At 65.1% G+C, this 230686-nt stretch carries 222 protein-coding genes, 1 tRNA gene, 5 pseudogenes, 2 riboswitches and 1 other annotated feature (1 of these 231 running past the window's edge); of the genes and pseudogenes, 107 read left to right on the top strand and 121 right to left on the bottom strand.

The window, feature by feature from the left end; genetic code table 11:
* Positions 1–61: 61 nt before the first annotated feature.
* From LWC34_RS40030 to LWC34_RS40045, 4 genes are all read right to left on the bottom strand, one after another.
* A complete protein-coding gene (locus LWC34_RS40030; protein ID WP_233730410.1) occupies positions 62–1294 on the bottom strand; it encodes a C39 family peptidase in 1233 nt (410 codons plus the stop codon).
* A 65-nt stretch (positions 1295–1359) separates the two neighbouring features.
* Complete coding sequence (locus LWC34_RS40035) at positions 1360–1938, bottom strand: PadR family transcriptional regulator (protein ID WP_233730411.1); 579 nt, start codon at positions 1936–1938, stop codon at positions 1360–1362.
* An 88-nt stretch (positions 1939–2026) separates the two neighbouring features.
* Complete coding sequence (locus LWC34_RS40040) at positions 2027–3736, bottom strand: TIGR03767 family metallophosphoesterase (protein ID WP_233730412.1); 1710 nt, start codon at positions 3734–3736, stop codon at positions 2027–2029.
* 945 nt (positions 3737–4681) lie between these two features.
* A complete protein-coding gene (locus LWC34_RS40045; RefSeq protein ID WP_233730413.1) occupies positions 4682–5503 on the bottom strand; it encodes an SDR family oxidoreductase in 822 nt (273 codons plus the stop codon).
* 103 nt (positions 5504–5606) lie between these two features.
* Between LWC34_RS40045 and LWC34_RS40050 the strand changes: the two genes are divergently transcribed.
* From LWC34_RS40050 to LWC34_RS40070, 5 genes are all read left to right on the top strand, one after another.
* Entirely contained in the window at positions 5607–5978 is a 372-nt protein-coding gene (locus LWC34_RS40050; RefSeq protein WP_233730414.1) for a winged helix-turn-helix transcriptional regulator, read from the top strand.
* Positions 5975–6943, top strand: a complete 969-nt coding sequence (locus tag LWC34_RS58290) for a gamma-glutamylcyclotransferase family protein (RefSeq protein WP_233730415.1) — start codon at positions 5975–5977, stop codon at positions 6941–6943. Before LWC34_RS40050 ends, LWC34_RS58290 begins: the two co-directional genes overlap by 4 nt.
* 82 nt (positions 6944–7025) lie before the next feature.
* Complete coding sequence (locus LWC34_RS40060) at positions 7026–7643, top strand: DUF4232 domain-containing protein (RefSeq protein WP_233730416.1); 618 nt, start codon at positions 7026–7028, stop codon at positions 7641–7643.
* A 47-nt stretch (positions 7644–7690) separates the two neighbouring features.
* Positions 7691–8077, top strand: coding sequence for a hypothetical protein (locus LWC34_RS40065; protein ID WP_233730417.1), 387 nt, complete (start codon positions 7691–7693; stop codon positions 8075–8077).
* A 29-nt stretch (positions 8078–8106) separates the two neighbouring features.
* Positions 8107–8958 carry a DUF3558 domain-containing protein gene (locus LWC34_RS40070; protein ID WP_233730418.1) on the top strand — a complete coding sequence of 284 codons (852 nt, stop codon included), beginning with the start codon at positions 8107–8109 and terminating at the stop codon, positions 8956–8958.
* On the opposite strand, the gene LWC34_RS40075 is transcribed toward LWC34_RS40070, so the two are convergent.
* A complete protein-coding gene (locus LWC34_RS40075) occupies positions 8945–10534 on the bottom strand; it encodes an FAD-binding oxidoreductase (RefSeq protein ID WP_233730419.1) in 1590 nt (529 codons plus the stop codon). The two genes, LWC34_RS40070 and LWC34_RS40075, sit on opposite strands and share 14 nt — an antisense overlap.
* 16 nt (positions 10535–10550) lie before the next feature.
* Here LWC34_RS40075 and LWC34_RS40080 point away from each other — a divergent pair, with 16 nt between their 5' ends.
* From LWC34_RS40080 to LWC34_RS40095, 4 genes are read left to right on the top strand one after another with little or no spacing between them, the layout of a single operon-like run.
* Entirely contained in the window at positions 10551–11135 is a 585-nt protein-coding gene (locus LWC34_RS40080) for a TetR/AcrR family transcriptional regulator (protein WP_233730420.1), read from the top strand.
* Complete coding sequence (locus LWC34_RS40085) at positions 11132–12622, top strand: glycerol-3-phosphate dehydrogenase/oxidase (protein WP_233730421.1); 1491 nt, start codon at positions 11132–11134, stop codon at positions 12620–12622. Before LWC34_RS40080 ends, LWC34_RS40085 begins: the two co-directional genes overlap by 4 nt.
* A 54-nt stretch (positions 12623–12676) precedes the next feature.
* Positions 12677–13588: an ABC transporter ATP-binding protein gene (locus tag LWC34_RS40090; RefSeq protein WP_372496721.1), complete on the top strand. Its 912-nt coding sequence runs from the start codon at positions 12677–12679 to the stop codon at positions 13586–13588.
* Positions 13585–14775 carry an ABC transporter permease gene (locus LWC34_RS40095; RefSeq protein ID WP_233730423.1) on the top strand — a complete coding sequence of 397 codons (1191 nt, stop codon included), beginning with the start codon at positions 13585–13587 and terminating at the stop codon, positions 14773–14775. Before LWC34_RS40090 ends, LWC34_RS40095 begins: the two co-directional genes overlap by 4 nt.
* Here LWC34_RS40095 and LWC34_RS40100 read toward each other — a convergent pair.
* From LWC34_RS40100 to LWC34_RS40110, 3 genes are all read right to left on the bottom strand, one after another.
* Positions 14765–16066 carry a cryptochrome/photolyase family protein gene (locus LWC34_RS40100; protein WP_233730424.1) on the bottom strand — a complete coding sequence of 434 codons (1302 nt, stop codon included), beginning with the start codon at positions 16064–16066 and terminating at the stop codon, positions 14765–14767. The genes LWC34_RS40095 and LWC34_RS40100 overlap by 11 nt on opposite strands.
* Positions 16067–16447: 381 nt before the next feature.
* The gene (locus LWC34_RS40105; RefSeq protein ID WP_233730425.1) at positions 16448–17767 is read right to left on the bottom strand and encodes a citrate synthase; all 1320 of its coding nucleotides are present in this window, start codon (positions 17765–17767) and stop codon (positions 16448–16450) included.
* A 205-nt stretch (positions 17768–17972) separates the two neighbouring features.
* Positions 17973–18899 (bottom strand): carbohydrate kinase family protein, encoded by a 927-nt coding sequence (locus tag LWC34_RS40110; protein ID WP_233730426.1) that lies wholly within the window; start codon positions 18897–18899, stop codon positions 17973–17975.
* A 57-nt stretch (positions 18900–18956) separates the two neighbouring features.
* Between LWC34_RS40110 and LWC34_RS40115 the strand changes: the two genes are divergently transcribed.
* Positions 18957–20102 (top strand): acyl-CoA dehydrogenase family protein, encoded by a 1146-nt coding sequence (locus LWC34_RS40115; protein WP_233730427.1) that lies wholly within the window; start codon positions 18957–18959, stop codon positions 20100–20102.
* 64 nt (positions 20103–20166) lie between these two features.
* On the opposite strand, the gene LWC34_RS40120 is transcribed toward LWC34_RS40115, so the two are convergent.
* The 7 genes from LWC34_RS40120 to LWC34_RS40150 form a co-directional block, all read right to left on the bottom strand.
* A complete protein-coding gene (locus tag LWC34_RS40120; protein WP_233730428.1) occupies positions 20167–21378 on the bottom strand; it encodes an amidohydrolase in 1212 nt (403 codons plus the stop codon).
* Between the two features lie 14 nt (positions 21379–21392).
* Positions 21393–23657 (bottom strand): glycosyl hydrolase family 95 catalytic domain-containing protein, encoded by a 2265-nt coding sequence (locus LWC34_RS40125; protein WP_233730429.1) that lies wholly within the window; start codon positions 23655–23657, stop codon positions 21393–21395.
* Between the two features lie 272 nt (positions 23658–23929).
* Positions 23930–24322: an NUDIX hydrolase gene (locus LWC34_RS40130; protein ID WP_233731000.1), complete on the bottom strand. Its 393-nt coding sequence runs from the start codon at positions 24320–24322 to the stop codon at positions 23930–23932.
* A 168-nt stretch (positions 24323–24490) separates the two neighbouring features.
* Positions 24491–24910 (bottom strand): DUF6188 family protein, encoded by a 420-nt coding sequence (locus LWC34_RS40135; RefSeq protein ID WP_233730430.1) that lies wholly within the window; start codon positions 24908–24910, stop codon positions 24491–24493.
* Between the two features lie 77 nt (positions 24911–24987).
* Positions 24988–25392 (bottom strand): cytotoxic translational repressor of toxin-antitoxin stability system, encoded by a 405-nt coding sequence (locus LWC34_RS40140; RefSeq protein ID WP_233730431.1) that lies wholly within the window; start codon positions 25390–25392, stop codon positions 24988–24990.
* Positions 25389–25796, bottom strand: coding sequence for a RelB antitoxin-like protein (locus LWC34_RS40145; protein WP_233730432.1), 408 nt, complete (start codon positions 25794–25796; stop codon positions 25389–25391). The genes LWC34_RS40140 and LWC34_RS40145 overlap by 4 nt, the downstream gene beginning before the upstream one ends.
* A gap of 58 nt (positions 25797–25854) precedes the next feature.
* The gene (locus tag LWC34_RS40150) at positions 25855–26748 is read right to left on the bottom strand and encodes an aldose 1-epimerase family protein (protein WP_233730433.1); all 894 of its coding nucleotides are present in this window, start codon (positions 26746–26748) and stop codon (positions 25855–25857) included.
* Positions 26749–26828: 80 nt separating this feature from the next.
* Here LWC34_RS40150 and LWC34_RS40155 point away from each other — a divergent pair, with 80 nt between their 5' ends.
* From LWC34_RS40155 to LWC34_RS40170, 4 genes are all read left to right on the top strand, one after another.
* A complete protein-coding gene (locus tag LWC34_RS40155) occupies positions 26829–27635 on the top strand; it encodes a S1 family peptidase (protein ID WP_233730434.1) in 807 nt (268 codons plus the stop codon).
* A 271-nt stretch (positions 27636–27906) separates the two neighbouring features.
* Entirely contained in the window at positions 27907–28056 is a 150-nt protein-coding gene (locus LWC34_RS40160; protein ID WP_233730435.1) for a hypothetical protein, read from the top strand.
* Between the two features lie 25 nt (positions 28057–28081).
* The gene (locus tag LWC34_RS40165) at positions 28082–28627 is read left to right on the top strand and encodes a TetR/AcrR family transcriptional regulator (protein ID WP_233730436.1); all 546 of its coding nucleotides are present in this window, start codon (positions 28082–28084) and stop codon (positions 28625–28627) included.
* Positions 28627–29445, top strand: a complete 819-nt coding sequence (locus tag LWC34_RS40170; RefSeq protein WP_233730437.1) for an MBL fold metallo-hydrolase — start codon at positions 28627–28629, stop codon at positions 29443–29445. The genes LWC34_RS40165 and LWC34_RS40170 overlap by 1 nt, the downstream gene beginning before the upstream one ends.
* Here LWC34_RS40170 and LWC34_RS40175 read toward each other — a convergent pair.
* The 11 genes from LWC34_RS40175 to LWC34_RS40225 form a co-directional block, all read right to left on the bottom strand.
* The gene (locus tag LWC34_RS40175) at positions 29442–30833 is read right to left on the bottom strand and encodes an APC family permease (protein WP_233730438.1); all 1392 of its coding nucleotides are present in this window, start codon (positions 30831–30833) and stop codon (positions 29442–29444) included. The genes LWC34_RS40170 and LWC34_RS40175 overlap by 4 nt on opposite strands.
* Before the next feature lie 43 nt (positions 30834–30876).
* Positions 30877–32115: an MFS transporter gene (locus tag LWC34_RS40180; protein ID WP_233731001.1), complete on the bottom strand. Its 1239-nt coding sequence runs from the start codon at positions 32113–32115 to the stop codon at positions 30877–30879.
* A gap of 103 nt (positions 32116–32218) precedes the next feature.
* Positions 32219–32812 (bottom strand): lytic polysaccharide monooxygenase auxiliary activity family 9 protein, encoded by a 594-nt coding sequence (locus LWC34_RS40185; protein ID WP_233730439.1) that lies wholly within the window; start codon positions 32810–32812, stop codon positions 32219–32221.
* Positions 32813–32914: 102 nt separating this feature from the next.
* The gene (gene pdxH / locus LWC34_RS40190; RefSeq protein ID WP_233730440.1) at positions 32915–33586 is read right to left on the bottom strand and encodes a pyridoxamine 5'-phosphate oxidase; all 672 of its coding nucleotides are present in this window, start codon (positions 33584–33586) and stop codon (positions 32915–32917) included.
* 114 nt (positions 33587–33700) lie between these two features.
* A complete protein-coding gene (locus tag LWC34_RS40195; RefSeq protein ID WP_233730441.1) occupies positions 33701–34408 on the bottom strand; it encodes an urease accessory protein UreD in 708 nt (235 codons plus the stop codon).
* Complete coding sequence (gene ureG, locus LWC34_RS40200; RefSeq protein ID WP_233730442.1) at positions 34405–35100, bottom strand: urease accessory protein UreG; 696 nt, start codon at positions 35098–35100, stop codon at positions 34405–34407. The genes LWC34_RS40195 and ureG overlap by 4 nt, the downstream gene beginning before the upstream one ends.
* Positions 35090–35755 (bottom strand): urease accessory protein UreF, encoded by a 666-nt coding sequence (locus tag LWC34_RS40205; RefSeq protein ID WP_233730443.1) that lies wholly within the window; start codon positions 35753–35755, stop codon positions 35090–35092. The genes ureG and LWC34_RS40205 overlap by 11 nt, the downstream gene beginning before the upstream one ends.
* On the bottom strand, positions 35755–37473 hold the full coding sequence (locus LWC34_RS40210) for an urease subunit alpha (RefSeq protein WP_233730444.1): 1719 nt from the start codon (positions 37471–37473) through the stop codon (positions 35755–35757). The genes LWC34_RS40205 and LWC34_RS40210 overlap by 1 nt, the downstream gene beginning before the upstream one ends.
* Positions 37454–37768, bottom strand: coding sequence for an urease subunit beta (locus tag LWC34_RS40215; protein ID WP_233730445.1), 315 nt, complete (start codon positions 37766–37768; stop codon positions 37454–37456). The genes LWC34_RS40210 and LWC34_RS40215 overlap by 20 nt, the downstream gene beginning before the upstream one ends.
* 8 nt (positions 37769–37776) lie before the next feature.
* Entirely contained in the window at positions 37777–38079 is a 303-nt protein-coding gene (locus LWC34_RS40220) for an urease subunit gamma (protein ID WP_233730446.1), read from the bottom strand.
* Positions 38080–38337: 258 nt separating this feature from the next.
* On the bottom strand, positions 38338–40509 hold the full coding sequence (locus LWC34_RS40225; RefSeq protein WP_233730447.1) for an ATP-binding cassette domain-containing protein: 2172 nt from the start codon (positions 40507–40509) through the stop codon (positions 38338–38340).
* A gap of 62 nt (positions 40510–40571) precedes the next feature.
* On the opposite strand from LWC34_RS40225, the gene LWC34_RS40230 reads away from it, so the two are divergent.
* Complete coding sequence (locus LWC34_RS40230) at positions 40572–41588, top strand: helix-turn-helix transcriptional regulator (RefSeq protein WP_233730448.1); 1017 nt, start codon at positions 40572–40574, stop codon at positions 41586–41588.
* Here LWC34_RS40230 and LWC34_RS40235 read toward each other — a convergent pair.
* Positions 41496–42443 (bottom strand): ornithine cyclodeaminase family protein, encoded by a 948-nt coding sequence (locus LWC34_RS40235; RefSeq protein ID WP_233730449.1) that lies wholly within the window; start codon positions 42441–42443, stop codon positions 41496–41498. The two genes, LWC34_RS40230 and LWC34_RS40235, sit on opposite strands and share 93 nt — an antisense overlap.
* Positions 42444–42625: 182 nt before the next feature.
* Between LWC34_RS40235 and LWC34_RS40240 the strand changes: the two genes are divergently transcribed.
* From LWC34_RS40240 to LWC34_RS40265, 6 genes are all read left to right on the top strand, one after another.
* Positions 42626–43771 (top strand): citrate synthase 2, encoded by a 1146-nt coding sequence (locus LWC34_RS40240; protein ID WP_233730450.1) that lies wholly within the window; start codon positions 42626–42628, stop codon positions 43769–43771.
* A 133-nt stretch (positions 43772–43904) separates the two neighbouring features.
* The gene (locus tag LWC34_RS40245) at positions 43905–45149 is read left to right on the top strand and encodes a cytochrome P450 (protein ID WP_233730451.1); all 1245 of its coding nucleotides are present in this window, start codon (positions 43905–43907) and stop codon (positions 45147–45149) included.
* A gap of 83 nt (positions 45150–45232) precedes the next feature.
* Complete coding sequence (locus LWC34_RS40250; RefSeq protein WP_233730452.1) at positions 45233–46069, top strand: ABC transporter ATP-binding protein; 837 nt, start codon at positions 45233–45235, stop codon at positions 46067–46069.
* Positions 46066–46878 carry an ABC transporter permease gene (locus LWC34_RS40255; RefSeq protein WP_233730453.1) on the top strand — a complete coding sequence of 271 codons (813 nt, stop codon included), beginning with the start codon at positions 46066–46068 and terminating at the stop codon, positions 46876–46878. Before LWC34_RS40250 ends, LWC34_RS40255 begins: the two co-directional genes overlap by 4 nt.
* Complete coding sequence (locus LWC34_RS40260; protein ID WP_250109464.1) at positions 46857–48038, top strand: sensor histidine kinase; 1182 nt, start codon at positions 46857–46859, stop codon at positions 48036–48038. Before LWC34_RS40255 ends, LWC34_RS40260 begins: the two co-directional genes overlap by 22 nt.
* The gene (locus LWC34_RS40265; RefSeq protein ID WP_233730455.1) at positions 48035–48652 is read left to right on the top strand and encodes a response regulator; all 618 of its coding nucleotides are present in this window, start codon (positions 48035–48037) and stop codon (positions 48650–48652) included. Before LWC34_RS40260 ends, LWC34_RS40265 begins: the two co-directional genes overlap by 4 nt.
* A 68-nt stretch (positions 48653–48720) precedes the next feature.
* Here the strand turns inward: LWC34_RS40265 and serC are convergent, their stop codons facing one another.
* Together serC and LWC34_RS40275 are read right to left on the bottom strand one after the other, a co-directional pair.
* On the bottom strand, positions 48721–49857 hold the full coding sequence (gene serC, locus LWC34_RS40270) for a phosphoserine transaminase (protein ID WP_233730456.1): 1137 nt from the start codon (positions 49855–49857) through the stop codon (positions 48721–48723).
* Between the two features lie 88 nt (positions 49858–49945).
* Complete coding sequence (locus LWC34_RS40275; RefSeq protein WP_233730457.1) at positions 49946–51301, bottom strand: serine hydrolase domain-containing protein; 1356 nt, start codon at positions 51299–51301, stop codon at positions 49946–49948.
* A gap of 78 nt (positions 51302–51379) precedes the next feature.
* Here LWC34_RS40275 and LWC34_RS40280 point away from each other — a divergent pair, with 78 nt between their 5' ends.
* Positions 51380–51943 (top strand): DUF7711 family protein, encoded by a 564-nt coding sequence (locus LWC34_RS40280; protein WP_233730458.1) that lies wholly within the window; start codon positions 51380–51382, stop codon positions 51941–51943.
* On the opposite strand, the gene LWC34_RS40285 is transcribed toward LWC34_RS40280, so the two are convergent.
* Genes LWC34_RS40285 through LWC34_RS40315 form a run of 7 tightly spaced genes read right to left on the bottom strand, consistent with a single transcriptional unit; the run spans position 51940 to position 56931 of the window.
* Entirely contained in the window at positions 51940–52185 is a 246-nt protein-coding gene (locus LWC34_RS40285; RefSeq protein ID WP_233730459.1) for a YxzC family protein, read from the bottom strand. The genes LWC34_RS40280 and LWC34_RS40285 overlap by 4 nt on opposite strands.
* A gap of 13 nt (positions 52186–52198) precedes the next feature.
* Positions 52199–52900 (bottom strand): MBL fold metallo-hydrolase, encoded by a 702-nt coding sequence (locus LWC34_RS40290; RefSeq protein ID WP_233730460.1) that lies wholly within the window; start codon positions 52898–52900, stop codon positions 52199–52201.
* Positions 52901–52960: 60 nt separating this feature from the next.
* Positions 52961–53389 carry a hypothetical protein gene (locus LWC34_RS40295; protein WP_233730461.1) on the bottom strand — a complete coding sequence of 143 codons (429 nt, stop codon included), beginning with the start codon at positions 53387–53389 and terminating at the stop codon, positions 52961–52963.
* A complete protein-coding gene (locus LWC34_RS40300; protein ID WP_233730462.1) occupies positions 53386–54615 on the bottom strand; it encodes an ABC transporter permease in 1230 nt (409 codons plus the stop codon). Before LWC34_RS40300 ends, LWC34_RS40295 begins: the two co-directional genes overlap by 4 nt.
* Positions 54612–55298, bottom strand: a complete 687-nt coding sequence (locus LWC34_RS40305; protein WP_233730463.1) for an ABC transporter ATP-binding protein — start codon at positions 55296–55298, stop codon at positions 54612–54614. Before LWC34_RS40305 ends, LWC34_RS40300 begins: the two co-directional genes overlap by 4 nt.
* Entirely contained in the window at positions 55295–56392 is a 1098-nt protein-coding gene (locus tag LWC34_RS40310) for a peptidoglycan-binding protein (protein ID WP_233730464.1), read from the bottom strand. Before LWC34_RS40310 ends, LWC34_RS40305 begins: the two co-directional genes overlap by 4 nt.
* Positions 56389–56931, bottom strand: coding sequence for a hypothetical protein (locus LWC34_RS40315; RefSeq protein WP_233730465.1), 543 nt, complete (start codon positions 56929–56931; stop codon positions 56389–56391). The genes LWC34_RS40310 and LWC34_RS40315 overlap by 4 nt, the downstream gene beginning before the upstream one ends.
* 147 nt (positions 56932–57078) lie before the next feature.
* On the opposite strand from LWC34_RS40315, the gene LWC34_RS40320 reads away from it, so the two are divergent.
* Positions 57079–57735 (top strand): response regulator transcription factor, encoded by a 657-nt coding sequence (locus LWC34_RS40320; protein ID WP_233730466.1) that lies wholly within the window; start codon positions 57079–57081, stop codon positions 57733–57735.
* On the top strand, positions 57732–58892 hold the full coding sequence (locus LWC34_RS40325; protein WP_233730467.1) for a sensor histidine kinase: 1161 nt from the start codon (positions 57732–57734) through the stop codon (positions 58890–58892). Before LWC34_RS40320 ends, LWC34_RS40325 begins: the two co-directional genes overlap by 4 nt.
* Before the next feature lie 206 nt (positions 58893–59098).
* Here LWC34_RS40325 and LWC34_RS40330 read toward each other — a convergent pair.
* Positions 59099–59866, bottom strand: a pseudogene (locus tag LWC34_RS40330) (glycosyltransferase 87 family protein); the annotation flags it as partial.
* Positions 59867–60127: 261 nt separating this feature from the next.
* Between LWC34_RS40330 and sepH the strand changes: the two are divergent.
* Complete coding sequence (gene sepH, locus LWC34_RS40335; protein WP_233731002.1) at positions 60128–61165, top strand: septation protein SepH; 1038 nt, start codon at positions 60128–60130, stop codon at positions 61163–61165.
* A 439-nt stretch (positions 61166–61604) separates the two neighbouring features.
* Here the strand turns inward: sepH and LWC34_RS40340 are convergent, their stop codons facing one another.
* From LWC34_RS40340 to LWC34_RS40350, 3 genes are read right to left on the bottom strand one after another with little or no spacing between them, the layout of a single operon-like run.
* On the bottom strand, positions 61605–62558 hold the full coding sequence (locus LWC34_RS40340; RefSeq protein ID WP_233730468.1) for a hypothetical protein: 954 nt from the start codon (positions 62556–62558) through the stop codon (positions 61605–61607).
* A gap of 5 nt (positions 62559–62563) precedes the next feature.
* Positions 62564–63067 carry a SigE family RNA polymerase sigma factor gene (locus LWC34_RS40345; protein ID WP_233730469.1) on the bottom strand — a complete coding sequence of 168 codons (504 nt, stop codon included), beginning with the start codon at positions 63065–63067 and terminating at the stop codon, positions 62564–62566.
* A gap of 60 nt (positions 63068–63127) precedes the next feature.
* The gene (locus LWC34_RS40350; protein ID WP_233730470.1) at positions 63128–64813 is read right to left on the bottom strand and encodes a glycosyl transferase; all 1686 of its coding nucleotides are present in this window, start codon (positions 64811–64813) and stop codon (positions 63128–63130) included.
* A gap of 178 nt (positions 64814–64991) precedes the next feature.
* On the opposite strand from LWC34_RS40350, the gene LWC34_RS40355 reads away from it, so the two are divergent.
* Positions 64992–66764 carry an ABC transporter ATP-binding protein gene (locus tag LWC34_RS40355; RefSeq protein WP_233730471.1) on the top strand — a complete coding sequence of 591 codons (1773 nt, stop codon included), beginning with the start codon at positions 64992–64994 and terminating at the stop codon, positions 66762–66764.
* On the top strand, positions 66761–68581 hold the full coding sequence (locus LWC34_RS40360; protein WP_233730472.1) for an ABC transporter ATP-binding protein: 1821 nt from the start codon (positions 66761–66763) through the stop codon (positions 68579–68581). Before LWC34_RS40355 ends, LWC34_RS40360 begins: the two co-directional genes overlap by 4 nt.
* Before the next feature lie 38 nt (positions 68582–68619).
* Here LWC34_RS40360 and LWC34_RS40365 read toward each other — a convergent pair whose 3' ends face one another.
* Complete coding sequence (locus LWC34_RS40365) at positions 68620–69195, bottom strand: DUF2537 domain-containing protein (protein WP_233730473.1); 576 nt, start codon at positions 69193–69195, stop codon at positions 68620–68622.
* An 8-nt stretch (positions 69196–69203) separates the two neighbouring features.
* On the bottom strand, positions 69204–70016 hold the full coding sequence (locus LWC34_RS40370; RefSeq protein WP_235730311.1) for a TrmH family RNA methyltransferase: 813 nt from the start codon (positions 70014–70016) through the stop codon (positions 69204–69206).
* Positions 70017–70187: 171 nt separating this feature from the next.
* Between LWC34_RS40370 and LWC34_RS40375 the strand changes: the two genes are divergently transcribed.
* The 6 genes from LWC34_RS40375 to LWC34_RS40400 all read left to right on the top strand — a co-directional run bounded on the left by LWC34_RS40375 (position 70188) and on the right by LWC34_RS40400 (position 77412).
* On the top strand, positions 70188–71684 hold the full coding sequence (locus LWC34_RS40375; RefSeq protein WP_233730474.1) for a glutamate-cysteine ligase family protein: 1497 nt from the start codon (positions 70188–70190) through the stop codon (positions 71682–71684).
* 9 nt (positions 71685–71693) lie between these two features.
* Positions 71694–72290, top strand: coding sequence for a TetR/AcrR family transcriptional regulator (locus LWC34_RS40380; protein ID WP_233730475.1), 597 nt, complete (start codon positions 71694–71696; stop codon positions 72288–72290).
* 57 nt (positions 72291–72347) lie between these two features.
* A complete protein-coding gene (locus LWC34_RS40385) occupies positions 72348–73013 on the top strand; it encodes a biliverdin-producing heme oxygenase (protein WP_233730476.1) in 666 nt (221 codons plus the stop codon).
* A complete protein-coding gene (locus tag LWC34_RS40390; RefSeq protein WP_233730477.1) occupies positions 72991–74535 on the top strand; it encodes a recombinase family protein in 1545 nt (514 codons plus the stop codon). Before LWC34_RS40385 ends, LWC34_RS40390 begins: the two co-directional genes overlap by 23 nt.
* Positions 74536–75047: 512 nt before the next feature.
* Positions 75048–76264 (top strand): IS3 family transposase gene (locus LWC34_RS40395; protein ID WP_233730478.1). Its coding sequence is split into 2 segments (ribosomal slippage): positions 75048–75327 and positions 75327–76264, totalling 1218 coding nucleotides; the frame shifts between segments, so codons are not numbered across the junction.
* Positions 75326–75439 (top strand) — a sequence feature (AL1L pseudoknot). Its footprint overlaps the gene before it by 114 nt.
* Before the next feature lie 317 nt (positions 76265–76581).
* On the top strand, positions 76582–77412 hold the full coding sequence (locus LWC34_RS40400) for a transposase family protein (RefSeq protein WP_233722715.1): 831 nt from the start codon (positions 76582–76584) through the stop codon (positions 77410–77412).
* A gap of 342 nt (positions 77413–77754) precedes the next feature.
* On the opposite strand, the gene LWC34_RS40405 is transcribed toward LWC34_RS40400, so the two are convergent.
* From LWC34_RS40405 to LWC34_RS40420, 4 genes and pseudogenes are all read right to left on the bottom strand, one after another.
* On the bottom strand, positions 77755–78309 hold the full coding sequence (locus LWC34_RS40405) for an AbiV family abortive infection protein (RefSeq protein WP_233730479.1): 555 nt from the start codon (positions 78307–78309) through the stop codon (positions 77755–77757).
* Positions 78310–78945: 636 nt separating this feature from the next.
* Entirely contained in the window at positions 78946–81354 is a 2409-nt protein-coding gene (locus LWC34_RS40410) for an ATP-binding protein (protein ID WP_233730480.1), read from the bottom strand.
* Positions 81351–81812: pseudogene (locus LWC34_RS40415) on the bottom strand (hypothetical protein); the annotation flags it as partial. The gene LWC34_RS40410 and the pseudogene LWC34_RS40415, both read right to left, overlap by 4 nt.
* A 157-nt stretch (positions 81813–81969) precedes the next feature.
* Entirely contained in the window at positions 81970–82434 is a 465-nt protein-coding gene (locus LWC34_RS40420; protein WP_233730481.1) for a transposase, read from the bottom strand.
* Positions 82435–82533: 99 nt separating this feature from the next.
* Here LWC34_RS40420 and LWC34_RS40425 point away from each other — a divergent pair, with 99 nt between their 5' ends.
* Positions 82534–82716 (top strand): hypothetical protein, encoded by a 183-nt coding sequence (locus LWC34_RS40425; RefSeq protein WP_233722972.1) that lies wholly within the window; start codon positions 82534–82536, stop codon positions 82714–82716.
* A 40-nt stretch (positions 82717–82756) separates the two neighbouring features.
* Here the strand turns inward: LWC34_RS40425 and LWC34_RS59080 are convergent.
* The 5 genes and pseudogenes from LWC34_RS59080 to LWC34_RS59085 form a co-directional block, all read right to left on the bottom strand.
* A pseudogene (locus tag LWC34_RS59080) lies at positions 82757–83410 on the bottom strand (transposase family protein); the annotation flags it as partial.
* Positions 83411–83527: 117 nt separating this feature from the next.
* A pseudogene (locus tag LWC34_RS40435) lies at positions 83528–83920 on the bottom strand (hypothetical protein); the annotation flags it as partial.
* Positions 83917–84252 (bottom strand): hypothetical protein, encoded by a 336-nt coding sequence (locus LWC34_RS40440; protein WP_233730482.1) that lies wholly within the window; start codon positions 84250–84252, stop codon positions 83917–83919. The pseudogene LWC34_RS40435 and the gene LWC34_RS40440, both read right to left, overlap by 4 nt.
* Positions 84249–84635, bottom strand: coding sequence for a WhiB family transcriptional regulator (locus tag LWC34_RS40445; RefSeq protein WP_233730483.1), 387 nt, complete (start codon positions 84633–84635; stop codon positions 84249–84251). Before LWC34_RS40445 ends, LWC34_RS40440 begins: the two co-directional genes overlap by 4 nt.
* Positions 84632–84739 (bottom strand): hypothetical protein, encoded by a 108-nt coding sequence (locus LWC34_RS59085; protein WP_372496759.1) that lies wholly within the window; start codon positions 84737–84739, stop codon positions 84632–84634. The genes LWC34_RS40445 and LWC34_RS59085 overlap by 4 nt, the downstream gene beginning before the upstream one ends.
* Before the next feature lie 168 nt (positions 84740–84907).
* Between LWC34_RS59085 and LWC34_RS40455 the strand changes: the two genes are divergently transcribed.
* Positions 84908–86365 carry an IS1380 family transposase gene (locus tag LWC34_RS40455; protein WP_233722402.1) on the top strand — a complete coding sequence of 486 codons (1458 nt, stop codon included), beginning with the start codon at positions 84908–84910 and terminating at the stop codon, positions 86363–86365.
* Positions 86366–86985: 620 nt separating this feature from the next.
* On the opposite strand, the gene LWC34_RS40460 is transcribed toward LWC34_RS40455, so the two are convergent.
* Positions 86986–87462 (bottom strand): NUDIX domain-containing protein, encoded by a 477-nt coding sequence (locus LWC34_RS40460; RefSeq protein ID WP_233730485.1) that lies wholly within the window; start codon positions 87460–87462, stop codon positions 86986–86988.
* The gene (locus LWC34_RS40465; RefSeq protein WP_233730486.1) at positions 87462–88898 is read right to left on the bottom strand and encodes a hypothetical protein; all 1437 of its coding nucleotides are present in this window, start codon (positions 88896–88898) and stop codon (positions 87462–87464) included. Before LWC34_RS40465 ends, LWC34_RS40460 begins: the two co-directional genes overlap by 1 nt.
* A gap of 395 nt (positions 88899–89293) precedes the next feature.
* Here LWC34_RS40465 and LWC34_RS59090 point away from each other — a divergent pair, with 395 nt between their 5' ends.
* The 4 genes from LWC34_RS59090 to LWC34_RS40480 all read left to right on the top strand — a co-directional run bounded on the left by LWC34_RS59090 (position 89294) and on the right by LWC34_RS40480 (position 93174).
* On the top strand, positions 89294–89683 hold the full coding sequence (locus LWC34_RS59090) for an Imm1 family immunity protein (RefSeq protein WP_372496761.1): 390 nt from the start codon (positions 89294–89296) through the stop codon (positions 89681–89683).
* Between the two features lie 126 nt (positions 89684–89809).
* Positions 89810–90022, top strand: a complete 213-nt coding sequence (locus tag LWC34_RS40470; protein ID WP_233730487.1) for a hypothetical protein — start codon at positions 89810–89812, stop codon at positions 90020–90022.
* Positions 90023–90574: 552 nt separating this feature from the next.
* Positions 90575–91426: a helix-turn-helix domain-containing protein gene (locus LWC34_RS40475; protein ID WP_233730488.1), complete on the top strand. Its 852-nt coding sequence runs from the start codon at positions 90575–90577 to the stop codon at positions 91424–91426.
* A 359-nt stretch (positions 91427–91785) separates the two neighbouring features.
* Positions 91786–93174, top strand: coding sequence for an IS1380 family transposase (locus LWC34_RS40480; RefSeq protein WP_233724823.1), 1389 nt, complete (start codon positions 91786–91788; stop codon positions 93172–93174).
* A 158-nt stretch (positions 93175–93332) separates the two neighbouring features.
* On the opposite strand, the gene LWC34_RS40485 is transcribed toward LWC34_RS40480, so the two are convergent.
* The gene (locus LWC34_RS40485; RefSeq protein ID WP_250109465.1) at positions 93333–93638 is read right to left on the bottom strand and encodes a hypothetical protein; all 306 of its coding nucleotides are present in this window, start codon (positions 93636–93638) and stop codon (positions 93333–93335) included.
* Positions 93639–94402: 764 nt separating this feature from the next.
* Between LWC34_RS40485 and LWC34_RS40490 the strand changes: the two genes are divergently transcribed.
* On the top strand, positions 94403–95032 hold the full coding sequence (locus tag LWC34_RS40490; protein ID WP_233730490.1) for a superoxide dismutase: 630 nt from the start codon (positions 94403–94405) through the stop codon (positions 95030–95032).
* 259 nt (positions 95033–95291) lie between these two features.
* On the opposite strand, the gene LWC34_RS40495 is transcribed toward LWC34_RS40490, so the two are convergent.
* Genes LWC34_RS40495 through LWC34_RS40510 form a run of 4 tightly spaced genes read right to left on the bottom strand, consistent with a single transcriptional unit; the run spans position 95292 to position 99551 of the window.
* On the bottom strand, positions 95292–96281 hold the full coding sequence (locus LWC34_RS40495) for a hypothetical protein (RefSeq protein WP_233730491.1): 990 nt from the start codon (positions 96279–96281) through the stop codon (positions 95292–95294).
* Positions 96238–97605: an MFS transporter gene (locus LWC34_RS40500; RefSeq protein ID WP_308200205.1), complete on the bottom strand. Its 1368-nt coding sequence runs from the start codon at positions 97603–97605 to the stop codon at positions 96238–96240. The genes LWC34_RS40495 and LWC34_RS40500 overlap by 44 nt, the downstream gene beginning before the upstream one ends.
* Positions 97606–97609: 4 nt before the next feature.
* Complete coding sequence (locus LWC34_RS40505; RefSeq protein WP_233730492.1) at positions 97610–98041, bottom strand: MarR family winged helix-turn-helix transcriptional regulator; 432 nt, start codon at positions 98039–98041, stop codon at positions 97610–97612.
* A gap of 49 nt (positions 98042–98090) precedes the next feature.
* Positions 98091–99551 (bottom strand): NCS2 family permease, encoded by a 1461-nt coding sequence (locus LWC34_RS40510; RefSeq protein WP_233730493.1) that lies wholly within the window; start codon positions 99549–99551, stop codon positions 98091–98093.
* A gap of 18 nt (positions 99552–99569) precedes the next feature.
* Between LWC34_RS40510 and LWC34_RS40515 the strand changes: the two genes are divergently transcribed.
* A complete protein-coding gene (locus LWC34_RS40515; RefSeq protein WP_233730494.1) occupies positions 99570–99836 on the top strand; it encodes a DUF2530 domain-containing protein in 267 nt (88 codons plus the stop codon).
* Between the two features lie 234 nt (positions 99837–100070).
* Here the strand turns inward: LWC34_RS40515 and LWC34_RS40520 are convergent, their stop codons facing one another.
* Both LWC34_RS40520 and LWC34_RS40525 read right to left on the bottom strand, forming a co-directional pair.
* The gene (locus LWC34_RS40520; RefSeq protein WP_233730495.1) at positions 100071–102917 is read right to left on the bottom strand and encodes a sacsin N-terminal ATP-binding-like domain-containing protein; all 2847 of its coding nucleotides are present in this window, start codon (positions 102915–102917) and stop codon (positions 100071–100073) included.
* Positions 102914–103663, bottom strand: coding sequence for a DUF3027 domain-containing protein (locus LWC34_RS40525; RefSeq protein ID WP_233730496.1), 750 nt, complete (start codon positions 103661–103663; stop codon positions 102914–102916). Before LWC34_RS40525 ends, LWC34_RS40520 begins: the two co-directional genes overlap by 4 nt.
* Before the next feature lie 37 nt (positions 103664–103700).
* Here LWC34_RS40525 and LWC34_RS40530 point away from each other — a divergent pair, with 37 nt between their 5' ends.
* From LWC34_RS40530 to LWC34_RS40540, 3 genes are read left to right on the top strand one after another with little or no spacing between them, the layout of a single operon-like run.
* On the top strand, positions 103701–104477 hold the full coding sequence (locus tag LWC34_RS40530) for a glutaminyl-peptide cyclotransferase (protein WP_372496723.1): 777 nt from the start codon (positions 103701–103703) through the stop codon (positions 104475–104477).
* 45 nt (positions 104478–104522) lie between these two features.
* A complete protein-coding gene (locus tag LWC34_RS40535; RefSeq protein ID WP_233730497.1) occupies positions 104523–106235 on the top strand; it encodes an MFS transporter in 1713 nt (570 codons plus the stop codon).
* Between the two features lie 9 nt (positions 106236–106244).
* On the top strand, positions 106245–106700 hold the full coding sequence (locus LWC34_RS40540) for a DUF2771 family protein (protein WP_233730498.1): 456 nt from the start codon (positions 106245–106247) through the stop codon (positions 106698–106700).
* A gap of 4 nt (positions 106701–106704) precedes the next feature.
* Here LWC34_RS40540 and LWC34_RS40545 read toward each other — a convergent pair whose 3' ends face one another.
* Positions 106705–107091 carry a cold-shock protein gene (locus tag LWC34_RS40545; RefSeq protein ID WP_233730499.1) on the bottom strand — a complete coding sequence of 129 codons (387 nt, stop codon included), beginning with the start codon at positions 107089–107091 and terminating at the stop codon, positions 106705–106707.
* A gap of 145 nt (positions 107092–107236) precedes the next feature.
* Between LWC34_RS40545 and LWC34_RS40550 the strand changes: the two genes are divergently transcribed.
* Positions 107237–107422 carry a hypothetical protein gene (locus LWC34_RS40550; protein WP_233730500.1) on the top strand — a complete coding sequence of 62 codons (186 nt, stop codon included), beginning with the start codon at positions 107237–107239 and terminating at the stop codon, positions 107420–107422.
* On the opposite strand, the gene LWC34_RS40555 is transcribed toward LWC34_RS40550, so the two are convergent.
* Positions 107400–108011: an HAD family hydrolase gene (locus tag LWC34_RS40555; RefSeq protein ID WP_233730501.1), complete on the bottom strand. Its 612-nt coding sequence runs from the start codon at positions 108009–108011 to the stop codon at positions 107400–107402. The two genes, LWC34_RS40550 and LWC34_RS40555, sit on opposite strands and share 23 nt — an antisense overlap.
* An 83-nt stretch (positions 108012–108094) precedes the next feature.
* On the opposite strand from LWC34_RS40555, the gene LWC34_RS40560 reads away from it, so the two are divergent.
* The 3 genes from LWC34_RS40560 to LWC34_RS40570 all read left to right on the top strand — a co-directional run bounded on the left by LWC34_RS40560 (position 108095) and on the right by LWC34_RS40570 (position 111039).
* Positions 108095–108694 (top strand): TetR/AcrR family transcriptional regulator, encoded by a 600-nt coding sequence (locus tag LWC34_RS40560; protein ID WP_233730502.1) that lies wholly within the window; start codon positions 108095–108097, stop codon positions 108692–108694.
* Positions 108691–109647, top strand: a complete 957-nt coding sequence (locus LWC34_RS40565) for a R2-like ligand-binding oxidase (protein WP_233730503.1) — start codon at positions 108691–108693, stop codon at positions 109645–109647. The genes LWC34_RS40560 and LWC34_RS40565 overlap by 4 nt, the downstream gene beginning before the upstream one ends.
* Before the next feature lie 150 nt (positions 109648–109797).
* Positions 109798–111039: an Nramp family divalent metal transporter gene (locus tag LWC34_RS40570; RefSeq protein WP_233730504.1), complete on the top strand. Its 1242-nt coding sequence runs from the start codon at positions 109798–109800 to the stop codon at positions 111037–111039.
* Here LWC34_RS40570 and LWC34_RS58295 read toward each other — a convergent pair.
* From LWC34_RS58295 to LWC34_RS40585, 3 genes are read right to left on the bottom strand one after another with little or no spacing between them, the layout of a single operon-like run.
* Positions 111026–111991: a Gfo/Idh/MocA family protein gene (locus tag LWC34_RS58295; protein WP_233730505.1), complete on the bottom strand. Its 966-nt coding sequence runs from the start codon at positions 111989–111991 to the stop codon at positions 111026–111028. The two genes, LWC34_RS40570 and LWC34_RS58295, sit on opposite strands and share 14 nt — an antisense overlap.
* A gap of 46 nt (positions 111992–112037) precedes the next feature.
* Complete coding sequence (locus LWC34_RS40580) at positions 112038–113654, bottom strand: AMP-binding protein (RefSeq protein ID WP_233730506.1); 1617 nt, start codon at positions 113652–113654, stop codon at positions 112038–112040.
* A 46-nt stretch (positions 113655–113700) separates the two neighbouring features.
* Positions 113701–113919 carry a hypothetical protein gene (locus tag LWC34_RS40585; RefSeq protein WP_233730507.1) on the bottom strand — a complete coding sequence of 73 codons (219 nt, stop codon included), beginning with the start codon at positions 113917–113919 and terminating at the stop codon, positions 113701–113703.
* 114 nt (positions 113920–114033) lie between these two features.
* Here LWC34_RS40585 and LWC34_RS40590 point away from each other — a divergent pair, with 114 nt between their 5' ends.
* From LWC34_RS40590 to LWC34_RS57355, 6 genes and pseudogenes are all read left to right on the top strand, one after another.
* Positions 114034–114813 carry an HAD-IIA family hydrolase gene (locus tag LWC34_RS40590; protein WP_233730508.1) on the top strand — a complete coding sequence of 260 codons (780 nt, stop codon included), beginning with the start codon at positions 114034–114036 and terminating at the stop codon, positions 114811–114813.
* Between the two features lie 22 nt (positions 114814–114835).
* A complete protein-coding gene (locus LWC34_RS40595; protein ID WP_233730509.1) occupies positions 114836–115642 on the top strand; it encodes a metallophosphoesterase in 807 nt (268 codons plus the stop codon).
* 51 nt (positions 115643–115693) lie between these two features.
* The gene (locus LWC34_RS40600; protein WP_233730510.1) at positions 115694–117190 is read left to right on the top strand and encodes an AMP-binding protein; all 1497 of its coding nucleotides are present in this window, start codon (positions 115694–115696) and stop codon (positions 117188–117190) included.
* A gap of 6 nt (positions 117191–117196) precedes the next feature.
* Positions 117197–117751, top strand: a pseudogene (locus LWC34_RS59095) (AMP-binding protein); the annotation flags it as partial.
* An 80-nt stretch (positions 117752–117831) separates the two neighbouring features.
* Positions 117832–118332, top strand: a complete 501-nt coding sequence (locus LWC34_RS59100; RefSeq protein WP_372496726.1) for an AMP-binding protein — start codon at positions 117832–117834, stop codon at positions 118330–118332.
* Positions 118232–118714, top strand: coding sequence for an AMP-binding enzyme (locus tag LWC34_RS57355; RefSeq protein ID WP_372496727.1), 483 nt, complete (start codon positions 118232–118234; stop codon positions 118712–118714). Before LWC34_RS59100 ends, LWC34_RS57355 begins: the two co-directional genes overlap by 101 nt.
* On the opposite strand, the gene LWC34_RS40615 is transcribed toward LWC34_RS57355, so the two are convergent.
* From LWC34_RS40615 to LWC34_RS40635, 5 genes are all read right to left on the bottom strand, one after another.
* Positions 118700–119911 (bottom strand): DUF1444 family protein, encoded by a 1212-nt coding sequence (locus LWC34_RS40615; protein ID WP_233730511.1) that lies wholly within the window; start codon positions 119909–119911, stop codon positions 118700–118702. The genes LWC34_RS57355 and LWC34_RS40615 overlap by 15 nt on opposite strands.
* Before the next feature lie 23 nt (positions 119912–119934).
* Complete coding sequence (locus LWC34_RS40620) at positions 119935–120327, bottom strand: TOBE domain-containing protein (protein WP_233730512.1); 393 nt, start codon at positions 120325–120327, stop codon at positions 119935–119937.
* The gene (locus LWC34_RS40625; protein ID WP_233730513.1) at positions 120327–120794 is read right to left on the bottom strand and encodes a MarR family winged helix-turn-helix transcriptional regulator; all 468 of its coding nucleotides are present in this window, start codon (positions 120792–120794) and stop codon (positions 120327–120329) included. Before LWC34_RS40625 ends, LWC34_RS40620 begins: the two co-directional genes overlap by 1 nt.
* A 131-nt stretch (positions 120795–120925) precedes the next feature.
* Positions 120926–121519 carry a TetR/AcrR family transcriptional regulator gene (locus LWC34_RS40630; protein ID WP_233730514.1) on the bottom strand — a complete coding sequence of 198 codons (594 nt, stop codon included), beginning with the start codon at positions 121517–121519 and terminating at the stop codon, positions 120926–120928.
* A 5-nt stretch (positions 121520–121524) separates the two neighbouring features.
* Positions 121525–122364, bottom strand: coding sequence for an alpha/beta fold hydrolase (locus tag LWC34_RS40635; protein ID WP_233730515.1), 840 nt, complete (start codon positions 122362–122364; stop codon positions 121525–121527).
* A gap of 49 nt (positions 122365–122413) precedes the next feature.
* Between LWC34_RS40635 and LWC34_RS40640 the strand changes: the two genes are divergently transcribed.
* Together LWC34_RS40640 and LWC34_RS40645 are read left to right on the top strand one after the other, a co-directional pair.
* A complete protein-coding gene (locus tag LWC34_RS40640; RefSeq protein WP_233731007.1) occupies positions 122414–122686 on the top strand; it encodes a MoaD/ThiS family protein in 273 nt (90 codons plus the stop codon).
* Positions 122687–123067: 381 nt separating this feature from the next.
* Complete coding sequence (locus LWC34_RS40645) at positions 123068–123694, top strand: LysM peptidoglycan-binding domain-containing protein (RefSeq protein WP_233730516.1); 627 nt, start codon at positions 123068–123070, stop codon at positions 123692–123694.
* Positions 123695–123877: 183 nt separating this feature from the next.
* Here LWC34_RS40645 and LWC34_RS40650 read toward each other — a convergent pair whose 3' ends face one another.
* From LWC34_RS40650 to LWC34_RS40660, 3 genes are read right to left on the bottom strand one after another with little or no spacing between them, the layout of a single operon-like run.
* Entirely contained in the window at positions 123878–124798 is a 921-nt protein-coding gene (locus tag LWC34_RS40650) for a molybdenum cofactor biosynthesis protein MoaE (protein ID WP_233730517.1), read from the bottom strand.
* Positions 124795–126180 (bottom strand): NAD-dependent malic enzyme, encoded by a 1386-nt coding sequence (locus tag LWC34_RS40655; RefSeq protein WP_233730518.1) that lies wholly within the window; start codon positions 126178–126180, stop codon positions 124795–124797. The genes LWC34_RS40650 and LWC34_RS40655 overlap by 4 nt, the downstream gene beginning before the upstream one ends.
* A gap of 25 nt (positions 126181–126205) precedes the next feature.
* Positions 126206–126397: a hypothetical protein gene (locus LWC34_RS40660; protein WP_233731008.1), complete on the bottom strand. Its 192-nt coding sequence runs from the start codon at positions 126395–126397 to the stop codon at positions 126206–126208.
* A gap of 101 nt (positions 126398–126498) precedes the next feature.
* Here LWC34_RS40660 and LWC34_RS40665 point away from each other — a divergent pair, with 101 nt between their 5' ends.
* Positions 126499–128766: a helicase-associated domain-containing protein gene (locus LWC34_RS40665; protein WP_233730519.1), complete on the top strand. Its 2268-nt coding sequence runs from the start codon at positions 126499–126501 to the stop codon at positions 128764–128766.
* A gap of 32 nt (positions 128767–128798) precedes the next feature.
* On the opposite strand, the gene LWC34_RS40670 is transcribed toward LWC34_RS40665, so the two are convergent.
* Positions 128799–129689: a patatin-like phospholipase family protein gene (locus LWC34_RS40670; protein ID WP_233730520.1), complete on the bottom strand. Its 891-nt coding sequence runs from the start codon at positions 129687–129689 to the stop codon at positions 128799–128801.
* Positions 129690–129732: 43 nt separating this feature from the next.
* On the opposite strand from LWC34_RS40670, the gene LWC34_RS40675 reads away from it, so the two are divergent.
* Together LWC34_RS40675 and LWC34_RS40680 are read left to right on the top strand one after the other, a co-directional pair.
* On the top strand, positions 129733–130497 hold the full coding sequence (locus LWC34_RS40675; protein WP_233730521.1) for a patatin-like phospholipase family protein: 765 nt from the start codon (positions 129733–129735) through the stop codon (positions 130495–130497).
* 42 nt (positions 130498–130539) lie between these two features.
* Entirely contained in the window at positions 130540–131913 is a 1374-nt protein-coding gene (locus tag LWC34_RS40680; protein WP_233730522.1) for an amidohydrolase family protein, read from the top strand.
* A 122-nt stretch (positions 131914–132035) separates the two neighbouring features.
* On the opposite strand, the gene LWC34_RS40685 is transcribed toward LWC34_RS40680, so the two are convergent.
* From LWC34_RS40685 to LWC34_RS40700, 4 genes are read right to left on the bottom strand one after another with little or no spacing between them, the layout of a single operon-like run.
* Positions 132036–132644, bottom strand: coding sequence for a GTP-binding protein (locus tag LWC34_RS40685; protein ID WP_037254387.1), 609 nt, complete (start codon positions 132642–132644; stop codon positions 132036–132038).
* Positions 132625–133407 (bottom strand): DUF742 domain-containing protein, encoded by a 783-nt coding sequence (locus LWC34_RS40690; RefSeq protein WP_233730523.1) that lies wholly within the window; start codon positions 133405–133407, stop codon positions 132625–132627. Before LWC34_RS40690 ends, LWC34_RS40685 begins: the two co-directional genes overlap by 20 nt.
* Positions 133408–133431: 24 nt before the next feature.
* Positions 133432–133857, bottom strand: coding sequence for a roadblock/LC7 domain-containing protein (locus tag LWC34_RS40695; protein WP_076990263.1), 426 nt, complete (start codon positions 133855–133857; stop codon positions 133432–133434).
* The gene (locus LWC34_RS40700; protein WP_233730524.1) at positions 133854–137012 is read right to left on the bottom strand and encodes a nitrate- and nitrite sensing domain-containing protein; all 3159 of its coding nucleotides are present in this window, start codon (positions 137010–137012) and stop codon (positions 133854–133856) included. The genes LWC34_RS40695 and LWC34_RS40700 overlap by 4 nt, the downstream gene beginning before the upstream one ends.
* Positions 137013–137711: 699 nt before the next feature.
* Here LWC34_RS40700 and LWC34_RS40705 point away from each other — a divergent pair.
* From LWC34_RS40705 to LWC34_RS40750, 10 genes are all read left to right on the top strand, one after another.
* On the top strand, positions 137712–138644 hold the full coding sequence (locus LWC34_RS40705) for an ABC transporter substrate-binding protein (protein WP_233730525.1): 933 nt from the start codon (positions 137712–137714) through the stop codon (positions 138642–138644).
* Positions 138644–139354, top strand: coding sequence for an ABC transporter permease (locus tag LWC34_RS40710; protein ID WP_233730526.1), 711 nt, complete (start codon positions 138644–138646; stop codon positions 139352–139354). Before LWC34_RS40705 ends, LWC34_RS40710 begins: the two co-directional genes overlap by 1 nt.
* Positions 139351–140088, top strand: a complete 738-nt coding sequence (locus LWC34_RS40715) for an ABC transporter permease (protein ID WP_233730527.1) — start codon at positions 139351–139353, stop codon at positions 140086–140088. The genes LWC34_RS40710 and LWC34_RS40715 overlap by 4 nt, the downstream gene beginning before the upstream one ends.
* A 155-nt stretch (positions 140089–140243) precedes the next feature.
* The gene (locus LWC34_RS40720; protein ID WP_233722715.1) at positions 140244–141074 is read left to right on the top strand and encodes a transposase family protein; all 831 of its coding nucleotides are present in this window, start codon (positions 140244–140246) and stop codon (positions 141072–141074) included.
* Positions 141075–141334: 260 nt separating this feature from the next.
* Positions 141335–142366, top strand: a complete 1032-nt coding sequence (locus LWC34_RS40725; protein WP_233730528.1) for an ABC transporter substrate-binding protein — start codon at positions 141335–141337, stop codon at positions 142364–142366.
* 342 nt (positions 142367–142708) lie between these two features.
* Positions 142709–143506, top strand: a complete 798-nt coding sequence (locus tag LWC34_RS40730; protein WP_233730529.1) for an ABC transporter permease — start codon at positions 142709–142711, stop codon at positions 143504–143506.
* Complete coding sequence (locus LWC34_RS40735) at positions 143503–144315, top strand: ABC transporter permease (protein WP_233730530.1); 813 nt, start codon at positions 143503–143505, stop codon at positions 144313–144315. The genes LWC34_RS40730 and LWC34_RS40735 overlap by 4 nt, the downstream gene beginning before the upstream one ends.
* Positions 144316–144333: 18 nt before the next feature.
* A complete protein-coding gene (locus LWC34_RS40740) occupies positions 144334–145209 on the top strand; it encodes an ABC transporter ATP-binding protein (RefSeq protein ID WP_372496763.1) in 876 nt (291 codons plus the stop codon).
* A 183-nt stretch (positions 145210–145392) separates the two neighbouring features.
* Positions 145393–145554, top strand: coding sequence for a hypothetical protein (locus LWC34_RS40745; protein ID WP_233730532.1), 162 nt, complete (start codon positions 145393–145395; stop codon positions 145552–145554).
* 57 nt (positions 145555–145611) lie between these two features.
* Entirely contained in the window at positions 145612–146643 is a 1032-nt protein-coding gene (locus LWC34_RS40750) for an ABC transporter substrate-binding protein (protein WP_284051798.1), read from the top strand.
* Between the two features lie 639 nt (positions 146644–147282).
* On the opposite strand, the gene LWC34_RS40755 is transcribed toward LWC34_RS40750, so the two are convergent.
* Together LWC34_RS40755 and LWC34_RS40760 are read right to left on the bottom strand one after the other, a co-directional pair.
* The gene (locus LWC34_RS40755; RefSeq protein ID WP_233730534.1) at positions 147283–147843 is read right to left on the bottom strand and encodes a DUF4253 domain-containing protein; all 561 of its coding nucleotides are present in this window, start codon (positions 147841–147843) and stop codon (positions 147283–147285) included.
* A 75-nt stretch (positions 147844–147918) separates the two neighbouring features.
* A complete protein-coding gene (locus tag LWC34_RS40760; RefSeq protein ID WP_233731009.1) occupies positions 147919–149580 on the bottom strand; it encodes a DNA repair helicase XPB in 1662 nt (553 codons plus the stop codon).
* Between the two features lie 521 nt (positions 149581–150101).
* On the opposite strand from LWC34_RS40760, the gene LWC34_RS40765 reads away from it, so the two are divergent.
* Positions 150102–150605, top strand: a complete 504-nt coding sequence (locus LWC34_RS40765) for an LppU/SCO3897 family protein (RefSeq protein WP_233730535.1) — start codon at positions 150102–150104, stop codon at positions 150603–150605.
* Here the strand turns inward: LWC34_RS40765 and LWC34_RS40770 are convergent.
* Complete coding sequence (locus tag LWC34_RS40770; RefSeq protein WP_233730536.1) at positions 150602–151039, bottom strand: PPOX class F420-dependent oxidoreductase; 438 nt, start codon at positions 151037–151039, stop codon at positions 150602–150604. The two genes, LWC34_RS40765 and LWC34_RS40770, sit on opposite strands and share 4 nt — an antisense overlap.
* Positions 151040–151300: 261 nt before the next feature.
* On the opposite strand from LWC34_RS40770, the gene LWC34_RS40775 reads away from it, so the two are divergent.
* The 5 genes from LWC34_RS40775 to LWC34_RS40795 are packed head-to-tail and all read left to right on the top strand — an operon-like array spanning position 151301 to position 156849.
* Positions 151301–151843, top strand: coding sequence for a (2Fe-2S)-binding protein (locus tag LWC34_RS40775; protein ID WP_233730537.1), 543 nt, complete (start codon positions 151301–151303; stop codon positions 151841–151843).
* On the top strand, positions 151843–154212 hold the full coding sequence (locus LWC34_RS40780) for a xanthine dehydrogenase family protein molybdopterin-binding subunit (RefSeq protein WP_233730538.1): 2370 nt from the start codon (positions 151843–151845) through the stop codon (positions 154210–154212). Before LWC34_RS40775 ends, LWC34_RS40780 begins: the two co-directional genes overlap by 1 nt.
* Positions 154209–155060, top strand: coding sequence for an FAD binding domain-containing protein (locus LWC34_RS40785; RefSeq protein ID WP_233730539.1), 852 nt, complete (start codon positions 154209–154211; stop codon positions 155058–155060). Before LWC34_RS40780 ends, LWC34_RS40785 begins: the two co-directional genes overlap by 4 nt.
* A gap of 13 nt (positions 155061–155073) precedes the next feature.
* Entirely contained in the window at positions 155074–155688 is a 615-nt protein-coding gene (locus LWC34_RS40790; protein WP_233730540.1) for an SRPBCC family protein, read from the top strand.
* A 21-nt stretch (positions 155689–155709) separates the two neighbouring features.
* Positions 155710–156849, top strand: coding sequence for a CapA family protein (locus LWC34_RS40795; protein WP_233730541.1), 1140 nt, complete (start codon positions 155710–155712; stop codon positions 156847–156849).
* A 41-nt stretch (positions 156850–156890) separates the two neighbouring features.
* Here LWC34_RS40795 and LWC34_RS40800 read toward each other — a convergent pair whose 3' ends face one another.
* The 3 genes from LWC34_RS40800 to LWC34_RS40810 are packed head-to-tail and all read right to left on the bottom strand — an operon-like array spanning position 156891 to position 159981.
* Positions 156891–158012 (bottom strand): XdhC family protein, encoded by a 1122-nt coding sequence (locus tag LWC34_RS40800; protein WP_233730542.1) that lies wholly within the window; start codon positions 158010–158012, stop codon positions 156891–156893.
* Entirely contained in the window at positions 158005–159093 is a 1089-nt protein-coding gene (locus tag LWC34_RS40805; protein ID WP_233730543.1) for a vWA domain-containing protein, read from the bottom strand. Before LWC34_RS40805 ends, LWC34_RS40800 begins: the two co-directional genes overlap by 8 nt.
* A gap of 3 nt (positions 159094–159096) precedes the next feature.
* Positions 159097–159981, bottom strand: coding sequence for an AAA family ATPase (locus tag LWC34_RS40810; RefSeq protein ID WP_372496730.1), 885 nt, complete (start codon positions 159979–159981; stop codon positions 159097–159099).
* A gap of 91 nt (positions 159982–160072) precedes the next feature.
* On the opposite strand from LWC34_RS40810, the gene LWC34_RS40815 reads away from it, so the two are divergent.
* The 5 genes from LWC34_RS40815 (at position 160073) to LWC34_RS40835 (ending at position 163421) form a co-directional block, all read left to right on the top strand.
* Entirely contained in the window at positions 160073–160288 is a 216-nt protein-coding gene (locus tag LWC34_RS40815; RefSeq protein ID WP_233730544.1) for a PspC domain-containing protein, read from the top strand.
* Between the two features lie 97 nt (positions 160289–160385).
* Positions 160386–161531, top strand: a complete 1146-nt coding sequence (locus tag LWC34_RS40820) for a C1 family peptidase (RefSeq protein ID WP_233730545.1) — start codon at positions 160386–160388, stop codon at positions 161529–161531.
* Positions 161531–161863, top strand: coding sequence for a hypothetical protein (locus LWC34_RS40825; RefSeq protein ID WP_233730546.1), 333 nt, complete (start codon positions 161531–161533; stop codon positions 161861–161863). Before LWC34_RS40820 ends, LWC34_RS40825 begins: the two co-directional genes overlap by 1 nt.
* A gap of 479 nt (positions 161864–162342) precedes the next feature.
* Positions 162343–162948, top strand: a complete 606-nt coding sequence (locus LWC34_RS40830) for an RNA polymerase sigma factor (protein WP_233730547.1) — start codon at positions 162343–162345, stop codon at positions 162946–162948.
* Positions 162945–163421 (top strand): carboxypeptidase regulatory-like domain-containing protein, encoded by a 477-nt coding sequence (locus LWC34_RS40835; protein ID WP_233730548.1) that lies wholly within the window; start codon positions 162945–162947, stop codon positions 163419–163421. The genes LWC34_RS40830 and LWC34_RS40835 overlap by 4 nt, the downstream gene beginning before the upstream one ends.
* Before the next feature lie 57 nt (positions 163422–163478).
* Here LWC34_RS40835 and LWC34_RS40840 read toward each other — a convergent pair whose 3' ends face one another.
* Positions 163479–165680, bottom strand: coding sequence for a HelD family protein (locus LWC34_RS40840; protein ID WP_504925716.1), 2202 nt, complete (start codon positions 165678–165680; stop codon positions 163479–163481).
* Between the two features lie 137 nt (positions 165681–165817).
* Between LWC34_RS40840 and LWC34_RS40845 the strand changes: the two genes are divergently transcribed.
* The gene (locus LWC34_RS40845; RefSeq protein WP_233730549.1) at positions 165818–166135 is read left to right on the top strand and encodes a hypothetical protein; all 318 of its coding nucleotides are present in this window, start codon (positions 165818–165820) and stop codon (positions 166133–166135) included.
* A gap of 855 nt (positions 166136–166990) precedes the next feature.
* Here the strand turns inward: LWC34_RS40845 and groL are convergent.
* The 3 genes from groL to LWC34_RS40860 form a co-directional block, all read right to left on the bottom strand.
* Positions 166991–168616: a chaperonin GroEL gene (gene groL / locus LWC34_RS40850; RefSeq protein ID WP_233730550.1), complete on the bottom strand. Its 1626-nt coding sequence runs from the start codon at positions 168614–168616 to the stop codon at positions 166991–166993.
* 197 nt (positions 168617–168813) lie between these two features.
* Positions 168814–170067, bottom strand: coding sequence for a serine/threonine-protein kinase (locus LWC34_RS40855; protein WP_233730551.1), 1254 nt, complete (start codon positions 170065–170067; stop codon positions 168814–168816).
* Positions 170068–170121: 54 nt separating this feature from the next.
* Positions 170122–170754, bottom strand: a complete 633-nt coding sequence (locus LWC34_RS40860; protein WP_233730552.1) for an AIM24 family protein — start codon at positions 170752–170754, stop codon at positions 170122–170124.
* A gap of 91 nt (positions 170755–170845) precedes the next feature.
* Between LWC34_RS40860 and moeA the strand changes: the two genes are divergently transcribed.
* The 6 genes from moeA to LWC34_RS40890 all read left to right on the top strand — a co-directional run bounded on the left by moeA (position 170846) and on the right by LWC34_RS40890 (position 178605).
* On the top strand, positions 170846–172066 hold the full coding sequence (gene moeA, locus LWC34_RS40865; RefSeq protein ID WP_233730553.1) for a molybdopterin molybdotransferase MoeA: 1221 nt from the start codon (positions 170846–170848) through the stop codon (positions 172064–172066).
* 305 nt (positions 172067–172371) lie between these two features.
* On the top strand, positions 172372–173070 hold the full coding sequence (locus tag LWC34_RS40870) for a phosphatidylserine decarboxylase (RefSeq protein WP_308200206.1): 699 nt from the start codon (positions 172372–172374) through the stop codon (positions 173068–173070).
* Between the two features lie 5 nt (positions 173071–173075).
* Entirely contained in the window at positions 173076–174098 is a 1023-nt protein-coding gene (gene pssA / locus LWC34_RS40875; RefSeq protein ID WP_233730554.1) for a CDP-diacylglycerol--serine O-phosphatidyltransferase, read from the top strand.
* A 253-nt stretch (positions 174099–174351) separates the two neighbouring features.
* The gene (locus tag LWC34_RS40880) at positions 174352–174765 is read left to right on the top strand and encodes a MarR family winged helix-turn-helix transcriptional regulator (RefSeq protein ID WP_233730555.1); all 414 of its coding nucleotides are present in this window, start codon (positions 174352–174354) and stop codon (positions 174763–174765) included.
* Positions 174755–176368, top strand: a complete 1614-nt coding sequence (locus LWC34_RS40885; protein WP_233730556.1) for an MFS transporter — start codon at positions 174755–174757, stop codon at positions 176366–176368. Before LWC34_RS40880 ends, LWC34_RS40885 begins: the two co-directional genes overlap by 11 nt.
* Positions 176365–178605: an AAA family ATPase gene (locus tag LWC34_RS40890; RefSeq protein WP_233730557.1), complete on the top strand. Its 2241-nt coding sequence runs from the start codon at positions 176365–176367 to the stop codon at positions 178603–178605. The genes LWC34_RS40885 and LWC34_RS40890 overlap by 4 nt, the downstream gene beginning before the upstream one ends.
* Here LWC34_RS40890 and LWC34_RS40895 read toward each other — a convergent pair.
* From LWC34_RS40895 to LWC34_RS40905, 3 genes are all read right to left on the bottom strand, one after another.
* Positions 178602–179510 carry a S1C family serine protease gene (locus tag LWC34_RS40895; RefSeq protein WP_233730558.1) on the bottom strand — a complete coding sequence of 303 codons (909 nt, stop codon included), beginning with the start codon at positions 179508–179510 and terminating at the stop codon, positions 178602–178604. The genes LWC34_RS40890 and LWC34_RS40895 overlap by 4 nt on opposite strands.
* Positions 179511–179593: 83 nt before the next feature.
* On the bottom strand, positions 179594–180184 hold the full coding sequence (locus tag LWC34_RS40900; RefSeq protein WP_233730559.1) for a LytR C-terminal domain-containing protein: 591 nt from the start codon (positions 180182–180184) through the stop codon (positions 179594–179596).
* The gene (locus tag LWC34_RS40905) at positions 180181–180477 is read right to left on the bottom strand and encodes a DUF3263 domain-containing protein (RefSeq protein ID WP_233730560.1); all 297 of its coding nucleotides are present in this window, start codon (positions 180475–180477) and stop codon (positions 180181–180183) included. Before LWC34_RS40905 ends, LWC34_RS40900 begins: the two co-directional genes overlap by 4 nt.
* A 159-nt stretch (positions 180478–180636) precedes the next feature.
* Here LWC34_RS40905 and LWC34_RS40910 point away from each other — a divergent pair, with 159 nt between their 5' ends.
* The gene (locus LWC34_RS40910) at positions 180637–181209 is read left to right on the top strand and encodes a peptide deformylase (RefSeq protein WP_233730561.1); all 573 of its coding nucleotides are present in this window, start codon (positions 180637–180639) and stop codon (positions 181207–181209) included.
* Positions 181210–181254: 45 nt separating this feature from the next.
* Here the strand turns inward: LWC34_RS40910 and LWC34_RS40915 are convergent, their stop codons facing one another.
* Both LWC34_RS40915 and LWC34_RS40920 read right to left on the bottom strand, forming a co-directional pair.
* Positions 181255–182151 carry a TIGR03619 family F420-dependent LLM class oxidoreductase gene (locus LWC34_RS40915; protein WP_233730562.1) on the bottom strand — a complete coding sequence of 299 codons (897 nt, stop codon included), beginning with the start codon at positions 182149–182151 and terminating at the stop codon, positions 181255–181257.
* A complete protein-coding gene (locus LWC34_RS40920) occupies positions 182148–182753 on the bottom strand; it encodes a hypothetical protein (RefSeq protein ID WP_233730563.1) in 606 nt (201 codons plus the stop codon). The genes LWC34_RS40915 and LWC34_RS40920 overlap by 4 nt, the downstream gene beginning before the upstream one ends.
* Positions 182754–182817: 64 nt before the next feature.
* Positions 182818–182949: riboswitch (TPP riboswitch) on the top strand.
* Here LWC34_RS40920 and thiC point away from each other — a divergent pair.
* Both thiC and thiD read left to right on the top strand, forming a co-directional pair.
* Positions 182943–184586 carry a phosphomethylpyrimidine synthase ThiC gene (gene thiC, locus LWC34_RS40925; RefSeq protein WP_233730564.1) on the top strand — a complete coding sequence of 548 codons (1644 nt, stop codon included), beginning with the start codon at positions 182943–182945 and terminating at the stop codon, positions 184584–184586. (Overlaps the previous riboswitch by 7 nt.)
* On the top strand, positions 184586–185407 hold the full coding sequence (gene thiD / locus LWC34_RS40930) for a bifunctional hydroxymethylpyrimidine kinase/phosphomethylpyrimidine kinase (RefSeq protein WP_233730565.1): 822 nt from the start codon (positions 184586–184588) through the stop codon (positions 185405–185407). The genes thiC and thiD overlap by 1 nt, the downstream gene beginning before the upstream one ends.
* Here thiD and LWC34_RS40935 read toward each other — a convergent pair.
* Positions 185404–186954 carry a substrate-binding domain-containing protein gene (locus tag LWC34_RS40935; protein WP_233730566.1) on the bottom strand — a complete coding sequence of 517 codons (1551 nt, stop codon included), beginning with the start codon at positions 186952–186954 and terminating at the stop codon, positions 185404–185406. The genes thiD and LWC34_RS40935 overlap by 4 nt on opposite strands.
* Positions 186955–187110: 156 nt before the next feature.
* Between LWC34_RS40935 and LWC34_RS40940 the strand changes: the two genes are divergently transcribed.
* The gene (locus LWC34_RS40940) at positions 187111–187914 is read left to right on the top strand and encodes an ion transporter (RefSeq protein WP_233730567.1); all 804 of its coding nucleotides are present in this window, start codon (positions 187111–187113) and stop codon (positions 187912–187914) included.
* 51 nt (positions 187915–187965) lie between these two features.
* Here the strand turns inward: LWC34_RS40940 and LWC34_RS40945 are convergent, their stop codons facing one another.
* The 4 genes from LWC34_RS40945 to thiO form a co-directional block, all read right to left on the bottom strand.
* On the bottom strand, positions 187966–188394 hold the full coding sequence (locus LWC34_RS40945) for a MarR family winged helix-turn-helix transcriptional regulator (protein WP_233730568.1): 429 nt from the start codon (positions 188392–188394) through the stop codon (positions 187966–187968).
* Positions 188395–188449: 55 nt separating this feature from the next.
* Entirely contained in the window at positions 188450–189205 is a 756-nt protein-coding gene (locus LWC34_RS40950) for a thiazole synthase (RefSeq protein WP_033390993.1), read from the bottom strand.
* A 1-nt stretch (position 189206) separates the two neighbouring features.
* Complete coding sequence (thiS, locus tag LWC34_RS40955) at positions 189207–189407, bottom strand: sulfur carrier protein ThiS (protein WP_233730569.1); 201 nt, start codon at positions 189405–189407, stop codon at positions 189207–189209.
* Positions 189404–190471 carry a glycine oxidase ThiO gene (gene thiO / locus LWC34_RS40960; protein ID WP_233730570.1) on the bottom strand — a complete coding sequence of 356 codons (1068 nt, stop codon included), beginning with the start codon at positions 190469–190471 and terminating at the stop codon, positions 189404–189406. Before thiO ends, thiS begins: the two co-directional genes overlap by 4 nt.
* Positions 190462–190572: riboswitch (TPP riboswitch) on the bottom strand. It overlaps the preceding gene by 10 nt.
* 26 nt (positions 190573–190598) lie before the next feature.
* Between thiO and thiE the strand changes: the two genes are divergently transcribed.
* Positions 190599–191249: a thiamine phosphate synthase gene (thiE, locus tag LWC34_RS40965; RefSeq protein ID WP_233730571.1), complete on the top strand. Its 651-nt coding sequence runs from the start codon at positions 190599–190601 to the stop codon at positions 191247–191249.
* Here thiE and LWC34_RS40970 read toward each other — a convergent pair.
* Entirely contained in the window at positions 191239–192339 is a 1101-nt protein-coding gene (locus LWC34_RS40970) for a S1 family peptidase (protein ID WP_233730572.1), read from the bottom strand. The genes thiE and LWC34_RS40970 overlap by 11 nt on opposite strands.
* Before the next feature lie 252 nt (positions 192340–192591).
* Positions 192592–193185 carry a hypothetical protein gene (locus LWC34_RS40975; RefSeq protein ID WP_233730573.1) on the bottom strand — a complete coding sequence of 198 codons (594 nt, stop codon included), beginning with the start codon at positions 193183–193185 and terminating at the stop codon, positions 192592–192594.
* Positions 193186–193285: 100 nt separating this feature from the next.
* Here LWC34_RS40975 and LWC34_RS40980 point away from each other — a divergent pair, with 100 nt between their 5' ends.
* Positions 193286–194233 (top strand): threonine ammonia-lyase, encoded by a 948-nt coding sequence (locus tag LWC34_RS40980; RefSeq protein WP_233730574.1) that lies wholly within the window; start codon positions 193286–193288, stop codon positions 194231–194233.
* Here LWC34_RS40980 and LWC34_RS40985 read toward each other — a convergent pair.
* Both LWC34_RS40985 and LWC34_RS40990 read right to left on the bottom strand, forming a co-directional pair.
* Positions 194196–195695: an MFS transporter gene (locus LWC34_RS40985; protein WP_308200207.1), complete on the bottom strand. Its 1500-nt coding sequence runs from the start codon at positions 195693–195695 to the stop codon at positions 194196–194198. The two genes, LWC34_RS40980 and LWC34_RS40985, sit on opposite strands and share 38 nt — an antisense overlap.
* 129 nt (positions 195696–195824) lie before the next feature.
* Entirely contained in the window at positions 195825–196589 is a 765-nt protein-coding gene (locus LWC34_RS40990; RefSeq protein WP_233730575.1) for a GntR family transcriptional regulator, read from the bottom strand.
* A gap of 170 nt (positions 196590–196759) precedes the next feature.
* On the opposite strand from LWC34_RS40990, the gene LWC34_RS40995 reads away from it, so the two are divergent.
* Positions 196760–197803 carry an SIS domain-containing protein gene (locus LWC34_RS40995; protein WP_233730576.1) on the top strand — a complete coding sequence of 348 codons (1044 nt, stop codon included), beginning with the start codon at positions 196760–196762 and terminating at the stop codon, positions 197801–197803.
* A 45-nt stretch (positions 197804–197848) separates the two neighbouring features.
* On the opposite strand, the gene nagA is transcribed toward LWC34_RS40995, so the two are convergent.
* Positions 197849–199036: an N-acetylglucosamine-6-phosphate deacetylase gene (gene nagA / locus LWC34_RS41000; RefSeq protein WP_233730577.1), complete on the bottom strand. Its 1188-nt coding sequence runs from the start codon at positions 199034–199036 to the stop codon at positions 197849–197851.
* Between the two features lie 163 nt (positions 199037–199199).
* On the opposite strand from nagA, the gene LWC34_RS41005 reads away from it, so the two are divergent.
* Positions 199200–200153 carry an N-acetylglucosamine kinase gene (locus LWC34_RS41005; protein WP_233730578.1) on the top strand — a complete coding sequence of 318 codons (954 nt, stop codon included), beginning with the start codon at positions 199200–199202 and terminating at the stop codon, positions 200151–200153.
* On the opposite strand, the gene LWC34_RS41010 is transcribed toward LWC34_RS41005, so the two are convergent.
* The 6 genes from LWC34_RS41010 to LWC34_RS41035 all read right to left on the bottom strand — a co-directional run bounded on the left by LWC34_RS41010 (position 200054) and on the right by LWC34_RS41035 (position 204117).
* A complete protein-coding gene (locus LWC34_RS41010; protein WP_233730579.1) occupies positions 200054–200767 on the bottom strand; it encodes a DUF3159 domain-containing protein in 714 nt (237 codons plus the stop codon). The two genes, LWC34_RS41005 and LWC34_RS41010, sit on opposite strands and share 100 nt — an antisense overlap.
* Before the next feature lie 24 nt (positions 200768–200791).
* Positions 200792–201520 carry an ESX secretion-associated protein EspG gene (locus tag LWC34_RS41015; RefSeq protein ID WP_233730580.1) on the bottom strand — a complete coding sequence of 243 codons (729 nt, stop codon included), beginning with the start codon at positions 201518–201520 and terminating at the stop codon, positions 200792–200794.
* Positions 201517–202779, bottom strand: coding sequence for a WXG100-like domain-containing protein (locus LWC34_RS41020; protein WP_233730581.1), 1263 nt, complete (start codon positions 202777–202779; stop codon positions 201517–201519). Before LWC34_RS41020 ends, LWC34_RS41015 begins: the two co-directional genes overlap by 4 nt.
* Before the next feature lie 10 nt (positions 202780–202789).
* Positions 202790–203350: a DUF3558 domain-containing protein gene (locus LWC34_RS41025; RefSeq protein ID WP_308200208.1), complete on the bottom strand. Its 561-nt coding sequence runs from the start codon at positions 203348–203350 to the stop codon at positions 202790–202792.
* Positions 203347–203808 carry a hypothetical protein gene (locus LWC34_RS41030; RefSeq protein WP_233730582.1) on the bottom strand — a complete coding sequence of 154 codons (462 nt, stop codon included), beginning with the start codon at positions 203806–203808 and terminating at the stop codon, positions 203347–203349. The genes LWC34_RS41025 and LWC34_RS41030 overlap by 4 nt, the downstream gene beginning before the upstream one ends.
* 147 nt (positions 203809–203955) lie before the next feature.
* Positions 203956–204117 (bottom strand): hypothetical protein, encoded by a 162-nt coding sequence (locus LWC34_RS41035; RefSeq protein ID WP_233730583.1) that lies wholly within the window; start codon positions 204115–204117, stop codon positions 203956–203958.
* A 528-nt stretch (positions 204118–204645) separates the two neighbouring features.
* On the opposite strand from LWC34_RS41035, the gene LWC34_RS41040 reads away from it, so the two are divergent.
* The gene (locus LWC34_RS41040) at positions 204646–205425 is read left to right on the top strand and encodes an SGNH/GDSL hydrolase family protein (RefSeq protein WP_233730584.1); all 780 of its coding nucleotides are present in this window, start codon (positions 204646–204648) and stop codon (positions 205423–205425) included.
* Between the two features lie 97 nt (positions 205426–205522).
* Here the strand turns inward: LWC34_RS41040 and LWC34_RS41045 are convergent, their stop codons facing one another.
* From LWC34_RS41045 to LWC34_RS58300, 10 genes are all read right to left on the bottom strand, one after another.
* Positions 205523–208117, bottom strand: a complete 2595-nt coding sequence (locus tag LWC34_RS41045) for an AfsR/SARP family transcriptional regulator (RefSeq protein WP_233730585.1) — start codon at positions 208115–208117, stop codon at positions 205523–205525.
* Between the two features lie 262 nt (positions 208118–208379).
* Entirely contained in the window at positions 208380–209291 is a 912-nt protein-coding gene (gene thpD, locus LWC34_RS41050; RefSeq protein WP_233730586.1) for an ectoine hydroxylase, read from the bottom strand.
* Entirely contained in the window at positions 209288–209683 is a 396-nt protein-coding gene (locus LWC34_RS41055) for an ectoine synthase (RefSeq protein ID WP_233730587.1), read from the bottom strand. The genes thpD and LWC34_RS41055 overlap by 4 nt, the downstream gene beginning before the upstream one ends.
* Positions 209680–210930, bottom strand: coding sequence for a diaminobutyrate--2-oxoglutarate transaminase (ectB, locus tag LWC34_RS41060; RefSeq protein ID WP_233730588.1), 1251 nt, complete (start codon positions 210928–210930; stop codon positions 209680–209682). The genes LWC34_RS41055 and ectB overlap by 4 nt, the downstream gene beginning before the upstream one ends.
* Positions 210931–210943: 13 nt before the next feature.
* Positions 210944–211450, bottom strand: coding sequence for a diaminobutyrate acetyltransferase (gene ectA / locus LWC34_RS41065; protein WP_233730597.1), 507 nt, complete (start codon positions 211448–211450; stop codon positions 210944–210946).
* 161 nt (positions 211451–211611) lie between these two features.
* Positions 211612–212661 (bottom strand): L-glyceraldehyde 3-phosphate reductase, encoded by a 1050-nt coding sequence (gene mgrA / locus LWC34_RS41070; RefSeq protein WP_235730315.1) that lies wholly within the window; start codon positions 212659–212661, stop codon positions 211612–211614.
* Between the two features lie 43 nt (positions 212662–212704).
* Entirely contained in the window at positions 212705–213433 is a 729-nt protein-coding gene (locus LWC34_RS41075; RefSeq protein ID WP_233730601.1) for a hypothetical protein, read from the bottom strand.
* 154 nt (positions 213434–213587) lie between these two features.
* Positions 213588–214298: a Crp/Fnr family transcriptional regulator gene (locus tag LWC34_RS41080; RefSeq protein ID WP_233730603.1), complete on the bottom strand. Its 711-nt coding sequence runs from the start codon at positions 214296–214298 to the stop codon at positions 213588–213590.
* A gap of 97 nt (positions 214299–214395) precedes the next feature.
* Positions 214396–215634 (bottom strand): DUF445 domain-containing protein, encoded by a 1239-nt coding sequence (locus LWC34_RS41085; RefSeq protein WP_233730604.1) that lies wholly within the window; start codon positions 215632–215634, stop codon positions 214396–214398.
* Positions 215631–216356, bottom strand: coding sequence for an Abi-alpha family protein (locus LWC34_RS58300; RefSeq protein ID WP_233730606.1), 726 nt, complete (start codon positions 216354–216356; stop codon positions 215631–215633). Before LWC34_RS58300 ends, LWC34_RS41085 begins: the two co-directional genes overlap by 4 nt.
* A gap of 293 nt (positions 216357–216649) precedes the next feature.
* Here LWC34_RS58300 and LWC34_RS41095 point away from each other — a divergent pair, with 293 nt between their 5' ends.
* From LWC34_RS41095 to LWC34_RS41140, 10 genes are all read left to right on the top strand, one after another.
* A complete protein-coding gene (locus LWC34_RS41095) occupies positions 216650–217216 on the top strand; it encodes a TetR/AcrR family transcriptional regulator (protein ID WP_233730608.1) in 567 nt (188 codons plus the stop codon).
* Between the two features lie 61 nt (positions 217217–217277).
* Positions 217278–219482 carry a molybdopterin-dependent oxidoreductase gene (locus tag LWC34_RS41100; RefSeq protein WP_235730316.1) on the top strand — a complete coding sequence of 735 codons (2205 nt, stop codon included), beginning with the start codon at positions 217278–217280 and terminating at the stop codon, positions 219480–219482.
* Positions 219483–219524: 42 nt separating this feature from the next.
* Positions 219525–220160, top strand: a complete 636-nt coding sequence (locus LWC34_RS41105; protein ID WP_233730610.1) for a hypothetical protein — start codon at positions 219525–219527, stop codon at positions 220158–220160.
* Positions 220161–220217: 57 nt separating this feature from the next.
* Positions 220218–220290 (top strand) — tRNA-Thr (locus tag LWC34_RS41110).
* A 195-nt stretch (positions 220291–220485) separates the two neighbouring features.
* Positions 220486–221865, top strand: coding sequence for a threonine/serine exporter family protein (locus LWC34_RS41115; protein WP_372496732.1), 1380 nt, complete (start codon positions 220486–220488; stop codon positions 221863–221865).
* A 90-nt stretch (positions 221866–221955) separates the two neighbouring features.
* The gene (locus tag LWC34_RS41120) at positions 221956–223380 is read left to right on the top strand and encodes an alpha,alpha-trehalose-phosphate synthase (UDP-forming) (protein WP_233730613.1); all 1425 of its coding nucleotides are present in this window, start codon (positions 221956–221958) and stop codon (positions 223378–223380) included.
* Between the two features lie 66 nt (positions 223381–223446).
* Positions 223447–225984 carry a trehalose-phosphatase gene (gene otsB, locus LWC34_RS41125; RefSeq protein ID WP_233730618.1) on the top strand — a complete coding sequence of 846 codons (2538 nt, stop codon included), beginning with the start codon at positions 223447–223449 and terminating at the stop codon, positions 225982–225984.
* A gap of 85 nt (positions 225985–226069) precedes the next feature.
* Positions 226070–226549 carry an RNA polymerase sigma factor gene (locus LWC34_RS41130; RefSeq protein WP_233730620.1) on the top strand — a complete coding sequence of 160 codons (480 nt, stop codon included), beginning with the start codon at positions 226070–226072 and terminating at the stop codon, positions 226547–226549.
* Between the two features lie 63 nt (positions 226550–226612).
* Complete coding sequence (locus LWC34_RS41135) at positions 226613–227215, top strand: RNA polymerase sigma factor (protein ID WP_233730621.1); 603 nt, start codon at positions 226613–226615, stop codon at positions 227213–227215.
* Positions 227212–228441 (top strand): hypothetical protein, encoded by a 1230-nt coding sequence (locus LWC34_RS41140; protein WP_233730623.1) that lies wholly within the window; start codon positions 227212–227214, stop codon positions 228439–228441. Before LWC34_RS41135 ends, LWC34_RS41140 begins: the two co-directional genes overlap by 4 nt.
* Here the strand turns inward: LWC34_RS41140 and radA are convergent.
* Complete coding sequence (radA, locus tag LWC34_RS41145; protein WP_372496764.1) at positions 228431–229795, bottom strand: DNA repair protein RadA; 1365 nt, start codon at positions 229793–229795, stop codon at positions 228431–228433. The genes LWC34_RS41140 and radA overlap by 11 nt on opposite strands.
* Before the next feature lie 221 nt (positions 229796–230016).
* Between radA and LWC34_RS41150 the strand changes: the two genes are divergently transcribed.
* Positions 230017–230247 (top strand): hypothetical protein, encoded by a 231-nt coding sequence (locus LWC34_RS41150; RefSeq protein ID WP_233730626.1) that lies wholly within the window; start codon positions 230017–230019, stop codon positions 230245–230247.
* Between the two features lie 139 nt (positions 230248–230386).
* Here LWC34_RS41150 and LWC34_RS41155 read toward each other — a convergent pair whose 3' ends face one another.
* Positions 230387–230686, bottom strand: partial view of a copper chaperone PCu(A)C domain-containing protein gene (locus LWC34_RS41155; protein ID WP_233730627.1) — the 3' portion only. Its footprint extends 420 nt past the window's final position; 300 of the gene's 720 nt are visible here — the last part of the coding sequence; the start codon falls outside the window, past its right edge; it ends in the stop codon at positions 230387–230389.

Below are 230686 nucleotides of genomic sequence, written 5' to 3' on the forward strand. Positions count from 1 at the left end.
GGGCGGCGGCCCTCGTGAGCGAGCGAGGGGGGAGGCACCCGCTCAGGAGGACCGCCTGGCTCTATGGGGTGATGATGTACGCGATTCCGCCGGGACCGCCGGCAACCGAGCCGTCCGCACGGTAACGCTTGGTGCGCTGCCAGATGTTCTCGAACTGGGCGCGCTTGTAGATGTTACGGACGCGTTCGTTGCTTGACGAGGCGGGGTCGTTCGTGATGACGTCGCCGTCCTTCGTGAATCCGATGACGACCATGATGTGGCCGGCCGTGCCGTAACCCGCGCCGTCCAGCTCCGAAGCGAGGAACGACTGCGAAGTGATCACCGGGATGCCGCGCTTGATGTACTGCTCAAGCTCAGTGAGCGAGCGCAGTCGGGTCACGTGTGCCTTCAGGCCATACGTTGCGGCATAAGCGGTATTGAACGGCCAGTTGCCGGTCGCGTCGTAGTCGCTGTCGTAGGTGAACCGCGCCGCGTGATCCACACTGGGGTCCTCATAGGACGGATCGACCCATGCGAGGTCCTCTTTAGAGGGTCGCTTTCCCCAATATTCCACGACCATCTGGGTTGACGCTGGACTGCACCAAGCCTCACCGCCGCCGCCATACTCCGGATACTCTCCAATGTGGATGTTCTGGGAGTACGGCGGGACCTTCAGTTCCTTGCCCCACGCGCCCGCCCCCGGGCTCGTCGGCACGCTGAACCGGTCGGGGACCGCGGAAGTCATCGCGCCAGCCATGGTCAGCATCGGCGATTCGCCACTGCCAACAGCGCGGTACAACGTCACGCGTAGTTGATAAGCGCGCAGTGTGGATTTCGCAACGAAAGTATCGACGTCGATGTAGCCGTGCGTGTCCGATTGCCCCGGCAAGCTCGTCCGGCGGATGTCGGTGTCAGGCAACGCCCAGCGGCCCATGCCGTACCACATCGTTTCGACGCCTGACGCCGTCCGACCGCGCATCTCGACGCTCAGCCAAGTGCCCTTGGGCGTGCTGGCATTCCATGAGGGCACGAGCTGTGTCGCGTCGAAACCATGACTGTAGAACGGTGACGTCCAGGTGCCGTACTCGTACGTCTTCGTGCCCATGCCCGGCTCGGTGTGCTCGATCGTGCCCGCCGGACGGCCGATACGCAGGCCGCGCAGGGTGGGAACCAGACCGTCGCGCTTGCCCGCGTAGAAGAAGTCGTATTTCTGCCAAGAGTGGAAGTTCACCGGTGTCTTGAGTTGGGCGGCCGCCGCGGGGAGAACGGGTATTGCCAGCAGGGTCGCGATGGTCAGCAGGGCTAATCGGGTCATGGTTACGTCTCCCTCGACTACGTGGGAGATATTTTCACCATTGTCACAGATCCTGTAAACCGCTGTCAGGGTGGATCCCGGTCCAGCTCCTCCATGAAGTCCTTCCAGAACTTCTCCACCGTACGTTCGTAGCGCATCCCCAGCTCAAGGGTCTTGAGCTGCCACCGGTCGGCCAGTGACTCGATTTCGGCGCGCTGCCGCAGGTAGCCGTCAGCGCGGTCACGATGGGACTCGTATCGGTCCCTGGCGAGCTTGCGGATGTCATCAGGGCGCGCACCGGTGCCGAAGAACAGTTTGAGCAGACCGGTGTCCCTGACCTCGGTCTGTTCGAGGGTCGGCTCGGCCAGCCACTCGGCCAGCGCCTGACGGCCTTCCTCGGTGATCGCGTACGTACGTTTGCGCCTGCCGCCCTCCTCAGTGGTCTGCGTGACGAGCCCGGCCGCGACCAACCGGGCAGGCTCGTCGTACAACTGTGAGTGAGCGAACGCCCAGAAGTTGCCAACCGATCGGCCTACCCGCTGCTTGAGCTCGTAACTCGTGGCCGGACCGTACGTAAGCATGCCCAAGACCACATACGAGGTCGCGTTGAGCTTGCGCGACCGGCCAGCCGGCGGCTCGACAGGTTCGGCGGGCAGCGGAGTCACCTCCTGGGAAGCGTCGCTTTGACGATAGCGATCACTCAGCAGTTGTGTGCTCCCCTTATGCCAACACAGTCGAGCCGACGGCGCCCGCTCAGAACGGCTTGGCCAACACCAGCTCGGTGTTGTGATCGACAGCCGACCCCATCAGCCCAGGGTCGGCGTGCAGGTCGTTGAGCGAGATCTGCCGGTACAACGACGCCAGACCAGCCGTCGAGCCGTCGCCGTACTCGGCCTCGTACGGGCTGTCGGACTCGATGAGCGTGGTGAACAGTGACAGCGTTCCGTCACCGTTGTCGGTCAGCTCGATGATCCTGGCGTGCTGCGGATAGTCGATGTGCGACGCGGTGTTGATTTCCCAGAACCCCTGCTCGGGCGTGGCGCCACGGTGTGCGGTGATCCGGTTGCGGTGCGAGTGCCCGTTCACCCACGCCACCACATTGGGGAACCGGTTGAGCAACCCGACCAACGCGGCACCGTCACGCCGCGGCTCAAGCAAGTTCGTCGGGTCCGGCAGCAGGTTGTCCATCGATGTGCTCGTGTGATGACTGAACAGTACGAACAATGTATCCCCGGCACTCGTACGAACGAGGTTGCCCTTGGTGTCGTAGTAACGCGAGCTGCCTGACTTGAGCGTGCGCTCGATCCATTTGAACTGTCCGTCACCCAACGAACCGTCGGCGAGTCCCGCACGGTTCGTGGTGTCCATACCGATGCCGACGACACCTGGCGCGATTTGGAACGTGTAGTAGAGGTCACGGCCGCTGGCGTTGGCCGGGCCGAATCCGTGGCCAACCGGACCAGGACCGGCGTTACGCGGATCGCGATGCGCGGCGACGTACTCCTTCGGCGTGAACGGCCTGCGACGCGAATCCGGCGTGACCCGACGGATCGGCCCGCGGAAGTTGAGCAGCAACTCAACGGCCTTGAGCGGCGAGCCCTGCATCGCTTGGGCGAGTTTGGCCGCGTCGGATTCCGAGGAGAAGCCCTCGATCTTGACGGAACCGGTGTAGATGGCGTCGATCAGCGGGACGCCGCTGGGAAACGTGCCTTGCACGCTGTCGTCGTGATTGCCGAAAACGCTGTACCACGGCCGGTTCAAGCCGGGACTGGTGAACGGTTTGATCGCGTTGGCAAGCAGTTCCGGCATCAGCGGGAACGCTTTGTCCTTGTACATGTCCGAAACACTGTCCCCGGGATTCCAGTACAGCTTCGCGCGCGAGTTCTGCACGCCTTCGAACCGCGCGGGATCGCCGGTGTTCGGGGTGATCGTGCCGCCGTTGAGGATGGTCAGAAACCATTCGAGCTCGACGGTCTCATGGTTGTCGGTGTTGTCACCCGTGTTCAACACGAAGTCGAAGGGGCGCCCGGTGTACGGCCCTTTGATGGCGTTCACGCGTCTGACGAGCGCGGCGGCGCCCTGCGTGCCCAACGTCTCTTGTGGACGATGCGCCGACCCGATGAACGGATGCACGAACTCGACCCGCGCCGGGCTTTGCGCGTCGATCACGTGCAAATCGGTGAATTGCACGAACGACGTGAGCGCCGTGCGGCGATCATCGCGCCCGCTTTGCGGCGCGACGAGGTCAGCGCCGACGACGAGCGGCCAGCCCGGTCCGGCGGTGAGTCGGCGAAACCCGGTGCCCACGGGGGTGCCGACGGTCTCGAGTGTTGTTCCGGCTGGGGCGATCGCGCGCTTGGTGGTTTCGCGCAACGCCCGGTCCAGCGCCTGCGCCGGTGTGGCGGCGAGCAGACCCAACGCACCTGTGGCAGTCAGCAGCCGACGACGGCTTAGGTTGGCCATGCCGCGATCCTGCCGGAGAACGTGAAGGAAAGTCACTACTCCGAAGGTTGGGATCACAGCGAAGATCTACTGTGGACCTGACCACAAACTTGAGCTCCGACAGGGCAAAGTGCTCAAGTTTGACTCTGCCCGACGGCTGCGGTGGCTCTGTCCCCGACACTGTTCTGGCCCAGTGCTGGCCCAGTTCTGACTCTCTGGCGCGGCCTGCGGCCCCGATTTCTAGTCTAGTCGAGGCGTCTGACAAAACTGGGAACGAACGTTGTCCGGAGGCTGGGTTATCCACAGATGGACAGTTGTCCACATGGGAACGAGATGCTTCTTGCGCCACGACACGCCGGATTCAGCTTTCCGACGCTCCGCGGCCACAAGGATTCGGTTGGCCCCAAAGATGAACAGTCTCCGTGGAGACCTTGGAGCCACTCTGTCCGCTCCACACCAATTCGCGCCACACCCGGCGGCCGCATCGCAGCAGTAACCACAGCAGCCGGGTTTAGCCTTGCCCTCGGGAACGACACCAAAAGTGTCAGACCCCTGCGATAGCATTAAATCAAGGGCGCCCCTGGTGGCGGGATTTGTCGCTAGTCGCCTGAGGAGTTGGCGCTTGTCGACTGCCGGTTACCGCAGCCGAGTGGCAGATCTGGGCCCGTGCTGGTGATGGGGCGTTGCGAGGGGAAGATTAGGTGCGTTGGATTGGATGCCGTGAAGGTGACCTTCACGGCATCCGGTCCTGTTACAGGTGGGGCAGACGGGGCCGAGTTTGACTACCGGGCCAATCAAAGGTCCACAATGGACCATCAGACACCCTGTACCCTTGCTGGCTGGGGCCAAAGCCGCACGGACCCACCCATGCGGGAACAGGTTCCGGAGGGCCGCGCGGATCACCCTGGGCTCAGCTTCGAACGGTTGCGCGGATCGCTTCGGCGAGCGGAATCGCCCGGCAGCCAGTCAGCTTCCCAAGGCTGCGCGGATCGTGTCAGCGAGTGGCGTTGTCGGGCGGCCGATCAGCTTTTCCAGGTCAGGACGGACTTCTCCGAGCGCACCCTCGCCATTGGCGATGCGCACGTAAATGTCCGTGAACATCTCGGCGGCTTCTCTGGGCAGTCCACTCGCGACATAACCGGCGCGCAGCTCTTCCGCCGGAATACTCTTGTGCACGAAAGGCTTTCCGGAGATCGAAGCGACCTCGGCCGCGAACATGTCGAACGTCCAAGCAGTTGACCCGGTGAGCTCGTAAACCGCGTTCTCATGCCCGGCGGAGCTGGCGACAATCGCCGCAGCCAGAGCGTAGTCATCCCGCGCGGCCGAAGCGACCAAGCCGGAACCTGTTGAAGTCAAGAAGGTCCCGTCGGTGTGTGCGAGCTGTGCGGTGTAGTTCTCGTGGTACATGTTGTTGCGCAGGAACGTAAACGTCAGCCCCGCGGCGCGGATCGCTTCCTCCGTCGCCTTGTGGTCGGCAGCGAGGCCCAAAGGTGACGTCGTCGCCTCGGTCACACTCGTGTAGATGATGTGCGAAACCCCCGCGCGCTGGGCGGCGGTCACTGCGTTGCGGTGCAGCGCCTGACGGTCGCCACTGGGGACCGAGATCAGGATCAGCTTGGTCACTCCCGCGAACGCCTGCTCCAGCCCCGCTGGGTTGGTGTAGTCGACGTGTCGGCCGCCCTCAGCCGGGGTGCGGGAGCCTTCGATGAAGGTGGCACCACGGGCCGTCAGGTGGTTCTTGATCAATGTGCCTAGTTGGCCGTTCGCTCCGGTCAGCAGAAGTGTCATGCCGCTAACCCTAGGAGCGTTACTAACTCAAAGTAAGTACCCACTTTAACGTGCTGTACTTACCTCTAGGGAAGAATCCTGGACACGGGCATATACTGCGCACATGGAAAGTGCCCTGGTTGACGTATTCGACATGAAGTGTCCGTCGCGGGCCGTGATGGAACATCTGTCCAGCCGGTGGGGCGTGCTCATCCAGATCATGCTTCTGCGCGAGGGCACGATGCGGTTCAGCGAGCTTCGCCGCGCCATCGGCGGCGTCAGCGAGAAGATGCTTGCCCAAACTCTGCAGGCCCTTGAGCGTGACGGGATCGTCCGCCGGGTTGTGCATCCGGTTATCCCGCCGCACGTCGACTACAGCCTCACCGATCTTGGTACGGACGCTGCCACGGTCGTCACCGCCCTGTTCGATCTGATCGCTGGCCGGTGGGATGAGTTCGAACGGGCTCAGGTCGCCTACGACGAGCGCAAAAAGTGAGCACGTTCACCGACGCCGACTACCCCGCCGCCCCTTACCCGGGCACTCGTCCTCCTTTCTCTTACGTCCACCTCGATGGCAAGGGGTGGCGGGTCAAGCCCGACGACGATCTCGACGAGTGGCTGACCAAGCACAACGCCGCCACCCTCGCCGAGCGCGTTCCCGTGCTGACGTACGGCTCGAACGCCAACCCCAGCAAGATCACTTGGCTACGCGAGAACCTCGGTCTCGAGGGGCCGGTCGTGGTCCTCAGAGCCACATGCACGGGCTTGTCCGCGGTTTGGGCCGCTGGATTGCGGGTCGTGGATACGCAACGACCGGTCACACTCGCCGCAATGCCCATGGCGACCGAGGTCCATGCCGTGTGGATGGCCGATCCGGCACAGGTCGCTGTCCTCGATGTCTGCGAAGGCCGCGGCGATCGGTACAACCTGTCCCGCCTGCACACCGGTCGCGTCGAGCTTGAGGACGGCAGCGTCTGGGACGGTCTGCTCGCGTACACCGGCAAGGCCGAGATCCGGTGGCCGCTGCTCGTCGGAGGTTCACCCGTCCGGCTGGCGGAAATTGGTCAACCGGAGGCGCGCGATCTGGTCGGGACCGCCGCGCCAGTGATGGGGCTCGATGTGTCCGTTGTGGACGGCGCGCCTGAGCCGGACGAGTTTCCAGCGCGCGTGTTCGTCTACGGCACGCTCAAACCTGGGGAATCCGCGTGGGACCTGGTTGAGCCGTGGGTCGATGGCGAGCCTTACCGAGCCAGCATCACCGGTGAGGTCTTCGACACAGGGCTGGGCTACCCGGGGCTGCGGCGCGGCACCGATCGGGTGAGCGGCTGGGTATTGCCTTTGCGCAGGCCAAAAGCCGCACTGGCCACTTTGGATTCGTACGAAGGGGACGAATACCGCCGCATCCGGGTCGCACTGCCGGACGGCACGATTTGCTGGACATACCTATGGAAATTCGCCTGAGCGTGTGACTGCTCGCAACCCGGCGTGCGGTCGCCCGTCCTTACTGATAGGACCGGGTAACTACGTTACGGGAGGTGGCACCATGGTCCGCAACCGGGTGATTTTCGTAGGGATGGCCCTACTGGCGGCCGGAACACTCGCCGCGTGCGGCGGTGGGCCGACGACAGGACAACCGCAGCAAACCGTGACGGTGACGCAATCTTCGACGACACAGCCAAGTACTCCGCCGGACCAGACGAGCACAGGCCCTGAGCGGCCGGACCACGTCGTGCGTAGTACGAACGTCGCTCGATGTGGGCCAACGGCGCTGAAGGGCGAGATCGTGTCAGGCGACGCGGCCGCGGGCAACCGCTACGCCAAGCTGCAGGTGACGAACACGAGCTCGAAAGCGTGCACTTTGTACGGTTACGGCGGCCTGCAGTTGACCGATGCCAACGGTCACGGGCAGCCGACCAAGCTGGCGCGCAAGGCGGATCCGGGTCCGGCGCTGGTCACGCTCGAGCCGGGGCAGAAGGCCTTCAAGAACCTGCACTGGGGCGCGGTGCCCGACGGCACCGAGTCCACAACGGGCGCGTGTGAGCCCGAGTCCAAAGGCGCGACAGTGATTCCGCCGGACGAGACGCAGCCGTTCACGGTCAAGTTCGACTTCGGCTCGGTCTGCCAGCACGGCGCGATCGACGGCAGCGCGTATTACAAGTAAACAGATTTACTGGCCACGGGCCGGTGTCAGCAGGCACCCTGTCGCGTATGTCGACAGAGATCCTCTCGCCGGCCCAGCCGCAACAGGACCCGTTGGCGCAGATCACGCTGCCGCCACGGGTCTTTGTCGCGTCACTGGCGTCGATCGCGTTGGTCGTCGGCCTGGTACTCGGCCTGCTCCCGGTCCGGGTATCCACGCTGGACACGACCACCACGGTCAAGGTGAGCTGCGGTAACACCCTCGGTGGCGTCGAGACGCCACAGCTGGCGGCCAGTCTCGGCCGCCCGGAACGGCCGATCCTGGCCGAGTACGTCGCCATGTGTGATCGCGGGATCGACGCCCGCGCACTGCCCGCGTGGACCCTGTTCTTCGGCGGCATGATCGGCTGGATCTGGCTCGGTGCTGTGCGACGGCGAAAATCGGGGGTCGAATAGGTCTGGACCAGTCGGTACTATCACGGTGTATGAGGGTTCGACCGCATATCGTGATCGTCGCCCTGCTCCTGCTCGCGGGGTGCTCCGCAGAACCTGGCCAGTCCACGCCCTCGGTACCCCTGCCGCCGGACGAATGGGCCTCGTTCCGCACCATCGACTCCTGCGCGATCCTCGACGAGGCCGCGTTGTCGAAGCTAGGCAAGGTCGGTGCCCGCACCTTCAGTGGTGCGAGCGCGCACAACTGCGTCGTCACGATCACGCAGCCGGACGGAACGCCCCTCACCGCGCGGGCGTACGTCGGCGAACGTGTCGCGGCGGACGCGAAACCGGTTGAAATCCCCGGCCTGACCGCCGTGCAGGACACCGGTTGCACACTGACGGTCAAGACCACGGGCGAGCTCGGCATCGCAATCTCCATCGAGGGCACTGACTACGAAAAACAGTGCGCCCAAGCCCGTGAGGTGGCAACGGCGGTCGCCGCGCAACTCAAGTCGCCGCCGCAGAGCCTCGCCGCTTCTCCTTTCCACGGCAAGGATCCGTGCCAGCCGGTCGACCAGTTCACCCAGCAAATCGGCGCGCTGATCCAAGCTCGTCGCCCCACGCTGATCAACTGTGAGCTGACCGGGGCGAACGGAACAATGTTGATCAGCCACGAGATCGAGAACATGGCTGCTCACGCGCACGGCGAGCCGCTGACCGTCGGCGGCAAGGAAGGCATGCGGCACCAGGAACCCGACCAGCAGGACCGGTGCGAGGTCATGGTGCTGGTCCGGCCGGTGCTCGAAACGTCCTATTTCACCACTCGGCTCGAAGTGGGCGGGACGTCCGACGCGTGCGCGAAAGCCACCGACGCCGCCAACGAGTCGGCTAAGGAGCTATGAGCTTGCCGGGGTTGAGGATCCCGCTCGGGTCGAGCGTGTTCTTCACCGCGGCGAGCACTTCCACCCCGAGGTCGCCGATCTCGGCTGGCAGATAAGGAGCATGGTCGACGCCGACGGCGTGGTGATGCGAGATCGTGCCGAGTCCGGCGATCGCGTCACACGCCGCAGCCTTGGCCCGTTTCCATTGCCCCGCAGGGTCTTCGAGCGATCGCGGCGCGATCACAGTGAAGTACAAGGAGGCGCCGGTTTCGTAGGCGTGCGAGATGTGGCACATCACGATCGGGCGCTCGAACGAATCCGTCAACGCCTGGCGGACCTTTGTGCACAGCTCGGTCAGCTGGGACCAATGCGTTGCGGTTTCCAGGGTTTCCACGCACACACCCGCGTTCATCAACGCGTCACGTTGCCGTGGGCCGTTGAATCGGCCATGCCGCCAGGCCTCTCCGAGCACACGGCCCAGTCTGATCGCGCCACGCAGTTTGCGAAGAGTCGCGGCCCTGCGCATCGCCAGCTCGGTCTTGTCCTGTGCCTCCCAGCCGAGGATCAGCATGCATGGCTCGCGCACTCCCCTGGCCTTCAGATAAGCCTTGAGCCCAGCGGCTTTCAGGCCGCCAGTCAGCGCGAATGACACGCGCGTCTCATCCACATCGGACAGTCGGGTCACGTCAGCGAGCACGCGATCCTGAGCCAGTTTCCGGACCACGTCGGCACCGCGCTCGCAGCCGTCGACCACGAAGCCTTCGTAGCGGCGCACTTTAGGCAACGGCCGGACACGAACCGTGACCTCGGTGATCACACCGAAGGCGCCTTCACTGCCGATCATGAGATGCCGCAGGTCAGGGCCTGCGGCCGAGGCCGGCGCCACACCAAACCGCGCCTCGCCGCGCGGAGTGGCGACGCGGACGCCTTCGACCATGTCCTCGAACCGGCCGTATCCCGACGAGGCCTGACCGGCCGATCGGGTCGCGGCGAACCCGCCGATCGTGGCGCGCTCGAACGACTGCGGCACGTGCCCGAGCGTCAAACCGTACTCCGCCAAGGCTTTTTCAGCGTCCGGAGCACGCACACCGGCCTGGAAAACAGCCAGCCGGGAGACCTCGTCGACCAGGACAAGCCGATCAAGGCGAGCGAGATCGACGATGACCGAGCGTTCCGAAGCCTGCACACCGCCGACAACCGACGTCCCGCCACCGAACGGAACAATGCTCAACCCGAGCTCCGCGCACGCCTTCACCACGGCAGCGACCTCAGCCGGATCAGCGGGCAGGACGACCGCGTCTGGCACGGAAACCGAGCCAATCCCCTTGTGCGCCAGCAGATCCAGATACGACAGGCCGCCGGTCCGGCCGAGCCTGCTCCGCTCGTCGGTGAGCATGTGCTCGGCGCCGACGATGCCCGCCAGCACCTCGCGCGCTTTCTCCGGCAGCTCCGACGGCGGCGCGGTCAATGCCCGCGTCGGCGTCCATGAGTCCGTCAGCCCAGTCTCCTGCCTGAGCCACCGCACTGCGTGGGGCGGCAACTGCGGCGGTTCAGACGTCCACGCGGACCGCAAAAGCTGGTCAGTTCGGTTCGCCATAGGTACAGTGTGACACATGGCGTCACAACGTCACAGTTATCGAGTGGACGACGACGTGCTCCTGGACGCGGCACGCAGCTGTGTGCTGGCGATCGGTGTCGGCCGGACCACGCTGACCGAGGTGGCCAGGCGGGCGCAGGTCAGCCGGATGACGCTGTATCGGCGCTTCCCGGACGTCCGCAGCCTGATCGCGGCCCTGATGACCAGGGAGTTCGGTGGGCTGCTCGCGGAGATATCGGCAACGCTGACCGGGCTGAGCGCCCGCGAACGCCTGGTGACCGGCTTGGTCACCGGGGTCAAGGCGCTGGGCACCAACCCGATCATGCGGGCCGCGCTCGACCTGGAACCCGAGCTGATCCTGCCGTACGTGGTGCAGCGGCTGGGCAGCACGCAGCGGCTGACCGAGCAGTTCATCGCCGACGAGCTCAAAGCCGGGCACCACGACGGGTCGATCCGGCCGGCCGACGTGCCGACGCAGGCGCGCGCGGTGCTGCTGATCGTCCAGTCGTTCGTCCTTTCGCAGCGCCCGGCGACGTCTGATGTGGACAGTGACGCGCTGCTCGACGAGCTGGCCAAGATGCTCAACGGGGCATTGGCGTGAACACCTCGCTCAACGCGAGCCGTCGCCTCGCGGATATCGAAGCCGCGGCCAAGGACGTCGTCGACGTGCTGGTCATCGGCGGCGGGGTGACCGGAGCGGGTGTCGCACTGGACGCCGCGTCACGCGGTCTTTCGGTCGTCCTTGCCGAGGCGCACGACCTGGCGTTCGGCACCTCCAGGTGGTCGAGCAAGCTGATTCACGGCGGCCTGCGGTATCTCGCGAACGGCGATGTCGCAATCGCCTACGAGAGCGCGGTCGAACGCGGAATCGTGATGACACGCACGGCGCCGCACCTGACCCGGCCGCTCCCCCAGCTCATTCCGTTGTACGAAGGCGTTTCCAGTGCGCTGGCGATGACCGGCCTGTACGCGGGCGATCTGTTGCGACGAATTGTCCGTACACCCTCGGGTCTTTTGCCTCGTCCCCGGCGAATTCCGGCGGCTGAAGCGCTTGCGTTAGCGCCTGGGCTGAAACGCGAGGGACTACGCGGCGGCCTGCTTTCGTATGACGGTCAGTTGATCGACGACGCACGATTCGTGATCGCGTTGGCCAGAACCGCTGCCGGGCACGGCGCCCGGATTCTCACCAAGGTCAAAGCTGTTTCGCTCGAAGGCGACGGCGCGCGCCTGCGTGACACCCTGACCGGCGCCGAATTCGACGTCCGGGCCAGGAAAGTGATCAACGCCACCGGAGTCTGGGCAGGTCAACTGGTTGAGTCGGTACGGTTGCGGCCGTCGCGCGGCACGCACGTCGTACTGTCGTGCACTGGCATCACGGGCACTTCGCTGACCGTGCCGATTCCGGGTTCCCGCAACCGGTTCGTACTCGTTCTGCCCCAGGTGGACGGCCGGATCTACGTCGGACTGACCGACGAGCCGGTGGATGGCGAGATTCCCGATGTCCCGCACGCTCCGGAATCCGATGTGGACTTCCTGCTTTCGGTCGCGTCGTCCGTCCTCGAACGACCGTTGACCCGCGACGATGTCCTGGGAGCGTATGCCGGACTTCGGCCGTTGCTTGACGCGGACGGCGCCAGCGCGGACCTTTCCCGGCGACACGCCGTCCGCACCGCAGCTAACGGTGTGATCACAGTTGTCGGCGGCAAATTCACGACATATCGCCGAATGGCTGCCGACGCGGTCGACGCCACCGGGCTCACCACGATTCCGGCCCGTACCAAGGATATTCCGCTCGTCGGCGCGACTGCGCGTGAGCGACTGGGCCGAATCGACGCACCCGCTAGGCTGATCGCCAAATACGGCACGGAAGCCGCGCAGGTCGCCAAGCTCGACCCGGCAAGACTGCACCCCGATCTGACGATCGCCGAGGTCATCTGGGCTTTCCAGCACGAAGGCGCACTGGACGCCGACGACGTGCTGCACCGGCGCTCCAGGGTGGGCCTTGTTCCCGCCGAGGCGAACCCCCTGGTAGACATCGTGAGTGGTTACGCGCGTTCTAACCCGCGTAACCACTCACGAGGCTCTTGAGCGCGGACGGGGTCCAGGCTGGATACTGGGGGCACGTCCAGCGAGGAAGGATCGATGGTGCCTGAGGCGGGACTGGAGATCGACCACGTCTCCAAGCGCTACGGCGACGTCGTCGCCTTGTCAGACATGACATTCGAGGTACGGCCGGGTGAATTGTTCGGTTTCGTCGGTAGCAACGGCGCCGGCAAGACCACCACGATGCGCATCGCGCTCGGCGTGCTCGAAGCGGATTCCGGCGCGGTGCGCTGGGCAGGCGAGCCGATCACGCTGAGCACGCGCCGCCGCTTCGGTTACATGCCTGAGGAACGCGGCCTGTATCCGAAGATGAAGGTGCTGGATCAGCTGGTCTACCTGGCCAAGCTGCACGGATTGACAGCCAACGACGCACACCGCGCGGCCGACGACTGGATCGTACGGCTTGGCCTGCGTGAGCGGAGGCTGGACGAGGTCCAGAAACTGAGCCTTGGCAACCAACAACGCGTGCAGCTGGCCGCGGCGCTCGTGCACAACCCCGAAGTGCTGGTGCTCGACGAGCCGTTCTCCGGATTGGACCCGGTCGCGGTGGACGTGATGAGCCAGGTCCTCAAAGAAAAAGCCGCGGAAGGCATCCCGGTGGTCTTCTCCAGCCACCAACTTGATCTTGTACAACGGCTGTGTGACCGCGTCGGGATCATCAACAAAGGTTCGATGGTCGCGTGTGGCACGGTCGACGCGCTGCGCTCCTCTGGCGCGTCCGAGCTCGTTGTGCACGCCCCGAAAGCGCCGACCGGTTGGGCCGCAGGGATTTCCGGTGTCGAAATAGTGTCCGAACAGGACGGCCGAACGACTTTCCGGGTCGCGGACGATGTGGACGATCAGCACATCCTCCAGGCCGCGTTGGAAACCGGGCCGGTGCACGAGTTCAGCAGGCACCGGCCGTCGTTGGCGGAGCTGTACCGCAATGTCGTCAAGGAGAACGGGCGATGAACGAGCTCAAGCCAGCTCAGGCCGTGCTGCTGGTCGCCGGGCGTGAGCTGAACACCAAGCTGCGCACGCGGTCCTTTGTGATCGGTACCATCGTCTCGATCGTCGTGCTCGCGGTTTTCGTGCTGCTGCAAAGCTCCTCGTTCGACGACCAGGCGCGCAGCACGGTCGGCCTGAGCGGTCAGGCGACGGCGTTGGGCCCGCAGATCGTCGAATCGGCCAAGCAGCTCGGGCATGACGTCCAGATCATCGACATCGCCGATCCGGCGCAAGGCGAGCAGCAGGTCAAGGACAACGATCTGGACGCGCTGGTGACCGGCCCGGTCGGCTCGCTCCAGGTGACCGTCAAGGACAACCTGAACACCGAGCTGCGCAACACACTCAATGGCCTGATGCGCCAGCAGATCCTGACGTCCGAGCTGGCCGCGGCCGACCTGGACCCCAAGGAGGTCCTCGGCACCGCGGCCGCCGCGCAGGTGACCGTCAAGCAGCTCGAACCGCGTGGTGACGATCAGGGGCAGCGACTCGTGATCGGCCTGATCGTGGCGTTCCTGCTCTACATGGCGCTGATGATCTACGGACAGATGGTCGCGCAGGGCGTGGTTGAGGAAAAGTCCAGCCGTGTGGTGGAAATCCTGCTGGCGACCGTGCGGCCGTGGCAGTTGCTGACCGGCAAGGTGCTCGGCCTCGGGCTGGTCGGGTTGATCCAGTTCGCGCTGATCGCCATCGTCGGCTTGATCGCTGGGCTCGGCACAGGAGCCTTGACGATCTCGGGCACCGCGGTCGTCAGCGTGATCGCGGGCCTGTTCTGGTATCTGATCGGATTCTTCTTCTATGCCACGATTTTCGGCGCGGTCGGCTCGCTTGTGTCGCGCCAGGAAGAGACGCAGAGCGTGCTCACGCCGGTCACCATGGTGATCGTGATCGGCTTCATCTTCGCCATCAACCTGTTGATCAGCAACAGTGACAGCACGCTGACCACGGTCATGGCGATCCTGCCGCCGTTCGCGCCGATCCTGATGCCCGGCCTGACCGCGATGGGCATCGCACCGATCTGGATGCAGGTCGCGTCGGTCCTGTTGTCCCTCGGCGGGATCGCTTTGGTGGCGTGGCTCGGCGGCCGGATCTACAGCAATGCCGTGCTGCGCACCGGAAGCCGGGTTCGGTTGAAGGACGCTCTTAGTTCTTGATCGAGTTATAGCGGGCCAGGGCGACCTCGCGTTCGTGCGCGTGGTCGACCATTGGCCGGGGGTAGTCAAGGCCGTCGATCTCCCATGGCTTGTGCACGCGTTTGCCTGTGATGCCACGCAGTTCCGGCACGAACCGTCGCACGTAGTCGCCGTTCGGGTCGAACTTCTCGCCCTGTGTGGTCGGATTGAACACGCGGAAGTACGGCGCCGCATCGGTTCCGCTGCCCGCCGCCCACTGCCAGTTGTGCTGATTGGACGCCAAGTCGCCGTCGACAAGGTGCCGCATGAAGTGCCGCGCACCCCACCACCACGGCAGATGCAGGTCCTTGACCAGGAAGCTGGCCACGATCATCCGGACCCGGTTGTGCATCCAGCCGAGTTCCAGTAGCTGCCGCATGCCCGCGTCCACGATCGGAAACCCGGTTTTGCCTTGGCACCACAGGTCGAACGCGTCCTGGTCCTCATCGAGTTCGATCTTGTCGAATCTTCGGTCCAGGTTCTTGCGCGCACTGTCCGGCCTGTGCCACAGGACATCCGCGTAGAACTCGCGCCAGGCTAGTTCGGTCCGGTACGTGCTGGGTTTGAGGTCGTTGAGCAGGGTTCGCGGGTGCACGCAGCCCCAGCGCAGGTACAGCGACATCCAGCTGGTTCCCGGCTTGTCCGGTCGGTCGCGGTGTTCGGCGTAGTCGTCGAGACGCTCTGTTTTGAAGGTCTCCCAGGCTTTCCGCGCTGCTTCTTCGCCCGCATCGGGCAGCTCAGGTGTTTTGGGATCCTGGGGGATTCGGCTTTCGCGTGGCGGGTCGATCCAGTCCACACTGGACGCATCAGTATCCGCGGGCTTGCGCCAGCCGTGATCGGCCCACGCTTTGGAGAAGGGCGTAAAGACCTTGTACGGCGTGCCATCGGGTTTGGTGACGCGGCCTGGCGTGACCGCGTAGGGCGATCCCGAACGGACAAAGTCGATGTCCCCGAGGGCTTCTTCGACCTTCTCGTCGCGTTTACGGCCGTAGGGCGCGGTATCGGCGGTGACGTGCACGCTGGAAGCGTTGATCTGCTTGGCGATGCTCGGCACGAGCTCGACGGGATCGCCGGACACGACAAGCAAGCGATCGTTCAACTGCTCGTTGAGGGCACGCAGGCAGCGGTACATGAACGCAAGCCGCGGCGCGCCCGAAGGTTTGATCAAGCGGTCGTCCAGCACGAAAAGCGCGAGCGCGTCCCGATCGGCGGACAACAGCGCAGGATGGTCTCTGGTCCGGAGGTCTCGACGAAACCAGATGACTGAGGTCATCCAAGAACGCTATCGCGTGGGTGGCACGCGTGCAGAACGCCGTGTCCACCGTTCCAGCACACCGTGTCCACCGTTCCAGCACACCGTGTCCACCTTTGCGACACAGTGAGATGCACTTTGCCGCACCTAGCTCGTGGATTTCTTTCTTTGCCCGCGAGCTGGCGCGTGTCCACCATTCCGGCACGGTGAGTCAAACTGCTCGGCTCGCTTCCAGCTTGCTTGCTTTCCGCTTTTCGCCGCTCGCGTTCAACTCACCATGCCGGAGCCGGTGGACACGCGCGATGCCGTCGCCGGTGGACACGCGCGATGCGGTCACCGGTGGACACGCGCGATGCCGTCACCGGTGGACACGCGCTGTGTATCGGGCTTCGTCCGCCCTCGCTACGCTCGGGCGTCCATTGCCACGTAGTCACGCTGCTTCGGTCCGATGTAGACCTGCCTCGGCCGGCCGATCTTGGTCGCCGGGTCGTTGGTCATCTCGCGCCAGTGGGCGATCCAGCCGGGGAGACGGCCGAGCGCGAACAGCACCGTGAAGAACTTCGTTGGGAAGCCCATCGCTCGGTAGATCAACCCGGTGTAGAAGTCCACGTTCGGGTAGAGCTTGCGCTGGACGAAGTAGTCGTCCGCGAGGGCGTACTCCTCGAGCTCCTTGGCGATGCCGAGCAGGCTGTCGTCGCCGCCGAGCTTGCCGAGGATCTCGTCGGCGGTCTTCTTGATGATCGCGGCACGCGGGTCGTAGTTCTTGTAGATCCGGTGGCCGAAGCCCATCAGCTTGACGCCGTCTTCCTTGTTCTTCACCTTGTTCACGAACGACTTCACGTCGCCGCCGGAGTCCCTGATGCCTTCGAGCATCTCCAGCACCGCGCTGTTCGCGCCGCCGTGCAGCGGTCCGAACAGGGCGTTGATGCCCGCCGAGATGCTGGCGAACAGGTTCGCCTCCGACGAGCCGACCAGCCGCACGGTCGACGTCGAGCAGTTCTGCTCGTGGTCGGCGTGCAGGATGAACAGCAGGTCGAGCGCGCGAGCCAGGTCCGGGTCCACGTCGTACGGCTCGGCCGGGAAGCCGAACGTCATCCGCAGGAAGTTCTCAACCAGGCCAAGCGAGTTGTCCGGGTAGAGGAATGGCTGGCCGACCGACTTCTTGTACGCGTAGGCCGCGATCGTCGGCAGCTTGGCGAGCAAGCGGATGGTGGCGATCTCGGTGCGCTCGTCGGTGACCGGCTTGAGGGTCTCCGGGTAGAACGTGGACAGTGCGGACACCGCGGAGGACAGCACCGGCATGGGGTGCGCGTCCCTCGGGAAGCCGTCGAAGAACCTCTTCAGGTCCTCGTGCAGCAGGGTGTGCCTGCTGATCTTGGTGGTGAAGTCGTCGAGCTGCGCCTGTGACGGCAGCTCGCCGTAGATCAGCAAGTAGCTGACCTCGATGAAGGTTGAGCGCTCGGCGAGCTGCTCGATCGGATATCCGCGGTAGCGCAGAATTCCCGCGTCACCGTCGATGTACGTGATCTCCGACGAGCAGGCGGCGGTGTTGACGAAGCCGGGGTCCAGTGTGACCAGTCCGGTTTTCGCCAGCAGTTTGCCGAGCTCGATTCCGTTCGAGCCCTCGGTGGCGGGTACTACCGCCATTTCGAGCTCTCCGCCGTCGTGGTGAAGCGCGACGGTACGAGTACCGGATTGCGGCGCGGTCGTCGCGTCGGGCATGAATGTCCCTCTCCCGATCGGTCAGGGCGGTGGATCTGGCGAATCAAGCCACGTGCACGCGGTCTGATCGATCGCCGCACCGCAGCACCGCCCCATTGGGGTCCTGTCAACCCCCAACGCTAGTGCTCTTCGAGCGAATCGCCCAGTGCGGCGTAAGTTAAGACACGGCTGGTGGGACGCTTCTCACATCGATTCACAGAACGATTCAGAGGATTGGATCCAGTTCAGCCGCGAATGGCGGCTCGGCGCCGGCACGTGACACCGTTATCGCGGCGGCCGCCCCGGCGTATCGCAATGCTGTTCGCCATGCGTCCTTGTCCAGCTCACGCAGGTGTTCCGCCGAACGGACGCCTTTTGTATACAACCAACTGAGCAGCGCGCCGTGAACGGTGTCACCGGCACCGATCGTGTCGACGACTTGCGCTTGCGTAGCGGCCACCTCGATCACTTCACCCGACCCGGCAACAACGGCTAACCCTTTCGAGCCACGCGTGAGCACAACGGCGGCTGGGCCTTGTTGTTGCCATTCTTTGGCGGCATCAATGGCGTCTTTTTCGGCGATCCACTCGGCGTCCTCCTCGGACAGCTTGAGCAGATCGACATCGGGCAGCCAGCTGGCGAACCGGGCCCGATAAGCCTCGGGGTCGTCGATGAGCACCGGACGGACGTTGGGGTCGAGCACAGTGAGGGCGCTGGAACGCCGCATGACCTGCTCGTACGCGCTGGCGCCCGGTTCGAGCACGAGGGAGAGCGTGCCAAGCGAGAGCATGGTCATCTCGGGCAGTTCCTCAGGCTCCTGGAAAAGCCGGTCGGCCGTGCCTTCGGCGTAGAACGTGTAGCGCGCGCCACCATCCGGCCCGAGGCTCGTCACCGCGAGCGTGGTCGGCTCCTTCCCGCGCTGCAGGTTCGTGGTGTCCACATTGGACAACTTGAGCCGGTTGACGAGAGCCTCGCCGAAATCATCGGCCGAGATCCGGGAAAGGAAACTCACCGGAGCCCCGAGGCGACCCACCGTGACGGCGACGTTGAACGGGCCACCGCCAAGCCGGGGCAGCAGTGCGCCAGGTTCTCCGTCGAGTGTGGACTTCGCGGGCACCAGGTCGACCAGTGCCTCACCAGCGACAACGATCACAGCCCGGATAGTAATGTGGGTTGTCCTCAAGCACTGCATACATACGGAGATCCCGCGATGGCAGTCGAACGTCTGCTCCCGGACACCGAGGCGGAAGACCTCATCGCCTTGACCCGGGACATTGCCGCCAACGAACTGGCGCCGAAGGCCAGCTCGTACGAAGAGAAGGAGCTGTTCCCCAGGGAAGAGTTCCGCCTACTTGGCCGATCCGGCCTGCTAGGCCTGCCGTACCCAGAGCAATGGGGCGGCGGCGGAGTGTCGTACGAGGTGTACCTGCAGGTTCTTGAAGAGATCGCGGCGGCGTGGCTGACCGTCGGCGTCGGCCTGTCGGTGCACACGATGTCCTGCTACGCGCTTGCCGAATATGGCACAGACTCGCAACGTTCGTCCTGGCTGCCAGACATGTTGGCTGGCGAGTTGCTGGGGGCGTACGCGCTGTCGGAAACCCACGCGGGTTCGGACGCGGCGGCGCTGTCGACGCGCGCTGTGCGGGATGGTTCGGACTATGTCGTCACCGGGACGAAAGCGTGGATCACCCACGGCGGCGAGGCGGATTTCTACACGACCATGGTCCGGACGTCGCCTGATGGCGGCCGCGGCATCAGCTGCCTGCTCGTGCCCGCCGACACTCCCGGCCTGTCGGCCTCCGCCCCCGAACGCAAGATGGGCCTGACGGCGTCGACCACCGCGCAGATGAATTTCGACGGCGCCCGGGTGCCGGTCGCCCGCCGTCTCGGCGACGAAGGCATCGGCCTGAAGATGGCGCTCACGGCGTTGAACTCCGGGCGCCTGGGGATCGCCGCGTGTGCCGTGGGGCTGGCGCAGGCGGCTTTGGACGAGGCCGTGCGTTATGCGAAGGAACGATCCCAGTTCGGCCGGTCGATCATCGAATTCCAGGGCATGGAGTTCCTGCTCGCCGACATGGCCGCCGCGGTCGAATCAGCCCGGGCGATGTACCTGGAGGCCGCGCGTCGGCGGGATCGCGGGCTGCCGTTCAAGCGTCAGTCCTCGATCGCCAAGCTCGTCGCCACAGATGCCGCGATGAAGGTGACCACCGACGCGGTGCAGGTGCTCGGCGGCGCCGGGTACACAAAGGACTTCCCGGTTGAGCGGTACATGCGTGAGGCCAAGGTGCCGCAGATCTTCGAAGGCACCAACCAGATCCAGCGCATGGTCATCGCCCGCGAACTGAAGAACGCCTAAAGGCTCAACAACCCTCGTGAGTGGTTATCCGTGTTAGAACACGGATAACCACTCACGAGGGGTTTTACTCGCTGTACCAGGGGCTTTTGGTGATTCCTTCGCCCTTGGCGTCGTCGAAGTAGTAGACCTCGTCGCCTTCGATGAACACGCGGACCGCCCGGCTCATCACGTCCAGCGGGTCGCCGGACCAGATCACGACGTCGGCGTCCAGGCCTGGCGCGAGCGCGCCGACGCGGTCGTCGAGGTTGAGGATCTCCGCCGGGTTGATCGTGATCGACTTCAGCGCGGTCTCGGTGTCCAGACCTTCCTTCACGCACAGGGTCGCCTGGTGCACAAGGAAGTCGATCGGCACGACCGGGTGATCGGTGGTCAGCGCGATCTTCACGCCGGCCCTGGCCAGGATGCCGGGGTTGCGCAGCGAGCGCCGGTTGACCTCGACCTTGCTCCGGCTGGTGAACAGCGGGCCGATGATCACCGGGATGCCGCGTTCGGCAAGCAGGTCGGCGATCAGGTGCCCCTCCGTGCCATGGTTGACCACCAGGCGGTAGCCGAACTCGTCGGCAATGCGCATCGCGGTGACGATGTCGTCGGCCCGGTGGCAGTGCTGGCACCACGGCACCTCGCCGCTGAGCACCTGCGCGAGCGTCTCCAGGGTGTTGTCACGGTCGAACGGCTTGTCCTCGCTGGCCGCGTGGTCACGCTTCTTGACGTAGTCCTGGGTCTTGGTCAGCGCGTCACGGATCACGGCAGCGACCCCAAGCCGGGTCGACGGCAGCTTCTTCTGCTCGCCGTAGACCCGCTTGGGGTTCTCGCCGAGCGCGCTTTTCACGCTGCACGGCGTCCGGATCAGCATGTCGTCGACGGTCCTGCCCCACGCCTTGATCGCGGCCGTCTGCCCACCGATCGGATTGCCGGAGCCGGGCTTGACGACCAGCGTGGTCACGCCGCCGGCGAGCGCGTCCCGCAGCCCCTGGTCGTCGGGGTTGATCCCGTCGATCGCCCGCAGTCTCGCGCCGTTCGGGTCGGTCATCTCGTTGTAGTCGCGGCCTTCCCAGCCGAGGCCTTCCTCGCCGATGCCCGCGTGCGCGTGCGCCTCGACAAACCCCGGCAGCACCCATGAGCCTGACGCATCGACGATCTCGGCGTCATCCGGCACATCCACATCGGCGTCCGCACCGACCGCGACGATCTTGCCGTTGTCGATCAGCACGATGCCGCCCTCGATGGGCTCGCTGGTTACAGGAACAACGTATCCACCCGTGATTGCGACTGTCACGGATGGACACCGTACTAGCCCATACCCCACTGAGGGGCGCTACTCGCCGCCGGAACATCTCGCGGCCGCACGTCCGGCGTGCTCCCGCGCGGTGAGACAACGGCTGTTTCACCGCGCCTGAGCCGGATCTCAGCCGTCCCCGGCGACATTTCCCGCCACGGCAGCCGGCGGCCGCGTTCGTCCCGAACGTCCAGTTCACCGGCAATTCCATGACGCAACGCCAAAGGCGCACCAGCGCAACTGTGGACCCTGATCCACTCGGTGCGACCAGCACGGCGTGAAGCGTCGACTTCGAAGGCGCCTTGCGTGCGTAGACCGGCGATCGACGCGTCCGGAAACGGCAGCGCCGGGAAAACCTTGATCAGGCGAGGGTCGCTGTCGATGACCATGTCCAAAACGGACTGGGCCGCGGTCAGCGGGCTTTCGATCGCGAGGTTGTTGCCTTCCTTGTACATCGTGTTCGGCATCAGCTTGGCGATCCCGATGCCGTTGCCGTCCAACAGGTGCCGCAAGTACGACAACGCCTGCTGCGGCTGGCCCATCATCGAGGACATCGTCGACGCGGCCGGATAGCTGTAACCGGCCCATGCGTCACGCATGCTCGACCAGTGGTCGAACGTCCGCTTGATGATCTCGCGATCACCGGGACTGTCCCACGTCTTCTCCCGCAACGGATGCCACCACAGCATGTGGGAGAAGTGCCGGTGCGACGACGTGAGCGCGACACCGTCGCCGATCAGGACGCCGGTCTGGTTCTCGTGATACGCAACAAGCCTGGTCGCCACGTCCCTCCACCGTGGATCCGGTTCAACCCGCAACTCTTCGGCAAGCTTGGGCAGAATCCCTGCGGCCCAACGAATCAACGACAGGTCGTAGGTGCAGTCGGTCGCATCGGCGACCTCCGGCGAACGAGTGAGCGGCAGATGCAGCTTGCCATCGGCTCCTTCGGTCAGGAAGTGCAGATAGAAGTTCAGCGCCTTGGTGAGGATCGGGAACAGAACGTCCTGCAGCACCCAGCGTTCCTTTGTGTGCTGATAGGACACCCAGACCCCGTGCATAGCCCAGACCAGGTTGCCGGTCTGATCGGTCTTGGTGCTCGTACCCGGCCTGCCAACCGTGGCGTGATCCGGAATCTGCGAACCCAACTTCGGCCCACCCGACCGCAAAGTCCGATCACCGGGATGAGCAAGCGCATACGTCTTGCCATCGCGATAGTCCGGCGGGACGGAGAATGCGAGATTCTCGTGGTAGCGCCGGAAAGTCTCGGTGACAGCGTCCAGTTCGGGATGGTTCGACCCATTGACGAGCGGATACGAAACCTGGACGTTCAGGTTCCACCACACCGCGGTCCAACTGCCGCCGCCCTCAGGGAACCACGGTCCCCACTCCGTCACGACTGGCGCGTTTCTCCTTGTCGCGCAAGCCATCTTGTACAGCTGGATCCAGTAGAACCGCTGCACCCACTTGTCCGGCACGGACACGAGACTGCGGGTGTAGTAGGCGTTCCACCACGCCCGGTGCGACGCGACGTTCGGCAGCGTCTTGACCTTGGCAAGCGCCTCAGCGAGTCCAGTCGAATGTGGATAGCCATAGTGGACGGTCGCCGTGAGCAGCTTTCTTGTGCCGAAGTGCTTTTCCTGCCACGCCGTACTGTAACCACCGCCTGCGATGAGCGGCTGCTCGACGTAGTTGGGGCCGATCTTGGGGGCCGGGTTGCCCACGTACTCCGGCGGAATCCGGATCTGGCGCGTGGTGTGCGAGGCCATCGGCGTGAAACCCCATTGCACCTCGCCGGTCGTGGAAACCAGGAGCACGCCGCTTTCGTTGTGCACCAAGGCTTCGAACTTCAGGCTGCCCTGTGTGGTTGTGACTGTTCCCTCGAGTTCCGCGTTCCACAGATCCAAGGTCCAGTCCACTGCGGTGACCGCGCCAGGCAGCGTGAGGGTCAGGAAACCGATCGGCAGGCGCGACAGTCCGACCGCCGCTTCCCATTGCGCACGCTGGTCCTGAACGAGGCTGTGGCTGAGCATGAAGCGCAGCACGTTCGGCTCAGGCCCCTGGTAGACTTGCACACCGAGGAAACCGTTGCCAAGAAAGGGGCTGTTGTCCCAGCCCGTCGGCACCTGCCGCCAAACCATCCGGGCATCGTTGACGATCTGCTGGTAAACCCGTTCTTTTCGGTTTACCTCGGGTTCCGCCCACGCGGCCGGCTCGCCGACCACCCAACCACTGGTGAGGGCCGCAGCCCCCAGGAATGTCCTCCTTGACACGTCCGCCACGGGCCAAACCTACGATGAATCAACGTGTTACACCATTCTTGATCGGTTATGTAACCGTATTCATCCGATGACTTGCCGTCTGTCGGGATGGTTGCCCAGTGGGCGAGGAACGGGTTTCGCGGCGAGTTGTCCATCCGGCCAGCGGGTTCTGCGCGATTCCACGGTCGCGTCCGGGTCGTCGAGCGCCACTTGTACGACACCCGTGGCCGGGCAAGCGAAGTACGGCGAGGTGGTCAAGAGTCTGGCGCGCCACTTTGGACAGAGGCGCTCGGTCAGTGGAGGTGGCCGGTTCGGTGAAGGTGGTCGAAGATGAGTTGATCGACGGGTGAGACGCGGGCGCGGTCGGCATAGGCGAGCCAGGCGACTTCGTCGATTTCGCTGCTGGGAGTAGGGGTTCCGTGATAGTCGGCGGTGTAACAGGCCATCTGAACGGTGACTCCATCGGAGTGGCCGTGGGCTTGGGCGTGGAAGGTGCCGAGGTCGGTCGCGGTAGCGGGGAGGATGGTGACGGCCAGTTCTTCGGCGATCTCCCGGGTGAGGGTCTCGAGGTCGGTCTCGCCGGGTTCACGTTTGCCGCCGGGCAGGTAGTAGACGTCCTTGCCGCGTGAGCGGGTGCTGAGGATCCTGCCGTGTTCCAGACGAATCAAGGCGATCTTGTCGATGATGGTGTTCATGGTCATGACCTAACCGAGATCGCGCGGTGCCGGAAAGTGCTTTTCGCTGTGTCGCAACGGTGGACACACTGTGCTGGAACGGTGGACACGGTGTTCAGGAACGTGCATTTCGGTGTGTTGGAATGGTGGACACGGCCGGGGTTTGGGGCGGTGGCGGGGTTAGGTCCAGACGGCGAGGTCGTTGCCGGGTGGGGCGACTATGTGCAGGTTGCCGGGGCCGGTGGCGTTCCAGGCTTCGTAGATGGGGTGGGGTGGGACGTTGAGGCGGGCGCCGTTGTCGAAGTCGACCTGCAGGGCGCCCTTCTTGTAGGCGATGGCTGAGGTGACGCGGGCGAGAAGCAGGGAGAACGCTGGCACGATCTCGTGGCGTTCTGGGTTCAGTTCGATGGGGACGGCCGCTGTCCGGCTGGGTCCGGATGCGTTCAGGGTGAGCCGGAACGGGGTCTCGATCTGGATCTGCGCGTCACCGTCCAGGTCGAACGTGAGTGAGCGGGTCACCCTGAACTGGATGACCATCATGTCGCGGTAGGGCAGCACCCAGTGGTCCGCGTACTCGATCAGCGCGGCCGGCTCGGTCATGAGACCCAGCCTGCCATTCGCCGCCGAGTAGCGGATGGCGCGTTGTTGCTCGTCAAGCGTCGCGAGGGCGTCATGGCTTACGCACCGTCGGACTGTTCCCAATAGGCGTCGATCCGGGCGATGGCTTCCTTTCTGGTCATCGTGGCGACTGTTCGCTCGGGCAGGCCGAGGCGCGTGATGAGCAGGTGCACAAGGTCGACCGGAAGGGCGTCGGGTCGCGGTTTGGCGATGCCTCGATCGGGTTTCTCGCTGTCGTTGACGCAGGCCCAGAAGGTGGGCTCGTCGACCTCCAGTTGGTCACGCAGGATGTGTTGCCACAGGTCAGGTCCGTACGTCTGCCTGTCCGACAGGCGCGTGCGCAGGACACGCCCGTCGGGCAGACCGAGCTCGTAGGTTATGTGCGTGCCTGATCGGACGCCTATCCATCCTTCGATCTGGCAGAAGCGGTCGTGGTCGGCTGGGGTCGGCGACTGCTCGCTCACTCAGCGACCCCAACCAGCCACTCGCGCAGTTGGGCGTCGTCACTCAGGCCGATCAACTGGACTAAGCCCCAGTTGTCGCGGTGATTGGGCGTTTCCAAGAGCCGCTCCTGCCAGTCCTCCGCGTACTCACGCAACGACGTGATCATTTCGGTGATGGCTTCGTCGAACGTGGCGCCATCGGCCGAGACCGGTAAGCCGGGGATGAAGACCGACCAGCCGTCGGACTCCGCGACCACATGGGCCCGTGGCTGGTTCATGGACACCAAGACATGTTGCAGCCGAACGACATCGACCACCGCGGTGCGGGCGTGGTCACGCCGGATGGTCGCGACGCGCCCTTTCTCCGCGGCGTCCAGTAGGTCCTTGAGATGGGTCCGGGCGTCGGTGTAACTGTCGAAGTGCATGACTTCCCTCTCGGTCGGTGTCCATTTTCTCCCGAGTCCGGAAGGTACGTCAAGTACTTCAGGTACGTATTGGGGTGATTCCCCAGCGGCCTGCCCAGGATTGCCCTGGCTCCACCACGATCAGGTCGATGCCGGAGTTCAGCGCGTCCGGCGGGCAGGTCATCGGCTCGATCGCGATCGCCCTGCCGCGACCGGGAAACTCGCCCGGTGTGAAGACCTGGACCCATTTGAAGTCCGGATCGGCCCACAGCTCGACGCCACCGGACGGCCCGGTCAACACGTGCCGCACAAGACCATCTTCTCCAGGCAAGCAGCCACCGAAAGGGGTGTCCAGGTGCACATCGCGCAATGGCCGTGCGGTAAGGAAGTCGTACTCAGTGCCAGCGACCGGAACCGCGGGCCCGTCAGGGACCATGCGCGCCGAGTCCAACGAAACCACCGTCGTCGCAGCCAGCCGCAACGTGCAGTCGTCCGTCGCATTGTTGCCCGCGCGTGGATACGGGTGCGTACCGACGCCAAAGGGCGTCGCACGGTCGCCGACGTTATACACTCCGTGCGTAACGGTCAGTCCGGTGTCGTCGAGCGAATACGAGATCGTGGTGCGCAACCGCACCGGCCAGCCCGCCTGCGGCTCGATCTCGACCTCGAGCGAGATCGACGAGGCCACATGCTCCACGACTGTCCACTGTAGACGGCGAACGAGGCCGTGGATGGCGTTGCCGCGCGCCGGTTCGGACACATCGAGCTGCTGCAGCTCGCCGTTCAGATGCCACTGGGCGCCCGCGGTCCGGTTCGGCCACGGCACCAGCACCGCGCCGGAACCGAACGGTGGCGTCTCGCCGTAACCGTACGTCTCACTGAACGGAACGCCGTCGACCTCGAAGGCCTGCAGCCCCGCCCCGGTTTCGGTGATCACGGCTTTCGCGGCGCCGTGCACGATCTCCAGACTCATGATTTGCAGCCTAACGGCGGGTGGTACTTCGTTCGCGCAGCGTTGACGCTGGAGGACCCTGCGATCGGAAGGACCCTCCTATGCTCAAGCGTGTTGCTGGCACGCTGCTCGCGGCGCTGTCCATCGGAGCTCTCGCCACTGCCCCTGCCCACGCCATCCAAGCCGACTTCACCGGCATCGTGGCGCTGAACAACTGCTCCGGCTCGGTGGTGCGACCACCTGCGGCCAAAGACACCGACCCCGCGCTGGTGATGTCCAACGGTCACTGCGTGAAGTTCATGGGCGCCAACGAAGTCATCCTGAACCAAGCGTCATCGCGGACATTCACGCTGCTCAACGGGGCGGGCCAGAGCCTGGGCACGTTGCGTGCGACCAAGCTGGCGTACGCGACGATGAAAGACACGGATGTCTCCTTCTACCAGCTCAGCCAGACGTACGCGCAGATCCAGCAGCAGTTCGGCTCGCGCGCGCTGGTGATGAACACGACGCGGCCCGCGGCTGGTTCGAGTATCCAGGTCGTGTCGGGTTACTGGAAGCGTATCTACAACTGCCGGGTGGACGGTTTCGCGTATCAGCTCAAAGAGGACGTGTGGACTTGGCGCGACTCGGTTCGGTACGCGTCCCAGTCGACGTGCAACACCATCGGCGGCACTTCGGGTTCGCCGGTGATCGACACGGCTTCGGGCCGGGTTGTCGCGGTGAACAACACGGCGAATGAGAGCGGTGGCCGATGCACGCTCAACAACCCTTGTGAGGTCAGCCAGTCCGGGCAGGTCACGGTCCGCTCTGGGTACAAGTACGGTCAGCAGATCTACAACATCCCGGCGTGCATTGGGGCGGGCAACCAGTTCACGCTGACCGCGGCCGGGTGCACCCTGCCGCGATAGCCCTCAGCCAAGGCGAACGCCCAGGCTAGACCACGGGCGAAGAGCGAAACCCAGAAGGCAAAGACCAAGGGCTCCCCTGGTCGGCGGCGACAAATCCCGCCACCAGGGGAGCCCTTGCTTTTACGGTAGCAAGGGGGTCCGACAGTTTAGGGCTCACGCGTCCCGTTTTGTGGCCCTGAGCGCACGATTTCGTGGCCTTACATGCCAAGGCTGGACTTTGCTGCCACGGCTGACCATGTGCGTTGTCGACGGCCCCGGAGATGCAGGGTTCATGATTCCCACCTTCGGGCTTGATGGGTGGGAGCATTGGCTGACGGACGTCGACCAGGCGGGCGGCGCGGTGATCGCACTGGTCGATGCATTGCCGGGCGACAAGGACCTGCTGCCTGGAGCCAGGGGCGGCTTCGTCTCGACGATCTAATAGACCAGTCTGTATAGTCGGCGATATGCCCAAGAAGACCGACACGCGGGACCGGGTGCTAAAAACGGCGGCGGCGCTGTTTCGCAGCCAGGGCTATCACGCGACGGGCCTCAATCAAGTGCTTGCCGAGGGTGGTGCGCCGAAAGGCTCGCTGTACTTCCACTTTCCCGGCGGCAAGGAGCAGCTTGCGGTCGAGTCGCTGCAGCTGTCCGGTGGCGAGCTGTGCGAGGAGCTCAAGCAGACCCGGTCGCTCGATGAAGTCATTGAGCTGCTCGGGAAAAGGCTTGTCGAGTCTGATTTTCAGGATGGGTGTCCAATTGCGACCGTCGCGTTGGACGCGGCCAGTGAGAGTGAACAGATCCGGCAGGCCTGTGACAGCGCTTACGTCTCATGGGAACGGGTGATCGCTGGTCGCCTTGAGCAGCAAGGGATCGCGGATGCCGAGGCGTTGGCGACCACTGTTCTCGCGGCGATTGAGGGGGCTCTTTTGCTTGCCAGGACTCGCAAGGATCTCGCGCCGCTTCGGCATGTCGGGGAACACCTCAAAGTCCTTGTCCAGAAGGAGCGATGATGCGCGTCCACCACCTGAACTGCGGGACCATGCGGCCGATTGGCGGCAAACTGCTCGACGACCGGCCGGGATACCTCCGGGCAAGCACGATGGTCTGCCACGTTCTGCTCATCGAGACGAACGCGGGCCTTGTCCTTGTCGACACTGGCATTGGGCGCGACGATATCCGCAATCCGGGCGGTTCGCTCACGCGCGAGTTCCGCCTCGCCGCCAACCCTGTTCTTGACGAGCGGGAAACGGCTGCACAGCAGGTGCTCAATCTCGGTTATCGGATTGAGGACGTCCGGCACATTCTGCCGACGCACCTCGACCAGGACCACGTAGGCGGTTTGCGGGACTTTCCGCACGCCAAGGTGCATGTCTACAAAGAAGAACTGCAGACCGCCCAGGCGCAGGCCACGGCGAAGGACCGGGCGCGATTCCGTAAAGCGCAGTGGGAACACGCGGATTACGAGGCCTACGAACTGTCCGGCGAGGACTGGTTCGGCTTCGAGTCCGTACGCGGGCTCAAAGGCCTGAACGAGGAGATCTTGCTTGTTCCGTTGCGCGGGCATACCAAGGGCCACGCGGGAATTGCCGTCAACACTGGCGAGAAATGGTTGCTGCACTGCGGTGACAGCTACTTCTTCCATGGCGAGATGGATCCGGTGAACCCGCATTGCCCGCCGTTGCTCGTGCAGTTCCAGCAGATCGTGGAGACCGAGCGCGAGCCGCGACTGCACAACCAGCAGCGGCTTCGCGAACTCGTCCGTGACCATGGCGACCGGGTCGAGGTCTTCAGCGCCCACGACCCGGCCGAACTGGCTCGATACCGTTAGTCCCCGCCCTTGGTCAGCGCCTCTGGGTTGAGATCCACGCGCTGGCCGGTCGCGCGGTTGACGAAGTAGTTGATCAGCCAGAGCACCAGGCCGGCGCCCAGCAGGATCAACGCGACCTCATAGTCGCGCGCTGGGCGTCCGGACAGCGGGCTGGCCAGGTAGAGGCACAGGATCGCCGCGATCACCGGGATCACGGTCGGTGTACGGAAGTGCTTGTGCTCCACCTTGACCTTGCGCAGTACCAGCAGCGCGATGTTGACGATGGCGAAGACCACCAGCAACAGCAACGCGGTGGTGCCGCCGAGCACGCTGATGTCCACTGTAGACACCAGGACGATGGCTATGGCGCTGGTGAACAGGATCGAGACCCATGGCGTGCGGCGGAACGGATGCACCGTGCCGAGCTGCTTCGGGATGATCCGCTCGTTGGCCATGCCGTAGAGCAGACGACTCGCCATCATCATGTTGATCAGGGCCGAGTTGATCACCGCGAACATGCCGATCGCGGAGAACACCACGTGTGGGAAGCCAGGCGCGCCGACATCGAGCACCTTCAGCAACGCGGAACTGCCCGCTTTCTGCAGCTCGTCGGCGGGCACGAGCAGCGAGGACGTCACCGAGACCAGGATGTAGATCGACGCCGCGATCACCATGCCCCACAGCATCGCCTTCGGGAAGATCCTGGCCGGATCCTTGCACTCCTCGGCCATGTTCACCGAGTCCTCGAAGCCGACCATCGCGAAGAACGCAAGCGAAGTCGCCGACGTGATCGCCACGAGCCAGGTGTTGTCATGGGTGTTGACCTCGGTCAACCTGCTCGGGTCGCCTTCGCCGGAGGCCACCGCCGAGATGCCGACCGCGATGATGATCAGCAGACCGGACAGCTCGATGCACGTCAGCACCACGTTGGCCTTGACCGACTCGCTGACGCCGCGGAAGTTGATCAGCGCGACGAGCACGATGAACGCGATCGCCAGCAATGTCACCGGCACGGTCGTCGCGCCGATGGTGGCTTTCAGATACGTGCCACCAAAGGCGATCGCGGCCGACGAGGCGGACGTGATGCCTGAGCACATCACCGCGAAGGCGACCATGAACGTCAGGAACTGGATCTTGAAAGCTCGATGTGTGTACAGCGCGGCGCCTGCCGCCTGCGGGAACTTTCCGACAAGTTCGAGATAGCTGAACGCGGTGAGGAACGCGATCACGAAGGCGAGCAGGAACGGCAGCCACAGCGCTCCACCGACTCTGCCAGCCACCTGCCCGGTCAGCGCGTAGATCCCGGTGCCGAGGATGTCCCCCACGACAAAGAACAGCAGTAGTTTCGGGCCGATGGCCCGCTTGAGCTCCGGTTGCCCGGTTGGGTGTTCCTTGATCCCTTCGGTCATCTCTGGAGTGTGCCGTAAGTCACTGACAATTCAGGTAACGACATCACTCCATTGGCGTAGCAACTTCTTTATCGGCTCGATAACGCCAGAAAGCAGACAGCCAGACGGCCGCGCCGACGGTCAGGACGATCACCAGGAAACCGCCGCCCGCCGAGGCGACCGTTGTGCCTGCCGCAGCGGCGGTCCAGCCGTGCGTGAGGTCGGCGAGCCGTGGTCCACCTGCGACGACAACGGTGAAGACGCCTTGCATCCGGCCACGCATCTCGTCAGGCGCAGCCGATTGCAGGATCGATGACCGGTACACCGCGCTGACCATGTCAGCCGCGCCGCCGATCGCCAGAAACACAACAGCCAGCCAAAGCGTGCTGGTCAGCCCGAATCCGGCCATCGCGGCGCCCCACACGCACACCGCGACGATCACGCCGACACCGTGCCGGTTGACCTTCGACAGCCAGCCGGACGACAGTCCCATCAGGAAAGCACCGAGCGGGATCGCGGCGTACAGCCAGCCAAGCGCGACGCCGCCGCCGACCGGGTCGCCGAACGTACGCTCGGCCATCTCGGGGAACAACGCCCGCGGCATGCCAGCGACCATCGCGATGATGTCGACGAGAAACGACGCCAGCAGCACGCTTCGCCCGGCCAGATAACGGAATCCGTCGATCACGTCCCGCAGTCCGGCGCGCCTTGTCTCGCCGCTCAGCGGCGGCAGCTTGGGCAGGCGCCAGACCGCGTAGATCGTGATGAGCAGCGCCACGGAGTCGATCAAGTACAAAGTGGACAGTCCGATGAACGGGAGCAGCGCACCGGCGAACAACGGGCCGAGCACCGCGCCGAACGTGAAAACCGTTGAGCCCAAAGCCATTGCCGACGGCATCAGCTCGGCGGGGACGAGCCGCGCGATGGCCGCGGTGCGCGTCGGCATGTTCACGGCGAAGAACGACTGTTGCACGCCGAGCAACACCAGCACGATCCAGACCGAGTTCATGCCGACGGCGGCTTGCACGTACAGCAGCACCGAGCTCAGCGCGATGCCGATATTGGTGATCAGCAGGAGCTTGCGGCGGTCCATCATGTCGGCGATCGCGCCGCCGTACAGGCCGAAGACCAGCAGCGGGACCAGCGCGACGGCGCCGGTCAAACCCACGAAACCGGACGATCCGGTCAGGTCGAACACCTGCTTGGGCACCGCGACCGCGGTCAGCTGGGAGCCGATCGAGGTGACCGCGGTGGACAGCCACAACCTTCGATAGGGCGCTACGCGAAGAGGTCGGACATCCATCACCAGGTCACGTAGCGCCACAAATCTTTAGCTTAGGACACCTAACGATCTGGTCGGCAGTGATTTAGCCCGCGCGCGGACCGGCCAGTCCCTCGGGAAGGAATCAGTCCCTCGGGAAGAAGACATCCGAGCAGTTGTAGACCGCCTGCGGTTCATTGGCATAGTCCCAGACCGCCAGGATCATGTGCCGCCCCTGCTTGCCGACGGGCAGCGTCACGTCATGCGACACCGAAGCACCCACGAGCTGACCGTGGTAATCGACCACGGCGAACGGCACGGGATCCAGCTGCGCGCGGCTCAGCCACGCGTCCGGCTGCCAGCCCTCGCGCGTCATGTAGTACCGGAAGGTGGTTGTGTGGTGCCGTGCGGTGATCGTCCACCGGAAGTTGTGGGTCGACCCCGGTAGCACGTTGGCGGTCGGCCACGGCTGCGACTTGGAGATCCGCGTCTTGTTCAGCTCACCGAACTGCGGCAGTCCGGCCGAGCAGATCTCGCCGTCGACCGGCCCGGCTTGCGGGAACTGGTTCGGCCCGACCAGGCTCTGTGGCTCGTATTTGATGTCGCCGCACGGGATCGCCCCTCGCTGGCACAAGTAGGCACGGCTCGGCAGGGCCGTCTGAAAACCGTGCGCCGAAACGACGGTCGTCGCGGAAACCATGGTGACAAGGGCGAAAACGGATACCAGAAGTCTGCGCATCGATCTCCCATCGGAGGTCGGACGCGGCTCGGCCGCGTCGCGTTCGGACAAACCGAACGTAACGCGGCCGAGTGAGAATGATCTTCAGTCGCCGGTGCGCCCTTACGGGCCGAGGCGCTCGACCTTCCAGCCGTCGCGGGTCAGCTTGTAGCGCAACCGGTCGTGCATGCGGTTGCGGCGGCCCTGCCAGAACTCCACGATCTCCGGCCGGATCCGCCAGCCACCCCAGTGCGGGGGTACCGGTACCTCTTCGGCGTCGGCGAACTGACGCTGGATGTTGGCCAAGGAGGCGTCGAGGTTGTGGCGGCTGTGTACTACCACCGACTGGGGCGATGCCCACGCGCCGAGCTGCGACTCACGCGGCCTGCTCGCCCAGTAGGCCCTGGTCTCGCTGACGTCGACCTTCTCGACGGTGCCGCGCACGTGGGCCTGACGCTGCAAGGAGTACCAAGGGAACGTCGCCGAGGCGTACCGGGTCGCCGCGAGCTCGTGGCTCTTGGTGGACGTGTAGTTGGTGAAGAACACGACGCCGCGCGCGTCGAGCCCCTTGGCCAGCACTGTCCGTGACGACGGCCTGCCTTGTGGGTCGGCGGTGGCAAGCACCATCGCGTTCGGTTCGACCACACCTTGCTGTGCCGCCTGGTCAAGCCAGAACTGCAACTGCTCGTGCCATGTGGTGGCCAGCTCGGATTCGTCGAGACTGCCACCTTCGTAGTGGGCACGCATTGTCGGTAGGTCGAGCGTGATGTTGGACGTGATGTCGGCGTCCGTCATGCCTATCACCCTCCGCCTCGGGATCTCCTTGGTTCCCAGCGACGTTACGGGTTCCCAACGTTTGGAGAAACAGCACGAATGGTGATTACACCCACGCGGAGCCACCCAGATCGATCAACAAAATCGATTCAGGGAGTCGATCATCTGCCGCGCTGACACAGCGTCATGGGCTAGGGCGGTCGTGAGTGATCCGCCAGCGGCCAACGGCACGAGTGAGCACCATTCCTCAGCGACAGGTGACGGCGGATCTTCATAGCCCACACGGAGATCCGTCGCGAGCACGCGCCGACCGACGAGTACGGCCGGACTGGCGATCAACGAGTCGATCTCCAGCTTCTGGTTGAGCACCGGCGTGCGGCCGCGCCGGACGATCGTCTCGGTGCTCAACCGGCCGGGCGATTCGTTTTCCCTGCCGAGGACAAGCATTTCGCGCATAGTCAGCCGGGCCGACGCATCCAGCGAACCGGTGAACATCGCCGAGTGATGAGCACGCTGCGTGACGATGGTCGCGTCCGGCAGATACTCCACTGTGGACCCTTCGGCCGCTTCGACGTGCACGGCGAACCGGCTCGTCGCCGGCCGCGGCCCAGGTAGGACGAGACTCGCGGCGACACCGACCACTTTCAGCCAAGCGCCCGGCATGGCAATCAACGTGAGGTCGAGCGAGTCGCCGCCGAGCGGGGCCGACGCCGAGTTGACCAGGTGCACGAGACCTGGTTTGCCGCGATGCGGAACGAGCGTCAGCGGGGACTCGGATCGCAGTTCCCGTAACACTGTTCGCCCGTCGACGAACTCGGCGACGACCCGCGCGTGCGCTTTCATCCGGCGCGCACTGGCAACTGTGAACGAACCCAGTCAGCGACGGCTGGCGCGTTCGGCGTTTCGGTCAGGGATTGGGCGATTACGGGCAATTCGCCACGCATCCGGGCCGCGTCCGACGCCATCACCTCGAGATCGGCGCCGACCAATCGGGCGAGGTCGATCTTGTTGATCACCAGCAGGTCCGCCGTGGTCACGCCGGGACCGCCCTTGCGCGGCACTTTGTCGCCGCCTGCCACGTCGACAACGAAGATCTGCCGGTCGACAAGGCCACGGCTGAACACCGCGGTCAGGTTGTCTCCGCCGCTCTCGATGATCACCAGCTCGAGCCCGGGGTGGCGCTCTTCCAACGTTTCCACGGCGTCGAGGTTGGCGGTGATGTCGTCCCGGATCGCGGTGTGCGGGCAGCAGCCGGTCTGCACGGCCTCGATCCGGTCGGTGTCCAGCACGCCCGCGCGACGCAGGAAATCCGCGTCCTCGGTGGTGTAGATGTCGTTGGTGACCACGGCGAGGTTCAGCTCATCCTTGAACGCCCGGCACAGCGCGGCGGTCAACGCGGTCTTGCCGCTGCCGACCGGTCCGCCGATGCCGATCCGATAGGCCCTGTTGGACGGGGGCGTGGGCTCGTAGTGATCCGGTTCGGACCACGTGGGGTCGAAGTTCACCGGATGGGTGTGCACATGATCAGCTTGCAAAGAGACGCACCTCTTCCTTGTGATGACGCACATGCGCCTCTGCCAACAAATCCAGCCCGGGCGCGCCCGGGCCAGGCAAATCCTCCGGCGGCAGGTCCGCTGACGCCACCGCGCGCTGGGCAACGGTCTGCATCGCGTCGCCGAGCCGGGTCACAGCCGCGTTGACGGCGAAGGGATCAAGGCCCAGCAGGCGGATCGCGGCGCTGGCCGGGCCGCTCACCGAGAGGTACGCCGCCGTCAACGCGGCGTCGGCGGCTCCTCCCCCGGCGATGTCCGTCAAGGCCCCGACGATGATCGCGTGATGGGGCCTCGGGGTGGCTTGGATCAGCGAATCCAGAATGGGCGAAGGCCACGCGCGGCGGCCCGCCCGAACTGTCGCCTTCCCTTGTGCTCGTGAGGCTTCACGTTGCGCGGGCGACGGTGTCCGCGCGTCGAGTTCTTCGTCCAAAATGGACCATTCGTGACACTTTACCGCGGCTGCGGCGAAGATCGCCGACAGCTCGCCTGCCGTGCGCAGTCGCCCAACCAAGAACAGGCCCAGCGACGGGATGTCCGTGACGAGCCCACGCGTGGCGGCTTCCTCAAGGCCGCCGGAGTGCACGTGTCCGCCGCCCGGGAAGCGGGAATCGGACAGGACCAGGGCAACTGTGTGCATCAGAACAGGAAGTAGCGCTGTGCCATTGGCAATTCGGACACCGGTTGCGGCTCGATCAGCTCGCCGTCGACGTGCACGGCGAAGCTGTCCGCGTCCACCCGGACGTCCGGCATCGCATCGTTGAGCAGCATGTCCGCCTTGGTCACGCGGCGGGTGTCGCCAACCGCGACGAGTTCTCTGCCGATGCCGAACAGGTTCTCCAAATCGGACTCCAGCGCTTCCGGTGCCACGAAATGAAATCCGCTGTCCAATGCGACGGATGGCGCGGCACCGAACATCGGCCTGGCGTAAACCGGTTGTGGCGTGGGGATCGAGGCGTTCGCGTCGCCCATCGCGGCCCATGCCGTGAATCCGGCTTTCAGCACCAGATGCGGCCGGACGCCGAAGAATTTCGGTTCCCACAGCACAAGGTCCGCGAGTTTGCCGACCTCGACCGAACCGACCCACTTGTCGATGCCGTGCGCGATCGCGGGATTGATCGTGTATTTGGCGACATATCGACGTGCCCGCATGTTGTCGGCCGTGGTGTCGCCGGACAGGGAACCGCGGCGGTTCTTCATCACGTGCGCGGTCTGCCACGTCCGGATGATCACCTCACCGATCCGGCCCATGGCCTGCGAGTCGGAGCTGATCATCGAGATCGCGCCCATGTCGTGCAGCACGTCCTCGGCGGCGATCGTGGTCGGCCGGATCCTCGACTCGGCGAACGCCAGGTCCTCGGGCACCGATGGGTTGAGGTGATGGCACACCATCAGCATGTCCAGGTGCTCGTCCAGTGTGTTCGCGGTGTGCGGCCGGGTCGGGTTCGTCGAGCTCGGCAGGACGTTCGACTCGGACACGACGCGGATGATGTCCGGCGCGTGACCGCCTCCGGCGCCTTCGGTGTGGTAGGCGTTGATCGACCGGCCGCCGATGGCCTCCAAAGTGGACTCGACGAATCCGGCTTCGTTCAAGGTATCCGTGTGGATCGCCACCTGGACACCGGATTCGTCGGCGACGGTGAGGCACGCGTCGATCGCGGCAGGGGTCGTGCCCCAGTCTTCGTGTAGTTTGAAACCGCCCGCGCCGCCACGGAGTTGCTCGCGCAGGCCTTCCTGGCTGACCGTGTTTCCTTTGCCAAGCAACATGACGTTGACGGGCTGTTCTTGCATCGCCTGCAGCATCCGGCCAAGGTTCCATGCGCCCGGCGTGACTGTGGTGGCTTTGCTGCCTTCCACCGGTCCCGTTCCGCCGCCGATCATGGTCGTCAGGCCTGAAGCAAGCGCTTGGTCTGTCAACTGTGGACAGATGAAGTGCACATGGCAGTCGATGCCGCCGGCGGTGAGGATCTTTCCGTTGCCCGCGAGGATTTCCGTAGACGGCCCGATGACGAGCGCCGGGTCGACGCCGTCCATCACGTCCGGGTTGCCCGCTTTGCCGATGCCGACGATCCTGCCGTCGCGCACACCGATGTCCGCTTTGACGATGCCCCAGTGATCGAGGATCACCACACCGGTGATCACCAGATCCGGCGCGCCTTGCGCGCGGGTGGCCATACCCTGGCCCATCGACTCGCGGATCACCTTGCCGCCGCCGAAAATCACCTCGTCACCGGCGCCCGCACCCATGCTGCGGTCCTCGGTGACCTCGATCAGCAGATTCGTGTCCGCGAGCCGGATCCGGTCACCGACCGTCGGCCCGAACAGCTCGGCGTACCGCTCACGATCGATCGAGGTCACCAGACCACTCCTTCCTCAGCCCCGGCACCGTGCGGTTGCCCGCGATCGGCACGAGGTCCACTTCTCGCTCGACCCCCGGCTCGAAGCGCACGGACGTGCCCGCGGGAATGTCGAGCCGGTGGCCCCACGCTGCTTCGCGGTCGAAGTCGAGGCCAGGGTTGACCGCGGCGAAGTGGTAGTGCGAGCCGACCTGGACCGGCCGGTCGGCGGTGTTTCGGACCCGGAGCCTTGTGCGGGGCCTGCCGGGATTCAGCTCGATCGGCTCGTCGGCCGGAATGATCTCGCCTGGACGCATCTGTGTTCCTAGATGATCGGGTCATGCACGGTGACGAGCTTCGTGCCGTCCGGGAACGTGGCTTCGACCTGCACCGCGTCCACCATTTCGGGCACACCCGGCATGACTTGGTCGCGGGTCAGCACGTGCCTGCCGCTTGCGACGAGCTCGGTGACCGTTCGGCCGTCGCGCGCGCCTTCCAGGACATGGTCGGTGATCAACGCGACGGCCTCTGGGTAGTTCAGCCGCACGCCCCGGTCCAGCCGCTTGCGTGCGACGTCGGCCGCCACGTGGATCAGCAGCTTGTCGCGTTCGTGCGGGGTCAGGTGCATGCGCAAGGTCTATCACCGCTGACCGCCGCTGTCCCGATCTGGAAACACAGGTGTAACTCAGACGGGTGCCTGTGGATAACTCGGTTCCGGCGATTCGGACTTGTCGGCCCCCTGCGGTAGCGTTGAAATTGGGGGTTCCCCTATGGGCTTTGGTGTTGTGCTGGCGCTTGGGCTTTGGTGTTGTGCTGGCGCTTGTCCATTGTGGCGCGCGAGGGCGAAGCGGGTTGATCAGGTGCTCGCCAGGGCAAAGCGGGTTGGTCAGGTGCTCGTGAGGGCTTTCGCCGTCGCTGTGTCGGCAATGTCCGCTACATGCCCCTGGTACAGGATCTGGCCGCCGTGCTTGCCCGGGCCGGGGCCGAGGTCGATCAACCAGTCGGCTCGTCGAATCACGTCCAAGTTGTGTTCGATCACGACGACCGTGTGGCTGTGGGCTACGAGACCGTCCAGCACGCTCAGCAGGGTGTCGATGTCGCGAAGATGCAGTCCGGTCGTCGGCTCGTCCAGCACATACAGCGTCGGCGCGACCGTGTCGCGCAGCTCCCTGGCGATCTTCACGCGCTGGGCCTCACCACCGGACAGCGTGGTGAGTGGCTGGCCGAGCCGCAGGTAGCCGAGGCCCACGTTGTCCAGGTGCCGCAGGGCCTTGGTGATCGCTGGGTCGGACAACCTATGGATGGCGTCGGCGATCGTCAGGTCGTCTACGTCCGCAATGGACAGTCCATCCACCCTGTGGCGCAGTACTTCGACCGTGAACCGGCGCCCTCCGCACGTCTGGCACACGGTCTCCTGGCCGTCCATGAAAGCCAGGTCCGTATAAATGACCCCGAGGCCATCGCAGTCCGGGCACGCACCCGACGAATTGGCGCTGAACAGGCTCGCAGGAACATTGTTCTGGCGTGCGAACAACTTCCGGATGGCAGTGGCGATGCCGGTGTAAGTGATCGGCGTCGACCGGCGGTTGGTGCTCACCGCCTTCTGGTCGATCACGACAGCGTCGTGCTGGGTGACCAGTTCGCTTGCGAGACTTGACTTTCCTGATCCCGCGACACCCGTAAGCACGGTCATCACGCCAGTCGGGATATCAACAGTGATGTTCTTGAGATTGTTACGAGTGGCGTCGGCGACGGTGATGGTTCCGCGCGGTTCGCGGGGTTTCTCATTGGTGGGGCGAGACTTTGACAGCGCGGCCGAAGTGGGCGTACGGGCGCGCTGCAACTCGGCGAAGGTGCCTTGAAAAACGAGCTGGCCGCCCTGATCACCCGCACGCGGACCGATTTCGATGATCTGGTCGGCGATTGCCATCACCGCAGGGTCGTGTTCGACGACCAGGACGCTGTTTCCCTTGTCCCTGAGTTGTTCGAGCAGGGTTGTCATCGACGCGATGTCGTGCGGATGCAGGCCGACGGTTGGTTCGTCGAACACGTAGAGCATCTCGATCAGGCTGCTGCCCAGGTGTTTGACCGTTTTTATCCGCTGCGATTCGCCTCCGGACAAGCTCGTCGTCGCCCGGCCGAGGTGCAGATATCCGAGGCCGATGGTGACCATGGCGTCCAGCCTGTCCTTCAATGCCGCGACGACCGGCGCGACCTCGGTGACCCTGGCGATCAGGGAAGCGAGCTCGCTGATCTCCATCCTGGCCATCTCGCCGATCGTGTAGCCGAGGACTTTCGCTGTCCGGCTGGCTTCGTTCAGACGATCGCCGTGGCATTCCGGGCAGACCTCCGACCTGGTGAAACGGGCGATGACGTCTTTCTTCCGGTCCGACAGGTTGTCCGAGGTGTGCAGGTAGATCCGTTCGAACCGCAGTGCGACGCCTTCGGGTTCGGTTCCGTGCAGCAGCCTGTCTCGCTGCTCCTTTGTCCAGTCGCGCAAGGGTTTTTCGACGTCGAAGATGTCCGCGTACAGCGAGTGCCAGTAGCCGCCGTTGCCGAATCCTGGCAGCACGATGGCGCCGTCTTTCAGCGACTTGTCCATGTCGAGGAACCGATCGACCGCGCTGGCTACCACCTCGCCGAGGCCTGAGCAGGTTGGGCACATGCCTGCCGGGTCGTTGAACGAGAAGTGGTTCGACTCGCCAACCAATGGCGTGCTCACGCGCGAGAACAGGAGCCTGAGGTAGGTCCAGGCGTCGGTGATCGTGCCGACCGTCGACCGGGCGTTTCCGCCGATCCGCCGCTGGTCGATCACCACGACTGGAGAGAGTCCGCCGATCGCGCCGACGTCCGGCCTCGTCCATTTCGGCAGGCGGTTGCGGGTGAACGGCGGGAAGGTCTCGGTGAGCTGGTATCCGGCCTCGGCCGCGATCGTGTCGAACACCAGCGACGACTTGCCCGAGCCCGACAGGCCGACGAACACCACCACCTGACCACGCGGTACGTCGAGGTCGATGCCTTTCAGGTTGTTGGTCCTCGCTCCCCTGATCTGGATCATGCGACCGACCGTACGAGCAGATGTGGCCAGAAAATGTCCGCGATTTCAGCGACCATGGAGTCATGGCCGATGTGATGCGGCGAGTCCTCGCACTACTGGCGGCGTTGCAGACGGGCAAGGCGTTCGCGGGCGACGAATTGGCGGCACGGCTGGACGTCAACCCGCGCACGCTGCGGCGGGACGTCGACCGGCTGCGCGGCTACGGCTACCCGGTCGAGACCCAGCCAGGCCCTGGCGGCTACTACCGGCTTGCTGCGGGCCGCGCCATGCCGCCGTTGCTCCTGGACGACGACGAGGCCATCGCGACTCTCCTCGGCCTGGCGACCATCGCCGCGATCGGCAGCGCCAGCGAGGGCAGCGTTGACGACGCAGCGACCCGGGCTTACGGCAAGGTCGACCAGTACCTGCCCAAACGCCTCCGACCCCAGGCTGTGGCGCTGCGCGAGAGCCTGGAGACCACCGCGGTGTCGGCGCCGAGTACCAGTGCCGAGACGATCAGCACGCTCGCGGACGCGATCCATCACGCGCAGCTCGTGACCTTCGATTACGCCGACGGCAGCGCGCGCCGGGTCGAACCACACCGCCAGATCCATCTGAATCTGCGCTGGTACTTGCTGGCCTGGGACACCGGCAGGGCGGATTGGCGCACCTTCCGTACGGACCGGATCTCGAATCCGCGCAACACCGGCCGCACGTTCACCCCTCGACCCCTGCCCGCCGAGACTGGCATCGACTACCTGCGCCAAGGCCTTGCCAGAGATCAGAAACGCGTTGTGGTGACCATCAAAGCGCCGATGACAGAAGTCGCGGACGCTTTCAAGTACCAGGACGTCGAGCTGACCAGGACTTCAGGCGGAACTCGTGCGGTGCTGCGACTCGATTCGTGGCACTGGCTCGTGCTGAGTCTTGCTCCGCTGGACGCGGATTTCACCATCCACGAACCGGTCGAGTTCCGGGCGGCGTGCGCGCGGTTCGGCGCCCGGCTGTCAGAGCGGCGCTTCGACGCCGATGCCGAGGTCGATGGCCTTACGCAGGATGTAGTCGGCCGCGAAGAGGTCCTCGGTGGCGATGCCGAGTGACCGGAACATCGTGATCGCCTCCGGCCCGGACCGGCCAGGCGCCTTGCCGATCAACAGATCGCCGAGTTCACCGCGTACTTCGGGCGGGTCGCTCTGGAACTCCTTGGCCTCGCCCAGCACGGACTGCATCGCGTCGACGTACAGCTCGGCATGCTTGGCCGTTGCGGTGTCGACCTCCTGATGGTGGATCGTGCTCGCGCCGACCGCGTTGACGTGTGTGCCAGGGCTGAGCCAATCCCTTTGCACCACAGGCTCTTTCGAGGTTGTCACGGTCACGACGATGTCCGCGTCGCGTACGGCCTCTGCTGCCGACTCTGCCGCTTTCAGTTCGAAAGGGACATTCATCCGTTCCACGAACGCGGGTGCGGAACGCGGCGAGAACACGCGCGCGTCTTTGATCTCACGGACGAGGGGAATCGCGTGCAAATGTGCTTCGGCTTGCACGCCCGCGCCGATGATCGCGAGGCTTTTGGCATTTTCCCGAGCCAATGAACGGGTCGCCAGCGCGGACACCGCGGCCGTTCGTATTTCGGTGATCGTCGAAGCATTCATGAAAGCGAGCGGCTCGCCCGTGACACCGTCGAAGAGGGTGACCGCGCCTTGATGCGTGTCCATCCCGCGCGCCGGATTGTCCGGCACGATGCACAACAGTTTCGTGCCGAACAGTGGGGCATCGCCGCCGCGATACGCGGGCATCCAGACACCGAACGCGTTCGTCGACAACGGCGTGAAAGCGGTCCGCAGCGGCTGCTCCACCAGGCCTTTCGCCCTGGCAGTGAGCGCGTCGGCCATCACTTCGACGCACTCGTCCATCGGCAGGACGCGTTTGATGTCCGCGGCGGAGAGTATTCGCATGCCCCAGCTCTAGCAGACTGAATCGTTCACGGAATCGTGACTCAACCCACGGCGCGTGTCGTTGCGACTCTGGCCAGAGAAGAGAAGTGTTTGAAGATGAGGCCGCGCAGTGTCGCCGACTCGTATCCAGATGTTGGCGCGGCGCGTATCAAAGTCGGGGCATTTGGGAAAGGCGACCGCGCATGTCGACACCAACAGTGAACCCATCGCATGTCGACTTCGACGACGACGGTTACAAACCGGGTCTCGAAGGAGTCATCGCGTTTCGGACAGAGATCGCCGAACCGGACCGGGATGGCGGCGCGTTGCGTTACCGCGGCGTGGACATCGAAGATCTGGTCGGCCACGTGACATTCGGCAACGTATGGGCACTTCTTGTGGACGGCCGCTTCGGCCCGGGACTGCCACCGGCTGAGCCGTTCCCGATCCCAGTGCACACCGGTGATGTCCGGGTCGACGTACAGGCGGCACTGGCGATGCTGGCGCCAATCTGGGGTTTCCAGCCGTTGCTGGATATCACGGACCTGGAAGCGCGTGGCCAGCTCGCGCGCGCATCGGTGATGGCACTGTCCTATGTGGCGCAATCGGCCCGCGGCATCGGCCATCCTGCCGTGCCGCAGAGCCGGATCAACGAGTGCGACACGATCACCGAACGCTTCATGACCCGCTGGCGCGGCGAGCCGGATCCCGCGCACATCAAGGCAATCGACGCGTACTGGGTGTCCGCGGCGGAGCATGGCATGAACGCTTCGACGTTTACCGCTCGTGTGATCGCTTCGACTGGGGCGGACGTGGCGGCTGCTTTGTCGGGTGGGATCGGGGCTATGTCTGGGCCTTTGCACGGTGGTGCGCCGGCTCGCGTGCTGCCGATGATTGAGGCTGTTGAGCGTTCGGGGGATGCTCGGGGGTACGTGAAGGGGATCCTTGACCGCGGTGAGCGGCTGATGGGGTTCGGGCACAGGGTTTATCGCGCTGAGGATCCGCGGGCTCGCGTTCTTCGGCGGACTTGCCGGGAGCTTGGGGCTGCTCGTTATGAGGCTGCGGCGGCTTTGGAGCAGGCGGCTTTGGCCGAGTTGCGGGAGCGTCGGCCGGATCGGGCCATCGAGACGAACGTGGAGTTCTGGGCCGCGGTGATTTTGGACTTCGCCGAGGTTCCGCCGCACATGATGCCCGCTATGTTCACGTGTGCTCGTACGGCTGGGTGGTGCGCGCACATCCTTGAGCAGAAGCAGACCGGGCGGTTGATCAGGCCTTCGGCTCGGTACATCGGGCCTGATGCGCGCAAGCCTGAGGCTGTCGAGGGCTGGGACAGCATCGCCCACCAGTGAGCCACCACAGTTCAGGACTCGTGAGTGGTTATGCGGGTTAGAACCCGCATAACCACTCACGAGACCACTCACCCCTTGTGGTGAACATTTCTGTACAGTTATGAACAGAGATGTTCACCAGGGAGGGGCAACGATGTTGTCGTTCAGTGATGTCCGAGGGATCGCCACCGCCCTCACCACTCGGGCTGCTGCTCGGGTGCTTGCCGAGGCCGGTGATCTCATCGCCGCCACCGACACCAAGAGGTTTCACGACAACCCATATCCAGTGCTCGAACGCATGCGCGCCAAGGGTCCGGTCTACCGTGGCCTTTCCGGCATGTATGCCCTCACTTCGCATTCGCTGATCTCTCAGGCGCTCAAGCATCCGCAGGTGAAAGTTCAGCCGCTGCCAGGGAAGCGTGACCCGTTCACGCTGGGCACGAATGCCCTTGAGGGCTCCTTTGTTGTCCTTGATGCGCCGGATCACACGCGGCTGCGCAGGATCACGGCCCCTGCCTTTCGGCCGAAGATGATGCGGGAATTACGCGGCAGGATCGAGGCGACCACTCATCGCTTGCTTGACCACGTTGGCACTGAGTTCGATCTCATGGCTGACTTCGCCAATCCCCTGCCGATCACTGTCATCAGTGATCTGCTTGGTATTCCTGCCAATGAGACCGGGCGGTTCGCGAGGTACGGCATGATCATCGCTGAGGCGTTCGACGGGTTGAACTCTCCGGCGAAGGTGCGGGAGTACAACACGGCCTATGCCGACATCAGGCAGTTGTTCTCTCGGCTCATGGCTGAGCGTCGGGTCGATCCGGGTGACGATGTGATCAGCATTCTTGTCGCGGCGGAGACCGAGGACAGGATGACCGCCGATGAGTTCATGACCACGTGCATGCTTCTGCTCATCGCTGGGTTTGAGACGACCGTCAACATGATCGGCAACGCCGCCGTTCTGTTCAGTGAGCACCCTGAGCAGTGGGAACTTCTCAAGGCACAGCCGGATCTTGCCACCAATGTCGTCGAGGAAGTTCTGCGCTACGAATCTCCTGTGCCTGTCCTCATGCGGTTCACGCACGACCTCGTTCAGCTTGATGGCGGGGAGGTTCCTGCTGGCGCGTCCGTGCTTTTCATGCTTGGCGCCGCCAATCGGGATCCGGCGGTTTTTCCTGAGCCACATCGGTTTGACATCACCAGGTCCGGGTCCGTCGAGCATCTCGCGTTTGGGGGCGGTGTGCATTACTGCCTTGGCGCTCCACTGTCTCGTTTGGAGGGTGATGTCGCCTTTCGGGCTATGGCTGAACGGTTTGCCACCATCAAGCTCAACGGTGTTCCCGCTCGCCGGCTTTCGTCGAGCATCCGTGGGTTCAGTGCTATCCCTGTCCGGGTCTGACTGCTTGTCCTCCGATCGGTGGACATGGGGATTCAGTCCTGTGGTTGTCCCGCCGGCCCCCGGATTCCATGAGCATTGCGGACATGACAGCGATACAGGTTCGGGGGCTGCGTAAGGCTTACCCGACGATCCAGGCTGTTGCCGGGATCGACTTGCGGATCGACCGCGGCGAGGTGTTCGCGTTACTCGGTCCCAATGGGGCCGGTAAGACAACGACTGTGGAAATCCTTGAGGGACATCGGAAACGGGATGCTGGCACGGTTTCCGTGCTCGGTCAGGATCCGGGTACGGCCGGCCGGGCTTGGCGGGCGCGGTTGGGGATCGTGCTGCAGACCGCGACCGATGCCGCCGAACTGTCCGTCAGGGAGACGATCCAGCATTTCGCGCGTTACTACCCTCGGCCTCGGCAGCCTGAGGAGGTCTTGGAACTGTGTGGCCTCAAGGAAAAGGCGGGCGCTCGGGTGAAAGGGCTGTCCGGCGGTCAGCGCAGGCGGCTCGATGTCGCGCTCGGCATCATCGGCACGCCTGAGCTGCTTTTCCTCGACGAGCCGACGACCGGGTTCGATCCGGAGGCACGCAGGCAGTTCTGGAGTCTGATCCAGAAGCTCGCCGCCGACGGTACGACCATCGTGCTGACCACTCACTATCTTGACGAGGCCGAGGCGCTGGCCGACCGGGTCGCGGTGATCGCCAAGGGGGAGATCGTCGCCGAGGGAACGCCTGCCGAACTCGGCGGGCGCTCGACGCGGCATGCCACCGTGCGCTGGGTTGACCAGAACGGGGAACAGCAGGTCCAGACCGCTACGCCGACCAAGTTGATCGGCGAGCTCTCCCGTGGGGGTGGAGAGCTCGCTGGGCTGACCGTCGCAAGGCCGACGCTCGAAGACGTTTACCTCGACCTGGTCGGAGGCAGCCGATGACCACCTTGACATTGCCTTCGCCGATCAGCATCGGGCTCGCGCGCGGGCTCACCGAGCTGAAATTGTTCTTCCGCACCAAGGAACAGGCGATTTTCACGTTCGCCTTCCCCGCCGGGATCCTCGCCGTGCTCGGGTCAGTGTTCAGCCAGGTCTACGAGGACACTGGGGTTTCCTCAAGCCAGGTACTCACCGCGAGCATGGTCGGTGCCGGCATCATCGCGACCTCGTTCGTGAACCTGAGTGTCAGCGTCGCGCTCGACCGTGAGGACGGCACCCTGATGCGGCTACGCGGCACGCCGATGCCCGCGGTGTCCTACTTCCTCGGCAAGATCATCTTGGTGTTCGTCGCCAGCCTCGCCGAGACCGTGCTGGTTCTCGTGGTCGGTGTCGGGCTGTTCGGGTTGGACCTGCCGACCGATCCGGCCAAGTGGCTGACGTTCGCGTGGGTCTTCGTGCTCGCCGTGGTCAGCTGCTCACTGATCGGCATCTTCACCGCGTCGCTTGCCAAATCCGCGTCGAGCGCGTCGGCCGTGGCGAACCTGCCGTACGTCGGCCTGCAGTTCATCTCCGGCGTCTACATGAACCCGATCACCTGGCTGCCCGCGGGTATGGTCACGGTGGCGTCGTTCTTCCCGGTCAAGTGGGCGGCACAGGGCTTCCGGTCGGTTTTCCTGCCGGACAGCATGACGAAGTACGAAATGGCGGGGTCATGGGAACTGGGCAAGACGGCACTGGTCCTTGGCGCCTGGTGCGTCGTCGGGCTCGTGCTGTGCCTGATGACGTTCCGGTGGAGCGACAAACGAGCGTGACCGACGCCGCTGATCGCTACTTCTGGCTGTGGGACACGTTTTTCGCGTTCGTCTACGTCGCGGTCGTCTGTTTGGTGCTGTTCGTCGCCAACGGGGTGACCGCGGCGGAACGCTACGGCTCGGTCGGGTTGCTGACCGTGATCCTGCTGCTGTACGTGTTCCTGGCCAGGCGCGAACTCGTCACCGAGCGGCTCGGCTGGCGGCGCAACCTGTTCATCGCGACACTGTTCGGCTGCATCGTCGGATCGTCGGTGCTTGTTCCGCTCAGCATGTACTCGTTCTTCGCCGTGGTGCCGTTGCTGTTCATGACACTCCGGTTGTTCCCGGCGATCGTGCTGACCGCGGCGTCGATCTTCACCTCGATGATGATCTCGCTGGTCTGGGATCCCGGTTCGAGCATCCTCAACGCGGTCATCCCGCTGGCGATCAGCGTGTCGTTCTCGGTGATGATCGGTGTCTGGATCCACAAGGTGATCGACGAGAGCGTCGAACGCCGCGACCTGATCAAACAGCTGGAGGACAGCCAGGCCGAGGTCTCCCGGCTGTCGCACGAGGCAGGCGTCGCCGGGGAGCGGGAACGGCTGGCAGGCGAGATCCACGACACCCTCGCGCAAGGTTTCACCAGCATCATCACCCTGGTGCAGGCGGCGGAATCGGAGCTCGGCCGGGACGAATCTCAGGTACGCAAGCATTTGTCGCTCGCGGTGCGGACCGCACGGGAGAACCTGGCCGAATCCCGTGCCTTGGTCGCGGCTCTCGCGCCCGCTGAACTGACCGAAAGTTCTGTCCTGGACGCCATCCGGCGCCAGGCAAGCAAGCTGACTGAGGAAACCGGTGTCGCGGCCGAGGTGGTCGTGCAGGGCGACCGGCGGCCGCTGACCACCGGGATTGACGTAGTACTGCTGCGGACCGCGCAGGAAACACTGTCCAATGTGCGCAAACACGCGGACGCGGACAGCGTCGAGATTGTACTGTCCTATCAGGAGGGTTCAGTTGTCCTCTTGGTCACGGACGACGGCAAGGGTTTCGATCCGTCGGCGGCGACCAGTGGGTTCGGGTTACGCGGCATGCGGTCGCGGATCGACCAGGTCGGCGGCTCGTTGTCGGTGACAAGCTCGCCAGGCGCGGGCACCACGGTCGAACTGGAGGTCTGCACGTGATCAAGGTGCTGCTGGTCGACGACCATCCCGTTGTCCGGGAAGGGTTGCGCGGCATGCTGGACGCCGAGCCAGACCTGACGGTCATCGGTGAAGCCGGTTCGGGTGAAGAGGCCGTCGCGCTCGCGGCGGCCCACCAGCCCGACGTGATCCTGATGGACCTGCGAATGCCCGGCCTTGACGGCGCCGGTGCCACCGAGAAGATCATGTCCTCGGACGGCAGCAGCCGGGTCATCGTGCTCACGACCTACGAAACCGACGCGGACATCCTGCGGGCAGTGGAAGCAGGCGCGACCGGATATCTGCTGAAGGACGCGTCCCGCGCCGAGCTCGCTGGCGCCATCCGTGCCGCGACACGCGGTGAAACTGTTCTGGCGCCTTCAGTCGCCGGACGGTTGATGCGACGAATGCGTCAGCCCGCGCAGCCATCTTTGAGTGCCAGGGAGATTCAGGTGCTTCGATTGGTCGCGAAAGGACAGACCAACGGCGAGATCGGCGCGTCGCTGCATATCAGCGAGACCACCGTGAAGACGCACCTGTTGCGCGTGTTCAACAAACTCGGCGTCTCGGACCGCACGGCAGCGGTAACCACAGCTATGGAACAAGGCATGCTCTGAAAAAGACCTCGTGAGTGGTTAGTCGCGTTCTAACGCGGCTAACCACTCACGAGGGTTGAGCTGGGGGTTTAGCCGAGTTGCTCGACGACCCACTCGATCGCGTTGGTCAGGATGGTGATGTCGTCCGGCTCGATCGCCGGGAACATCGCCACCCGCAGCTGGTTGCGGCCCAGCTTGCGGTACGGCTCGACATCGACGATCCCGTTGGCGCGCAACGCCTTCGCCACCGCGGTGGCGTCCACGTCCTCAGCGAAGTCGATCGTGCCGACGACCTGTGAGCGGTTCACCGGGTCGGCCACGTACGGCGTGGTGTATGCGGTCTTCTCCGCCCACTGGTACAGGCGCGTGGACGAGTCGGCCGTCCGGGCGGTCGACCAGGCAAGGCCGCCGTTGCCGTTGATCCACTCGATCTGGTCGGCCAGCAGGAACAGCGTGGCCACCGACGGCGTGTTGTACGTCTGATCCTTGACCGAGTTGTCCAAAGCCGTTGGCAGCGAAAGGAATTCCGGCACCCAGCGGCCGCTCGCGGCGATCGACGACACCCGCTCGAGAGCCGCGGGGGACATCAGCGCGATCCACAGGCCGCCGTCGGAGGCGAAGTTCTTCTGCGGCGCGAAGTAGTAGACGTCCGTCTCCGCGATGTCCACCGGCACACCGCCAGCGGCGCTGGTGGCGTCCACAGCAATGAGCGCGTCACCGGAACCGGCGGGCCGCACGACCGGCATGATCACACCGGTCGAGGTCTCGTTCTGCGCCCACGCGACCAGGTCGGCGCCTTCGGAGTACGTGATCTCCGGCGCGGTGCCCGGCTCTGCCTTGATCACGATCGAGTCGGAAAGGAACGGGGCTTCGTTGGTGACCTTGGCGAACTTCGAGGAGAACTCGCCGTTGGTGAAGTGCTGGGCCTTGTCGTTCACCAGGCCGAACGCGGCAGCGTCCCAGAACGCGGTGGTGCCGCCGTTGCCGAGCACGACCTCGTAGCCCTCAGGCAGCGAGAACAGCTCACGCAGGCCCGCACGGACCCTGCCGACCAGGGACTTGACCGGCTTCTGGCGGTGTGACGTGCCCATGAAGGCCGCGCCCTCGCCAGCCAGGCGTGCCAACTGCTCCGGCCGGACCTTGGACGGTCCGCAGCCGAACCGGCCGTCGGACGGCTTGAGCTCACCGGGCAACTGCAGAGTGGTCGGATCAACGGTCTGCGTCATGGCGCCTCTTCATGGATCGCATCTGGATCGAATTGAACTGCGACGGTACCGGCGCCGTTGCCGGGCGGTAACCAGTTTGTCATGTGGCCTAGCGTCGCGTACCCCACCCGTGAGGGTCGACACCCCCGGGGATGGGGCCAGCCGGTTCGTACGGACGGCGGGTGAACACGAACGTGGCCAGGTCGATATGCGTGACCTCGCCATTGGCGTCACGAACGACCTTGAGTGTTTCCCCAGCGTAATAGGCATCCAGACCGGTCCAGGTGCCGTCACCGGCTGGCTTGAACCGCGACGCGCGACCGCCCTGGATCGGCACGAGGTCGAGCCACGCTTGGTCGAGCAGCCGCAGTTGGAAGGGCGCGGCGCCCCAGTACCAGACGCCCGTGAGATCGAGCAGGTCCTGGTTGACGACCGTGGCCGGGGCCCATTCGGTCGGCAGCTGCGGCTCCTGCTCGTCCGCGATCTTCATCAGGTCGTACGACAGGCCCATGATCCCGACCCCGGACGTGGCGTTGGTCAGCACCAACGACCCGGTTCCGCTGGACGTGTCGGTGAGCGCGCACGCCAGGAAGCCCGGCATCGACCCGGTGTGACCGGCCAACCGTCGCCCGGAATCGCGTACGAGCTGCAGGCCGAGCCCGAACCCGCCCGTCCAGTGGTCGCCGTCGTCCACCATCACCGGCGCCCGCATCTCAGCCATGGTGTCCGGGTGCAGCACGTCGCCGGTGTCGCCTGCGATCAGCCGCAACCAGCGGGCGAGGTCGTTGAGGGTCGACCACAACTGGCCCGCGGGCGCCATTGCCCCGGCATCCGGCGCCGGTTCCGGCAGCAGCACGTCGGCGTGTGGATGGACCGCCCAGCCCAGGGCATGCGGGGCTTCGGGGTGCGGGGTTGTCCGTGTCATCTCCAAGGGCACGAGCAGCTCTCGGTTGACCGCCTCCAGCCAGCTCACGCCCCGGTGGCGCGAAACGAGTTCACCCAAGGCGCCGTAGCCGACGTTGGAGTAGTGCAGCTTGCTGCCCGCTCGCAGCACCAGGTGCTCCGGCCCGAGGCTGGCCTGCAGCGCCGCCCAGTCCGACCCTGGCGACCGCTCCCACCAGACGCCGGGCGACTCGGCGGTCAAGCCGCCCGTGTGCGAGAGCAGCTGAGCAAGCGTTCGGTCGCCCATGACCGTGCCGGGAACGTGCTTGTCGAGCGGGTCGTTGAGATCGAGCTTGCCTTCATCACGCAGCCGCATGACCAGGACCGCGATGAACGTCTTGGTGATCGACCCGATCCGGTACTGCGTGTCCGGCCCCGGCACCTCGCCGTCGACGCGGCCACGCGCGCCGGACCACACCAGCCCACCCTCCCGGACAACCGCCGCGACCAGGGACGGAGCACGGCAGGTCGCCTGCTCGTGCGCGACGCGGCGAAGCAGGGCCAGCTCAGTTGAAGGCAGCATGCCGTGATTCTCGCCTGCTTCGCTGGGAGCGCGCCCGCGCCTAGGGCATCAACGGTGTCTATGGGCAAGAATGCCCGAGTGAAATGGGCACGAGCCAGCCATCATCTGCGGACCCTTGCCGACGAGTGTGCCCGGATGCACGCGGTTTCCGGCCGGATCGAGTCTTTGTCGGTCGTGCAGCTTTGGGCATTTGGCGACGTCGTGGCCTCGAACGCGGACTTGGACTTCGCTGAGGTGGCGTTGGTGGTTGACGTGCCTGAGGTTCCTTGGCTGTCCGTTCCGGACGGTGGGACATGGTGGAGCCGTTCGGCACGCCTGAAAGATCCGCTGCGCGCGTTTTGGCGATCGTCGCGTGTTCCGGTTTGGAACCACCGGATCGTTCAGCCCGTGCTTTTGTGGGACGTGGAGAACGGTGTTGCCGAGGATGCTTTCAGTGACCTTGGCGGGTTTCGGGTTGCCGCGCCAAGTCCTGACGAGCTTCGGGACCGGCTGGACTTGGAGTTGGCGACCAGCCTCAAGGCCATGCGTGCGGCGGCGGAGGTTTACGAGACGACCCGGTGGAGCCCGCGGAAGTTGGAACCTGTGGCCGACGATCTGCATGCGGTAACCAAGGGCTACTTGGACATCCTCGACGCACGCTAGTCCGCGACAGCCGCCTGCCACGCTCGGAAGTCCGCTTCACCGTGAAGATACTTGCCTGGCGCCACTTGCAGATCGGCGCCAGCCAGATATCCGAGCGCTTCCCACAACTTGGCGGGGTAGCGCTCATCGTCAACGACCATGGGCCATGCCCAGTCGGCGGCTTCCTCGCGGCTGACCTCGCCACTCACCAGGCCAGCGAGCAAACGCTTGGCCTCGGCGAAGGTGGCGTCCAGGTCGGTCACGACACCGATTCTGCTAGATCGGGCGCCGTTTCTGGTGTGAATTAACGGCTTCACGCAGGGCCGAACCCGCGCCTTCGACAATGGGCGCGCCGTGGCCGAAGCACGCGGTCTCCACGTCCAACTCGGCCAGCCGCCGGAAACCTGCCAGAGCCTGATCCTCGTCCTGGTTGAACACCCCGAGCATCACGCCGCCTTCGTTCGCCACGGTGTCGCCGGTGAACAGGACCTTGTGCTCGGGCAGGTAGATCGCGATGCTGCCGGGCGTGTGCCCGGCCACGTGCAAGATCTGCGCGCCACCGCCGAAATCGAGCACCTCGCCGCCAGCCAGCTCGACATCCACTGTAGACGGTGGCACCACTATTTCCGGGACACCAAGGGACTGAACATGTTCCCAGATCGGCTTGTCGAACTCGGTCAAGACCGGCGGTGCCGGGCGTGCCTCGCCCCGGACGACTGCCGCGTCCGCCGCGTGGACGTGCACCGGAGCACCATGCCGCGCGCGAATGTCCGCGGCTGAGCCGTGATGGTCTTCGTGGCCGTGGGTGATGAGAATTCGACGGATCGCCGAGCCTTGTACCGCTTCGGAAATCTCCTCCGCTGAACCCGGGATGCCGGTGTCTATCAAGGTGAATTCGTCGCCGTCCTGCCAGAGGTATGCCTGGCCGAACTTCAATGTCACGTGGTACAGAAACGGCCGCAGTGCCATGATCCCCATATCGCCACGCTAGGCGGGGATCATGGCCGCGGCCATCTTTTTCACTGTGAGCGGACGGAATCAGCGCATGGTTATCCGCGCGCACGCGTCGAACGCTTTGCCGACGGTCTTGGGATCCGTTGTGTACTTGATCCCTTCATCAACCCCGTCCGGCCGAGGGTCAGGAAACTCAGGCACACCGTTGTCACGCACGCACTTGGCCAGTTTCAGCTTCGCCGCGTACTCTTCCGGGGTGACCGGCAACGGCCCACCCTTGGTGTCCGGCAAGAACTTCGCACACTCCTTCTCGGCCTTGGCCAGCGTCGCCGCGCTCACGTCCAGCTTTTCCGTGCTTTCGTACGGCAGATCGGCCTTGTGCTCGATCATGCACTTCTTGTAGTCCCGCATCTTGTCTATATCGGACTTGACGACACTACTCGGGACAGGCAACGCAGCCGAGTCAGGACTGCATGCAGCAAGCAATGCGGCCACAACCACTAGGCCCTTCATGCCAGTGCCGATGTCGGTGGGAGACGTGCGGCGCGCATTGCCGGATACGCACCGGCGATCGCACCGACCAGAGCGGAAATCCCGACACCGCCGACCAACGCCAACGGAGGCAACACCGCGGGCCAGTTCTGGCTCAACGAGTAGCCCGCTGTGACGGCGATACCGATCACCACGCCGACGATTCCGCCGAGGCCGGACAAAAGCACTGACTCGGCAAGGAATTGGCCACGGATCTGCCGCCGGGTCGCACCCAATGCCCGCCGCAAACCGATTTCACGGCGTCTTTCCAGTACCGAGATCACCATCGTGTTCGCGACACCGACACCGCCGACCAGCAACGCGACACCGCCCAACGCAAGGAACAGCGCGCTGTAGGACTCGTCCACGAGTTTCTGTGCTGCCAACGCTTCCGACGGCAGCGACACCTGCACCTCCTCCGGGTGGTGCGGGTTCACCGTTGCGGCAAGGATGTCACGCACGTCCTGCACCTTGGCGTCCTGCGCACGCACGTACAGCGTGGTCGGGTGGCCGTCGAAACCCAGCTTCTCCTTGGCCACGTCCCAGCCCACCAGCACGGCCCGCTCGACCTCCGGCGCCAACGGCATGGCGTTCAGAATGCCGATCACGGTGAACCACTGGCCTTCGATCCACACCTGCGGCGGGTGTGCCGGGTCGATGTGGTCGATGCCGAGCCGTGTCGCCGCGACCGATCCCAGTACCACCGCGGGGAACTTCGCCGACGCCGCGTCGATGAACTTTCCACTGTGGAGTGTTCCGTTCAGGACACCGAGCAGGTCCGGTTTGGTGGTCAGCACGGCGAGACCGGACGTCTCGCCCGCGTCAATCTGGTCGTTGCGGCGCACCGTGCTCTTGACTGACCCGGTTGCCGAAGCGCCCGTCACCGGGCCGATCCGGCCAGCCATGCCCACTGACGTCTCCGGCAGTTTCGCCGGTTCGGCGAACAACGTCTGGCCCGGCTTGGTCACAAGAAGGTTCGGCCCGAGCGCGGCGATCTGGTCGGCCAGTGCTTTGTTGCTGGACGCCGGAATGCTGATCACCGCGATCATCGCGGCCACACCGATCGCGATTCCCAGCGCCGACAACACTGCCCTCAGTGGACGTGTGCGCATTCCGTGTAGGCCAAGGCGAAGCATGTCCTTCGACCGGAGTCTGCGCGGGGATGGCAGCGGTTCGGCGTCCGATGGCCGGTCTAGCACCACGCTCATACCGCCACCGCCCCGGTGTCCAGGCGCAACAGGCCGTCACGCATCTCGATCCGGCGTGGCATCGAGGCCGCGATGTCGTTGTCGTGCGTGATGACCACGATCGTCGTTCCCGCCATGTTCAGCTGGTGCAGCAGCGATAGAATCCCGGAACCCGTTGTACTGTCGAGGTTTCCGGTCGGCTCGTCGGCGAGCAGGATGGCCGGGCGGTTCACCACGGCGCGGGCGATCGCCACGCGCTGCCGTTCACCGCCCGACATCTCGCTCGGGAAATGCCATGCCCTGGAACCAAGTCCGACCTGTTCCAGCGCCCCCATCGCGATTTTGTGCCTACGCCGAGCCGAAACTCCCGCGTACAGCAGCCCGGTGGCGACGTTTTCCACCGCTGACAGGCCTTCGGTCAGAAAGAACTGCTGGAACACGAACCCGATCCAGCGCGACCGCAACGCCGAGAGCCTGCGGTCGTTCAATCGCGCGACGTCGTGCCCGCGGACCTCGACCCGGCCGGACGTCGGTACGTCCAACGTGCCCATCAGTTGCAGCAATGTGGACTTTCCCGACCCGGACGGCCCGACGATGGCGAGCAGTTCGCCCGACGAGACGGACAGGGATACGTCTCGAAGCGCGTGCACCCCGCCGGTGTACGTCTTGGCGACGTTGCGGACCGCGAGCACCGGGGTCGTCATGAGGTGGTCACCACCTGCATGCCTTCCCGCACGTCCGGGCCGCTGACCTCGACTTTGCCGTCGGCGAACAGACCGGTCTGCACCGGGATCAGCCGCCGCGAGGTCCCTTCAACGACCTCCAGCGCGTACCCGCCTTCGGCCAGCGCGAGCAACGCGCCGACCGGCACGGCCAGCACGCCGTTGTGGCTCACGGTGGTGAACCGGACGTCCGCCGAACTTCCGTCCGGCGCCGTGATCGCGCCCGGGTCGTCCAGCTTGATGGACACGTCGAACTTGGTGTCCTGATCGCCGCCGCCCATGCCAGGGTTGTTGTCCGCCGCGGCAAGGGTGACCTGCTGGACCGTGCCGGTGGTCTGCTTGCCGCCGACGCTGACCGTCACCTTCGAACCGGGTTTGGCGTTGTCCCGCTGCTCCGCCTTGATCTTGACAGTCACGCCGCGGTTCACGCCGGTGTACTTCAGCACGTCCGTGGTGCCCTGCGCGCCGAGGTTCGCCACCAGCGTGCTCACCCGGAACGGCCCTTGCGCGATCACCACGTCACCGATCTCGACCGTGCCGTTCTGGTCGACCTTGAGCGACTTCTGCCACTTCTTGATCGCGGTAGCGGTCCCGTCGGTGAACTTCTCGTCCGGCGCGCCGAACCCGCCGAACCCCAAGGTTTTCAGGTTCTCCTCGACCAGCTTGACGTCCGGGCCGTTGCTCACGCCCGGCCCGACCGGCCGGTACATCGGGATGTCGCCGTAGAAAAGCACAATCGGCTTCGCGTCCACTTTGTACACTGCTTTACCCCGGTCGAACTGGTCGCCGGTCGACGGCAGGCCGGTTATCGTGCCCTGTTTACGGCCTGCCAGCGCGGTTTCCAGTCCGTAGCCGAGTTTTCCGCTCTCGGTCTTCTTGTCCGACAGGTCGGTCTTGACCACCTCGGCCGTCTCGACCTTGGCGGGTGCCTGCGGCCCCGCGATCGCGGTTCCCGAACCGACCCTGGTCAGGATGACCGCCGTGCCGACCCCTAGTGCGACCACGGTGGCCGTGCCGGCGATCATCCAGCGAGTACGGCGGCGTTTGTGCTGCAGCCGTGGCCCTTCGTCGGTCACCTGCCGCCTCCGGCCGCCGGTACGCCCATCGTTTCCACGCCGCATTCCTTGAAGGCCTTCTCGGTCTTCTCCTTGTCGCCGCTGAGGTCGATGGTTCCGCCGCTCACCGAGCCGTCCGGGTTCGGGTCGGGCCAGTTGAACCCGTGCTCACGCATGCACTTCGCCTTCGCGCGCGCCTTGTCCAACTCCTCAGGCGACAGCGGCTTCGGCTTGCCGCCGTTGGGCAGCAGCTTGTTGCACGCCTCGCCCGCCTTGCTCCACTTCTCCGCGTCGCCCTCGGTCATCCGGGTCGCGGACATACTGCCGTCCGGACCGGGGTCGGGCATGTCGATGCCGTGCTCACGCATGCATTTCGCGAAGTCACGCATCCGGTCTTCGTCGGTTTTGCCGTCGTTGGCGGCGTTCTCGTTGCCTTGGGCGTTGCCTTGCTTGTCGCCACCCAATGAGGCGACCTTGTCGCCGCCGGAGTCGCTACTGCCACACGCTGTCGCCAAGGCCAACAACGCGGTCACCGTGGCGAGTCGCCACTTTGCACCCATTCTCCGGTCTCCCTTTCGCTTTACGGCGGATCCGACCCCCGACAGCCCGGACCCGCTCGCTTCGAATTTCTAGAGACCGGCCGATTCGGCGGCGTTAAGCGAAAGCGCTTATCTGGCGCTTAACCCCAGTTCGGGGACACTGTCCACATGCGAGTTCTGGTCGTCGAGGACGAACGGCTGCTCGCCGACACCCTGGCCGAAGGGCTGCGGCGGCTTTCCATGGCAGTTGACGTGGTCTACGACGGCGACGCGGCGCTCGAACGCGTCCACGTGCACAGCTACGACGTCGTGGTCCTCGACCGTGACCTGCCCAAGGTGCACGGCGACGACGTCTGCCGGTCGATCATCGACTCGGGCGGCGAGGCCAGGGTGCTGATGCTGACCGCGGCGGGCGACGTCAACGATCGGGTGACGGGCCTGCGGCTGGGTGCCGATGACTACCTGACCAAACCGTTCGCGTTCGACGAGCTGGTGGCCAGGGTGCAAGCGCTTGCGCGCCGGGCCCGGCCCGCGCTGCCGCCCGTGCTGCAACGGTCCGGTGTCGTGCTGGATTTGCCCCGCCACCAGGCGTCGCGCGACGGCAGGCACCTCGCGCTCTCGCCGAAGGAGTTCGCCGTGCTCGAAGTGCTCATGCGGGCGGAAGGCAACGTGGTCAGCGCCGAGGATCTGCTGGAGAAGGCATGGGACGAGCACACCGACCCGTTCACCAACGCGGTCCGGGTCGCGGTGATGACCTTGCGGCGCAAACTCGGCGATCCCCCGGTGATCGACACGCTGCCCGGCGCTGGGTATCGACTGTCATGAACCGCTGGTCGGTCCGCACGCGCCTGTCAGTCATCTACGGCCTCGTCTTCATGGCCGTCGGCGTGGTGCTCGTAGTGATCAACTACCTGCTGCTGATGGGCGTATTGCCGCAGCCTGCCGCGTTCGTCGCGGCGGTGCCCGGCTACGCGATCCCGGACGGCGTGACGACGACGGCACGTATGCAGACGGTCGACACAGTGGCGGACTACCGGGCGTCGACGATCCAGACAATGCTGCTGACCTCGGGAATCGCCCTGCTGGCCGCGGGCGCGATCGCAGCGCTGATGTCCTGGTACATCGCGGGCCGCGTGCTGCGTCCCGTGCACACGATCACCGCGACGGCCCGCAGACTCGGCGCGGAGAGCCTGAACCGGCGGATCTACCTCGACGGGCCGGATGACGAGCTGAAAGAGCTCGCCAACACGTTCGACGGGATGCTCGACCGGCTCGCTTCGGCCTTCGACAGCCAGACGCACTTCGTGGCGAACGCATCACACGAACTGCGTACCCCACTCGCGGTCCAGCGCACGCTGGTCGAGGTCGCTATGGCTGACCCGAAAGCATCGCCTGAGCTGCGCAGGCTCGGCGAGCATCTGCTGGTCACCAATGAGCGCAGCGAACGCCTGATCGAGGGACTGCTCGTGCTCGCACGCAGCGACCGTGGCCTGCGCGGGCGCGTGCCGGTGCGGCTCGATCAGGTGGCCGAGACCGTGCTGCTCGGATCCATCGGTCTGGCCGACCAGTACAACGTGACGATCAAGAAGAACCTTCGGCCACGGACCGTCGCCGGTGATCCCGTGCTGCTCGAACGGCTGATCACCAACCTCGTGCACAACGCGATCCGCTACAACGTTTCCGACGGTTCGGTTTCGGTCGAAATAGCCGATTCGCCCGCGTTGCGCGTGGTCAACACCGGTCCTGTCGTGCCGGTCGAGGCGCTGCCCGGATTGTTCGAACCGTTCCGCAGGCTCGAACGCACATCCACGTCCGGCGGCTCCGGGTTGGGGCTGTCGATCGTGCGATCCGTGGTCAAGGCCCACGACGGGTCGATCGGGGTCGCCGCGCGCCCGTCCGGCGGGCTGGATTTGCGGGTTGACCTGCCGCCTGCCGCGTACGCCACGATCACGCCCAACAGGACGATCCCGGCGAGCACGTAACTGTCGGCCACGAGCTGCTGCCAGACTCCGTCCTTCCAGCCGCCGCTCTCGAACATCCAGACCGGCGTGACGATGGCGACGGCCGCGGCCAGAACCACCGCCGCCCCGATCGCGACGCGACGCTCAGTAATCGCGGTCCAGCCGAAGACAACCAGCACCGGAATCAGCCACACCCAGTGGTGCACCCACGAAATCGGCGACACGAGCAACCCGCACAACGCCGTTACCGCCAGTCCGACTGGCCCGCTTGTGCGTCGAATCACGAACACTGTCAAGGCAACGATCACCGCGGCGGGCAGAACCCACCAGAAATCAACGGACAACCGGGCGAACGCACCACGAAGTGACTGGTTGCCAACGAAATCCGGGCCGCCAATTCGTTCCCCGTTGAACAACAACACGGTCCAGTACGTCAGCGAACTGCCAGGCAGAACCACCCAGGCCACCGCGGTTGCCGCGAGAAAGGTCACACCCGCGCGCAGCGCCGCGCGATAGTCCTTGCGTATGAGGAAGAACAGGACGAACACGGCTGGCGTGAGCTTGATCGCCGCAGCGAGGCCGATCAACGCGCCGCGCCAGCGCTTGTTCGGCAACAGACAGTCGGCGGCGACCAGTGCCATCAACAGAATGTTGATCTGCCCGTAGCCAAGCGTGGCACGGAACGGATCCATCCCCGCGGCGAGCAACTGCACACCGATCGCGACGATCGCGGGCAGCACAAGGCCCTTTTCCCGGCCCCGCAAGCTCACCACGAAGCCGAACACCACGACGAACAGCAGCGCGACCGAGATCACGGTGAGTACAAGGAAACCCGCCTGCAACGGCACCCAAGTCGTGGGAACGAAGGCAAGGATGGCGAACGGCGGGTAGGTGAACGGCAGAAGGATGCCACGGCGCGTCGGCGGCAACACGCCGTATGGATCACCGCTCTGCAGCCATGTCAATGCGCCAAGTCGGTAGATCTCGAAATCCATGCCGTCCAACACCTTCAGCCAGACGATCAGCGTGATCGCGGCCAGCTCTGCGACGACGATTCCGAGGAGTGTTGATCCCCGCACCTGTGATTCCTCCGTTCTGCCTAACCAAAGTACTGACTAAAGGAGTGCGAATCCGCTGGGGATGCGGGAAGATCGAAGTGAGTATCTCGCTGAGGCGCGGCGCGCCTCCGTCGTCAAGGAGGCGCGCCGTAATAACGTCACAAAGTCAGCGAGGTGAAGTCATTCGGGAGGCTTGAGGTGCGCGCGCTGCGAGTGGTCGGGCTCGGAGAGGATGGCAACACTGTCATCCTCGAAGACCCGATGCGTGGCGAGCGTTTCCAACTGCCGGCGGACGAGCGGCTCAGAGCGGCCGCCCGTGGCGACGTCACCAGACTCGGCCAGATCGAAATCGAGCTGGAGAGCCAGATGCGCCCACGTGAAATCCAGGCCCGCATCCGTGCGGGCGAGTCCGTCGCGCAGGTCGCCTCGGCGTCCGGGCTGCCGGAGGACAAGGTCGAACGGTTCGCCTACCCGGTGCTGCTCGAACGATCGCGTACCGCCGACCTGGCCCAGCGTGCCCACCCAGTCCGCGAGGACGGTCCGGACGTGCAAACCCTCGGCGAGGTGTGCGCGCACGCGTTCGGCCTGCGCGGCCAGGAGTACTCGGAAGCGGTCTGGGACTCGTGGAAGAACGAGGAAAACAAGTGGATCGTGCAGCTGCGCTGGACAGCGGGCCGCTCGGACAACCACGCACACTGGTCCTTCCACCCCGGTGCGCACGGCGGCACGGTGACTCCGCTCGACGATCATGCCCATGACCTGCTCGACCCGAACCCGAACCGGTCTTTGCGGACCGTTCGGCCGGTGACCGAGCTGGCTCGGCAAGCGCTTGCGGTGGAGGCTCCGCCGCGTCCGGAGCCTGCGGTTCAGCCTGAGCCGGTGTATCAGGAGGCTGAGCCGGTCTACCAGCCGCCTGTCCAGGAGGAGCCGGTTTATCAGCAGCCGGTGCACCGGGAGCCTGAGCCTGTTCAGCCGCCTGCACCGGTGGCTTCTCCGGAGCCAGAGCCTGCGGTGGCTGAGGAGCCGTCGCCTGCTCCTGAGCCGGAACCGGTGGTCGAGCCGGAGCCTGCGGCCGCGGCTACCAAGCCGGTGCAGGAAGAACTGGTACCCGAGCCTGAGCCAAAGCAAGAAGCCGCCAAGGACAAGCCTGCACCTCGGCGCGGCAAGAAGAAGAACCACCCTGTCGTGCCCGCTTGGGAGGACGTCCTGCTCGGGGTTCGCTCCAACCGGGGCTAACGACCCCTGGGTACCTGGGCCGAGGAGGCCTGGGCATTGCGGGACGAGGGCGTAGGCAAGCTCACGTGGCCCGGGAGCCCTTGGCTATCGGGGGCTGGGCCAGGGCAAGCACCAAGCGGGCAAAGGCCAACAAGGCTGCCCGTAGGCCGAGAGCCGACGGGACCGAGCAAATCGAACAAAACCGGCAGGCACTGCCAAACCTGCGGGCCATCAGACCGAGGCCAGCGGGACCGCGCTAGCAAGCCGACAGCCAGCGAAAGGGGACAGGCTCAGCCTGTCCCCTTTCCCATGCCCCAGTTCCCCGCTCCCCACATCTGTCCCTTGGCCAAGCTCCTCCCCACCAGGAATTCGCCAGGGGGACCCCTGATTTTTACGCTATCGCAGGGGTACGACAGTTTTCCTGCACGCACGGGTTGACCTGCGGGAACAGCGTTGAAGGTCAGCGGATCGGGTTGTCGGCCCAGTTCGCTGGGTTGGTCGCGTCCGGGACGAACCGCACGGACCCGATGACGGCCTTGGCCAGTGCAAGCTGGTCTATGACGTTCCACGTCGTGAGGTTCATCTTCGAGCCGCGGTCGGAGATGCCGATGTACTCGACCCCGTAGTCGTTGCCGACGACCGTGGCTTCGTGATCACCGAGTTTCTCCTTCGGTCCAGGTCCGTAGCCGCCCAAAGTCGCGGTGAGCATCATTGACCCGCGCTCGACCGCTTCGGAGGCACTCAGCAACACCGTGACCTTGATCGGCTCGGTGGGGTCGTACATCGTGATCACCGCGGCGACCTTCAACGCGCCCAGCGCGGCCTTGTCCACGGTGAACGGCACTTTCACCTTCTTGTCCTTGGCCACCGCCACGCTCTGGCGGATTTGCTCGGCACGAGCCTGCATGTCCGGTTCCGGCCCGACGACCTGCACCGTTGCCAACGCACCCGGGGCCCATTCGAACTTCACGTCGCCTGCGAACATCCCAGGACCTGGCCCTTTCACACCCATCTCGTCACGCGCCGCGCCCGGCGGGTACACGGTGATCAAACCTCCTCCGGTGCTGCCGTCGTCCCTGACAAGATCGATCGTCTGCCTGTCCCGGCCTGTCTTGTACAAGTTCGGCCGGAATCCGCCTGCTTTGCCCACCGTGACCGCCTCGTACAGCGGGCCGAACGCCGGCTCGGTCACGGCCGGGGCAACCGGGTCAGCGGAGTAAGCCGAGGACAGGATGGGCACGCTGGCTCCGATCAGCGCGAAAACGCCTGCCACGGCCACGGCACCAGCGACGATCCGGCGTCGGCTCATCCGCCTGCCCGCGACCTTGGCCTTGGTGACGTCCACGGTGGACCGCGTGTCCGGGTCGAGTTCACGCAACGGTGCGAGCATCCGCTGCCCTTCGTTTTCAGTCATGCCCATCACCTCTCAGCCAGCAGGTTCATGTCGCCAAGGTGTTTGCGCAGAGTTGCCAGGCCGAGCGAGGTCTGGCTTTTCACGGTGCCCGCCGAGCACTTCAAGGCGTGCGCGACCGCCTCGACTGGCATGTCATAGAGGAACCGCAGCACCAGCACGGCTCGTTGCCGTGGCGGGACCCGGCGCAGTGCTGTGTGCAGGACTTGGCTGGTCTCGATGTCGGGTCCGCGGACCGGGATGTCCGGTGGTTCGTCGACCACGCGGGTCCGGGAGAACCAGCCTGTGCGTTGTTCGGTCAAGAAAGCCCGGACCACGATGGCCCGGACGTAGGCGTCAAGGTTGTCCGCCGCCTGTGCCTTTCGCCAGTGCACGTACAGCTTGGTGATCGCGTTCTGGACGATGTCGTCCGCGCGATGGCTGTCTCCGCACAGCAGGTAGGCGATTCTGCGTAAGGCAGGCAACCGGACGGTGACGTACTCGGTGTAGCGCTCTTCGTCTGACGCTCGCACAACCCACCCCCTTTCATCAGGGGGACAACGCCAGAAACACCATCGGTTGTGTGGCGCCGGTCACACAACCCATGTCCAGACCCCGCCAACATAGGTTCCGTGACCGAACAACAGTTCGCACACCGCGCGAAGCTCACGCTGCCGTTCATGCGGCCCGAGCACGACCACTCCGGCCCGCCAATACCGCAGGTCGATCCGAGCCTGCGCGATCTCCGCGGGGCCGATCGTGCGGTCGTACCCCTGAGCGACCTCGTCAAGCAGGCGGCTCGTGGGCCGCTGGACCGCGCCGTAGTGCCCAAGCTCCTCGCGGTCGGGCCCGACGAAGTAGCCCTCGGCCATGTTGAACCCCATGCCCGCTTGGGCCTGCCAATACAGGGGCAGCGAGTTCCCTGGGCCCGCCAAGGGCACGGTTACGACCGATTTGTCCGGTCCTGCGTTGGCACGCCACATGCCCTCGGTGAAGTACGCCGGGGTGTCCGCGCGCGAGATGATGGGCAGTGGGGTCGGAGCCAGTGGGATCAAGATCGCGGCCAATGCCCCGAACCACAGCAGCCGCAGCGGGATGTGCGTCGCATGCTGCGCGAGCGTGAGAATTCGATAGCACGCCATGGCGAGCAAGATGCCAATCAACGGCACGCAAGCCATGAACAGCCGCGGCCCGAGCATCGAGTCGTACAACGGCAGCTCGGATACCAGTTGCCACGGCAACGGGAACCCGGTGTTCTCGCCGTTGATCTTGAGTTCCCACCCGAGGGACAGCACAGCCATCGCGACCGTCGTGATCACGAGAGCACGAGCCGCGGCCACGCGCCAGAGCCAGATCGCCAGTACGACCAAGAAGATCACCAACGGCCAGCCCAGGAAGGCGTTTTCCTCCGTCGGGTTGATCGCGACCTTGCCCGCGGACTCCGGATCCCCGGCGATCGAGTAACTCCCGAAGGCCGTGATCGACGCCAGGTCGTTGCCTGCCGGTCCATGCCCGAGACCGTCGTAACTCTGCGGCCCCACGAACTGCTGCCACAAGGGATAAGCCACCAGGACAAGCGTGACCGCGGCCCCGATTCCGATGCCTTTGAGCAAATGCTTGCTCAACACCGATGGCCAGGCCAGCCCGAAGATCAGCAGGGCCGTCGCCGTGATCAGCAATGGCTCTTCGCCGAGGAATACCTGATATGCCACCAGCAGGCCGAGGATCACGCCGTGCTTCACCAGCTTTTCGCCTCTGGCGAGGTGGATCAGCCGGGAGACGATGAACGGCACCAGGAACAACGCCGTGAAGTTCGGGTGCGCGGTCGCGTGCGTCACCATCGGCGGCGCGAAGGCGCAGAACGCTCCACCGATCGCCGCCGCTGTCCGGCTGTCCACCATGTGGCGGGAGATCACCCAGTACCAGCCGGCCGCGTTCGCCGCGACGCTTCCCGTCAACGCGACCGTCCATGTCACGGTCGAGCCGAAGAGCCATGTGATCGGCGCCAGTGGGATTCCCAGGCCGAGCACCGACGTGTTGGCCATCATGTTCACGCCGGTCGGGTAGTTCTGCAGCGTCGTGAAGAACGCGTCGCCCGGTGCGGCCGCCGCCAGCGCGAAGAACCACTCGAACATGTTCTGGTCCTGCATGCTGTTGTACAGGTAGCCGTTACGCAGGTCCGTCCACATCAGACTGTAGAGCAGTACGGAAGCCAGTACGTAGATCCCGATCACGATCAGGTCGCGCGCGGTCACGCGCGTCGTCACGTGTCGGATCACCGGGCTCTTCTGCAGCACATTAGAAAGACCCTTCGGACCGCTAGCAGGTTGCATCGAGTCCCCGACAGTTGACCTCAAGTGTGCTTGAGGTCGCACGATGGCGAGGAAATTCGGATGCACCGGCACAGCGTTCCTTTGTAACGTCGAGGGCTGGCACGAAGAAGTTTGGGGGCACGGAATGAAACAGGCGGAGCAACCGCGCTCGGCCTATCAATCCTTGTGGCGCCTTGGCCCGTACGCGCGGCCGTGGCGCCGATACCTGATACTCGGGATCATCGCCACAGTCGGCGGAATGGCCGCGGGACTGACTATTCCACTGGTGATCCAGAGCATTCTCGACGGCCCCATCGCCAGGGGTGAGATCTCCGGCCTGCTCTGGCCGGTACTCGCGGTGGCGCTGCTCGGCTCCGCGGAGGCCGGGCTTTTCTATTTCCGCCGGAAGGTACTCGCCCGGCCGACAACGCACATCGAAGCGCGCATGCGCCGCGACCTCTACGCGCACCTGCAGCGGCTGCCGGTCTCGTTTCACGATCGCTGGCAGTCCGGGCAGCTGCTGTCCCGCGCGGTGGCCGACCTGTCCACCATCCGCGGGTTCATCGCGTTCGTCGCGATCTTCCTTGTGGTCAACAGCCTTACCCTGCTCGGCGGCCTGATCGTGCTGTTCGGCCTGAACTTCTGGCTCGGTCTGACGGTACTTCTCGCCGCGCTGCCGCTGATCACGATCTCCACGGTGTTCGAGCGTAAATACAAGGTCGTCGCCCGGCTCGCGCAGGACCAGGATGGCGACCTCGCGACCACGGTCGAGGAATCCGCACTGGGCATCCGGGTGCTCAAGGCGTTCGGCCGCGGCCCGCACCTGGCAGGCAAGTTCCGCAAGCAGGCCAAGCTGTTGCGCGGTACGGAACTGCGCAAGGTGCGGATCTCGTCGTTGCTGTGGGGCGCGATCGTCCTGCTGCCGGAAATCGGCATCGCTGGGCAGCTGCTGGTGGGCACGACCGGCATCGTCAACGGGACGATGACCGTCGGCACGCTGGTCGCGGCCATGGCCGTGGCCGCGTATCTGCGGTGGCCGACCGATTCGATCGGCTGGCTGCTGGCGGAGACCAACATGGCCGCTGCCGCCGCTGACCGGTACTTCGAGGTGATGGACGAGCCGGTGACGGTGGCCGATCCGGCGGACGCCAAGCCGGCAGCCAGCCCAGCTCGTGGTCACCTCCGGTTCAGCAACGTCCATTTCAGGCACTCCGAGGGCAGCAAGGAAATCCTCAGCGGGGTGGACCTCGACGTGCGGCCCGGGGAAACCGTAGCGCTTGTCGGCGCGACCGGTTCCGGCAAGACGACGCTGACCGCGTTGGTGCCGCGCCTTGCCGACGTGACCGGCGGCCAGATCACCATCGATGGCGTGAACGTGGCCGACATGCGACTGGCTGACCTGCGGACATTGGTGTCGATGGCGTTCGAGGAGCCGGTGCTGTTCTCCGCGAGCGTGCGGGAGAACGTGGCGCTCGGCACAGGCGAGGCCACCGACGAGCAGGTCTGGCAGGCATTGCGGATCGCTCAGGCGGACAAGTTCGTCGAGGCGTTGCCGTGGGGCTTGGACACCCGGATCGGCGAACAGGGCCTGTCGCTTTCCGGCGGACAACGGCAGCGGTTGGCGCTGGCCAGGGCGATCGTGGGCAGGCCGTCGGTCCTCGTGCTCGACGACCCTTTGTCCGCTTTGGACGTGCACACCGAGGCCGAAGTGGAACGCGCGTTGCGTGAGGTGCTTTCCGGGGTGACCGCGCTGGTCGTGGCGCACCGGCCGAGCACGGTCCAGCTCGCCGACCGGGTGGCGATGCTGGCCGATGGGCGTATCGCGGCCGTCGGTACCCATTCGGAACTACTGGCGAGCAACCCGGCTTACCGGAAGCTTTTGTCCACTTTGGATGCACCTGAGGAGGTGAGGGCATGACGCAGGACGATTCGTGGCGTGGCGTCGCCGCGGAAGAGGTCCAGGAGCTGGACGCGAAAGTCGGCGCCAAACTGCAGGCGCGGTCACGCAAGCTGCTCGGATCGCTTGTCCGCCCGCACCTCTGGCCCGCCGCGGCCGCGCTGACGCTGGTGGTCTTGCAGAACCTGGTGTCGCTGGCGGGTCCGTTGCTGATCGCCGCGGCGATCGACACCGGCATCCCGTCGGCACTCCGGGGCGACACCAGCATTCTCGCGTGGTGCATCGGCGGTTACGCACTGAGCGCGATCGCCAACTCCGGCTTGCTGATGGCGTTCCAGCGGCTGGCCGCGCGGATCAGCCAGAACGTGTTGCTCGACCTGCGTGGGCGGCTGTTCCGGCACGTACAACGGCTTTCCTTGTCGTTCCACGAGTCCTACACGTCCGGCAAGGTCATCTCCAGGCTGACCGCGGACATGGACTCGATTGGCAAGCTGCTGGAAGACGGCTTGGACAACCTGCTGAACGCGGTGCTGTCGCTGGCGTTCATCGGGACGTTGCTGCTCATCCTCGACGTGCCGCTCGCGTTGATCGTGATGGCGGGCTTCATCCCGCTTGTGTTGACGTTGCGCTGGTTCCGGGTCACTTCCGGCCGGGCGTACCGGCGGACGCGCACGGCGATCGCCAAGGTGATCGTGCAGTTCGTCGAGACCATGAACGGAATCCGCGCGGTGCAAGCGTTCCGCCGCGAGCACCGCAATGAGTCCATTATGGACGTCGACAACGCCGAGTACCGGGATGCCAACTACACCGCCACGAGCGCGGTCGCGACATTCGCGGCGATGGTGCGGTTCATCGGCAACGTATCGCTGGCGATCGTCCTCGGGATCGGTGCGTGGCGGGTCACCGGCGGCAGCTTGGAACTCGGCGTGCTGACCGCGTTCACGCTGTACCTGCGCCGGTTCTACGACCCGCTCGACGAGTTGGCGCAGGTCGCGAACTCGTACGCCTCGGCGAGCGCGGCGCTGGAGAAGATCTCCGGCGTCCTCGAAGAAGAGCCGACGGTCGTCGAAGCAGTCAAGCCGAAACCGTTGCCACCGGGCGGAACCATCGAGTTCCAGCAGGTCGAGTTCCGCTACGGCCCGGACACACCGGTTGTCCTGCCGAAGTTCGACCTGACCATCCCAGCTGGACAGACGGTCGCGCTCGTCGGTGCGACGGGTGCGGGCAAGTCCACGATCGCCAAGCTGGTCGCCAGGTTCTACGACCCGACGGCCGGATCCGTGCGACTGTCCGGAGTGGACCTTCGGGACGCGGCGGACGAGGACCTGCGCGACAAGGTGGTCATGGTGACGCAGGAGAACTTCCTGTTCTCCGGCTCGGTCGCGGACAACATCGCGCTCGGCAAGCCGTCGGCGACCCGAGGCGAGATCGAGTCGGCGGCCGCGGCGGTCGGCGCGCACGAGTTCATCGCGGCGCTGCCGGATGGCTACGACACCGACGTGCGTAAGCGCGGTGGCAGGCTTTCCGCAGGTCAACGCCAGTTGGTCGCGTTCGCGCGAGCCTTCCTCGCCGACCCGGCCGTACTCGTGCTCGACGAGGCCACGTCCAGCCTGGACGTGCCCGGCGAACGAGCGGTGCAGGCGGCCCTGGAAACCGTGCTGACCGACCGGACAGCCGTGATCATGGCGCACCGCCTGTCAACAGTGCTGATCGCCGACCGTGTGCTCGTGGTCGAAGGCGGCCGGATCGTCGAAGACGGCTCCCCAGCCGACCTGGTAGCCGAAGGCCGAGGCGAGTTCGCGGCCCTGCACCAAGCCTGGCTCGAGAGTTTGGCCTGATCAACCCTCGTGAGTGTTTTCGCCGGTCACTCACGAGGTCAGAGCAGCACAAACAGGAGGCCGACCCAGCCGAGGGCGAGGCCTGCCGCGACTCCGAGGGCGACCCAGCGCCAGATCAGGACATTGCGGGCAAGCCAGACTGATGGCGCCAGGCCTGCGGTGACCACGGCATTGGCGCCGATCGCCAGCAACGCGCTGGTCTCGCTCAACGTGATCGCCAAGGTCAGCACGGCCGCGAACGTCACGATCGCCATCAGGCCGCTCACGGTCAGACCGGTCGGCCACGGCGTCTCCTCGACCACCGGCTGAGGCGGCGCGGGAGGCTCCGGCGCGGCGTCGACGAACAGGACTTCGCCGGTCAAGGGGTCGTGGTAGCGCACGGTCATCTGCAGGACCGCTGAGAGTCTGTCCGCGAGCTGCATGCCCCGCCGGGACACCAGGACGGCGGCCGAGGCGTCCTCTGGCGCGTCAGCGCGCTGCATGGCGGCCACGACCCGGGCCCATTCGTGCAGGTCCGTGGTCAGCTCGGCTGGCACGTCGAGCAGTTGCGGGTCGATGACCTCGTCATCAGGCCCGATGAGCTCGGCTCGCTCACGGTTCGTGCGCAATTCCACGCCAACAGCTAACCAGTACCGACTGCGTAAAACGCGACGGCACCAGCCGTGGCGACGTTCAAGGAGTCAACGCCACCCGCCATGGGGATACGCACAGCGTGATCGGCGGCGTCGATCGCCTCGTCGGTCAGGCCTGGCCCTTCCGAACCGAGCAGTACGGCGACCGGACCATCGATGGTGACTTCGTTCAGCGGCACCGAATCCGCCCTCGGGGTCAACGCGAGCACCTGGAAACCTTTGCTCTGCAAGTGTTTCAACGCACCCGGCCATTCGGTCACGGTCGTGAACGGCACCGCGAGCACGTGACCCATCGAGACGCGGACACTGCGGCGGTACAACGGATCACTGCATCCCGGGCCGAGCACCACACCGCCGAACCCGAGCGCTGCCACGTTACGGAACAGCGCGCCGAGGTTCTCGTGATCGCCGACGCCTTCAAGGACAGCGAGCCTTTTCTTGCCGGTCAGGTCGTCGAGGCTCCATGGTTTGACCTTGTCGGCGACCGCGAGCACACCGCGATTCAGGTGAAATCCGACGACCTCGGCCATCACGTCGGCTGATGTGACGTATGCGGGGACCGAACTGTCCACTTCGGCGTCAAGCTCGGCGATCCGGCGCTCCACTCCGAGCAGCGAGCGCACCGGGTACGGCGAGGCGAGCAGGCGCCGGACGACCACCACTCCTTCGGCGATGACCAGGCCCTTTCCGCCTGGCCGGTCCGGCCGGCGGTCGGCCGTGGTGAGGTCGCGGAAGTCGTCGAGCCGCGGGTCTGCTGGGTCTGTTATCCGGATCACCTCGGCCACAAGGGGTGATCTTTCCATGATTGGTGCTCCCGGTTGACGGGAAACCCCGCTATGACCGACTGCCCTCTCTAGCGCGGAGCGTTATACGCGAGTGACTGACAGCACCGATTTGGCCGCTAGCAATCGCGTTGGTTGCTGTGTCAACGTTGATTTTCCTGCTGCGGCCGAGCCGAGCGAAGGGGAGGCGGCATGGGAAGGGACGTGACTGCCGGGGCCTACTCCCGGGAGGACCGCCAACACTATCGCCGCAAAGTCCAGCGGTGTCTTGACGCATTGGCCGCGATGCTCAACAGCGAATCGTTCGCTTTCCACCGCAGGCACATGGGTCTTGAGATCGAACTCAACCTTGTCGACGACAAGCTGCATCCGGCGATGACCAATGCCGTTGTGCTGGAAAAGATCGCGGACCCGGACTTCGTGATGGAGCTTGGCCAGCACAATCTCGAGCTGAACGTGCGGCCGAGACCGTTGGACGGCAGCGGGGCGATCGAGCTCGAGGAGGACATCCGCGCCTCCTTGACCCGGGCCAACACCAAGGCGCACGACGCGGGCTCGGACCTGGTGATGATCGGGATCCTGCCCACATTGCGGGAAGAGCATTTCGACGCGCGCTGGCTTTCGCCGAACGAGCGCTACAACATCCTCAACGAGCGCATCTTCGCCGCTCGGGGCGAGGAAATGCAGCTGCACATGGAAGGCGAGCCGATGCCTGGCCAAGGCCCGGAACGCCTGCGCAGCATCGCGGAATCGATCCTGCCGGAAGCCGCGTGCACGTCGGCACAGCTGCATCTGCAGGTCGCGCCCGAGGACTTCGCCGCGCACTGGAACGCGGCGCAATGCCTGGCCGGACCTCAGGTCGCGCTCGCCGCGAACTCGCCTTTCCTGCTGGGCAAGGCACTCTGGCACGAGACCAGGATCCCGTTGTTCCAGCAGGCCACCGACACCCGGCCGGAAGAGCTGAAGAACCAGGGCGTCCGGCCGCGGGTCTGGTTCGGCGAGCGGTGGATCACGTCGATCTTCGACCTGTTCGAGGAGAACGTCCGATACTTCCCCGGCCTGTTACCGGAAGTGCACGACGAAGACCCGATGGCCGAGCTTGCCGAAGGCCGCGCGCCCACATTGCGGGAACTGCGGGTGCACAACGGAACCGTGTGGCGGTGGAACCGCCCGGTGTACGACGTGGTTGACGGCGTCCCGCATTTGCGCGTGGAAAACCGTGTGCTGCCAGCAGGTCCGACGGTTGTGGATCTCGTCGCGAACGCGGCTTTCTTCTACGGCGTGCAACGCGCACTGGTCAACGAAGACCGTCCACTCTGGACGCAGATGTCGTTCCAGGCGGCCGAGGAGAACCTGTATTCGGCGGCCCGGCACGGCCTCGGCTCGCAGCTGTACTGGCCGGGCATCGGCTGGATCCCGCCGGACGAGCTCGTCCTGCGCCGGCTGCTTCCCATGGCGCACGAGGGTTTGCGCGACTGTGGCGTCGCGGATGCCGCGCGGGAACGGTATCTGGCCGTGATCGAGCAGCGGTGTGTCGCTCGCCGTAACGGCGCTTCGTGGCAGCGGGAGACCGTGGCCAGGTTGGAGCAGCGGGGTATGCACCGGGATGCGGCGCTTGTCGGGATGCTGCGGGCGTACATCGAGCTGATGCACACCGGTGAACCGGTGCATACGTGGCCGGTCGGTTAGTGTCAGCACATGCCGAAAATCCTCGGCGAGTCGCTGGCCGAGCACCGCTCGCAGGTGCGCGCGAAGGTGTTCGACGCGATGCGCACGCTGCTGTACACCCGTGGCTTCGACGCGATCACGCTGTCCGGTGTGGCCTCGGCCGCCGGAGTCGGCCGGACCGCGATCTACAACCATTTCCCTGACCGGGAATCGCTGCTGGTCGCGTTCGTCGAGAACGAGACGTCGCAGTACGTGATCCGGCTTCGGGAAGCACTGGCCGCGGTGTCCGATCCGGTCGAGGCGCTGGCAGTGTTCGTCCGCATGCAGCTGCGCGTGCTCGCCGGACGCCACACACCGCCGGGCGCGAAGCTGAACGCCTTGCTGTCGCCGGAGGCGTATCAGCGGATGGCCGAGCACGTCGATCCGATCACCACCGAGTTGCGCACGATCCTTTCCCGTGGGATCGCCTCTGGGCAGATGGTCGACGAGGACGTGGACGTCCTCATCACGATGATCACGGCCAGTTTGGCGTCCCGCGAGGTCGTGGACGCCGGGTCGGAGCTGGACAACACAATCGAGACCGCCGTGCGCTTCATCTTGCGCGCCGTAGGAGTTAGGGTGGCCTAACTCGAAGAAATCGCCTATCCTTTTCTGACAGCGGTGTCAGATAAAGGAGACGTGAGCATGAGCCCGACGTTCTCGGAAACCCTGCGAGCCGCGACGATGCCCTCGCACGAGCAGGCGAACCACTCCCCCTACATCTCGGCACTGCTCGGCGGAGAGTTGTCAGTTGACGCCTTCGGCCAGCTGGCCAGCCAGCTGTACTTCGTCTACTCCGCTTTGGAGGAAGCCGCGGAGGCGATGCGCGACGACCCGATCGCGGGCAAGTTCGTGTTCGCTGAGCTCAACCGCCGCGAGGCATTGCGCGAGGACATGGCGTACTACTTCGGTCCATCGTGGGAGTCGCAGGTCTCAGAGCTGCCCGCGACTGCCGAGTACTGCAAGCGGATCCGCTCGGTTTCGTGGTCTGGCGAGTTCGTGGCGCATCACTACACGCGCTACCTCGGCGACATCGCGGGCGGCCAGATCATCCGGCACCGGCTGCGCAAACTGCACGGCGTCGAGGGCCCGGGGTCGATGTTCTACGTCTTCGACCAGATCCCCAGCGCTCCCAAGTTCCGAGACAACTACCGCACGCTGCTCAACGAGGCGCCGTGGAACGCGCAGGAGCGCAAGCGGGTCATCATCGAGAGCGTTCGGGCGTACGAGCTGAACGTCGCCGTTTTCGCCGCCCTTGCCACGAAGTTTCTAACGCATACTTCGACTCATGGGAACAGCACCACGTCGTGAGTGGGGCCGAACGCTCATCAAGCATGACCCTGAGCAGCTAGTTTGGGCGTTGTCGGCTCGCGAGTCGAGGACAGTCACCAAGGGTGGACCAGACGAGAAGGGGAAGGTCGACTACCAGCTCAGCGACCTTCGCAAGTTCGTCCAGGGGATCGGCGGCCGAGTCGGCCTAGAGGTTCAAGAGCCGAACGTGTCGTCGTTCAAGCGCCAACGAGTCTTGTTGCCAGATGGCACGTACGGCTACCGGGTCGTACGGCCAGACTGGGAAGCGATCATGACCGCCTTGCGGCGCGGTGAGTGCAACGCGCTGGCTGCGGTCGACATCGATCGGGCCACGCGTGACCCACGCATCTTGGAAGACTTGATCGACGCTGTAGAGCTCTACGGCGTATATGCCGTCAGTATGACCGGGAACATTGACCTGTCTACAGACGAGGGCATTTCGTCGGCCCGGCGCCTGGTAGGTCAGCGTAACGACGAGTCCCGGAATACGTCCCGCCGTATAACGAACGGCAAGCGCCTAGCGGCGTTGGAGGGGAAACACAACGGCGGCCCGCTCCGCCCGTACGGTTGGCGCAAGGATCGACTGCACGTAAACAAGCGCGAGATGAAGAACATCCGAGATGCGCTACCCCGCATATTTGCGGGGGTCAGTTCACTCACGATAGCGGCCGAGTGGAACGAACGCGGTATCGCGACGGTCACCGGCGCACAATGGCGCGCGTCAACCATTCGAAACATGTTTCTCCGGCCGCGCATGTGCGGCATGGTCATCTATCATGAGGACGTCATGAGAGACGAGGATGGCGTCCCCGTTCGTGGACGCTGGGAGCCGATTCTTTCAGACGAGGAGTACGAGAAAGTAGTTGAACAATGGGCGCCAGCAGAGAAGGGTGAAGAGTCGCGACTAGGCGGCAAGGGGCGCGGCTATAGAACCATTCATTTGCTATCCCCGTTCGTTCGATGCGGAAAATGCAACGCTCGGATGGTTTGCACCAACGACAAGATACATGGCACTGAACACCGACGGCGGCGTTATAAATGCCCTAGTCGAGGACAAGGCGGGTGCGGTGGCGTCTCGCGGGTCGCCGAGCCTATTGAACATTACATAAAGGCATTGGTAATCGCGGATCATCAGCGGATCAGCGCAGTCAAGATGAAAGAATTGCCGCCGTGGCCCAAGGAGAAGGAACTACAGGATCTAGAAGGCCGCATTAGCGAGTCCACGCGCCAATACGAAGCTGGCACATATCCAGCGGAACACTACTTCCCGAGCCTCGCGCGCATGGAAGCCAAAAAGGCCGACCTTCGCCGCGAGAAAAGCAAGTACTCGAAAGAAAGCAACTTGCGCTCGTCGACCGTTACCAACCTTGAGAGCCTGTGGGACTCGCCCAGTTTCAGCACGGAGCAGAAACAAGCGGCGATCGCAAAAAGTTTGACCGCTATCGTGATCCATCCAGCAGGCAAGGGAGCTAGACACTTTCACCCCGACCAAATCACGGTGGTCTTCCACCAGGAAAGTTGACTGATTTCCAACCTTTCCAGGCTATGTGGCCGCTTCAGGATCGCCATACCCCTCGTCAGTAAGTGCGTCAATGTCGGCAGTGGCTACGTTGCGCCCGACAGGTAGCGAAACATGGTCCGTAGAGAAGTTGGACGACCCTCGCAGGTTATCTATGTCAAAGAAGTAATTTATACGGAGCCATCTGTACCCAAAGAAGCTGTATGCGTTAGTAATTTGACGCCGCGAATTGCTGTAATTCATTATCAGCTCACCTACCCATAGGCTCCCGTGGGTCTCGGCCTGCCGACTCAACCGATCGATGTATTCGACAATGTCAGCCCGAATCTCAAGCTCGATGTGCAGATAAGGGGCAGATGCTGCGGTTTCATCCCCGAGATAGCTCACTATCTCGGCGGGGATCTTCATTCCCGATTCGGCGAGGCGGCAGCATACATGCTTGACGATGTACTTCTCCAACAGGTTGAACCGCCCCGGGATCGATGGAGACTCTGATCCTATGGGAGAATTAGATCGTGTCTGCGCCCAAGAAGTACCCGAACGAGTTGCGTGAGCGTGCGGTTCGTTTGGTGTTCGAGATCCGTCGTGAACGTGGTAGCTCGCATGGTGTGATCCCTGAGGTCGCCGCTCGTTTGGGGATCGGTGACCAATCGCTTCGGGCGTGGGTAAAGCAGGCTGAAATTGATGACGGTGGTCGGCCGGGTACGTCGACTGCGGATGCGCAGCGACTCGCCGAGCTGGAGCGTGAGAACCGAGAGCTCCGACGCTCTAACGAGATTTTGAAAGCCGCGTCTGCTTTCTTCGCGCGGGAGCTCGACCCGCGACCGCCACGCTAGTCGAATTCATCGACGGTCACAAGAACGAATTCGGAGTCGAGCCGATCTGTCGTGAATTACAGGTCGCTCCGTCAACGTACTATGCCGCGCTCACCCGGCCAGCGTCTGCCCGATCGGTCCGCGACGAGAAGCTGGCACGCGAGATCCGCCGCGTCTACGAGGAAAACTACTGCGTCTACGGCGCCCGGAAGATCTGGAGCCAGCTCAACCGCGAGGGCATCACGGTCGCCCGGTGCACGGTCGAGCGGCTGATGGGCACGCTGGGGATGTCCGGTGCGGTGCGCGGGAAAACCCGCCGGACGACGGTCGCCGACCCGAGCACCCGACGGGCTCCGGACCTGGTCAAACGCGACTTCACCGCAGCCGCGCCGAACCGGTTGTGGGTCGCGGATTTCACCTACTGCGCCACGTGGGCCGGCACCGTGTATACCGCGTTCGTCATCGACGTCTATTCGCGGCGGATTGTCGGCTGGCGCACCTCGACGTCCATGACCACAGATCTGCCCTTGGACGCGCTGGACATGGCGATCTGGGCACGTAATGACCGGCTTAACACGCTTGTGCACCACTCCGACCGTGGCACGCAATACACGTCAATTCGCTACACCGAGCGGCTCGTTGAGGCCGGTGCTGAGTGTTCGGTCGGCACAACTGGCGATTCCTATGACAACGCTCTCGCCGAGTCAGCGATCGGACTATACAAGACCGAACTGGTCCGAAGGAAGGGACCATGGAAGACCGTGGACGAACTGGAAATCGCCACTCTCGAGTGGGTTGACTGGTTCAATCATCGGCGTTTGCACAGCGCGATCGGCAACATCCCGCCAGCCGAATACGAGACCCTCTACTACGCCCAAGAAACATCTGATACGGTAGCCAAGACGATATCGAGGTAGCCTCTATCGATCCCGGTGCGGTTCAGGTTGCGCTGTCGTCGCCATTCACCCCCAAAGACTGATGATAGAATAATCAAGCGGGATGCGATAACGGTTGACTCGCGCTGGCGAATATACGTTACGAACGTGTCGTAAGCTCGATCAAACGGTTGACTGAGGTAATCTCACCAAGATTCTGGTTCGTTTGTTGAGCCGCGAAGCTGCTCGGACGAGCGCTGGTCGATGTGCTGGGGAGTGGTGAGACCCGGGGAAAGATGGGCGGGGAGCCCTTGGTAGAACTGGATTGCGAAGATCAAGTCCGGACCAGAAGGCTCCCCGTGATTGCGTATCGTGCCATGCTCGATGTCCCGCGTGAACTGGCCCTCTACCTCAGCCGGCTGCTGCACGCCGAACGCCGCCGACGCGGCACCCGCAAGAACAGCAGGGCGTTGACCTGCTTTCGCCACGCGGTGCTGGGCCTGCGCTGGTTCCGGCAGAACACCGACGTCCCCGCCCTGGCTCGCGATCACGGCATCTCCCGCGCCACCGGCTACCGCTACTTGGATGAGGTCGTCATCGTGCTCGCCGAGCAGGCGCCGGACCTGCATGAGGCCCTGCAGCGGGCCAAGGATGAGGGCACGGCCTACGTGATCCTCGATGGAAAGGTCTTCTCCGCCGATCGCTGTAGCGAGAAAACGTTGAGCGTGAAAGGCGAGCCGATCGACCTGTGGTACTCCGGCAAAGCCCGCGAGCACGGCGGCAACATCCAAGCGCTGTGCGCGCCGGACGGTTTTCCGTGGTGGGTCTCGGATGTCGAGCCCGGTTCACTCCATGACTTGACCGTGGCGCGCGAGCATGTGCTGGGTGCGCTGTACTGGGCCGCCTCGCACCTTGATCTGCCGACGCTGGCCGATGGCGGCTACGACGGTGCCGGCATCGGCGTGCACACCCCGGTCAAACAGCCTGCCGATGGCCAGGTCCTCGACGTGGACACCCGCACACGCAACGCTCTGCTGCGTGGCCTGCGGTGTCTGGGCGAACGTGGTTTCGCCCTACTCACCGGACGCTGGCGCAGCCTGCGGCATCTCACCGCCAGCCCCAGCAAGATCGGCGACATCGTCAAAGCCGCCCTTGTCCTCACGCATTTCGAACACGGCAAGATCGCGTGAAAGTCGCTGAGATCACCTCACTAAGAGTGTTATTGCACGCGCCGCAGATGTTCCTCTCGAACTTTAGGTTTTCTGACTTGGAGCCACGAATGTCCGTTTTGACGCCTGCTAGGACTCGACTGACGGCTGACTCGCCGAGCCAGGTCCCCTTGCCGAAATCACGGATGAGGTCCGAGCGCTTGTACCTGTGCTCCCGGGTGTCCGCGACGCTTCCGCACCACCAACATTGCCCGGCGTAATCATGTCTAATGTCGTCTGGGATTCCGAGTTCCATCGCTGGTTCACCTTTCTCGCTAGCTAACTCAAGGAGCGCTTTCATAGTGCCGATCTCACTCCGCCTCTTTACCTAACTGGCGGTTTGAGAGGTTTACCAACCAAGCGTTCACTTGATCCCGGCTCGCGATCAGGTAGCTCCCATTCGGGCAACGTCTTTGCCATTCGCACCGCGACTTCCGCGACAACCATTGAGCTTGATGCCTGATCTTCTGTGATGCTATTCGCACCGCCGACCACTCCGTGTTCCGTCAGGTCAACGTAGAACCCGGCCATGCGCAAGTAGAAATCACAGTCGGCGGCATAATCGTGATGCTCACCGTATACCTCGTCAAGATTGAAGATCTTCTCAGAAGCTTGTTGCACTGTGGCAATCATCTGCCGTGCAGCAATGGCCTTGTGGGCATGACTGGACAGGTCCTGACGTGTGATACCAGGAAGCCCAATGAGTTTCTGATGGCACAGCCACGCCTTGCCCGCTTCTTCCACTGCAAGAGTTGCCATGCCGTGCGCACCTGCCCACCTGCTGCCCAGATACAACAGTTGAGCGTCGTGCAGGAGACTGACTGCGTTTTGCACGGAAGCGTCTCGTAGCGCTACCAAGTCCTCACGCGTCATCTCCATTGCTGCATGGTCCACTGTCTACCGCCCAGGCACACCCGCTTTTTGCCTTTCGGTTCTGTCTCAGACCAGTAACGTCTGATTGGCCCAACGCCGCATCCGCCGGTTCGTCCGTCACCTCACTCTCGGCGGGGTCCTACCTGGGTAAGCCGTTTCGCCTGCTGCTATCGCAAAGCTCGTCATTGACGAGATCTACCACCGAGCCCCTGGTCACTGACCAGGGGCTCACTTCTAGGCGACGGCAGTCTGTCGTGTGAACGGGTTACTTCTTCGGTACCTCCAGGCCGTAGATCGCCGCGACGGATCGTGCCCACGCTGGTGATCGTTGTGGAGCGTTCTTCAACTGTTCCTGAGCCCACTCCTCTGGAGTCGGCGCGGTGTCTGCCAGATTGCCTGGTTTGTTGGTTCGACGGCCCGTCGTACGCCGCTTGACTCGCCGTGTGCCACGCTCAGGGCGCCGCCGTACGGCGGTGCTCTGTCGGGGGTTGGGTATCGGGTGGGTGTCGGCCTCGTCGATCGCCTTATCGGTGCCCTGTCCGCAGTGGGTGTCGGTCGGTGTGGTGTGTCCATCGTCAGCGCTCCTGTGTGGGGTGTGGTCTGGTGTTGCGTGGTCGGTGTCTGGCCGGTCGTATGTGGCGCTCATGGCGGCGTGCCGTCGGACTCGCCTGGGGAACCGGGGATGTCACCGAGTGATGGCGGCCGAGTGCCGGATTCCGGGGTTTCTGCGGGTTTTCCGTGCGCGGCATTCGCCCTCCCCGTGCGAGGTTTTCCCACGTCAGGGCGGGGAGATCTGGTTAGGGAATAGGCGGGGAGAACTCCCCGCGTCCCTGTTGTCTCCCCGTCGCGCTCCCCGTCGTCGGGCAGGCTGCTGTCATCGCGGCGGGTGAGCGCGTCGGCGATGTCCTCGGCGCGGATGACCATCACGCCGTGCGACTTGCCGGGACGCACACCGTCGATGGCGAGCGTGGCGGTCAAGTCGCTGGGCGACCATCCTTCGTACTCGGCGGGGTTGTGTTCGGCGAGCCGGGAGAGCACCACTTGTGTCCGCACACGGCGTTCGCCGTGCATCACCAGGTTGATATCGGCGAGGTGATCGACCGGCGCGGCCTCGATCTCCAATCTGTGTGGCGCCTCAATGGCGCGGCCTGTCTCCTCCACCAGTGCCACGGCACGGGTGACGACCGGTGACACGTCGTCGATGCCGTCTTCAAACGGTATGTAGAAGGTGCGGACCAGTTCGAACGTGGCATCGGTGACGCCCACGGCGACGCAGGTTCCCCGATCGGTGTTCATGCGTAGGTCGGTCGCCCGGATACCGGCGCGATACTTTCCAGAGCCCAACAGCCCGTCGTTGGCGATCTGGTCGGCGACCGAGAACGCCACGCCACATGAGACGTTGCGGGTGATCTCACGCGGAATGCTGTCCTTTGTGGGCGATTGGGTGGCCAACAGCAAGACGATGCCGTACTTGCGGCCTCGCTTGATCAACCGGATTGCCATCTCAGCGGCTTGTTTGCCGTACTTGGGATGTTGGAACAGTTCGTGGCATTCGTCGATCGCGCACACGATCGGGTGCAGGCCGAGACTGCGGTTGTCGGCCAATCTGCGCGACACTTTGGGCGGCCTACCCGGCTGCTGGCCGAGCACGCGCCCGCGTCGCTCCATCTCGTCCAACAGGTCGGAAAGTGCCTGCAACGCGGCCTCTGCTACCGCGTCGTCCATGCCCATCCGGTAGCGCATCAACCGGGGGGCGAAGGGCTCGAAGTCGGGGGCCTCGCCCATCACGTACACCCACAGTTCTGCTGTGGGATCCAGTGCCGCACCGAGCAGAATCGTTCGCAGGCAAGCAGATTTGCCCTGTCCTGGTCGACCGCCGATGAGCCAGTTCGCGCCGATCAACGGCGCATTGATCACCAGTCCACGTTGCGACAGTCCAAACGGGACCCCCTTGAACAGATCTACTTGTCCGTCGTGCAGCAAGGGCCAGTCACCGGCGCCACCGTTCAAGGTGCCCTTGTCGGCTACCCACAGGTCGAGAATGCCGTCCTCATCGCCTTTGGTAGGCCAGGTCTCCAACGCGGCACGACCAAGATTCGCGGCGAGCTTCGGTCTTTGCGAGGCGACCATGTCGGCAGTCACGCCAAGTGGGAGCCGGACCTGTGCGTATGTGCCGTCTCCATCCTTGCGGGCCGGAACGGTATAGGCGAGTACACCTCCGTCCTTAAAGAACTGGTTGAGCGGGCTGATCCCCAAGTGTGCCAGCGCCTTTGAGATCATCCTTTCGTCGATCCATGAGTCAGCGTCATCTCGGTCCGGATGGACGAGCCACCCCACTCCAGGCGTCTTATCTCGACCCTCAAACGCTGCTGCCACAAGGAGAAGGACCGGAAGCGTGTAGATCACGGCCGGCCCGGCCGCGGCGACGATCGTCCACACTGCATCAAGTCCGTTGTAGACACTCGCGAGCCATGGCCACATGTCACCGCGGGGAACCCAGGAGTCCAAGGCCCACAACACAATTACCACCGGAGCGAGCACACGAACTAGTACTACGATCCGGTGTAGACAGATGCCTACCTTGGCCCATCGAGCCTGCGAATCCGAACGGATCAACTCCTGGGCCGCGCGCCGTGCCTCGGCGTCCCCGGCAAGCCGGGCGCGTCGCGCGTCCGCCCGCAGATCCGCGTAGGTCGCCCACGTCCAGAACTTGACCAGCCACCGCCAATTGCCACGCAACACGAACCACACCAGCCGTGCCACGTCCTGCGGGATCTTGCGCACGCGATACGCCGCCACCGACCGTACCCGCACCATCGGGCCGGACCGCCACAGCAGCACGGCCGCCATGACCAGCGACGCGAACGCGTGCCGCCACCGTCGCGCCCCCAGCGTACGCGGAGACCACGGCGGCCGAAGCCGGTTCGGTGCCCTGCCGGGGGCATCGTCGGTGACGAACTCGGCGTCATATACCTTCCGTTCCAGCTCCGCTCCCGACACGCCGTCATCCGGGGTGGGGATGGCGTTCATGGGCTTTTCGCGATCGTTCACGGCCGCGCCTCCTCGCCCACGGCCGCATCGTCCCGGCCGTCGCGCGTCTCCGCGCTCATCTCGGCGGTGAGCGTCGCGGCCAACTTGGACGACAAGCCACGCGAACACCCGGTGACATGTCGGACCCATGCCGGGGTGATCTCCACCCCTGGCGACCAGGCACGACGCGCGATGGTGAGGTACTCGGCTGAGGAAGTGCGCCGAGTCTTGACCGGTCGTGGCGGGTCGGCTGGTTCATGAACGCCCGTCGTGTCGGCTGTGTAGGTCGTGGGCGCCGTGAACGGTGTGCGTCGTGCGGTTGCTTCGGTGAACGCCGCGTGTACCGCATCGGTCAGCTTGTCCCGCAGATCGGTCACCGCTTCGGCGGCGACGAACACCACCAGTGGCGGTACCGAGTGCAGCACGATGCCCGACGCCGAACCGTCCGCATACGACGCCCACGTGTTCATCACGTACGTCCTGGATTCACCGTTGATCTTGGGTTGTGGTTGTGGTGGTGGGTGATTGTGGTGGTGGGCCGGTGGTGTGTGGTGTGGTCGTGTGGGAGTTGCTGGTCTGCCCAGCTTTTCCACTGTGGTCTTTCGGGTTGGGCCTGGTCAGGCGGGTGGTTAGGGGTCAGGCGGGGTGGGGTGGGGCGTGGATGGTGGTGAACAGGTGGGTGAAGTCGTGGGCCCAGGGCCAGTCTTGTGGTAGTCGCAGGGTGATGTGGCGGGCGGTGCGGGTGACGCGGGCGGCGATGGTGATCAACCGGCGGCGCAGGGTGGTCAGGCGTGTTCTGGCGTGGGCGGGGCCGGCCAGGGTTGCGGTGGCGCGCAGGAGGTTGTGGGTCAGGGCGGCCAGGGAGAGCCAGGCGGCGTTGGCGGCGAACAGTCCGGACGGGAAGTGGGCCAGCGGGCCGGCCGCGAGTTCGGCGAAGACGTGTTCGATCGCGCCGCTGCGTTGGTCGTGCAGACGCCAGGCGGTGGCCGTGTCGAAGCCGGCCGTGTCGGGCTCGGTGGTGGCGGGCCTGGTGGTGGCGGGCTTGGTGGTGGCGGGTGGGAGGTTGGTGAACACCGCGTGGTAGCGCCAGGCTGGGAACAACTCGCCCTGCTCGTCGCGGGTGGTGATCCGGGTCCGGCGGACCAGTAGCCGGGCGGTGGTTTTCTGGCCGGGGTTGACGGTCGGGTTGGTGAACGCGGTATGGCTGGTCTCGGCGATCTGGGCGGTGTGGATCAGCTGCCCGGTGTGCGGGTCGAGGACCGGGTCGCGGTAGGTGTGCTGCTGCCAGGCGTGCTCGCTGATCGCGTCGATCGCCTCCCGGATCGCGGAATGTTGTGGGGCGGTGATGGAGAACCAGACCCCCTTCCCGCACCAGCATCGTGATCAATTCCCCGACATAGAACCCGGAATCGCCGCGTACCAGCAGCGGCCCGGTCGCGCCCGCGGCGCGGGCGGTGCCCAGCGCGCGCCGGGCCAGCGAGCTCACCGCGCGGCGGGTATCGGCGTTGCCACCCCGTAACCGGGTCGCCACGATCACCGGCCTGCCCGCCGCTGTGGTCAGGGTCGCGGCCAGCGTGTTCAACCCCAACACCCCGGTATAGCCGAACGCGGCCCCGTCTTTGCCCCGCCCGTAGACCTGGCTGATTTTCGAGTCCAGATCCAGCAACCCCAACCGGTCGGCCCCCGCCAGCAGCGGCGTCAGCTCCGCCAAGCGGGCCAGCAGCCGGGCGGAGAGTTTCTCCAGCTGAGCGACATGACCCATGCTGAACCAGCGCAGAAACGTGCCCACAGTGGACGGTGCGCGGATCCCGGTGAACAACCCCGCCATCCCACCATGCCGCAGCACATCCAGATCACTGATCGAGTCCGCGCCCGCGGCCATCCCGGCCACGATCGAGCTGATCTTCGCGCCCGCGTTCGCCCCCACCGAACCACCCAGCCGGACCAGCTCACCGGCCAGATCCGACAACCCCGCGTCCTCGGCCAGCCGCATCACCGCCACCAGCCCCGCGTGCGACACCAATCCCGGATCGTCGAACCTCACCGACACCGCGCCACGCGTATGCGATGCTTTCACTCAGCAGATGCCCTCTCACTCGGACCGATATGTTTCTGTCACAAGAACAATCGTCCCAAGTCAGAGGGCATCTGCCCGTCCACGACACGACCAACCCACCAAGATCTTCGGTGAATCCAGGTACGTGGCCGCGAGCGTGAACCACTTCGCCCGCCGCACCCACGGCCCGGTCTGCACCTGGTATCGCGCGGTCACCTGCTCGGCCCGCAGGATCGCCAGCAGCACCACCGAAACCGTGGGATCCAGCAGCCATGCGGCCAACCATGGCAGCGACCAAGCCACCGAACCGGCGGCGGCGAAAGTCTGGACGTTGGTCATGGTGAACGCCAGACCGAGCACGATCCCCGCCCAGCACAACCGGTCGACCTGTGTCCGCACCCGCTCAACCCGCAACGCCACCACATCGGGATGGGTCTGATAGGCGCGGACATCGGCTGCCTCGGCCGCGTCCCGCGCGAGCTTCTGCGCGCGAGGCACCGGCACGTGTTGCGTGTCGTAAGGAGTAGTCATCGGCGACCACCCCGGTGACGCGAAGTGTCCACAGTGGTCACAGTCAGCGCGCGGGTCAGGGCGTAAGACGCGAACAACGCCGGAAACCCCAACGCCGCAAGCAATAGCCACTTGTTGGATGCGGCGTACACGATCACGATCCACTGCACGCCGACGATCAGCGCGGCGGTGAACAGAACACGACCGGCCAGCGACAGCAGCCGGGCACCCGCCCGAGCGGCGGTAGCCGCAGCACGGGCACGGCGCACGCGCGCCCGCCACAGCACGAACAGGAGAAGCAGGACGCCGACCCCTGCGACGATCTCGGTAGGCTTTAGGTTGATGGTGTTCATCGTGCCGCGCCTCCCTCTGTGTCCTCGTCGGTCTCGGCGCGGTCGTCGGCTCGCTCGCCACGCTGACGCCAGTACCGGTACAGCGTTCGGCGGTCGTCCTCGGCCAACGCGCCCCACACTCCAGCCGTCTGCTCACCGGCCGTCCGCAATTCGAGTTCCAGGCACTCGTCCTGAACGGGGCAGCGGGCGCACAACCGCGCCGCCAACTCCCGATCAGCCGTGTCGTTTCCTGTCCACGCGGGTGGGTCGCCGTAGGTGTACTCCCAGGCACATTCGCCCTGGTCGATCACAATCTCGGCGAGCACGTCACGTGGAACCCAACGCAGGCGATCAAGCCGCCATGCGATCGCAACCAGCCACCTGTCCAGATCGGGAGCCGTCATGGCGCACTCCCGCCTGCGAGATGGGCAAGGGCATGTGCCGGGACGAGTACGCGATGCCGACGCCGCACGACCGGCAGGCGCCCAAGCCGGATAGCCCGGCACACACGCGAGTTCTCAACGCCGAGCAGCCACGCAACCTCAGCGATGGACAGCAAGCATGATGCGCCGTTAGCCCTGAGTATTCATGGCGATCTTGATTCGGGCGCCGTGTCGGAACAGGGAAAAGTGCTCCTGAGCTGGGAAGATGAGGTTGCTAATGCCTGTTCTTACCCATGAAGCTCTGGAGCACTTTCGACGTGGATGTTACTGGGTGGTCGCGGGATCTGGCGGTAGAAGTCGGTGGGCGTGGCGTGGTCAGTCATGCCGGGACCGCGGCGGTGCGGTTGCTGGCCGACCGCACCGGGTTGACGGAAGGCTTGTCGCGGGCGATGGCGCGGCGTGGGTTCATGCCGGTGCATGACCGTGGCCGGGTGTTCGCCGACACCGCGGTGTTGATCGCTGACGGCGGGCGGGTCCTGTCGGATCTGGCTGTCCTGCGCGATCAGGCCGAACTGTTCGGGCCGGTCGCCTCAGATCCGACGTTGTGGCGCACGTTGGACGCGGTCGGTCAGGTGCAGCGCAACAAGATCGCCCGTGTGCGTGCCCGGATCCGCGAGCATGTGTGGTCGTTGATCGAGCGACGGCACGGCCGGATTCCGCCGTCGCGGGTGGCCGACCGTGATCTGGGCACGACCGTGGTGGTCCGGTTGGATGGTTCGCTGGTGATCGCGCACTCGGACAAACAACTCGCCGCGGGAACCTACAAGGGCAGCTTCGGTCATCATCCGCTGCTGGCCATGTGTGACAACACCGGCGAATCGCTGGCCCTGTTGCTGCGCACAGGAAGCGCCGGATCCAACACGACAGCTGATCACCTCGAGGTCCTCGACGCCGCGATCGCCCAGATCCCGGCGAAACATCGAAGGAACCTTCTAGTCACCGTGGACGGCGCGGGCGCCTCCCACGGTCTCATCAAGTACATCACCGCGCTGAACGCCAAGCCAGGCAGGCAGGCGCACTACAGCGTCGGCTGGGAACTCGGTGCGCGGGAACGAGCCGCGATCGGCCGTGTCCCCGCGAAGGCATGGCAGGCAGTGCTCGATCACCACGGCGATCCTCGGCCGCTGGACAAAGCCGGCGTGGTGGAACTGACCGCGCTACTACGTCACCACCCCGACGGGGACCAACTGGAGAACTGGCCGGCCGATCTGCGGATCATCTGTCGTCGTGAGAAACCCCACCCCGGCGCACAGTTGTCCCTGTTCGAAGAAGCCGACGGCTGGCGCTACCAACTGGTGGCCACCAACACCCCGGGCAGCGGTTCGGGCGCCACCGTCCAGTTCCTGGAAGCCCGTCACCGCCCGCACGCCCGAGTCGAGGACCACGTCCGCTGCGGCAAGCAAACCGGCCTCGGTCACCTGCCCTCCACCAAGATCGAGATCAACCGGGCCTGGTGTCTGGCCGCCACCATCGCCATCGACCTGCTCGCCTGGCTGCGCCTGCTCTGCCTTGAGGGCACCCTCGCCAAAGCCGAACCCAAAACCCTGCGCTACCGGCTACTGCACACCGCCGCCCGCATCGTCCGCGGCCAACGCAAACGCAAGATCAAAATCCCGGAAACCTGGCCCTGGGCCGACCCTCTCGCCGCCTGCCTCCGGGCAGCGCTGGCCCTGCCACCACCAACTCGATGACCCCTGTCCCTGCCCCTCGACCTGAAAGGCCCGCCCCCCAACCCGGCGCCCAGCCAACACCGGCGGCCGGGCTCGAACCCTGACCATCACCACACAGCAACCAACTCAAGATCAACATCCGAACCGGCACAGGCGGACACGTCACCCACGTGAATGATCAAGGTTAGAAGTGTTGCTCTTCATGATTATTTGGTCCTTAACTCTTAGCTTGCGACTCGCGGGTTTGCGGGTCGCTGCCTCAAGTAAGGCCGAAGCGCAGAGCACTAACTATATCGACTCAGGAATACAATATTTCGCGCCAGAATTAAGCCTGGTCAGAGCGGAGTTGCCACGCGTTTATATTCTGAGAAAGAATATTGAACGCTGACGATATTCTCACCGAGAATTTTCGGCCTATGACGGCCTTGAGGGTGTCGACCGCCGGACCCGGTCGCCTTAACATAGGTCGGACAGATCGGCCGACAACCTGCATAGCGCCAGCAACGCGACTCTTTCCCATGCGCCGCAATGGGTCAGGTCCGTCTACAGGGGACCTCTCGCGTGGGTGTACCCAGCGTCCAGAACCTGACAGGAGTGCCAGGCGATTCCCAACCTCGGAGCTGACCCGCGCGCAGCGCGGTCTAGCGTGAGTCTGTGTTAACGCATGGTTGGCCGTGTTCGAGGTACAAGATCGTGCCGGACGCGTGCGCTTCATAGGCGGCAGTCAAGCGGCGGAGAAGGCGTGAGGTCAGATAGTCCGCCAGACTGTTCACGCTCACCCACTCAGTTTTGTCGATCTCTACGCCGTCAAGACGGATATTGCGTTCGTCATTCCCAAGGTCGCCACAATCAAATACATAAAGAATCTTATCGCCTTCGGTCTCGCTCGGCGCCCAGTCATGGACCAGTAGGCGTTGAACAGTTCTACGGAGTCCAAGCTCTTCGTTTACCTCACGTTCGCAGGCTGCCGCTGGAGATTCGCCGCGATCGACATAGCCGCCAGGGATGTCCCATCGGTGGCCGTAAGTCTTGTGGACCAGAAGAATTCGGTCACGGTTGACGAAAAGCGCACCGGACGCGAGTCGAGGCGTCGCGAACTTGACGGTCGGATCTTCCATCAGATTGCGCCTTGGGCGTTCACGCGTTGGGCGAGTTTGTCGAGTTCAACGGACGGTTTTCCGACTGTACCTTGGATCAATGCCGCAACTACCTTCCTGCTCAAATAGTGTTGACGCACCTGCTCGGGGGCCATTCTTTCAGCGGTAATCATCACGCCGAGCGCATCGTCTCGATTGCCGACCAGGCTATACGCTCGTGCAACGTCAAGGAGGTAACGCACTCGCCGTTCAACCGGAACAGCTTCAGTGTTCAGAGAAAGGCCGGAATTCAGTATAGTTTGGACGTCGCCCAGTTCTGCGGCCGTGTTGACTCGGTGTATCGCGACGTTGGTTGGACCGAACGCCGTCCACAGGTGGTTTGCATCCTTATTGAGGAGCTGTGCCGCCTTGCTTGCCTCGTCTAGATAGTCGACGGTCTTGGAGCTATCGCCGAAGCGAGCGGCAGCCATCGAGCCCACGAGATACAGGGTTCCGTAGACGGAGAGAGCAGCGTTATCCTTGGAAATCTCCCCTTCTAGGTAGCCTGCGGCGGATTCCACCAGCCTCATAGCAGGTTCAAAGCGGCTGGTTGCGAGCAGTGCGAACGCAACTGACCGGATGAGCGAGGCGCGAACCGCTGGACTGTCGGCAGACTCAGCGGCATTCATGCCTCGTTCGGCAGCAATCCATGCCATGTCTGTTTGACCGACTTTGACCAATACTGAAGCGGCAACCTGATAGGACAGCGCGAGCACTCTGGATACTCGTGCTCGCTCCGATTCTCGGCACTCTCGGGACGTTAGCTGAGCGTCGGCCAAGAGTGTCGAAATTCGGTTGGCGGCTGCCGTAAATCTCGACTGTTGGTAAGCATCGAAGGCAACTTTTAGATCGCGTTCGAGGTTCTCGACCGACGGAATTTGACCCAGCTGATCCGAGCTGAACCGTAGGGGACTGAAACCGTAGTCCGCCAGGATTTGACACAGCTCGGCGATCGCTGGCGAGATTTGCCACGTTGCTGTGATCGACTGAGGTCGCCAGTCGATCAGTTTCCCACCAGAATCGGTTGGCTCGCTCGTCCGCCCGGCCCTCAAACGGCTTCTTCCGGGGAAATCGAACCAGAGAAGATGTTCCGGAAGATGTAGTATACCGGCGTAGTTACGCAGCGCCTCAAGATTTTGCTCGGGCTTGCCGTTTTCTAGTTTACTCACCTGTGCTTGCGTGAGACCAAGCCAGCGCCCGAGAAGCTCCTGCTTGAGAGCTTTGCCGTACATCTGAAGATGGCGTGGATGGTTTCGGTAGGCTTTGAAGACTTTTCCGATATGTTGGCTCTCAAATGCGGCGCGAAACGCATCTGTCTCGAAGAATTCAGTCTTGAGAGCCGGTGGCGCGCCGAGTTGATCACGCTCATCCCTGTGGCACCTACCGCAAAGGCGCGCGGTGTTGTCTGTCGCGAGCACCCTTCCGCACCCTTGACAGCGACGTTCGCTGCTCATACCAGCACGGCGTCCCCGCTGTGGACCGGGAGCGCTCATCTAGTACCCCGCTGAGCTCTGAGCTTGATCTACCTCTGAACAGCGTACATCGTCTCTAGACGTCCACCAACGGGTGAATATGACCACCGTCAGGCTGGCGTCTGCCTGGCGATATTCCCGGACGGTATGCGGCATGCCCAACGAGATATAGACGCCTCCCTGGGGTGCCATCACGGTTGAAACGGATCTTTCAACGTCCCCAAACAAGACTAGTTCCGAGGATTAGGTAACCGCCCGAGATGGCTTCACTGCACGATCAACCCGAACGCCTAGTTCTTACGGCCTCGCTAACTACCGGCGTTGCACGTGTTACGCATGGAATGACGGAATCTGTAAGCCTGATCGAGGAGATCCTAAGCCTCGATCACGCAGATTCGGAGACCACACTCCTGGTGGGTGACGTCGAATACCATCGCACCAAGGACGGGCCGTTCCCTGATCATCAAATGCGAATCAGTGTGCGCCCATCGGCGAACTGCGCCGCACTGAACTACATGGACAACAACGATCCCGAAATGTCCATTGCCAACTCCTATAACACTATTCGACCATTGCCTAAGGTCGACCTAATTTTCAACGGTACGACCGGTGCGGTATTTCCACGCACAGCTGTCATCCCGTTGACCCATGCGCGTAGTGCTTTGCATGAGTGGCTGAGGACACGCCAGAGGCCAACCTGCATCGAATGGCGACCATACGACGCGTACTAAGCAGCGTCGCGTCGTCCTATATGGAGGCTTATTCAGGATGATTGTACTGCTGTGCATCGCCGCAGCTCAGGTGCGGTGTCGCAGGATCCACCTCGAGTCCGTGAATAAGCCTCATGGAGAGGGACGATGACCATTATGGGTGACATGAATACACAACTGGCTGTGGTGCTTAAAGGCGTTCAATGGGTGGCTGACGACATTGCGTTTCGACTGCCAACTAAGCGAGTGCAGGCAGATGAACTGATTCAGCTCGCGGACGCACTCTGCACGGTCGCCAATCTCTTGCGCGCGCATGCTACCGGTGACGATGGCGACGCTGCCAGGGAAACTCCGGATTGATACAGACGAGAATTGCCCTCACATTACTTCTTAGATATGCCTCTACCTCACCTGGAAATGGAATCAACAGGACTGACACATATGGAATCCCGGAAGCAGTCGGACATCGCCACACCTCAAAGCACGGGCCAAATAGATACGACATCTCGGTGCACTTGGGCCTCTGACGGACTGACGATCATCGTTAATTCTCGCGATGAACGTGTTGTCATCCTGCTGCACCCCTATCGTAAACCTGCGGGACCACCTGCACCGAAATGGGTGGACGGCTGCAAGACAGGTGTTGTTTGCCCCGAGGACTGCGGTACGACCGTCTTCGGCTGGAACGAATTCGACGCCAATCGAGTGCTCAAAGCTCATCAACGCAGCAGCCGGTGCCTGAGGAGAGCGTCGTGACTTTCGACAAAATACAAGGCGCATTGCTTGAGATTGCAGACTCGCGCGGCCAGTAAGTCCCCGCGGGACTTAAGCCAAAAGGCCTTAACTCTACATTGGCCAATGTCCGCGCAATTATCGGACGCCCCACATTTTGCCACTCATACGGGAGTAACCATGGCAGGCATAGCACCGGAACCGAACTACTACGGCCGTAAACTCCAGAGGGCAATGAAGAGGCTGCGAGAACAGAACCTGCTAACACAAGAAGAAGCTGGCACGCGTTGCCACATTGATCATAAAAAACTCAGCCGAATCGAACGCCGACAGCTGCCCACGTATCATGAGCTCATTATACTCCTGGACATCTACGGAGTTCCAAGCTGCAACTACGACCCTTATCTCGCACTTTGGGATAGGGCTCGGCGTCGCGGCTGGTGGCGCAATTTCCTGCTTACCAAACAGGAGATCGACTACATTCGCTTGGAAGACGAGGCTGACTTCAAATGTGAGTTTCAGCTGGGTCGCCTTCCCTGGCTTTTGCAGACGAAGAGTTATACGCGTGCCATCCTTGCCCGTCGCGATGAGGAGATCATTGAAAAGAGGCTAGGTATTCAATTTCGACAGCAAAAACGACTTACTAATGAACGCCAGCTAACTTTGCATGCATTGATTCATGAACCTGTCCTGCGTCAGGGAGTTGATCGCACCCAATTGCGAGAACTTTTGACGAGATCCGAAATGCCCAATGTCACGCTTCAAGTTGTTCCCCAGATAGGAACACATGAGGGCTTGCACAGCTCGCTGACGTTGTTGTCTTTCGACGACAAGGAAGAGCCAGATTACGCCTTCGCTGAAACGCCGTTCGGTCCTGCGGAGATCAACGATCCAGATAATGTTCAGGAAGTAAGGCGCATTCTTCGTCACGTAGAGACGATTGCGCTCAGCCCCAACGACTCGGTTGAACTGATCACCAACATTCACGACAACTTTCGCGAGCGGAAGCTGATTGCTGTTCCCTCCGGATAGGTAGCCTCAGCAACCCAAGCCACCAACGCAGGCCAGGACCGGTTCCCGGCCTACTTCTCAACAACGCCGGTAACCGGCCACCAAACGGTTACCGGCGTTCCCATGCGTTTACCCTCCGCAGGTCCACGCTGAGCAGCGCGGGTTACCGCACTCCCACGTTTTAGGGCGCTCGAAGATCCGCCCCAACAAGCGGGAACTCTTCCGGGGTGCACGCGGGGAGACAGCCGGACCAGGGTCCTAGCCTGCGTCTTTCGCGCGAAATAGTGCGACACGGGCTATAGATGCACGGAAGTGCCGTCCTGCAAGGGAAACTGTTGTTTGCGATGACAGCAGATCCCAAGCAGAAGGGCACTCCGTAGGTGAAGCGTAGCAAGCGGTCGAGGCGGGTCAAGGTCAGTGCTGATGGGCGTGGTGTGGTGTCGCATGCCGGGGTGGGGATGTTGCGGGAGTTGGCCCAGGACACCGGCCTGGTCGCGGGGGTGAACGAGGCGTTGGTCGACACGTATGCCGGTCCGTGGATGCATGCACCAGGACAGGTGTTCGCCGACATGGCCGTGGCCATCGCCGATGGCGGCGACTGTGTCTCGCACATCGAGGTCTTCGGTGACCAGCATGCGGTGTGCGGGCCGGTGGCCAGCATGCCGACCGCCTGGCGGATGCTGGACCGGATCGACGAAGCGCATCTGCCGGGGATACTCGCCGCGCGGGCGGCGGCCCGAGAACGGGCGTGGGCCGCGGGTGCCGGCCCGGACCTGACCGGGCTGCTGCGGATCGATTTCGACGCCACGGTCACGATTTCCCATGCTGAGGACAAGGAGAACGCGGCCAAAACCTGGAAACGGACGTTTGGTTTTCACCCGTTGTTGGCGTTTCTGGACCGCCCAGAGGTCTCGGGAGGCGAAGCACTGGCGGGCCTGCTGCGGGCGGGTAACGCCGGGTCGAACACGGCAGCAGACCACATCGCGGTGCTGGAGCGGGCGTTGGCGTCGTTACCCGCCCATGCCCGGCCACGTCCGGGTGATCCGGACTCGGTGCGGGTGGTAGCCCGCTCGGACTCCGCCGGTGCCACCCTCGCGTTCGCGCAGGCGTGCCGGGAGCGGGGAGTGTGGTTCTCCTTCGGGTTCCCGGTGGATGCCCGCATCCAGGTCGTGGTCGATCAGATTCCCGACCAGGCATGGGAATCGGCCATCGACCGTGCGGGCGGGATCCGGGATGGTGCCTGGGTCGCCGACATCACCGGAATGCTCGACCTGTCGAGTTGGCCTGCCGGATCGAAGGTCATCGTGCGTGCTGAACGTCCCCATCCCGGCGCCCAGTTGAGGTTCACCGATGTGGACGGGCATCGGATCACCGCGTTCATCACCGACATCCCCGACCGGGTCATCCCCGGTCAGACCGCCGGTCTGGAACTGCACCACCGCCAGCACGCCCGGGTGGAAGACCGCATCCGCCAAGCCAAGGCCACCGGCCTGCGCAACCTGCCCTGTCGTGGGTTCGCGGAGAACACCGCCTGGCTGGAGACGTTACTGGCGGCCACTGATCTGGTGTGTTGGGCGAAAATCCTGGGTTTCACCGGCACACCCGTGCTGGCGCGCGCCGAGATCGCTACGTTCCGGAACTTGGTGCTGCACGTGGGCGCCCGAATCACTCGTGGTGCCCGGCAAGTCCGGATCCGCATCGATGAAACCTGTGCCTATGCCCACGCGATCGCCCAGGGCTGGTTGAAGATCCGCGCCGCCTTCACCTGATCCGCACCCCTGTCCCTACGATCGGCAAGAACCGGAGCGGCCGACACAAGCAGGTCGGCGGGCTAGCCACGCTCACAGTCGGAAACACTCACGGCAAGATCGACAAAACCACAAGCAAGATCAACTAAATACTGCGCGAAAGGCCGAGGCTAGTGGTGTTATGAACGGGCACGTTCGCGTGCGTTCGTCCGGGCAAGATCATGGTTGAGTATGAGTTGCACGAGCGCATCCTGACGTGTCCGCCACGGTCCGCCGGAAACAGCAATCAGCAATGGAGTCAGGGCCACCCAACCGGTCCGGTCTGAGCGTCGCAAGATGCCGAGCAACACCGTCTCACCCTGCACCGTTGCAAGTGCATGATAGCTGCCACTCACCTCAAAATCGGGACTGCGCAACACCTTCACGGTGTTCGGGTCGACCTTGTCGGCCGGTGTCACGGCCCTGGGACTGGGATCGATGATCACGTCGCAATCCGTCGATTCCGTGACATGTTTCGTGACGGTAGACGTGTGCGATCCCGGCGCGAGTGCTGATCTCTCAGGGGTAACCGCGATGACCAACGCCCGCAATTGCTCTAGGGCGGCCCGTGCATCTTGGTTGGCGGTCACGGCATGACGAGCCGCTGAGAGCGCCTGCCCAACGTCGTCAAGCCTGGCAAGCAGCGCCGCACGATCCGGTTCAGCAGCCAGCCGCGCACGGCGGGCGCGCTGACGGCACGTAGCGCCGTGGTAAGTCGCCGGTCGTCCTGCCGTCCCCGCTCGGGCTGGCAAAGCCCCTCCGCAGCCCTCGCACAACACCGGCATGCACCCCTCATTCCGTGACATGTTTCGTGACAACAGGCATGTCACTGTAGCTCTTGTCACGAAATTTGTCACGATAGTGAGCGTGATCGAACCCTTCAGTGGATCCACCGTGAACATGCGACGCGGCCGCAGCACGGTCTTTGGCGCAGGCAACCCGTGATCAGGAGCACATTCTCGTCGCCGCAGGAACAACCCCAGATCGACGATGCCTCGCGTCACGCACGGGACCGCTCGTCACCGCGTTTTCGCTGGTCAGCCATAGTATACAAAGTTGTTAAGAATTTGTAGTACTTGCCGAGGACATGCCCAGGTATTCCATGTCCTGAGGTGATGATCGTCTAATCGGGGCCGCCATGTCCGACCCTCCTATTGCGAGTAGGTTGCAAGTACCAAATACTTGTGTCACCTACCCCTGAGGAGGGCCGATGGCCCCGTATGTCCTGCCGGACCTGGACTACGACTACGGCGACCTCGAGCCGGCGATCATCGGTGAGATCAACGAGTTGCACCACGGCAAGCACCACGCCGCGTACGTCAAGGGCGCCAACGACACGATCGAGAAGATCGACGAAGCCCGCGACAAGGGCGACTTCGGCTCGATCGTCGGACTGGAGACGACGCTGGCGTTCAACCTCGCCGGTCACTCCCTGCACCAGGTCTGGTGGAAGAACCTCAGCCCGAACGGCGGCGACAAGCCGACCGGCGAGCTGGCCGCGGCGATCGACGAGTTCTTCGGCTCGTTCGACAAGCTGCGCGCCCAGCTGAACGCCGCCGCGACGACGATTCAGGGCTCCGGCTGGGGAATCCTGTCATGGGACCCGGTCGGCCAGCGGCTGCTGACCCAGCAGCTGAAGGACCACCACGCGAACCTGTCCATCGCCACCACGCCGCTGCTGGCGTTCGACGTGTGGGAGCACGCGTACTACCTGCAGTACCGCAACGTGAAGGCGGACTACATCAACGCGCTGTGGAACGTCGTCAACTGGGAAGACGTCAACCAGCGGTTCGTCGACGCCCGCAACGGGCTGAACGGTCTGCGCGTGCCGCAGGCCTGATTCACGAGACCTGGCAGCGGATGCTCCGACAAGCGAAGCTGCCACTTGGAGAAGCCCCTGGCCCGCGCGGCCGGGGGCTTCTTCGCTGCTCAGCCCTCGTGAGTGGTTATCCGGGTTAGAACACGAATAACCACTCACGAGGTTTCGATGTTGCGGAGTTAGTGAGGGTAGGCTAACCTCATACCTGTCCGCTTCGTGGTGGGAGCGGCAGTCAGTTCGGGAACAGAGAGAGCCCCGGCCCGCCGGCCGGGGCTCTCATCTATCTGGTGAGTTCCCGCGGCCAGTACTTCTGGACCATCCGCTGGTACTCCTCCTCCGGGTCGTCCGCGTAGATGTCCCACGGCCTGCTGCTCAGCATGTCGTTCATCCCGAACAGATGCACGAACGCCAGGTCCGCGTTCCCGGCAAGGCTGAGCGCCGCCGCGAAGTAGTTGTGCGCCTCGAACTTTCGCGGGTGTGGCCGCTCCTCGAACATCCACCGGTTCGACGCGATCGTGAGCTGCGAATTCACCTTCTTGAACATCTCACGCCCCATCGCGAGAGGATTGCTGCCCCGCCGGACTTTCGCCTGGATGAGCACCTCGAAGTACGCGACAACCAGTATCGCGGTCACCGGGTCGCCTTCCGGGGCGTTCTGCACCGTGTACAGCGCGAAGTCGGACATCTCCGCATGCGAGCCGTACCACTTCTCAGCCACGACTTGCAGGCGCGTCCAATGCGCCGGGTAGAGCGTCGGCGCGCGTTTCACCGTCTCCGCCCAGATGGCGTCCTGCTCTGAGCGGTCAAGGCCGAGGCCCATGCCCATCGTCAGCATCTGCGCCCACGGGGTGGCGTCGTCCGGCAGCATCTCCGCCGCCGTCATCAGCGGGCCACGAGCCTTTTCCAGGGTCGTGAGGAACATCTTGGCCCGGTCCTCGCCGACCGACGACGCCCAGCCGCCGCCCCGGATCGCCCACGCCTCACCGATGTAGGCATCCCCGGCGAGCAGCATCAGTTCCGGGTCACGGTGGCGCGCCGCGAGTTCGGCGATCTCGTCCGCGCTGCCGACCAGCCGGTGTCCGAGCCTGCTCAGCCGAAGACTCCGGGATTCCGCGTTGTCCCGGCTGTCCACGAGAACCGTGACCGCGGCGTTCAGCTTTCCTTCAAGCAACTCGGCTTCTGCCGCGTCGAGCAGATCGTCGTCGTAGCAATGCCCCCAGACGACCTCACGTCTGGGCAGTGGCGCTTTCTTCTTGCCGAACAGTCCCACGAACTTCCCCCTGCGCTGCCGATGGCTTTCCCGGCAGACTAGTCCGCCAGCGCAGGACCAGGCCCAGTAGCACTGCGGCGAGGACCGAAACCGTGCCACCGAAGAAGAACGTCGACCGGCCGCCGAACTCGTCGGCAAGCCACCCGGTCAGCAGACCGGCGATCGGGTTGCCACCAAGGAAAAGCAGCATGTAAAGGCCCATCACCCGGCCGCGCATCTCTTGCTCGACCGACAGTTGCACGGTCGTGATCGCGGTGTTCATGAACGTCATGACGACGACGCCGACCGGGATCAACGCGATCGCGAAAGCCAGGTACGTCGGCATCATGCCCGCAGCAATTTCGAGTACACCGAACACAAGCGCCGAGCCGAACACCATTCGCAGCTTCGGTTTGCCACGCACACTGCGTCGCGCCGCCAGCAGCGCGCCGGTGAGCGTGCCGACCGCGAGCATGGTCGAAAGCAAGCCGTAGCCATCGGCTTCCTTGTGGAAGACGTTCGCCGCCATGATCGCCAGCGTGGTGAAGAACGTGATCCCGAACGTGCTCACGCAGAACACCAAGACCAGCACAGTCACCAGGTCCGCGCGGCCACGGACGTAACGCAAGGCTTCCCGCAACTGGCCTTTGGCGCGCGCCACGGCGGGTCCGCGATGCAGTTCGGACGGCCGGATCAGCAGCAGTCCCGTGATCACCGCCATCGTGGTCGCCGCGTTGATCAGGAACACCGGTCCGGTACCGACCAAGATGATCAGCACACCGGCGACCGCCGGGCCGACCACGCGAGCCAGGTTGAACGACGACGAGTTCAGCGCGAGGGCGTTGGTGACCAGACCGACGCCGACCATCTCGCTGGTGAACGACTGCCGCACCGGGGTTTCCACCGCTGTGAAGCAGCCGAACACGAAGCACAGCACGTACACGTGCCAAACCTGAACCCAGCCCGAGACATCCAGCACGCCAAGGACCACGGCACAGGCGGCCATCCCGCTCTGCATGGCGATCAGGAGCTTGCGTTTGTCGAGACGGTCCGCCAGCACGCCGCCGTACAGCGAAAGGAAGAGCGTCGGCGCGAACTGCAGCGCGGCCGCGATGCCGAGCGCGACCGGGTTGTTGCCGGTCAGGGTGAAGACGAGCCAGTCCTGCGCGATCCGGTTCATCCAGGTGCCGATGTTGTTGACGACCTGGCCGGAGAAGAACAGCCGGTAATTGCGGATGCGTAAGGACGAGAAGGTGCCTTGCTTCGGCTGCTCCGGCGGTGGGGGTAGGTCTGTGTCGAGGTTGGTTGGTTTCTTCCCTCGGGTCCCACCCGCGCCGGTCAGCACCTCTTTATTGCCCCGCCATCCTGTCGATGATCTCGGCCGCGCGGGAGAGCAGCTCCCGCTCGGATTCGTCCAATTCGGACAGTCGTGCGTCCAGCCACGCCTCGCGCGCGGCCACGTCGGCCTCGATGTAGCCGAGCCCCTGTTCGGTCAGCTCGACGATCACTTGCCTGCCGTCACTCGGATGGGACCGTTTGCTGATGTAGCCGAGGTCCTCGAGTGCGGCGATCACCCTCGTCATCGAGGGCGGCTGTACGCCTTCGCGCGCGGCCAGCTCACCCGGCGTCATCGAGCCGCACTTGTGCAGGCTGGACAGCGCGGAGATCTGGCTCAACGTGACGGACGCATTTGTCCGTTGTGCCCGGAGCCTGCGGTTGAGACGCATCACCGACAGCCGGAGTCGGCTGGTCAGCGAGTGCTCATCGGCGGGACCGGACACATACTTAGCATACCTTATGAATTAGCGAGCTGCCCTACATAACTCAGAGTCACCCAATTGCGCCCTGAATCGGTCCAACCGCGAAGTACGCGACGAACGCGGCCGCGACCACCCAGAGCAGCGGGTGGACCGTCTTCGCCCGGCCGGACACGATCTTCAGGACCACGTAGCTGATGAACCCGGCGCCGATGCCGTTGGCGATCGAATAGGTGAACGGCATGACCACGATGGTCAGGAACGCGGGCAGCGCGATCGTGAAGTCGGTGAAGTCGATCTCCTTGATCTGCGCCATCATCAGCACACCGACTATCACCAGCGCCGGAGCCGCGGCCTCGACCGGGATGACCTGGTACAGCGGCGTGAGGAACATCGCGGCGATGAACAGCAAGCCCGTGACCACGTTGGCAAGCCCAGTCCGTGCGCCTTCGGCGATACCCGACGCCGATTCGATGTAGACGGTGTTCGAACTGCTGGACGCGGCACCACCAGCGACCGCGCCGAGAGAATCCACGAACAGCGCCTTGCCGACGCCGGGCAGCTGCCCGTCCTTGCCGATCATGCCCGCTTCCTTGCCAAGACCGGTCATCGTGCCGACCGAGTCGAAGAAGTCGGTGAGAATCAACGTGAACAGCAGCAGGACGACCGTCAAAGCGGGCACCCGGCTCCACGCGCCGAACGAGAACTCGCCGAGCAACGACAGGTCCGGCAGACCAATCGCTTGCTCAGGCATGGCCGGATAGCCGAGGTTCCAGCCCTTCGGGTTCACGCCCTGCGACGGCCCGGCCTTGACGATCGCCTCAAGCACGATGGCAAGGACGGTGGAGAACAAGACGCCGATCAGGATGGCGCCTTTCACCCGTTTGACGACCAAGATGCCCGTGACAAGCAGGCCCACGATGAACAGGAACGTGGGCAACGACGCGATCGACCCCGAGATCCCAAGACCGACCGGGACCGTTGTGTTGGCCGCGTCCGGAATCCTGCGGACGAACCCGGCATCGACCAGGCCGATCAATGTGATGAACAGACCGATCCCCACCGCGATCGCGGCTTTCAACGGCTGTGGCACGGCGTTGAACACCGCCGTCCGCACGCCCGTCAACACGAGCACCATCACGATGAGGCCGTTCAGCACAACGAGGCCCATCGCTTCGGCCCAAGTCATCTGTGGCGCAAGCGTGACCGCGACAAAGCTGTTGATCCCCAGACCAGTTGCCAGGGCGAACGGGTAGTTCGCGATCACGCCGAACAGGATGGTCATCACGCCCGCGACCAAAGCCGTGACGGCGGCGACCTGGCTGACCGGCAGGATGTCGCCGAGGACATCGCGGTGCGCGGACGGTCCCTCGGCCGCGAAACTGCCGATGATCAGCGGATTCAGCACGACGATGTACGCCATCGTGACGAACGTGACCAGCCCGCCCCTGATCTCGCGTCCGGCGGTCGAGCCACGCTCGGTGATCTTGAAGAAGCGGTCGAGCGCGCCGCGGCGGCTGGTGGTGTCGGCCATGCGGGTAGCCTGCATCACGTGGCGTCCACAGAGGAACCCGAAACCGGAAAATCACTTCCGCCGCCCCCGCCACCCCCGGCGCGGCTGGTGGATCTGTGGCGGATCGTCATCGTCGGCAACATCGCCTGGCTCGGGGTCCTGATCGTCGCCATCTTCACTGGTCCGAGCGTCCTTGCCTGGACCGCGTTCACGGGCATCGTGCTCGGCGGAATCGGCATGGCCATCATGACCTGGCAGCGCTCAGCCGCCCGTAAAGGCTCAAAGACCGCCCAACAGGGAATCTAAACCCGACGGCACCGCCCGGGCGTGTCCACCGTTCCGGCACACCGTGTCCACCGTTCCAGCACACCGTGTCCACCGTTCCAGCACACCGTGTCCACCGTTCCAGCACTATGAAATTCCCTGCCGAGCGCCCGACCGCGCAACTCGGTGTGCCGCAATGTGTATTTCGGTGTGTCGGAACGGTGGACACGCGCTTCAGGAACGGTGGACACGGCCGAGGGTTGGGCGCGGGTGGGGTTAGGCCAGGACTGTCCGGGGGTCGGGGTCGTCGAGGATCGCGTGGATCACGTGGCGATCGATCCAGTGGTCCGAGGCCCAGGCCAATGCTCGGGCCAGGCCGTCGGGCGTGTCCTCGCAGTGCACGCGGTTCTGCCGGTCGACCCACCAGTGCACCCGTTTGCCGTTGGCGGTGAGCTCGTCGTGCACGATCACGCCTTCAAGCGGCAGCTCGAAACCCAGCAGCTCGGCGGCAACGACCACCGCGCCGAGTTCGGCCCACGGGACAAGCTCGCCGCCGGTCACGTCACCCGCGGATTCCGAGGCCAGCGGCAGATCCAGGAGCTCGGCCAACGGTTCGGCGGCATCGTCGTCCAGTGCGGCCACGACGCGGTCGGGTGGCAGCACGGCCAGCAGCCATGGGGCGTCGAGGACCACGCAGTCCTCCGCGTCCACAGCTTCGCCGGACAAGACCCGCACATGGTCCGGGGCGTCGACCAACGACACATCGACAGACCCGGCCAGAGCTGCGTGGGCGCGTAAGGAAACCCCATGCGCGACAGTCCGAGCAGCATCGCCGAGGCGGTCCAGCAGGTCCGAGGCGTCCGACGCGTCCTTGATTTCCAAGTGGGTACGGACCCCGGCAGCCGCCGCGAGTTCGTCGCCCAGCTCCAAAGGAAGCGGGTCGTACAGACCGACGAGATCGTGGGCCGAAGCCGTACGCCAGAAGCGGGGTGCGCGGCCTTCGAGCAAGGCGTAGCGGGAGATCCACCAGGCTGTGTAGCCGCCGGGTTCGCGCAATGCTTGCCAGGTCGCGGGTTCGAGGGCGAGCAGGCGAAGGGCGTCCGGCCATTTGTCGTCGGCGACCAGGTCGAGGTCACGGACGGCCACGACTCGTTTCGGCTCCTCGGTGCCGAAGGACCACCATTCGTCCTCGTCCGCGAGGTCGTGCTCCGGGCCGATCGGTTCCTCGTCCACGATCACGGCGAAGCCGGTCAGGACTCCAACGGCCGACAGCACATCAGCGGACCAGCGTTCCGCGAACTCGGGATCCAGCAAGCCAAGTGGCGATTCCGGGTCGAGGACCGCGAGGAAACGGGATCCTGGCAAGGCCAATTCGTCCGCGGCACGCCAGTCACCATCGGAATCGGGCAGTGCCAACGACTTCAGCCAAGGCCGACCACCCGCCTGACCAACCAAGCCAAGCACCGCGTGCGCCAAACCCGAGACGATCAAGCCAGCCGAAGCATCGGCAACACTGCGCTCAACGGCCTCCTGCAAGGCATCCAGAAGTTCCGAAGCACCCGCGTGCCGCGCCCCAAGGCGTTCCAGCAACGGATGCGCGGCTTCCGGATGGACGAGACGCAAGCCAGGAACGTCCAAATCGGACAGAAACTCCGGCTCGTCGGCGAGCAATGTGCCACGCGGCCCAGGCAATGTGCGGCCGTCGACCAACGGCACGGGAAGGCCGCTGAGGTTGTCCCGGATCGTGCAGTCGTTCTCAGCGAATGGCGCGATGGCCGCATAAACCTGGTGCCACCACGAGGGTTCCTGGTCGATACCGGTCAATGCCGCGACGATCTCCGGGATCCGCAGGCGCGAGATTTCCAACGCTGCCAGGGCATGCGCGTGTTCCGGCTGAGCCAGCTGCGCGGAAGCCAGATTGGGCACAACATCGGAAAGCAAATCAGCCAACGAGTCCGACGGGATCTCAAGAACCCGTGCCACAGCAGGCTTCAAGGACTCTGTGACCCCGGGAAGCCAAGCCTGCGAACGCAGTTCGGCGATCAACAGCTCACGCAGCTGAGCATCCACATCGGACCGTGGGAACCCTGGCGCGGGAACCAGAGCCGTCCGGTGCATCTCCGAGATCCCGAAGACCAAAGACGGATACAACTTCGCGGCCTCGGCCATCACCTCGGACACACCGGGCGATGACATCACACGGCGGCGGGAAGCCTCGATCGGCAGGCTGGCGATCAGCCGTGCTGGCAACGAAAGCCGCTCATCCGTTGGCGTCGGCGCGTGCAGCACGTCCTCGGTCAACGGTTGCGGCACACCGGCATCGGTCACCGGGACGGCCCAGCAGACCATCCACTCCGGACTGGTCTCCATCCCGAGACCGGCTGTGTCGGACAACTTCCCCGAAGCCCGACGCAGCATCCACCGGGTTGTTCCCTCCGGCCCGGTCAGTACGACCGTGTCACCAGAGTCCGTGCTGGTCCACCGTGATCCGTCGACCTCGATCGAGGCTAAACCGGGTAATGCCAGCAACAGGTCCGGCGCCTGCTCACGGAAGCCTTCGAGCAACGCGGCCTGGTCGACGTCCGGCCGTAGCGGCAGCCGTACCTCGGTGTCAAAGCCTTCCGGCACAACGGAATCCGTTGGCCAGACCATTCGAAGCACCGGCACCTGGCCAGACCTGGCGGCCACGTGCTTCTGGATCTCCGGGATCTCCCGGGTTCGCTGCGCGGAGAACCGGACCGATCCCGTGGTCGAGACCACCTCAGGCTCGTCAGTCACCGACAGCACGGCGGAGAAACCCACACCGAACTGGCCGACCGTGCCAAGGATGTCCCGCTTTGCCGACGCACGCAGAGAAGCCAGCGCCGCAACGCCTTCCGCGTCGAGCGGCGCGCCCGTGTTGGCCGCGCGCAGCTCATTGTCCACAATGGATAGACGGATGCTGCCACCGAAACCGGCCGCGTCGGCCGCGTTCTGGGCGAGCTCGACGAGGAGCTTGTCCCGGTAGGCGCCTAAGCGCAGGTCTTCTTCGGCGTTCGCGTCTTCACGGAACCGCGTTGGCGAGGCACTCCAAGCCGCCAGCACCGCCTCGCGCAGGCGCTGGGTACCAAACGGGTCGTTCACTCGACCGGAGCCCGCTCGACGTCAAGCAAAGAGTCGTCGTAGATCAGATCGGCGACGAGAACCGGTGATCCCTGGTCGATCTGCAGCTCCGAATGGGCGCCGCAGCCGTACTGGACGTGCACGACGTGCCCGTCCGCCGGGGAGATCTCGTTGCCGCAGACGCCGAACGCGGCCTTCAAAGACCCGGCGACCTGCAGGTAGAAGCCGCACGTGCCGCAGTGTTCCGGCGCGCTGCGGGCCATGTCCGAGCGGGGCCCGAATTCACCGCCCTGCCAGCGGTCCGCCGCGTCGAGGCGAGCCGGGCGGGACATCACGCGGACCCGGCCGAGGCCGATCTCGCGGGCGACCTCTTCGACGGCTTCGTCGTCGGACTGGACGTACGCGGGCACGAGCCGGGGGTCGTCAGGAGAAGTCGGCAAAAGATCGCCGACACCGAGATCACCCGCCTGCACCCGCTGCTGCCACGGCACCCACGCGGGCGCGACGAGCGCGTCGGGGCCGGGTACGAGCACGACCTCACTGACGGTCACCGCGGTTCCGGGACCGGCGTTGGCCACCGTGACGGCCCAGTGCCAGCCGCGGTAGCCGGGCTTGTCAGCCTCGAAGAGGTGCGTGACCGCGGCCTCGTCTTCGGGCTGCACACCCACGTGCGCGCCGACCTCGTCGCCGGCTTCTTCGCGGGCGGCAGCGCGTGCATGCTCAACCGCGCCGTCAAGGGCGAGTTCTGGTGCGGGCGTCGTGCTCATCACGAAGATTGTGCACCACGTGTGTCACCCTTCCGGCGTGAAGGTGCTCCTTGTTGTCGCGGCCTGCGTATTGGTCGCTTCGTGCGACGCCGAGTCCGCTCCAACTGGGCCGTCCACGCCCGCGAAGTTACGGGCCGAAGTGGTCGCGGTCTTCCCGCACGACCCGACGGCGTACACGCAGGGGCTTGAACTGGACGGCGACCGGTTGTACGAGGGCACCGGCCTTGAGGGCCAGTCCAGCGTGCGAGAGGTCGACCTGCCGACCGCGCGCGTGGAGAAGAAGGTTGATCTGCCATCCCCCATGTTCGGCGAGGGCGTGACCGTTTCCGGGTCCACGATCTGGCAGCTGACGTGGCAGGACGGCGTCGCGATCCAGCGCGACAAGGAGACGCTGGCCGAGGTCAAGCGGGTGCCGTACACCGGCGAAGGCTGGGGCCTGTGCCGCGACGGGCAGCGGCTGGTGATGAGCGACGGCTCGGACAAACTGACCTTCCGTGACCCGAACACGTTCGAGCCCATCGGCGAGGTGCGCGTGCGTTCGGGCAGCGACCCGGTCACCCAGTTGAACGAGCTGGAGTGCACCGCGAACGGGGTGTACGCGAACGTGTGGCAGACCGACACGGTCGTGCGAATCGATCCAGCCTCAGGGAACGTCACCGCGTCCATTGACCTGGCCGGACTGCTGAGCCCGGACGAGCGCGCGGGCACGGACGTACTCAATGGGATCGCGGCTGTCCCCGGAACGGACGAGTTCCTGGTCACGGGCAAGTTGTGGCCGAAGCTGTTCCGGGTGAAATTCGTCACGGCGTCCTAGCTATCTCCCTGTGTGGCCGCTGTGGCTTTACGGCAGGATGGAAGGGTGCTTCGTTCCGGCTCTGACGACCAAGGCGGGGATCGGCCTGCCAAGGGCCGGTCCAAAGGCCGCAAGTGGACTGCGCGCCAGCCGCAGCAGTTCGGCGAGCAGCCACCGCCGCCCCCACGTCGTCAGCCGCCGCCGGTTCCTGAGGAACACCGTCAGACCGCGCCAATTCGTCGTGAGCAGCCGCTGCCTCCGCCGTCGACCAGATACGGCCCCGACGGCTACCCGGCGCCTCGTACCGGCCATACAGGCCCGTACGACTACTACGAGACCGAGCCGCCCCGACAGCCACCGCCACCTCCGCAGCAACCCGAGGCGCAGCACGCCTCGGAGGCCGCGACGTTGCCGCGCGGTGGTCTCCCTCAGGCGCCGAAGAAGCTGACCGTCACGCGCGTGGCTGCGTTGCGCAGCAAGCAACTGACGCAACAAGCAGTCGGCGCGTTCAAACGAGCCGCGAACGCCGATGGCGCCGACAAATCCGGTCTCACGTCGCTGACGTACGCGACGATGCTCAACTACGCCAGCGACGCGGCAATGGCCGTCGCGCTGGCGAACACACTGTTCTTCGCGGCCGCGAGCGCGGACAGCAGCAAGGGCAAAATCGCGCTGTACCTGCTGATCACTGTGGCGCCGTTCGCGTTGGTCGCGCCCGTGATCGGCCCGGCGCTCGACAAGATCCAGCGTGGCCGCAGGCTGGCGATGTGCGTCGCCTCCGCTGGCCAGGCGTTGATGTGCATCGTGATGGCGACCAACTTCGACTCGTGGCTGCTGTACCCGGCCGCGCTCGGCAAGATGGTGCTGTCCAAGTCGTTCACGGTCCTCAAGGCGGCGGTCACGCCGAGGGTCCTGCCGCCTGAGATCACGCTGTCCAAAACCAATGCCCGGCTGACGACGTTCGGTCTGGTCGCGGGAATGGTGTTCGGCGGTATCGCCGCAGGCCTGACGCAGATGTTCGACTCAGAAGGCGCGTTGTGGTTCACCGCCGTGATCTGTGTCGTCGGTGCGGTGCAGGGCATGCGGATCCCGGCGTGGGTCGAGGTGACCGAAGGCGAGGTCCCGGCGACACTGTCGGCGACGCCGACCAGACCGAAACGTCAGCCGATGGGCCGACACGTGGTGATCTCGTTGTGGGCCAACGGAACCGTCAAGGTGCTGACCGGCTTCCTGATGATGTTCTCGGCGTTCGCGATCCGCGCGGAGACCGAAGGCCAAGCGTTCCAGCAACTGCTGCTGCTCGGCATCATCGCGGCCGCCGCCGGTATCGGCAGTTTCGGCGGCAACGCGATCGGTACTCGACTGCTGGTCAACCGGCCTGATCAGATGGTGCTCGGCTGCGTGGTCGCATGTGTCACCGCGACTGTGGTCGCCACGATCCTGCCCGGCATCGGCACCATGGCGATCGTCGGCCTGATCGCGGCGACGGCCGCGGCACTGGCGAAAAACAGCCTCGACGCGGTGATCCAGCACGACCTGCCGGAGGAGTCACGGGCGTCGGCGTTCGGCCGGTCGGAAACCGTGCTGCAGCTCGGCTGGGTGTTCGGCGGCGCGCTGGGAGTGTTGCTGCCGACCACGTTCTGGGTCGGCTTCCTGGTGATCTCGGTGATCCTCGGGCTCGGACTGGCCCAGACGATACTGGCAACGAAGGGGAATTCCCTGCTCAACGTGGTTCGCCGGGCGACCCCGGCGCGCCGGACAGGTACCGAACCCACGTAGTCTCACCCCGTGCGCCGATTCGCAATCGCGTCGCTGCTGGCGGGCGGTCTGCTGCTCGCCGGATGCGCCGCGCCACACGACCCCGAGGTCACGTTCTTCGCCGACGGGGAAACCGTCAACATCGGGCCGTCGCCCGTGTGTGACGTGGCACTCGAGGAGTGCAAGCCGACGGGCTCGCTGGCCGTCCCCGGTGGCATGCCGCTGAACATCTCCGTGCCCAAGCAGATCGCTGACGCGCCATGGGTGGTCGTGTTCCGGTACCGCGCGGCGGATGGCAGCGTGCAGAAGGCGCGCTCGTCCCTGTTCCGTTCAGGAGGGACGTACGCGTACACGCTGCGCACCCCGACCGCGGGCGACCAGCTGATGCACGTCGAAGTCCAGCGCATCGGCGAAATGGGGCTGGACACCAACCAGGAGCTCTACTACCGCGCCGACGGCAGCTGGGCCCTCACCGTCTCACCGTGAAGGTTTACGGGTCGAGCTCGCGGGCTACGGCGCGGACGACTTCGGCGATTCGCTTGGTGGCCCGGCGATCCGGATAACGGCCGCGGCGCAGGTCCGGCTGCACCTTGGATTCCAGCAGCTTGATCATGTCCTCGACGAGTCCGTGCAGCTCCTCGGCCGGCCTGCGGGTCGCCTCGGCGACCGAGGGCATCGGGTCGATCAACCGCACCGAAAGCGCCTGCGGGCCACGGCGGCCGTCGGCCACCCCGAACTCAATGCGTTGGCCCGCCTTGAGTCCCGTCACGCCAGGGGGCAGCGCGGAGGCACGGACGTACACGTCCTCCCCGCCGTCCTGCGTGACGAACCCGAAGCCCTTCTCCGAGTCGTACCACTTGACCCGTCCGGTCGGCACAGCTCTCACCGTTCCCTCGTCGTCAGCATCAGCCGTGCGGCTCCACCCTCTCCTCCGCACGACTAACGCGCCCCGGGCACGCCCAGGACGCGTCGGTCTAGCCTATGCCAAACCGACGTTGCGGCGTAGCGCATAGTCTGCAGCCGTGCCCAAGTTCAACCTTCTGCCAGCAGCCATGGTGATGTTCGCCATCGGGCTGCTCGCGATCATCGCGGTCTTCGTGCTCTACGCCGCCGGCACCACAGACCCGTCGGTGTGGCTGTACGTCGCGGCGATGCTGCTGCCGATCGGCTTGGGGCTGGGGATTTTCAGCGTCGTCCGGCGCCGCTGAACCAGGCCGGAAACTCAAGCAGGCTGGGCAGTACGACATCCGCGCCTGCCTCGATCAGCGTGGCCTCGTCACAGGGCCCGGTCGCGACACCGACCGCGAGCGCGCCCGCCGCGGCCGCGCCTTTCATGTCCCCGATGTGATCTCCGACGTACACGCTGGCGCCGTACATCTTCAGCGCGTCGGCCTTGCCCGCCGACCACAGGTCGCCGATCAGGCGGTCGATGTCCCAGCCGAGAGCTTCGATGTGCAGCTCGGCGTTGCGTTGGTGCTTCGCCGTGACGATCATCGTCTGCCCGCCTGCGGCCTTGACCGCGTCGAGCGCGGCCTCGGCGCCGGGCATCGGCACTGTCACCGGGATCACGATCTCCGGGTAGGTCGCCCGGAACCGCGCGACGGAGGGATCGATCCGGTCCTCGGGGATGCCGATGGTCTGGAACATGTCACGCAGTGGCGGCCCCATGTTCGCGGCGATGTACTCGCCGTCGACGTCGAGTCCGGTCTCCGCGGCCAGCAACGCCATCGCTTTGACGATGCCCGCGCGGGCGTCGATCAGGGTCATGTCCAGGTCGAAGCCAACGGTCAGGGTCACCCCATCACCCTAGGTGACTTTACGAATCCCTCAACCGAGTACAAGTGGTTGACACAATCGGGCATCGTGTCAACACTCGGACTATGACCGAGGTCACACCGTTCTCCGAACGCGTGCGGATGTCGTTACGCGAAACGCTGCTCGACGCGGCGGCGGAACTGCTGGCCGAGCACGGTTTCGCGGGTCTGCGCATGGTCGACGTGGCCGCGAGTGCCGGGGTGAGCAGGCAAACCGTCTACAACGAATTCGGCAGCAAGGCCACGTTGGTGGACGCGGTCGCGTTACGGACTGTCTCGGAGTTCCTCAACGGCAGCGAGGAACGCTGGCGCGCGACCAACGACCTGGCCACCGGCCTGCACGCGATGGTCGAGTACACCGTGCGGCACGGCAGGGAAAACCGGCTTGTCGCCTCGGTTCTGGGCGGCGCGCAGGCCGAAGATCTGTTGCCGTTGCTGACCACCCGTGCCGAACCGATCTTCCGGCCAGCCATTGAGCAGGCCAGTCGCAATCTGGCCGAACGGGTTCCGTCGCTGGCGCCGGAACCGACCGCCGTGATCGCCGAGACGATCGTGCGACTCGCGGTCAGTCACATGATGTTGCCTGGCGGCACGCCCAGCGAAGCCGCCGACGCCGTCTGCGCGGTGATCCTGCCCGCAGTCGAAGCTCAAAGGAGAGTGCCATGACTGAGCTGCGCAGCGGATTCGCCTCTTTGCGCAAGGGCGGGTTGAACTGGAACTCGTTCCCCTTGCGGCTGTTCGTCAAGGGCAACGCCAAGTTCTGGAACCCGGCGGACATCGACTTCAGCAAGGACCGCGCGGACTGGGAAACGTTGACCGACGAGGAACGCCGGTCGGCGACGTACCTGTGCGCGCAGTTCATCGCGGGCGAAGAAGCGGTGACCGAGGACATCCAGCCGTTCATGAAGGCGATGGCGGCCGAGGGCCGGATCTCCGACGAGATGTACCTCACCCAGTTCTGCTTCGAGGAAGCCAAACACACCGAAGTGTTCCGGCGCTGGATGGACGCGGTCGGGCTGACTGAGGACCTGCATCCCTTCGTCGCGGAAAACCCCCACTACCGCAAGCTTTTCTACGAGGAACTGCCCGGCTCGCTGGTCGTGCTGGCGTCCGATCCCAGCCCGCTCAACCAGATTCGCGCCTCGGTCACGTACAACCACGTGATCGAGGGAACGCTTGCCCTGACCGGCTACTACGCGTGGCAGAAGATCTGCACGGGTCGCGGCATCCTGCCGGGTATGCAGGAGCTGGTCCGGCGGATCGGCGACGACGAGCGCAGGCACATGGCATGGGGCACGTTCACCTGCCGCAGGCATGTGGCCGCGGACGACTCGCTGTTCGATGCCGTGCTCCAGCGGATGGGCGAGCTGCTGCCCATCGCGTTGAACATGATCCAGTGGGTCGGAGAGCAATTCGAAGAACCTCGGCCCTTTGAATCCGATCCACAGGAGTATGTCGAATACGCTGGTGACCGCGCCCAGCGTCGGCTCGGAGCCATCTCGTCGGCCCGTGGCACGCCGGTCGCGCAGATCGACCTGGACTACTCACCCGAGGTGCTGGAGGACCAGTTCGGCGAGGAGGACGCGAAGGTCTTCGCAGAGATAGGAAGCCCTGAGTAGGCGGCCACAGTGGCTCGACTTCTCGACGGCAAGGTTTCCCGCTGGCGGGAATCCTGGATTCGCCGGGAAAGCCGAGCGGCTCACACCGGCCGCCTATTGCAAGTGATTTGCCGTAGCCTTGCACCCGGCCGGTTCGTCGTGGGAGGTCCGTTGTCGCTAGCCAGTGCCATCAAGCCCCGAATCGTCCGATTCCGAACCAGCGCCGCCTTACTCGGGCCGGCCTTCGTTGCCGCGATCGCCTATGTGGACCCCGGCAACGTCGCCACGAACACCGCGGCCGGTGCCCAGTTCGGTTACCTGCTGGTCTGGGTTGTCGTCGCGGCCAACGTAATGGCCGGTCTCGTGCAGTATCTGTCCGCCAAACTCGGGTTGGTCACGGGGCTGTCGCTGCCTGAGGCCGTCCGTGACCGGCTGTCCACTCCGACCCGGCTTGGCTACTGGGCGCAGGCAGAGGTCGTGGCCATGGCGACCGACCTCGCCGAGGTGCTCGGCGGGGCGATCGCGTTGAACCTTTTGTTCGACTTGCCGTTGCTTGTCGGTGGACTGATCACCGGTGTCGTGTCGACGGCCCTGCTTCTGGTGCAGGACAAGGCTGGGCAGCGACCGTTCGAACGTGTGATCACCGGACTTCTGCTGATCATCGCGATTGGCTTCGCGGCCGGTCTTTTCGTTTCGCCGCCGTCCGGGTCCGGTGTGGTCAGCGGTTTGCTGCCGCAGTTCGCCGGTTCGGAGAGCGTCCTGCTCGCGGCCGGAATGCTTGGCGCGACAGTGATGCCGCACGCGGTGTACCTGCACTCGGCGCTCGCCCGTGACCGGCATGGTTTGCAGTCTGGGCCCGCGCTCGGCCGTTTGCTCAATGCGACGCGCTATGACGTCGGCGTGGCAATGGTTTTCGCGGGTGCCGTGAACCTGGCGATGTTGTTGCTGGCGGCGAGCGCGCTGTCCGGGATCGAAGGCGTGGACACGCTTTCCGGTGTGCACCAGGCCATCGGCCAGCACCTCGGTTACGGGATCGCGCTGCTGTTCGCCATCGGTCTGCTGGCTTCAGGTTTGGCGTCGACTTCGGTCGGATGTTACGCCGGGGCGGTCGTGATGGGCGGGTTGCTGCGGCGCAAGATTCCGTTGCTGCTGCGGCGTTTGCTCACGCTGATTCCCGCAATTGTGTTGCTGGCGTTCAACGTGGATCCGTCGTGGGCACTGGTGATCTCTCAGGTTGTACTGTCGTTCGGGATCCCGTTCGCGCTGATCCCGTTGGTACGGCTGACTTCCTCACGCGGGTTGATGGGCGGAAACGTCAACCACAAGGTCACCACCGGCCTGGCTTGGGTGATCGCCGCATTGGTGATCGCACTGAACCTGGCGTTGGTCTGGCTGACCGTCACGGGTAGCTGACGCCGAGTTTGTCGAGGGCTTCGTCGAGAGTCCGCATGACCGCGAGGGTTTCCTCGTGCGGCATGTCCGGGCTCTCGATCTCGCCAGCCTGCACGCGTTTGACCACCTCGGCGATCTGGTACTGGTAGCCATGGCCGACTAGTTCCAGTTCGTGCTTTTCGTCGTCCTCGCCCGGCCGGACCACGGAGAACTCGGTCGGCCGGTAGAACTTCGACGGCAGCTCGATCCGGCCTTCGGTACCGACTACGGTCGCAGCGATCGGGTAGTGCCCCAACAGCGATGACGACAGCTGCGCGAAGACGCCGTTCTTGTAGCGCAGCAGAAGCGCGGCCTCGGCGTCCACCCCGTCGATCAAGGTTCCGTGTGTGGCAATGCTTTTCGGCTCGCCGAGCAGCATGTGGGCGAACGAAACTGGATATACGCCGAGGTCAAGCAGCGATCCACCGCCCGCGGCCGGATCCCACAGCCGGTGCGTGGGATCGTGCGGGGCGAACGCGCCGAAGTCCGCGTGCACACTCCGAATCGCCCCGATCGCGCCATCCGCGACCAATGCCCGAATCCGCTTGATCAACGGGTTGAACCGGGTCCACATCGCTTCCATCAGGAAGACGTTGTGTTTGCGGGCAAGCTCGACCAGTCGTTCGGCGTCCTTCAGGCTGACCGTGATCGGCTTCTCGCACAGTACGGCTTTGCCTGCGAGCAACGCGTTACGGGCGACGATGTAGTGACTGCTGTGCGGGGTGGCGACGTAGACGACTTCGATGCCCGGGTCGGCGAGCATGTCGTGGTAGTCGCCGTAGAAGCGTGGGATGCCGTGCCTTTTGGCGAATTCTTCGGCTTTGGGGGTGCTTCTCGAGGAAACCGCGATGACGTCGGCGTCCGGCACCAGTGCCATATCGGAGGTCACGACATCCGCGATCCGGCCGGTGGCCACCACTCCCCATTTGGTCACACATCCACCATAGCCTTATCGGCCAGACGCGGAATCCGCCTTGCCTTCAGGCCAGGCCAAGAATCTCCTTTGCTTCTTCCCTCATCTGCACTTTCCGGACCTTCCCGGTCACCGTCATCGGGAATTCGTCAACCACGTGCACATACCTCGGCACCTTGTAGTGCGCGAGTTTGCCAGCACAGAATTCCTTCAACGCTTCCGCGGTCAACGGATTCGCGCCTTCACGCATCCGGACCCACGCCATCAGTTCCTCGCCGAACCGTTCGTCGGGAACACCGATGACTTGCGCGTCAAGGACATCCGGGTGCGTATACAGGAATTCCTCGATCTCGCGGGGATAGATGTTCTCACCGCCACGAATCACCATGTCCTTGATCCGGCCGGTGATGCTCAGATATCCCTCGTCGTCCATCACCGCGAGGTCGCCGGTGTGCATCCAGCGTGCCGCGTCGACGGCTTCCGCGGTCTTGTCCGGCTCTTCCCAGTAGCCGAGCATCACCGAGTAGCCACGGGTGCAGAACTCGCCGGGAGTTCCGCGCGGCACGGTCAATCCCGTCTCCGGGTCGACGATCTTGACTTCAAGGTGCGGATGCACTCTGCCCACTGTGGACACTCGACGGTCCACAGAGTCCTCAGCCGTCGTCTGCGTGGAAACCGGTGACGTCTCGGTCATGCCATAGCAGATCGTCACCTCGGTCATCCCCATCCGCTCGATGACCTGCTTCATCACCTCGACCGGGCACGGCGAGCCAGCCATGATCCCGGTCCTGAGACTCGACAGGTCGTACGAGTCGAAGCCGGGATCGGCCAGCATCGCGATGAACATCGTTGGCACGCCGTACAAAGACGTGCACTTCTCCTCGGCGGCCGCGGCGAGTGTCTCGGCAGGCTGGAACGACGGCGCCGGGATGACCATGCACGCGCCGTGGGACGTGCACGCCAGATTTCCCATCACCATCCCAAAGCAGTGATAAAACGGAACCGGGATGCACACCTTGTCTTCCGAGGTGTAGCCGCAGCCCTCGCCGACCAGGAATCCGTTGTTCAGGATGTTGTGGTGCGAGAGTGTCGCGCCCTTGGGGAAACCTGTGGTGCCGGACGTGTACTGGATGTTGATCGGATCATCCGGCGACAGCTGGATCTCGGCCAACACGGCCGGATCCGCCGCTCGCCCGGCATCGACCAGAGCCGTCCACTCTGGACTGTCCAGCAGCACCACATCTTGCAGCGCGGGACAGTTCGGCCTGGCCTCAGAGATCATCGCCGCGTAGTCGGACGTCTTGAAGGAAGCCGCGGAAACCAGTGTCCTGATTCCGGACTGGTTGAGCACATAGGACAGCTCGTGCACCCGGTACGCCGGGTTGATGTTGACGAGGATCGCGCCGATCTTGGCCGTCGCGTACTGCACGAACGTCCACTCGGCACAGTTGGGCGACCAGATTCCCACTCTGTCGCCTTTCCGCACGCCACGCGCCAGCAGACCGAGGGCGACTGCCGTGATCTCGTCCGACAACTCCCGATAGGTCCAGCGGCGAGCTGAAGCACGTTCAACGAGCGCGTCCCGGTCCGCGAACGCGGCGACAGTCCGGTCGAAGTTGTCCCCAATGGTGTCCCCGAGCAACGGAACAGTCGATGTGCCCGACGCGTAGCTAGGAACAGACACGGTGAGCCTCCCAACGATGTGGTCCATCTCACCTTAGAACGCTGTGCTACCGCCCTGGCAAGATCGACGCACCCACCGCCGGTTCCGGCCCGGTCGACTTGATCAGCGCAGGTGGCGCCGACGGCGCTGGCACCACGATTCCGCCGCGCCTGTCGTCTTTGGCCAGGAAAGCGATGACCACACCGACAATCAGAGTGAGCACAGCGGCAACGCCGACGACGGTCCAGTTGACCGGCCAGCGACTCGGCTTGTGCCTGCGACCCAACTCAACTCCTCGCCGTTACTCCAGTCGCCATTGATATCGTCCGCCGGATGGGCGGTCAAGCCCAACAAGACGGCCGAAAGTACGTTTCTTACGCAACACTGCGATCATGTCCCCATGACCTGGAACTATCTGATGGACATGGACGGCGTGCTCGTCCATGAGGAACACCTGGTTCCCAGGGTGGACGAGTTCCTCGCTGAACTGCGTGCCAACGACATCCGGTTCCATGTGCTGACCAACAATTCCATTTTTACGCCACGCGACCTGAGAGCGCGGCTACTTCGGACAGGTCTTGACGTTCCCGAAACATCCATCTGGACCTCGGCGCTCGCCACAGCGAAATTCCTGGACTCGCAGCGACCCGGCGGTTCGGCATTCGTGATCGGCGAAGCCGGGCTGACCACGGCGTTGCACGAGATCGGCTACGTGCTGACCGACCGCGACCCCGACTACGTCGTCCTCGGCGAGACCAGGACGTACAGCTTCACCGCGATCACGCGCGCGATCCGGCTCGTCGAAGAAGGCGCCAAGTTCATCGCGACCAACCCGGACGCGACCGGCCCGTCCCGCGAAGGCTCGCTGCCCGCGACCGGTGCCGTGGCCGCGTTGATCGAACGGGCGACCGGGTTCAAGCCGTACTTCGTCGGCAAGCCGAACCCGCTGATGATGCGTTCGGCGCTGCGCTCACTCGGCGCGCACTCGGAGAACACGCTGATGATCGGCGACCGGATGGACACCGATGTCCGGGCCGGTCTCGAGGCAGGTCTCGCCACCATTCTGGTGATGACCGGGATCTCGAACGAGCACACCGCCGAGCAGTTCCCGTACCGGCCGACCAGGATGATCAACTCCATCGCGGACCTGATTGGGCGGACCTTGAGTCCGTTCGATTAGACAGGCTCGTATCGTCTCCTTTGTGCGGGATGAGCGACGGACCTATGTGATCGGGGACGTGCACGGGCATCGCGCCGAACTCGAGGGGGCCTTGCGAGCCAACGGCCTGGTCGACGACGACGCGAACTGGTCCGGTGGCGACACCCATCTGTGGTTTCTCGGCGACTTCGTCGACCGGGGGCCGGACGGCATCGGCGTGATCGACCTGGTGATGCGGCTGTACGAGCAGGCGCCAGAGGCTGGCGGGATGGTCGACAGCCTGCTCGGCAACCACGAGATCCTGCTGCTCGGCATGCACAGATTCGGCGATACGGACGTGCCGTCGGACTTCGGGCCACGCAGTTTCGCGCGCAGCTGGGAAATCAACGGCGGTATGGAAGACGACCAGGAGGGGCTGACCGAGGCGCACCTGGAGTGGCTGACCACGCGATCGGTGCTGACCCTCGCCGAAGAGCACCTGCTGATGCACTCGGACACGATCGAGTACCTGCAGTGGGGCGAGACGATCGAGAAGATCAACGACGCGGTCCGTGACCTGCTCAAATCCGACGACCTCGGCGACTGGTGGGAATGCTGGCGGCGGATGACGACCAGGTACTCCTTCCGCGGCCCGCAGGGCGCGGAGGTGGCTGAGCAATTCCTGGACATCCTCGGCGGCAAGCAGGTCGTGCACGGCCACAGCGTCATCGCCGATCAGCTGGGCATTCTGCCCGCTCAGGTCGAGGCGCCCTACGAATACGCGGGCGGCAAGGTGCTCGGGATCGACGGCGGGTTGTTCGTCGGCGGGCCTTGCCTGGTCGTGCCGCTGCCGTACACGCCTGAGGACTAGTTTCTGCCATTCGAATGCGGCCCGGCCGAGCTCGTGCATACGTTTGCATTCGTGGACTTCTCCGTGCGGCCGCCGCAATCGTCGATGATCAAGTTTCGCGAGCAAGGCGTGTGGCGGGACGAAACCCTGATCCACGACCTCGCGCGCTGGCGTGCCGAGCGGCCCGACGGGCTCGCGATCATCGCCCGCCAGGTCGATGAGGGCGTCACCACGCGGCTGACCTACCGCGAATACGCCCAGCGGGTGGAGCAGTTCGCGGGTGCGTTGCGGGAGCTGGGCGTCGGTCCGGGTGATGTCGTCGCTCTTCAGCTGCCCAACGTGTGGCAGCTTCCCGTGTTGCTGCTGGCGGGTTTCCATGTGGGCGCGACCGTGGCTCCGATCATGCCGAGCATCCGGTCACGTGAGCTGGAACGGATGCTGCAGCGGGTGGAGCCGTCGGTGTTCGTCACGGACACCGAGGCTTTCGAGAGCAGCCCGTACTCGCTGGCCCTTGAAGACACATCAGCCGATCCCGACCGGGTCAGCCTGGTCATGTTCACGTCAGGAACGACCGGTGAGCCCAAGGCCGCCCTGCACACCTTGAACACGTGGGGTGCCTATCAGGTCTACGCCGCAGGCGTCACTCCATCGACTCCCGACAACCGCACGTACATGCCGCACACCCTCACCCATGCGGGTGCGATCGGCACTCTTCTTATCCGGCCTGTTCTCGACGGGACGTGCGCGCTCCTCACGGATGTCTGGGCTCCCGGTCCGGTCGCGCGCTTCCTGTCCGAAGTGGACGTCACCGGTGTGGTCGCGGCTCCGTTCTTCCTGACCGGCCTGGTCGCCGAGGCCCCGAAGCTGCCGAACCTGCGATACGTCACGGCGACCGGAACACCGGCTCCCGCTCAGTTGATCACCGACGTCCGGGCGGTACTGGGCGTTCGGCTGGGCACGGCGTGGGCGATGACCGAGGCGGCGGGCACGTTCATCCGGCCGGATGATCCGGATGACTGGATCCGGCACAGCGTCGGCAGGCCGATCGACGGTGACGAGCTGGACATCCGGGATGGACGGCTGTTCATCCGTGGCGCCGGGGTCTGTTTGGCCACGCTCAGCCGGGATTCTGGCGAGCTGAGCGTGATCGATGACTGGTACGACACCGGTGACCTGGCCGAATGGGATGGGCGAGGCGGAATCAAGATCGTCGGCCGGATCGCCGAACGGATCGGCGGGCCCGGGATGATCCCTGTCGCCGATGTGGAGTCGGCGCTGCTTGAGCATCCCGGGGTCGAGGAAGTGGCCATGGTCGGCTACCCGGATGGGTCCGGCGGGCAGCTCCCGGCCGCGTTCGTGGTCGCTGCCGATCCGGCGCCTACCCTGGCTGAGCTGCGGGATCACCTCGCCGCGCTAGGTATGACGGAGTGGTACTGGCCCAGCCGCCTCGAACTGGTGGCCGCCTTGCCACGCAACGCGTTGGGCAAAGTGCGAAAGGACGCGTTGGCCCGTGAACTCGATATTCACGCTGCGGCCGCCCCAGTCATGGATGGCCAAATTCCGGGCTGACGGCGTATGGCGGGACGAAACCCCGATCCACGACCTCGCGCGCTGGCGCGTCGAGCGGCCAGACGGCCTCGCCCTGATCGCGCGCCAGTTCAGGACGGTTCCAGCACTCGGCTGACTTATCGTGAATATGCCCAACGGGTGGAACAGTTCGCGGGCGCACTGCGTGAACTCGGTGTCGGACCAGGCGAAGTTGTGGCCATCCACCTGCCGAACATCTGGCAGCTGCCGCCGCTGCTGCTGGCCGCTTTCCACGTCGGCGCCACGCTCGCCCCGATCATTCCGACTTTGCGATCTCGGGAACTGGAACGGGTTTTGCGGCGAGTGGGGGCGTCGGTCGTCATCACGATGGACCCGGCTTCCCTCGCCGAGATGGCGCCTCGGTTGCCGCAGCTGCGCCACCGGGTCGTCGTCGGTCGCCGGATCGAGCCGGACGAAGTGGACTTCGGCAAGACCTTCGAGCACAGCCCGCACTCGCTTCCGCTCGCGGACACCGCCGCCGATCCCGACCGGGTCGGTTTGATCTTGTTCACGTCGGGCACCACAGGCGCGCCGAAAGCGGCGTTGCACACGCTGAACACGCAGCGCCCGTATCCCCTCGCCGTCGCATCCGGCGTCGGTTTCACCCCAGACACCGGGCGTACGTGCCGAACTTCGTCACGCACAGCGCTGGTATCAGCGCCATCGTCATCCGGCCGGTTCTCACCGGGACGTGTGGGGTCATCGCGGACGCGTGGGATCCGGAGCAGGTGTCCAATCTCCTGGCGGACGAAGCCGTCACCGTCCTGGCCGCGCCGCCCGCTTTCCTCATGGAGCTCGTCGCCGCGGCTCGGGAACATCCCGAGCGCGCGAAAAGCCTGCGGTACGTGATCACGGCGGGTTCCACGATTCCCGCCCGGCTCGTCACCGATGTTCCCGAGGTACTGGGACCGCCCCTGCGGACGTCATGGGGGATGACCGAGTCGTCGGGCACGTTCATGGGACCAGACGATCCGGACGACTGGGGTCCTGCACAGCGTCGGGCGGCCGATCGCGGGCAACGAAGTGGACATTCGCGACGGCCAGCTGTTCATCCGTGGCGCGGGCGTCTGCCTGGCCACCATCAGCCGGGACACCGACGATCTGCTGGTCGTGGCCGATCATGACGACGGCTGGTACGACACCGGGGACTTGGCGGAGTGGGACGGCCGCGGCGGCATCCGGGTCACCGGCAGGCTCGCCGACCGGATCGGCGGCATGCTGATGATCCCGGTCGCCGACGTTGAATCCGCGCTGCTCGATCATCCGATGGTCAAGGACGTGGCCCTGATCGGGTATCCGGACGGGTGCGGCGGAACTCTCGCCGCAGCGGTCGTCGTGCCGGACGGACCGCCGCCGACCCTGGCCGACCTGCGTGACTACCTCGCCGGTCTCGGCATGACCGACTGGTACCTGCCCAGCCGCCTCGATGTGGTGACCGAACTGCCTCGCACCTCACTCGGCAAGGTACGCAAGAACATCCTGGCCGAGCGGCTAAACGCCGGTTGACAACTCCCTCAGCCGCGCAAGCGCTTGCTCGTCGGGCCACCGCAGGGTCCGGCGGCGAGGCGGGGTCGTCAGTGCCTCTTCCCATTCCGTCGTCAGCACCTCAGCCGCCGTCGACCACGAAACCCGGAACGGCCCACTTGGCGCAGGGAACAGGATGTCGTCGGTGTACGGCAGCAGCGAATCCTGACCATACGGCCAAGTCGTCACGCTGCGAGCAGTCCCGTCAGGACCAGTGCCCACTTCGTACTCCGCGATCTCCAGATCGTCGCCAGCCTGACGGAACAGTTTCTCCATCCGGTTTCGCTGCTCGCGGTACTCGTATGTCTCCAACGTCCGTTCGGCCAGCCGGACCGACGCGTCCGCCATGCTTCCCGGCACCGGCTGCCACGCGACGATGTCGCCGTCTTCGTCCGCTTTGTACGGCACAGGCGAGAGCCAACGCGGGTGGTCGGCGAAGATTTTCAGTCCCTCGTCAAGCATCCACAGCACCGCGGCTTCGTCCCGCTCATCGGCAATCAGCATCATGTCGCGTGACGGCACCACGGCGACTGGCTGAATGCCCACTTCCTCACCGAGTCCGGCCAGCCAACCCGGGACGACAAGGCGCGAGGATTCGTAAGTGTCCTCACTGGCCACCGCGAACACGCCATTGTCCAAACGGGCCAGATGGGTGCCTTCGACCATCAGGTTCTGCGCGCCGCGCTGATAGGCCTCGTCGAACGTGACGCCCCACTCTTCCAGGCTGTCGGAATTGACCAGGCTCATCCGGTGCTCGTGGTCGATCACGATCATCTCGACCAGGTGCCGCAACGCCGGACGACTGGCCACAGTGATCCCGCCAACCTGCCCGGCCTGGGCATATGAGGACGTCCGCAGGACCGGGCGGAGCCGTGGCGCGGCCGCTTCCCAGCTTTCCGGCTCGTCCGGATGCGCGAACATCGCCGCGACGAACTGCCGGACCGCTTCTTTCCGTTCGGCCGGCGAGAGGTGTTTCACCTCGGCGAACAGGTTGCCGAGAAAGATCGAGTGCGCGCCGGTCTCGCCGGCCCTGCGCACGTCGATGCCGAATCCGTCGGTCTTGGTGATCTTCGCGATCCCCGGCAACCGGTTGATGGTCGCCACGAAATCGTCGATGAACTGTTCCTCAGGTGTCCGCCCCCGACCGAACCCCCGCCTGATGCGCCCCAGGAAACCCATATCTAGAAGGTATCCGACTTGGACTAAGGCGTTTCCACCATCACGGTCGTCGCCTTCACCACAGCCACCGCGAGCGAGCCTGGTTCAAGACCAAGTTCCCGCACGGCCTCGGCAGACATCAAAGACACCACTCGATGCGGCCCGCACTGCATTTCCACCTGTGCCATCACCTTGTCGGTCACTATGGACGTGACCAGGCCGACGAAGCGGTTACGGGCCGAGCGGCCGATACCGGACGGATCGGGCACTTCGTTCGCGTGTGACCGGGCGAATTCAGCCAATTCAGCCCCGTCGACGACCTTCCGGCCGGACGCGTCGAGGCTCGACGACAGCTCGCCCGCGTCGACCCAACGCCGGACCGTGTCGTCGCTCACGCCGAGCAGCTTGGCCGCCTCGGCGAACCGGAAACGAGGCATCAGCGGTTCTCCAACTCTGCGAACGCGTCCTTGCGGAACCGGTCGATCAGTTCACGCTGGAACCGCTCGATGATCTCGCGTTCCTGCGGGGAGAACATCTTCAGCACGTCCTCGAGGCCGGTCGCGAGGTGCGTGAACAAATGGTCGTACTTCTGCTCGTCGACCTTCGTGACCTCGACGAGGACTTTGCGGCGATCGTGCGGGTCACGCACGCGCCGTACGAATCCATGCTTCTCGAGCCGGTCGATCACGCCAGTCACCGCGCCGGTGGACAGCCCGGACATCTTCGCGATCTGCCCCGCGGTCAACGGCTCGTCCACGCGCATCGCGATGTCGAGGCACTTGTAGTCGGTCGCCGAGACGCCCATCTGCTCGGCGATCCGGGAGTGGAACAGCACGGTCAGACCGCTCATCTCCCGGCCCATGTTGCCGAACCGCGCCAGCTCGTCCGGGGGAACGGAGTACATGATAACACTCCTCTTAAAAACTAAGAGACTTCGTTCTCAAGAAATCATAACCGGGGAAATCGCCCATCGACCCGACAAGCCACTGTGGACATTCCGGGACGCGCGCACTGTCTATATATAGGGCAGCTCATTCACCGCGTGGTGAACAGCCCGGCCATCATGATCCCGAGGTTCAGCTCGACCTGGGTCCTGGCCGCGGCCGGGTCGGCCGCGTGGGCGATCACCATGACGGCCTCGACGAGCAGGCTGAACACGAACCGGGCGAGCACGTCGGAAGGCTCGTGCGCGAGCACGCCTTCCGAGGCCGCCCTGGTCATCAGCTGGTTGATCAGTTTGAGGCCGTGCTCGGACTCGATCGCCCGCCAGGTCTCCCAGCCGAGCACGGTCGGCGCGTCCTGCAAGGCAATCCGCAGGACCTCCGGCCGCGCGCACGCGTCGAGGAAGGTCCGCAGGCTGATCGCCATCCGGACCTGCACGTCCTGCGCTTTGTCCATAGCGGTGGCGATCTCGTCGCTCAGCTCGGCTTCGATCTGCTCGAACACCGCGCGGAACAGGCCTTGCTTGTCTTTGAAGTGGTGGTGCAGCGCACCACGGGTGAGCCCAGCGGCCGCGACGATCTCGTCGGCGGAGACGCTCGCGTAGCCGCGCTCGGCGAACATCGGACGGGCCGCGTTGATCAACGCGGTCTTCGTCGCCTTCGAGCGGTCCTGCTGGGTGCGCGGCATACGCCTTAGTTTGCCGTGCGGAACTTGATGATCTGTTCGGCCAGCTCGGCGGGTTGGTCTTCCGGCACGAACGTGTAGCTGTCGTCGATCTCGACCACGGTCGCGTTCGGCAGGATCTCGCCAAGCCGGTACGCGAGCTCGATCGGGAACACCTTGTCCTCACGCGCCCACGCGAGCAGGACCGGCTTGGTGAACTGCGGCAGTCGCTCGGCCGCGGCCAGCGTGTGTCGGTTGTGGACAGAGCGAACGAACCTGGTCAGGTCGTCCCGCACGGCCTTGCTCCGCCGGGCAGGCGCCAGGTATGAGTCGACGATTTCGTTGGGAACAGGGCGTTTCGCGACGAACCCGAAGGCGAGCGGGGACCGTTGGATCAGCCGTGAGCGCAGTCCGGCGACGAGCACGTTCGCGAACCCCGGCAGCTTCGCGAGCTTCGGCAGCGGCGCGAACATCGGTGGGAAGAAGGCGTCGAAGCAGTCCGACGGGGTCAGCACAACGCGACCGATCCGGTCCGGATTCCGAGTCATCGCAAGCTGAACGAGCGCGCCACCGGTGTCGTTGGCGACGAGCGTGACATCGCTCAGGTCCACAGTGTCCAGAAACTCGGTGATCAAGTCCGCCACTCCCGGCGGGGTCAGATCGGCGTCCGGCACCGGTGTCGCGTGCCCGCCAAGCGGCCAATCTGGGGCTATACAACGGTTTCCGGCATCCGCGACGGCTGGCGCGACGGTGCGCCACAGCCCCGAATTGACGAGCAGGCCGTGCACGAAGACCACCGGCGGCCCGTCTCCCCACTCTGTGTAGTCAATCGTCGCCTGGCGTAGGCGGACGGATTTCCTTGTCGGCATACCCTCGATAGAAACATACATCCCGTATGTATGTCTATCAGAGATTAGAATCACCGAGGTGAGTGACAAGGTCACAGTCCAGGTCCGGTACTTCGCAGGCGCACGCGCCGCAGCCGGGATCCAGGAGGAGCAGATAGCCCTCCCAGCAGGCGCGACAGTGGCCGACGCGGCCAGCACCATCTCCGCTCAGCACGGCGAGAAGCTCGCCGGCGTGCTGACCGCGTGCAGCTTCCTGCTCGACGGTGTCGCGGTCCGCTCAACGGCCATCCGACTGTCGGACGGGGTTCAGCTGGACGTGCTCCCGCCGTTTGCCGGGGGCTGAATGGGTGTGCTCGAACAGCCCAATCGGGCCGCGACACGCATGACGCAGGTCTCACTCAGAGTGAAAAATCTCGGCAAGGAAACGAACTGATAACGGCGCCCCTACCTGGGGATATACCTCTAATCGCAGTGGGTTGTGTGACGTTACTGTGACCTAGGTCACGCCCGCATAAATTTCCGATCTCGGTTCTGGTTACGTACGGTCGCTCTCGGGTTGGACCCGACCAACCCGGCTAGACCTGAGAGCCCGCAGCGCCGAACCCCGTCCGGTGGGCCCTCAGGACCCGAACCCCGAGTGAGAGACAACTTCCGGACGGGAGCAGGAGGGCGAACCCCGAGTGACCCCTCCCAGCACGCAGCAGGCGCTGGAGGTGAGAGCGAAATGACTAACCCCGGCAAGCACCGCAGGCCGAACTTCGCCACCCGCACCATCGCTCGCGTCGCCATCGCTGGCCTCGCAGTCGGTGCGCCGCTGGCGATCGCAGCGGCACCGGCGCAGGCTGAAGGCAGCGTCAACTGGGACAAGGTCGCCCAGTGCGAGAGCGGCGGAAACTGGAAGGCCAACACCGGTAACCGTTACTCCGGTGGTCTGCAGTTCCTCCCGAGCACCTGGCGGGCCAACGGCGGCACGGGCTCGGCGCACAACGCCTCCCGCGAGGAGCAGATCCGCGTCGCGGAGAACGTCCTGCGCACGCAGGGCATCAAGGCGTGGCCGAAGTGCGGCCCGCTGGGCCTCGGTGGCGGCAGCGCCCCGGTCAAGAAGGCCGCGCCGAAGAAGTCGGCCAAGCCGGTGCAGAAGGCCACCCCGAAGCCTTCCGCGCCGAAGCCCGCCGCGGCCCCGGTTCAGAGCAACGTCGGTGACTACACCGTCGTCGCGGGCGACACCCTGTCGGGTATCGCCGCGAAGCTGAACGTCGAGGGCGGCTGGCACAAGCTGGCCGAGCTGAACAAGAGCACCATCAGCAACGTGAACCTGATCTTCCCGGGTCAGCGGATCGTCACCAAGTAAGTCCGTGACGATCACGCGTCGCTGAGGCGAGAGCCCCGGAATCCTGGTGACACGACCGGATTCCGGGGCTCAGCCATATCCCCAGGTCATCCCTCGTGAGTGTTTTTGCCGGTTCTAACCGGCAAAAACACTCACGAGGGATGACCTGGGAACATCACGAGACCGCCATGGGGGCGTCGGGCGTTACGGGCAGTTGACCCATTCGTCGGTGCCGTCGGCGAAGGTCTGGTGCTTCCAGATCGGCAACTGCCGCTTCACCTCGTCGACCAGGTCCGAACAGGCCGCGAACGCCTCGGCCCGGTGCTCGGCCGAGACCGCGCAGGCCAGGGCCACGTCACCGATCTGCAGGTCACCGATCCGGTGGCTGACCGCGATGGCCCGCAGACCCGGCCGTGAACCGGCGATTTCCGTCGCCACACGCTCGATGACCTCGGCAGCACTGGGGTGACCGCTATAGGACAGCTCACGGACGGTCTTGCTCCGGTCGTGGTCACGAACCACGCCGCCGAACGACACCACGGCTCCGGCAGCACGGTCGCTGACCAACGATGCGTGCTCGTCGACCGACAGCGCTTCCTCGCTCACGACCGCCCGAACGATCCGGGCAGGCACGATCTGGCCGGTCTGCCGTTCGTGGTCGCCGCCGCCCACCTGATCCACCGCGTGATCCAGCACCGATTCGAGCACTCCCAGTCCGTCACGGACGCCGCCGGTGGACCCAGGAAGGTTGATGACCAGCGTTTTTCCCGCGACTCCGGCGAGCCCACGGGACAACGCGGCCGTCGGGACGTCGGGCAAGCCCGCCGAACGGATGGCGTCGGCCAGGCCAGGGATCTCGTAATCCAGCACTGACGACGTTGCCTCGGGCGTGCGGTCGGTCGGCGTGATGCCGGTGCCGCCGGTCGTGATAACGACGTTCACGCCCGACGCGATGGCCTCTCGCAGCGCCGCCGCGACGGGTCCGCCGTCGGGGACGACCACCGGCGCGGGGACGTCATAGCCGCGAACCCGCAGCCAGTCGACGATGATCGGGCCGGTGCGGTCTTCGTAGACGCCCGCAGCCGCCCGGTTCGAGGCTGTGATCACCCGCGCCGTGTTGGTCATGACTTCGACGCCGCCTTACGGACGGCCTCGGCGACCGCTGGTGCGACCGCCGCGTCGAAGACGCTGGGCACGATGAACGACGCGTTGATCCGCTCGCCGTTCGAGACGTCCGCGATCGCGTCGGCTGCGGCCAGCAGCATCTCGTCGGTGATAGTCCGCGCGTGCGCGTCCAGCAGGCCTCGGAAAACACCCGGGAAGGCCAGCACGTTGTTGATCTGGTTCGGGTAGTCGCTCCGGCCGGTGGCCACGACGGCCGCGTACTGCTGCGCCTCGATCGGGTCGATCTCCGGGTCCGGGTTGGCCAGCGCGAACACGACCGCGTCCTTGGCCATCGTCTTGACCTGCTCGGCACCGAACAGGTTCGGCGCGGAGACACCGATGAACACGTCCGCACCCACAAGGGCGTCGTGCAGCGTGCCGGAGACACCGTCCTTGTTGGTGGTCGCCGCGATCTGCTCGAGGTTCGAGTCGAGGTCGCCGCGCTCGGCGTGCACGATGCCGTTGATGTCGACCGCGATGATGTCGGCCGGGGCGCGGTGTTTCAGCAGGCGGATGATCGCCGAACCGGCCGCGCCGACGCCACAGACCACGACCTTGCACTGGTCAAGGGACTTGCCGACGACCTTCAGCGCGTTGCGCAGCGCCGCGACCACTACGATCGCGGTGCCGTGCTGGTCGTCGTGGAATACCGGGATGTCCAGCTTCTCGCGCAGCCGGGCCTCGATCTCGAAGCAGCGCGGCGCCGCGATGTCCTCGAGGTTGATGCCCGCGTAAGCCGGGGCGATCAGCTCGACGGTCCGGATGATCTCGTCGGTGTCCTGCGTGTCCAGCACGATCGGCCACGCGTCGACGTCCGCGAACTTCTTGAACAGCACGGCCTTGCCTTCCATCACCGGAAGGGCAGCGGCCGGGCCGATGTTGCCGAGACCGAGCACCGCGGAGCCGTCGGTGACGACAGCGACCGTGTTGCGCTTGATGGTCAGACGGCGGGCGTCCTCGGGGTTCTTCGCGATGGCCATGCAGACCCGCGCGACACCCGGGGTGTAGGCGCGGGAGAGGTCGTCACGGTTGCGCAGTGCGACCTTGGAGTGCACCTCGAGCTTGCCGCCGAGGTGGATGAGGAACGTCCGGTCGGACACCTTGCGGACCACGACACCGGGCAGTTCACCCAGTGCGTCGGTGATCTCGTTGGCGTGTTCAGCGGAGGTGGCGTTGCACGTGATGTCCACGACCACGCGGTCGGCGTGCGACTCGACGACGTCGAACGCCGTGATGACGCCGCCCGCCCTGCCGACGGCCGAGGTCAGGTCGCCGGCGGCACTCGCCGACGGCGGGGCCTCGACCCGGATGGTGATCGAATAACCAGGACCGGGCACTGGCATGTCTTGCTCCCCGCGAAAGAACGATTTATTTGTTGATCTCCGTGACCGGGTGCTCGTAGCCCAGGTCCTCAACTGGCAGCGGGAAGGTCACGTCACCGAACGGCGACAGCGCGCCCTGCCGGTCAGCAGCGAGTTCGCTGACCGGGTGCGCGGCGTTCGCCGGCTTCTCGGGCCAGGTCGGTTCGATCCGGTCCGGGTTGCCCTTGGCCTTGGCCACCGACTCCTCCTCGAAGTACTGCCCGCATGTCGATGCGGAAATCCGCCCGTACGGTACCCGACCTGCCCCCTGCCGGAGCACGCGCGTATACCGTGGTCAGGGTGTCAGTCTCCACGTTAACCGAGTGGCTGCGCGAGCGGGACGACGCCGCGTTGGCTCGGCTGCTCGGTGCGCGCCCGGATCTGGCGACCCCGATACCTGCGGACACGGCCGTTCTGGCGACAAGAGCAGGCAGCCGGGCGTCGGTCGCACGTGCGGCCGAATCCCTGGACACGTTCACATTGACCGTGCTCGACGCGCTTCTGCTGTGCGACGCGGACACCCGCACGGTGAAGCTGGCCGAAGTGGCCGCGATGCTTGGCGCAAAGGTGCCACGCAAGCGGGTCCGTGAGGCGGTCAACACCTTGATCGATCTGGCACTGGCGTGGGGGCCGGAGGACGCGCTGAGCGTGGTGCCGTCCACACGGGAGGCTGCCGGACTGTTCCCAGGCGGCCTTGGCCGTCGATCGTCCGAACTGGACGGCAGGGACCTGACCACGGTCCTGTCTGAACTGTCCGAACCGGAGCGCAGGCTGCTGGCGACTTTGGCCGATGGCCAGCCGACCGGGCGCAGCCGGGACGCGAACGTGATTGTGCCGCTTGAACAAGCCGAGACGCCGGTGCAGAAGCTGCTGGCCCGTGGTCTCTTGCTCCGGCTGGATGCCGAGACCGTCGAGCTGCCACGGCAGGTCGGCCTCGCGCTGCGTGGTGCTCATCCGATGGGCCAGGTCAAAGCGAACCCGCCGCCGGTGCAGACCACCGCCCGCATTTTGTCCACTGTGGACTCCACGGCGGCCGGTGAGGCGATGGAGCTGATCCGGCACACCGAGACGTTGATCTCGGTGTGGTCCGCGGAACCTCCGGCTGTCTTGCGCGCGGGCGGACTCGGGGTGCGGGACATCCGCAAGCTGGCTCGTGAACTCCAGGCCGACGAGACCCGCGTGACGTTGATCGTCGAGCTAGCGCTTGGTGCGGGCCTGGTGATCGCGACCGACACGTCCACACCGCAGTGGGCGCCGACGACACAGGCGGACGTGTGGCTCGTGTCCTCGCCGCCGCAGCGTTGGGCGACGTTGGCCGTGTGCTGGCTTGACCTGCCCCGACTGCCTGGCCTTGCTGGCAGCAAAGACTTGCGGGACAAGGTGATCGCTCCCCTGTCCGAGGAACTCCGGCGGCCGCTCGCGCCCGCTTCGCGGCGCCGCGTGCTCGAGGCGTTGGACGAGTTCGAGCCAGGCACCGGGGTGGATTCGGTCGACGACTTGGCCGGGTTGCTGGCTTGGCGGGCACCGCGCCGGGGCGGACGGCTGCGTGACGACCTCGTGCGTTGGACCATGCGTGAGGCGCAAGCGCTTGGCATGGTCGCGTTCGGCGCTTTGACATCGCCCGCCCGTGCCCTGTTGGCGGACGGCCCAGCGGCCGCGGCGAAGCAGATGGCCGAGGCTATGCCGACCCCCGTGGACCACGTCTTGGTGCAGGCAGACCTGACGGTCGTCGCGCCCGGTCCGCTCGAACAAACGCTTGGTCACGAGATCAACCTGGTCGCGGACGTCGAATCCGCCGGTGGCGCAACGGTTTACCGGATCAGCGAGGCCTCGATCCGGCGCGCGCTTGACGGCGGCCGCACCTCGACGGACCTGCATGAACTGTTCAAAACCCGGTCACGCACGCCGGTCCCGCAGGCGTTGACGTACATGATCGACGACATCGCCCGTAAGCACGGGCAACTGCGCGGCGGCGCGGCGATGTCGTTCCTGCGTTGCGACGACGAGGGTCTGATCGCCGAGGTCGCGGCCAGCCCAGCGGGTGCGCGGCTGGAGTTGCGCAAGATCGCGCCGGGGGTGCTTGTGAGCCCAGTCCCGTTGGCTGACGTGCTGGAAGAGTTGCGGGCCGCGGGTTTCGCACCCTCAGCCGAGGATTCCGACGGCCGATTGATGGACTTGCGCCCCAGCGGCTTGCGGGTTCCGTTGCGGCAACGTCCAAAGGGCACGGCCCTGCCGAAACCACCCAGCCAAGAACAGCTCGCGGACCTGGTCAGCGCGATGCGCGCGGGCGACAAGGCCGCCGCGACCCGCCGTGGCCGAACCGTCGCACTGGCCGGCGGCCGAGGCGCGGACACATCCGAAACCCTTGCCCTGCTTCAGGAAGCAGCCGCGCAGGGCAGAAGCGTGTTCATCGGGTACGTCGACAGCAACGGAACGGCGAGCCAACGCGTGATCGAGCCGGTCCGGGTCGGCGCGGGAATCCTGGAAGGACTGGACTCGACCCGCTCGGAGACCCACAGGTTCGCCCTGCACCGCATCACATCGGCATCCCTGGTAGAAGACTCGTGAGTGGTTAGCAGGGTTAGAACGCGACTAACCACTCACGAGGCTAGAGATGCGTGGACAGCCTGGCGGCCGAGCATTACGGCTTTGCGTAGGAGTTCCGTGTCACGCTCCAAAGGGGACACAGTAGGGGCGTCACTCGGCGGCCGAATTGACATGACCGTAGGAAGTTCGGTCAGCAGTTGCTCGTCGGCGACGTCGCGCGGATATTGCTGCACCCAGACGCTTCGCAGACCAGGCAACGCCCGCGGCACGACCATGCTGTGCATACGGCGTGGCCTGGTCGGCCGCTCAGTCGCGCGCCGGGTCCGGAGCATCAGGACGTGCGTCGCACCATTGGCAAGGGCCGTACGGAAAGGAAGCGGCTCGGCCACGCCACCGTCCACGTAACGCCTGCCTGCCAGGAAAACCGGCCGCCCGGCAAGGACGGGCATGCAAGTTGTGGCTCGTAGCGCGGTTTTCAGGTCCGCGACTTTCCGGATGTACGGCCGCAGGTCCACCGGCTGGCCGTTTTCGGCGTCGGTGGCCATCGGGTGATAGCTGACCGGACTGTGCAGGACCGCCTCGAAATCCATCGGGGTCAGCTCACCGTATACGGTGTCAACTAAGTACTGCGTGTCAAGAACAGGCTTGCCACGCAGGAACCGCCAAGGATTGATGACCTGGCGCATGATCTCCGGATCCCACCAGCCCCGCATACCGGACAAAGCACGGCCGGACAGCAGCCAGGCGCCGTTCAAAGCACCGGCGGACGATCCGTAAACCGCATCGAAACACCTGGTCAGCCCGAGTTCCTCGATGGCCATGACCATCCCGCTCGAATAAGTCCCCCTGCTGCTCCCACCTTCGATCGCCAGTGCGATACGGAATCCGTCGGCCCGGAACCCGGGACGGCTGCCGTCCGCATGACGACGAGAGATCAGACGCATAACAGGGTGCACAGATCAAGTTTGACATGAGAAGAATGTGGGTATGCGCGCACTTGTCCTCGGTGGCGGCGGAGTCGCCGGAATAGCGTGGGAAGTCGGGATCCTGCACGGCCTCGGCGAAACCGTGCTTGACGTCGACATGATCGTCGGAACATCGGCCGGTTCCGTTGTCGCCGCGGCCCTCGGCCACATCACGCCGGAAGAGGCCTACCAGCGGCAAACCACACCGTCGCCCGCGTCGGCGAACAACGCGATCGGCCCGGCACCCAAGCTGGACAAGCTGCTGGAGCTGTTCGCGAAGGCCTACAGCCTCCCACCGGAGGAAGCCGTGCCAATGGTGGCGGATCTCTCGCTGAGTGCCGACACCATGCCCGAAGAAGCGTTCGTGAAGGTAATCGGCGGAAACCTGCCCTCGAACGAATGGCCCGACCGCGACATCTCAGTGGTCGCGTACGACACAGGCTCGGCGCAACGCACGGTGTTCACCCGGGAGTCCGGCGTGGATCTTGGGCTCGCCGTGGCTGCGAGCTGCTCGGTGCCTGGCGTGTTCCCGCCCGTCACGATCAACGGAAACCGCTACATGGACGGCGGAATCCGAATGTCCAACAACGCGGACCTGGTCGCCGGCTACGACGAAGTCCTGATCATCGCCCCGATGACCGAGCTCGCACCCCCACCGAACGCCAAGGTGATCACCCCTGACCGGGAAGCATTCGAAGCGATGGGCGGCAACGTGCTCGACCCGGCAAGCCGGATCCCCAGCGCGCAAGCAGGTCTGCGTCAAGGCCGGTCCCTAAGACCGCACTGAAGCCGCGGGCGCCATGACGCGGTTACGGATAATGTCCCGCCCGTGGGAAAAAGACTGTTCCTTCTGACGTTGACACTCGTCATCGGCAGTGTGTTCCTGGTCAGCCTTGGCCGCGACGACGTAGGTGAAGCGGCGGGCGGCGGCAGGACGCTGATCCGCGACGCTTCCATGGTCCTCACGATGGACGAGAAGCTGGGCACGCTGGAAAACGCCGACGTGCTGATCGACGGCGCCCGGATCACCGCGGTCGGCCGGGGTGTTTCCGCCGGAAACGCCAGGGTGATCGACGGCCGGGGCAAGATCGTCATGCCCGGCTTCGTCGACCTGCACACGCATCTCTGGCAGTCGCTGATCAGAGGCTGCGCGACGGACAAAGAACTCAACGGCTGGCTGGGTGGCTGCGTACTGCCACTGCAGGGCTCGCCGGTGAGCGGAGCGGACGCATACGCGGGAACCCGTCTGTCGACACTGGACGCGATCTCAACCGGCGTGACAACGGTGACCGACTGGTCCCACGCCTTCAACGCGGACTTCGCCAGAGGAAACCTGCAAGCCCTGCAGGACTCGAAGCAGCGGTTCGTCTTCGCCTTCATGGCTGGCACGGACCCGTGGATCGCCCCGGAAGTCCGCCGGGTCAAAAAGGACGTCATCGACCCGAACCCGTTGGCACACCTGATGATCGGCACCCACCCGGCGAACTGGAACGTCGCGAACGTCGAGGCGTCGGAGAAGCTGTCGGAAGAACTGGGCGTGCCGTTGAACGTGCACCTGCTTGAGTCCAAAGCAGACCCAGCGACCGACCAGCTGGGAGTCCTGCGCCGGGCAGGGGCACTGCGCCCGGGCTTGCTGGCGAACCACTTGGTGCACGCAACCGACGCGGAACTGGACGAGCTTGCGGCACATGACGTCCGTGTCGCCCACAACCCACTGTCCAACATGCGCCTGGTATCCGGCGTAGCCCGCGTGCCAGACATGAAGACCCGCAACATGAAGGTGGGCATCGGCCTGGACGGCGGAACCAACGACACGTCCGACATGTTCAACGATATGAGGGCAGCGGTCGGATTGCAGCGGGCACAGTCGACGGACCCCGCGCGATACCCAACGCCTGCCGACGTTCTGCGAATGGCGACGATGGGCGGAGCAGAGGCACTGGGGCTGGAGAAGGAAATTGGCTCACTGACTCCGGGCAAGAAGGCAGACCTGCAAGTGATCGACACGCAGGCACTGAACTTCGCGCCCAAGGTGGACTGGCCAAGTCAGGTGGTCTTCAACACCCAACCCGTGAACGTTCAGTGGGTCTTCGTGAACGGCGTCCCGCTGAAGAAAGAGGGCAAGGTCATCGGCGACAACAGCCGGGTCCTCACCGACGCCCAAGCAGCGGCGGACCGGGTGAAGGGTTACTTGGGCCGCTGACCGTACCTCCTCGTGAGTGGTTATCCGCGTTCTAACGCGGATAACCACTCACGAGGGCTGAGCTGGGGGTACACCAAAGCGGCCGCCGTCCCGAGGGGGCAGCAGCCGCTGGTGGGAGCAGATCAGACCGCGCGGGCCGACATCCGCTGGTGCATCGCGTGCTCGACCAGGGTGATCAGGCTTTCCTTGGTGGATTCCCGATCCCGAGCGTCGCAAGTGACCACCGGAACCGACGGCTCGATGGTCAGCGCGTCACGAACATCCTCGACCCGGTGGTGCAGCACGCGCTCGAAGCAGTTGATCGCCACGATGTACGGCAACTGCCGGTCTTCGAAGAAGTCGATCGCCGCGAACGCGTCAGCCAGCCGACGCGTGTCGACGAGCACGATCGCCCCGATCGCACCACGCACCAAGTCGTCCCACATGAACCAGAACCTGTGCTGGCCAGGCGTACCGAACAGGTACAGGATCAGATCCGAGTCCAGCGAGACACGGCCGAAGTCCATCGCCACCGTCGTGGTGACCTTGTTCGGCGTTGCCGACAGATCGTCGACGTCCTGGCTCGCCTCGGTCATCACCGCCTCGGTGGTCAGCGGCACGATTTCGGAAACCGCTCCGACGAACGTGGTCTTACCGACGCCGAACCCACCGGCGACGACGATCTTCGCGGACGTCGTCGCCTGACGCGCCACGGCCCGCGGGTTGTGAGGACTAGAGCCTGCGGAGCCCACTGAGCACCCTTTCCATGAACTCGATCGACGGCCGGTCCCCGACGACCATGCCGCTCTGGTGGATCAGCACGAGCCCCATGCCCGCCATGTCACCGATCAGCACCCGGGCAACGCCGAGTGGCAGACGCAAGTGCGCGGCCACCTCGGCGACCGAGCGTGTGTCGAGACACAGCCCGCAAATCGACCTGTGCTCGGGGAGCACAGCCGCCTCCGGCAGCCTTCCTCGGTCACTGGTCGAAACCAGTGCCTCGATGGCCAGGTCGTAGTCGGACCGCGTGCGCCCACCGGTCTTCGTGTAGGGACGGACCAGCGAACCGGTCTCTGCGATCGGTTCAGCCCTGACCGGCTCCTCCCACTCCGTAGCGGCTGGCACCGCAGGAAGCTGGTCGGAGTTCCAGTCATTCTGCCTTGGCACTCCCGGGTCGCCGTACAGGCTAGCCCCTGGCCCACCGAACAACCGCGCTCGGTAGCCATCAAGGTCGATCCTGTTCGGTGGGTCCCCAAGTCCGTGCTCGGGCAGGTCCTCCCAACCTCGCTCCGGCATTTCCTCTTGCCTCCGCTCCGGCCGGCTCGGCAGCCGATGGTCTTGCTCGTCCAACGCCTCATCGGGCTCGTGATAGACCGCCACGTCGACCGCGCGGTCATCATCGTCGTCGGGGCCACCCGCGTCGGGCTCCTCGAATCGGAACCCGGTCGAAGCCCAGTCCCGATACGAAAAGTCCGCGCCGAACCGACCGCCTGAGGCTCGGTGACCTCTAGCCATCTGCTCTCACCCCGCCAACCCGGCTTATCTTCGCTGCGCGCCTTGCAGCTGCGCCCGTAGTTCGGGCGTCATCTGCTGGCCGACTCGCTCGACCAGAAGCGTCATCTCGTAGGCGACCAAGCCTATGTCGCAGTTCGGTGCTGCCAGCACTGCGAGACAAGACCCATCCGAGATTGACATGAGGAAGAGATATCCCCTGTCCATCTCGACGACGGTCTGGTTGACCCCGCCTGCCTCGAAGCACCTCGCGGCACCCGCGGTGAGGCTCACCAGCCCGGACGCCACGGCGGAAAGCTGCTCGGCACGGTCACGGGGCAACCCCTGGGACCCGGCCAACAGCAGGCCGTCTGCCGAAACCACCACCGCGTGCGCGACTCCGGGCACCTGCCGAACGAAATCGGTGATGAGCCAGCCGAAACTGCCTGGCTGGTTAGTCGTCGCGGTCGTCACTCCTGCTCCTCGTCTTGACGGCTCTCGACTGCATCCTGGTCACCAGCGTAAGACTCGACCATCGCGTGCCGTCCGCGGCGGATGCCTTGCTGGAAGCTCGACATGCGGCCTCGGACCGCGTCAGCCGAGCGTGGTGGCAGCGCGGGCGCGCGCTGCGCCTGCTGCTGCGGCGAAGATGGTCTTGATGGCGCCGACCCAGGGATCAGCTGCGCCTTCGGCACACGCTTGGGCAAACCGGCCGAGGTGACCACCTCAGGCGCCTTCTTGGTCAGCGCCTGCGCGGCCTGCCAGCCTTCGTCACCCGGCGACTGCCAGGCCGCGTGGGCCGGTGCCGGCTCGGGCTCTGGTTCGGGCGCGGGTTCCGGTTCGGCGTGCGCGACCGGCTCGGGCTCGACGTGCTGCTCGACGTGTGGTGTGTCGCCGTTCATGTTTTCCACGTGTGCTGGCGGAGGTGGCGGCGCGGCCTCGCGGCGGGACGCTGGCGCCTCCTCAGCGGCAGGCGGCGGCGTCGAGCGGCCACGCTCGGACGCTGACGTGCGCTTGCTGTCGCTGTCGCCTTCCTCGAACCACTGCGACAGCACGGCCTCGTAGATCGGCAGACGCTCGGTCGGCGCGTCGAGGTCCTGGTTCGCGGGCGGAGGGGGTGGCGCCGGACGCGGGTTCGCGGCTTCGCGTGCCGCCTTCTCCGCGGCGAACGCGTCACCGAACAGCGACGAAGGCGGTTCCGGCTGCTCCTGCGGGAGCGGCTGGATCCCGGTTGGCGTGTCCTCGTGGTGCGTGGGCTGCTGGTCGCCTGCCCATCCAGCCGTGGCTGGCACGTTGCCGTTCGTCGCGTTCTCGGTTGCCGGTGGGTACGCGGGCGGCGGGTACGACGGCATCGAGGAAAGGCTCGGGTCCGAATCCTCGGCGCCGACCCTTGGCAGGCTGCCGGTGAAGGCGTTGGCGATCCCGCCGCCCGGCCTTGACGCTGGCGGCGGCGTACGCTGCCCGCCGAACGTCCCAGTTCCGCCGAGCGTGCTCGTCGGCGTGCCACCCATGGTGGTCTCGACGGACGACGGTGCGATGGTCGGGATACCGCCGGTCGGGGTCAGGTTCGTTGCCTGTACGCCACGCGAGGACTGGATCAGCGACGCCGGGACGATGATCCGGGCGATCAAACCGCCGTCGATGTCCTCGTTGTCACGCAGCCGGACCTGGATGTTGTGCCGCTGCGCCAGGCGCGCGACCACGTAGAGGCCCATTCGCCGGGTCACCGAGACGTCCATGTCCGGCGGGTCGGCCAGCCGCCGGTTGGCCGATTCGATCTCGTCGGCCGACATGCCGACACCCTGGTCGGTAATCTGGATGGCCAGTTCCTTCTTGCGGGTGGCCGCCATCCGGACGGTGACCTTCTTCTCCGGCTCGGAGAAGGACGTCGCGTTGTCGAGCAGCTCGGCGATCAGGTGCACGAGGTCGTTGACCGCGCGGCCCTGGACGGCCACTTCCGGAGCCGAGAGGACCTCGATCCGGGCGTACTGCTCGACCTCGGACACGGCCGCACCGACGACGTCAGCGGACGGCACCGGCCGCGTCAGCTGGCGGGAAAGGCCGGTGCCGGAGAGCACCAGCAGGCTTTCCGAGTTACGCCGCATTCGCGTGGCCAGGTGGTCCAGCTCGAACAGGCTGGCCAGCTGGTCCGGGTCCTGCTCGTCCTGCTCGAGCCGGTCGATCAGGTTCAGCTGGCGTTCGACCAGCGCCTGCGATCGGCGGGACAGGTTGACGAAGATCGAGTTGACGTTGTCACGCAACAACGCCTGCTCGGCGGCCATTCGGACGGCCTGTTCGTGCACCGCGTCGAACGACCGGGCGACTTCACCGGTCTCCTCACGGGTGAACACCGGCATCGGCTCGACCGCGTGCTTGGACGCCGCGACGGGGTCCGGGTCGGCCAGGATGCGCTGCACGGTTTCCGGCAGCCTGGTGTACGCCACGTCGAGCGCGTTGGTCCGCAGCACCCGCAGCGGCTTCAGGATCGACCGGGTGACCAGCGCCATCAGGATCAGTGCGGCGATCAGCAGGGCGAGCACGATGGCCGCGTTGAACCACGCCGAGTTGGTCCGGGCGGTGGCCAGTTTGTCGGCGCTGTTGCGCAGGTTGGTCAGCAGGTTCTCTTCGACCGTGCGCAGCTTGTCGACGGTCACCGTGCCGTCCTTGACCAGCGAGGCCTTGTCGATGCCGAGGCTCTGGTTGTTGTCGGCCTTGTTGAACGCCGTGGACTTGATCCGCTCGCGGTCGTCGACCTCGGGACCGGACACGGTGTCGGAGTAGAACTGCAGTTCCTGCGGGGTCGCGTTGGCCCGGAACGAGGACTGCGCGGCCTGGAAGCTCGCTTCCGCGGCGCGGGCCTCTTCGAGCAGGCCGGACGGGAAGTTGTTCACCGTCGCGGCGATCTGCAGCGCCGCGTTCTCCTGCGAGGCGAACTCCTTGGTCTCCGAGAGACCCTGCACCGTGGTGGCCTGCCGCAGCAGGTCCTGGTTGGTGACGGCGGTGTTGACCTCACGGCCGAGCTGGACGAGCGCCTCGATGATCGAGGTGTACGCGGCCTTCACGGCGATGTGCGGGTACTCGGTGTCCTTGGCGGCCTGGCGCAGCGCGTCGAGACCGGCCAGCCGCTGCAGACCACGGTTGTAGCGCTCGAGCGCGCCCTCGTCGGAGGTGTTCACCCGCGTCGCGGCGTCGCTGAGCCGCTGGCGGGCGTTGTTGACCGTGTTGATCTGGCTGTCCAGCTCGGCCCGCGCGGCGTTGCGGTTCTGCGCGACGTTGTCGACCGCGAGCGTGCGTTCCTTCTGCAGCTCGTGCACGACCAAGGTGACGTTGTTGGCCAGGTCGACCTGGTTGACCGTCTGCCGGAACTCGTCGGCGCGCTCAAGGTCTTCCTGCGCGCGCAGTCCACCGAGCGCCAGCGCGGTCAAGGTCGGGATGATGACGACGGCGAGGACTTTGGTGCGCAACCTCCAGTTGCGCATGCGCCATGGCGACCCGGCGCGGGCGGTCTTGCCGCCGGGCGCGCGAGGCCCTTGGGGCCTGGCACCTGTGTCGGACGGATCGCCGCCTGGCATCCCCGCCTGACGGCCAAACCCCGAGCTACCTGCGACCCCAGCGTTCTGGTCGGGCACTCCCAGCACACTCCCTGCGTTTGAGCCAGTAGCCCGGTACCCGGAAGGCCAGCTCGAACGGACGATTTACCGCAATGAGTAGGACAGCGAACGAGCACGTGTCTCGTTCGACACCGAACGTCAGGTCACATAGCTCCAGTCCTCACAACCTGTCGTTTCGGCTCGCGGCAGCCAATCCACTCAGCCTCGAACCAGCTTGTTCCCGGCGGTGCCCAGCGGGCATGCCGAAAACTCCTCTGGCGCGAAGCATCGCGGCCCAGGGCCACCTAGGTCAACCCATCCCGACCGGGGTCGTCCTCGGCAGCCACGGTGTTCCCCTCGAGCCTGCTCGGCTGCTGGTACGACGGCTCGATGCCGTCGGCCCGGCTTCCGGGCAGCCTCCTCCCTACATCGGTGGCGCTCCACCTCACTGTGGGCACAGAAGGTAGCGAAAACTATCCGCCGATGTAAGCCTATCGGGGAGGTTTACCCCAGAGTCACGTCCCACCAGCGGCGCAACTAGCGGTACCGGAACGATCGTTTTGTGTCCGAATACACTCTTCGGAGGGACGCGTTCCGCCATTCGAGTGTTAATTCCTCCGCAGGTGCACGAGCCTGTACACCCATTGTCACGACCGGTGTGAGTCCCTACGGTGGCCTCGCTGATGTCCACCGCGGGGAGGAGCGGATATGTGGCGTCGCTCATTCGGCCGAGGATGCATGTCGATCATTGGGGTGGTCGTTCTCACACTTTCGGGATGCGGATTACTCGGGGATTCGGACAACTCAGGCACGGCTGGTGCGACGGTCGTGAAGGTCTCGGTGATGCCGACGACCGATCTCGCCCCATTCCACCTCGCGATGCGCAGCGGCTACTTCGAAGCCGAAGGATTGAAGATCGAATCGACGACCGCGCCCAGTGGGCCGGCTTCGGTCGCCAAGATGGTTTCCGGCGAAGTCGACATCGCGTACGGGAGTTACACGCCGTTCTTCACGGCCAAAGCCCAGAACACCGCCGATATCAAGATCATTGCCGCCTGCTCGTCCGCAGGGCCGTCGAGCACGATGGTCGTCACGATGCCTGACTCGTCCGTGAAGTCGGTCAAGGACCTGCCTGGCAAGCGGGTCGCGGTGACCGCCCGAGGCACCATGTCGGACCTGTTGACCATGTCCGCGGTCAAGTCAGCGGGTGTGGACTACCAGAGCATCCAGTGGGTGACGATGCCGTTCCCGGACACCCCGGCGCGCCTGCAGCGCGGTGACGTGGACGCGGCATTCCTCACCGAACCGTTCGTTACGCAGGCAATCAAGACCGTTGGCGCGGTGCCGCTGTTCGACACCGCGACTGGACCAACCGCCGGTATGCCGACGGCCGGGTACGGCGCCACTGCGGCGTACGTGGCCTCGCACGGCGCAGCCATCCAGGCGTTTCGGCGCGTGATGGACCGCGCGACCACCGAGGCGGTGGCCGACCGGGCCAAGATCGAGCCGCTGCTGGTGGAGTACGCCAAAGTCACGCCGGAAATCGCCAAGTCGACACGGCTGCTGACCTTCGAGTCCAAGGTGGACGTCAAGTCGATCCAGCGAGTGCCTGACCTGATGAGAGAGTTCGGTTTCATCGACAAGCAGGTAGACGTCGCCTCGATGATCTGATGCGCGCCCTCATCGGGCTCGGGGTCTTCTTCGCGCTGTGGGAGGCCTTGTTCTCGCCGCCGTTCCACGAGGTCGTCCTCCGGCTGGCCGAACTGTTGGGGCAGCGCGGTTTCCAGCTCGACATCATCGCCAGCGTGCTGGCATGGGCGATCGCACTCGGCATCTCGATCGCGGTCGCCGTGCCCGCCGGGCTTGTGCTTGGCAGCGTGCCGCTGCTGCGCACGGCGACCCGCGCGTTGATCGAGTTCCTCCGGCCGATCCCTTCCGTGGCACTGATTCCGCTTGCGATCGTGGCCATGGGCGGCGGCTCGGACACCAAGATCGCGCTGGCGGTGTACGCGTCGGTCTGGCCGATCCTGTTCAACACGATCTATTCGATGGCCGAGATCGATCCGTTGCTTGTGGACACCGCGCGGACGTTCGGCCTGCGGCGGCCGCGGATCCTGCTGACCGTGGTGCTGCCGCACGCGGCACCGTTCGTGTTCACCGGTATCCGGCTGGCCAGCTCGATCGCGCTGATCCTGATTGTCAGCACGGAATTCCTGGCCGGGGCACCGCGCGGGATCGGCACGTTCATCCTCAACGCCAGCAGCGGCGCGGGCAGGCTGGATCTCGTGCTGGCCGGAACAGTGGTGGCAGGGGTGTTCGGCTTCCTGGTCAACGCGGGGCTGGAACGGTTGGGCCGCAGGCTTTTCCGGTGGCAGCAATGAGGATCTTGCTGAGCTTTACCCGCAACTGGGCGTTCTTCATCGGCATCGTGCTCGTCTGGCAACTGGTCACCCAAGCCGTGCGCAGCCCGTTCTTCCCCACCCCGATCACGATCGTGGACCGGCTCGGCCGGTTGCTGCTGACCGAGGCCGTCGTCAACGACATCCTGCCGAGTGTCGGCCGGATTCTCGGCGGCTGGCTGATCGCCGTCGCGATTGGCGTCACGGTTGGCACCGCACTCGGACTCACGAAGACCGGAATGGCGTACGTCGGCTCGCTCTTCGCGTTCTTCAGAGCGATTCCGCCACCCGCGTTGATCCCGGTTTTCATGATCCTGTTCGGAATCGACACGACCATGAAACTCGCGACGATCGTTTTCGGCGCGCTGTGGCCGGTGCTGCTGAACACCGTCGACGGAGTCCGGTCCGTTGATTCGGTGAAAACGGACATCGCGCGCGCGTTCCGGATTTCGCCGGTACTCCGGCTTTTCATGATCGTGTTACCGGCAGCGTTGCCGAAGATATTCGCGGGGCTACGAATCAGTTTGTCGATCGCGCTGCTGCTGATGGTCGTCTCGGAGATGGTCGGCGTCACCAACGGCATCGGCTACCAGCTGCGATACGCGCAAGACCAGTTCAGCTTCCCGGACATGTGGGCGTGGGTGGTCCTGCTCGGCGCGCTCGGCTACCTGTTCAACACGCTGTTGCTGGTTTTCGAGCGACGAACACTGAGGTAATCTCACCAAGATTCTGGTTCGTTTGTTGAGCCGCGAAGCTGCTCGGACGAGCGCTGGTCGATGTGCTGGGGAGTGGTGAGACCCGGGGAAAGATGGGCGGGGAGCCCTTGGTAGAACTGGATTGCGAAGATCAAGTCCGGACCAGAAGGCTCCCCGTGATTGCGTATCGTGCCATGCTCGATGTCCCGCGTGAACTGGCCCTCTACCTCAGCCGGCTGCTGCACGCCGAACGCCGCCGACGCGGCACCCGCAAGAACAGCAGGGCGTTGACCTGCTTTCGCCACGCGGTGCTGGGCCTGCGCTGGTTCCGGCAGAACACCGACGTCCCCGCCCTGGCTCGCGATCACGGCATCTCCCGCGCCACCGGCTACCGCTACTTGGATGAGGTCGTCATCGTGCTCGCCGAGCAGGCGCCGGACCTGCATGAGGCCCTGCAGCGGGCCAAGGATGAGGGCACGGCCTACGTGATCCTCGATGGAAAGGTCTTCTCCGCCGATCGCTGTAGCGAGAAAACGTTGAGCGTGAAAGGCGAGCCGATCGACCTGTGGTACTCCGGCAAAGCCCGCGAGCACGGCGGCAACATCCAAGCGCTGTGCGCGCCGGACGGTTTTCCGTGGTGGGTCTCGGATGTCGAGCCCGGTTCACTCCATGACTTGACCGTGGCGCGCGAGCATGTGCTGGGTGCGCTGTACTGGGCCGCCTCGCACCTTGATCTGCCGACGCTGGCCGATGGCGGCTACGACGGTGCCGGCATCGGCGTGCACACCCCGGTCAAACAGCCTGCCGATGGCCAGGTCCTCGACGTGGACACCCGCACACGCAACGCTCTGCTGCGTGGCCTGCGGTGTCTGGGCGAACGTGGTTTCGCCCTGCTCACCGGACGCTGGCGCAGCCTGCGGCATCTCACCGCCAGCCCCAGCAAGATCGGCGACATCGTCAAAGCCGCCCTTGTCCTCACGCATTTCGAACACGGCAAGATCGCGTGAAAGTCGCTGAGATCACCTCACTGCACTGGCAGTCTGATTCCAACATCGGCTAGATCCAGAAGTTTGCCAACAGCTACCGCCAGACCACGCAGACGGTTACTCCATTTGGTGTTTTAGACCGATTGACTGATCGAAATGTGCGACGAGAAACCGGACGGCAACCCATTGTGACTAGCCGGTAGTCGGTCATAGAGTCTCGCCGGTACGTCGGGGAGCGACCTTGCGAAACATTCACATCAGCAAGAACTCGAGGAGAGGCAATGCCTAGACGCGGCGACATTCGGTCGCGCGTGTGGATCCCGATCATGGCCACAACCGTCGCCCTGCTGACCGCGATCGGCGGCTGCGGCGCGCTGGACGGCTCGTCGAACAACCCGAGCGGTGGCGGCTCGGGCACGACCGGGCCGATCGAAAAGCCCAAGCTCAGAGTCGGCCTGCTACCCGTTGTCGACGTCGCCCCGCTGTACCAGGCGGTCGAGAAGGGGTACTTCAGAGAGCAGGGCCTGGACGTCGAGCCGGTCGTGGTGGCCAGTGGTCCCAAGGCGGTGGAGAGCGTGATCTCCGGCGAGATCGACATCGCCTTCACCAGCTACCCCGGCGCGTTCGTCGCGCAGTCGAAGGGCGTGGCCAATCTGAAGATCGTGGCCGACGCGTACGCGGCCAGACCAGGCCATCTCGCGCTTGTCGCGATCACGTCGCCGACGGCGAAGATCAAGAAACCCGAGGACGTCGCGGAGAAGAAGATCGCGGTGACCAGTAAGGGTTCCATCTCCGACCTCGGCGTGATGTCGGTGCTGTCCGCGCAGAACATCCCAGTGGACAAGATCCAGTGGGTGCCGATGCCGTTCCAGGACATGGGCCCGGCGATGAAGAGCGGCAACATCGACGGCGCGGTCGTCGCCGAGCCGTGGCGCACCAGGACGGCCAAGGAGTTCGGCGCGATGACGATCGTCGACGTCTCCTCGGGTCCGACGGCCAACATCTCGATGTCCGGCTGGGCCGCGACGGACAAGCTGACCAGCGCGAACCCCCACACGTTCGCCGCGTTCCAGCGCGGGCTGAACAAGGGCGTCGCGGACGTGAAGAAGGACCGCACGGTCCTCGAGCCGATCCTCAAGACGCACATCCGGATCGACGAGCAGACCGCGCCGCTGGTCACCATCGCGGACTACCCGGAGCGCGCCGACGCGATCCGGCTGCAGCGGGTCGCCGACCTGATGCTCGAGTTCAAGGTGATCGGTGAGCGTCTCGACGTCAGCAAGATGCTGCTGGAGCCGACCGCGACGAACTGATCCGATGCGCACCAGAACTCTGTCAAGCCCGGGGATCACACATCCCCGGGCTTGTTCAGTTGATCAGGGTGATGATGGGTCGCGCGCAGTAACTGTGTCCGGCTGGACGGAGCAGCCCGCTGCTCCTGTGCGACTAGGCCGAATGGCCGGATTTCCATACCGTGATGGGTTGACGGAACGTGAGCAATTTGTCGAAAACCATCGCCAGTCTTTAGAGTGACCCCCTGGCATCGCCGGGTGACCCGCCTTCCAACCGCTCATGGAGTTCGGTGTGTTCATCTCCGCAGCGTCGCCGCCCGACGCCGCACCCTTGATTGTGATTCCGTCTGCAGGTGAGCCGGGGTGATCCGGTTTCTTCGCGGCCTGGTGGGGATCGTGGTCATCCTCGCCGCGTGGCAGCTCGGTTCGTTCGCCGGGCTCTTCCCGCAGGACTACATCCCGCCGCCGACCACGGTCATCCCCCGGATGTTCGAGCTGTTCGGGCCGACCTTCAACGCGGCCGATTCGAGTTCGACCAGCAGCCACTTCATCTCCGACCTGGTCGCGACCATGCTGACCTGGCTGCTGGCGCTGCTGATCGCGATCGGCATCGCGGTCCCGCTCGGCCTGCTGCTCGGCAGCATCCCCTCGGTCCGGGTGGCCACCAGGGTGATCATCGAGTTCCTCCGGCCGATCCCGTCAGTCGCGATCATCCCGCTGATCATCGTGATGCTCGGCTCCGGCGTGGAAACCAAGATCACCCTCGCGGTCTACGCGGCGGTCTGGCCGATCCTGTTCAACACGATCTACGCGCTGGACGAGATCGACCCGCTGCTGCTGGACACCGCGCGGTCGTTTGGTCTCGGCAAGGCACGCACCATGTTCACCGTCGGCCTGCCGCACGCGGCGCCGTTCATCTTCACCGGTGTCCGGCTGGCCAGTGCGGTGATCCTGATCGTGGTGATCAGCGTCGAATACCTGGCCGGTGGCGTGATCGGAGTCGGCAAGTTCACGCTGGACTGGGCCAGCGGCTCTGGCCGCCAGGACGTGATCCTCGCGGTGACGATCCTGGCAGGCGTGATCGGCTACCTGCTTGACGGCGGATTCCTGAAACTGCAGCGGGTGCTGTTCAAGTGGAACACCGTGGAGGCGGGCAAATGACGCAGCTACGAGGGCTCGCGCAGCGCTGGGTCGTGTTCGTCGGTGTGCTGGTGGTCTGGCAGCTGCTGACGATGGCGAGCGGGTCGAAGTTCTTCCCGACCCCGGTATCGATCGTCGAAGCCGGTGCCGGGCTGTGGTTCGGCGGGCCCGCGTCCCAGCTTGGCTTGCACGACAACGTGTTCACGCACATCCTGCCCAGCCTCGGCAGGCTGCTGACCGGCTGGCTCGGCGCCGCGGTCGTCGGGATCACGCTGGGCATCGCGCTCGGCCGCTCGAAGCACGGCGTCGACTACTTCGGACCGTTGTTCGCGTTCCTGCGGTCCATTCCGCCGGTCTTGCTGCTGCCGTTCTTCATGGTGATCTTCGGTATCGACTCGCCGCAGAAGATCGCGCTCATCGCGTTTGGCGCGCTCTGGCCGATCCTGCTGAACTCGGTGGACGGCGCCCGCTCGGTGGACGCGGTGAAGACCGACACCGCGCGGTCCTTCCGTGTCCCCCGCAGTCAGTGGATCTTCATGGTGGTGCTGCCAGCCGCGTTGCCGAAGATCTTCGCCGGACTGCGGGTGTCGCTGTCACTGTCGTTGGTGCTGATGGTGATCTCGGAGCTGGTTGGCGCGGCCACCGGCATGGGCACCCAACTGGTCGACGCGCAGCGCCAGTACGAGTACACCGACATGTGGGCGATCATCATGCTCCTCGGCGTGCTCGGATATGCCCTGAACAGCCTGTTGCTGCTGCTGGAGCGGCGCGTGCTCGCATGGCAACCCACCCGAAACGCGCGAACGAGTACCGTTAAAACCGGAGGCTGAACTTATATGACGACGCCAATGCTGGAAGTCGCCGACCTTCGGCACACGTACGGCTCCGGGCCGACCGCGCACACCGCGGTACAGAACCTCACCTTCGAAGTGGCCACTGGCGAACTCGCGTGCATCGTCGGCCCGTCGGGCTGTGGCAAGTCGACGTTGCTGCGTTGCATAGCCGGGCTGATCAAGCCGTCAGCGGGCACAGTCTCGTTGCACGGCGACAAGATCGACCGCACACCGGAAGACCTCGCGGTGGTCTTCCAGGACTACAGCCGTTCGCTGTTCCCATGGCTTTCGGTACGCGGCAACGTCGAGTTCCCGTTGCGCTCGCGTGGCGTCTCGCGCGCCGACCGCCGTAAGCGCGCAGAGGAAGCGTTGGAATGGGTCGGCCTGTCCGGCGCGGGCGCGAAGTACCCGTGGCAGCTCTCGGGCGGCATGCAGCAGCGCGTATCGATCGCGCGCGCGTTGGCGTGCCAGCCTTCATTGCTGTTGATGGACGAACCGTTCGCGTCGGTCGACGCGCAGACCCGGTTCGAGTTGGAGGACCTGCTGCTGCGCGTGCGCCACGAGCACGAGAGCACGGTTCTGCTTGTCACGCACGACATCGACGAGAGCGTGTACCTCGGTGACCGTGTGCTTGTGCTGTCCAAGTCGCCCGCGTCGATCGTGGCTGACCTGACCGTCGATCTGCCCGCCAAGCGCGACCAGATCACGACCCGCGAGTCGAAGAACTTCGTCGCTCTGCGCGGCGAAGTCGCCAGGCTCCTGCACAACCAGCCAGCAGCGGAGGAGCCGGAGCCGGTCAAGCGGCCGACTCCGTCCTCAGCGGACGAGCAGGCCGCAGCGCAGCGTTTCCTCGAAGCCGAGCGTGAGCAAACCAAGCAGGCCAGCCACTAAGCCGTTTTAGACGGTCCACAAAGGACATTTTCAGCACTGGCGACGAGAATGCTCGTTGCCAGTGCGGCCCAACTCGTGAACCGATCAGCCGCGCCGGACGTGATGGTGAATGCGAGCGCGCGCCGAGCACGAGAACGAGGTCGAATGGACCGAGAACTGCTCCGCTTGTACCAATGATCATATTTGTCGACGGCTGCAGATTCCTGCAAGCAGACCCGCGCCGCGACAAAGACAGAAGAGCAGTTCAGCCCTGCCGTGATCACCAAAGACCGGCACGCTGAACACCTGTCAATGATCAACCGGATGGTGTATAAAACACCGGACAAGAACACGTGGGGTGACTGATCGTGTCGCCCGTGTTTCGGCTGTTCCAGATCCTCACACTCAGATAAGGCATCACACATGCTTGGACGAGGCAGTAGGTCTGTACACACTCGACGCGCCGCGCTAAGCGTCCTAGGGTCCGCGGGCCTGCTCGCGACACTGAGCGGCTGCGGACTTCTAGGCGGCGAATCGAAAACTGACGGTGGCGGCGGTGGCGGCGGCAACGGTCAGTTGGAACGCACACAAATAACGGTCGGCGCGATGCCAATCATAGATTCGGCGCCGATCCACATAGCAGCCCAGAAAGGCTTCTTCAAAGAGCAAGGGCTTGACGTCAAACTGGAAACGGTGACCGGAGCGGCAACAGCGATCCCCAAGCTGCTCAACGGAGAGCTCCAATTCACCTACGGAGCATACGTCCCAGTGTTCCAAGCACAATCAAAAGGAACCGGAGACTTCAAGTTCGTAGCAGACAGCTACCAAACGGCAGAGAACATCTTCGTGATAATGGTAGCGGCGAACTCCCCAATAAAGACGCCGAAAGACCTCGAACACAAGAAGATAGCGACAAACACGAAGAACAGCATCACAGACCTGTTGGCAAAGTCCGCGATGGAAACAGCAGGCGTAAACCACTCGACGGTCGAATGGGTCGAGTTCCCCTTCCCAGACATGCAATCCAAGCTGGAAGCCAACCAGATCGACGCGGCAGTCATCCTGGAACCCTTCGTGACACAGGCAGCACGCGGGATCGGAGCAGTCCCGATCCTGGACACCTCCCAAGGCCCAACATCAAACTTCCCCATCTCCGGCTACACAGGAATGGCGAAATTCGTAGCGGAAAACCCGAAGACAACGGAAGCATTCCGCCGAGCCCTGGTAAAGGCCTCGGAATTAGCACGCGACCGAACCGAAGTAGAAAACGCGGTGATGGCCTACGCGAAGCTGGAAAGGCAAGTGGCACAACTGGTCCGGATCGGAACATTCCCAACAAGCGTCGACCGAACCCGCCTACAGCGAACAGTAGACCTAATGAAGCAATACAACATGTTGGCCCCCAACGCAAACATAAACCTAGAAACAATGATCTTCACCCCACCAACAAGCTAACCCCCACGCGTGGACACGCACGTTCTCGCGTGTGCACGCACGTTCTCGCGTGTGCACGCACGTTCTCGCGTGTGCACGCGCGTCCTCGCGTGTCCACCGGCTCCGTCATGGTGTGTTGAACACGCGAGCGGCGCACGGGGAGAAGCAACCGCGCTGGAAGCGAGTCGAGCAGTTTGACACACCGTGACGGAACGGTGGACACGCGCCAGGGCGGAGCAATGCCAGACACCGTCCGGTGGAAGCCCCGACTCTTTACGGCCCGGCGATACCGACAGGCCCGGCCCCTTCGGCTGCCTTTGACGTCCAGCCGGGTTGGCTGGGATGAACTACCGCGTGTCCGCCCCACCGGCACGGCGAGTCAAACTGCTCGACTCGCCACCAGCCTGCCTGCTCGCCACCGTGCGCCGCTCGCGCGTTCAACACGCCATGCCGGAGCGGCAGACACGCGCGGGCACCCGTCACTGACTCCCCGCCTGCTCGCTTCGCTCACGGCGATACGTCATTGTGCTACCGGGTGCACGCCACACATTCCAGGCCCAACCCTTCATCCCCTCAACCAACGTGAGGTAAACCGCCCAACCCCTCACGTAAAGTGGGTAAGACTCTGGGCTCGCGAGGTTGTCGCTGTTAGCTGGGTGTTCAGCGCCAGCGGAAATGCCAGCGGCGCAAGCGAATCAGCCCCCGCGAAAGCTGCGGCAAGGTCCCCGGGATCCGTGGGCAGAACGACCTGTGCTCGTTGGCGATCACTAGAGCGTGATGCAACTCCGTCGGTGGGGCCGACACCGACAGCATCATTTCCCGCGCCCCCAGCATCACCAGGGTTGCCCCGAACCGGTCCTCCCAACTGCGCAGGATCGCCGACATCCCTGGCCTGCCAAGGCGAGCGGGCACGTCGGCCGGGCGGTTGGCCTCGACTAAACCCAGGCGGTAGGCGGGCCGCTTGTTCGCCAGCATCACAGCCCCCGTGATGCCTGCTTCGGCCTGTGGGTCGTGCCGGTCCACAGCCCTACGGGCAGATTCGGGCACGAAGCTGACCTCCGGTGGGATGCCGAGGCCGCCTGCTGGCACGAGCACCGGCCACAAGCGGGTCCTTGGGTAGTCCGCGACCCGGTCGAGGTACGCGTGCGGATCCGTCAGCACCGCGTCGGTCAACCAGATCTCACCGTGCCAGCTGCCCAGTGCCGCCGGAGCGATCGTCATAGCCGTCATAGCGAACCCCTCGCCTTCGAACGTGTGTTCGAATATAACCGTAGCGGAGGGGTCCGACAATCCGGGTCAGCCGATCTCTGGGACCGGGGGTCCGAGCAGGTCGTCCGCGTCCATGATCGTGTACGCGTAGCCCTGTTCGGCCAGGAAACGTTGCCTGTGAGCTGCGTATTCGGTGTCGAGGGTGTCACGGGAGACCACCGAGTAGAAATGCGCCTGGCGCCCGTCGCCCTTCGGCCGCAGGAGCCTGCCGAGACGCTGCGCCTCTTCCTGACGCGACCCGAACGTCCCGGACACCTGCACGGCCACCGAGGCCTCCGGCAGGTCGATGGAGAAGTTCGCGACCTTCGAGACCACGAGCGTCGGCAGTTCGCCCTTGCGGAACGCGTCGAACAGCGCCTCGCGCTCCTTCGTCTTCGTCGAACCTTGGACGATCGGGGCGTTCAGCTCCTCCCCCAACTCGTCGAGCTGGTCGAGGTACGCGCCGATCACCAACGCGGGCTCACCCGGATGCCGCTCCAAGATGCTGCGCACGACCGGCAACTTCGTCCGGGCCGTCGAGCAGATCTTGTACCGCTCCTCCGGCTCGGCCGTCGCGTACTTCAGGCGTTCGGCGTCGGTCAGCGTCACACGCACTTCGGTGCATTCGGCAGGCGCGATCCAGCCTTGCGCTTCGATGTCACGCCAGGGCACGTCATAACGCTTCGGGCCGATCAGCGAGAAGACATCGCCTTCCCGGCCGTCCTCACGCACCAAGGTCGCGGTGAGACCGAGGCGGCGGCGGGACTGCAGGTCCGCGGTCATCCGGAAGACCGGCGCGGGCAGCAGGTGGACCTCGTCGTACACGATCAGGCCCCAGTCACGGGAATCGAAAAGCTCAAGGTGCCGGTACTCGCCCTTGGTCTTACGCGTGATCACCTGATAGGTCGCGATGGTGACCGGGCGAATCTCCTTGCGCTCGCCGGAATACTCGCCGATCTCGTCCTCAGTCAGCGAAGTACGCGCGATGAGTTCACGTTTCCACTGCCGCCCAGCGACAGTGTTGGTCACGAGGATGAGAGTGGTCGCCTGCGCCTCGGCCATCGCAGCCGCACCAACGAGAGTTTTCCCTGCGCCACAAGGCAAAACGACAACGCCCGAGCCACCGGCCCAGAACGTCTGCGCGGCGTTGCGCTGGTAGTCACGCAACTCCCAGCCGTCCTCCTCAAGGGCGATCGGGTGCGCCTCACCGTCGACATAACCCGCCAAATCCTCAGCCGGCCAGCCAACTTTGAGCAGCACCTGCTTGAGCCGTCCACGCTCGCTCGGATGCACGACGACCGTGTCGTCATCGATCCGGGCGCCGAGCATCGGCGAAACCTTCTTGTTCCGCAGGACTTCTTCAAGCACCGCACGGTCGAAGGCGTTCATCACCAGCCCGTGCGCCGGATGGTGGACAAGCTGAAGCCTGCCGAAGCGACCCATCGTGTCCACGACGTCGATCAGCAACGGCTGCGGCACGGGGTACCGCGAATAGCGCGAGAGGGCGTCGACGACCTGTTCGGCGTCGTGCCCGGCGGCGCGGGCGTTCCACAGCGCCAGCGGCGTCACCCGATAGGTGTGCACGTGCTCAGGGGCACGTTCCAGCTCGGCGAACGGCGCGATGGCCATCCGGGCCTCGTTGGACAGTGGATGATCGACTTCGAGCAGCAGCGTCTTGTCGGACTGCACGATCAGCGGGCCGTCGGTCACTGTGTAGAACAACTCCTCATCCGCGGGATCTCCACGTGTCGTGTGGCCTCGCTCCATTTCGCCTTGCTGGGAGATCAAATCGTTCCCGGCGCCATACGACACTAGTGTGCCAACACCGCGAGCGGTCGCAAAAATCCCGGCCATTCCGCCATGACGAGGCCGGTCATACCGGTAGCGTGACCCCGGTCTTGGACCGATCAAGCTGGGGACCCGATGACTTACCCACCGCAGGGGAACTACCCGCCACAGCAGCCGGGTGGCTACCCGCCGCCCTATCAGCAGCAGGGCCAGTACCCGCAGCAACCCGGTGCCTATCCCCAGCAGCCATACCCGCCATCAAGTGGCTTCCCGGCGCAGCCCGGCTACCCACCGCAGTCAGGCGGCTTCCCCAGCAGCCATACCCGCCATCAGGTGGCTTTCCAGCACAGCCGGGCTACCCACCGCAGTCAGGCGGCTTCCCACAGCAGCCTGGCTATCCGCCGCCCCCGGCTGGCTTCCCACCGCCGAATCTGCCGCCACCCGTGCCGCAGAAGAACCCCAAGTCCAAGGTGGTCCTCGGCGTCGTCGCCCTCGGCGTGGTCGGACTGATCATCTTCGGCATCATCAACTGGGGTACGGGTGCCGCGGCCGCCGAGGCAGGTGACTGCATCAAGGTCGTCAAGGCCTCGAGCGCCGAGGCGGAAAAGGCCGACTGCAACACCCAGGAAGCCATCTACAAGGTCGCCAAGAAGTTGGACAGCTCATCCGACCAGTGCCCCAAGGGTGACTACACGGAGTGGACCCGGCGCAGCCGCCGGGACACGATGAAGCTCTGTCTGATGCTCAACGCCAAAGAAGGCGACTGCTTCAAGATCTCCACGAGCGGCCTCAACCAGACCGACGAGCGCGTCCCGTGCGGCCCGTCGGCGCCCTACAAGATCGTCAAGGTCGTCACCGGCACTGCCGACAAATCGGCGTGTGCCAGGGGAAACGTGGCGGCCGTCTACTCCGAACCGGCCACGACCCTCTGTATCGCCAAAACCTAGTCAGCCACGTTTCCGTGCGCGATGACCTTGGTTATCCGCGCACGGATCAAGAGCTCGTCCGGTACCGCGTTGCGTTTGCCGTATGCGTCCGCTTTGTCCGCGCCCATGTATCGGGCGGCGATCTTGATTGCCCATTCCAGTGATTCATCCAGGTCGCGCACGATTGTGGCCTCTGCCTGGATCACCACGTACGAGAACGGCGGCGTGTCGTCGTCAACGCACAGCGAGAAACGCGGGTCGCGCTGCAGCGCTTTACCTTTCAGCGACGAGGAGCCCGTGTTGAAGATGATTTCGTCGTAGCCGTCCTGCTCGTTGAGCAGGAACCAGATCGGGGCGACGTGGGCTGTGCCGTTCACGCGGACGGTGGCGAGCTTGCCGGTGCGGGTGCCGTACGAGGCGAACTCCCACCACTCTTCGCGTGACATGTTGTACATGCTGATCACAATGACGCACCTGGCCTCGGGACACATTTCGACATGTCACGAACGGCTACTTACTCGGGACATTCGGGCGATTCACTCCGCAGAATCCGCGACAAACCACCCATCGATCCGCAGATGCGAGTCCTGATCGACGCGGGGTTGATTGAACGCGCAATCGAGAGCAGGCTCGATCGGGTGACGAGTGTGATCACGGTCACCTCTCGCACACAGCACAGTTCCCGAGCCCACCACCGAGCCAGCGTTGGAGGCGCTATGCGGATCACCGTCAACGTCGACGGGACCAGATACACCGATGAGGTCGAACCCCGGATGTCGCTCGTGCACTACCTGCGCGAGCGACTCGGCAAGACCGGCACCGTGATCGGCTGCGACACGAGCAACTGCGGCGCTTGTACCGTGCATCTGGACGGGCACAGCGTGAAGTCCTGCTCAGTCCTCGCGGTACAGGCCGACGGCTGCGAGGTCACCACGATCGAGGGACTTGCCCGCGACGGCCAGATGCACCCCGTCCAACAAGCGTTCCACGACAATCACGCGTTGCAGTGCGGGTTCTGCACACCCGGCATGATCATGCAGGCGATCGACCTGCTCGCCGACGACCCCGATCCCGACGAGAACGCGGTACGGCACGGCCTTGAGGGAAACCTCTGCCGTTGCACCGGTTATCAGAACATTGTCCGCGCGGTCCGTGATGCCGCGCAGAAGATGGCGCCCGGCGCGGGTCCCGCGGCCGAGCAAGTGTCCGACTCCGAGATCACGTCCCGCGCGCCGAGCCACACAGGGGGCGGTAACTGATGACCGCCACCGCTGAGCCTGAGGTAGGCAAAGCCAGGCTCCGCAAGGAAGACGCTCGTCTGATCACCGGACGCACCCGGTGGACCGACAACATCACGTTGCCCGGCATGCTGCACCTCGCGGTGCTACGCAGCCCGATGGCACACGCGAGGATCGTCAGCATCGACACCTCCGCCGCCCGCGAAATGCCCGGTGTCATCGCGGTTTTCACGGCGAAGGACCTCGACCCGACTGGTGAGATCGGCGTGCCCTGCGCATGGCCGATCACCGAGGACATGAAGCACCCGCGGCGGCCGGTCCTTGCCGCTGACGAGGTCAACTTCGCCGGTGAGGGCGTGGCTGTGGTGGCCGCGCGCAGTGCGGCCGAGGCCGAGGACGCACTGGAATCCATCGACGTCGAGTACGACGATCTCCCGGTTGTGCTGGACATGCAAGCCGCGCTGGCCGAAGGCGCGCCGTTGGTCCACGAGGACCTCGGCACGAACCGGAACGCCTTGTGGATCTTCGACTCCGGTGAGGCAGGCACCGGCGGGAACGTCGAACAGGCCATTCAGGACGCCGAGGTCACGCTCACCCGCCGGTTCCGCCAGCAGCGGCTGATCCCCGCGTTCATGGAGCCGCGGTCCACTGTGGTCGACCCGACCGGCGCACAGCTGACCATGTGGTCGTCGACCCAGATCCCGCACATCGTGCGGGTGATGACCGCGTTGACCCTTGGCGTGCCGGAGCACAAACTCCGGGTGATCGCGCCCGATGTGGGTGGCGGTTTCGGCGGCAAGATCGGCGTGCTGCCAGAGGAACTGATGTCCGTTCTGGTCGCACAGAAACTGGGCAAACCGGTGAAGTGGACCGAAAGCCGGTCGGACACCATGGTCACCGCGCACCACGGCCGTGACCAGATCCAGGACATCACCATCTCGGCCACCCGCGATGGCACAGTCACCGGCCTGAAGGTCGAACTGCTCGCCGACATGGGCGCCTACCTCGGTGTTGTCGCGCCGGGCGTGCCGATTCTCGGTGCGTTCATGTACAACGCGATCTACAAGTTCCCCGCGTACCGGTTCGTGTGCACGAACGTGTTCACCAACAAGACGTTGACCGACGCCTATCGCGGCGCCGGGCGTCCGGAGGCCACGTTCGCGGTCGAGCGGATGATGGACGAACTCGCCGTCGAACTCGGCATGGATCCGTTGGCACTGCGCGAAAAGAACTGGATCAAGCACGAGGAGTTCCCGTTCACCACGGTCGCCGGTCTGACGTACGACTCGGGCAACTACGAAGCCGCGACCGGCCGGGCCAAGCAACTGTTCGACTACGAGGGCCTGCGGCGTGAGCAAGAAGTCCGCCGGGCCGCCAACGACCCCATCCAGCTCGGCATCGGCATCTCCACTTATACCGAGATGTGCGGACTGGCGCCTTCCCGCGTGCTCGGTGCGTTGCGTTATGGCGCAGGCGGTTGGGAAAGCGCGTCGATCCGGATGTTGCCGACGGGCAAGGTCGAGGTCATCACCGGCGCGTCGGCGCACGGCCAAGGGCATGAGACGGCGTGGAGCCAGATCGTGTCCGACCAGCTCGGAGTCCCCTTCGAGGACGTCGAAGTGCTGCACGGCGACACCCAGTTCTCACCGAAAGGCATGGACACGTACGGTTCCCGTTCGCTTGCCGTTGGCGGGACCGCGCTTGTCCTTGCCGCGCAACGGGTTCTCGACAAAGCCAAGCCGGTCGCGGCGCACATGCTGGAATGCTCGGTGGACGATGTCGAGTTCACCGGCGGCAAATTCGGTGTGCAGGGCACCGACCAGGCCGTGAGCATCCAGGACGTCGCGCTCGCGGTGTTCGCCGCGCACGACCTGCCGGATGGTTACGAGGCAACGCTCGATTCGGACGCCACCTTCGACCCAGAGAACTTCTCGTATCCACATGGGACACACCTCTGCGCGACCGAAGTGGACACCGAGACCGGGCGCGTGTCGATCCGGTCGTACGTCTGCGTCGACGATGTCGGCAAGGTGGTCAACCCGTTGATCGTCGACGGGCAAGTGCACGGCGGCCTCGCGCAAGGCATTGCCCAAGCGCTGTACGAGGAAGCGGTGCACGACGAGAGCGGAACGCTGACCACAGGCACGTTCGCCGACTACTACATTCCATCGGCGGCGGACATGCCGACGTTCGTGACCGACCGCACCGAAACCCCGTCGACGACGAACCCGTTGGGTGTCAAGGGAGTCGGCGAGGCCGGGACGATCGCGTCCACCCCCGCGGTGGTGAACGCGATCATCGACGCGGTCCGGCACATGGGTGTCAACGACATCGAGATGCCGTGCTCGCCGATGCGCGTGTGGCAAGCGATTCAGGGAGGCGCGCGATGATCCCGGCGCAGTTCGACTACGTCGCACCGGCCACAGTGGACGACGCGATCCGGGAACTGGCCGACGCGGGCGAGGACGGCAAGGTCATCGCTGGCGGCCAGAGCCTGCTGCCCGTGCTGCGGATGCGGCTCGCGGCGCCGACGAAACTGGTCGACATCGGCCGTATCCCGGAGTTGCGTGGGATCCGCGAAGACGGCGACCACCTGGTGATCGGTGCGTGCACCACGCATTACGAGGTCCAGCGTGACCCGTTGGTGCGGGAGCACGCTTTGTTGATCGCTCTTGCGACGGACACCGTGTCCGATCCGCAAGTCCGGCACCGCGGTACGTTCGGCGGCTCGCTCGCGCACGCCGACTCGGCCGGCGACCTGCCCGCACCGGCGTTGGCGATGGACGCCGTGATGGTCGTCGCGGGCATGGACGGGCGCCGGACGGTGCCCGCGGCGGAGTTCTTCGTCGACTTCTTCACCACCGCGATGTCCCCGGCCGAAATCCTCGTCGAGGTGCGTCTGCCGAAGTACACGGGCTGGCGCGCGCACTACGAGAAGTTCAACCGGGTGGCGCAGTCGTGGTCGATGGTCGGCGTAGCCGCGATGGTCCGTACCGAAGGCGAATCCATCGCCGAGGCACGGGTCGGCCTGACCAACATGGCATCGGTCCCCGTGCGCGCGCGTGCGGTGGAGGAGGCGTTGGTCGGGCAGGCCGCGACGACGGAGAACATCAAGGCAGCGGCCGAACACGCCGCGAATGACACCAGTCCGACGAGTGACGGCAACGCCGATGGCGAGTACCGTAGCCACCTTGCTCGTGTACTCACCGGACGTGCGTTGACCGCCGCTGTCGGATAAGGAGACTGGGCCTGTGCAACTGGAACATCAATTCACCGTCGAAGCTCCGGTTGATGTGGTGTGGCAGGCCCTGCTCGACCCGGAAAGGGTGGCGCCGTGCATGCCCGGCGCCACCCTGACCAGCGTCGAAGGCGGCGAGTTCGCCGGGTCGGTCAAGGTCAAACTCGGCCCGATATCCCTGGTGTACAAGGGAAAGGGCGAATTCAGGGAAACCGACCTCGCGACAAGGACGGTCAAGATCAAGGCGTCCGGCAAGGACGCCCGCAGTGGTACGGCATCGGCCGACGTGACAGTCGTGTTGTCCGAAAAGGACGGACAGACGACCGGTGCCGTGACAACGGATCTGACGATCACCGGAAAACCGGCGCAATTCGGCCGAGGCATGATCGCCGAAGTCGGCGGCAAGATACTGGACACGTTCGCGCAAAACCTCGCCAAAGTCGTGGCGCCGCCGGAAGTTGCCGAGCCTGCCGTGTCCGAGCCGCTACGCGTTGTGCCGCAACCACAAGAGGCAGAAGCGATCGACTTGCTCGAATACGCCGGAAGCCCGGCCCTCAAACGGGTGTTGCCGCTGGTCGTAGCGGGCTTGATCGTGCTGTTTCTGCTAGCCCGCCGACGCCGGAGATAATCTACTGGCATCATGGCGCGCATGCGCCGGTCCTTGTTCGCCACGTTTTGCGCGACTGCTCTGTTGGCAGCCGGGTGCGCGACAGGAAGTGTCGCGGACCCGAAACTGACGGTGCCCAACGCACCACAGAACAACAATTTGTCGGGCACCGCGAAACCGGACGACCCGGGTTTCACCGTCGTGGCGACCGGCGACGTGCTGATCCATCCCGCACTGACCGACCAGGCAACCGAAGACGGCGGCGGCAAACGCGACTACCGGCAGATCTTCGAAGGCGTCAAAGGCACGATCAGCGCGGCTGACCTGGCGATCTGCCATCTCGAAGTGCCACTGGCCCCGCCGAACGGCCCGTTCAAGGGCTACCCGGAGTTCAGCGCACCCCCGGAAGTCGCGGACGCACTGGCCGACGCGGGTTACGACGACTGCTCGACAGCGTCGAACCACACCCTGGACATGGGCGAAGCAGGCGTGACCAGGACCCTGGACACGCTGGACAAGGCGAAGATCAAACACACCGGCTCGGCCCGTTCATCGGAAGAAGCCAAGAAACCCATGATCATGGATGTGCGTGGGGTGAAGGTCGGGCACGTCTCGTACACCTTCGGCTTCAACGGAAAGCAACTGCCCGCGGGCAAGCCGTGGCTGTCGAACACATTGAAGGCCGACGACGTGATCGCGGCGGCGAAGGCCGCGAAAACCGCGGGCGCCGAAGTCGTGATCGCGAGCCTGCACTGGGGCACGGAATTCGTGCACGAACCGACGGCCGCGCAGAAACGGGACGCGGCGAAACTGCTCGGCGACCCGAACATCGATTTGATCATCGGGCACCACGCGCACGTGGTACAGCCATTCGAGAAGATCAACGGGAAATGGGTCGCATACGGCCTCGGCAACCACATCGCCAAGCACTCCGACCCCCGCGGGGTATCGGAGGAAGGGACGATCGCCCGGTTCCGTTTCGTCCGCAACGGATCGAGCTGGACCGCGGACAAGGCGGAGTACTTGCCGACTTTGATCTCGCTCGGCCCGCCGATCCGCCTGCTCGACCTGACTCAGGGATCGTCCGCGGATTCCCGGCGTACCGAGGCGGTCAACCGGACCGACGAGATCGTGCTGTCCCGCAAGGCCGGCGACCAAGGACTCGTCCGCCCAGCCAAATAAAGCTCGTGAGTGGTTATCAGGGTTAGAACACGGCTAACCACTCACGAGGACTCTCGGTGGATCGGGCCTGCCGTTGTCATCAGCCTGTCTCCCCTGCCGCCCCATCTCAACGAGATGATCTCCGCCGCGATCGACACCGCGGTCTCCTCGGGCGTACGAGCGCCCAGGTCAAGCCCGATCGGTGAGGACAATGTGGACAGTTCGGCCTCGGTCATCCCGGCTTCACGCAGCCGGTCCAGCCGGTCGTCATGAGTCCGCCGCGAACCCATCGCGCCCACGTACCCAAGGTCCATCCGCAAAGCCACCTGCAGCACGGGCACGTCGAACTTCGGGTCGTGCGTCAACACCGCGACCACGGTCCGCGCGTCCACCCGGCCTGCTTCAGCCTCGGCCGCCAGATACCTGTGGGGCCAATCCACGACGACCTCATCAGCCTCGGGGAACCGGCTCTTGGTGGCGAAAACTGGCCGTGCGTCGCAAACCGTCACCCGGTAGCCGAGGAAGGACCCGAGCCTGGCCATTGCCGAGGCGAAGTCGATCGCGCCGAAGACCAGCATCCGGGGCGGCGGCTCGAAGGACGCGACAAACACCGACATCCCCTCGCCACGACGCTGCCCGTCCGGGCCGTAGTGCATGGTGCCCGTCCGGCCTGTGGCAAGCATGCCGCGCGCGTCGTCCGTCACCGCGTCGTTCATCCGGGACGAGCCCAGATCGCCGAGAACCCGGTCCGGCCAGACGATCATCCGTTCGCCGAGACGTGCGGCGTCCGGGTGCTCGATCACGGTCGCCAAAGCCACCGCTTGCTCGTTCCTGATCGACTCGGCTAGCTGCGGGAACTCGGGGAAGGTCGAGGAGTTCACCGATTCGACGTAGATGTCGAGGATGCCGCCGCAGGTCAGACCGACCGCGAAAGCGTCGTCGTCGCTCACGCCGTAGCGCTGCAACACTGGCTGCCCGTCCGCGATCACGGTCTGTCCGAGGTCGTAGACCGCCCCCTCCACACAACCGCCGGAGACGCTGCCGAAGGCCTCGTCGCGTTCGGTGACCATCATGGCCGCGCCGGGTGAGCGCGGTGCTGAGCTGAAGGTCGCGACAACTGTCGCCAGCCCTACCGTCTCTCCGGCGTCGTAGCGCTTGACCAGCTCGTCGAGCACGTCACGCACGGCGTACCTCCACCAACAGTTCCTCCAGCGTGGCCAGGCTGTGGCCGGCCAACAACTTCTCAACGTGTTTCCGGGCCGCGATGATCCCGGACTGGACCGGCCGGTAGCCGTCCCTTCCCGCGTGCGGGTTCACCCAGAACACCGCGTGTGCCAGCCGTCGCAGCCTGGCCATCTGCTCACCGAGCAGTCCTGGGTCACCGCGCTCCCAACCGTCCGAGAACAACACAACGACCGCCTGACGGGCCACACCGCGTTGGCCCCAACGGTCGAGGAAGGCCTTCAGCCCTTCGCCAAGGCGCGTTCCGCCTGCGAAGTCGGGGACAGCGCGGGACGCGGCCGCGAGCGCGACCTCGGGGTCACGCTGATGCAACTGACGTGAAACTCGGGTGAGCCTGGTGCCGAGGGTGAACACTTCGGCGTGAGTTCGCCGCGCCACCGCGTGCGCGAACCGCAACAGAGCGTCCGCGTACGGGCTCATCGAGCCGGAGATGTCCACGAGCAATACAACCCGCCGCGGCCGCTTTCCCTTCCGCCGGTAGTTCAACCTGATCGGTTCACCCGTCGATCGCATCGCCTGCAACGTGCGGCGCGGGTCGAGCTCGCCACGGCGATACGGCTCCTTTCGGAACGCGGCACGCATCGGCGGATCGGGTTTCAGCAGAACCATCAGCTCACGCAGATGCGCCCGTTCGGCCGCGCTCAGGTCGCTGATGTCCCTGTGGCGCAGGACTTCTGTGTCACTCGCTGCCACACCCAGCTCATCCGGCTCTCGCGAACCGGCCCCCTGTTCCGCGCGAGGGATCATTGCCGCGATCACGCTCGGGCGCGGTTTGGCGACCGTCTGCTTCGGCGGCTCCGGCGTCGTTCCGGTGAACCAGGCGTGGAACGCGTCGTTGTAGCGCGGCAGGTCGTCCGGGTCGCCGCAGAGTGTCACCCGTCCCGCCCAGTACAGCTGATCAGGCACGGCGACGTCGATGTGCTCGACCGCGGCCAGATATGCCTGGACCCGCTCCGGGTCGCACGCCAGTCCGGCGGCTCGCAACGTCGCCGCGAACCCAACCAGTCCCGGAACCGGGTTCATAACTCAACCCGCCAGCAAGGCGTCGAGATCGACTCGTACGCGGTCCGCGTCCTCGCGGTACTTCAGCACCGCGCCAAGGGTGATCGCTGCGGCTTCCGCGTCGAGTTCCGTCTTTCCCAATGCCAGCAACGCTTCCGCCCAGTCGATCGTCTCCGCGACGCCCGGCGGCTTGAGCAACTCCGCTGCACGAAGGCGCCGGACCGCGTTGGCGACCTGCGCGGCCAACCGATCCGATACGCCGGGCAGCCTGCGCTTGAGGATCTGCACTTCCCGGGCCAGATCCGGGTGCTCGAGCCAGTGGTACAGGCAGCGCCGCTTCAACGCGTCGTGCACCTCGCGGGTCCGGTTGGACGTGAGGATCACCAGCGGCGCGACCTCGGCCCGTACCTCCCCGATCTCGGGCAAGGTCACGGCGTTCTCGCTGAGCACTTCGAGCAGGAACGCTTCGAACTCGTCGTCGGCACGGTCGATCTCGTCGACCAGCAGGACGCAAGGCGCCTCGCGAAGCGCCCTGAGCAGCGGCCGGGCCAGCAGGAACCGCTCGGTGTAGAGCGACTGCTCGGCCGCGTCAGCGTCCAACTCGCCGTGCGATGCCGCTTCCAAGGCCCGCAGATGCAGCAGCTGACGAGGGAAATCCCAGTCGTAGAGCGCCTGCGTCGCGTCGATTCCCTCGTGACACTGCAGGCGGATCAGGGGAACCCCTAGTGCCTGGGCCAGGGACGTCGCCAACGACGTCTTCCCAGTACCCGGCTCGCCCTCGCAGAACAGCGGCCGGTGCATGCGCAGGGACAGGAAGGCGGCCGTGGCCAGGCCGTCATCGGCGAGGTAGCCGACGCCGTCCAGCGCTTTCGCCAGGTCCTGCGGGGCGGGCACCGACATCCACGTCATTTAGTGAGGGTAGGTCAGGGGCGCTGAATCCGGGGACTGCCAGGGGCGCTCCCGGATGTCCGTCGCCTGCCGCGGCCGGATCCTTGATGCCATGACGAACGAGATCTACACCCGCAAGCTCCGCCGTAGCCGCACCGACAAGATGGTGGCCGGGGTGTGTGGCGGCTGGGCACACGTTCTCGGCGTGGACGCCGCCTTGCTGCGCATCCTGCTCGTCGCCGCGACCATCCTCGGCTTCGGCACCGGCGCGATTCTGTACCTGATCTGCTGGATCCTGATGCCGCAGGAACCTGCCGCGGATTGGTGACGCACGCCACAACGGGCTAATTTTCGGTATTTCCTGTATCCAGGTCCGGGCCTCTCGCTCTTGTGACAGCGAAGACCCGTTCGACCTGGAGGCACGAATGAGCCGACCGCATCAGCCGGAGATCGCGGCGATCCGCGATTCGCTGGCCGCGCTCGGCGAGCCGTGGCAGGCAGGCGAAACCCCGCTGAGCCTGCTACCAGAGCAGGTGCGGCGCGTACGCCTTGGCGTTCCCGCGCCGCAGCAGGCGGACATCGACGCACGGGCAGGCCAGGCCGAGCGGATGGCTGCCGAGGCGCTGGAAGCCGTTGGCCAGCAGGTGGTCGCGGCCACCGCACCGGCGTCGAGCTTGCCGAAGTCCTTTGACCTCAGGGAAGTCAGCGGGCGCGACTTCGTCACCGGCGTCAAGGACCAAGGCGCGTGTAGTTCTTCGGTCTCCTTCGGCGCGCTCGCCGTACTGGAGACCACGGCCGCGTACACCCGCGGCGCGCCCGGACTGAATCTCGACCTGTCCGAGGCCCATCTTTTCCACAACCACGCCCGCGATCGGGGCTATACCCGCAAATCCGGGGCGTGGCCGGACGATCTCTTCGACGACACCGTCCACAAGGGCGTCACGTTCGAGGACTACTTCCCGTATCAGGACAACGGTTCCGGCGCGCCCAACCCCGACTGGCCGAACCGGCTGGCCAAGGCCGCGGGCGTGACCGACCTGACCGGCAACCCCGCGGCCATCAAGCAGCACATCTTCGGATATGGCGCGGTGGCAGCATGTTTCGTGGTGCACACCGACTTCTTCCACTATCGCGGTGGTGTGTACCAGCACACAACCGATCGACTCGCTGGCGGGCACTGCGTCGCGTTGATCGGCTGGGACGATGATTCGCAGTGCTGGATCGCCAAAAACTCGTGGGGCACAGCCTGGGGCGAGGACGGTTTCTTCCGTATCGCGTACGGCGACAGCTTCATCGAGAGCTATCCGAGTCCACGGCCGACCGTTTTCGGTTGTACGGCAGTGCATTTACGCGCCTGGCTGCCTGCGCAGCGCGCGCTGAGGCTCTTTGCCACGGCCAACGACGCGAACGGCTGGGCGTACCTGGAAAACCTGGGTTGGACCCATCTCGCGGGCGGCCCGCACAGCACGACGAACAAGCTCGCGATGCTCACGCACGCGCGAGCCAGCGGTCACCCGGTAACGCCGTTCATCAACGGCAACGAACTATCCACTGTGCAGGTGGCGGACTGATGATCGGACAACCACCGGTGCCAAGCCCGTACAGCGTGCTCGGCACACCTGAGGACTGGACGCCGTATGGGGATGCGGCGACCAGCCCTCAGGCGATCGCGCCGACCCAATGCGGTTGGCACGTCGGACAAACGATTTCCGACTTATGGTCCTATGAGGACTCCTCAGGAGTCTGGGTGTCGGTCGAAGGTGTTGGCTGGAAACGATTATCGCCAGCGAGCCGATCCGGGCACACCCATATGACACTGCTGGCCGGCGCGGCCACGCACGACAACCTACCCGTCGATTTCCACGAGGACTCCGACGGACAGATCGACCAATTGATCGTCTAGGTACACACCACCGAAGACGGGCCGAGGGGGCCGCACAACGGAGGTGGTGGCCGGCAGCACGAGGGGGGTTGCCGGCCACCGTCTCCCTACCAAGGAGATATCGCCCAAATGAGAATTCGGGTGACGAGCAGACTCACCGGATTTGCCGAGGGGAAATCGGGGGCACCGGGAGATGGCCGGCCATGGCGTTTCGCCATGGCCGGCCTGCGCCACATCGGCACCTCAATACCCCAAGTGGGCGAGGCGTCATGAACTGTGTGGTGACGATCCGTTCAAGGACGCCGTTACGTCCGCGGTCGCCAGTGCCGTGTGACCCTGTTCCCTTGGCCTTGCTGGGAGAAAGGAAACAGGGTCACACGGCACTAGTCCATTCGGGTGTGTTATGTATCCAGACAGGATCTCGCCGTTCATGTACTTCACGAAGGTCGCGATACTTCCGTCGCCAGCTGAAGAACGACACCCGGGATGGGGTGGGCGTGGTGACTGATGTTCGAACCGCGGAAGCTGACCCGCCATGGGAGGGCTTGCAGGGCGCTGAGCGCTACGCGGCGTGCATGCACGCCGCGCGGGCAGGCAGCCTGATCGCGCGGTCGGCTCTGGTCAAGGACCTCACCCCGTTGGTCTGGCATGTGGCGCGCGGCAACGGACTCGACCGCGCATCCGCGGAAGACGTCGTACAGACCGTCTGGCTGGCGCTGTTCAGCCACCTCCACTCCCTGGCCGAGCCCAAGGCGCTCGCCGGTTGGTTGATCACCACCACCCGGCGGGAAGCCCAACGGGTGCGGACCAAGAGTGTCAACGACCTGCCGCTCACCGACGAGATGGCCGAGCAGCTGACCAGTACCCAGCCGCAGCCCGAAGACGAGGCACTGCGCGCCGACCGTGACACACGGCTGTGGCGTGCTTTCGGCGAGTTGCCGGAGAAGTGCCAGGAGCTGTTGCGGTTGACTGTGCTGGCCGGTCGTAGCGAGTATCGCCTGGTAGCCGAGGCTATGCAGATGAAGCGTGGCAGCATCGGACCCACAAGAGGCCGGTGTCTGACGACGCTGAGAGAGCTCTTGGACACCGAAGGGGGCGGCGGATGACGAAGATCGATCCGACGGGAGGCCAGGCGTATCCCGACGACGAGACCCTGCTTGCCGATCTGGACAGCATGCTCGACGAATTCGATCCACCACCGGCCGGTCTCGTTGAACGGATCCAGTTCGCGATCGCGCTCGAAGACCTGGATGTGGAGGTCGCCCGCTGGGTGCGGGCGGATTCTCTCGCCGGGGTTCGTGGCGGCGATCAGGGCACGATCACATTCACGGTCAGCGACCTGACCGTGATGATCAACCTGACCAGGATTGGCGAGAACAACCGGATCGACGGCTGGCTCGTACCCGCGGGTGAGCATTCCGTGGAAGTACGCGTCGCTGAGCACGGATCGCGAGAAACAACGGCCGACGAAGGCGGCCGGTTCGTGCTGGACGGCGTTCCGCGCGGGACAACGCAAATCGTGATCCAACTGAGCGGCCCACCCGCCCGCACGATCGTCACCCCCACTGTGCTGCTGTAACCCTTCACGTGAGTGGTTTGTCCCATTCAAGGGTATAGCGCGTTTCGAACTAACCACTCACGAGAGAACCAGGCGAGACAGGCTCTGTGGCAATTCGCCCGGGTGGATTACGCCGAGCCGCTGGGTGGCGCGGGTGAGGGCCACGTAGAGGTCATTCACGCCGCGTGGGGAATCGTTGAGAATGCTGGCCGGGTCGACCACGATGACCGAGTCGAATTCGAGCCCTTTCGCCTGCCAGACGGTCAGGATGGAGACCTGGCTTTCCAGGTCGACATCGGCCGAAATCCCCTTGAATTCGGTCGGAGCAATCACGCCCAGCCTGCCGTCACCGATCTCCGCGGCTTCCTTGGCGATGATCTCCGGCAGTTGCGCCTCGATGTCGGTGACCTGGCGGTGCCACGGACCCACACCCGCGTCACGGACCGACTGTGGCGCGTCGATGTCCGGTCCGAGCACGTCCGCCGCGACGGCCATGATCTCCGACGGCGTGCGGTAATTGACCGTCAGGTGCTCCATGCGCCACCGGTCCTCAACGTACGGTTCGAGCACCGCGCCCCACTCCGTCGTGCCCGCCGGGTCGCCGGTCTGAGCCACGTCGCCCACGAGCGTCATGGACCGGCTTGGGCACCGGCGCATCAGCACACGCCACGCCATCGCGGACAGTTCCTGCGCCTCGTCCACGATCACGTGCCCGAACGTCCACTCGCGGTCGTCGGCGGCGCGTTCGGCTGCCGTGCGGTAGTCGGTCTCCTCGTAACGACCGGCCAGCCTGCCCGCGTCGATCAGGTCGGTGGCCATCAGGATCTCGGGGTCGGCGGCGTCGTCAAGGTCGAGAATGTCGAGCACGCCGCTGGCGTAGTCGATTTCCTCCTGGCGCCTGCGGGCATCTGCGGCCTTCTGCTTGGTGTCGTCCACGCCAAGCAGTTCGGCGGCCTCGTCGAGCAATGCCGCGTCGGCCGCCGTCCAACCGCCTGGTTCCCGTTGCAGCTCAGGGAAATCGGGCGCGGCGACGGCGAGCCGCTCTGGCGATTCGAACAGGTCCTCGAGCAGTTCCTGCGGGGTGAGGATCGGCCACAGCCAGTCGATCGCCTCCTGCACCTCATCCGACTCGCGCAGCTCGCGTTTGATCTCCTCGATGTCGGCTTCTTCGAGCAAGTTCGCGCCGCCCAACGGATCCGCGCCGATCTTGTCGGCGTACTGGCGCGCGAGAGCGTCGATAATGGTCGGCACGATCAACGACTTTGCCTTGTTGTGCACGCGCCGCGACCTTCGGGCGACAGCACGGGCCTGCACGCAGGTTTTCTTGTCCAGCTTGAGGGTTTCGCGCTCGAACTGGATCTCCAGGTAGTCGTCCGGCACGCGCTGACGGTCGCGGACGGCGGCCTTGAGCACGTCAACCATCTCGATCCGGCCCTTGATCTCAGCCACCGCGACGGATTCAGTACGGTCCGGTTCGACGCCAGGGAACAGCTCACCGACCGTGGACAGCAGAACACCAGTCTCACCAAGCGAAGGAAGAACCTGGCTGATGTAACGCAGGAATGTCGTGTTCGGACCGACAACGAGCACACCGCGCCGGGACAGCTGCTCGCGGTACGTGTACATCAGGTACGCGGCGCGGTGCAGGGCGACCGCGGTCTTGCCCGTGCCCGGCCCGCCTTGCACGACAAGGATTCCGTTGAGACCAGAGCGAATGATCTTGTCCTGCTCGGCCTGAATGGTCTGCACGATGTCGTTCATCCGGCCCGTGCGGTTGGCGTTGACCGCAGCCAGCAACGCCGCCTCGCCAGTCAGGCCTTCATGCTTTTTGGGGTCGGCGGTTTCAAGGTCAAGCACCTCGTCGTCGACCGCCGTGACCTTGCGCATGCTCGTGCGAATGTGCCTGCGCCGCCTGACCCCATCCGGCGCCGCGGCCGTCGCGAGATAGAACGGACGCGCCGCAGGCGCCCGCCAGTCCATCAGCAGCGGCTCGTAGTCGGCATCCTCATCGAAGATCCCGATCCGGCCGATGTGCTGATCAGTGTCATCATCGAAATCAAGCCTGCCGAAGACAAGCCCGTTTTCCACCGAGTTGTACTGAGCGAGCTGTTGCGAATACATGACGTTGCCCGCCTCCCGCTCGGTGCGAGCCTGCGGGGTGCCACCGGTTTGCTTGAGCACCTTGGCCAACTGGTCGGCGGTCCGCGCACGCAGATCGTCGAGACGGCCATAGAGCATCGAAACGACCTGTTGTTCCAGCTCGATTTCCCCGCTTGACAACCGGCTTTCCCTTCGCTAAAATAATGCCATCGACCAAAGATTCTTTGGTCGATTTTTGTGTCGCAGCCACTAAATGTAGCAACAATTCCAGCGATTCGCGAATACGCACCTTGCTGGTGGCCCACTACGCTCGTGCCATGCACGACGAAGGTCCGTCCCCGAACACCGGAGCCGCCCGGCTGATAGTCCTGCTGTGCGCGTTCGGACTGGCCACAGTAGGCGCCTTCAGCGCGTTCTTCGCCACCGAAATCCTGGCAACCGTACTCGGCACACCCTCAAGGCCAAGCACCGGAGCCCTGATCGTGTGCGCCCTGGTGCCAATCGCCGCAGCCATCGGAGCAGCCATCATTTCGGTGCGCGCCAAAGGAATGAGCAAGATCCTGTCACTAGGCTGCGGAACCCTGCTCCTCGGCGCCCTAGCCACAGTGATCCTAATGTTCGTGATAGCCGCCTGAAAGCGTCTTCGTGTGGACACGCGCGCTCCCGCGTGTGCACGCGCGACCTCGCGTGTCCACCGGCTCCGTCATGGTGTGTTGAACACGCGAGCGGCGCACGGGGAGAAGCAACCGCGCTGGAAGCGAGTCGAGCAGTTTGACACACCGTGACGGAACGGTGGACACGCGCCAGGGCGGAGCAATGCCAGACACCGTCCGGTGGAAGCCCCGACTTTTACGGCCCGGCGATACCGACAGGCCCGGCCCCGTTGCTGGCTTCGCGGTCCAGCCGGGTTGGCTGGGATGAACTACCGCGTGTCCGCCCCACCGGCACGGCGAGTCAAACTGCTCGACTCGCCACCAGCCTGCCTGCTCGCCACCGTGCGCCGCTCGCGCGTTCAACACGCCATGCCGGAGCGGCAGACACGCGCGGGCACCCGTCACTGACTCCCCGCCTGCTCGCTTCGCTCACGGCGATACGTCATTGTGCTACCGGGTGCACGCCACACATTCCAGGCCCAACCCTTCATCCCCTCAACCAAGGTGAGCTAAGCCGCCCAACCCTCGACCAAGGTGGGCAAAACGCCCAACCCACGACCAAAGCAGGTAAGCCGCCCGACTTTCAACCAAAGTAGGTAAGCCGCCCGACCTCTCGACCAAAGTAGGTAAGCCGCCCGACCTCTCGACCAAGGTCGGTATGCCACCCGACTCTCAACCAAAGTAGGTAAGCCGCCCAATCCTCACGACTGTCGGCCGAACCACTGGGGCGCACAGTGGGAGGTGGGGGACTTCTGGGCTTCAGTGTCTATATAGGACCGCGCCCCAGGGAGGGAGTCCCTGGGGCGCGGTATGCCTACCGATTGATGGACTACTTGATCAGAAGTCCATGCCGCCGGTTGGGTCGCCACCGGCTGGGGCCGCTGCGGCCTTTTCCGGCTTGTCGGCCACTACGGCTTCGGTGGTCAGGAACAGCGCTGCGATCGAGGCTGCGTTCTGCAGCGCCGAGCGGGTGACCTTGGCCGGGTCGATGATGCCTGCTTCGACCAGGTTGCGGTACTCGCCGGTTGCCGCGTCGAGGCCTTCGCCCTGCTTGAGGCCCTTGACCTTCTCGACAACAACTCCGCCTTCGAGGCCGGCGTTGATGGCGATCTGCTTCAGCGGCGCCTCGACGGCGACCTTGACGATGTTGGCACCGGTGGCCTCGTCGCCGGTCAGCTTCAGGCTCGCGAAGGCTTCCTCGGCTGCCTGCAGCAGCGCAACGCCACCACCGGCGACGATGCCCTCTTCAACAGCGGCCTTGGCGTTGCGCACAGCGTCCTCGATGCGGTGCTTGCGCTCCTTGAGCTCGACCTCGGTCGCCGCGCCCGCCTTGATCACCGCGACACCGCCGGCCAGCTTGGCCAGGCGCTCCTGCAGCTTCTCGCGGTCGTAGTCCGAGTCGCTCTTCTCGATCTCCGCACGGATCTGGTTGACGCGGCCCTGGATCTGCTCGGCGTCACCCGCACCCTCGACGATCGTGGTCTCGTCCTTGGTCACGACGACCTTGCGGGCCTTGCCGAGCAGCGTGATGTCGGCGTTGTCCAGCTTGAGGCCCACGTCCTCGGAGATGACCTGGCCGCCGGTCAGGGTGGCCATGTCCTGCAGCATCGCCTTGCGGCGGTCGCCGAAGCCAGGCGCCTTGACGGCGACGGACTTGAAGGTGCCGCGGATCTTGTTCACGACCAGGGTCGCCAGGGCCTCGCCCTCGACGTCCTCGGCGATGATCAGCAGCGGCTTGCCGCCCTGCATGACCTTCTCCAGCAGCGGGAGCAGGTCCTTGACGGACGAGATCTTGGAGCCGAACAGCAGGATGTACGGGTCCTCGAGGACCGCTTCCTGACGCTCGGGGTCGGTCACGAAGTAACCGGAGATGAAGCCCTTGTCGAAGCGCATACCTTCGGTGAGCTCAAGCTCGAGCCCGAGGGTGTTGCTCTCCTCGACGGTGATGACGCCTTCCTTGCCGACCTTGTCCAGCGCCTCGGCGATCAGCTCGCCGATCGTGGTGTCAGCGGCGGAGATGGAGGCCGTGGCAGCGATCTGCTCCTTGGTCTCGATCTCCTTGGCGACCTTGTGCAGCTGCTCGGTCACGGCCTCGACAGCCTGCTCGATGCCGCGCTTGAGCGACAGCGGGTCGGCGCCGGCCGCGACGTTGCGCAGGCCCTCGCGAACGAGCGCCTGAGCCAGCACGGTGGCGGTGGTTGTGCCGTCGCCAGCGACGTCGTCAGTCTTCTTTGCGACCTCTTTGACCAGCTCGGCCCCGATCTTCTCCCACGGGTCCTCGAGCTCGATCTCCTTGGCGATGGAGACGCCATCGTTGGTGATCGTCGGCGCGCCCCACTTCTTCTCGAGCACGACGTTACGGCCCCTCGGGCCGAGCGTCACCTTGACGGCGTCGGCGAGGGTGTTCAGGCCGCGCTCGAGTCCGCGGCGCGCGTCCTCGTCAAACGCGATCAGTTTGGCCATTGCGGTGTGTCCTCCGCCTGCTTGCTTACGTTGGGGGTCGTGAGGCAGTGCCCCACGACGAACACTGCTCAGCCAGGTGTGGCGCCCGCGACGGACGACCGAGGGTGACCCGGTCTCACCAGCCCGACTAGCACTCAACTCTACCGAGTGCTAACACGTGTTTAGCACTCGGCAGGGACGAGTGCAAGAAACACTGGTCAGCTGCCAGATGGAATGACGGTCAAGTTGGATGGCAGCGTCCGGCGCGTCGACGGCGTCGTGGACTTCGGCTTCGTCGGCGTTCCGGAGCCCTCACCGACCGGGATCTGCGGCACGGTCGAGTTCTGCTGCGGGTCGCTGTTGTCGCCGCCGCCGGAGACCAAAACGATGATCAGCACGATGGCGGCGATCGCGACCAGACCGACAAGGACAGGAACTAGCCACCTCTTGCTGCCCTTGTCAGAGGTGAAGGCCGACGAGCCGACCGGGGTCGGCGGCCGCAGCCGCACGAAATCCCCAGGAGCCGGCGGCTGCTGCTGAGGCTGTTGCGGAACCTGCGGTGGCTGCTGTTGCTGAGGCGGCCGATATTGCTGCTGGGGTGGCTGCGGCGCGACGGCTGGACGCGGCACCTCGCGGCGAGGCGCCTGCTGAAGGGCTTGCCGGGCCGCGCCGATCAGCGCCTTGCAGTCGACATAGCGGACCTTCGAGTCCTTGGCCATGCCACGCCGGATGACCTCGTCGATCGCGCCAGGCAGCGCGACAAGGCCGGTCACCGCGGGCGGGTCGAGGTTCAGATGGCCCTGGATGACCTCGGGAACCTTGCCCTGAAACGGCGGCCGCCCGGTCAAGCAGGCGAACAGCACGCAGGCCAGCGAGTACGCGTCCGTCCGCGCGTCGACGGGCTCACCGCGCAGGTGCTCAGGAGCCGCGTACGTGGGCGAGCCAAGAAAGTCGCCGCTGCGAGTGCGGTGACCGGTGGCACCACGCCTGGTCAGGCCGAAGTCGGCGAGGTACACGTGCTCGGTTGACGTCTCCCTGCTGGTCACCAGCACGTTGGCCGGTTTGACGTCGAGGTGCACGAGGCCGCGGTCGTGCAGCGTGTCGAGCGCCTCGGCGACCTGGCCGAGCAACGAAAGCGTGCGTTCCGGCGTGATCGGGCCGTTGCGGATGATGCTGGCCAGGTCGGAGCCGTCGACCAGCCGCATGGCGATGTAGAGCAGCCCGTCGACCTCGCCGAAGTCGTAGAGCGGCACGACGTTCGCGTGATCGATGGCGGAGGTGTTTCTGGCCTCGTCCACGAAGCGCTCACGGAACTCCGCGTCCTCACCAAGGTGCTCGCCGATGACCTTGAGAGCCACCTTGCGGCCGAGGCGGACGTCGGTGGCCTTGTACATCACGCTCATGCCGCCACGGCCAAGCACACCGTCGATTCGGTAATGCCCTAGGCGACGCCCGGTGAGGTCCTCCGACACGCAGCGCAGCCTAACGTCCGGCTACGACAGCACGTGGACGTATCCGCCAATTGGTTAGGAGAGCGCCGCGATCATGGCCTGCGGTTTGCGTGTCTGGGTCAACACCTGGCCTGGACCTGCGAAGTCCAGCAGCAGCCCCTCGCCGGTCCGCATCGACTGCGGCAGCGCCTGGCTGATCGCGCGCAGCCGCGTCTGGGTGCCCTCGGTGTAAGCGACCACACATTCCGGGGTGACCGTGATCGCCGCGCCCGGCTCGAGGTTGACCACGTCCATCGCGCCACACGAGCTGAGCACCACGGAACCCTGGCCGGAGACGTGATCGAGGAAACCGTGGTCGGCGCCGAACATCGGCCGGAACGGCGCCCAGCTGGCGTCGAACTGGATGGTGCTCGACGCGGCGAGCGCGGCGCCGCGCGTCACGCACCAGCCGGTGATTCCTTCCAGCTCAAGCGTGTAGACCTCGCCGGGCAGGGAAGGCGCCACGTCCACCCAGCCGCCTTCCGGTGGCGCGGTGAACAGCGTCGGCTGGACCCGCTTGGCGCGGCCGCCGCCTTTCGGCCGTACGTCGATCACCACGCCGTAGCTCGCCGAGAGCAGGGCGTCGTAGTCGGCCTGGATCGCCTCGCCTGGGGCCAGCAACAGCCTGGCCACGCCGTACGCAGGGGTGTGTCGGGTCCGGACCTGCAACGTTTCCCCTCCGAGGGTCGGTACGTGCGTCGCACCACAAGTCTTTCACGCCACGGTGTCGCGACTGTATGCAACGAGGCAGGATGCAGACGTGCCGAACACAGCGACAAGACCACGCAGCGTCGACTCGTACCGGGCGACCATCGCCGCCCTGGTGACCGACCTGCCGATCGAGCGACTTCCGGTGGCGGACTGCCTCGGACTGGTGCTCGCCGAAGATGTGACGGCGCCCATCGCGTTGCCACCGTTCGACAACTCCGCCATGGACGGATACGCCGTGCGGTCCGTCGACGTGGTCGGCGCGAGCGAAGACAACCCCGTTGAGCTGCCGGTTTCCGAGGACATCCCGGCCGGCCGGACCGATGTCGTGCCGCTGCTGCCCGGCACGGCACACCGGATCATGACCGGCGCGCCCGTACCACCCGGCGCGGACACGGTTGTCCAGGTTGAGCTGACGGACTCCGGTGTGGAGCACGTGCGCATCTTCGCGGCCGTCGCCCTTGGTACGCACCTGCGGCGTACGGGCGAGGATGTGCGTGAGGGCTCGACGGTCATGCACTCCGGGACCGTCCTCGGCCCAGCGCAGCTCGGGTTCTTGGCCGCGCTCGGGTTGTCACACCTGCCTGTACGCAGGCGCCCACGCGTGCTGATCCTGTCCACCGGCACCGAGCTGGTCGAGCCAGGAAAGCCACTCACCCACGGACAGATCTACGAGTCCAACAGCGTGCACATTGCTGCGGCCGTCGAGGAGATCGGCGGCGTCGCGACCGTCCTGCGGTCTGTTCCGGACGATGTCGAGGCGTTGTACAAGACGCTTGAGCCGCACCTGCACGACCATGACCTACTGGTGACCACCGGTGGCGTGAGCGCGGGTGCGTACGAGGTGGTCAAGGACGCTCTCGCGGGCGAGGGCGTGGAGTTCCTCAAGGTCGCTGTGCAGCCCGGCGGACCGCAGGGATTCGGCACATACATGGGGTTGCCTGTTGTCACATTGCCTGGCAATCCGGTGAGCGCGGCCTTGTCGTTCGAACTGTTCGTACGGCCCGCGTTACTGCGCGCGATGGGGCGTCCGAACGTCGACCGCAAGCGAGTGACCGCCAAGTCCACCGCCGCGATGAAGTCGCCTGCCGGGAAGAAGCAGTACCGGCGCGGTTTCCACGAGGCCGGGTCGGTGCAGGCCGTGCCGGTCGGCGGACCCGGGTCGCACCTGCTGATGGCGTTCGCCCAGTCGAACTGCCTGATCGAGATCCCTGAGGACGTGACCGAGGTGGCCGAGGGTGGCGAGGTGCAGCTGCTCATGCTCGCTCCGTGACGATGTGCACACAAAGAGCCATTGATCCCACCTTTACCCGGGCCTAAACTGCAGGTATCGGGTAAACCACGTGGGTGAACCGCCGATGCCGGTGCATCGTCGGGGGGATGCACCGGCAGTCCGGCAAGTCGTGAAGGGAACATTCCCGGCGTTGAGTGCCGTGAAGGTCACCTTCACGGCGTTAGACGCACGAGGGCCTCCTTTGATGCGTCAGATGCCGCAAGGGTGGCCTTGACGGCACTTGGTTGAGCAAGTCGGGCAGACTTGAGCCACACTTCACCCGTCGTGATCAAGAAAAGGCCGCAGTGACTTCTTCCCCGAAACCTCCCGTCGCCCACTTCGTCGAGCTGGCGCGCGGGATCGTGCCACCCATGAACCCGGCAGGCCGCCCCTTCGTGCTGGCGGCCGCGGCGCTCACACTCGTGTTGCGCAAGGTCTGGCGGCCGCTCGGGGTCGTCGGCGCACTGCTGACCGGCTGGACGGCCTGGTTCTTCCGCGAGCCGAAGCGAGTCACCCCGAGCCGCACCGGCCTGGCGGTGGCACCGGCTGACGGCACGGTCTCGCACGTCGCCGAAGTCGTCGCGCCACCGGAGCTCGGCCTCGGCGACACCCCGATGCTGCGGGTGAGCGTGTTCCTCTCGGTATTCGACGTGCACGTCCAGCGAGTGCCCGCGGCGGGCGAGGTGGTCCGCAAGCTCTACCACCCCGGCAAGTTCCTCTCCGCTGACCTGGACAAAGCCAGCGAGGAGAACGAGCGCAACACGGTGCAGCTGCGCACCGAGGACGGCCACACCCTGGTCGTCGTGCAGATCGCCGGTCTCGTGGCCCGGCGGATCGTCTGCCACATCGACGAAGGCGACAAGGTCACGGCCGGAGCCACGTACGGCCTGATCCGCTTCGGCTCCCGAGTGGACACCTACGTGCCGCGCGGCAGCCGCGTGCTGGTCGAGCCGGGCCAGCGGACGATCGGCGGGGAAACCGTCCTCGCCGAACTGGGAGGCTGAGCCAGATGGCGGCACGGACCGCCCCCGGAGTGCGACTACTGCCCAACGCGATCACGGTCCTGGCGATGTGCGCGGGCCTGTCGGCAGTGCAATTCGCCTTGCACGGCAACTACGAGGCCGTGCTCGCGTCGATCTTCGCCGCGGCGATCCTGGACAGTTTGGACGGCCGGATCGCCCGATTGCTCGACGCGACAAGCAAGATGGGCGCGGAGCTCGACTCGTTGTCCGACGCGATCGCATTCGGTGTGGCGCCCGCACTCGTGCTGTACCAATGGAAACTCGGCGAAGCGACCTCAACCCGAGTCGGCTGGATCTTCGCGTTGGTGTTCGCGGTGTGCATGATCCTTCGCTTGGCACGCTTCAACACCCTGTTGGACGACACGAACCAACCGCCGTACGCCAAGGAATTCTTCGTCGGCGTGCCCGCGCCCGCCGGTGGAATGCTGGCGCTGCTGCCGATGATCGTGTGGCTGGAGTTCGACCGTGCCGAGGGTTGGTGGACGAATCCGACCGTCGTGATGGTGTGGACGGTTGCCGTGGCTGCGTTGCTGATCAGCCGGATCCCAACGCTCTCGGTGAAGACGACGCGGGTTCCGCCACGGATAGTCGTGCCGGTTCTTGTTGGCGTGACAATGCTTGCGGCGGCCGTGGTGACGTTCCCGATCGCGGCGCTTGGCGTGTTCCTGATCGTCTACTTGCTGCACATTCCTTACGCGGTGCGCCGGAAGCACTGGTTGGCGAATCATCCTGAGGCTTGGGACGTTCCACCGCAGGAGCGTCGCGCGATCCGCAGCCAGGCGCGGCGGTTGGGGCTGCGTCCGCCGCTACGTCGTCGGGTTGCCGGGATGGCGCGCCGGGTCCGCATCGGTGGCCGCCGGAATGGGAACGATGAGCCGTTACACGCCGGGTGGCAGTCGTATTTGCCGCCTGAGCAGCAGCCGCACGTGATCGGCCCGCTGCCGAAGCGCCGCAGCTGGCGCCGGATCGGGTTGCGCCGTCAGCAGCGACCACCCCGCGAGCGTGGGTAGATAGGAATTCGAAGGCCGGGCGACCGTACGCCCGGCCTTCGTCGCGTTATAAGCATGCGCGGATGGCCGCCCTAACGCGGCGTTGAACACAGCGCAGTACCTTCCCCAGCTCAGGGAGCTGAACGAGCGGCTTCCGTTCGTCGCGTACAGCAGCCGCACGCTCTTCGTGGCCGGTAAAGCCTGACAAACCCAGTGGTCAAGGCCACTGTCCGACGGGCTTGTAAATACATAAGTGCGTGATACAACTAGTTGTATGGACGATCTGGCCGCGACAATGGAGAGCGTTGTCCGGCTGGTCCGCAAGCTCAGCCCGGCGACCGGTCTGTCGTTCACCGCCGCCAGCGTGCTGGCTGCCCTTGACCGATCTGGGCCGCGGCGGCTGACTGAATTGGCGACCGTTGAGGGTGTGTCTCAGCCTGCGATGACTCAACTCATCTCGCGGCTGCAGGACAGCGGGTTCGTTGAGCGGGTTGCCGATGAGCATGACCGCCGGGTTGTTCAGGTCCACATCACTCAGGCGGGGCGTGCTCAGGTCGCGTACCGCAGGCAGGTCCGGGCCGAGCGGCTGGCTGAGCTGCTCGCCAGGCTCGACCCGGCACATCACGAGGCGTTGACCGCCGCGATTCCCGCGATCAACGCACTGAGGGGTCTAGCAGATGACCAGTGATACCACCCTTTTCAAGCAACCGAAGGCCGTGTTCGCTGTCGCCTTCGCATGTGTCGTTTCGTTCATGGGGATCGGGTTGGTCGACCCGATCCTGCCCGCTATCTCGCACGACCTCAACGCCACGCCGAGCCAAGTGACCTTGCTGTTCACCAGCTACCTCGTGATCACGGCGGTCGCCATGCTGATCACCGGGTGGGTGTCCAGCCGGATCGGCGCGAAGAAGACCCTGATCACCGGGTTGGCGATCATCGTGGTGTTCAGCGCGCTGGCTGGAGCGTCCGACAGCATTGGCGGGATCGTCGGTTTCCGTGCCGGGTGGGGCGTGGGGAACGCGCTGTTCATCGCGACTTCGCTCGCGGTGATCGTGGCGTCGGCGACGGGCGGGTTTGTCGGCGCGATCATCCTCTACGAAACCGCGCTGGGTCTCGGGATCGCGGTCGGGCCGTTGGTTGGCGGGCTGCTGGGTGAGGTCAGCTGGCGTGGACCGTTCTTCGGGGTCGCCGTGTTGATGGCGATCGCGTTGATCGCGACGGTCGTGCTGCTGGATCCCACGCCTAAGCCCACACACAAGGTGTCCATCACGGCGCCGCTGAAAGCGTTGCGGCACCGGGGTTTGCTGATCCTGTCACTGGCTGCTCTGTGCTACAACTGGGCGTTCTTCACCATGCTTGGGTACGCGCCGTTCCCGATGAAACTTGGCGCGATCGAGCTGGGTTTTGTGTTCTTCGGCTGGGGTTTGCTTGTCGCGATCTTCTCGGTTTTCGGTGCGCCACGGTTGCGGCAGCGGTTCGGGATCGCCCGCACTCTCTACTTGAACCTGGCGTTGTTCGCGGTGGTGATGCTGGGCATCGCGATCTGGACCGACTCGCCTCCCGCGCTGGTCGTACTGGTGATCGTGGCCGGTGTGTTCATTGGCATCAACAACACCGTCACCACTCAGGCTGTGATGAGCGTGTCGCCGGTTGAGCGGCCGATCGCGTCGGCTGCGTATGGCTTCGTGCGGTTCATCGGTGGTGGTTTGGCGCCGTTTGTGGCGGGCAAGCTGGTCGAGGCCACGAACGTGCATGTCCCGTTCTACATCGGAGCGGGCGCGTTGGTGCTGGGCATCGGAATCCTTTCGTTGGCGCGTAAGGAACTTGCCGAGGCCGAGAAGGCCCAAGAGGTTCCTGTCGCCGCAGTCGAGGAGAACGTGATCGTGGCCGCCATCAACGACTCGCCGACGGCCGACGCTGTTGTGGATGCCGCGGTCAAGCTCGCGACTCTGCACAACCGGACTGTCCACGTGGTGCACGTCCAGGAGCAGGCCGTCACGATCGGTGAGGAGCCGCAGACCGCCGAGGCCGTGGTCCAGCGTCAGCTCGACCGGGTGAAGGGTCTGACCGGGCAGGTGCTTCACGGTGCCTCGCGCCACGGTGACATCGGCAGGCTCATCGCCGAGTACGCCGACCAGCACGGAGCGCGAGCGATCGTGGTCGGCGCGCCGACGCATGGCGGGGTGTCCGCGTTGATGGAGGCCAGCGCCAGCCAGGAGCTCTGGCAGCACGCGCACACGCACATCTTGATCGTCAACCCAGCGCTGGAACCCGTAGGCTCGCGTGCGTGAGTTCTCCGCAGATCACGCTGACCGCGCGCTTGACCCCGTCGGCCATCGACACCCGGCGGGGTGTGGTTCGGCTGCATCCGGAAGTCCTTGACGCCCTTGGCCTGCAGCAGTGGGATTCGGTCCGGCTGATCGGGGCACGGCCGAGCGTCGCGCTGGCTGCGGAGAGTGCGAACCTTCCTGGCGTTGCCCTGCTCGACGACATCACGCTGACCAACCTTGGCATCGTCGAGGGTTCCGAGGTTGTCGTCTCGCCGGTGATGGTGGCCGCCGCACGGTCCATCACGGTCGCCGGGTCGAGGCTCGCGACGACCGCGGTCACGCCGCAGATCCTGCGGCTGGCTCTGATGGGCAAGGTGTTCACGGTCGGTGACGCGGTCTCCTTGCTGCCGCAGGATCTCGCGCCGCCGCCCGAGGCGGATGTGACCGCGGCACGGCAGCGGCTTTCCCAAGCTATTGGGATGACCTGGACCAATGAGCTGATCACGATCACCGCCTCTGATCCCGATGGCGCCGTGGCGGTTGCTCCGTCCACAGTGGTCAGCTGGCGGGATGGTGCACGGACCACACAACCGGCGCAGATCACTGCAGGGTCCACTCAGGTCACCGCGCAGAGCCCGGTCATCGAGGACGCCGTTATCGTGTCCGAAACGATCGACACGACGCCGGTTGAGGCTCCCCTGCCGGTCGCCGATCTGGTCGGAGCCGTTGACGCGGCACGGAAACTCACCGAATGGCTGGAATTGGCCTTCCAGCGGCCCGAACTGCTCAAGAAGCTCGGTGCCGCACCACGTCTTGGCGCCTTGGTCAGCGGGCCGGAGGGTGTCGGCAAGGCCAGCGTTGTCCGGGCGGTCGCGAACGCGGTCGACGCGAAGATCATCGAGGTTGCCGCGCCTTCGATCGCGGTCCTGGAAGCAAATGCCGCTGCTGGGAAAGTGCGGGCGGCGATCGCCGAGGCCGAGCAGAACACTCCCGCTGTCCTTCTGGTGACCGATGTGGACGCTCTGCTCCCCGCCACCAATCCCCCGCCGGTGGCGACGATCGTGCTGGACTCGTTGCGGACCGCGGTGAACACTCCGCGCCTGGCGATCGTAGCCACGACCGCGCACCCTGAGGCCATTGATCCACGACTGCGCACTGTGGAATTGCTTGACCGTGAGCTCGCACTTCCCTTGCCGACAAGCAAGACTCGGGCCGATTTGCTGCGCGTGCTGATGCGCGATGTCCCGATGGAATCCAATGTGGACTTCGGAGCGATCGCGGACCGGACTCCGGGGTTCGTTGTGGCTGACTTGGTTGCACTCAGGCGCGAGGCTTCCGTTCGGGCCGCGTTGCGGCAGAAGGAAGCGCCTGAGCCACGGATTTCCTCTCAAGACTTGGTTGGCGCACTGGAAACAGTCCGGCCGACTTCGATGTCCTCTTCGGACAACCTGCAGACCGGCGGGCTCACGTTGGACGCCGTCGGCGACATGACCGAAGTCAAGCAGTCGTTGACCGAGGCCGTGCTGTGGCCGCTGCAGTACCCGGATTCGTTTGCCCGGCTTGGTGTTCAGCCTCCACGCGGGGTTCTGCTGTACGGCCCTCCCGGCTGCGGTAAGACGTTCCTGATCCGCGCGCTGGCTGGCACGGGCCGGTTGAACGTGATGTCCGTGAAGGGCGCCGAGCTGATGGACAAGTGGGTCGGCGAGTCGGAGCGGGCCGTGCGTGAATTGTTCCGCCGGGCCGCGGAAGCCGCGCCAGCCATGATTTTCCTCGACGAGGTCGACGCATTGGCACCGCGGCGTGGGCAGTCCAGCGACTCCGGTGTCGGCGACCGCGTGGTTGCGGCGCTGCTGACGGAGTTGGACGGCGTGGAACCGTTGCGGGACGTAATCGTTGTAGGCGCGACGAACCGGCCCGAGTTGATCGACCCTGCGTTGATGCGGCCCGGACGGTTGGAGCGGATCGTCTACGTCCCACCGCCTGATGGCGAGGCGCGTGCCGCGATCCTGCGCTCGTCGGCCCGCAACACACCGCTGGCCGATGATGTGGACCTGGATGCGTTGGGCGAGAAGCTGGATCGCTACTCGGCCGCGGACTGCGCCGCACTGATCCGCGAGGCCGCGTTGACCGCGATGCGTGAATCCCTCGATGCCACTGTGGTTACGGCAGCGCATCTGGACAAGGCGAGGGAGACCGTCCGGCCTTCCCTCGACCCAGCCCAGTTGGCCTCGCTTGAGGCCTATGCCAAATCGCGTTAACGAACCGAGAGCTCGGTCGGCGTCGCGAAGACGTCGACCATGGCTCCGCCACGCAACACCGTCACCGGCAGCTCCGCGCCGATCGCGTCGGCGAAGAGCTGCTTCTGGATGCCTTGCGCGTCACTGACTTGCTTACGCCCGACGGTGAGCACGAGGTCGCCCGAGTGCAGCCCGGCCTTGTGCGCTGGGCTGCCCGTCACGACCTCGACCACCCGCAGGCCTGCCTTCTGACCGGTCCGTTCGGCCACTTCGTCGGGCAGTGGCGCGGGCATGCTGACCAGGCCCAGATACGCCCGGCGGACTCGGCCGTCGGCGATCAGGGTCTGCACGATCCGCATGGTCGTCACGTTCACCGGGACTGCCAGGCCGAGGCCGAATCCGGCGACCGCCGTGTTGATCCCGACCACACGGCCATCGGAGTCCGCGAGCGCGCCGCCGGAGTTGCCGGGGTTCAGTGCCGCGTCGGTCTGGATCACGTCCTCGATCACGCGACCTGCCTTGCCTTGCCGGACCGGCAGAGCCCGGCCGAGTGCACTGACCACGCCCGCGGTCACCGAGCCGTTGAGCCCGAGCGGGTTGCCGACCGCGACCACGAGCTGACCGACTTCCAGATTGTCGGCGTTGCCCAAAGTCGCTGGTGGCGGGATTTCGCCGCGCGCGCTCAGCACCGCGAGGTCCGACAGCGGGTCGACCCCGACGACTTCGAAGGACGCGTCGCTACCGTCCGCGAACGTGGCGGTACCACGTCTCGCGTTCGCGACGACGTGCGCGTTTGTCAGCAAACGACCGTTTTCGAACACCACGGCCGAGCCGCTGCCGTTTTCCAGCCGCACGCTGGCCACGTGCGGTGTCACCGATTTGGCGACGGAGATAACCGTCTTGGAGTACTCGTCCACCGCTACCACCCGCCCAAGTGATTACACCGTTGCACCTATTAACAACGTTACCTGGGCGTGCGTGTTCCACGGGCCTGCTGAGCAGGGGATTCTTACTTGGACTTCGGGTTGTACTCGCGGGTGACGATCACGATGATGCCCGGCGACGCGTCCTTGATGCCTTCGAACCGTGGCTCCGGACGCAGGCCGAACTGCTGCGCGAGCTCCTTGGCCTGCGCCTCCTCGGCCGTCCCTGGCCGGTAGTAGACCGTCGTGACCGGAACCTTGCCCTGGTGCGGGCCCGTGTCGACCACGTTCCAACCGCCTGCACGGAAGTCATTGGCCGCACGCTCAGCCAAGCCTTCGATGAAGCTGTTGTTGTAGACACGCACCGGCTCTGAGCGGTTCGGCGCCTGCGTCGGCGGTGCCGGTGGCGGTGTCGAACTGGTCGTGGTGGCCGGGGGCGGCGTGGTCGTCGTGCCCGTCGTCGGGGGTGCGGGCGGCGGGGTCGTTGGCGTCTCCGAAGGCGGAGGCGGCGGCGGTTGCGATTCGGAGGACGCGGGCGGCGGTGCCGCCTGGTCGGAATCACCGCCCCCGAGCAGTTGGATGAGTCCGATCACCAACGCGATCAGGGCGAGCGCGATCAGGCCGAGACCGGCCAGGCGAGCTGGCCGGGTCGGTCCTGCCTGCTCGGGGTTAGTCATGTGCGCTCGACACCCAGCCTTCGTGCTCCACGGACCCGGACGCGACCACTGCGCAGCCTGCGAAGGCGTTTCACCAGCAGCGGGTCGGCCATCAGGGCCTCGTGCTTTTCGATCAGGTCATTGACCAACTGGTAGTAACGGGTGGGTGAGATCCCGAAGATCTCCCTGATCGCCTGGTCCTTCGCGCCCGCGTACTTCCACCACTGGCGCTCGAAGGCGAGGACCACCCGTTCCCGATCGGTCAAGCCGTCGTGCGGCCCGCCCTCGGGGACCAGTGCCTCTGCGGCGTCCATCCGGCTCCTCGGTTCGCGGTCAGGAATCCCGTGCCCGTCGGGGGAATCACACGTATGTGATTTCCGCCGTGCCATTACATCACGCCCCCGCCGTCCACTGTTGGCCATGTCACCCGGCGCGTCCGGATCGGGCAGTCGGCCCTGGATAGAGTGCCTGCCATGGCCGTACACCCGATCCGCGTCGTCGGTGACCCTGTTCTACACACCCCCACCGACAAAGTTGCCACATTCGACGCTGAACTTCAGCAGCTCGTCGAAGACATGTTCGAGACGATGGCGGCCGCGAACGGTGTCGGCCTCGCGGCCAACCAGATCGGCATCCCGCTGCGCGTGTTCGTCTACGACTGCCCGGACGACGAGGGCGTGCGCCACCGCGGCCTCGTGGTCAACCCGGTGTTGGAGACCTCCGAGCGCCCAGAAACCATGCCGGACCCTGATCACGACTTCGAAGGCTGCCTGTCGGTGCCCGGCGAGACGTACCCGACCGGCCGGGCCTCGTGGGCCCGCGTGACCGGCCAGGACGTGGACGGCTCCGAGATCACGGTCGAAGGCACCGGGTTCTTCGCCCGCTGCCTTCAGCACGAGACCGACCACCTCGACGGCCTGCTGTACCTCGACCGGCTCGTCGGCCGCTATGCCAAGCAGTCCAAGAAGATGCTCAAGAGCAACGGATGGGGCGTGCCCGGCCTGTCGTGGGATCCGGCAACGGAACCAGACCCCTTCCAAGACTAAAAAGACCTCGTGAGTGGTTATCCGGGTTAGAACATGGATAACCGCTCACGAGGGTTTTAGGGCTTCGAGGAGGTCGTGGGCGGTCTCGGTGGCGGTATGGACTGATGCGTCCGGGTTGCCGATCCGCGGGTCCCAGTTGAGGTCGTAGAACAGCTCTGTGACGCCCTGCTCGCCAAGCCATTCGGCGTCGGCGCGGATCTGCGAGTAGGACCCGGAAAGGCGCCCAACGCGCTCGCCAGGCCGCACTACGCCACGAACCACGACGCGCACCCCGGCCGGATCCTTGCCTGCCTCGGCCGCACCCGCGCGAACGATGGCGATCTGCGCGGCGATCTCGTCCAAGTTGGTGGCGCTACGGGACATCCAGCCGTCGGCGATCCGCCCGGCACGCTTCAAAGCCGCGGGCACGGCACCGCCGAGCAGCACCGGCGGCCCAGGCTTCTGCACGGGCTTCGGGTCCATCCGTGACGGCGGCACGGTGTAGAACTCGCCGTCGAAGCTGCTCACCTCGTCCGCGAACAAAGTACGCAGGACCTGCACGTACTCCACGGTCCGAGCACCGCGACGCTCCATCGAAGCACCCGAAGCGACGAACTCGTCCGGCAGCCACCCCGCACCAAGCCCAAGATCGACGCGTCCACCGGACAACAGGTCCAGCGTCGAGAACTGCTTGGCCACATAAGCGGGCGACGCGAACGGAAAGTTGATCAACGCGACGCCCAGCCGGATCGTCGAGGTCCGCGCGGCCATGAAGGACATGGCCACGGTCGGGTCGAGGACGCTGCGGTACACCGCGTCCAGGCCGTGCTCGGCCGGGACCAGGAGCCGGTGGAACGTCCACAGCGAGGAGTAGCCCAGCTTTTCCGCTGACTCGGCGAACCGCGCCACGTTCGCGGCCGTCGCCCACGCGCCCGCGACCGGGGCGCCGAATCCGATCTTCATGCCACGACCGTATTCTGCCGCCACGGCAGGTCGGGCAGGGACGCCAGCTCGTCGTACGAGGTGCTGACGGCCAGCTCCTCATATCGGCCAGCGATCAAGAACGAGCGCAACCGCTGCGCTTGCCGAGGGGTGAAGCAGTGGCCGGTCAGCAGGAACGGCAGCACCAGACGCCAGTAAGCGACCTGTGAGGCCCGGTGCCGGTGCGGCGCCCGCAGGACCACCCGGGCCTGTCGTAACAACGTCTCGTTCGGGGTCATGTCGCCGCCTGCCATCCATCGCTTCTCCTCCGCGATGGCGCAGTACGCGCATTCGATTTCCCCGGTCGTGGCCTCACGCCCGCAGCCCGCGCAGTTCGACAGCCGCAAAGCCCAGTCCAGACAGGTCCAGGGATACGTGTCGCCGTCGTCGGTCAGCACCGCCGAAATCAGGTCCGCGGGGGTTCCTGCCAGCGCGTTGAGCCAGTCAGCCGCCCAGTACCGGTCGACGAAGTCCTCACACGCCGAGCACTGTGGGTAACCACGGCCGGCGAATTCACCGCAGTCAGCGCATGGCTCGACCGCGTCGGGTCTGGCCAGCTGCCGCAGGCCCGGTGCGGACGTCACAGCGAAACGGTACGCCAGTTGTCTTGGCAACGCGCGGTCATCGTGGTTATCGTCGAGAAGATTTACCAAACGTCGCGGGAGCTCGCGCCTAGGCGGGCTGAGAGGGCGGCTTGGTGTCCATTGAGGACCAGGCGCCGCCGACCGCATGAACCTGACCGGGTAATGCCGGCGTAGGGAAGGAAGGCGTTCATGACAGCGCTCGAAGACCGCACTGTCCAGCCGACCATCACAACCGGGCCGATCTCCGGCTCGCACAAGGAATACCGCGATATCGGTGACGGTATCAAGGTGCCCTTCCGCAGGGTGGAACTGACCAACGGCGAACACGTCGACCTCTACGACACCTCTGGCCCGTACACCGACACCTCAGCGACCATTGACGTCCACAGTGGACTCCCCAAGCTCCGGGAGAGCTGGGCACTCGAACCGATCAACGGCGCGGTGACCCAATTGGCGTACGCCAAGGCCGGGATCATCACCAACGAGATGCGGTTCGTGGCCGCACGGGAAAAGATGGACCCGGAATTCGTCCGTTCGGAGGTTGCCATTGGCCGGGCCGTCATCCCGGTCAACCGCAAGCACCCCGAGTCCGAGCCCGCGATCATCGGCAAGCGGTTCCTTGTCAAGGTGAACGCGAACATCGGCAACTCCGCGGTGTCCTCGTCCATCGAGGACGAGGTGGACAAGATGGTCTGGGCGTCCAGGTGGGGCGCGGACACCATCATGGACTTGTCCACTGGCAAGCGGATCCACGAGACGCGCGAGTGGATCATGCGCAACTCGCCGGTCCCGATCGGCACTGTGCCGATGTACCAGGCACTCGAGAAGGTCAACGGCGATCCGGCCAAGCTGAACTGGAGTGTCTACAAGGACACCGTCATCGAACAGTGCGAGCAAGGTGTGGACTACATGACTGTCCACGCTGGCGTGCTGTTGCGGTATGTCCCGCTGACCGCCAAACGCGTCACCGGAATCGTGTCGCGTGGCGGCTCGATCATGGCAGCCTGGTGCCTCGCGCACCACAAGGAAAGCTTCCTGTACACGCACTTCGAAGAGCTGTGCGACATCCTGCGCACCTACGACGTGACTTTCTCACTTGGCGACGGGTTGCGGCCCGGGTCGATCGCGGATGCCAATGACGAAGCGCAGTTCGCTGAACTGCGTACACTCGGCGAGCTCACGCACATCGCGCGCGCCAAGGACGTCCAGGTGATGATCGAAGGCCCCGGCCACGTGCCGATGCACAAGATCATCGAGAACGTGAAGCTGGAAGAGGAGTGGTGCGGCGAGGCGCCGTTCTACACCCTCGGCCCGCTCGCGACCGACATCGCGCCCGCGTACGACCACATCACCTCGGCCATCGGCGCGGCGCAGATCGGCTGGGCCGGGACCGCGATGCTCTGTTACGTCACCCCGAAGGAGCACCTCGGACTGCCCAACCGGGACGACGTGAAGGTCGGCGTGATCACGTACAAGATCGCGGCGCACTCGGCCGACCTGGCCAAGGGCCACCCCGGCGCGCAGGAGTGGGACGACGCGTTGTCCAAGGCACGCTTCGAGTTCCGCTGGGTCGACCAGTTCAACCTGTCACTCGACCCGGACACGGCACGGTCGTACCACGACGAGACCCTGCCGGCGGAACCCGCGAAGACCGCGCATTTCTGCTCGATGTGCGGGCCGAAGTTCTGCTCGATGAAGATCACCCAGGACGTGCGCAAGTACGCCGAGGAACACAACCTGTCCTCAGTGGACGCCATTGAGGCCGGGATGAACGAGATGTCACAAGAGTTCGCCGAGCAGGGCAACAAGGTCTATCTACCAGTGGTTGATTGATGACTCCTCCTACCGTCCTCACCATCGCCGGAAGTGATTCCGGCGGTGGTGCGGGCATTCAAGCCGATCTGCGCACGCTGTTCGCCTGCGGCGTGCACGGACTCACCGCCGTGACCGCGGTGACCGTGCAGAACTCCATTGGTGTCACCGGAATCGTCGAGATCCCGCCGGATGTCGTCGCCGCCCAGATCGAGGCGGTCGCGGTGGACATCGGGATCGGCGCGGCGAAGACCGGGATGCTGGCGAACGCGGACATCATCGTGGCCATCGCCGGTGCGGCCGACCGGGTCGGGATCGGCCGGGGCGGCGGCATTCCGTTCGTCGTCGACCCGGTTTCCGCCTCGATGGGCGGCGACCAGTTGCTGCAGGACAATGCATTGGACGCATTGCGGTCGGAGTTGTTCCCGCGTGCCACCGTGATCACGCCGAACCTCGACGAAGTCCGTCTGCTGACGGGCATCGAGGTGACCGACATGGCCACCCAACGCGACGCGGCCAAAGCGTTGTTCGACTACGGGCCCGAATGGGTTGTCGTCAAAGCGGGTCACATGAAAAACGTGGACGACTGCGTGGATCTGCTGTATGACGGCTCAACCTTCCACGAGCTGCCCGGACCGCGCTTCGACACAGGCAACACCCACGGCAGCGGCGACACGCTGGCATCGTCCATCTCCTCGGCACTGGCTCGTGGCCTTCCGGTGCCGGAAGCGGTCGCTTTCGGCAAACGGTTCATCGTGCGGTCAGTACAAAATTCGTACCCGCTCGGTAAAGGCCACGGCCCGGTGTCACCCTTCTGGCGGTTGTCCCAAGAGGAGGTTTAGACCGGCTTGCACAGCACCGGGTTCTGCAACTCGTCGCAGGGCCTGTTGCCGTGTGAGCGAATGATGTCCTTGCCGACCTGGTTGGTCAGGTAGCGCAGGAAACTCGCGGCCAGTGAGTCCGCCTTGGGCTCCTGGTAGGTGTACGCGAACTCGGTCTCCCAGAACGGGTACGCGCCATGCGTTGCCGCGTCCAGCGTTGCCTTCTGGCCGTCCATCCGTACGACCACCAGGTCGGTTCGCCTTATGGCCGCGCCGAGTTCGGCGTATCCCAAGGCGCCGCGAACCGTGGCCACACCGTTCAGCAGATCGTCGGTACGGTCCCGTTCGCATCGCACGATCCCCGGGGCGCCGCCGTTGTCGCGGGTCCGGCAGTTGTCGGAGTTGGTCGCGGGTTCCCGTTTGCCCTGCAGGATCTGGTGCTGGAACGTGGTTCTGGTGCCCGATCCGGGTTTGCGGCTGATCAACGTGACCGGCACGTCGTTGCCGCCGATCTCCTGCCAGTTCGCGATCTGCCCGTCGTAGAGCCGCCGAACCTGGTCGATACTCAGGTCGCTGACGCCCGCGTCCTTGTTGACCACGAGGGTGAACAGCATGAACGCGACCGGTCTCGGCAAAAGTTGCGGCTGCAGATCCGCCTTGGCGCCATCGGAGAACGCGAGCACCGGCGGCGAGGCCTTGAGCTGGTCACCGGCGTCCTGCAAGGAGGTCAGACCGGCCGAGCTGCCCTGGAAGGAGAACGCGAAACTGGCGCCAGGGCATGTCTTCGCGTACATGTCACCGGCTTCCCGCATGACCGATTCGATCGCGGTCGACCCGGTCAGCGTGACCGCACCGGTCGCGCAGTCCAGCGGCGTGTCCTCGTTGAACACGGTGAACAGGCCCAGCCCGAGGATCACCACGGTCAGGAAGACCAGCAGCGCGCCGGTCCGGCGGGACATCCCGGTGCCCGACTCGGTCTCCTTCACGTGCCCGCCGAGGATGCCCACCTCGACCTTGGGCTTCTCCAGCGCCTCGTCGCCAGTGCCGTTCTCCAGCACGACAAGGACCTTGTAGTGGTCGTTGCGGTTCAACGGCACTCGCGGCAGGTCGACGACGCCGACTTTCTGCTCGGCGCCGTTGAGGGTGTTGCGGCTGTCGAGTCCGCTTCCCTCCTGGAAGTTCTGCCGCAGCGTCGACTGGCTGAGCTCGGTCACCACGAGCCCGGCGACCGTCCGGTTCGGGAACAGGATCCGGATCCCCGCCTTGACCTCGGGAATCACCTGGTAGTCGGCGGAACCGATGGTGGTCGCGCCGTCGTTCTCGATCTTGACGAGGACGAACGACGGGTTCACCAGCTCGGTGCCGTTCTCCCGCTTCATGTCCGAGAGCACCCCGGCGAGCGTTGTGCTCAGCTTGTCCGACTTGACCTCGTCGGTCGCGGTGGTGTCCATCTGCACGCGGTAGCCGAGCCGTTTGCGCCCGACGAAGACGAACTCCCACATGAACGCGAAGACGGGAACGCCGATACCGACTATCGAGAGAATGAGTGCCCACAGATCCAGATCCACCGACGCCTCCCCAGCGCGAACCCCAGATAGATCAATCTAATTCGGCTGGTCGGCCGATTCAGGGCCGTGGTCGCTGTCTTCAGCTGGAGTTCACCGAGTCGTATCCGCAACTACGCTCCCGGCGGGCACCGGCCGCTTCCCCTACCCTTCTGCTCCGTGATCTCTCGGGAACAAGTGCACACCTTGGTGACGCACAAGGCCTTCCAGCGCTTCATCATCGGCGTGATCGTGTTCAACGCGGTCACGCTCGGCTTCGAGACCTCACCGGGGATCGTCGCCGAGTACGGCACCGTGCTGCACTTCGCCGACCGGACCGCGCTGGTGATCTTCGTCGTGGAGATCCTGCTGCGGGTCTACGCGTTCGGCTGGGCGTTCTTCAAAGACTCGTGGAACATCTTCGACCTGATCATCATCGGCATCGCGGTGGTGCCGGCGACCGGCGAGTTCTCCGTGCTGCGCGCGCTGCGGATCCTGCGGGTGCTGCGGCTGATCTCGGTCGTGCCGTCGATGCGGCGCGTGGTCAGCGGCTTGCTGCTCGCGGTGCCCGGGATGGCGTCGATCGCGGCGCTGCTCGCGTTGATCCTCTACGTCGCCGGTGTGATGGCCACGAAGCTGTTCCAGCACTTGCAGCCAGAGCACTTCGCCGACATGGGCACGACCCTGTTCACGCTGTTCCAGATCATGACCGGCGAGGGCTGGCCGGACATCGCGCGGGAGCTGATGGCCAAGGCGCCGATGGCGTGGATCTTCTTCGTCACGTACATCATCGTGTCCAGCTTCGCCGTGCTGAACATGTTCATCGCGGTCGTGGTCAACGGGATGGACCGGGGCATGACCGAGGAACTGGTCGAGGCCGAGGAGAAGCACGCCGCCGAGCAGAAGGCGTCGGACGAGTTGCTGCTCAGTGAGATCAGGGCGCTGCGCGCGGAGATCGCCGAGTTGCGCGCCGCCCGCGAGTGAATCGTTGCAACTCGATCTTGTGTGACCGCGCCAGAAGACCGCTGCCAGCGCTTATTCCTCGGTGAGGAGTTCCTCAAGCACTGGGATGGCACTGATCAACTGGACCTGTTTGGCTTCCGGCAAACGCTCGATCCGCCTGCGCAGTTCCTGCACGCGGGTCGAGCGCAGCCCGGAGACCATTCGCTCGCCGTCCGGCGTGGCCTTGACCAGCCACGCCCGCCGGTCGACCGGATCCGGTTCGCGCTGCACGTACTTGGCTTCGACGAGCGCGGCGACGATCCGCGACATGGTCGGCGCGGCAACGCCTTCCTTGTTCGCCAGATCGCCGAGCCGCATCTCGCCGCAGCCGACCAATGTCGACAGCGCGGAAATGGAGCCGTGTCCGAGCCCTTGCGTGCCACTGCGGCGGAGCGACCGAGACAGCCGGCCGATCGCGAGATAGAGCCGAGCGGGCACGTCCTCAGCAGCCGAAGGCGTCACGTTGCCCTCCCTTGGAGAAAGGTGCATCGGACAATAATGACTGTTTCGCCTTGGGTTACCGAGGAGGGCTGGATGCCTGTGCCCAGAACCGTTGCGGTATACGCCCCGCCGAGCGCGCCAATCTACCTGCGATAACACCGCTGCGCATGGCCGCGGCCATCTTTTCGGGATCGCTCGCCCGGGTGACGGCGGTTGCGAGCATTACCGCGTCACAGCCCAGTTCCATGGCCAGTGCGGCGTCCGACGCGGTGCCGATACCCGCGTCGAGCACGACCGGAACCGACGCCCTGGCAACGATCAGTTCGATGTTGTGCGGATTTCTGATGCCCAGACCGGTTCCGATCGGTGAACCGAGCGGCATCACCGCTGCCGCACCGGCTTCCTCCAGCCGCAAGGCCAGCACGGGATCGTCATTGGTGTACGCGAGGGCCACGAATCCGTCGGCGACGAGTTGCCGCACGGCATCAAGCAGCTCAACGGGATCGGGCAATAACGTCCGATCATCGGCTACCACTTCGACCTTGACCCAGTTGGTGTCCAACGCTTCCCGCGCGAGCCGCGCGGTCAGCACGGCTTCCGCGGCCGTCCGACAGCCCGCGGTGTTCGGCAGCGGATCGATTCCCAGTCGCCGCAATGTCTCCAGCACGCCCGTTCCGCCGCCCGCGTCGACGCGTCGCATCGCGACGGTCGTCAGCTCGGTACCGGATGCGACAAGAGCTCGTTCAAGGATGGCGAGGTTGGCCACGCCACCGGTTCCCATGATCAGCCGGGACGAGTACTCCCGGCCGGCGAGGACGAACGGATCGTCCATGTCACCCTCCTTGCACTGCGGTCAGCACTTCGACTTCAGCGCCTTCACCGACCACGGTCTGCTGGTGGTGGGCGCGGGGCACGACTTCACCGTTCACCGCGACGGCGACACCGTTTCCTGCGATCTCCAGCAGCCGCAGGACATCCGTGACCGTCGCGCCGTCGGTCAGCTCACGTTCGACACCATTGACGCGCGCCTTCATCGTCGTGACTCCAATCTGGCCACAAGAGCCGCTTCAGGGACCGGATCTTCGTTGAGCAATGCCACGACCGCGTCCGCGGTGATCGGGGCGAGCAATAGGCCATTGCGGTGATGTCCGCTCGCCACCATGACGCCGGGCTCCAGCCAGTCGATCAACGGCAGGTTGTCCAGACTCGACGCTCGTACGCCCGCGGCACTTTCCACGAGGATGTACTCGGAGATGCCCGGCACCACGCGTTCGGCGTCCAGCAACAGATCCCGGACCCCCTTCACCGCGACTTCCGTGTCGTATCCGGCTTCGTACTGCGTCGCACCGAGGACGACTTCGCCAGTGTCCCGGGGAACGAGATACACCGGTCGTGATTCCACCAAGGCACGGATGGTCCGGCCGAGCGGCAGCGCGCCACGGCCGGGTTTGAGGCGCAGGATCTCGCCTTTCACCGGTCGTATCAACGAGTTCAGCCGCGGGTGCAGATTCCGGCTCCACGCACCGGCCGCGATCACGACCGCATCGCAGTCCACAGTGGAGTCTTCGAGCTCGACGGCACCCGGCCGGACCGCTTTCACTTCCGCATGGAGGAATTCCACCTTCGACCTGAGGATCTCGAGCAGCTTCCGGTTGTCCACGGCCAGATCACCGGGCACCGAGAGTCCACTGCGGACCGACGTGGACAGGGTCGGTTCCATTCTGCGGAGTTCCGGCCCGGTCAGCCGATCGACTTTTCGCCCGATGCCGTCCAGGTGCTCGGCCAGAATGGTGAGCTGGTCGGCGTCGGCCGAGTCGAACGCCGCGACCACCGTGCCCTCCCGCCGCAGCCCGACGTCACCGAGTTCGGCCGCGAACTCCGGCCAGGCCCGTAACGACGCCTCACCCAGCTCCAGCAACGGTTCTTCACCCGGCCATGCCTCGGTTGTCGGCGCGAGCATGCCGCCAGCGACCCATGAGGCGCCCGAACACGGTTGCGGGTCAACCACAACAGTCCGCCATCCGGAATTTTGGGCACGCCACGCGACCGACAGGCCGATGACGCCTGCCCCGACGACTACGATCTTTCCTTTGACCACAACACGCTCCCTGCGCCGGCATGACCCGGATCAGGTTCGACGGTCGGAGCTCAACAAGCTCCCTCTCAGCCTGGTTTCGCCAGACTCCCGTGCGGACCGGTCTCAAGAATAGCGTAGAAATCAAGGTATGCCCGGACTCAGTGGGACAGACCTCAGGCGCAAGCTGGCCGACGCACGGCTCTACCTGTGCACCGACATGCGCGACGACCTGGCGGACTTCGTGGACGCGGCGCTCGCGGGCGGCGTGGACATCGTGCAGCTGCGCGCGAAAAACCTCGAAGCGCGTCAGGAGATCAAGGCCCTCGAAGAGATGGCCGGAGTGTGCGCCAAGCACGGCGCGCTGCTGTCGGTCAACGACCGGGCGGACATCGCGGCCACGGTCGGCGCGGACGTGCTGCACCTCGGCCAGGACGACCTGCCGGTGAAGTACGCCCGCCGGATCGTCGGCGAGGAAATGATCATCGGCCGCTCGACGCACGACGTCGACCAGGCTCGCGCGGCCGCTGTGGAACAGGGCGTCGACTACTTCTGCACCGGGCCGTGCTGGCCGACACCGACCAAACCAGGCAGGCCCGCACCCGGTCTTGACCTGGTACGCCGAACCGCCGAGGAGAACACGGCAAGGCCGTGGTTCGCCATCGGCGGTATCGACGCGGACCGGATGCCCGAGGTGCTGGCAGCGGGCGCGTCCCGTGCGGTGGTCGTGCGCGCGATCACCGAAGCGGAAGACCCGCGCGCCGCCGCCAGCCTCTTGAAATCCCAGCTGGTCAGCCCGTGAGCAAGCTCAGGCCGTAAACCGACAGGATCTCGCCGAGCGGGTTGAAGTAGCACGTTGCCGTGTTGCCACCGGAGACAACACCCTGGCCCTGTCCGGCTGGGGTGATGAAGCCGCCGCCTGAGTCACCGGGCTGGCAGCGCACGTTCGACGCGGTCAGGCCGGTCACCGTGCCCTGCGGGTAACGGACGGTCTGGTTCTTGGAGCCAACCGTGCCGCAGGTCCAACCGGTGGTCGAGCCTGCCTTGCACACCTGCGCGCCGGTCGCGGCTGAAGTCGCCCCGCGGACCGTCACGTTGCCGACCCGTGGCTCGAGCGTGACACCGGCGTTGGTGCGCACCCACGCGTAGTCGTTGCCCGGGAAGGACGAGCCGCCCCAGGTGCCGTTGTTGGGCTGGCCGCTTCCGGTCAGCACGTCACAGTGTCCGGCTGTGACGTAGCCGCCGCGCACAGTCAGGCCGACGGAACAGCGCGAGCTGCCGACCGAGTAGGCGTCGCCGCCCTTCACGAACGTCTGTGGCGCTGCCTCTTCTTTCACCCGAACGTTGGAACCCGCAAAGGATTTCGCGGCTTCAGCGGTGCCAGGAACGGCCGTCACGACTATCTCGTTGGTCACAGTGTCGGCGTACCAACCGGTCACCGTGGACGGTGCGCTGCCTTCTCGGGCGTTTAGGCGGGCAACCGCAGAGTCCAACTGGGCCGCACTCTGAGCCACCAATTTGGCGGTCGCGCCAGTGGCTCGCACAGTCCCGAGTTTGCTCGCGTCGGTCACACCGACGACCAATTTCCTTGTGGCTGCGTCGAAGTACGCACCACCGAAGCTCTCACCCAACGCTGTACGCAGCGAATTCTCCGTCGCAAGCGCGGCATCCTGTGTTGCCAGCAGCTCACTCGCGGCAGTTGCGTCAACACCGAGATCGCGCTTCATCGCCGCGAGCAGTCCGGGATTTTCGGCTTCGATCTGAAGAACTGACAAATCTGTTGTAGAAGTGCCACCCGAAGATGCCGCGGACGCGGGTAGACTGTGCATCACAGCCATGGCGGCGGCAATGAGGACGGCTCCGGTTAACCGGGCCGTTTTCCTTGGGTTCATGTCGTCTCCTTGGGTGCAGGGACCCGTGAGCTGGATGCAGGGCCGGCTCACGGGCTTTCAAGGAATAGGTGACGGGGTGGTCGACTCACCCCGTCACCTGTTCGAGTGTTCTTGCAATCACTCTTCCGGGTCACCCTCTGCCAGCGAGCGTATGAATCGCGTGCGCGTTACACAATGGCCCGAACAGGGCGAAATTGTGTTCCAAATCACACAAAAGATGTACGTTCTGTAATCATGCCTGAACAGAGCGCTTTACAGCCCGCCCGGCGTCTTACTCGGCGTATCCGACTGAACCGGATCAGTAACCGACCCCGAGGTCGACGGCACACTCGATGAACCCGATCCCGAAGTTGGCGGCGGTGTCGTCGTGGTTGTGATCGACGGTGGTGACGGTGTTTCGGTAACTGTGACCGTTGGTGGCGGCGGCGTCATTTTCGGCGAAGTTGATTTTTGCTGGCCGTGATCTGATGGCTGCAGAACGCCACCAATCGTAGTCTTAGCGTCACCGGAAAGTGGTTCACCACGAACCCATTCGATACCGGTGATCACAAGCATGCCGACAACGAATGCGGCGAGTGTGCCACCAGCGAGTAATTGCCAGCGCACGCGGCGTGTTTTCTTGGCCGGTTCGTCGTCTCCCGACTTAACAACTCGGCTACGAACTCGGTCAATCGATCTGGCGTATAGCTCTGCGGCGACGGTCGTCACGATCGCACCAATTGCGGCACCCAGTACCGTTCCCGCGACACCGAGTGTCGAGCCCAAGATCGCAGCCGTGACAGCGGACAGTGCCGCAACCGCGACCTGACTCGGATGAAATCCATTTTTATGCTCTGCACTCATCATCTGAATCGACGCTGACCGGCTATTGATCGTTGCCCGAACGTGAGCACCGCCACCCATTGAGTCCACAGTAGACAGTCGAGTTGATGAGAGGATGGCTGCCGTGGAACTGGTGACTATCGACGACGTCAAAGCCGCTGCCGACCGGGTACGGGAGTGGGTGGTGCGCACCCCGCTGCTGCCGGCGACGTGGGCCGACCCGGAGCGTCCACTGTGGATCAAGCCGGAGAACCTGCAGCCGATCGGCGCGTTCAAGATCCGCGGCGCCTTCAACACGTTGGCCCGTCTGGACGAACCAGTACGCGCGCGGGGTGTCGTCGCGTACTCGAGCGGCAACCACGCGCAAGCGGTCGCCTACGCCGCACGGGCCTACGGCGTTCCCGCGCACATCGTGATGCCGGAGGACACACCCGAGATCAAGGTCGAGAAGACCCGTTCGTACGGCGCCGAGGTGGTGCTCTGCCCGGTCGGCAAGCGCGAGGAATACGCCGATGACCTGGTCGAAAAGACCGGTGCGGTGCTGGTGCCGCCGTTCGACCACCCCGACGTGATCGCCGGCCAGGGCACGGCGGGCCTTGAGATCGCCTACGACCTGCCGGACGTCGAGGTCGTGCTGATCCCGGTCAGCGGCGGCGGGCTGGCGTCCGGGATCGGGACCGCGATCCGCGCCCTGTGCCCGAACGCGCGGATCTACGGCGTCGAGCCGGAGCTGGCCGCCGACACGACCGAGGGCCTGGCCGCGGGACACCGCGTGAACTGGTCGGTGGAGGACCGTAACCGCACGATCGCCGACGGCCTGCGCTCACAGCCGTCCGACCTGACGTTCGCGCACCTGCAGAAGGTCATCGACGGCATGATCACCGTGACCGAGGACGAGATCCGCGAGGCCATCCGGGTGCTGGCGCACAAGTCGCACCTGGTCGCCGAGCCCAGCGGCGCCACGACCATGGCCGCTTACCTGAAGGGCGCGGCTGTCCCCGGCCGGACTGTGGCCGTGGTGTCCGGCGGCAACATCAATCCACAGATGCTTGCGGATGTCCTGACGGCTTGATGTGCGTCGGCGGGCCCTCGACCCCGCAGTGCAGGCACTCACCCGGCGCCGGCGCCTCGTGCTCCGGCTCCGGCGGCCCGCTGAGCACGTCGTTACGCACGCCCAGCGCCACCAGCCCGCCCACAGCGGCCAGCACGGCACAGATCATCAACGACGTCTGCCAAGCGCTCGTGAGAGCCGTTGGGTCGGTGTACGCGGCCCCGTTCAGCCCGGCCACCGCAGGCAAGACGGCCACAGCCAGCAGACCGCCGGTCCGCGCGATCGCGTTGTTCACGCCCGACGCAACCCCCGCATGCCGATCTTCCGCCGCCGCGAGGACGGTCGCCGTGACGGGCGCGACCACAGTGGTCAGCCCAAGGCCGAAGACTACGACAGCGGGCAGGACCTCGGTGAGGTACGAGGCGCCCGGCCCGATCCGCAGCATCAGCAGCATCCCCGCCGCGATCACCAGCGGCCCGACCACGAGCTGCAGCCGTGGTCCGATCTTCTGCGCGATCCGCCCGGACAACGACGACGTGAGCAGCATGATGATCGTGATCGGCAGGCCAGCGATGCCCGCCGCGGTCGGCGAGTAGCCGAGCGAGACCTGAAGCTGCAGGACAAGCAGCATCATCACGCCGCCGAGCGCGGTGTAAACCACGAATGTCAGCGCGTTCGAGAGTGTGAACGTGCGATCCCGGAACATCTCCGGCGGCACGAGCGGGTCGTGCGACTTGATCTGGAACACCACGAACCCGGCCAACCCGGCAATTCCGAGAACCGCCGCGATCAACACGATCGGGTCGGCTCCCCGGACCGGCGCCTCGACGAGCGCCGCCGTGAGCCCGGCGAGCCCGAGGGCACCGAGCGCGGAGCTGACGATGTCCGGATGCCCCTGCATCTGCTCGTCCCGCGATTCGGGAACGTACTTGCGGGCCATCCAGACGCAGATGATCGCGATCGGCAGGTTGATCAGGAACGCCAGCCGCCACGACCACGCCTGCACGAGCAGACCGCCGACGAGCGGCCCGACGGCAGCCGCGATTCCGCCCAAACCGGACCAAGCACCGATCGCACGGGCCCGGTCCGCACGGTCGAAAGAGGACTGAAGGATCGCCAGCGAGCCGGGAGTCAGCAGCGCGCCGCCGATTCCCTGCAGAACCCGGGCGACCACGAGCAGCTCGGTGTTCGGCGCGATCCCGCACAGCAGGCTTGCCAGGCCGAACCACACGATGCCGAGGACGTAGACCTTGCGACGGCCGTAGCGGTCGCCGAGCGAACCGGCGATCAGGATCAGCGAGGCGAGCGACAGCAGATATCCGTCGAGGATCCACTGCAGACCCGCGACGGACGCATCCAGCTCCTTGCCGATCGTCGGCAGCGCGACGTTGACGATCGTGCCGTCGAGCATCGCCATACCCGACGCCATGATCGTCGTGGCGAGAACGCCACGGGCGACCGGCGTCCCCCAGCGGATAGTCACTGCAGGCCCGTTTCGCTCAATGCCTATACCTTTCAAGCCGCGGCGAGCCTATCCCGGAATCGCTGACCGTGATTGGCGCGAGCTCGCCGCTGCCCGACTGTCACAAATGGATCATCGGCCTTGTCCGAGTCACCCGTTTGGACGGTTGAGCGTTGCGACGAATTTGTACCGGTCACCGCGATACACCGACCGCACCCACTCGACCGGACGACCGTCCGTGCCGAAGGAGTGCCGCGACAGCAACAACATCGGCATCCCGACGTCGGCGCCGAGCAGTTCGGCTTCCTGCGGACCAGCGAGACCGGTTTCGATGGTCTCCTCGGCGTGCCCCAACTCCACTCCGAAGCGTTCCCGCAACACCTGGTACAGGGAACCGCCGCTGGTGATGTAGCGGCGAAGGCCGCGGAACCGGCCAAGTGGCAGGTGCGTGGTCTCCAGCGCCATTGGTTCGCCGTCAGCGAACCTCAGCCGGTGCAGTCGCAGGATTTTCGCGCCCGCCCGGATTCCCAGTAGCCGGGCCAGTTCCGCCTCGACGGGCAGCTCGGAAACTTCAAGCAAACGTGAAGACGGTTCACGTCCTTGCGCGCGCATGTCTTCCGTATAGGACGAAAGATGCAACCGCTGCGCCACTTTGGGCTCGGCGGCGAAGGTTCCCTTGCCCTGCACGCGCAGCAGGCGGCCTTCCACCGTCAGCTCGGCAAGCGCCTGGCGCACGGTGGTGCGCGAGACGTCGAACTCCGATGCGAGCGAACGCTCGGTCGGGATTGGCGAGCCTGGCGGCATCGCGCTCAACAGATCCAGCAGATGCCGCTTCAAACCCCAGTACTTCGGCTCGCGCTGCAGGCGCGCAGCGGCCGCGGCGTCCGGCGTAGCGGCGGACGATGTCTCCAGCATGGCCTCCTCCTCAAGGCGTACCCCCACAGCATGCCTTGCCACCGGCTCAGATGCGATCAAACCGCGCCGAGTTGCCCATTGGAGTGACAAACTGGCATCACATCGTCTCACGTGGCGGTCGGTGTTGCCCGCCCATTACGATTGGTCTAGACCTACTTCGGGAGGGACCGATGACCGACGAAACGCCCGGCAGGCACATGAGTGCCGAGATCGCTCAGCAGCCGGAGGTGTTCGCAGCGGTCACCGCGACCCGGCCGGCGATCGCCTCTGTCGGCGGCGCGATCGCTGAACGCAGGCCGCGCTTCGCGCTGCTGGCAGCCCGTGGTTCGAGTGACCACGCGGCGTTGTATGCGAAGTACTTGATAGAAGTCCTGCTTGAGATGCCCGCCGGCCTGGTGTCGGCATCCACGACGACGTTGTACAACGCCAAGCCGGACCTGCACGACGTCCTGTACATAACCGTGAGCCAGAGTGGCGGCTCACCCGACTTGATCGAAGCGACGGCGGCGGCGCGTGACCGCGGCGCACTCACCGTGGCGGTGACCAACAACCCCGAGTCCGACCTGGCTCGCGCGGCCGAACTGTCGGTGGATGTTAACGCTGGCGTAGAAAAAGCGGTCGCGGCGACGAAGACGTACACCGCGACGCTGCTGGCGTTGTACCTCTTGATCGACTCTGTCCAGGGTGGACACGGCGAGAAAGCCGCTGCGCTACCGGAACTCGCAGCGCAGGCGCTGTCCACGATCGACTCTTCGGTCGAGGAGGCGGTCGCCCGGTACCGCTTCGTGGAACGCATGGTGACAACGGGTCGCGGTTACTCGTCGGCCACAGCCGCCGAAGGTGCCTTGAAACTCGCCGAAACCAGCTACCTCGCGGCGCGTGCGTACAGCGGCGCGGACCTCTTGCACGGTCCAGTTGCCGCGATCGACTCCGACACCGGTGTGGTCGCGGTGACGAGTGCTGGCCGTGGCGGCGAAGCGATGCGTGATGTCGTGGACACCGTGCGCCAGCGTGGTGCGGACGTGCTCGCGGTTGGTTCGGCCGCGGCGGACGTCCCGGCCAGTTCCCGGATTCTGCTGCCGGAGACTGCCGAGGAGGTCGCGCCGATCCTTGAAGTCCTTCCGCTGCAACGACTCGCGCTCGGCCTGTCGCTTGCCAGGGGCGGCGACCCGGACAGCCCACGCGGCCTGTCCAAGGTCACCAAAACCCGCTGATAGAACCTCGTGAGTGGTTAGGCGTGTTAGAACACGCCTAACCACTCACGACGACTGACCTGCGGCCTCTCGATGCGGCGGGAGCGTCGTGTCCGGCTCGGCCGTCGCGGCGTCGTAGACCAATTTGCCTTCGACCCAGACCTTGCTTGGCTTCATCTCGTCGTCCCACAATACGAGATCCGCCACCGCGCCCGGTTCGATCCGGCCGAGCGTCGGCTCGCCGATCGTGTCGGCCGGAATGATCGTCGCGGCACGGAAAGCCGTGACCGGGTCGACGCCGATCGAGATGATGTTGCGAATCGCGCGGTCCAGCGTCAATGCGCTGCCCGCGATGGTTCCTTCCGCCGAGCGGGGCACGCCGTCGTCGGACAGCAACACGTCCGCGCCACCGAGCCGGTACACGCCAGGCGGCATTCCCGCTGCTGCCACGGCATCCGTCACGAGCGCGACACGGTCGCCCGCGGCCTTGAACACCAGTCGGCAGGCATCCGCGCCAACGTGCGCGAGGTCCGCGATCAGGCCTAGCGTGTACCGGTCGTCAACCAGCGCAACGCCTGGCACACCCGGTTCCCGGTGGCCGAGGCCGCGCTGAGCGTTGAACAGGTGGGTGACCATGTGCGCACCAAGGTCCGCCGCTTTGGTGGTTTCCGCGCCGGTCGCGTCGGTGTGGCCGACCGCGACGAGAACTCCGGCCTCGGTAAGCCTTTTGACCGCGTCGAAGCCGCCTGGCAACTCCGGCGCGAGCGTGACCATGCGCAGCGCGTCACGCAGTTCGAGCACCGCGTCGATCCGTTCGGCGGTCGGCGCGACCATCAACGCGGGGTCGTGCACGCCCGGCCGTTTGGGCGACAGGAATGGTCCTTCCAGATGCACGCCAAGCGATCGCGCACCGGCACCGTTCACAGTGGACACTGCATTGAGCAGCACCCTCGCCTGCTCAAGCAGCGCACTGAGATCGGCGGTGATCAACGTCGGCAGGAACCTCGTGACACCCGTGGATGGCAGGTTGCGCACGATCCGGCGCAGCCCTTCCTCGTCGATCTCGGCGAAGTCGGCGCCGAACGCGCCGTTCACCTGTATATCGACCAGACCAGGGGTGAGCAGGCCGTTCGCCGCGTCGCCAGCCACGGATTCGGTGATTCGGGCGATCCGGCCGTCCTCGATATGGACGGAAACCGGGCCAGTGAAGCCGCGGCCGATCAGGGCCTTCTGCGCGGCGAGGACAGTACTCAAACTTCCCCTCCAATTGGTCCAGACCAGTGCTAGCGTATCGGCGAACAGTCCATCGAGTCTAGTTAATAATTGACAAGATTCCGACTCGAAACGTGAGAAACCCGCTTCGCCGAGGGGGTAGGACGAAGCGGGCAGAGTGAATACTACTCCGAATGGAGCAGCAGTGAGCTACGTGGTCGGCGTGGACGCAGGCGGCACCGGCAGCAGGGCAATGGCCGTTGACTTGGCCGGCTACCGGCTCGGCCGGGGTGCCTCGGGTGGCGCGAACCCGAATTCGCATCCGTATGACGTGGCCGCCGCGCGGATCGCCGAGGCGATCACGCTGGCCATCCGTGACCTCGACCCGGCCGACTGCAAGGCCTGCGTTGTTGGCATGGCCGGGTCGTCCAAGCTGACCGACCCCGAAGTGGCTGCTGTGTTCCACGACACATGGAGCGCGCTCGGCCTTGGCTGCGAGATCCGCGTGATCACCGACCAGGAGGCCGCGTTCGCGTCGATGACCTCGGAGCCGTCCGGCACGATCCTGGTCGCGGGCACCGGCTCGATCGCCTCACGGATCGAGAACCACCGGATGTCCAGGGTGGTCGGCGGAATCGGCTGGCTGCTCGGCGACGAAGGCTCGGCGTACTGGATGGGCCGCGAGGCAGTCCGCGCCGTGCTCAAGTTGCTGGAGACGCACGTACCCGCCGGGCCGTTGGCGCAGGCCGTGCTCACCGAGGCCGTCGGGACCATCGGCGACGACCACCAGTTGCTGTGGCAGCGGTTGATCACGGCCGCGAATGCCGAACAGCCGATCAGGCTCGCCCGGTTCGCGCCTTTTGTATCTGCCGCTTATACATCGGGCGATCCCGTCGCCGCCGACATCGTTTCGCGGACCGTTGACGTGCTCGCCGGCATGGTGGCCGACACCCGTCCGTCCGATTCGGATCGCAGCCCGGTCGTGTTGATCGGCAGCGTGGTCGGCCCAGAGAGCCCAGTCGGTGTGCTGCTGCGGGAACGGCTCGGCGATCTGCCGATCTACTTCTCGACCGAAGGCGCGACCGGCGCGGTCTGGCTGGCCGCGGTCGACGTGTTGGGGTCGTCCGCGCCCCGGCCGTCGGAGCTTGTGCGCGGGTGACGTAGCCCAGGGTGATCTTTCGGGAGGGAACGGAACAGCACGATTCCGCTCACCGCGACCGTGGCCGCGACCAGCGGCCACGACATGACGAACGTGACCACGCTCAGCGCGACGACCTCGCCCGCCCACCACAGCAGACCCCAGATGACCACCCGCGTGGTGTACTGCAGCAGCACCCACACCCAACTCGCCCGTGAATAGGCTTTGAGCAGGTCAGGATCCTTGCGCCAGCTGGTCTTCTGGCCGATCACGACACCGACGACAACCCCGAGCAACGGCCACCGGATCACAATGCTGGCGGCCCAGAGCAGCGCGCTCGCGCCGTTGGACATCAGTCTGAGCAAGAAGAAATCCTGCGCCCGGCCGGTGTGCATGGCGATCAGTGCGGCCGCGCCGACGAGGGCCACACTGACCACGAGGTTCGTGATCTTCCCGCCCTTGATCAGCCGATACGCGCCCATGAGAACGCTGACGCCGAGCGCGGCGACCGCACCGACGGCGATCGACTGATCCGCCGCGAGCCAAGCGATGACGAAGGCCAACGGCGGAATGCTGGCGTCGAGCGCACCCCGGCGGCCTCCGAGCACGTCACCGAGCGACTCCCGCTTTGTCACCCTTCCAGCCTGCCTTAGGCATGCCTAATTTTGTAGCGCCCGAAGGAGCTCTTCGGAGAGTCGATGGGAGATTCGTGCCCCATCGGCCGGAGTGAGTGTGAGCCACGCCTCACGAATGACGTTCATGTACCGGCCAGCATCGGTGTCGAACCACCCGATCCCCGGAAGCCGATTGGCCCGCCCCTGCCGGTCGCGGACGGTGATCCCGAACTGCCCGGCCCGTAAGACAGGGCGTTGCATAACGGCCTGTAGCCGTTGCATGTTCATCCGGTGCTCAGGGTCAGGCCGGCGATGACTGCCGCCCTTGACGGCGTCAAGCGGAAGAGTCATCGGCTGCCCAGGCCCGGCCTTGACCGGCGGCAAAATGTCCACAATGGACGAAGCAAGCGCGGTCTCGCGGATGGGCGTGAAGCTGATCTTGAGATCCCGTTGGACAACCAACATGGCCTGACGGCCGGTGGCGACGACCATGGCCTTGACGGACCGTTCATCCCGCATGTCCAGCATGGCGACGTTGTCGATGCAGATCGTCGGACGCGCGAGGAGAGTGAGGGCGTCCTCAAGCTCAGGCTCGGCCCGTCGTTGCCGCATCAGGCCGCGACTCTCCAGGTCGGAGTAGACCGCGGCCTTGATCCGCAGGCGTTCCTCGATGGTCTCGCCATGCGAGCGAACCTCGAGCGGGAAAGGGATGGAGCCGAGCCTCAGGTCCTCCCACAACGCATCGAGTGCAGGCAGCGAAAGCTCACGAATCATCCGCCGATCACCGGCGGCGCGGTCAACTGGTCAGTGCCAAAAGTCGCATCCGGATCCGGCTCAACGAGGTAAGAAGGCCGCTGGTGCTCCTCGTCCTCGCCACCCTGACCATGCCCACCACCGCCGCCCATGCCACCCATGCCAGCGCCGCCCCTTGCTCCGGCAGGGCCACCACCTCGGCCGCCCATTCCCCCGGCTCCGCCTGGGGGCGGAGTGTTTCCGGTTCCGGCCTGTGGCCCGGAGCCGCTCATCGGGCCGTTGCCGCCGAACCCACCACCGGGTCGTCCGGCGCCACCGGTGCCGTAGCCACCCGCGCCTCCGGGTCCTCCGAAGGGGCCTCCTCCGTAGCCTCCTTGGCCACCTGAGTACGGGTTGTTGGGGTTTCCGCCGCCGAAGTTGTTGTTGTAGTTGTTGTTGTTCGGCGGAGGGGGTGGTTCGTAACCGGCGGTGCCCGTGCCTATGCCTGCCCCGGGCCGGTTCGGGTTGTTGGGGTTGTTCGGGTCATTGGGGTTGAAGCCGCCGTTCCCGCCATTGCCGCCGTTGCCGCCTTGGAATGGACCGCCGGTACCTCCGCCACCGCCGCCGCCACCCCTGAACTGGCCGCCATTGCCGCCTGGGCGTGGACCACCCGTGCCTGGCGGGATTCCCGGGCCCACGGGTGGGGACGGAGGCTGGGGTGGTGGCTCCTTGATACCGCTGTCACCGATCTTGGGCGGCGGCTCGAAGGGCGGCACCGATGAAGCCGCTGCCTGGAGGGCCGTGTCCCGCTGAGCCACGACCTGGATCGCCTGCTCATGCGCCTGCTGCTGCTTCTGGTGCTGCGCGTACATGTTGACGGGCAGCGTCGCCAAGCCAATGATCCCGCCCTTGGTAGCGGCGTCTTTGATCATCTGCTGCGGATTGAAGTCCACCGGCTCCGGCATGGAGTTCTTCGCGGTACTGATGGCTTCGCCCTGTTGAGTGAATGCAGTACTAGCCTTGGTGACGCCTTCACCGGTCGCCTTGCTCCAGTCGGCCACCTTCTGCAAGTGCGACCGCATGGCGTTGGCAGCCTGGCCCTTCCAGCCTTCCTGCGAGCCGACGATCGCGACCAACAGATCTCGCGCGGCTGCCTGCAGTCCGTTTCCGACGTCCTTCCATGTAGTCGCGAGAGCTTCCGCATCCGCAGGTCGACCGGTGTCGGTCCACTGCTTCAACGCGACGTGACTCTGCCCAGCAAGGTTCAAGTTCGACTGCGGAACTTGGTGCCGTTCAACCATGTCACCCTCCCTACGGCAATTTGGCGTCGACGATCTTCGCGACTTCGACCGCTCGCGGACACGCGGCCTCGGGCTGTCCCCCACCGGCCGGAGTCACCACGATGAGCGCGCTTGAGGTAGTGGTGGCCTCGACAACGACGCCGCAGCCGCCAGCATTAGCAGGGTTGATGACTTGGATCGCCTTATGTTTAGGCAGAGCGACATTCTGTCCGACTACCCCGTCCAACCCCTTTTGGCCATCGGCCGCGATCGAGATTCCGAACTGACCTGATGCCAGCCACAGGCACGCTGGCAAGTTGAGGAACATCCTGGCCCTTCCTGGGCTGGGCACTCCGAGCGTCGCGGCGTCGGTGTCGGAAAGCAGGGAACAAGGATCGAATGGGGCATTGCCCTGCGTGGGCCGCGGCGTGGTTGTTGTCGTCCCCGGCCTCGCACTGGTGGCTCCGGAGGTCCCTCCCGCCGATGGGGACGGAGTTCCCGGTTCCTGCTGGGTGCACCCCGTTGCGAGGCTCACAGCCACCAGGACCGCGGCAAGAAGCCGAGGAAGACCCCCGTTCGTCACTGCCTTCACTTTCCCTCTCCGGCTCGATTGACTCGCTGGCGGTTGTCGCCGTCCGAGCTTGCGTAGTTGGCGATGCTCTTGGTGACGGCAGCCTTGAGTTGTTCGATCTCTTGAGCGAAGTTATCCAGCAGCTTGCCCGGTCCTTCGTTTGTCACCTGAGTGTTGAAGGTCGCCACCTGAGTCGCGTAGCCCCCGCCCAGCTCTGGACGCAGGCCAAAGGTGCTAGAGAACGATCGAATCTCGATGACCTGGTCTTGGATCCTGCTCAGTTGCTTGACGACCTCTTGCGCGACGTCGGGACGGACCGCGAACGCACCGGCCTCGGCGGCCATCGCCATGTCGGCGATGGTCTCGAAGATGCCGAACAAGCCGCCCTTGTTGTCCTGAGTACCTATCTTGTAGGCATCGTCATAGGCCTTCTTGTAGTCAGGATTGTTCGGATCCGGCTGTGGCGTCCCGTCTGCCATCGTTTCCCCCGTTTAGGCGATCCCTCTCCAACTCCGCATCGTAACTGTGATGTCGGAACGTTGTGATCGGTTCCGACATACACCTGCAGTCGTAATGGGACAGTGACACTCACGATATGCGATCCAGCTGTCACGAATCGCGATCAGTCAGGCGGGCAGCCGCCGGTCCACGGCCTTGGCCACCTCCAGAACGGTCGCGCACAACTCAGCCTGCGGAATTGACCCAGCGCCAATGACACCCACGTGATAGCTCGAAGACACCCCAACGGCGTAGCCGCACGTGTCCGGGTACTTCGGGTCATCAGGCATCTTGATGCCCTTGTGCCCGGGCGAACTGCACCTCCTCGCCATCAGAAGGCCTGAGCCCCCGAGTCTGGTACTGGATCAGCACGCCGACCTTGTTGTTCCCGAAGATGCAACCGGACCGTTTGGGATCGGGGTCGGTTTGCCTGGGTACGACAGGCCCAAAGCCTTGGCATCCGCCTCACCCACCATGCCGCAGTTGTCGGCCATGAGGCCGTGGAACCCGACGAACCCGAAGAAGCCGAGGGACGAGGAGGAGAAGTGGTCTTCGCCACCTCCGCACCCGGTGCCGCCACAGGGATACCTTGCTCACGTTGAGCGCAGCCGCCAACCACGGGCAAAGCCGCCAATACCAGGGCAAATCGGGTCACAAACCGGGATCTAGCCGCGGAATGGACACCCTGACGGGCGATTTGGTCAATCACACACCGTTACAAGGATATTGCCAATCGCAACCGACGGTGGCGTAGGTAGTCCTCCATTAGGCATCCTGACCATTAGTTGGGGGCGGCAACGACCTTCGGGAGGGACGTCGTGGGGTGGGGTAGCTGGGTCGCAATCGGGGACAGCTTCACCGAGGGGCTGGACGACGCCGACGGGTTCGGCGGGTTTCGGGGCTGGGCTGACCGCCTTGCCGAGCTGATGGCCGAGCGGGACTCGAACTTCCGGTACGCCAATCTCGCCATCCGCGGCAAGATGCTGTCCGAGATCATCGCTGAGCAGGTGCCGCTCGCCATCGAGGCGCGGCCCGATCTTGTCACGCTGTGCGCTGGCGGCAATGACCTGATTGTGCCGGGCAGTGATGTCGACGAGCTGGCCGGCCAGCTTGAGCAGGCCATTGTGGACATTCAGACGGCCGGCAGTGAGGTGCTGATCTTCGCTGGTCCTGACCCCAAGGCGATGCCGATGGTGCGCAGGGTGCGGGCGAAGGTCGCCATCTACAACGAGCATCTGCACGCTATCGCCGACCGGCATGGTGCGCGGATCGTGGATCTGTGGGCGATGCACGTACTTGGTGACGCGCGCGCGTGGAGCGACGACCGGCTGCATTTCTCGCCTGAGGGGCATCGGCGGATCGCGTTGCGGGCCGCCGAGGTGCTCGGTGTGCCGACCGAGCAGGACTGGCGTGAGCCGTGGCCGCCGCAGGAGCGGATCACGTCTTGGTTCAAGTTGCGTAAGGCCGATCTGGACTGGACCCGCGTACACCTGATGCCGTGGGTGAAACGGCACATCAAGGGCGAGTCCATGGGGGACGGTGTCGCCCCGAAACGCCCGGAACTGCGCCCGTTGAGCGACATTCCCGTCAACGATTGACACGCCCGGCCGGCACTCCCCCTCGGCGTGCCGGCCGCCCCCGGTATGGCGCCGCGGGTAGCCTGCCAGCTTCCCGATCAACGTCACTAACCGCGCGCTAAACGCCGTCGATCAAATCCCGCATTTGTTCCGCACGCTCCACGCTGACCTGCGCGTACAGTTCGGCAGCTTGCTGCCATTGTTGCTGTGCGGCGGAATTCGCGCCCCGCATGGACAGTACCCGGCCGAGCGCTTCGCGGCCGGACGCCTCGGCGAACACCGTGTTCGAGACGTCGACTGCCGTGCGGGCGTGTCGTTCCGCTGTCCCGTAGTTGCCCATTTCCGCCTGCAGCAAGGCGAGTCGGGCATGCGCGGGCCCGGACAGCGCTGGTTCGCCCAATTCGCCGTAGTATTCAAGGGCCTTCTCGTAACCAGCAACTCCATTTTGGACAGTTGCTAATGCTTCATATCCCACGGCGGCAAGGCGTGTGTCGCTGAGCGAGTTGGCGATCTCGATGACACGCGCGGCATCGGAAACAGTTTCCTTGGAATATTCCAAAGAACAGCGGGCGGCACGCAGCCACGCCTCACCTTCGAGATCACCTGCGGAAACCGCTATCGACAAGCCTTTGTGGACAAGCGAAGCTCGCGACGGGCTGACAACCCAGAAGTCGTGAGCCATCCGGGCGAGTCGCCATGCGTCACTTGGCGCGGCAACGTCAAGCAACGCCAACAGAGTCGGCCACTCTCGCTCGAACCACGCCACCGCCTGCGCCGCATCGCCGAACCCGGAATTGTCCGATTTGCCCAGTGGGTACGCCGCCGGGCCGAAGAACCGGCGAGTGGCATCAGCACTACTAAGGTAGTACAACACAAGCCTGTCATATGCTGCCGACCGTTCCTCACCGACAGGCGCGAGCTCCTTAGCGTGCAAGCGAATGAGGTCGTGCATGACGAAGACGTCCCTGTTGGTCTCGGTGACCAGGAACGCATCGGCCAAAACACGCAGATTCCGTCGTGCCTCGGCGACATCCACGGATTGCATTGCGGCCATCGCAGCAGGGCTGATCGACGGACCGGGGAACAAGCCGAGCAACCGGAAGGAATCCGGCTCGGCCAGCCGCCGGTACGTGAGGTCGAAACCCGCCCGCACACTGGTATCGGAATGCTCCGCGGTCAACGCGGCCAGTCTCGTGCGTTGATCACCGATTTCACTGATCAGCTCGTCGGCAACCCATTCCTGGCGTGCGGCGAGCCGTGCGCCGACGATCCGCAACGCCTGCGGCCAGCCGCCGCACAGCGTCGCCAGCTGCTCGAGCCTGGCGTGATCGATCCGGCCCGCACCAACGATCGTGTCGATCACCCGGATGGAATCGGGCACGGGAAGCGCTTCCAAATCCAGCAACCACGCGCCGCTGCGAGCCACCATCCCCTCAAGCCGGACGCGACTGGTGATCAACACCAGCGCACGCGATCCGCCCGGCAGCAACAGCCTGACCTGCGCGGAATCCCGTGCGTCATCAAGCATTACGAGCACGCGCCGGTGTGCGAGCAGCGAACGGTAAAGCGCCGCGCGGTCATCGGTGTCCACGGGCACCTCGTTGGCCGGAACACCAAGCGTCAGCAGGAACTGGGTCAGCACGTCACCCGGTTCGAGCGGCGCGTATTCGGGATGAAACCCGCGCAGGCTTACGAAAAGCTGGCCGTCCGGGAACTCGTGGTCGACCATCCGGCCCCATAACGCGGCCAGCGCGGTCTTCCCGATCCCGGCAGGCCCGGAGATCACCCCGATCGGCGTCGCCGCACCGTGATCCTCGGCGAGCAACTGGTCGAGCCAGACCAGTTCCTCGTCCCGGCCGTGGAATCCGACCGGTGCGGGCGGCAGCTGCGCTGGAACGATCACACCGACCTTCGGCGGGACGAGTGGAGCGGGCACGGGCAGCAGCAAAGTCGAGTCGTCGTTGAGCACGCGCTCGTGCAGTTCTCGCAGCGCCGGGCCTGGATCGATCCCGAGGTCCTCGGCCGCCCGGCGAGCGAACCGTTGGTAGGACTCAAGAGCGTCCGCCCGGCGGCCGGTCCGGTACAGCGCCAGCATCAGATGCGCGATCATCTGCTCCCGGAACGGATACGCCTCGGCGAACGTCGCCAGCTCACCGATCAGCTCGGCATGCCTGCCGAGTTCGAGGTCGGCCTCGATCCGCGCCTCAAGAACCGCGAACCGCAGGTCTTCCAGCTCCGGCGCGTTGATCCGCGGCGACACGTCGGCGAGAACCGGCCCACGCCACAGGCTCAGCGCCTCGCGCAGCATCTCCGCCCGCCGCACCGGATGGTCGTGCCGTGCCCGGTTGAGCAGCCACGTCGCCCGGCTGACGTCGATCAGGTCCTCGTCGACAATCAGTTGGTAGCCGGGCAACTGGGTGTCGATCCAGACCGATCCAGTCGGATCGACCAGCCGCAACTGCCTGCGCAACCGCGAAACGTAGTTCTGCACGATGGTCCGCGCGGTCAGCGGCGGGTCATCGCCCCACAGCCCGTCGAGGATGTCCTCTACCGGAACGACCTCGTTGGGACGTAACAAAAGCATGGCAAGCAGGCCACGCACACCCGGCCCGCCGAGCGCAACCGGTTCACCGTTGACCACCGCCTGCACCGGTCCGAGCACGCCGAATCGGACGACGGCATGGTCGTCCTCGCCAGTCTCCCCCGTACTCACTTCCGTCCTCCCCCGTCCCTCACTGCCGGTGACCACGTTAAGGCGCGCGAGGGGGGAGAAGTAAAGGTGTAGGCGCGAAGTAGGCGAAGAAAGTCGGCCCCTTGCCGCCCGGTCCCGATCCGGTTGGCAAGGGGCCACACTCACACGGCCTGATCACGAGTTTCGCCGGCCCCACCCCGAGTGGAAGACCGACTGGCCCGTGACCGCAATCCGGCTGAGCGAGATCAATGCGAGATAACGGTAACAGAGCGCATGTGATCCATCACACCCGGGGCGTGCGTGCCAATGGGGTGAAATCGCGGCTGGCGATGAAGGTCGGACGCGGTTGCGGTGCCGCGTACGGCTCCTGCAAAGTGTTCTCGACGCTGTTGAACACCACGAATATGTTGGAACGCGGGAACGGCGTGATGTTGTTGCCGGAGCCGTGCATGATGTTCGCGTCGAACCACAGCGCGCAACCGGCCTCGCCGGTGAACTGGTCGATGCCGTGCTTGGCCGCGAGCGCCGTGATGTTCTCCCTGCTGGGGACGCCGATTTCCTGTTCCTTCAACGATTGCCGGTAGTGATTGGCCGGTGTTTGGCCAGTACACGGCACGAACGTCCGGTGCGATCCTGGCATGACCATCAGGCCACCGTTGAACGGATAGTTGTCGGTCAGCGCGAGCGACATGCTCACCGCGCGCGGCGCGGGCATGCCGTCCTCGGCGTGCCACGTCTCGAAGTCGGAGTGCCAGTAGAACCCCTTGCCCTTGAAGCCCGGCATGAAGTTCACCCGGCTCTGGTGCACGTAGACCTCCGAGCCGAGCAGCTGGCAGGCCCGGTCGAGGATCCGCGGATCGGTGATCAGCTCGGCGATCAGCTGGCTGATCCGGTGCACCTCGAAGATCGAGCGGATCTCCTGCGACTCCTTCTCGATCACCACCCGCTCGTCCGCGCGCAGGCCGGGGTCGCCGGTCAGCCTGACCAGTTCCTGCCAATAGGTCTCGACTTCCCGCTTCGACAGCACGCCATCGGCGATCGAGTACCCCTTGGCGTCGTGCGAAGCCAGCGTGGCCGTGTCGACCGGTCCCGGCTGGTCCGTCCACACTGTCGGGTCGGTCCGGTCGATCAGGCCAGGCTCGCCGATGACGCGGGTCGGGTAGCGGTCAACGGCTCGCGTGCTGGTGACGGTCATGTCGCTCCTTCCGCGATCAGGGGGTAAACACCGTTCTCGTCATGGACTTCCCGTCCGGTGACGGGTGGGTTGAAGACGCATACCGTGCGCATCAACGTTTTCGGCCGCAGCTGGTGGTGCTCGTGTCCGTTGAGGACGTAAATCGAGCCCGGCGCGAGTTGATAGATCTGGCCGGTTTCCTTGTCCTCCAGTTCGCCTTCACCTTCCACGACGAAGACCGCCTCGATGTGGTTGGCGTACCAGAAGTCGTTGACGGTGCCCGCGTACAGCGTTGTCTCGTGCACCGAGAACCCGACCCGCTCACCGGCGAGCACCAGTCTTTTGCTGCGCCAGTTCGGAGTCTGCACGTCCCGGTCGGTTTCGGTGATCTCCTGCGTCGTACGGACTATCAAGCCAGAACTCCCTTCACCGACTTCGCCACAATGGACAGTCCGGCCTCGAGTTCGTCGTCGCTGATCGTCAACGGCGGCATCAGCTTCACGACTTCACCGTCCGGTCCGGACGTCTCCATCAACAGTCCAGCCTCGAAAGCGTTCTTGCAGACCTGGTCGGCGAGCGCGGCGTCCTGGAACTGCAAACCCCTTGCCAGGCCGCGACCCTTGGCCCGCATCGGCACGTCCGGATGGGATTCGACCAGCGCCGTCAGCTCCCGGTCGACCTGTTCGCCCTTGGCCAGTGTGCTCTTCTCGAGTTTGTCGTCCTGCCAGTAGACCTTCAAGGCTTCCGTCGCCGCGACGAAGGCAGGGTTGATGCCGCGGAAGGTTCCGTTGTGCTCGCCGGGTTCCCAAACGTCCAATTCGGGCTTGAGCAGCGTCAGCGCGAGCGGAAGTCCGTACCCGCCAATGGATTTGGACAGGCAGACGATGTCCGGCTCGATTCCGGCGATCTCGAAGCTGAAGAACGGCCCAGTCCGGCCACAGCCCATCTGGACATCGTCCACAATCAACAGGATCCCGTTGCGCTTGCAGAGATCCGAAAGTCCGCGCAGCCATTCGGCGCGAGCGGCGTTGATGCCGCCTTCGCCTTGCACAGTCTCGACGATCACAGCCGCCGGTTCGTTCAGACCGCTGCCGCTGTCGGCCAGAAGCCGTTCGAAGAACAGGAAATCCGGGGTCTGGCCGTCAAAGTAGTTGTCGTACGGCATAGGTGTCGCGTGCACGAGCGGAATACCCGCGCCACTGCGCTTCATCGAGTTCCCGGTCACCGACAAGGCACCGAGAGTCATACCGTGGAAGGCGTTGGTGAAGTTGATGATCGACTCGCGGCCGGTCACCTTGCGGGCCAGCTTCAGCGCGGCCTCGACGGCGTTCGCACCGGCCGGGCCGGGGAACATCACCTTGTAGTCAAGTCCACGAGGCCTCAGCACAATGTCCTCAAAGGACTCAAGCAGGTCACGCTTTGCCGCGGTGTTCATGTCGAGCGAGTGCGTGATGCCGTCGCCGAGCATGTAGTCGATCACGGCCCGCTTGAGCAGCGGGTTGTTGTGGCCGTAGTTGAGCGAACCGGCGCCAGCGAAGAAGTCCAGGTACTCCTTGCCGGTCTCGTCGTAGAGCAGTGCGCCGGTGGCTTTGTCGAAAGTGGTCGGCCAGCCACGGCAGTAGCTGCGGACCTCGGATTCGAGCGTCTCGAAAATGTTCACGGTTCTCCGGGGGTTAGGCAGGTGCGTTGACCGATACGAACGGGCCGATCCGGAACAGGAACTCGGCCGCGTGCTCGTCAGGGAACTGATCTGCGCTGAACAGCTGATTGCCGGTGAGACCGGCACCCCAGCGGGCAGCGAGCGCACGGAACATCGCGATGGATGAGTCGTTGTCCGAAGTGACAGTCGCTTCAAGGTGTCTGGCGCCGGTGCGGCGCACCAGGCTGTCCAGCAGGGCGGTCGCGAAGCCTCTGCCGCGATGCTGATCGGACACGGTGATCTGCCAGATCACCAGTGTGTCCGGCTGGTTCGGGCGCAGGTATCCCGAAACGAAGCCGATCACCTCGCCGTCAAGGCGAACAACCGCGGAGGTACCGGCGAAATCTCTGCACCACAGCAAGTAGGAGTACGACGAGTTCAGGTCGAGCGAGCGCGAATCCCGCGCCAGCCGCCACATTCCCGCACCGTCCGACGTGGACGGAACATCCACCACAGCCTGGCCGAAGGTTTTTCCGGACATGCCGAGGGAACGTAACAGAGGAGGTTGCGCCAATCAGCCCATCGAGTCTCGGCCGGACAGCTGAGCTGGGAGAACGCGAAAAGGTCTGTGTTGATCAGTACAGAGTGTTGAAGCGCGCGTGTGCGGTTGCTTAGCTCCCGCGCACGCGCGTTCCCGTAACGTCAGCCGGCTACACGTGACGCCCGCCACAAGTCCAATCCGGACTCGACGGCGAACTTGTCGATCTCGGCCAGCTCCGCCTCGGTCAGCGGCGGGCCGTCCAGCGCGGCCAGGTTCTGCTCGAGCTGCTGCACCGAGCTCACGCCGATCAGCGCGGAAGTGACCCGCGAATCCCGCAAAGCCCAGGTCAGCGCCAGTTGCGACAAGCTCTGCCCGCGCTGCTGCGCGATCGAGTTGAGGCCACGTATCCGATTGAGATTCTCGTCGGACAGGTAGTCCTTGCTCAACGTGCCCTGCTGTGACGCGCGCGACCCCTCGGGCACGCCGCCCAAGTACTTGTCGGTCAGCATGCCCTGCGCCAGCGGGGAGAACGCGATGCAGCCAGCGCCAGCTTCCTCAAGGGTGTCCAGCAGCTCCGGCTCGATCCAGCGGTTGAGCATCGAGTACGACGGCTGGTGGATCAGCAGCGGCACACCGGCCTGCTTGAGCAGCTCAGCGGCCTCTTTGGTCTTGGCAGGCGAGTACGAGGAGATGCCCACGTACAGCGCCTTGCCCTGGTGCACGGCACTGACCAGCGCACCCATCGTCTCCTCAAGCGGCGTTTCCGGGTCGAACCGGTGCGAGTAGAAGATGTCGACGTAGTCGAGGCCCATCCGACCAAGCGATTGGTCGAGGGAGGCCAGCAGGTATTTTCGCGATCCGAAGTCGCCGTACGGGCCAGGCCACATGTCGTAGCCGGCCTTGGTGGAGATCACCAACTCGTCGCGGTACGGCCGAAGGTCGTCACGCAGGATCCGGCCGAAGTTCTCCTCGGCGGAGCCATAAGGCGGACCGTAGTTGTTGGCCAGGTCGAAATGCGTGACACCGAGGTCGAAAGCGCGCCTGGCGATCTGCCTGCCTTGCTCGTAGGGCCGGGCACCGCCGAAGTTCTGCCACAGGCCCAGCGAGATCAGCGGCAGTTTGAGCCCGCTGCGCCCACTGCGCCGGAATTCCGCTTTGTCGTATCGCCGTTCATCGGCTTGGTACACCACAAGGGTGAATATAAGTGACATTAGGCGAGGTGGCCCGGCGCCCAAGGGCGAGGCCACCCCAACCTCATCCGCCGATCAAACCACGCTGCGCAGCGGGCCGATGCCGCCCTCGGACGACAACATCGGACACCTCTTCGGCACCGACCACGTAAGGCTGCGTGTTGGCGGAGTCCCACTTCGGCACGATCGGCCGGGAGTACATGTCGATCGTGTCCGAACAACCGGGCAGCCACAGCCACCCGTACCCCTTGAATTCCTTCTCCCGCACGGCAAGGCGGCGGAACTGGTCGGTGCGCAGTGACGTGTGCCCCGCCTCGACGACCGAACGATAGACCAAATCGGACAGCATGACCGCGAGATTGGCCTCCGGCCATTGTTCGAGCACTCCGCGCAGGGGCTTCGAGTCGAGCAGCCTGCTCACCACGACCGCGTCCCGGCACGGATAACCGTTGGGGCCGTTGACAACCACGCCGTGATGCACCGCCATCCGCATCCGCAGCCGGGCCCACGGCAGAACGTCCTCGTTGTGCTGTCGCAATTCCGCTTCAAGACGCCGGGTGAAACCGTCGACCACAAGAGGTTCGGGCTCATCGTGGGGAAGGACGGCCAGTTCGGCGTCGCCGTGTTGCTGACGGGACCAGCGCGCGCGGTTCAATCCCATTGACGACGCGGCACGATCGAGCGATCGCAGCAGGGTCTCCTGCCATTTCTGCTGACGCTGCTCGGGAGCGGCGCCGTACCCGCGAATATCAACTCCGACATAGAGCGACCGCCGGAAGCCCGTATCTGCCATACAATTAGACCCTTCGTGGACGGATCCGAGGGATGCTGGTGCTCTGCGTAATCATGCAGTAGGTCGTCCGTATGAAAGCGGCACTGGTACGGGTTCGTGAGCATTTAACGCAACAAGCTCGGCCGCTTGGTTCAAGTTTTTAACAGTACACGAGTCACGCTATTTCGGCGCGCTGTCTCAGCCTGGCCATATCGAGTACCGCGATACCGCGGTAACGGCCACTGACCAGGCCTTCCTGTTGAAAAGTTCGAATGATCTTTTCCGCGGTCGACAACTTGATACCGGCGATCGAAGCGAGTTCCTCGCGGGTGAGCGGCACACTCAGATCCCAGTGCCCAGCCGAACGGATGCCATATGACTCGTATAGGTCGACAAGAACTCTCGCCACGCGCACGCTCGCCGGACGACCGTGTTCGATTCTTCGGCGGTCGGCCCATCGCAAACGTTCGCTCAACATGGTCGCCACCTCGATGGCCGCATCCGGGTGACGGGCAAGGAAGTTACGCAGCTCGGCCTTGGTCATCCGCTTGAAGAAAATGTCGGTACACGAGACCACTGTGGCCGATCTGGGGCCGACATCGAGTGCCGCCATCTCGCCGATGAGATCACCGCCGACCCGGATCGCGAGCAGCGTCCGTTCCCCTGCCGGGTCCGTGGCCTGCACTTTTACCGAGCCGTGCAGCAACAACAGCGCGGAGGAATCTGTTTCCCCTTGGCTAATGATTGTCACGCCGGCCGGCCGGCTTTCCGAAACGCCGACTGCGAGGAAATCCTCCCTGGTCCGTTCCGACAGCCGCCCGAGCAGGCTGGCCTGTGGGTACGCCAGCGACCCACCGGCCACTCGTCTTGGAATGATCTTCCCCACCTCGCCGATTGTCGAGCCTGCCGGAGAGAATGCGACCACCGGACCATCGACGCGTTTCCGCGGACTGTTAGCAATAGTCGCATACCGATAACGCGGCTCAGTTGGCCAGGTTCTCAACCAGCAGGACCTGCAGCTCGCCGACGGCGAAGCCGAGTACCGCGCCGACCGTGATCAGAATCCATTCATCCTGCTGAAACGCCGGCCTGATCAGATCTTCGAACTCCTCGGCGGAAAGCTCTTGCATCTTCTGGACGAGCGTGTTGCGGATATCCATCGCCTCTTCGGCGTAATCCTCGATGAACGCGAGAGTGTCCGGCATCCGGCGCATGACCTTCTCGGCGACACTGTGCTTGAGCTGGCGATACCGGCGGCTGCCGACCGTGATCGCGACAAGCGGGCGCGCGAGCCTGGTTTGCCGGTCCATCGCGTCGGTGACCTGCCGTTCCACCACAGCGAACAGGCGATCGGCCAACGGCCCGCGCAGCACGGCGTGCAGCACGTTGTGCGGCGTGATGATCTCCTTGGCGATCAGCGCGCCATAGTCAGCGGCGACTTCCTTGCGACGTTTGAGAAAAAGCCCCTGCCACGTGAACAAGCCGAGATAGCGTTTCGGCTCACGCGGATTGAAGATCATTTTCAGCGCGAGCCAGTCGGTGAACCAGCCGGTGAGGCCACCGAAGATCGGCATGACCCACGGCGAATGGAGGGTGGCCCACGCGAACATTTGGATGAAGCCGATGGCGAACCCGAATACGATGCCGGAGCGCGCGATGAACTGGAACTCGCGTTTGCCTGCCTCGAGGAAGATCCGGTTGAGCAGTTCCTTGTCCTTGACGAGGTTCTCGACCACCATGCCCTTGAGGTCGAACACAGCGTCCACATCGGACTGAATGGTGGCCAGGATGCTCTTGACAACCTTGGGCGCCTCAGCCTGGACGCGGCGTACGACAAGATCCTGAGCCTGCGGCGGCAAGGACTCCCACAGCGCGGGCTGGTATTCCTCAGCGACCTCGCGGGTGATCTCGGCAACCGCCTCAAGCAGCGGCTTCTCCAGTTCCTTGGCGACCCGTTCAGGATCAAGCCGCTGCACGACGTCACCGGCGGAGATGAGCCGATCGGTCATGGTGTCGCACGCGATGGCGGCCATCCGCGCGGCCTTGCGTGGAACGATGCCCTGCCAACCGAAAAACGGCCGGAAACCCCGAAACTCGATGGGCCAGAACATCATCCGGATAGCGACAACCTTGGTGACATACCCGATGAGCGCGGCAATGAGCGGCATGGAGGCATAGACATGCCAGTTGCGCTGAAAGTCGGCAAGGATGTCGTCGATCATCCCGGCCGCGCCGCATCCCAGAACTGAGTGCCCAAAGTAGACAGCTTGAGAGTCCGCCGGACATACCGCGGACTCAACTTGTGGACGGTGCGAACCTCATTCTCAGCGGCCCGCACCCGATCCTCGGTCAGCAAGATGTCGTACTGCGTGCCAAGCCCAGCGTCCTCCGGTCCAGTCTGGACAACGCCGAGCCCAAGCAACCGCGTGACGTAGTCAGGAACAAGATCCGGCAACATCACCCCCGCCGCCCGCCCGACGGAGGAAGCATTCCGCAGCACAATCCGCTGCGGCCCACCCAAAGTCGACCGCCCGGCAACATGAACGAGCGCGTAGACCTCACCATCACTGAGCGCAGCCAAAATCCGTGCCTCATCGGGAACAAGCTGACGCACGATGGCCATGAAGAGGTGATGGCGCCCATGCTCACGATCAAGCTCGGTGGATTGCCGCAACAGCTCGGCCATCGCCGTCCGGACAGGGTCGATGTGGCCGTCGACCACCGCGGGCGGAGCTTCGATCAGGTTGCCGGTGAAGGTTCCTTCTTCGTCGAGCCGCTTGCGCACCTCGTCGAGCACGGCCTTCTCGGCTTTGCGGAACTGGCGTTGGGCGGCTTCTCCTCCCGGCAGGCGGCTCGCGGCTTGCCAGCTCGTCCTGGCCAGCCAGCCCGCGAGCTTGCCCGCCTGCGCCACCACCCGGTCGACCGGATCCTGCTCCTCAGCCACGACGCCTCCCACGCTTCAGCGTCCCAGGTTTACCACACATCCCCGCAGGTCAGCGCCTGGGAATCACCCTTTTGCGGGGTCCGGCGCCTCGGCACCGGCCGCGACCTGAGCTGGAGCTTCCCCGCCATCGCCCATGCGGGTGTGAATGTTTGACTCCGTTACCCACGAAGTCGTGATCGCCGCCGATGCGGCTGTTCGGGTCAAGGGTCTCCGCATGGCTCCGCCGTGTGCACTGCTCTCGATCACTGCTTGGCCAGCGCGGCTATGTCGGTCGTCATAGTAGGCTGGTCCGCATGGCGAGCGATGTACGCAAGGCGATGGTGCGCAGTGCGGTGACGCTCTTTCGGGAGCGAGGGATCGCTGGCACGTCCCTTGCTGACATCATCGAGCACAGTGGGGCTCCTCGAGGGTCGATCTACCACCACTTTCCTGGTGGGAAGAACCAGATTGCCGCTGAGGCGACCGCGTGGGCCGGTGAGCTGATGAACCGGATGATCGGCAAGTTCGGTGACGATCCCATCGCCCTCACGCACGCTCTCTTCGAGTTCTGGCGCGGGGAGCTCACCAAGAACTTCCAGACCAGCTGCCCGATCGTCGCGGCCGCGTTGGGGGCCGCGGAGTCGGCCGGTGCTTATCAGGCCGCTGGTGATGTTTTCGGCAAGTGGACGCGGACCATCGCGGATTCGCTGGTCAAGCGGGGTGTTTCGGCGGAGCGGGCGGCTTCCGCGGCGACCTTGCTGATCAGTGCGTCCGCAGGGGCGACTGTGCTCGCGCGTGCTCAACAGCACACTCAGGCGCTTGACCAGGTTGAGCGGGAGATGACTCGCATGCTTGGCCATCTGCTCGTCGACTCGGCTTGACGGGTCGTCAGATCGGGTTGAGTATGACGGTTAGCATAATCTACTCTTCCGGAGCGCTGCGATGGAGCAATGGCACAAATCGGCTTGCATCCTCTGTGCGTGCAACTGCGGTATCGAGGTGCTTACCGAGGATCGGCTGTTCAAACGGATTCGGGGCGACAAGGATCATGTCGGGTCCGCGGGATACACCTGCAACAAGGCCCTGCGGCTCGATCACTACCAGAACGCCGCCGATCGGCTGACCAGCCCGTTGCGGCGCAAGGAGAACGGCGAGTTCGAGGAGATCAGCTGGGACACCGCGATCGCCGAGATCGCCGGGCGGCTCACCGAGGTCCGCGACAAGTACAGCGGCGAATCGATCCTGTTCTACGGCGGTGGCGGGCAAGGTAACCACCTCGGTGGCGCGTACAGCGCCTCGTTGCTGCGTGGGCTGGGTGCGTGGCATCGGTCAAATGCTTTGGCACAGGAGAAAACCGGCGAGTTCTGGGTGGACGCTCAGCTCTACAATGGACATACCGCGCCGGACTTCGAGCATGCCGAGGTTTCCGTCTTCGTCGGCAAGAATCCATGGCAGTCACACGGTTTCCCGCGCGCCCGGGTCGTACTCAAGGAGATCGAACGGGATCCGGCGCGGTCGTTGGTCGTGATCGATCCGGTGCGGACCGAGACCGCCGATCTCGCGGACTTCCACCTGCAGGTCAAGCCGGGCACGGACGCGTGGTGCCTCACCGCCCTGCTCGCCGGCATAGTGCAGGAAGGCTTGGTCGATCAGGCTTTCCTCGCCGAGCACACGACCGGCTCCGCCGCGGTGCTCGAGCAGCTCGCCCATGTCAAGATCGCCGACTACGCACTTCGGTGCGGCGTCGACGAAGAGCTGATCATCAGTGCCGCGAGGCGGATCGGGACCGCGAGCAGTGTGTCCATTCTGGAGGATCTCGGCGTCCAGCAGGCTCCGCAAAGCACCTTGGTCTCCTATTTGGACAAACTGCTGTGGGCGCTGACGGGCAACTTCGCCAAGCAGGGCACGGTGAACCTGCACTCGTGGCTTGTCCCAGTCGCCAAGCACGACACACGGCGCGACCTCCGGACGCCGGTCACCGGATCCGCGATGTTCGCGAACTTGGTGCCGTGCAACGTAATTCCGGACGAGATCCTCACCGATCACCCCAAGCGGTTCCGGGCGATGATCATCGAATCCGCGAACCCCGTCCACTCGCTCGCTGACTCGCCACGGATGCGCGAAGCGTTGGACGCGCTCGATTTCGTTGTCGTGATCGACGTCGCCATGACCGAAACCGCCAAGCACGCGGACTATGTGCTGCCTGCGGCCAGTCAGTTCGAGAAGTGGGAAGCCACGTTCTTCAACCTCGAGTTCCCGCGCAACACGTTCCACCTGCGCCCACCGGTCGTCGATCCGTTGCCGGGCACGCTGAGCGAACCGGAGATCTACGCCCGGCTGATCCGCGCACTCGGGCTCGTGACCGCCGAAGACCTGGCGCCACTGCACGAAGCCGAAAGCCAGCAAGCGTTTGCTCAGGCGATGATGGGCGCGCTGAGCAGCAAACTCGCGCCACTCGCACCCTTTGTGCTCTACGAAACCCTGGGGCCGAAGCTCCCCAACGGCGCCCGCTCAGCCGCTGTGCTCTGGCTCGCCGCGCACAAGTGCGCGATGACGTACCCAGAAGCGGTCAAACGAGCGGGCCATGCCGACGGCGAAGCGTTGTTCGAAGCGATCCTCAACTCGCCCTCCGGGATCACGCTCACACTCGACGACTACGCGGACACCTGGCGGTACGTGGGCACCGAGGACGGCCGGATCCACCTGGCGATCCCAAGCCTGCTCGACGAGATGCGCACATTGGACTCCGCACAGGTTTGGACCAGCGACGAGTTCCCGTTCGTACTGTCCGCCGGTGAACGACGATCATTCACCGCCAACACAATCATGCGAGACCCGACGTGGCGCCGAAGGGACACCCGCGGTGCCCTGCGGATCAGCCCGCAGGACGCCGAAGCCCTTGGACTACAAGACGAAGGGACAGCGCTGGTCACGACCAAGCGAGGGTCGGTCGCAGCGGCCGTTGAGATCAACGACCGGATGCAACCGGGCCATGTCGCTCTGCCAAATGGTCTAGGCCTCAGCTATCAGAGCGAGCTCACCGGCACCGCGCCCAACGAGCTGACCGACTCGAACTGGCGTGATCCCATCGCGGGAACCCCTTGGCACAAGCATGTTCCGGCGAAGATCGAGAGGTTGACTGCCTGACTAGGTTGTGGGGGAACGCCTCCCGCCCTGCTCGGAGCAACCATGATCACCCGCAAGCTCGATCCGTGGCAGCAAGCCCTGCTTCGGGAGTTACGCACGAGAGACCTGCCAGCCGACCGGATCGAGCACCTGCTCGACTCGGTCGAGGCACATTGCGCGGACACCGGCAAGACGCCACAGCAGGCGTTCGGCGACCCCGCGTCCTACGCGCGGGTCTTCGCGCCTGGCCTGCAACCGGTGAAGTTCGTGCCAGCCGCGATCCAAGGGGTCCTTGGTCTTGCCGGACTGGTCATGCTGGCCTCCGGGGTGCCCGCCGTGATGAACGAGCTGCCGACGGCCGTGATCAGAACCGGGGCCGTGGTGTCGTTCGGGGCCGCGTTGGTGGTGTTTCTCGCGTTCCTGGCGGTGAAACGGCACCTGGTGATCTCGGCTGGGGCAGTGTCGCTCGGGATCGTGGCGCTCGTCGTGCCGTACTTCCTGTGGTCGACGCCCGTTGTCGAGCTCCCCGTCTGGCCCGCGGTCACCGGCAGCCTGTTCTTGATGTCAGCCGCATGGGCGGTGTCGGTGTACCCCGATCACGTACTGGACCGGGACACCAAGCAGCGGCAGATCAACACGATGCGCTGGTGCCTGCCGACCCTCATGGCGTGTGGGGCGCTGCTGAGCTGGTTGCAGTAAAGGGAGCCGGTGTACTAAACGGTTCGACCGGTTGCTTACGATGGTGGAGAACGTCCCGCCGGTGTAGCTCAATTGGCAGAGCACTCGCCTTGTAAGCGAAAGGTTACGGGTTCGAGTCCCGTCACCGGCTGGACTTGTTCCGCGTTCTTTTCCGCTGTGCGCCCGCCGTTCGGCCGGTGACTTCCGGGGCCGAGCCCCAAGACCCCCACGGTGCGGGCTCGTTCTGACCCAGCGCTGGGCACGTTGTGGATCAACCAGCGCCAGCTGTTTCGGTCTAAACCTGGTTGTGGTGCACGACACTGTTACGCCTCTGCCTTCCTCTGCGATGCCACGCGGGAAATGCGTGCCGAGAGGAGTGGTGGTGGCGCGGGTCGTGCCGGCCGAGGCGGTCGTCAATCAGGTGCTTGACCTGGCGTTGCGGATCGGAGAGGTACAGCTGAGCTCCGGTGCGGGCGCCTCCGATGTGACCGCGACGATCATCGCAGTCGCAAACGCTTGCGGGCTTGATCAGTGCGAGGTGGATGTGACGTTCACCTCCATCACCGCGTGCTGCCATCGAGGACCTGATCACGCGCCCGTCACGTCCCTTCGCGTCGTGCGGTCCAGGGGGTTGGACTACACGCGGCTCGCCGCCGTCGAACGGCTCGTCAGGGACATCACGCGGCGCCGTACGACCGCTGGAGACGCGGCCAAGCGGCTCGACCGGATCGTCAGCGCCAAGCACCCCTACCCGCGTTGGGTTGCGACGGCCGCGTGGGCCGCTATGGCAGCGAGCGTGACGGTCCTGCTCGGTGGCGGTCCGCTCGTTGCGCTGGTCGCCGCTGTCATCACCGCGGTCATTGACCGCATCGGCCGGGTGCTCAACCGGTACAACCTGCCGTTCTTCTTCCAGCAACTCATCGGCGGCGCGTTGGCGACGGGCGGGTCGCTCGCGGTCGTGTCCACGGGGTGGCTCGGTGAGTCACCGACGCTCGTGGTTGCCGCAGCCATCACAGTGCTGCTGTCTGGGCTGAGCGTCGTTGGTGCCGTGCAGGACGCCATCACTGGCTACAACGTGACGGCCGCTGGGCGGGCTATGGAGGTCGCGCTGATGACCGCGGGCCTCATTGGCGGCGTTGTGCTCGCGTTGAACATGGCCGGGGAGCTCGGGCTGCCGCGGGTTCAGTTGGCTGAGGCGCTGCCGCCGAGCGCGCTGCGGTTGCCGGTGCAGGCTCTGGCGGGTGCCGCCGCCGCTGGCTGCTTCGCGCTCGCGTGCTACGCGACGATGCGTTCGTTGATGGTGGCGAGCGCGGCGGGTGCGCTGGGCGCGCTGGGCTACGGCGGGCTCCTACTCGCCGGAGCGGGACCGATCGTGGCGTCGGCCATCGCCGCCGCGGGCATCGGGTTCTGTGGGGGCGTGATGGCGCGACGGCTGCGCGTTGCTCCCCTTGTCGTCGCCGTGTCCGGAATGACTCCGTTGTTCCCTGGGCTGACGACCTACCGGTCGCTGTATGAGCTCGCGGTTGATGGCACCGCTGCTGGTGTCGTCACGCTCATGACGGCGCTTGGAATCGCCCTGGCGCTGGGCGCTGGCGTCGTTCTCGGTGAGTACCTGGCACAACCTGTACGAGTAAGTCTCGGTAGGTTGGAACGACGGCTCGGCGCCGTCAGACTGGTCGGGCCGACGTGGCAACGGCTGGAGCTGGAGACAACGGCGTCTAAGTGAGACTTACCACCTACCGTTTGCCGGACGCGCTCAGCGGTCTAACTGGCTACTGTCTTTTAGTCAGTGTCATCACAAGGAGGCTCTCTCCCGGTGAACAGCGGTGCGGATTTCATCGTCGTGGCCAACCGGCTGCCGGTTGACCTCGAGCGTGCCGAGGATGGCACGCAACGCTGGAAGCACAGCCCAGGCGGGCTGGTCAGTGCCCTCGAACCGTTCTTGAGATCCAAGAGCGGCGCGTGGGTTGGCTGGCCTGGTGTCGCGGACGTGGATGTCGAGGAGTTCGAGGACGACGGCCTGCGCCTGATCCCGGTCACCTTGTCGGCCACCGAGGTCCGCGACTACTACGAGGGCTTCTCCAACGCCACCCTGTGGCCGCTGTACCACGACGTGGTGGAACCTCCGGTGTTCGACCGGGCGTGGTGGGACAGCTACGTCAAGGTCAACCACCGGTTCGCCGAGGCGACGGCGGCCGTGGCCGCTCCTGGCGCGACCATCTGGGTTCAGGACTACCAGCTCCAACTGGTCCCGCAGCTGCTCCGAGAGCAACGGCCGGACCTGCGGATCGGCTTCTTCCTGCACATTCCGTTTCCCCCGGTCGAGTTGTTCATGCAGCTGCCGTGGCGGACCGAGATCGTGCGCGGACTGCTCGGCGCTGACCTGGTCGGGTTCCACCGACCGGGTGGCGCGCAGAACTTTCTGTGGCTGGCGCGACGGCTGGTCGGCCTTGAGCCGAGTCGCGCCGCGGTCGGCGTGCGGACAAGGCCAGGCCTGATCCACGTCGGCGACCGGCCGGTCCGGGTCGGGGCGTTCCCGATCTCGATCGACTCGGCCGGGCTCGACGGGATGGCCCGCAAACGGGACACCATCCAGCGTGCGCAGCAGATCAGGACCGATCTCGGCAATCCGAAGAAGATCTTGCTCGGTGTCGACCGGCTCGACTACACCAAGGGCATCGACGTCCGGCTGTACGCGTTGCAGGAACTGCTCATCGAGGGCCGAGTCGACCCCGATGAGGTGACAATGGTCCAGCTGGCGACTCCGAGCCGTGAGCGGGTCGAGCACTACCAGCAGATGCGCAACGGCATCGAGCAGGTGGTCAGCCGGATCAACGGGGAATTCGGCAAAGTTGGTCACCCGGTCGTGCACTACTTGCACCAGTCGGTGGATCGGCGCGAGCTGGTCGCGTTCTTCTCCGCCGCCGATGTCATGGTGGTCACGCCGGTGCGTGACGGGATGAACCTCGTCTGCAAGGAGTACGTCGCCTGCCGCCACGACCTCGGCGGCAGCCTCGTGCTCAGTGAGTTCGCCGGCGCGGCCGCCGAGCTCACCAGCGCGTTCCTGGTCAACCCACATGATCTTGATGGGGTGAAGAACGCGCTGCATGCGGCCCTTACGATCGACCCAGCGGAGGGTCGCCGTAGGATGCGCGCTCTGCGACGCCAGGTCCTCACCCACGACGTCGACCGTTGGGCACGGTCGTTCCTCGAGGCTCTGGGGTCACAGGGGTTGAACTGAATCAGTTCAGATCGTAACTTCCCAATAAGTGGCAATGGCTGCCACGCTGGAGCACGAGGAGAAGGCGTGACTGCCGAGGCTCTCCCCGCCGAACTGAGGCGGGCGATCGTTCAGCTCGCACGCACCCCCCGGCTGTTGGTCGCGTGCGACTACGACGGGACGCTTGCGCCGATCGTCGAAGACCCGGACAAAGCACGGCCCCAGCCGGAATCCGTGCACGCGTTGCGTTCGCTGGCCGGACTGCACGAAACCACCACCGCGGTGATCTCCGGACGGGCACTGCGCGACCTCGCGACGATGTCGCGGCTACCGGCCGAGGTGCACTTGGTCGGCAGCCACGGCTCCGAGTTCGACATCGGCTTCGTGCACTCGCTCAACGGACCCGCGCGGGAACTGCACGCCAAGGTCGAGGCCGAGCTGGAACGACTGGTCGACGGCGCCGAGGGGATCCACCTCGAGGTCAAGCCGGCCAGCATCGCGGTGCACTTCCGGCGCGCCGAGCAAGCGGTCGCCGACCGGATCGCCGAGGCGGTCCGCAACGGCCCATGCACCTGGGAAGGTATCCAGGTCACCGAAGGCAAGGCGGTCATCGAGCTCGCTGTGGTGCAGACCGACAAGGGCCACGCCCTTGACGTGCTGCGGCACCAGATCGGCGCCACAGCGGCGATCTTCGTCGGCGACGACGTGACCGACGAGAAGGCGTTCGCGCGGCTGTCCGGGCCGGATCTTGGCGTGAAGGTCGGCAACGGCGAGACGCTCGCGCAGTTCCGCATCGACGACACCCCCGCGGTGGCCACGATGCTCGCGTTCCTGTTGGAGGAGCGCCGGAACTGGCTGTACGGCGAGCAGGCCACCCCGATCGAGCGACTCACCATGCTGGCCAACGAGCGCTCGGTCGCGTTGCTGACGCCCGAAGCTCGTGTCACCTGGTTGTGTCACCCCGAGCCTGACTCGGCGGCCGTGTTCGCCGACCTGCTCGGTGGTCCGAGCGCCGGGCACCTGTCGGTCACGCCGGAGCGCGGCGGTCTTCCGCTTGGCCAGCGTTACCTGCCGGGCACGATGACCGTGGAGACCCGCTGGTCGGGCCTGCTGGTCACGGACTACCTGGAGCACTACGCCCAGCCGCACCGCACGGACCTGATCCGCACGATCACCGGCAGCAGCCGGGCGGTCGTCGAGTTCGCACCGCGGCCGGAGTTCGGCCAGGTGCCGGTCAAGCTGGTGCGTAACGAGAACGGCTTGCGCGTGGTCGGCACGTCCGACCCGATGGCGCTGCACTCGCCCGGTGTCGACTGGGAGATCACCTCGGACGGCATGCACGACACCGCTCGCGCGGTCGTCAGCCCGAACGGCGAGCCGGTGCTGCTGGAACTGCGTTGCGGCACGGACGATCTGGCGCCGGACCCGATCCCGGAGGCCGAGCGCAAGAAGCGCGCGGGCCTGTACTGGACGGAATGGCTGGGCTCACTGCGGTTCCCGGAGGTCGAGCGGGAGCTGGTGATCCGCTCGGCGCTGACGCTGCGCGGCCTGTGCCACAGCGAGACCGGCGGGATCATGGCCGCCGCGACCACCTCGCTGCCCGAGGAAATCGGCGGCATCCGTAACTGGGACTACCGGTACTGCTGGCTGCGTGACGGCGCGCTGACCGCGAAAGCGTTGGTGTCGCTGGGTTCCACGCATGAGGCCGAGGCGTTCCTCAACTGGGTGCACGGAGTTCTGGCCACAGTTCCGGGACCCGAGCGGTTGCACCCGCTGTACACATTGGCCGGTACGGGTCTTGGCCCTGAGGCCGTCATCGACACGCTGCCCGGGTACGCGGGCTCGCGGCCGGTGCGCGTCGGAAACCTTGCCAACCAGCAGGTTCAGCTCGACGTGTTCGGCCCGGTCGTCGACCTGGTCGCGGCGCTTTCGTTGGCACGAGGGAAACTCACCGACGACGACTGGAAGATGACCAACGCGATGGCCGAGGCCGTCGCGCGCCGGTGGGAAGAACCGGACCACGGCATCTGGGAGGAGCGGCACCGTCCGCGCCACCACGTGTACTCCAAGGTGATGTGCTGGCTGACCATCGACCGGGCCGTCACATTGGCGGAAACCTATGGGCGCCAGCCGAATCCGGAGTGGCACGCGCTGCGCGACAAGATCGCGACGGACATCCTCGCCAAGGGCTGGAACGACGAGGTCAAGTCGTTCACCACGGCCTACGACGGCACGGACCTGGACGCGGCTTCGCTGTTCGTCGGCCTGTCGGGCCTGATCGACCCGTCGGACGAGCGGTTCGCGTCGACCGTCACCGCGATCGAGGCCGAGCTGCGCAGTGGGTCCACTGTGTACCGTTACCACCGGGACGACGGCCTGCCCGGCAACGAAGGCGGTTTCCACCTGTGCGCTGCGTGGATGATCGAGGCGTACCTGATGTGTGGCCGCCGTACCGAGGCCGAGGACCTGTTCGCGCAGATGGTCGACTGCGCGGGCCCGACCGGTCTGCTGCCGGAGGAGTACGACCCGATCGCCGAGCGTTCGCTGGGCAACCACCCGCAGGCGTACAGCCACCTCGGTCTGATCCGCTGCGCGCAACTGCTGAGTGGCGAAAAGCCCTTGTGAGTGGTTAGCAGGGTTAGAACACGCGTAACCACTCACGAGGGATGACCTGCGTGAACGTGGAAGTGCTCGGCTGGCAATTGTCAGTGTGAGCACTTTGACCGGTGACGCTGACACCAGCGGCCATGCATTAGGCCGGGATCGGCCCGACTTGAGCGGGCCCGATCCCGGCCATGTCTTTGGCTGGCTGTTCGACAACCACGCCGCCGCACTGCGCCACTACCTGGTTCGCCGGGTCGGTGAGACGGCCGCTGACGACCTGGTCAGTGAGACGTTCCTCGTCGCACTGCACCAACGACACCGCTACGACCCCGCGCGTGCCGCAGTGCGGTCCTGGCTGTACGGGATCGCCACGAACCTGATGCGCAGGCACGTACGCGACGAAGAGCGCCAGTTGAAAGCCCACTCGGCGGAGACGCCGGTTGCTGGGCACGCGGGCCGTGTCGCCGAACGGGTCGACGCACAGGCTGCCGCACAACGGCTTGCGGGCGCGCTGGCCGCACTGGCCGACGGTCCCGGCTGGCACTGTGAGGAGTTACTCATCATCTTCCTCGGCTGTGGTGGCTGAAATCGGTGACGAACCCCGTCGTTGAATCGATATAAAAAGGGGTCCGCACGCGTGGTCGGGGGCGTGCGGACCCTTTTGTCGGAACGCTCGGGCTGGCTGCGGGCAATACCCGTTGTGACGATGGCGAGCGTGGAACGGCCGGATCTCACGGGCTCCGACGCGGGCTCGGTGCTCGCGCGGCTCTACGACGAGCACGCGCGTGGCCTGCACCGATATCTGGCGCGGCGGCTCGATCCGGCGACTGCGGACGATCTCGTGGCCGACACATTCCTGCTCGCGTGGGAACAGCGCGGCCGTTACGAGCCCGAACGGGCAACCGTCCGCGCATGGCTGTACGGCATAGCGACGAACCTGTTACGTCGGCACGCCCGTAGCGAAGTTCGGGGGCTACGGGCGACCGCGCGTGACGTCGGGCGCGCCGATGTTGACGAAGGCACCGACTCTGTGGCTGTTTCCCGTGCGGACGCCAGCGTGAAGGCGCGCCGGTTGGGCGCCGCGCTCGCCAAGTTGCGCCAAGAGGAGCGGGACGTGCTGCTGCTGGTGGCCTGGGCCGGTCTGAAACCGGTCGAGGTGGCTGACGCACTCAAGATCGACGCGGGAACCGTCCGGACGCGGCTGCATCGCGCCCGCTCCGCACTTCGGGACCACCTTGGAGCAGAGCGATGAACGACCTTGAGCTGGACGAGGCGCTGGCCGAATTCCGCGACGACGTACCCGACATGACCGAGGACGCTTTCCTGATCGGCAGGCTGCGCCTGCAGGCCGCGGCCGAACCGGCACCGGAACCGTTGCCAGAGCCCAATCCACTGGTGGTGGTACGGGTCGAAACGTTCGGCACCAGCCGTCGGCGCAGCCCACCACGGCGTCTGACGCCGTGGCTGACGGTCGCGGCCGCGGCGGCCGTACTGGCCGTGGGCACGACGCTTGTCGTCAACACCGGCGACAAGCGTCCGGCGACGCCGGTAGACGAGCCGTCATTGGCTACGACGCTGTCGTCCTCGCCGCCGGTTGTTCAGCCAGTGTTGCCGCCTACGACGAGCTTCCCGTCACCGCCACGACGTCCCGCTGCGGCGAAGGGCGGACCGAAGAGCCATACCGGCGCGCCACTGCCTGCACCGACGGTCGTGTACAACGCGGCTGGCAATCTCGCCGTGAACGCCACGGACGTGCCTTTGACGCCCGGGCAGTACCTGTACATGGAGCGGCGCGAATGGATGCGTCCAATCGTGTCGTCCGAGAACGACAACCGCGAGGAATTGGAGAAAGCCCTCGGGAACGGTGGTTTCTGGCACGAGTGGGTGCCAGCGGACCGATCGGGAACGTGGCAGCTGACCCGCGACATGCTAATCGGCTACGGCAACCAGCCGTTGCCGGAGGAACAGCGGCCGCGGAGTCAGATCTCCGGACTGTCCCGTAGCGAAGGCACCTTCCAGGCGCCCAAGGGCGACTACGGTCTTCATCTCGGGGCCTCGGACTGGCGGAGTCCGACATCGGACTTCATCGCGGGCTTGCCGCGTGATCCCAAAGCGCTGTACCAGAAACTGGTCAAGGACTCGACGGGCAACTATGACCCGACCGCCGAGGCGCTCTCGATGGCAGGCGAATTGCTCAGCCGTCCGATCCCGGCGGACATTCGTGCCGCGTTGTTCAAGGCACTGGGTTACCACCCGTGGCTGAAGATCGACTGGGCGGCGAAGACCAGGGACGGCCGCGCCGCCGTGGCACTGCAGATCGACAACCGGTTCATCGACCACCTGATCGAGGTGCTGATCGACCCGGCAACCGGCCAGGCGATCAGCACCAGGGAGACCCAGCTCTACCACCCGCGCAAGGTGGACGACGAGACGACGACGAAATGGTCGGTCGTGAACAGCTTGGGAGCTACTTCTTAGAGAGCGTGTCGACGAGCATGCGCAGATCCGGGACGACGGTCGCCTTGATCTCCGCGGGCAGGCGGCCGGAGTCCGGCGGGATCAGCGCACGCTTGAAGCCGAGGCGCGCGGCTTCGGCCAGCCGCCTGCCAACGCTGCCGACCCGGCGTACCTCACCGGCAAGGCCGACCTCGCCGATGATCACCATGTCGTTCGGCAACGGGATGTCGAGTTTGGCGCTCGCGACCGCCATCGCGAGCGCCAGATCCCCCGCCGGTTCGATGATCCGCATCCCGCCAACGGTCGCGGTGAAGACATCGGACTTGCCCAACGGCAGACTCGCGCGCCTTTCCAGTACTGCCAACACCTTCGCGACCCTTGACGACTCCAAACCGTTCACCGCTCGCCTCGGCATCGGCGCGTCCGTGGCCGCGACAAGGGCCTGAACCTCGCCAAGCAGGGCCCGTTTGCCTTCCATGATCACCGTGACGGCCGTGCCCGCGACGCCTTCGACCCGGTTGCTCATGAAGATCCCGGAAGGGTCGGGCACGCCCACGATGCCGTCTTCGACCATTTCGAAGCAGCCGACTTCGTCAGCCGCGCCGAACCGGTTCTTCACGCCACGGACCAGCCGGAGGGACGAGTATTTGTCGCCCTCGAATTGCAGGACCACGTCCACCAGGTGCTCAAGGACCCGTGGACCGGCCACCGAGCCTTCTTTGGTGACGTGACCGACCAGGATGACCGGCAGGCTGCGTTCCTTGGCCAGCGCTACCAGGGCCGCCGTCACCGCCCTGACCTGCGTCACACCTCCCGCCGAGCTGTCCACCGCAGGCGAGGACATGGTTTGCACCGAGTCGATGACCAGCATCGCTGGTTTCACCGCGTCCACGTGGCCGATGACCGTCGCCAGGTCGCTCTCGGCCGCAAGGAACATCTCCTGGTGGACGTTTCCGGTCCGCTCGGCTCTGAGGCGAACTTGGCCCGCGGATTCCTCTCCGGTGATGTACAGGGCTCGGCCTGGCGAGTCTTCCCGGGCCACCCACTGGTGGGCGACCTCAAGCAGCAGGGTCGACTTGCCGACCCCGGGCTCACCTGCCAGCAGGACGACGGCTCCGGGAACCAGGCCGCCACCGAGGACCCGGTCGAGCTCGGGAACCCCGGTGCGCTGGGCTCTCGCCGATTCGACGTCCACTTCGGCGATGGGGCGGGCTGGGGCGGCCGGGGCACCCGCGACGACTTTGGCCAGTGCGGGTTTGGCGGCCGCGACTTCCTCGATGGTCCCCCAGGCTTGACACTCCGGGCACCGGCCGAACCACTTGGCAACGACAGCGCCACACTCACCACACCGGTAGGCCGGGCCCGATTTCTTCACCACGCCGAAAACCTATCCGCCCCCACCGACAGTGTTGGATTGTCCTCGCTTCGCTCGGACGGGCTTTGTCGCCAAAGCCGGTCATTTCCACCCCGCCCCACGCTGCCGACACCGCTCAGTGGCTGCTCTTCGCTGTGGCTGGGGCGGCGTCGGGCGTGTTGCGTGGCGTAAATGACCGGCGCGACAAAGCCGAGGGTGGCGGGCAGGACGGGATGGCGTGAGTGGATGGCGCGACAAAGCCCGAGGCTCGCGGGCAAGACGCGGCCGGTGGTGTCAGTGGCTGGCGCGACAAAGGCGGGGCTGGCGGGCTAGGCGCGGCCGGTGGTGTGGATGGCTGGCGCGACAAAAGTGCGGCTGGCGGCAAGGCGCGGCGGGTGGTGTGGATGGCTGGCGCGACAAAAGTGCGGCTGGCGGCAAGGCGCGGCGGGTGGTGTGAGTGGCTGGCGCGATAACGCCAGGTCTCTGAGGTGCGGCTCGGCAACAGGCTGCCAAGGACCCAGCGCCGCGCGCGGTAAGGGGCGCGGCGACCGGACAGGTCGGACAGCGAAGGGCCCGGCATCGACCGTGATGCCGGGCCCTTTGCCTCGAAACTCAGTGGCCGCCGCCGCCACCGGCCGCGGGCTGGCGCGGCGTGGTCGGCACGGCGATCGGGACCGGGATGGTCACCGAACCGTTGCGGAACGTGAATGTCAGCTCGATCGTCTTGCCGGACCTGATCTCCTCGGAGATACCGGTCAGGATCACGGTCACCTTGCCGATCGTCACCGGACGCGAAGTGGTCGTCGGCGGCGGCGTGGTGGTCGTGGTCGCGGCGCCCGAGGTCTGCGAACCCGAAGTCCGCGAGCCAGAAGTCTGCGACCCAGAAGTCTGGGAGCCTGAGGTCTGCGAGCC

Source organism: Kibdelosporangium philippinense (assembly GCF_021390435.2).
Taxonomy (GTDB): domain Bacteria; phylum Actinomycetota; class Actinomycetes; order Mycobacteriales; family Pseudonocardiaceae; genus Kibdelosporangium; species Kibdelosporangium philippinense.

What these genes read in the sequence shown, in the direction of transcription:
- LWC34_RS40030 (WP_233730410.1), bottom strand. Translation starts at nt 1,294, where the DNA reads ATGACCCGATTAGCCCTGCTGACCATCGCGACCCTGCTGGCAATACCC.
- LWC34_RS40040 (WP_233730412.1), bottom strand. Translation starts at nt 3,736, where the DNA reads ATGGCCAACCTAAGCCGTCGTCGGCTGCTGACTGCCACAGGTGCGTTG.
- LWC34_RS40045 (WP_233730413.1), bottom strand. Translation starts at nt 5,503, where the DNA reads ATGACACTTCTGCTGACCGGAGCGAACGGCCAACTAGGCACATTGATC.
- LWC34_RS40050 (WP_233730414.1), top strand. Translation starts at nt 5,607, where the DNA reads ATGGAAAGTGCCCTGGTTGACGTATTCGACATGAAGTGTCCGTCGCGG.
- LWC34_RS40060 (WP_233730416.1), top strand. Translation starts at nt 7,026, where the DNA reads ATGGTCCGCAACCGGGTGATTTTCGTAGGGATGGCCCTACTGGCGGCC.
- LWC34_RS40065 (WP_233730417.1), top strand. Translation starts at nt 7,691, where the DNA reads ATGTCGACAGAGATCCTCTCGCCGGCCCAGCCGCAACAGGACCCGTTG.
- LWC34_RS40070 (WP_233730418.1), top strand. Translation starts at nt 8,107, where the DNA reads ATGAGGGTTCGACCGCATATCGTGATCGTCGCCCTGCTCCTGCTCGCG.
- LWC34_RS40075 (WP_233730419.1), bottom strand. Translation starts at nt 10,534, where the DNA reads ATGGCGAACCGAACTGACCAGCTTTTGCGGTCCGCGTGGACGTCTGAA.
- LWC34_RS40080 (WP_233730420.1), top strand. Translation starts at nt 10,551, where the DNA reads ATGGCGTCACAACGTCACAGTTATCGAGTGGACGACGACGTGCTCCTG.
- LWC34_RS40090 (WP_372496721.1), top strand. Translation starts at nt 12,677, where the DNA reads ATGGTGCCTGAGGCGGGACTGGAGATCGACCACGTCTCCAAGCGCTAC.
- LWC34_RS40095 (WP_233730423.1), top strand. Translation starts at nt 13,585, where the DNA reads ATGAACGAGCTCAAGCCAGCTCAGGCCGTGCTGCTGGTCGCCGGGCGT.
- LWC34_RS40100 (WP_233730424.1), bottom strand. Translation starts at nt 16,066, where the DNA reads ATGACCTCAGTCATCTGGTTTCGTCGAGACCTCCGGACCAGAGACCAT.
- LWC34_RS40105 (WP_233730425.1), bottom strand. Translation starts at nt 17,767, where the DNA reads ATGCCCGACGCGACGACCGCGCCGCAATCCGGTACTCGTACCGTCGCG.
- LWC34_RS40115 (WP_233730427.1), top strand. Translation starts at nt 18,957, where the DNA reads ATGGCAGTCGAACGTCTGCTCCCGGACACCGAGGCGGAAGACCTCATC.
- LWC34_RS40135 (WP_233730430.1), bottom strand. Translation starts at nt 24,910, where the DNA reads ATGACCGAGCCGGCCGCGCTGATCGAGTACGCGGACCACTGGGTGCTG.
- LWC34_RS40145 (WP_233730432.1), bottom strand. Translation starts at nt 25,796, where the DNA reads ATGCACTTCGACAGTTACACCGACGCCCGGACCCATCTCAAGGACCTA.
- LWC34_RS40150 (WP_233730433.1), bottom strand. Translation starts at nt 26,748, where the DNA reads ATGAGTCTGGAGATCGTGCACGGCGCCGCGAAAGCCGTGATCACCGAA.
- LWC34_RS40155 (WP_233730434.1), top strand. Translation starts at nt 26,829, where the DNA reads ATGCTCAAGCGTGTTGCTGGCACGCTGCTCGCGGCGCTGTCCATCGGA.
- LWC34_RS40160 (WP_233730435.1), top strand. Translation starts at nt 27,907, where the DNA reads ATGATTCCCACCTTCGGGCTTGATGGGTGGGAGCATTGGCTGACGGAC.
- LWC34_RS40165 (WP_233730436.1), top strand. Translation starts at nt 28,082, where the DNA reads ATGCCCAAGAAGACCGACACGCGGGACCGGGTGCTAAAAACGGCGGCG.
- LWC34_RS40170 (WP_233730437.1), top strand. Translation starts at nt 28,627, where the DNA reads ATGCGCGTCCACCACCTGAACTGCGGGACCATGCGGCCGATTGGCGGC.
- LWC34_RS40175 (WP_233730438.1), bottom strand. Translation starts at nt 30,833, where the DNA reads ATGACCGAAGGGATCAAGGAACACCCAACCGGGCAACCGGAGCTCAAG.
- LWC34_RS40180 (WP_233731001.1), bottom strand. Translation starts at nt 32,115, where the DNA reads ATGGATGTCCGACCTCTTCGCGTAGCGCCCTATCGAAGGTTGTGGCTG.
- LWC34_RS40185 (WP_233730439.1), bottom strand. Translation starts at nt 32,812, where the DNA reads ATGCGCAGACTTCTGGTATCCGTTTTCGCCCTTGTCACCATGGTTTCC.
- pdxH (WP_233730440.1), bottom strand. Translation starts at nt 33,586, where the DNA reads ATGACGGACGCCGACATCACGTCCAACATCACGCTCGACCTACCGACA.
- LWC34_RS40195 (WP_233730441.1), bottom strand. Translation starts at nt 34,408, where the DNA reads ATGAAAGCGCACGCGCGGGTCGTCGCCGAGTTCGTCGACGGGCGAACA.
- LWC34_RS40205 (WP_233730443.1), bottom strand. Translation starts at nt 35,755, where the DNA reads ATGCACACAGTTGCCCTGGTCCTGTCCGATTCCCGCTTCCCGGGCGGC.
- LWC34_RS40215 (WP_233730445.1), bottom strand. Translation starts at nt 37,768, where the DNA reads ATGCGTCCAGGCGAGATCATTCCGGCCGACGAGCCGATCGAGCTGAAT.
- LWC34_RS40220 (WP_233730446.1), bottom strand. Translation starts at nt 38,079, where the DNA reads ATGCACCTGACCCCGCACGAACGCGACAAGCTGCTGATCCACGTGGCG.
- LWC34_RS40225 (WP_233730447.1), bottom strand. Translation starts at nt 40,509, where the DNA reads ATGATCCAGATCAGGGGAGCGAGGACCAACAACCTGAAAGGCATCGAC.
- LWC34_RS40230 (WP_233730448.1), top strand. Translation starts at nt 40,572, where the DNA reads ATGGCCGATGTGATGCGGCGAGTCCTCGCACTACTGGCGGCGTTGCAG.
- LWC34_RS40235 (WP_233730449.1), bottom strand. Translation starts at nt 42,443, where the DNA reads ATGCGAATACTCTCCGCCGCGGACATCAAACGCGTCCTGCCGATGGAC.
- LWC34_RS40240 (WP_233730450.1), top strand. Translation starts at nt 42,626, where the DNA reads ATGTCGACACCAACAGTGAACCCATCGCATGTCGACTTCGACGACGAC.
- LWC34_RS40245 (WP_233730451.1), top strand. Translation starts at nt 43,905, where the DNA reads ATGTTGTCGTTCAGTGATGTCCGAGGGATCGCCACCGCCCTCACCACT.
- LWC34_RS40250 (WP_233730452.1), top strand. Translation starts at nt 45,233, where the DNA reads ATGACAGCGATACAGGTTCGGGGGCTGCGTAAGGCTTACCCGACGATC.
- LWC34_RS40255 (WP_233730453.1), top strand. Translation starts at nt 46,066, where the DNA reads ATGACCACCTTGACATTGCCTTCGCCGATCAGCATCGGGCTCGCGCGC.
- serC (WP_233730456.1), bottom strand. Translation starts at nt 49,857, where the DNA reads ATGACGCAGACCGTTGATCCGACCACTCTGCAGTTGCCCGGTGAGCTC.
- LWC34_RS40275 (WP_233730457.1), bottom strand. Translation starts at nt 51,301, where the DNA reads ATGCTGCCTTCAACTGAGCTGGCCCTGCTTCGCCGCGTCGCGCACGAG.
- LWC34_RS40290 (WP_233730460.1), bottom strand. Translation starts at nt 52,900, where the DNA reads ATGGGGATCATGGCACTGCGGCCGTTTCTGTACCACGTGACATTGAAG.
- LWC34_RS40295 (WP_233730461.1), bottom strand. Translation starts at nt 53,389, where the DNA reads ATGAAGGGCCTAGTGGTTGTGGCCGCATTGCTTGCTGCATGCAGTCCT.
- LWC34_RS40300 (WP_233730462.1), bottom strand. Translation starts at nt 54,615, where the DNA reads ATGAGCGTGGTGCTAGACCGGCCATCGGACGCCGAACCGCTGCCATCC.
- LWC34_RS40305 (WP_233730463.1), bottom strand. Translation starts at nt 55,298, where the DNA reads ATGACGACCCCGGTGCTCGCGGTCCGCAACGTCGCCAAGACGTACACC.
- LWC34_RS40315 (WP_233730465.1), bottom strand. Translation starts at nt 56,931, where the DNA reads ATGGGTGCAAAGTGGCGACTCGCCACGGTGACCGCGTTGTTGGCCTTG.
- LWC34_RS40320 (WP_233730466.1), top strand. Translation starts at nt 57,079, where the DNA reads ATGCGAGTTCTGGTCGTCGAGGACGAACGGCTGCTCGCCGACACCCTG.
- LWC34_RS40325 (WP_233730467.1), top strand. Translation starts at nt 57,732, where the DNA reads ATGAACCGCTGGTCGGTCCGCACGCGCCTGTCAGTCATCTACGGCCTC.
- LWC34_RS40340 (WP_233730468.1), bottom strand. Translation starts at nt 62,558, where the DNA reads ATGACTGAAAACGAAGGGCAGCGGATGCTCGCACCGTTGCGTGAACTC.
- LWC34_RS40355 (WP_233730471.1), top strand. Translation starts at nt 64,992, where the DNA reads ATGAAACAGGCGGAGCAACCGCGCTCGGCCTATCAATCCTTGTGGCGC.
- LWC34_RS40360 (WP_233730472.1), top strand. Translation starts at nt 66,761, where the DNA reads ATGACGCAGGACGATTCGTGGCGTGGCGTCGCCGCGGAAGAGGTCCAG.
- LWC34_RS40370 (WP_235730311.1), bottom strand. Translation starts at nt 70,016, where the DNA reads ATGGAAAGATCACCCCTTGTGGCCGAGGTGATCCGGATAACAGACCCA.
- LWC34_RS40375 (WP_233730474.1), top strand. Translation starts at nt 70,188, where the DNA reads ATGGGAAGGGACGTGACTGCCGGGGCCTACTCCCGGGAGGACCGCCAA.
- LWC34_RS40380 (WP_233730475.1), top strand. Translation starts at nt 71,694, where the DNA reads ATGCCGAAAATCCTCGGCGAGTCGCTGGCCGAGCACCGCTCGCAGGTG.
- LWC34_RS40385 (WP_233730476.1), top strand. Translation starts at nt 72,348, where the DNA reads ATGAGCCCGACGTTCTCGGAAACCCTGCGAGCCGCGACGATGCCCTCG.
- LWC34_RS40390 (WP_233730477.1), top strand. Translation starts at nt 72,991, where the DNA reads ATGGGAACAGCACCACGTCGTGAGTGGGGCCGAACGCTCATCAAGCAT.
- LWC34_RS40405 (WP_233730479.1), bottom strand. Translation starts at nt 78,309, where the DNA reads ATGGAGATGACGCGTGAGGACTTGGTAGCGCTACGAGACGCTTCCGTG.
- LWC34_RS40425 (WP_233722972.1), top strand. Translation starts at nt 82,534, where the DNA reads ATGGCTGGTCTCGGCGATCTGGGCGGTGTGGATCAGCTGCCCGGTGTG.
- LWC34_RS40440 (WP_233730482.1), bottom strand. Translation starts at nt 84,252, where the DNA reads ATGAACACCATCAACCTAAAGCCTACCGAGATCGTCGCAGGGGTCGGC.
- LWC34_RS40445 (WP_233730483.1), bottom strand. Translation starts at nt 84,635, where the DNA reads ATGACGGCTCCCGATCTGGACAGGTGGCTGGTTGCGATCGCATGGCGG.
- LWC34_RS40455 (WP_233722402.1), top strand. Translation starts at nt 84,908, where the DNA reads ATGAAGCTCTGGAGCACTTTCGACGTGGATGTTACTGGGTGGTCGCGG.
- LWC34_RS40460 (WP_233730485.1), bottom strand. Translation starts at nt 87,462, where the DNA reads ATGGAAGATCCGACCGTCAAGTTCGCGACGCCTCGACTCGCGTCCGGT.
- LWC34_RS59090 (WP_372496761.1), top strand. Translation starts at nt 89,294, where the DNA reads ATGACGGAATCTGTAAGCCTGATCGAGGAGATCCTAAGCCTCGATCAC.
- LWC34_RS40470 (WP_233730487.1), top strand. Translation starts at nt 89,810, where the DNA reads ATGACCATTATGGGTGACATGAATACACAACTGGCTGTGGTGCTTAAA.
- LWC34_RS40475 (WP_233730488.1), top strand. Translation starts at nt 90,575, where the DNA reads ATGGCAGGCATAGCACCGGAACCGAACTACTACGGCCGTAAACTCCAG.
- LWC34_RS40490 (WP_233730490.1), top strand. Translation starts at nt 94,403, where the DNA reads ATGGCCCCGTATGTCCTGCCGGACCTGGACTACGACTACGGCGACCTC.
- LWC34_RS40510 (WP_233730493.1), bottom strand. Translation starts at nt 99,551, where the DNA reads ATGGCCGACACCACCAGCCGCCGCGGCGCGCTCGACCGCTTCTTCAAG.
- LWC34_RS40525 (WP_233730496.1), bottom strand. Translation starts at nt 103,663, where the DNA reads ATGAGCACGACGCCCGCACCAGAACTCGCCCTTGACGGCGCGGTTGAG.
- LWC34_RS40560 (WP_233730502.1), top strand. Translation starts at nt 108,095, where the DNA reads ATGACCGAGGTCACACCGTTCTCCGAACGCGTGCGGATGTCGTTACGC.
- LWC34_RS40565 (WP_233730503.1), top strand. Translation starts at nt 108,691, where the DNA reads ATGACTGAGCTGCGCAGCGGATTCGCCTCTTTGCGCAAGGGCGGGTTG.
- LWC34_RS40590 (WP_233730508.1), top strand. Translation starts at nt 114,034, where the DNA reads ATGACCTGGAACTATCTGATGGACATGGACGGCGTGCTCGTCCATGAG.
- LWC34_RS40615 (WP_233730511.1), bottom strand. Translation starts at nt 119,911, where the DNA reads ATGGGTTTCCTGGGGCGCATCAGGCGGGGGTTCGGTCGGGGGCGGACA.
- LWC34_RS40620 (WP_233730512.1), bottom strand. Translation starts at nt 120,327, where the DNA reads ATGCCTCGTTTCCGGTTCGCCGAGGCGGCCAAGCTGCTCGGCGTGAGC.
- LWC34_RS40625 (WP_233730513.1), bottom strand. Translation starts at nt 120,794, where the DNA reads ATGTACTCCGTTCCCCCGGACGAGCTGGCGCGGTTCGGCAACATGGGC.
- LWC34_RS40630 (WP_233730514.1), bottom strand. Translation starts at nt 121,519, where the DNA reads ATGCCGCGCACCCAGCAGGACCGCTCGAAGGCGACGAAGACCGCGTTG.
- LWC34_RS40635 (WP_233730515.1), bottom strand. Translation starts at nt 122,364, where the DNA reads ATGCCGACAAGGAAATCCGTCCGCCTACGCCAGGCGACGATTGACTAC.
- LWC34_RS40645 (WP_233730516.1), top strand. Translation starts at nt 123,068, where the DNA reads ATGACTAACCCCGGCAAGCACCGCAGGCCGAACTTCGCCACCCGCACC.
- LWC34_RS40650 (WP_233730517.1), bottom strand. Translation starts at nt 124,798, where the DNA reads ATGACCAACACGGCGCGGGTGATCACAGCCTCGAACCGGGCGGCTGCG.
- LWC34_RS40655 (WP_233730518.1), bottom strand. Translation starts at nt 126,180, where the DNA reads ATGCCAGTGCCCGGTCCTGGTTATTCGATCACCATCCGGGTCGAGGCC.
- LWC34_RS40670 (WP_233730520.1), bottom strand. Translation starts at nt 129,689, where the DNA reads ATGCGTCTGATCTCTCGTCGTCATGCGGACGGCAGCCGTCCCGGGTTC.
- LWC34_RS40675 (WP_233730521.1), top strand. Translation starts at nt 129,733, where the DNA reads ATGCGCGCACTTGTCCTCGGTGGCGGCGGAGTCGCCGGAATAGCGTGG.
- LWC34_RS40690 (WP_233730523.1), bottom strand. Translation starts at nt 133,407, where the DNA reads ATGGCTAGAGGTCACCGAGCCTCAGGCGGTCGGTTCGGCGCGGACTTT.
- LWC34_RS40705 (WP_233730525.1), top strand. Translation starts at nt 137,712, where the DNA reads ATGTCGATCATTGGGGTGGTCGTTCTCACACTTTCGGGATGCGGATTA.
- LWC34_RS40710 (WP_233730526.1), top strand. Translation starts at nt 138,644, where the DNA reads ATGCGCGCCCTCATCGGGCTCGGGGTCTTCTTCGCGCTGTGGGAGGCC.
- LWC34_RS40715 (WP_233730527.1), top strand. Translation starts at nt 139,351, where the DNA reads ATGAGGATCTTGCTGAGCTTTACCCGCAACTGGGCGTTCTTCATCGGC.
- LWC34_RS40725 (WP_233730528.1), top strand. Translation starts at nt 141,335, where the DNA reads ATGCCTAGACGCGGCGACATTCGGTCGCGCGTGTGGATCCCGATCATG.
- LWC34_RS40735 (WP_233730530.1), top strand. Translation starts at nt 143,503, where the DNA reads ATGACGCAGCTACGAGGGCTCGCGCAGCGCTGGGTCGTGTTCGTCGGT.
- LWC34_RS40740 (WP_372496763.1), top strand. Translation starts at nt 144,334, where the DNA reads ATGCTGGAAGTCGCCGACCTTCGGCACACGTACGGCTCCGGGCCGACC.
- LWC34_RS40750 (WP_284051798.1), top strand. Translation starts at nt 145,612, where the DNA reads ATGCTTGGACGAGGCAGTAGGTCTGTACACACTCGACGCGCCGCGCTA.
- LWC34_RS40755 (WP_233730534.1), bottom strand. Translation starts at nt 147,843, where the DNA reads ATGACGATCGCTCCGGCGGCACTGGGCAGCTGGCACGGTGAGATCTGG.
- LWC34_RS40770 (WP_233730536.1), bottom strand. Translation starts at nt 151,039, where the DNA reads ATGTACAACATGTCACGCGAAGAGTGGTGGGAGTTCGCCTCGTACGGC.
- LWC34_RS40775 (WP_233730537.1), top strand. Translation starts at nt 151,301, where the DNA reads ATGCGGATCACCGTCAACGTCGACGGGACCAGATACACCGATGAGGTC.
- LWC34_RS40780 (WP_233730538.1), top strand. Translation starts at nt 151,843, where the DNA reads ATGACCGCCACCGCTGAGCCTGAGGTAGGCAAAGCCAGGCTCCGCAAG.
- LWC34_RS40785 (WP_233730539.1), top strand. Translation starts at nt 154,209, where the DNA reads ATGATCCCGGCGCAGTTCGACTACGTCGCACCGGCCACAGTGGACGAC.
- LWC34_RS40795 (WP_233730541.1), top strand. Translation starts at nt 155,710, where the DNA reads ATGCGCCGGTCCTTGTTCGCCACGTTTTGCGCGACTGCTCTGTTGGCA.
- LWC34_RS40805 (WP_233730543.1), bottom strand. Translation starts at nt 159,093, where the DNA reads ATGAACCCGGTTCCGGGACTGGTTGGGTTCGCGGCGACGTTGCGAGCC.
- LWC34_RS40810 (WP_372496730.1), bottom strand. Translation starts at nt 159,981, where the DNA reads ATGACGTGGATGTCGGTGCCCGCCCCGCAGGACCTGGCGAAAGCGCTG.
- LWC34_RS40815 (WP_233730544.1), top strand. Translation starts at nt 160,073, where the DNA reads ATGACGAACGAGATCTACACCCGCAAGCTCCGCCGTAGCCGCACCGAC.
- LWC34_RS40820 (WP_233730545.1), top strand. Translation starts at nt 160,386, where the DNA reads ATGAGCCGACCGCATCAGCCGGAGATCGCGGCGATCCGCGATTCGCTG.
- LWC34_RS40825 (WP_233730546.1), top strand. Translation starts at nt 161,531, where the DNA reads ATGATCGGACAACCACCGGTGCCAAGCCCGTACAGCGTGCTCGGCACA.
- LWC34_RS40835 (WP_233730548.1), top strand. Translation starts at nt 162,945, where the DNA reads ATGACGAAGATCGATCCGACGGGAGGCCAGGCGTATCCCGACGACGAG.
- LWC34_RS40845 (WP_233730549.1), top strand. Translation starts at nt 165,818, where the DNA reads ATGCACGACGAAGGTCCGTCCCCGAACACCGGAGCCGCCCGGCTGATA.
- groL (WP_233730550.1), bottom strand. Translation starts at nt 168,616, where the DNA reads ATGGCCAAACTGATCGCGTTTGACGAGGACGCGCGCCGCGGACTCGAG.
- pssA (WP_233730554.1), top strand. Translation starts at nt 173,076, where the DNA reads ATGGCGGCACGGACCGCCCCCGGAGTGCGACTACTGCCCAACGCGATC.
- LWC34_RS40880 (WP_233730555.1), top strand. Translation starts at nt 174,352, where the DNA reads ATGGACGATCTGGCCGCGACAATGGAGAGCGTTGTCCGGCTGGTCCGC.
- LWC34_RS40885 (WP_233730556.1), top strand. Translation starts at nt 174,755, where the DNA reads ATGACCAGTGATACCACCCTTTTCAAGCAACCGAAGGCCGTGTTCGCT.
- LWC34_RS40900 (WP_233730559.1), bottom strand. Translation starts at nt 180,184, where the DNA reads ATGACTAACCCCGAGCAGGCAGGACCGACCCGGCCAGCTCGCCTGGCC.
- LWC34_RS40905 (WP_233730560.1), bottom strand. Translation starts at nt 180,477, where the DNA reads ATGGACGCCGCAGAGGCACTGGTCCCCGAGGGCGGGCCGCACGACGGC.
- LWC34_RS40910 (WP_233730561.1), top strand. Translation starts at nt 180,637, where the DNA reads ATGGCCGTACACCCGATCCGCGTCGTCGGTGACCCTGTTCTACACACC.
- LWC34_RS40915 (WP_233730562.1), bottom strand. Translation starts at nt 182,151, where the DNA reads ATGAAGATCGGATTCGGCGCCCCGGTCGCGGGCGCGTGGGCGACGGCC.
- thiC (WP_233730564.1), top strand. Translation starts at nt 182,943, where the DNA reads ATGACAGCGCTCGAAGACCGCACTGTCCAGCCGACCATCACAACCGGG.
- thiD (WP_233730565.1), top strand. Translation starts at nt 184,586, where the DNA reads ATGACTCCTCCTACCGTCCTCACCATCGCCGGAAGTGATTCCGGCGGT.
- LWC34_RS40950 (WP_033390993.1), bottom strand. Translation starts at nt 189,205, where the DNA reads ATGGACGATCCGTTCGTCCTCGCCGGCCGGGAGTACTCGTCCCGGCTG.
- thiS (WP_233730569.1), bottom strand. Translation starts at nt 189,407, where the DNA reads ATGAAGGCGCGCGTCAATGGTGTCGAACGTGAGCTGACCGACGGCGCG.
- thiE (WP_233730571.1), top strand. Translation starts at nt 190,599, where the DNA reads ATGCCCGGACTCAGTGGGACAGACCTCAGGCGCAAGCTGGCCGACGCA.
- LWC34_RS40970 (WP_233730572.1), bottom strand. Translation starts at nt 192,339, where the DNA reads ATGAACCCAAGGAAAACGGCCCGGTTAACCGGAGCCGTCCTCATTGCC.
- LWC34_RS40975 (WP_233730573.1), bottom strand. Translation starts at nt 193,185, where the DNA reads ATGATGAGTGCAGAGCATAAAAATGGATTTCATCCGAGTCAGGTCGCG.
- LWC34_RS40990 (WP_233730575.1), bottom strand. Translation starts at nt 196,589, where the DNA reads ATGCTGGAGACATCGTCCGCCGCTACGCCGGACGCCGCGGCCGCTGCG.
- LWC34_RS40995 (WP_233730576.1), top strand. Translation starts at nt 196,760, where the DNA reads ATGACCGACGAAACGCCCGGCAGGCACATGAGTGCCGAGATCGCTCAG.
- LWC34_RS41015 (WP_233730580.1), bottom strand. Translation starts at nt 201,520, where the DNA reads ATGATTCGTGAGCTTTCGCTGCCTGCACTCGATGCGTTGTGGGAGGAC.
- LWC34_RS41020 (WP_233730581.1), bottom strand. Translation starts at nt 202,779, where the DNA reads ATGGTTGAACGGCACCAAGTTCCGCAGTCGAACTTGAACCTTGCTGGG.
- LWC34_RS41030 (WP_233730582.1), bottom strand. Translation starts at nt 203,808, where the DNA reads ATGGCAGACGGGACGCCACAGCCGGATCCGAACAATCCTGACTACAAG.
- LWC34_RS41035 (WP_233730583.1), bottom strand. Translation starts at nt 204,117, where the DNA reads ATGCCTGATGACCCGAAGTACCCGGACACGTGCGGCTACGCCGTTGGG.
- thpD (WP_233730586.1), bottom strand. Translation starts at nt 209,291, where the DNA reads ATGACCGTCACCAGCACGCGAGCCGTTGACCGCTACCCGACCCGCGTC.
- ectA (WP_233730597.1), bottom strand. Translation starts at nt 211,450, where the DNA reads ATGTCCGGAAAAACCTTCGGCCAGGCTGTGGTGGATGTTCCGTCCACG.
- mgrA (WP_235730315.1), bottom strand. Translation starts at nt 212,661, where the DNA reads ATGTCACTTATATTCACCCTTGTGGTGTACCAAGCCGATGAACGGCGA.
- LWC34_RS41075 (WP_233730601.1), bottom strand. Translation starts at nt 213,433, where the DNA reads ATGGCAGATACGGGCTTCCGGCGGTCGCTCTATGTCGGAGTTGATATT.
- LWC34_RS41085 (WP_233730604.1), bottom strand. Translation starts at nt 215,634, where the DNA reads ATGATCGACGACATCCTTGCCGACTTTCAGCGCAACTGGCATGTCTAT.
- LWC34_RS41095 (WP_233730608.1), top strand. Translation starts at nt 216,650, where the DNA reads ATGGCGAGCGATGTACGCAAGGCGATGGTGCGCAGTGCGGTGACGCTC.
- LWC34_RS41100 (WP_235730316.1), top strand. Translation starts at nt 217,278, where the DNA reads ATGGAGCAATGGCACAAATCGGCTTGCATCCTCTGTGCGTGCAACTGC.
- LWC34_RS41105 (WP_233730610.1), top strand. Translation starts at nt 219,525, where the DNA reads ATGATCACCCGCAAGCTCGATCCGTGGCAGCAAGCCCTGCTTCGGGAG.
- LWC34_RS41115 (WP_372496732.1), top strand. Translation starts at nt 220,486, where the DNA reads ATGCCACGCGGGAAATGCGTGCCGAGAGGAGTGGTGGTGGCGCGGGTC.
- LWC34_RS41140 (WP_233730623.1), top strand. Translation starts at nt 227,212, where the DNA reads ATGAACGACCTTGAGCTGGACGAGGCGCTGGCCGAATTCCGCGACGAC.